Source organism: Paenibacillus sp. FSL K6-0108 (assembly GCF_045040695.1).
Lineage (GTDB): Bacteria > Bacillota > Bacilli > Paenibacillales > Paenibacillaceae > Paenibacillus > Paenibacillus pabuli_B.
In genome coordinates this window covers 807,398-1,038,083 of the sequence record NZ_CP150288.1, presented here as the reverse complement: position 1 = coordinate 1,038,083, position 230,686 = coordinate 807,398, and the positions used below count along the sequence as shown (strand labels likewise).

Here is a 230,686-nt window from a genome sequence, read left to right as displayed (position 1 = left end):
TTACAACAACGAGACAGCCGATGGCTTCCTGGACAATCTCAAGCAGGATGGCATTGATACGGTGGATCTGCGCGAAGGTTTATTGGAAAGCGGCATTCCGGCAAAGGATCTCTTTTTCACAACGGATCACCATTGGAAAATCAAGACTGCGTTCTGGGCCTTCGACCAGCTCGTGAATCATCTGGACGGCATGTACGACAAGCCGCTGGACCCGGATCATTATTTTACGGACTTAAACAACTATAATGTGGTGCCATATCAAGATATTTTCATTGGATCACAAGGTCGAAAAGCCGGGAAATACTTTGCTGGTGACGATGACTTTGACCTGATCTATCCGAAGTTCAAAACGGACTACTCCTTCTACTTTAAGACCGGTGAGACGGAAGCTGCACTGAACGGCCGCTTCGAGGATGCTCTGCTCACGACCTATCCGTTGAATGTGCAAGGAGCCACTTATAATCTGACCGCTGACAAGTACTTTACGTATCTGTACGGAAATCAGGGGATCGTTCATGTGGTGAACAAAGACAAACCGAACGGACTCAAAGTGCTGTTCATCAAGGACTCTCTCGCAGTACCGATGATCTCCTTCCTGTCGACCGTCGTGTCCGAGATTTACTTGATCGATCCGCGGTATTACACGGGAGACATCATGGATTTTGCCAGCAAAACCGACCTGGATCACGTCTTTGTGTCGATATCGCCGCAGGATCTTGTAGATGAGTTTTTCCCTTACAGATCGAAAGATTAACTCGGTGAAGGATCATACTTTACCACTACAGTGGCAGAACAATCTTCCAATCACTGTTATCCCCAGATTTCTTTTATCCCTTTTTGTTAGGGAGAAATCCGGTGATAAAGGTGAACGCTTCGCTTCTCCAGATTCTTTCTGCCCCCCTCCGTTCCGGTATGATCTTGTAGTCAAACACAAGAAAAGGGTACCCCACAGCCATGATCGATCTGGCAGACAGGGTACCCTTTTCTTTTTGTATTGCAATGGAATCAGTCTCGTTCACGCTTCGCCTTCTGTTCCTTATAATATTGCAAAACGTCACGCGGGCTGCCTTGAAATGCTCTTTCCTTGCCATATGCATACGCCAGGTCCAAATTAGCAAAAGCTTCATCATGCTGCTCTAGCCTCATGCAGACTATACCCAGTTCAATCCACGGCCCGGTATTAATATCCGAACCACGTGTTTGCAGTGCTATTTCAGCCCACGGCTTCGCCAGCGTATACTGCTCCAGGGCCATATGTGCATTTACGTGACAGGAAGCGATCCAGCTTGCCATTTCCCAGTCCGTCTTCGGCTCGGGCAGCATCCCCCAAGCCTGATCATAATAGATCAGAGCTTGCTCATGCTGCTGCGTTTCATCCAGAGCATTGCCCGCTTCTACCGTTTCGATAATTTGTCTCTCCAGTTCGGGATGTTCCGGCGTCAAATCTTTCACTCCGTAATCTCCTCCTCCAGTTCGAAATACCACTCCAGAAAGTTATTGAAGGTCGCCCACTGCGGTGTACTTTCACCGCTCAGGAAGCGTTCGATCGATTCACCAAGCTCCACCAGAGCCACATCTCCCGTTTGGCGGTTATAAAAGAATCCACCTTCGCCCTCGAAGCTGTCCAGCGGTATGTAGGCTTCAGGCAACCCCAACGTGAGCTGAGCCACCGTCATGTCCTCCAAATATACGGTATTTTCCATAACCCAGCAGATCTGATAAATCTCCTGATGTCTGCTGTAAAAGGTTGGACCATCATCAGCATGCAAATAAAACCGTGCAAAATCAGATTCAAGATCAATACCCAGTTTACGTAAAGCTTCTTCATACTCTGCTGGCACATCTTCATGCCACCAGCCCTTATTTTTACAATAATCAATCACTTTATTGGATAACATAATAAGCCTCCTAATGAATCGAACATGATGCAGCCATGATGAGTAAACCCTCTGGTACTATAGAAATTGAACTAAAGCAATTTACCCTTATCACTCCGATGCAGAACAACCTTTCGATCGCTGTTATCGGTTCAAATCACTCACGACAAGGATTTAACAGGTATCCATACTTGAGGAGGAAGACCCTGACCTCTGTATACCTCAAGTTCCGGAATTCCCGCGTGTTTGTATGGGGTGGCTCCGAACCATTCGCTCATAATATATTTCCACAACCGCTGTATCTCTTCTGGGGCCAGTTGTTCGGCTTCGAACACCATCCAGTTCGACGTGGGAATCTCGATTGAAAACAAACCCTCAGGTACTTCCCCGGAGTGTGAGGTTGCGATCCAGTACTCCATTTGATCACTGTGCAGTTCCCTCTGATCTACACAGATGCCGACCAAACCGGATACGGCCCCGTTATTAAACTCGTATAAACGATCCTCAATCCCGTCTGCCAGAGCTTCCTGCCACATCTTAGGAATCGCTCTCAAATTCTCACCATCCACACAGGAGAACGTCCTTTTAATGCCTACGAAAGTTAGAGACTGCTGTTCAATCAAGTTCTTTTTCACATTCATGGAATGGGCTCCTTTTAGAATGAACGAATTATTTAGTTGGCTATACAACATCTTCTGAAGGCAAATTAAGTGCAGACCGATATGGAGTGTGGTTACCCATCACCCATTCATGAAATAATTGGTGAGCGCTGCTGGCATTCGGAGCCATGAAGAGATATGTTCCCTCCACCTCTCGGCGGCTCAGCTTGGAATCAAAAAGCTCCCTATCCTCTTCTTCATTCAAAACAATTCGGTACGTCCCATCTTCCTCTCGGAAACCGATCGCGTGCACAATCGTATTTTGTTTATAATAACCAAGCTGCAGAACGGCTGGTTGCTCTTCTGCCATTTCCCCTGTGGAGGCCGGATTAGGAAAATCCTCGTCAAACCTCTCTTCTTCCAGCACGCTGCCCTTAAAGAAACCATCAACCACTCTGCCCAGACGATCCACCATGAGATTTGCATATTCATAGGGAAACTGTTGGATCTCGTACACGTCACGATCTGAATGATGCCATTGCAGATGCTCCATGATTTTGGAATACGTGAAGCTAACGGCGCTCGCCATTTCCCGATCCAAGGGCTGGTTCGCGGTGAGACGGGTCAATTCCACAATACTGTTCACATACTTCCAGAATAACAACTGGTCGACGCGCGCTTCTTCGTGCAGCATGTACAAAAAGGTATTCTCCTCCGCACGCGCATTGCGCAGCAGTTCCTGAAGCGATTGTTCCATATTCAATATATCCTCCCGGGTTTTACTATAGATACTGTATCAAAAGAGCAAGACGATTGGAAATATCACTTCATTTCCCTACATCTAAAAAGCCCGCAGGAACTGCGGACCTCCATTTCTCAAAAAATTTATCAATTATATACCCACTCAACCAAACACTTCACGACTACGAAATATACGGTATGTGGCAAATACAGCCCCCACAGTAATGAGCAACATTACGATTGTATATAAGCTTAAATAGGATAACTCCAATCCGAATATGGAATAGGTTGTTGGAGTTTGAAAAAGTTTCGTTACCCGAACCATCGTACTGAATGAAAATTTCTCTATCCACATCATTGAACCTGGGTTTAAATTCAACACATCAAATGCTAGGTAAGGCACACCCACAATCGCAACATTTACGATCATTGCAACAAACGACGTTGAACTGAGAGCGGATACCATCAACACAATAAACCCAAAGATAAGGGCTCCTATTAAGTGGGTAACTAACTGAACCATGTAATATTGAATTGCAGTGAATCTATAAGGTGAAAACTCATAGTCAAAGCTATAAAAATACATCCCTACACTCTGGATAGATGTATCTGCCCCAGCCAAGTTACCAAACCTGAGCCAATAAACAAGCAAGTTAACACCAGTGAACAATACAACACATACCACAGTATATAACATGGAAGCCATCAATTTTGCCGATACGAGCTGGCCTTTACCACGTTTGCTGCTGCGCAGTAAGACCGCTGTTCCCAATGCATATTCCTCTGCAAATACCGGAGCCAATCCTAGCAATATCATAATGATCATAAAGACTACACCAAATTGATCAATGTATTCTAGCAGGTAGCCCCAAGGTTTATTGTAGTAAATTCCCAACACATTTACCGTTCGCTCCTTGATGTTACCACGATCGTCATAACTCGTGGTGTTCTTGATCTCTTCTGGCGAAAAAACAGCAATATCATAGAGGACACCATATTTATACTCATTTTCCTCTCTGTACTTTAAGTTATCCAATTGATCATGTGCGATTTTCACTTTCTCGGTTGTAATGGGACCTTCATAAGGCTTGTAATAGTTAGTACCGTCCTTTAATCCAGGATGTCTTAAAAAAGCGTATAGTATAAGAAAAACAAGTAGTACAGCGATTGCAATAAAAATACTTTTACGCATCATAATTTTGTAAAATTCAAATTGGGTTAAACGAATCAAATTGTCGCCTCCTCGTCGAAATAGTGCATATATACATCTTCGAGTCGAGGTGTCTCTGGCACTGCTTGTGGAACAGGTTGTTCTTTGGAGAGAATCCTGGCTACAATTCCATTAGACTGATAGGACAATCCACTTACTTTGAAATGAGATGTAAGCTCTGCAAGCTGCAGCTCTGTTAAATTCGCTTTCCACACCTTTCCCTCCAAACTTTTTATAATCTCTGTCGGTGTGTTCCGGACAAGCACCTGGCCCTCGTTCATGAGGATCATCTCCTTACACGAAAACTCTAAATCAGAAATGATGTGGGTAGATAACAATACGATACGATTTCTTCCCAACTCACCGATAATGTTACGGAATCGAATACGCTCTTTAGGGTCCAGTCCAGTTGTGGGTTCGTCAAGAATCAGAATATGTGGATCATTCAGCAATGCTTGTGCAATCCCAAGTCGCTGTTTCATCCCTCCAGAAAACGTCCGGATTTTATGTTCTGCTTGCTTCTCCAGGCCTACCATACGTAATGTCTCCTCTACACGGACGGCAGCTTGCTTCACATTCAGCCCTTTCAAAGAGGACATATACATAAGAAATTTATAAGCGGTAAATCGATTATAGAATCCAAAGCGTTGGGGCATGTAGCCCAATATACTGCGGTAACGGTCTCCCATCTGTTCGATAGACTGCCCATCCAGCAAAATTTGTCCAGAAGTTGGCTTCGATATATCTACCAACATACGAAGTAACGTTGTTTTTCCAGCTCCGTTCGGCCCGAGTAAACCATATACACCACCACTAGTCAGCTCCAGCGAGAGCGATTGTACGGCCCACTTTTTTCTATACTTCTTGGATACGTTATCCATGGTCAATATCAAAGGAATAACCTCTTTCCGTTTGTGATGTATATTTTCGCGCCATCTGGTAGACCTGACTGATCAGTAACAGCACTCCACATAATGCGATCATTATAAGAAACGAAGGCCGGATCTGTTGAACTAAAAAAACTAATCTTGGATTACTTAATGCAAGCCACACCAGCCCAAACCACACTATCAAAAAGATACTGACGGCAACCCCACCCCGAACACGCATAGCCAACCACAAACTACTCCCGGCCGCAATCATAAGCTGGGTATACCACAGACCGAGGGCACTCCATGAAATTAAATTTCCTGTTCCACCGGATGTAACTAACATAAGTAACAATATAAATACCATGTTCCCAACCAATACTATGATCAGGCGTGTAAGCATCAGCTGCTGGGCTGTAACTTTGCATGTCAGTTCTATTTCCATCAGCCCCTGATCGCGACCTTTGAATACTTCCAGTAATCCTAGTACAAAAGGGATAGGTACAAAAATAAACGAATTCATGTGAGGATTAAGCTTAGACTGGGTTCCTAGCCAGAAGCCAATAAACAGGAGTATTAAACAAATTAGAAAATAGGATTTGCGAAAAATGGAAACTTCACCCCAAACCAGTTGAAACAATTCTCTTATTGATTTCTCCTTTAAATGTTTCAAATGAGTTCTCTTCTGAGCTGGCATATGGACATTCAAAGCTTTGATCGTCCTTTCGATCTCCAATTCTAATGGAAAGTTAACCGCATATTCATCCAAATAAGAAACAATCTCGTTATACTCCTCCATCTCAAGCTCAGAAACCAAATTACTTTTATCGCTGTTTTCTGTACGTTTCATCCCGTTCACCTCCTACAATTAACTCCCTTAATTTCGATATACCTAAGCGGATTCGTGATTTCACTGTCGATTCATTTGTCCCTGTCAGCTCGGCTACCTCTCTGATTTTAAGTCCGTTGTAATAATTGAGGATAACCGCATCTCGCTGGTGCTCAGGCAAACTTATAACTGCCTGCCTAACTTGTTCATTCTGAAGCCGTTTATGAAAGATGTTCCACACATTGTGTTGGTCACTGGCAGGAAGCGCCTCTTCCGTTAACTCACTTTCTCTATGTTGTTGTTTAAATCGGCGTCCCCTAAAATAATCCGTACTATGATTAACAGCAATTTTCAGCAGCCAGTGACTGAATTTCCCAGTATCCCGATACTGATCCAAAGAATTCATCATTTTTATAAATACCTCTTGGGTTAGATCATAAGCGGTATGGTACTCTCCGGTTTTTCGATACACATAAGCAAATATCGACTTATAATGCCTCTTTACCAGCACTTCCATGGCAGCACGGCTGCCTTCACGAATCTCCTGAATAAGCTCTTCATCAGTCAACGCTCCCTCACCCCCTCTAAACATTTAACGAAACCTAGAATATAAAAGATCAAAAGTATTTATGTTTTTCTGAATATAACAAAATCCCCCAAACAAGAGTAATAATTCATCTCCACTATACTATCCCTTGCATGAAAAAAAGCCCGCAATGAACGCGGGCTTGAAATGGTCTTTCCATAGTTCGTAAGCTGGTTAACACGAAATTAACAAATCTACGTTCTAATCAATATGACTCTTATGCCTTTCCTAATTCTGGAGCAACTTTACCTTCATTCTTTCGTCTAATGATTAACTAACAACGAAGGAGATGACTATGCGAATAAGTTGCAGTCCCGGCTTCCCCGGGAGCATGATTGGGTCAATTGACCTTCAGCCTACCAAGTTTAATTCGGGTGTTTCCAGCAATAGCGAAATATCTAATCATGTTGACCCTAAACTCATTGCCATTCCCTATGTGGATGATCCTAAATTCGGTTCTTGCTTTGATGCGATGAAGATGATGAAGGGAACGTACAAGGAAGAGTTTCACGTAAGCTATGATGTGGAATTTACGATTGATGTGGATAAAAAGGGGTACATCACTCAGTTCGAGCATACCTTTGCACTGGAGCGTTACCTAGATCTTGTGCGGACGCAGTCCTATAAAGTGATTAAAACGAATTGGAAAGATCGTTCCTTCCATGTCATGACCTACAGTTATATGGAAGAAGTGTGTAACCCGAACAACGTGATCTTCAAATGTAACCATGCAGATGATGTTTTTGTTGTAGCCGAACTTGTCCCCTATTCTGTCAGTGGCGTTGTGGTGCAACCCCATAATCGCTACCTGCACCTTCGTGCATTAATCTCGGCGAGAGATGATCTCTACCCGATCGACTATATGTGTGAGCCTGATTTCGATCTAAACATCGAACCATAACTTCTATATCATTTGAATACAGCAAAGAGCACAAAGCGTCCCTGACTTACTTCAGATCACCTGTGCTCTTTTTGAATATAGGTTCAGTTCACCATAAAAATCAAATCTCGGGGGTGTCCACATGGATTTTCGAGAAGAAACACCCGAAGAAAAAAGAGAACGTTTGAGACAAGAAGAACTAAAGGGAAACCCGGTGGGTACGTTCGGTGATGGCATCAATCGTGCTCAATTCGGAAGCTTGTCCGATTTGGTTGGCGGTTTGGGATGGAAGGGCACCGGAATCCTCATTATATTATTGGTGATAGGGTATGTAATTTATAAATTAGTGTAAAAAAGTAAAAATAGCCCGTGAACAGAAGGTTACATGACATTCCATCCTTCTGCTCAGGGGCATACAAGCAAACATTTTATTTATTTAACCTCGGCATTCAGCCGTTCAATAAGTTCAAGCAGCTCCAGCGGTTCACCAACTGTGTGAGTCGGACGTTCCGTTTCATCCACCGGCTCATGAGGATAACGCGGCGTCCAGCTCTGAAAGATGCTGGTGATGCCAAGTGCGTTGGCTCCCTTCATATCACGACTCAGGTTATTGCCAATCATCACTGTTCTTGAAAAATCCCCTTCGGACAAATCAAGGGCACCAATGGCTGCCTTAAACATCCGCGGGCTTGGTTTGCTGGCTTTAATATTTTCCGAAATAATCATTGCGCTAAAATAATCATGAAGTCCATGCTGCTTAAATACGTTCTTGAAGGATTGTGCATCGCCGTCAGCAACCAGGGCCAGCGTGTACCCTCTTTCATGAAGCTTCTGAATCGTGATATTCGCACCCGGAATCAGATCCGCACTCAGAACAATTCCTTCTTCGTCCCGAATCTCGGTCGATTCATCAACAATGGTATCGCCGCTGTCAAAAAAGATAATTAACTTTTTGTCGTCCATGTTCGTTATGACCGTCCTCTTCATTCAATTGGTGAAACGAATTGCCGGTTTCCACTTGACCATGTAATCCAACATTGATGTTTTAATAAAAGGTATAGCGCTTAATCAAATGTTACACTGGGGACGAATCAAAAATCAATCATAATTTCGTTGTGCGTATGCAGATGTCTGATTCAAGATTAGCCATCTTGACCAATTAAGGAATGAGGATCATTTTGGCGGTAGTTGAAAGTTCTGCTGCTGACCAAACTGCTTTGCTTTTGCTGCCCTCGCTTTATCCAGCCTTACTCTTAATCCGCTCATCCATTCCGGTTCATGCGCCCATTGTTCTGCCCCAGATCGAAGCACACGTATATAACCGTACAGATTGGCAAAGCGGCGACATGTCGGGAACATCGACTCCATATCATAGGTGTCTCCTGCTTCCCTCCAATACCCTTGCAGGAGTATTCCCTTCTTCTGCTCCCACTCATCAGGCCGAATTTCGTCCCTTAGACTATCCAGAGTCTGCTCCACATCCATTGCATACCAGTGGTACATCGCGTCATCGAAGTCAATGGCGTAACAGGAATGACTCTCCTCGTCATAGAAGACATTATCCAGTTCAAAATCATAATGAATTAACCCAAAGTTCTGTTGTGTAACGGGCCAGTTGGCAAAATAGTCCCGGAGAACTTCTATCTCATTGAGTGCTGCAGTCTCGCTAGGGAACTCCCCCAGCACGTCCTTCATCCAATCCAGTACATCCGTGTACGTCCAGCGTTTCGTCTGTTTGGGTGTATAATCGCGGGATAAACGATGCAGCTGGCCCAATGCCTCACCCATGCTGCGCACAATCTGGTCAGTTAGATCGATACTGCCCATCTGGTTACCAGGAACTCGTTTGAATACAGAGGCATAATACATTCCCCAAGGCGTATGAGCCTCTACCAGCTCTTTTCCTGTATGGGAAGGTACAGCTTCCATGACACCATATTGGTTTAGTTTGAGATAGGTAAGAAACTCTAGTTCTGCTGCAAGATTAGTTTGATTTTTCTCCTCTATAGGCGCAAAACGAAGCAAGTGAACCTCTCCCTGATCCCTGAACGGATACACGGCATTGGAGGATATCCGATAATACTGAAACATGTCCAGTGACTCCGGATCATAACTCCAGTTTTTCAAAATCATCTCGGCGAGATCGTTATTATGGAACAAGTATCTTAGTTTTAACATGGGCATATCTCCTTAGTAGTCGTTTAATATGGAACGCTTTTAGAGTTCCGAATCCTATTTTTGCGCGCAAAAAACCGCAGGCTATGCCTGCGGCTTTAAAAATTCTGGATACACGGGGTTTACTTGCATAAGCAAATAAACCTCGTGAACACCAGGAAAAATGAGCAGTTATATCCCTATATGTCGGCAGACTTCAGATCGTCACATTAGCAGACTCCAAATACTTGCCATGTGTCTGTTGCTCTGCCGAAATCTATTCAGTTCGTAATCACCTTAATTGTTGTAATCACACTTTGCATCATCTTAGCCCGTCGTTTCATGACGCTCACTCCTTCCGAGATACAAGTTATTTCCATAATACTCCATCAAGTAATCATAGGCAATGAATATCAAGACGGTGTAACAACCATTCGTTCGACGGTCTCGGTGTTCTTCTTATACCAAACCCTAACGACATCTCCCTCTTTCAGATCAGATACCTGAATGGATGAATTAGCACTCTGATTGTTACCCGGGACACCCATGCCCATGCCTTCCGTAATATCCACATCCTCACTGATACTCAACTTCATTTCAATGCCCGTATCTTTCATATCCATGCTTCCGCCTCTGGAGGCGCCTGGTTGTCTTCCATTTCCATTAGTCGAGCCTGTGGATGAGTTATCCTGCACTTCAAGCAATGAGATCGTGACGGTACTCCCTGTGGCAGAGATCACTCTGCCAGTAAGATCGGCATTCATCATGCCTCGCATATCGTCCTGACCGCCTGTTCTGCTATTCATCCCTTGGCCCCCGCCCCTCTGTGTGCCTCCATTCATGCCCGGGCCACCGCCATTCATTATGCCGCCACCATTCATGCCTTGCGCAGAACCGGTATTTGTAATGTTCTGAGCAGTAATAACATCACAAGCAGAGAGCAAAACTGAGCAGGTCAGCAGCAAGAGCATAGCCGATGTGAGATAACCATTTTTTCGCATACGGATCACCTTTTTCTCAGGGAAGAACGTTCCCAGCCAAGTTTTCGATGAAACATGAAGTTATACGCATCTTTGAATCCCATGTACGACAATACAACCAGCAGCGGATATACGGGGTAAATATACCTCGATTTGATCTCCCACAGAATATAGAACCCGATAAATCCGAGAATAACCAGAATCAAAGAAACTTCGTCATACCGCTTTCCACGAATTCCACCGACCAAACGAATAAAAATAAAACAGTACATCATGAAATTCATCACATAAACGATCCAAAGCACCCCCGTCCGGTAGACGGAATCTCCCTTGAATAAGTCTGTTACCGCATTGGTATAACTGTAGGAGCCGGCAATTCCGCCACCTCTTCCTCCTCCCATACCCGAGGAGCTTTCGTTGCCGATGCCATATCGATCCATTTGGTAGGTACCTTCGGTCCAGGTCCAAATGATCTTTTTGTAATACATCTGGGCCAAGTCACTTAAGCTGGCTTCCGACAGCTTGCGTTCAATCTCCTGTTTGTACAGTTCTGTACTTTCAGCTTTGTTATAATTGGCTTCTCTTTGATAGATCTGGTAGCTCTCCATGTTGTCCCAGAAGCCGAATCGTTCCAGATTAATCCCCATGTTCAACCACATATAGACCGGTGCCGAATTTCCCCCAACAGGTTCACTGACAGCACCTGAAGATTTCAAGACCGCATTCTGAGTCCACCCTGGGACGTTAAACAACATAGCCAGCACGAAGATGGAGGCAATCCCTTTCTTGAATCCAATACTTCGCATATTTAGCAGGATGGTTAACATAGCAGCAATCAGCACAATTACGCCGATGCTTCGGAAGTAGTTGCCAATCGCGAGCAGAATGGCGGCAATGACGATCGTCCGCCAAGACTTTTCACGTATAAACCGAATCAAAAAGTATAAACAAGACGTCAGAAACGCCGTAGCAATGACATCGTTATAGATCAGGTTGTTCAGGAACAGGGATGGCAGATACGTCGCTGCAAAGATCAGAACCCCGTAATCACGTTCCGCGGACATATTATTTAACTGTTTATAAATGAGATAAATCATTAATGTCGTTAACGTTGCAAACAAAATATTAAACAGCTTGATCACCAGATAATTATCCGGGAACAAGTACAGCAATGTTTTTAGATACAAGACGGTAGAAAAGTTGAACGAGAACATATGCAGATATCCGCCCGTTTCGAACGAGGAATAATCCTGATCGTAAAGCATGTTCATCGCGAGTGAAAGTACGGTCTGTGAATCATCCGTAGGCACTCGTGGAAACACGAAGATAATTATGATTTGAATGGCCAGAGAACACAGCAGCACCACCGGAATGACAACCTTGGGACTGTATTTGTTCACCTTCAGACATAGGCGGTACAACACGACACCCGAAACCAGAAGCAAAGCAATCACCGGGATAAAAATACTCCACTGCTGCATGCCCAGAATCGGATTATCCCCGTACAAGGTGTAGTTGTACTGCGCCCGAACAAACAGGGACGAAACGATGAACAAGCCAACAAAAACAAGCAGAATGAGGTAAAGCGACTTATAGATCACCTTAGACATGCCAAAACTCCTTTTCCAGTACAGGATTCGGGAATAGTATAATGCCTGTACCTGAAAAAAGGCTGAATTCAGATTTGTGCTTCAGAATGCTCATTAAGACAACAAGGAATATGAGGATACCTCATCGAATAAGAAAAATATGTTCATAGTTAGATATCCCTCATGCACAAAGGAGAATTGAAAATGAGAAAACTCGTTCTATTTCTGCACGCATCACTTGACGGTTTTGTAGAAGGGCCGGATGGTGAAATGGACATTGGCTGGGTTTCCTACGATGCTGATTTGGAGAAACACGCGAAAGAAATTCTGAGTACTGCCGACACTGTCATTTGGGGGCGTGGGACTTATCAGATGATGCACAGTTACTGGCCATCTGTGCCTTCGAATCCATCAGCTTCGCAACATGAACTGGATCATGCCGAGTGGATCGAAAAGACAGCCAAAATCGTATTTTCCACGACGCTGGAGAACGTTGAATGGAATAACTCCAGACTCGTAAAAGAAGATATCGAGGAAGAGCTCAATAACCTCAAACAGCAGCCAGGCAAAGATATGGTCATCCTCGGCAGTCCTAGGCTCGCACATCACCTTATGCAGCTTGATTTAATTGATGAGTATAAAATTACGGTTTCTCCCGTACTGATCGGTAAAGGATTGCCATTATTCCAAGGTCTGAAGGAGAAAGTCAATCTTAAGCTAATCGAAAACAAAACCTTTGATTCTGGAGCCATAGGTCTCGTTTACCAGACGGTAAGATGACCCTGTCACTTAAAGTGATTACGCTAAAGGAAGTCGATAGCTCAATAAGACCAAGAAAGCAGCTGATCAATGTGATCGGCTGCTTTTATTCAACTAACGGGCAGTTTAGTTGAATATTAATTGCTCTAAACATACCACAAAGGCGAATATTCTTTTGGGGAAAAGACTGAAAAGAACTCCCCAGTTTCAGGCACCCATGGACAAGAACATGTTCCCACTTAGATAAAAATTTAAGTGCAGCAAAGAAAAAGGAGCAGTTACCTCAGGCAGGCAACACTGCTTCTTGTAATATAGGATATCCTTTCAAACACCCTGTTTGATTAAACTCCAGATGCGTTCAAACCGATCTTGGTAGTCTGGTGAATTCCAGGATTCTTTAAAAGAGGGAAGACTAAACACTGCAAAAGCAGATAGAATTGCCTCTGCCCGCTCAAAGTGAGGATCGTTATAACCCATAAACTGATCAATATGTTGATATGAATCCCAGAGCACATCTCGTAATACCCGTGGATTACTGTCCACATATTGTGTATTCAAAGAGAACATTTTGGGATTCTCATTATAAGCGCGTTTTTTGGCATTCACAAATGCCCAAAGCCAGTCGTGGAGCACTTCCTGTGGTGAAGCCAAATGAGCTATGTTTATAGTGATTTGTTCTGAAATCATCCGATTGAACCAGTTTTTAGCTACAGCTGCCCAGAGTTCTTGTTTATTTTTAAAATGCTTATAGAGTGCTGCATGGGTAATATTCAATTCATCCGCTATTTGTGAGAGCGTCACTTCGGATTTCTCCGTCCGTTCAATTAATGCCTCGGCAGTTTCAATAATAAGCTGCTGCGTGATTTTAGCCATTTGTTATGGCAGGTGAATATGGGGCTTTTTGAAGCGACCAGTTACTGCTATACCCCAGTCTCACACCGTTCTGCCCAACCCTTCTTTCGTTAGTTAGTCTTTACCAACCGGTAATCTTACCTTTAATTTATTTTAGCATATAAAATATGTAGTAACAAACGTTGACTTTTGTAACCAATAATATTATGCTTGCTGTGTAAGTTACAAAATATAATAAATGTTACTTGGTGATGCATATAGGAGGATATTTTTATGAAAGCAGCACAGATTACCCAATATTCAAAACAGTTTAAAGTTGAAGTGCGCGATATCCCAGTCCCGGAAATAACGGATCACGAAGTTTTGGTTAAGGTGAAAGCTGCGGCGGTCAACCACTTGGAACTGCTTATCGCTACTGGAAGTGTGAAGTTAATCCAGGACTATGCGTTCCCACTGACACTCGGTAATGAGCTCTCAGGTATTGTCGAGAAGATTGGCAAGAACGTCACTGGTTTCCAAGTTGGTGATGCGATTTATACACGGCTCCCGCTGCAAAAAATCGGAGCGTTTGCCGAATACGCGGCGATTCATGTGGATGCCATCGCTCACTTACCGGGTAATCTGGATTTTGTAGCTGGTGCGGCTGCACCTTTAACGGGATTGACAGCCTATCAAAGTTTGCATGAAGAGCTAGCTGCAAAAGCTGGAGAAAGCTTGTTCATCCCCGGCGGCTCTGGTTCATTTGGCCAAATGGCTATACCTATTGCTAAAAGCATGGGACTTAAGGTCATTGTTAGTGGAAGTCCAACAGCACGCGAACGTACAATGGCTGCTGGAGCGAGTCAATACATTGACTACACGGCTGAGAACTATTGGGAACGACTTCGCGATCTTGATTATGTGATCGATACCTTGGGACCCAGTGAATTTGATCATGAACTCTCCGTCATTAAACCAGGCGGTCATCTTCTTTCGCTAAGGACAGGGCCTAATAAACGTTTTGCCAAAACTATGGACTTACCGTGGTGGAAACAAAAGCTATTCAGTATTGCCGGAGCCAAGTATGATCACAATGCAAAGAAAAAGAAGATCGAATATCATTTCGTCTTTGTACGCAGCGATGGAGAGCAATTACGGAAAATTACTAAGATTATTGAAAAGAACGGAATTGTTCCCGCGGTGGACCCCACAGAGTTTCGCATTGAAGATATCAATAAAGCTTTAACCCTTGTTGCAACAGGTCATCCTAAAGGGAAAGTTATTATCCGATTTTAAAGAAAGTGGGTGATGATCATGAAATTGAAAGGCAGAACTATTCTGGTGACTGGTGGTACGTCCGGAATTGGCTTTGCTTTTGCGAAACGACTGCACGACATGGGGAATACTGTAATCATAACTGGACGCTCACAACAACGAATCGACCAGATCGTAAATAACAATCCCGGCTTTATCGGAATAATGGCTGATGTTAGCAATCCCGATAGTGTAGAGCATCTTGCGAAGGAACTAACCCTTCACTATCCCAAACTGGATATGGTTATGAATAATGCAGGCATCATCCACGAATTCGACTTGTTTGATGAAACAGTCACTTACGAGGATATTACTGCAGAAATTTCCACAAATTTGAACGGGACAATCTATATGACCAAGGCATTGTTACCACTGTTAGCTAAACAACAAGAGGCAATGATTGTTAACATGAGCTCACTACTTGCTAATATTACTATCGCCAACGCACCTACGTATTCTGCTACAAAAGCTGGCATTCACATGTTTAGTGATGCGTTACGTGAGCAAATTCGGGCTAAAGGTAAAAACATACATGTAGTGGAACTCTGTCCACCTGTTATTTCTGAAACCAATCTCACAGACACTTTTGACGAAGGTTTCTTGAATAAAATAATTTCTCTGCCATTAGAGAAGCTTGTAAACATCGGTATTAAAGGGATGGAGAAAAATAAACTGCGAGTAAATGCGGGGTTTACGAAAATTATGCGCTTTTCCATGAAGTTCGCTCCGGATTTCATCACTCATACTTGGGGGGGAATGCTCCTTAAATCAAAGCAATAATTATGAATAAGAAACACACGGTGTTGTATCATTTCCTATGCATTTTCTAGTATGATCGTTCTTAAATAAATATTTAATCTTCATTAAAATAGTCTTCATACAATGGTGCTTTATTCAACCATTATTAGAATGATCATTCTCGAAAATTTAGCCTTTGGGCCTTGATTTTATAATGAATAATTACAATCCAAAACAAAAAAAGGAGCTAATACAATGAATATTTCTAAACAAGTCGCATTTGTTACTGGAGCAAACAGGGGGCTTGGCCGCCAGCTTACACTTGAACTTCTATCTAGAGGGGCAAAGGTTTACGCAGGGTCAAGAAATCCAGAGACTATCGATATCCCCGGTGTTACACCTGTAAAGCTTGATGTAACCAATCCTCAAGAGGTAGCAGCAGCTGCCAGCCTTGCTAAGGACGTTACCCTTCTCATCAATAATGCAGGATCATCTACAGGCGCTTCTCTCCTAGAAGGGGATTTGGCAAAAATCCAGCTGGAAATGGATACGCATTTCTTTGGTACGTTATCCATGGTTCGCGCTTTTGCCCCGGTCATCGAAAACAACGGTGGAGGTACGGTTCTGAATATTCTTTCCGTATTATCTTGGTTCAGCGGCGGTAATGCGGGTGCTTATACTGCTGCGAAGGCTGCAGCCTGGGCATTGACGAACGATCTGCGTTTGAATTTGTACCCTCGTCAGATTAGAGTTGCAGGCTTACATGTCGGATTTATGGAAACAGACATGACTGCTGGTCTTGATGCTCCCAAATCGAACCCTTCAGATGTAGCGAGAATGGCTATTGATGGTATCGAAAGCGGTAGCTTTGAGATTCTTGCTGATGATAACAGTCGAATGATTCAAGCTGGACTTTCAGGTGGCGTTGCTACTCTATACCCGCATCTTTCTTAATTACAATTACGGTTTGGACTAAAATTAAAGAGGAGTGTACAAAATGAACAAATTGTGGAGTGAAACCAAAGTTGGTAACCTAAAATTGCCGCATCGTTTAGCTATGGCACCGATGACACGCAGCAGAGCAGAAGAAGACGGTACCCCGGGTGAATTAACCTCCCTGTATTATGCACAAAGAGCATCGATGGGGCTTCTAATCACGGAAGGTGTGCAACCATCCGATGATGGTCAAGGATACCTGTGGTCGCCGGGGATCTATACGGAACATCATATTGAAGGGTGGAAAAAAGTCACGGATGCCGTTCATGCAGCAGGCGGATTTATGTTCATCCAGTTAATGCATGCTGGCCGTATGTCGCATCCCGACAATACCCCCCATCATCGTCAGCCCGTTGCGCCGTCAGCGATTGCTCCCGGTGTTCAGATGTTTACTGCTAAAGGAATGCAGGACATCCCAGTTCCGCGCGAGTTAAGCAAAGAGGATATTCAGACGACTATTGCCGATTTCCGTAAGGCAGCAGCAGCAGCTATTGAAGCCGGTGCAGACGGCGTTGAAATTCACGGAGCAAATGGATATCTCATTAATCAATTCATTGGTGAAAATTCGAATACACGGACGGATGAATATGGAGGATCGATCGAAAACCGGGCCCGTTTCGCAATTGAAGTGACGAAAGCCGTTGTAGAGGAAATTGGCGCAGAAAGAACGGGCTTCCGAATTTCACCGGGGACACCTCTTGGAGGAATTCAGGATGGGGAGCAAGGACCTGAACTGTACCTCTACCTGGTCCAAGAATTAGCGAAGCTGGATTTGGCTTACCTTCATGTGATGCATCTTGGAAATGAAAAGCTGCTCCAGGGCGTCCGCTCCATTTGGACCAATCCACTATTAGTCAACCGGGCAGGACGTGCTCTGGAAGATCTGAGTATCGATCTTGACAACGGCATAGCTGATATCATTCCAGTTGGTGCATGGTCATTAGCTAACCCGGATTTAGTAGAGCGCCTTAAAACAGGGGCACCATTAAATGAGGCAGATCCTAAAACCTTCTTCGCGGGGGGAAGCAAAGGTTACACGGATTATCCTACCTTAAAAGAATTAGAAGCACAAAAGAGCTAAGAAGTAGTTAACGGACTAATACGTCGTTAAGCTAATGGGAAACGTTAGTTCAATAAATCTCAATAAACCGCCTTTTCCAAAGGCGGTTTTCTTATGGTCACAATTCATCAGAATTCAACATAGCTATTTTTTTCGGGATGCCCTGCAACTAATGAGCGAATTACATATACACAGATTCTGAAGCCATAAATTCTTACAAAATATGCTATAATCAACAAAGCAATAGAATAGGCTTAAAGGGTCGGTCGGCTACCTCGCCATGAAGGGAGGGATGCCCTGTGACAGTGTTTGAAGCAATCATGTTGATGCTTACCTTCGGTACGCTCATCGTTGCCATTCTGCCCGATAAACGCAAATAGACCGCCCTCATAGCAAAGGAATGCGGTCTATTTCATCGTGCCCTTATGTTACTGAAGCCCACCGCCCTTAAAAGCGGCTATTGCTCAGAGGAGTCGTGTTACCAGCACGGCTCTCTTTGCATTTTACGTCTAATCTACTCTAATTATACCATACTCAAATCTTAGAAGTCACATATAAACCGTATTAATCCTCGTACATTTCCTTTTACTCACGCATATATTTACTGTACCACCCACTACTTATTACGCTTCTTTTCCTGAGCCTTCTTCACATTTTCCTGCACTCGAAACTGAACGATCTGACGTACCAGTTCTTCTGGCAATGGTTGATCCAGTGGAAATTGAACTGACCCTTTGGCTCCCTTATACCGTGAGAGTTCTTCCTTAAACGCTTCGATTCCACTGGAACCCGGGTAAAATCCGATATGCCTGGAGTAGGCTGCAAAATGAACCAAGTTCCCGTGCTCTGCATACGTTGGCATCTTGTAACTGATCTTCTCCACGGCATTGGGAGCCGTATCGCGAATCAGCTGTCTTAATGCTTGTAATTTGACCTGTACATCCGAAGGAAATTGCGAGATATATTCATCTACCAGCACATCAAAAGAATTACTCTCTGACATCTTGAACTCCTTCCACCACGTCCACTCGTGGTATGGGTATTTTTCACAACGTCATAGCTCGGCCATTTCGCATCAAATAATCCTCCTTGGCTTTGTAGTCAGGCATAATACTGCCCACTCGGCGCCAGAATGAACGATCATGATTCATATGATGGATGTGACATAGCTCATGAATGATGACATAATCAATGACTTCCAGCGGTGCCATCGCCAAACGGTAGTTAAACGTCAGCTTTTTATCCCAACTGCAGCTTCCCCACTTGGTCGCCGATTCCACGATATCCACAGACTTCGGCTTCACCTTCAACTCCTGCTGGTAACGGCCAATCCGTTCACCAATCATTCTTTTACACTCGGCAAAATAAAACTTTTTCAGATTCGCACGCAAATCCTCTTCTGAACATCCCTCAACATCAATTAGCTCATGCAGCGCATGTTCTTTGCCAAAGAATAGAAACTTCCCTTTGCCTTCCTCTTCATATTCTTTCGCTTGAGGACCGTCCAACGCCTGCTGCATCAGAGCTGATTTTGTCAAAATGACTTCCCCATGTTGCTCAACAAGCTGCCGGATCATGTCTTCGCTGGTACCATTGGGAGCCTTGATTGTGACCATATAGGGTAAATCCATCGTAATGGAAGCTTTCTTCCGTTTCCCATATTCGATATGACAGTTAATGATGTGATTGTTTACTTCAATAGTTAGCATAACCTGCACCACTTCTTCCGATATTTCAATTTCCAAATTTGGATTTATTCATTCAGATTGTAACCCATTCAGTAACTCTATGCATAATGTTTCGCGGCATTATATATCTCATATTGAATTTTTATTCATTATTATGTATTATTATAAAATTATAAGATCGGAGGATAGATATGACCCCTACATTGAATCCGGATTACAAAACCATTGAGGAACTATCACTCAACCATTGGCAGCCCTTATCCACTTTGCTTTTTGACGGATGGGTACTGCGTTTTGCACAGGGATATACGAAGCGCGCCAACTCTATTCACCCCCTTCACTACTCTACCCAAGATGTGCATGAAAAGATCGAGCAATGCGAGCGAATCTACGCTTCCAATCAGTTAAGTACCATATTCAAGATTACACCGTTTATCCAGCCGGATCATCTTGACCAGCTTTTGCATGAAAAGGGGTATGATGTTGTGGATCTGAGCCGGGTCCAGACTCGGAGCCTGGCAACCATTAAGGAGCCTGAGCACTCTGATGTAAAAATGGACGAACAGTTAACCGGAGAGTGGTTGGATCATTTTTGCAGACTGAATCAGCTAAGTGATCTGCATCGGGGAACGATGGAACAAATGTTGAACAACATCCGTACGCGCACAGGTTTCATCTCGCTATTCATCGACGGACAAGTCGTCGCTTGTGGATTCGGTGTGGTGGAACGAGGTTATATTGGACTGTATGACATCATTACGGACGCTGACTTTCGCAATCGGGGATTGGCCGAGCAGATGATCCTTCATCTATTGCATTGGGGAAAAGAGAATGGAGCTACCTCCAGTTACCTGCAGGTGGTTGCTAATAATGCCCCCGCATTAAAATTGTATGCCAAACTTGGATACTCGGAAATCTATACATATTGGTATAGGGTCAAGAAAGTCTAGGTTTTTCTACAATCACTCCAACAGTATGAGCCGATGGCTTTTATAAACTTTTCAATTTATTGAGGTCTGTACCCAGATGAACACTCAAACTGCCGGACATTCCTTGTGCAGAAGACATGCTCACATAAAACCACCCCGTTGACCAAGCTTGGTCACTCCAATAAGTATGCTCTTTTCCATCTGCTGGGACAGTATAAGACATTTTTGCGGTTCCAGCAGTAGATTCTTGGTTGATCGTGAACGTGAACTGTTTCGAACCTGTGTTTTTAAAGCTCACTTTCACATATTCAAATCCCTCGGGGATATTAAACTGTTTCGTAGTCGCAGTGCCTGTGAAATCCTCATTATTAATTACTGATAATGTGGATGTGGTAGAAGTAGTGACAACAGATTTATTATTCATTGATACTGTTGTTATTACTGTAGTAATAATGGCGGTGGCGGCCAGAACAGCCATTGCCATTTTTGTGTGTTTCACGATGTCACCTCACCTGTTATAACTGTATTATATAATTTGAGAAATCTCTCCTGTGAAAGAGCTGGTTCTCAGCTCTGATTGCGCTCCAATTGTTTTTCGATCCCCAGCCTGTCGATCTGAATCCAGTATTCTGCAATTCTCTCATTCTCCACTCGATATACCGCACTCGCAATTTCAATCACGGGCAGGTTGGTCGGCGCATATCCATCCACTTCTCCAACATGAGTACCCACTTGTCTCCAGCGTACATATACTTTATCTCCCTGTGCAAGCAACTCCTGAATCTGCAGCGAAAAATCTCCGTACGCCTCAATCATTTCCCTCACATGATCCGCATAGACGGAAGGCGTTCTTGTGACAGTCACTTCCTCTTCCGAGATCACCTGGTGAGCCAGTACCTGCTCGGCCATCAGTGTATTGGCATAATCAAGATTGCGACCCGAGCGCACTTCTTCAAAAAAAGTTCTGACAATCTGTTCTGGCGTCATCCGATCCACTCCATTTTTCGTTTTATCATGCATTGTACCAGAAGTCTCAACAATTCTCACTCTCTCGCAAAGATCAATCCAACTAGCTCTTATACAGGATTCTCGCTCTATTGTATATAGTCATAATATACCATTACATATCTTGACAATAAGTCTATATGACCATAGACTAGCAAAAGACATTAGGGAATTAATAGGAGGTTTTGCTGATAAGAGGTTCGAAAATGGTTTTTAACCAGAAATGATAATCTTCGGTGTTGAGAAATTATTATTTTAGAAATTAGCCTTTGCAACAACTTAGAATAACGAGAAAGTGGTGTATCATGAAACGTTTATTTTTGATTATGTTTACGCTCACCCTATTATTGGCTGGATGCCAGAGCAATGACAAGGAGAGTAGCCCGTCCGAGAATAACCCCACAGAAACAGTAGAAGGCTCTAGCATATTAAGTTTGAAGCAGAAGTACGGATCTGAATCGGATAAAGCGATTATGCCGATGTATAACGTAGCTCAAGATGAAGAATTTACGTTCAAGTTTAAAGCGGATCTAGGAAAAAGTAACTGGTCACTGAGTGATATGATTTCAGTACATACCGATATTAAAGCACTTAAAGCAAGTGAAGTAGCTTTGTTGTCAGATATTCATGACAATAGTATTTCTATTAGGCCTCTTGGATGGGGCGTTTTAAGTTCAGATTCCATGAGAACCAAGGGTCAAAGCTCTTGGGGTGGAGCCCCAATATATTACATTCGTCTCAATTATGATCCAGACGCAGAGAACCTGACACTGCTCGATCGACCCATCATTATTCCGTTTACGGTGAAATCAGAGTTACCTGTACCCAACCTAAGATACGAAATTGACAAAGATAGACGTTTCAAATTGGTCTGGGACAAGGTTGAAGGTGCAACTGAATATAAAATTTATAAACGTTCTGACCTAACCGACTTTGATACAAACAAACCTTTAACTGGCGAAGAGGATGCTTTCAGCAATAGTATACCTTTAGATATTGCGGTAACGACTGAGACTTCCTTTAATGATTTTATGAAGGACGGAAGAGGCGGGCTTGCGACTTATAATGAAATGATAACGACTCATCAGAACCATGGTATACGAGGAGAATATTACGTCACTGCTATCGGTGGGGGCAAAGAGTCCAATTTTAGCAAAGGGGTCCCTACAGCTCCACTAGCATCCCAGTTACCGACAGCTTTGAAAGAACAACTGTATATGGAGAAATTAAAGAATATAGATGTACTTCCCCAAAAAACGACAGTTGAGTACAATGATGGTTCTTTAGCCCTTGAGACGGTCATCTATGATACTGCCAACGTAGAGATTTCGGAGTTCAACGAAACGAATATTCCGTTTCACATTAAAGGAACAGCTCTAAAAAGTTACGTACGAGTGGAGAATGTGACTCAAGATGACCTGGATAGACTTGCACAGCAAACCGTGGCAGATTCAAGTAACGGACTGGTAGAACCGAAAAATGACACACCATACGTCCCTGCACCTGATGTGCCAACCATTATCAACAATCATGATGCGACTGAGCCGGCAACGGAAACAGAAACAGAAGCGACGGTGGAAGAAGCTTCATCTACGGAGTCCACAACCGATACTGGAACGTCAGAAGATAAAACTGACCCGGTATCCAACGAGGCTGCCGAAGAAACTTCCGATAAGTCTTCCGATAAAGCTCCTGATGAGATTACGAGTGAATCTCCTGATCCAGCTTCCGATATTGAAGAGGATAATCTGGTAGATGAACAGAAATCCAATACACAGCAGAATGTAGAACAAGGCAATCAGGAAACCGTGCCTGAGCCGGCTACAGGCGATGCAATGATCAATGCAGATTCTGCATTGGAAGAAGTTTTGGCTAAAAACATGGTCGCTGCCCAAGACAAGATCTCATTAAAAGCTTTTCCAGAGGCCCAAAATTTCACAACGCTCTCGGATGTTGTCCTGAAAGTGATGTACCAGAATCCATTGATTCTGGGTGTGGAAGGTTTTGAATATAATTATGGTACTCTTACCCTTTCGATCCATTACAATGAATCGGCAGATGTCATCCAGAAGAAGCAGAGCGAGATTATCGCCAAAGCAAACGAAGTTGTTGCTTCCATCATCAAAGATGGCATGAAGGATGATGAGAAACGGAAAGCCATCTACGATTATCTGAACGATAACGCGAAGTATGACGATGCAGCTTTAGAAAATGCAGAACAGAACAACTTTAAAAATGTCGATGCACAGTTCAATGATTCTTTTACCACATACGGTATTCTGGTCAAAGGCGTTGGCGTATGTGCCAGCTATGCTTCCGTCTACAAACTGCTCTCCGATCTGTCTGGACTGGAAAGCATCGTCGTAACGGGAGCATCTAGCGGTGTTCCTCATGCGTGGAATAAGGTGAAAATCGGAAATGAATGGTTCCATGTAGATGCCACAAACAATCTGACCAATTCCGGTATTCCTTACTTCCTGTACAATGCAAATGATGAGACAGCTGCAAGTCAGAAAACGATAGCGGATAAGGATTACTGGCTTGATTCCGAACTCGCCCTGTTTAATGGCGAAAGTGATGCGAACGATTATTATATACAGAACGATCTCGAAGTCGCTTCGATTAGTGAATACAAAACGAAGGCAGAGAGTGAACTGAAAAATGGAGAAAACCGGGTAATTCTCCGTTTTGCCTCACCTGTGGACTCTGATGAGCTGATGACAGCTGCCGGTGAAGCCCTTGCTGCGGTAGATGAAGCCCTGCTGAATACGGCGCAATTGGCCACGCTGGGCAGCTATGCCATTCTGGAGCCTAACCCGGATCAGAAGTAATTCGATAATTAAGAAAAATTCCATAACAACAAAGAACTCCATTCACCTTTATCGGGAATGGAGTTCTTTGCTTCATTTGCCTACAATCAAATGACCTATGGCTCATAAGCCTTTAAGATATCCAAAATTACGGACTAACTGTACCACCATTGGCGTTCAATGTCTCACCGCTCACATAGCTCGATTCCTGGCTCGCAAGGAATACAAACGCTGGCGCCATTTCAGCAGGCTGTCCTGCACGACCAAGCGGTGTATTGGAACCGAAATCAGCCAGCTTCTCTACGGGCTGTCCACCAACGACCTGAAGCGGTGTCCATACTGGACCTGGTGCGACGACGTTCACACGGATGCCTTTGCTGCCGACTTGTTGAGCTAACGCTTTGCTGAAGGTGTTGATTGCAGCCTTTGTTGTCGCATAATCCAGCAGGATTGGAGATGGCTTGTATGCCTGAATAGAAGACGTGTTAATGATGGAGCTGCCTGGTTTCATGTGTTTCACAGCTGCTTTGCAGAGCCAGAACATTGAATAGACATTGGTTTTGAATGTCGCATCGAATTGTTCTGTGGTCAGATCGGCGATCTGCTCTACAAACTGCTGTTTACCCGCCACGTTGGCAAGAATATCGATCCCGCCAAGCTCTTTTACAGCAGACTCAATGAGTTCTTCGCAGTATTTCTCATCCTTGAGGTCACCTGGAATCGCAACCGCCTTGCGGCCTGCTTCTTCGATCAGCTTGACCACTTCCTTCGCATCGGCTTCTTCCTCGGGAAGGTAAGCCAGAACGACATCCGCGCCTTCACGGGCAAAAGCGATGGCTGCTGCCCGGCCAATACCGCTGTCTGCTCCGGTTACAACCGCTTTACGTCCGGTCAGACGTCCGCTGCCTTTATAGCTTTTCTCACCTGCATCAGGTACAGGAGTCATTTCCCGCTGAAGCCCCGGCTCCTCCTGCTGCTGTTTCCAATCTGATGTTGCCTTCGGATATTGTGTCGTCGGATCTTGCATGGTGTGCTGATCTTGGTTAGCCATGTTCAATTCCTCCTCGGATTAATTTACAATGATCACTACGATCACAGAATAACCTTACGATCGCTGTTATCCCCAGATTTTTTTCTCTCCTTTTATAAGGGGAAAATCCGGGGATAAAGGCGAACACTCCGTTTCTCCAGGTTATTTCTGCGCTCTTCGTTATCATGTAAATTTTAAATTTATTTAATATGTTGTTTTCATAAAAGTTGCACTCTTTCCTTTGTAACCGAGATGGGCGGAATTTAAACCGGCTCTGAATAGCAGCTCTTCTATTTTCAATCATAAAACCTCCAGTTACAGGAGATTCGAGCATGAATTTTGAAAAACAAAAAAATGCACTCCCCGCATGACACTGGATCTCCGTGAAGGTTCTCCCATGTATTCAAGGAATGCATATATGATATTACGATATTAACATCAACGATTTTATAACATAAGGCTAGTGATCCTCGCCTCCATCTACCCCCTGTCTTTTTCCTATGCCAAATATGAAATATCCGATCACAACGATCGCCATAAATGTAGCCCCGACAATCAGGGGTAACCGCGTATCCGGGTTAAATGCCATACCGATAATGACGAGCGTCAGATATACGATGATGATGTAGTTGCTGATTGGGAACCATTTGGACTTAAAGTTATGATCGCCCATTTCATTGCCCCAACGCTTCCTGAACCTGAACTGGCTGAAGGCCAGCGCGAACCACGGGACCATTCCCGGTAGAACACTTGCACTATAGATGTACAGGAACAGCTTGGAGTCGGGCATCAGGTAGTTGAGTACCACACCAATCAGCAGCAAGGAAATTGTGATGATAATACTATTGCGGGGAACCCCGCCTTTGGACAGCTTTTTGAAAAAGGCCGGTGCTTGTCCATTCTCCGCAAGCGTATAAAGCATACGTCCTGCACTATAGATTCCGCTGTTACATCCCGACATCGCGGCGGTAAGCACGACAAAGTTGATAATTCCCGCAGCAGCGACAATCCCGACTTTGGCAAACGTCAGTACAAACGGACTTCCCGTCTCCCCAACTTCATTCCACGGATACAATGTCACGATGACAAAGATGGCCCCGACGTAAAAAATGAGAATACGCCACACGATGTTTTTGATCGCTTTACGCAGCGTGACCTTCGGATTTTCCGCTTCGCCTGCTGTAATTCCTACCATTTCGACGCCCTGATAAGCAGCCGTTACAATACACAGCGCGAAGAGGAAACCTTTTATCCCTCCTGGAAAGAAGCCGCCATGGCTCACCAAATTCGACAATCCAATCGGCTCACCACCATTTCCCAGACCGAAGAAAATCAGCCCGGTTCCGATCACAATCATGAAGACAATTGCCGTCACCTTGATCAAGGCAAACCAGAACTCAAACTCGCCGTAGTACTTTACCGCTGCCAGATTCGCTGCTGCAATAATAAGTACACCAGCCAAAGCAGGCAGCCATTGTGGAATATCCGGGAACCAATAACCCACATAGATTCCAATTGCCGTGACTTCCGCCATACCAACCGTGACCCAGAGGAACCAATAACTCCAGGCAGTCAGGAACCCGGCGAGTGGACTGATATACTTGTGAGCAAATGTGGCAAATGAGCCGGTGACAGGCTCCTGAATCAACATTTCCCCCATAATACGCATGACAAAAAAGATAATGATCCCGGCCAGCAAATAGGCCAGCAGCACTGAAGGACCTGCCCATTTAATCGTACTCGCCGATCCCATGAACAATCCGACGCCAATTGTACCTCCGAGTGCAATCAGCTCTACATGGCGGGGCTTTAGCCCTCTAGATAGTTGCTTCGATTCCAAACGATTCTCCCCTTTTCTTGTGTGCAGCTTCTTGTTGTCAGATTAGATTATTATATTCACATTAACGCAATGCAGAATTGCTTCACCAAATTGTACGAGATGTTCTGCAGAAATACAACAAGGAATGTAAGGAAGCGGGTTCATCGAAAAACAGGCCATGCAAAACCAGAACATTCAATGTTTGTCCCCGTAAATACTCATTTGCCTCAATATTCTTAATCAAACCGTACAACAAGTTAGCATCCCCATCACCATCATATATAGACGCAAATACTCGTCCAATTCCCTTCGTGTAAAAAACTTCGAACAGAACGATAAGTCCAGATTATATAGAGGTAGGCTCCATCAAACTTTGCCGTTTAGCAACGGCATCTTCTCGCGACAACACAGCACATTCACGAAAAGCAAAATGCTTGCAGCCTAGGCACTTCTGGTGATTCAGATGCTGTAATGCATAATTGATGGCTTCACCGGTATGCTCAAACATGTGATCCGGATGAATGCGCTCCATTAAACCCGTTCTCCTCATCATCTCCAAGGGCTGCGCCTGAACGCCTGAAAACAGTATCATGCCACCGCATCGCTCAAAGTGCTTCACCATACTGGCAAGGTTGGCTTCACCTGTTGTATCCATAAAAGGAACCTTCCCCATACGGAGCAACAGAATACCTGGTCTTTGATGAACCGAATCTATCACCGATTTCTCAAACAGATCTGCCGCCCCAAAAAACAAAGGGCCTTCAATCGTGTACATACTGATCTGCGGACAATCATGTCCTTCATGAACCATATGCGCCATAACCTTCTCATGCTTGTGATCAGGATCAGGCAGCACTTTGGCAACCTTCAGCATCTCGCTCATGCGCTTCACGAATAGAAGGACCGCCAGGATCAGTCCCACTTCCACAGCGGTGGTTAGACTCGTAAAAACAGTGAGCAAAAAGGTAATAAGTAGTACGAGTGAATCACTCGTTTTGGTTTTCATTACATGTACGAACGATCTCCGCTCACTCATATTCCAGGCAACCAGCATCAACACCGGGGCCATACTGGCAAGTGGGATGTGGGAAGCATATGGAGCGAAGAGAACAAGCACCAACAACACAACAACGCCGTGAATAACGCCAGAAAATGGTGATACTGCACCGGATTTAATATTCGTTGCCGTACGCGCAATGGCCCCAGTTGCTGGAATGCCGCCGAATAGCGGTGTCACCATATTTGCGATCCCCTGCCCAATCAGCTCCCGATTGCTGTTATGACGGCTCCCGGTCATGCCATCCGCGACAACAGCTGATAAAAGCGATTCGATACCGCCCAGCATGGCGATGACAAAAGCGGGCTGCAGCAAACTCACCACACGAGCCCATGTGATCTCTGGAATATGAAACTGGGGTAGCGCTCCTGGAATAACACCGAAGGTCGAGCCAATCGTAGCCACCTGATCCTTGAAAAATAGCGTAGCCACGACGGTGGATAGAAAAAGACCGAGCAGCGAGGCTGGTACTTTTGGCGCAAACTTTGGCACAAGCAAAAGAACAACCAGACAAATTCCAGCTGTCAACAAACTGTATATATTAATCGTAGAGATATGAACACCGATTTCTTTCATATTGGACCAGAAATCCTCGTGCTTCTCGATGCCGCTCAGCCCCAGAAAATTCGCAATTTGCCCACTAAAAATAATCACAGCAATACCTGCCGTAAATCCAATGGTCACGGGTCTTGGAATAAATTTGATCAACGCGCCAAGCTTGAAAACGCCCATAAGTACAAGCATTAATCCGGCCATCATCCCGGCAATCAGCAGATTTTCGTACCCATATTGCATGACTATGGCGAAGAGGATCGGAATAAATGCACCCGTTGGACCACCAATCTGGAATTTGGACCCTCCCAGCAAGGAAATGAGAACACCCGCGATAATCGTTGTGTACAGACCATACTCGGGTTTGACTCCGGAAGCTATCGCAAACGCCATCCCGAGCGGGATCGCAATAATACCCACAATCAGTCCGGATAACAGATCCTTGCGGACAGCGGAAGCATTGTATCCTGCAAATCTCCCCATCCATTTCATCTCTCATAACCTTCTTTTCTTTATATATTTGAATATTTGAATATAATAAAAAGACTACTCCCGTCTGTGCTCTCTGTCAATCGTAATGCTCACACAGTTACCCTCATAAAACGCAAAAAACAAGAAGTTACCTGAACTTGTTTCCGGTTCCTCTTGTTTAATGTGTTTAAGTATCTTTTCGAATGTCTTCCAGCATGGAAATGGCATCAACCAAATGATTGTCAAAAATCTTTTTAGCAACGGCAAGCAGGTCTTTAATCAAAGGATCGCGAAGCGAATAAGTAACTGTCGTTCCTTCTTTTAATCCGTGGACAACGTTTTTGCTGCGCAATACAGCCAACTGCTGCGAGACGGCGGAGCCTTCCGACCCCAGAATGCTTTGCAGTTCATTCACATTTTTCGCCCCATCGCTCAAAAGCTCCAGAATCTGAATTCGCATCGGATGCGCCAACGCTTTGAAAAAATCCGCTTTAAACTGTTGTATGCTCGGATTCATACGCTATGCCCCTTCAACCAAACTTTTGAAGATGCAAATATCATAACATATAACATATTGAAAAGAAGTAGAAAGGAAATGAAACACTCTATGTCGCCGTGAAAGATTATAATTCGTCCAAACTCTTCTGTCATTTAAACCACTATTTACAATTGTATTTTAATTGGTATATATTATACCCGTCAGGAATGTTAACGCTAACATAAACTGAAAAAAGGAGGATGTCTCAGTCCACTTTCGAAAAGGTTTTCGTTTTAGTGAGCTTACTTAAAACATTTCATTTTGAAAGGATGAGGTATCGATGAAAAAACTAAGCAGCACATTATTTGTGTTTTTTATGGGCATATCCCTTATGTTTGGCCTGACCGCATCAGCTAATCCCGCCATCGTAAGTTATGGAAGCAGCTATTCCAATACGCTCACTGCTGGTCAAGGATACGCCTACATTCTCCCGAATGCCAGAACCACAGGTACAAGCGTAAAACTTGCAGCCTCCGCAGCCAATGCACTTCAACTGCACTACTACTGGAGCTACAATAATACGACAATCGACCTCGGAACAGTCATCGTAAGCAACAACAGTTACAACGGCGGTTCAGCCTACTACAATCCTGGCACTCTGATCACTGTGGTAGAACGCGTACCAGCGTCCACTACGTTGTACCCTTCCGTATCCTATACCATTTCTTTCAATTAAATGGATTGAACGTAAACTGGGGAAAAGGTCCTATCACTTGGGAGGTCTGCTTATGCAAGAGCAACATGCAGCACGAGTCGAATTATTCGTTTCCAACACACAGATCATCAAAAAATCATTCAAGTGGCAAAACGCGATGATGCATCGCCTGGCAGCCCTACTATATGCAGCCGAAAATAAAATAGCCGAGGGCGAAGCCATCCGTCAAAGCCACCAATTGATTAAGCAAAACACGAACCTCTTTTCGGCCTTCCGGGGAAATTCGGCGATCAGTATTGCCACCATGCTCTCGCTTACGACAGATCAGGAAAAGAAACTGGAAGACACTCTCCTTATCTATGATCTGATGAAAAAAATTAAATTTCGTACGTCCGATTTTCTGGTTATTGCCGCCTATCAGATTGCAGCTCACACGACGCCTGACCAATTCGAGCATAAGGTCGAACGAGCCAAAGCATTCTATGATCACATGAAAGCCCAACACCGCTTTCTTACTGGACAGGACGACTATATTTTCGCTGCCATGTTGGCCCTTTCTGATCTGGATGTCGAATCCGGTGTGACCCGTATGGACCAGCTCTATGCTGAACTAAAACCTGAGTTCTCGCCGGGCAATAGCGTGCAGGCATTAACGCAGGTGCTGGTTCTAGGAAATGACAATCCAGAGGCGGCCGCTCACGTGCTGGCGTTCAATGAGGCATTCCGCAGACGGGGGATACAATTGGATAAGACCTACACCCTGTCCTCTCTTGGGATCCTCTCCCTACTGCCTGCTGACAGAGATACGCTAGTGGAACAAGTCGAGGAAACGTATAAATGGTTGCGCACCCAGAAGGGCTTTGGAGCGTGGTCAATCAGCAAACAGGAATTGCTGCTGCTCTCCTCATCGCTGGTGGCGGTGCAATATGTAGAGGATCTGCGAAACGGTGTTCTGACCACGACAGTCTCCACCAGCATCACCAACATTATCATTGCCCAACAGGCCGCAACAGCCGCTGCTGCAACGTCGGCTGCCGTCGTTGCTTCGTCCTCATCGAACTAGGGTATTTATGCAAAATAAACAGGCCCTCTGGAATCCTCCAGAAGGCCTTCGTTCTTTGATTCCATCATGGTTGTTAGATACTACTACTCCACGATATTCGTGTCACGAAATTCCTCAATGAAGCTGTTCAGCCAATCCGAGCCGTAATCCAGCGCCCCCATATCACTCTCAATAAAAGCAACATCCAGACCCATAACCCAAAATCTGCGAGCAATAATGAATAGATCTACAGCCTCTTCATCTTGTTTAGAAAAACTTCGAATAGAACGATAGCCCTTCAGAAGCGCACTCCATAACACTTCTTTTTGCTCACCAGACTGTCTCTTCCGAGCCTTCACTTGTGCCAGGTCGTAGGAACGCCAGCCTTTAGCCGCCCATTCAAAATCATAATGGATAAACTGATTACCCTGTTGAAAAGCGTTATTGTTTCCATGCATATCGCCATGGCATAATCCAAAGTCCAAACCTTGTCTGGAAACGGTAGCGATGCGTTCTTTTAACTCCGTAGTAAACGTATGTAGAAATGATGATGCTTCATTTTTCTCACCGATGTAATTAATGATTCGTTCAAGAGGCCCGTCAATGAGAAACTTCGTATCCAACTCATATCTTGGCAGCTCTGCAACCGCCTGATCCATGGCCTTATGCAATTCAGCGGCAGATTGACCAAATTTGTAACATGACTCTTCATCCTCAAGGTTATTCTCCGTCCCCTCGATGTAGCGAAACATTACGGCCATCCGTCTGCCTTCTGCCGCATCCAGTACGGTGTATCCGCTGCGATCTATCTTCTCGATGTACTCTCCAATATCGGTGTGTGGAGCTGAACCTAGAATGCTCTTTAATTGAGTTAACAGGGATAGTTCGTACTGAACATCAGCCTCCGTAATTTCAGTACGGTAGACACGAAGAATATACATGCCAGTAGATGTGCGTACCCGGTAGGTATCATTTAACCCTCTCAGCCAAAACAAACATTCTTCCCATGGTCCGATATCATACTGATCTCTCAATGCAAACTCCAGATATTTAGGGTTGAGCACTGAACGTAAAGCCATCGGTTGATTGAACATATGTATGCTCCTTATGTTTGATATGATCATCACACTATATTTATAGATAAATGATCCCTTCATCTATCAATCTATAACATAGTATATTTTTAATTTATTTTCCAGAATATATATTTAATCGAGTAAATGCTTAACTGAATTCATTTCGCCTCGTTTATGCACACAAATGATCTTCCCAGCCTTGACCTTGAAATCACTTCAGACTTTATACTGTGGATATGGTTCTGGACAATCCGGTAATATTCGACTATGAACCCGAGATCCGATGCTGGCTGTGGAAGGCTCTGATGTGATTCGGCGGATATGGGCGGCAGATAAAGCTCGATATAATGTTAACCGACCAAGGAGCGTTGAATGGTTGTTTTTTTATGTCCTTATATCAATGTTCGTTTATAGCGAATTAACTTATCAATCCAGTCGGAAATAAAGGCTTTTGTTGAGAGATGCTCTCTCGACAAAAGCCTTTTATATGCCTCTTAAGTGTTGAAAAACTGGAAAATCGTTGGAATTTATCCTTGTTCGGCGAATTTGCGTCCTTTACAATAACTTTAGAAATTCCCGTATATCGATTTCTTTATCAAACGATATCCATATCTGGTATAGCACTTCCTTAATTACGATATAAGCTCTTACATGAGTTTATATAAAAAAAATGATACAGGAGGCTATCGAATGTTCAGATTCATTTTACCGTCTTCCAAGTTAGTATTGATTTGCTGTCTGCTGGTGCTTACAACGGTAAGCATGCTCTTCAACAGTCCAAAAGCGTTGTCACATGGTTACGTAGAAGGACCGGCGAGCCGAGCTGCACTGTGTGCTTCGGGAGTCAACCAGGATTGCGGCAGTATTGTGTATGAGCCCCAAAGCCTGGAAGCACCTAAGGGCTTCCCATCTGCAGGACCTGCGGACGGCCATATTGCAAGCGCCAATGGCGCCTTCCCCAAGCTCGATGAGCAGTCCGCTGCACGTTGGTCAAAAGTGAATATGTCTAGTGGCACTAATACGTTTACTTGGAAACTGACAGCGAACCATGCAACGGCAAGCTGGAAATATTATATTACGAAAACGAACTGGAATCCGAATGCACCTCTATCTCGTGATTCGCTTGACCTGACACCGTTCTGTTCCGTCGCCTATAATGGCAGCCAACCTCCATTTAGTTACACCAACTCATGCAACGTACCAGAACGCAGTGGTTATCATGTTATCCTAGCAGTCTGGGAGGTTGCGGATACTTCCAATGCTTTCTATAACGTCATCGACGTGAACTTTTCCGGGACAAATCCGGTTGACACTGTGGCACCAACACCTCCAGCTTCACTTGTGGCAACTGCAACTGCAGCTACGAGTACATCCTTATCGTGGAAAGCTTCATCAGATAATATAGGCGTAACAGGGTATAAAATTTACAACGGGACTACCTTGATAGCGAATGTATCCGGCACAACTACAAGCTATACCGTAACAGGGCTGACAGCAAGCACGGCTTACACCTTTACGGTCAAAGCAGTCGACGCAGCAGGCAACGAATCTGCAGCCAGTAATATTGTAAGCGTTACCACAACTGCACCTCCTGCAAACGACACTACCGCACCCACATCTCCAGGCGGGCTGCATGTGATGGGAACACCAACCGCCTCCAGCATTCAGCTGATGTGGACGGCATCCACGGATAATGTAGGTGTGACAGGGTATAAAATTTACAACGGCTCTACTTTAGTTACAACAACATCCGGGACGGCAACGTCCTATACGGTAACTAATCTTGAAGCGAACACAACCTATAACTTCTCGGTTTATGCTGTTGACGCGGCAGGCAACCAATCAGCTGCAAGCACGGTCAGCGGTAAAACAGCAGCTGCTTCAACTGCACCTGCATGGGCAGCCAACACCCAGTACACAGTGGGTACCATCGTCAGCTACAATGGTTTGACGTACAAGTGCCTCCTAACACACAAATCTCAAGTGGATTGGATTCCTTCGGCAACACCAACCCTCTGGCAGGTGCAATAACCGGATTGTCGGGAGGATTAGATATAAAGAATGATAAAGAGTTCCATAGCGATATAGGTTGAGATTCACAACCACAGCCTGTCCACTTAAATAGGATCAGCTGTGGGCTGTGCACTACATCTTGCAAAAATAAGACGCTTCAGGAATTCAACGAATTCATCCCGAACGTCTTATTATTTGCCTTTTTCGTTCCTAGACCGATTGTATCAAGCCAATATGGGTAATCCGGGTGTCATACGGATCTAATTCCACGGTTTGTTTTCCATAGTCCGTATCAATTGTCGTGGTTTGAACCTGATCACTATTATTAATGACGACCAATATTTTACTATCTGGATAATAAGTACACTCTGTCAATAAGTTATCCGTGATGTACTTCGAATCATGGAATTCATGACCTGCAAAGCGAATCAGATTCAGCAGTAGTCTTGTATTTTCCCAACTGAAAACGAAGGAAGGCAGGTAGATTCCTTTTCCTTTACCGAAGTCATGTGTAGACAATGTGATCATCCCATCCGTTTCATCCACTACAGCAGCCGATCCATCGGTAAGATAAATGTTATGTTTTGGCGCTATGCGGGCTCCTTCCGGTAACAAACCATGCTCATCTCGAGTTTCATACGTCCATTTTCCATGAACCACCCTGGCACCTGTATCCTCATCCACCCCAAGAACATGTGCCATTCTGAAAAAGCTGTCGTACCCTTCTACCGCTGATGGCTGGTTGATGCCAATAAAAGTACCGCCTTCATACACCCATTTGGTCAGTATATCCACACACTGGTGGTCATTCCAATGCTCTCCCCCGCTCCATGCTGAACCGGCAGAGCCGGCATTGATTACGACATCTATATTTTGTAGAACACCCTGACGAATGTCATCAAAATCAATGAACTGCACTTCAACCGGTAAGCCCGACAAGGCTTCATTCACATGAATCAAGTCATGCATATACGTTTCATGGAAATGACCGGACAATGTCCACGATCTTAATTTTCCCCAGCTATGCAGAACAGCTATCCTCGTCTTAACATGATAGGGCTTGCCATCTAGATGCAATCCTTTTATTCCCCTGAACTCGTCCGCAATCTTCTCGATGTAATCGCAAAAGTCCGGGTAAGGCTCAACCAGATGCAGATAGCCACCCAATCCAATCCGGTCAATTGGCTCTCTGAGCAAAGCGCGCCTTATATTAATCCAATACTTTTTGGCGTCCAACGTGGGGTCTCCGCCCTCCTTAAAGGTAGGAAGTCCGCCTAAGCCAACCGGAAACAGGTAGGGATGCAGCCGAATCTCATGGGTATCCACGCTAACACCTGAACACATCCTTGCTTCATAACCGGAGAACACACATTTAATCATCCCGTCGAATCCAAACTCCTGAAAGCGGTCATTGTAAGGCTCCATGCCAACCCAGCTGTCATCATAGAAGACATACGCCAGCTTGCCGTGGTTATGCACGATATCAATTAACTTTTTCCCAAATTCGATCACAAAATCATTGATAAATGCCATCCAGTCCAGCTTGCGCTGCTGCGCCGGGATATGACTCACGCGATATTTACCGCCATTTACAAAATCCTCGGCAGAGAGCGAATATCCAACTTTTTTGGCAAACAGATCAAGTGCTCTTGAACTCACCGTAAAATCGTATGAACCCCAGTCTGAGAAGAGGTGGCGATTCCGCTCGTCGCTGCCCCAGATCCAGGCGAAATTATAAAATAATGAGGTGAACCGGACCACGGTCGTTTCCGGATGCTGCTGACACCAGTTCTCCATCCAGTCCAGCAGATATGTCTGCGTTTCCGGATAGATTGGATCAATCTGCATCAGGTGCTCCTTGTCCCAATGGTTTGTCGTGTGATTGTACATCGAGATCTCTTCCCAGATCCGGTAGACCATAAAGCTTACCGTGTATTTATGCCAAGGGACAATTCCGGTAATAACCACATGGCCGGATTCCCTTTCGTAATTCCATTGTGCTCTTGGCACTTCCTCCCCGGTTGTCCGGTCAAAGACCTGCCAATACTTAAATGCCTCTTTGGAATCATTCACTCTGAATTGTTCAGCAAAAAAATCCTCCATCAGATAGAAAGATACATAATCTTGTACAGCTACCTTCGGATTTGTAATTAGAAAACATTGCTGCAGCTTATCGGGATTTCGGGATGCCCACTCGTTATGATCCCGGATGATGCAAATGGTCGAATAGATGCCATACCCGGCGTTAATAATCTCATCAGACAATTGTGTGCCGTCACTGTCACGAATCACGTCGGCACCCCACCGTTCTGCAAGTTCCAACGTCAGTGCCTCATAACCGGATTCACCGGGTAGCGTAAAGGAGCCTTTCATTGGCTTGGACAACTTGGTTCCCTCCCTATTTCAACATGTCGGACAGGAAAGCGAGCGCCAGACCTTGACCCCAGCCCTGTATCCAGTCTTTTGGAATATTGCGATATCCCTCCCGATCTTTCATTACAGCTGTACCACCCGATACACCCAGTACACGTCCGTCTTCGCTAATATGGTTCAGAATGCCTTCCAATGCCTTTTGCACATATTTGGTATGCAATGGATTGCCGTTATTGATCATGGCTGCTGCAATACCAGCGGAAGCAGACACCTCTTCATAGGAATCCACATCATCCAATACTGTGCGCCACAAGCCATTCTCGGTCTGAACCAGCTTCAATGCTGCCAGTTGATCCCGCAGTGAGCACTCCACGTCCATGCATTGTGGATAGAGATACCAGTCCTTCAATTGTGGTTTTACTTGCGACATCGTATAGGCGCCCCAAGCATTCGCTCTCCCCCAATATAATCCGGACATGTGATCCTTGTTCACGTTATTGTAGCCGTGGTACCAGAAACCACTGCTCGGATCTTGAAGGTATTTGATATGCCAGTAATATTGATTCAGCGCATCCTTGATCATTTCCTGATCCTTTAATTTGCTTCCTACACGGAGCAGGAAAAATGCCGCCATAAACAAGGTATCCGCCCAAGCCTGTTCCGGAAAATCATTGGCAACAGATACCGTATGCTGCAGCACATTGTCTCCAAAGCGAAGTGCATGATTTTGAAGATAATCCACCTTGCTCATTACAATATCCCAATATTTCTGGTTCCCTGTTTCTTCATATAGAGTAATCAGCATATGGCCCATGGCACATGTATTTACGGTCCAGTCCGGCAAGCCCAGCTCGATGTATTCATCCGCCCATTGGACAAGCTTGTCCAAAATCTCTTTATTCCCTGTCGTTTGATAAGCTCTGGTTACAGCATAGTATGCCACACCGCAAGGCCAGTCCCACGTCAAATCCATCGCCAGTGTTTTTTGGGTAACGTTATCAATGACTCTTAAAATTTCTTCTCTGTCATATTTCACTTGAAGCATCGGTGATTCCCCTCTCCTGGCGCACACGCCCCCAAATGCGCTTGAGAGCTGTCCGTCCTTGGTTTGAAAACGCTTTACTTATTCCATTGTACGCAGTAAAATAGTTTCAATCTAAGCATATTCGCAACAAAACTGCGCAATTTCAATCATTTATGAATGGGAGTTATCGAATGTGCCCAGAAAAAAGCAGCCTATTATTGAGTACCGCCACTATAGCTTGCCAATCCACTTTCCTATTCTGCTGTTAAGCGGTGAACGTTGGAAAATCTCTGATATCAAAAGTGAACATCTTCATTTCCACAACCATCTGGAGATTGGTATTTGTCATTCAGATAGCGGCATGATGGAGATTAAAGGTGAATCTGTACCTTTTAAAGCCGGTGATGTGACCTTTATCCCCAGATATCTTCCTCATACAACGTATAGTTCACCCAATGAAGCCAGCTTATGGTCTTATCTCTTTTTCTCGCCCGATGACCTCTTTCAACAATCGTTTAAGAGCAGTTCCTACAGTAACTTTGAACCCAATTTGAGAGCGATTAAGGGATTGAACTGCATATTAAACAGGGAGGAACATCCGAAGATTTATACTCTTGCGACATCTGTCGTAGAGGAATTAAAGCAGAAAAATCCTCTTTATCAGGAAAGTGCCTATGGCTTATTGTTATCCCTTTATATCGAACTCCTGCGAATCCATTCCCAAAGTGAACCCTTGGCAGATCAAGAAACACAGCATAATCTGAAAGGTGATTTTGTCATTTCTCCGGTTCTGGAGTATATCACCAAAAACTATATGTCGCCCATCACCATCGATTTCCTGGCTGATCTGTGCCACCTTAGCACTACTCATTTCCGAAGAAAATTTCATGATATCATGGGCACCACACCTCTCGATTTCCTAAATAGCACCCGAGTTGAAGAAGCCTGCAAGCAATTAAAAACTACGGATGTTTCCATTCTTTCGATCTCCGAACAAGTCGGTTTTCAATCCATTTCCAGTTTCAATCGCTGCTTTTCCAAGCTTATGGGGAAATCGCCGAAGGAATGGCGCAAAGGCGCCCAGTCCGAAGTGCAATCCGCGAAAGCCTCCATATTGGAGTTTACAGGGTGGGTGTAGGATTAAAAGGAGGAAAATTGGTAGCCACCTTTAAATTTCAATGTCAATTCAGTCCCCCATCCCAAAGAACGCAGCCTAAAAAGGTTGCGTTAATGTTTCAAACCCTTATGTTATTAGACACATTTATGGCTACATGGTAAAATAAATCAAAATATCCATTTTAAATCGAGGTATAAAAACATGATCATTTCACATAATCTGGCGGCTTCAAACACGCTAAGACGATTACAGGAAAGCTCGAAGGCCGGTTCGAGTCGCATGGAGAAATTATCCTCGGGATTGCGGATCAATAAAGCATCGGATGATGCAGCAGGTTTGACAATTTCCGAAAAGATGCGAGCCCAGATCCGGGGGCTGGACCAAGCATCCAGAAACATTCTGGACGGCACCTCGGTCTTACAGACCGCAGAGGGGGGGCTCGATGAAATAACCAGCATTTTGCAACGACAAAGAGAACTGATCATTCAAGGTTTAAACGATACAAACACTGATCAGGATCGGCAAATGATTGACCAAGAAATACGGCAGCTTACGAATGAAATCGACAGCATTTCAACAAAAACAGAGTTTAATACCATCAACTTATTAGCGAGAGACGATTACGAAATACTTGCCGATCGTTCCAACAGTAATACCGTCCATACCGTTAGCGATCCGCCTCCAGCAACAACAATACATAAGTCCGTAGTATACAAGCCACCTGGGGAGTCCGAAGAACCAAGGCATCTCGTAAGCAGTATAGATACATCAGTAACAAGCAATACCCTTTCCAATTCAAGTACCATTACACCGATTGTTTTACCTGATTCAAGAGAGGGATACAACGAATATACGGTCGACACCAACACAACGACTGTAACAGATACAACCACTACGGTCCATGAAAGCCTGCAGCTATCTAATGACCCTAAATATTCCGAACCCAGCTATTGGTACTCCGTTGGCATGAACAAAACCAGCTTCGGTCCGGAAAGCTTTGCTGATCTTTATGGTTCAATGCTTGAAAACATAGAAGTCAACGGAAGCACGAGGGCCTTAGAATATACCTCACGCAGTAACCAAGGAACCGTTCCGGCTTGGGACCATATGTGGTTTCCTGGAACCAATTTGTCCATAACGAGATTCCGAACCATATTGCCCGATAACTCCATGGAAATTAAATATGTCATCAATAATGGTGACCCTGCGGACTCCAGTTTTAAACTCAGCAATGTAATGGATCCCCCAGTTGATTCTGTAATCTATGATGCGAGTGGTAATCCATTGCCTGCTGGAAGTAACGCATATACTTCCCCGTCAGGAAACACGTTTAATATGAATGGGACCAACGCTAACGCTGCCATCATATTTGATGATTCACTCGGTTTTGCATCCCCGACGGAGCTGGTAGTAAATAACCCAGTTGGGGGCCAACCCCAAATTAATTTCGATTGGGATTTTACAATCCCTGGCGGTTCAAGCATAACTTTAGGTTTCTCCTACGGGCCGTTTTCTTTAAACATGGATGTGTTCGAATTTACCCGTGAAACGGAAATAATCAAGCATATTGATACCACCATTGTTACGGACATTACGGACATCGATTATAGACCGCCCAACCTCGACATCCAAATGGGCGCCAACGAAGGTCAATCCGTATATATCCCTCTCTTCAATGTAAAGGCTGAGGGATTGGGACTCACCAATATGGGACTATTGCCGCCAGCAGATCCTAACCAAGCCTTGGCCCAAACAGACCGAGCTCTAGGCAAGGTAACTAATTACCGGAGCATATATGGTGCACTCCAGAACCGTATGGAACATGCACTGAATAACACAAACAATTCCGCTATAAATTTAAACTCTGCTGAGTCTCGTATCCGCGATGCCGATATGAGCAAAGAATTGTTAGGTGTGACCAAGTCCAATATTTTAACCCAAGCAGCTCAAGCAATGCTGGCTCAAGCCAATCAGAATCCACAAGCCGTGCTGCAATTATTAAAATAAAGGAACACAACCAATGACGAAATCCCCTTCCATATTATTGGAAGGGGATTCGTCTACTTTATATGTTACAGTATTTTTTAGCTATTTTCAAAACATCATTGAAGAGTTGCACACCTCAATGATTCTAAGGCGACTCGTGTTTTTGATCAAAATGGTCTTGTATCTCTCTTTTCCGTCCTCGTTTGCAAGTAAAAGAATGCGTTCGTTTCCAGGTATATTCCTCTGAATCAAAAGTCATCTCCTGTTGCGTTAATGTTCTCTCTGGTAAGATCCCTGATCGTTGTACAGCAATTGAACGTGTTAATTTAAAAGCGTCTCTGAAGCTAGCGTGAACCCTTCAATCACGACATCTTCGTCTACTTCAATCATGATACAGCGTCTGCCTTGATAATTCACCTGTTTCACATATCTCAGGTCTTGCGGGCTAACCGAAATCGTAGCCACTTTGGTTTCAATCTTAATGGACTTGGACGTAAACTTCGGCATAACACTGGTCGCTTTCATTTCATAATTCTTGTTGTCGACGATGGTTTCAAATGCACGTTCCACTTTCTCCGACGTCAGATCCTCTACACCGCTTGCAGTCAGCACACGTTCCAGGTCTTTATAATCGAGCTTCGGTGGTTCTTCCTCATGTGACTCTTCGTTAATTTCGATGACCCGGTTGATCTCCTCGTACACATGTGCAATTGTGGCTGAGTCGAGCTGTTCACCGGCCACTTCCTTCACGATATCTTCGAAGATCGCCCGTTCTTCCAGTGCTGTCACGGATCTTTCTCCATTCAATACATTTTCAACAAAATGCGGATCTGGAAAATTCGATTTCCCTGTACAATATAGAACACGGTTAACATCGGAATAGTTGTCCGTCACACTCGGGTACAGGAAACCCTGCTCAGGTGTGCTTAATTTGACTACCGGATCGACAATCACGTTGTACTTAAATTCTCTCTCCACGTAATCAAACAAAAGTGTTTTCCGCTGCTTTTCCGTGGAATTCACGCTGCACAGAATGAATGGATGTGCGAACACTTCGTTTTTCTCGCTTTCTTCCGCTTCATCGTTACGAGCCTTGGTTGGCAAGTAATACTGTCCACGAACGAACGTAGCCACCATATCCCGTTCATACTTGGCATCTGCCAACATTCGTTCCACCAACAGGAGCATGAGGTCCTGCCATTCTTCCGGATCTCCTGTTACCAGTGCTTGGTGAAGCATCACCTGAGCCGGCTCTTCCGCCTGCTCTTGAAACTTCAACTCAAACAATTTCTGATCCAACTCGCCTGTCAGCAATTTTTTGAAATTGCCCATGTACAGTTCCTGCTTCTCTCTGTCCACCAGCTCAAACGGATGGCGCTCCCAATGATAGATCTCGTTCGTTTCTTTCGTAATATACACGTTGAGAATATCGTAAATATTCATGAGGTCATGATCCATCTTAAATTGCTTGCGAATATGCGCTACTTCTTTTTTATTCATGATTCGTTAGACAACTCCTCAAGTAAATTGGCCTTACAAGTATAAACGATATAAAAAACCTTCGCTATATAAGTTCAACTAAAGAATATTTCCACTGGTACTCTGATGACGGTACAACCTTCCGATCGCTGTTATCCCAGATTTTTTGATTTCTTTTTTAAATGGTAAAAAATCCAGGGATAACTTATGCTTCCGATGCAGCTTTCTTGCAGAAAGCTTGTAGCTTCGCTTCTTCAGGTTATTTCTGTCCTCTCCGTTATCGTGTAAATGTTTAATTGAACTTATATAAGAGGACCTTTATCCTTATATGTCATCTGCGGCAACCAAATAAAAAGACGCATCAGGAATGATTCCCGTGCGTCTATTCTCGTTTCACTGCTTTCTTTTCAATTAACTTCCACTCGGCACCACGTCGGCATTCAACAGTAGTTCACTGCTGGGAGAAGCTTTCCTCGTTTCACGCAGATACAGTAACCCCATGAACAAGGACGCTGCGCCAATAATAATCAGCAATGCCCCTAACTCCTGACTGTAGGCTGTAAGCGCTCCTTCCCGAAAAGCCATTCCACGAATCAGGCGGTTAAGCCAGTTCATCGGTAGTGCCCATGCGATAATTTGGAACGGTTCTGGAAACGCCAGCGGCGATAATTGAATTCCCGTAGCCAGAAAGGAGGGATATAATACAAAGCTGGTTCGTAGGCTGACTTTGGATATGTCTTTGGCGGTGTACCCAATCAACATACCCAGAAGTGACAAGGCAAAGGCATAAATAACCAGTGGGATGATAAAAAGATAAGGCTCCGCTTCAAATCGCATGCCTCCCACCTGCTTTAACAATCCATAGGATAAGAGCAGCGAAATTGAACTCAACAAGGCGTAGGGTACAGACCGAATCCATAGCTGGAAAGGTGACTTACCGTTTGCAAACAGTTTCCCTTCCTGACGAAGTCGAGGTGCAATCGATCCCGCTGCGCTTGTCGTAATCATCAATACTATGATATTCACAAATCCCAGCACCATAAAACCGACATAACTGGTCGTTGGGTTAAACAGCATCCGCTGCTGAAGCGATAACGGTGACATGATTCCTTTTGCTGTCTCGGCATCCATCCCTTTATGCATCAGACTTGTCATGGAAAGGGTCATATTTTCCGTCTGGATAATTTCTTGAATCGCGGTACGAATACCGGTTAGCCCAGAGGGCATCGTGTTATCCATCAAGATGCCGACATTCGTCGATTTTCCCTGTTGTTGACGTACTCCCAACTGATTGGGAAGCATAATGACTGCTACAGCCTGCTCATTGGCAAGCAATATTTCCGGATCCATTCGACTCGGATATACACTTTTGACGCTCATATATTGCGAGGCATTTATTTTGGAGATCAACTGCCGTGAATATTCACTATGATCTTCATCAATGACCACAACTGGCGATTTGTTAATTTGATTGTGCGAGAACATTAAACCAAAGAATACGGCTGCAATAAGTGGACCGATAAAAATCATTCGAACATACTTACTTCCCGATACGTACTTCCACTCGTCAATCAGTGATTTCATCAAGTTTCACCTCTGCTGTCATCCCGGGAAGCAGATCAGTATTCGAATCCATCGATATTCGGACCAGAAACATACTTAGATCGGCTTGCCCTTTTTCCCGTGACATGCGCAAGCTCGCGAATTGCGGGGCAGATGAGATGGACGTAACAACCCCACTGACCTGTGTTGGCTGATCCAAATTCGGAAAATGAACATCAATGCTTTGATTCACTTCAAGCTTTTGAACTTCACTTTCCTGGATGTAGAGGTCCGTATAGTAATTATTCTTTTGCAGAACCGCCAGCGGCACTCCTGCTTGCACTTGATCTCCCTGCTTTACAGCAACCCGGTCAACCAAACCATCATACGGTGCGAGTACATCCACATCTCCTTCCCCAGCGGATTTCACTTTGAAAAGCACCTCTCCCTCTTTCACGGAGACACCTGCAGAAGCACCCGCCTCTACAATTGCCCCAGGACTATTCTGATAGAATAAAGTCGTTTGTTCTGCCTCAAGTATGCCTTGTTTCCTGCTCTCAGCCTGACTTACCGCATCCTTCCCTTTCACAGCCAGAAGTGAACCTCCAACAATGAGCACCAGCGCAATTCCGATATACAAACCTGCTTTTATCTTCATTCTTCTATCTCTCCCATTCCCAATCCTCGTATATGGTTAAATGCTGTTGCTTTTACTTTCTCATCTTGTTGACCGCGTTCTCGGCAGCCTCCATGATTACTTCTCCCAATGTGGGATGAGGGTGAATCGTCATGGCCAGATCCTCCACGGTTGCCCCCATCTCGATCGCAAGTGCGAGCTCGGATATAAGGGTGGATGCTTCCACGCCAACGATTTGCGCACCAATGACAATTCCAGAGGTTGGGTCAGCCACTATTTTTACAAAGCCTTCGGTTTCCCTTAATGCCAACGCTCTTCCGTTGATCCCAAAAGAAGATTTTCCGATAACCACTGGAATGGCCTGAGCTTTGGCTTCCGTCTCACTTACTCCAACACTTGATAGCTCCGGATTAGAGAACACGACAAGCGGAATCACCTTGTAATCCACTTTGGAGGTGAGGCCCGCAATGGCCTCTGCTGCTACTTTGGCTTCATAAGATGCCTTGTGAGCCAGCGCAGGACCGACCCTAATATCCCCAATGGCATAAATGTGAGGAATAACCGTTCTGCACTGTTCATCCGTCTCCACCAGTCCCCTGTTCGTTACGGGCAAACCTATGCGTTCCAGTCCTAACTGACCGTCAGTATTGGGTTTTCTGCCGATCGTGACCAATACGTATTCAGCCGTAACCTGGTGCTGCTCCTGATTTTTCGAATAATGCAGTGTAATGGAGTCCGCATTCTGCTCCGCCTTTTCAGCAATCGCTCCGGTTACGATGTGGATGCCGTCCGCCTTCAATTGTTTGACTACAGGGGCTGCAAGTTCCGCCTCGAATCCGGGCAATACTTGTGCTCCTCCCTCCAGAATCGTCACCTTTGTTCCAAATTTGGCATACATCTGTCCAAGCTCCACACCAATATAACCTCCACCAATCACAATCAGACTACTCGGAACCTCCTGCAGAGACAGTGCTTCTGTGGAAGACAGGATCCGACCTCCAACCGGAAATGCAGGCAGTTCAATCGGACGAGACCCTGTTGCCAGTATAAGGTTTTTAAAAGAAATGCTTTGCTCCTGTCCAGTCTGCTGGATCATCGCTGTGTGCTCATACACCAGACTAGCCTCGCCTTCGAGAATGGTCACTCCCGCAGTTTTTAACAAATAGCGGACGCCACCTGCCTGTTTATTCACAACTCCCTGCTTGAAATCCTGTGCAATCTTAAATGTCGCTGCAGCGTCAGCTTGATTGAACTGTCTGAACAAATCATAGCGATGTGATTCCGCAATTAATGCTTTGGATGGTATGCAACCCACATGCGTGCAAACCCCGCCGAGCTGTTGACGTTCGACGATTGCGGTCTTCATCCCCAGTTGTGAAGAACGAAGCGCCGCCACATATCCTCCCGGACCTGATCCAATAACTAACGTATCTACAGATTCAAGTTTACTCATATCCTGATTCCTCCCGATTTGAAGCCTATTTAAAATATGATGATCGTAATATATTATAACCATCATATTTTAACACCGTCAACAACCGTTATTTGGCCCTTTTGTAAAGTAACAGATATTCCGTCGCCAAATTGACAGGCTTAATTATGATGATTATAATATTTTGAAAAGCAGAATGACGAAACTATGGAGTGAATGACAATGCCCTATCCCAAAGGCCATAAAATAAAAGTACGAGGTAAAATTGTCGAGAGTGCCGCTCGAGCTTTTCGCACCAATGGTATCCAGGACGTCAGTGTCCCGTTTATTATGAAGGGAGCCGGGTTGACTCATGGAGGGTTTTATTCACACTTTGACAACAAAGAACAACTGGTCGCCGAAGCCTGCGAATATGCCATCAGCGATACCATCGCACTTCTGCAAAAGGTCGCTGATCAGGAAGAGCAGAATCCCAAAATTAATACAGTCATCGATTATTATCTCAGTCCCTATCACCGCGACAAAACGGAAATGAGCTGCATTTTCCCTGCCCTTTCCGGCGAAATCTCTCGCTCCTCCGAAGAGGTTCGGCAGGTGTTCACACATGAACTGGAGCGGATGATTGCTTTTATCTCCAACCTGGCAGATATGGATGTGTCCAAAGGTCGTGCGCTGTTCAGTACCATGGTTGGCTCGCTTGTTCTTGCGCGCTCAGTTAGTGATCCTGAACTAAGCGACAGCTTTCTCGCTGCGGGCAGACTGCAAGCCAAAGAAATGGTTATGACTTAGTCATAATATCCAGCAACCAAACACAAAAACACGCCAATAAGTGGCGTGTTTTTGTGTTTATAAAATATTGTCGGCCTTGCCAGTCGGGCGCCGCTCACCTTATACGATGAGCCGGTGCTGGGGCTGGATGTTTTGATGAGAGAACGGTTCTACAGGACGCTGATGGAGGATTACGCCAATCATCCTCGCACGATTCTGCTATCCACGCATCTGATTGATGAAATTGCGCCGGTTGCGGAAAAAGTCTGCATCCTTGAATCAGGCTCCCTCCTGCTGCAGGATGATATGGAGCAAATACGCATGTCCGCTTATCTCATTCGGGGAAATTCGGAGGCCGTAGCTTTGTTTACAACCGGCAAGCGAGTTTTATACCACGAGGCCTATGGACGAGGTACGCTTGCGGCAATTTATGAAAAGCTGGAAGACAAGGACATGCGGCAAGCTCTCAAGCAGGACATTTCGATCGAATCGTTGAGTCTTCAAAAGCTATTCTTGTATTTGATTGAAGGGGGTCTCTAAATTGGGGGGAGTGACCGTTCATTTAAAGGCAACTTATAGGCAATTAAAAATGTACATCTGGTTCGTCCTGATGATTATCGTGCTTGGCATAATTGCTGAACTCATTGTTACTTATTTTACAGACACCAGCGAAATATCCAGCCTTTCAGAGGGGAACATGATAATTATCCTTTTGCCGCTGATGGCCATCGCGCTGCCGCTTAGTTATTACAAACGGATCGTTCATTTGGGCGCTAGCCGACAGCAATATTTCAAGGGGCTGCATACCGTCTTTGCCGTCTGGGCGGCAGCCGTTGCTTTGATCAACTCCATATGGAACGTGCTGCAAATGCAAGTATTTCACAATTATGATAACACCGTTGATTTAATCAACGCCTTTCATCGGAACGACTTTGGCTTTGCCGGTTCATTCCTTTATCAGACGGCCTTTTACCTGATGGTCATGGCGCTCCTAAGCATGCTGATTTCGGGGTATTCCAACCCTGTCGGCTGGCTGTTGTCCGCGCTGATCATTACGGCCATCCCGATCGGTACGGCGATTCCTTCGCTGCGGATTCATGTCGCCTCCTTTTTCAAAACGCTTCTAATCAACGATTCGCTCTTGCTAGGCGTCGGATTCAACTTCTTGCTTTATACCGTTTTTGTAGCTAGCGGGTGGCTTTTTACGAGGAGAAGAGTGCACTAAGGTGGCTGCTCAAATTACCTGCTAATTAAGAGGCTGTCTCATAAGTCAAAAAAATGGCTAGAGACAGCCTCGTTTTCCAAATTATAAAACAAAAAAAAACCGTTCCTTGGTAAAATGGAAGTGCGACCCACCATTTGAAAGGAGACTGTTTCTTTGTTCAAAATACCATGAATCAACTTTTCTTGCCAATGGATTTGGAGACAGACATCCCCGAAAGCCACCTCGTTCGTGTCGTAAACCACGCTGTCGATCGGCTCAGCAATTCGATTTTCGGCGCCGCGTACCCTGGCGATAGCTGCCATAGTTATCATCCCAAAATTCTCACTAAAATCATCATCTACGTCTACACGCAGCGCATCTACTCTTCCCGCCAAATCACCAAGACTGTCCGCGAAAATATCATGTTTATGTAGCTCGTTGCGCGGCAGCAACCGGATTTCCTTACCATCAACCGCTTCCGTTCCGATCGAATAAAAGATGTGCTAGAAACCGTGTTCACCCATGTGTTGGAACTACTCGTTAAGGAGTGTTATCTTTTTTTACTACTATGGTAGCTCACAGAGCAATGGAAAGACTTCTATGAACGGTCGGCTAATCTCCGGAAGGGAGGTGATGCCTTGTGACAGTATTTGAAGCAATTATGCTAATGATTACCTTCGATTTGCTGATTGTAGCGCTGCTGTCCAATAAAGACAAATAGACCGCCCTCTGGCTGAGGGATGCGGTCTATTTAGTCGGTATCCTGCTCAGCTTAGCATCTTACATATTTACGCTTGAACCCCGTTCGCCCTTTTTCCACTGCCTTTTGAATATTTTCGGAAGCATGCAGAAACTTGCTCTTCGGCTTGTCCTTGTTGACTTCAACAGGTCCCACGGCCTGGGCTGTCTCCACTGCCTGATCGTGCAATGGCTGATAGGATGTCGCGACGGTGTACAGGAAGTTGTTCATCGAATATTTCGTTCGTTCCGGAGATTCGTGAATGGTCTGTTCTACCTGTTGAAGCATATCATTCAGCTTAGTTTCGGAGAATTCGTTATCCGGCCTGCTGCCGAGCAACCAGCAATAACAGCTCCAGCCTGCGGACATCTTAAGTTCATCCCCGCTCGCAATCCACTTGTCCGACACGGCTTGGGCAATATCCGTCTCCGACAGTGTGACGGCAACGATGAAGTCAGAGATCATATAAAAGTATGCAGCATCAATCCAACGATCAAAATCCGCTTCCGTCATCACTTTGGGATCGGCAATCACGCCAGCAAAGTACATGGCATCATAGTTCCCTGTAGCGTAAAGCTGCTCAGCCAAAGGTTGATCCTTTTTTATTTTCTTTGCGATTGGTTTCATCGCTCCGGTTGCCACCCCAAAAAGTGGTTCATGCGCGCCGTTGGACATATATATTTTCTTCGTTCGTTCTTTCCCAAGCGATTCAAGCTCTTGCATAACCTCTTCCAAATTCATTGTGTAAAACTCCTTTTTCTCCTTGATCCACTGATTGTATCTCTACTCTTCACTAGACACAAGCAAGCTTTTCGCTGGCAAAGGTAAACCCGCTTTCAGCTGCCAGAAAGCGGGCATTTGGAATGAGATACTGCCATTTTAATCCCAATAAGGGATCTTTCGGTTCAAGCGCTTGCTTATAAAGACGACCTGCGACTTGTGGCTGTTTTCCAAATAGATCATACTGGCGAATGCATGTCCTGACGGGATATGCCGTAAACATGAGTCTTTTCTCTGTGTCCTATAGGTTCCGCATGAAATCCAGCGGGCAACTGTTCCCCGACAATAGGTAGCGTTTCAAGATGTAAACCCTCCGTATCCAGAAGATAGACTCGCTTGGCGATCCGGAGCATTTCATCCAGAAGAACGATCAACAGCGTAATCGGTATGACTTTCCACGCATCTGTAATAATCACCGTTTGATAATAATCATCTTCACAGAAATTAACGAACCCCGCCTTAAAAGCAGTATGAACGGAGGGTCTCTGCGCACGAATAACCTCTGCGTTATGCTGATTACACGCAAATACATCTGTGATGTTTAATCTGGTGACAAACTGCGGGGATACGTATCCCACCGCCAATCGTCTGCCTTCTTCATTCGAACGAAGGATGCCTTGTTCAATATGTTCATAATCTTGCGGCAGATATTGATCCGCAACCTCGAACTGTCCAAGAAGCATTTCGTAAATAAAATTCTCGTTAACATAAGACAGCTCAACAGGAAGCTCCTGATGCAGTCGGACAAAGTGCAAATGGTTCTTCCGGCTCGTCATCTGCACGGGATTAAACTGCTCATGAGGCAAATGGAGTGCACGGAGTGTAGGGTCAGCACGGAAATGCACACCTGCTTTCCAGAGCCGGTAACCCAACTCCAGATCTTCGTGCCCCCAGCCGTGAAAGGACTCATCAAATCCACCAATTTCTCTCAGTACACAGGTTTCCACCGAAACCATGCTGGTCCAAAAAAACGACCACGGAGCGGAGCTTCGATCGAGATCATTTTCATAAAAGTCGAACTGCGTTTGTCTGGAATCGGGATAAGCTTTTAAGATCGGATTACGCAAGCACGCCTCCGGATGTTCCAATAATGCAATAGATTGCAGATATTTGGCGATTGGATCTTGATCATCCTTTTGATTCATGCCATGAACCGTTCCTAATCCTATAGTACCTTCGTGCTGATTATGAAAATGGATAATGTTGAGAATGAGGTCGGCACCGATCAGCACCCCCGTATCCAAATACACACATATCTCATGTTGGGCCAGGTGAAGTCCCATATTGCGCGCAGTTCCTGCCCGGAATCCCAGATCCTTCTGATAACAATATCTCAGATCCAGATACGATTCAAAAGAACAGGCAACCTCTTTCGTATCATCACTTGAGCCATCATCACAGACAATCACTTCAAACAAGGAATTATCCGCCTCCTGATGCTTCAAACAGACCAAGGTGCGCTCCAGTAAATCCGACCGATTATATGTAGGAATTATGACGGTGACTCCCATTCCCATGCAGCATACCCCCTTACTGAACCTGATTCTTTCCTTAATCATCGTACTCACTTAGGCTCTGGTATCATGACGATCACGTTTATAACGGCTTTTCCTCATTGTGGAGTGAAAAGCTTTCCAGAACACAGGAGATCAGATGATCCACTGCGGTCCCATCATAAGCATACGTTTGGAGCTGATCCTGACCACTCAGAATTCCGTTTGCATATGAGGCAATCAAGCTACTATCCATATCGGCTTCCTGAAGCCAACGAATGTAACCTCTCGCACCCATCTGTTTGGCGTATACGATATTGCTCGGGTTTACTTCTTCTTTCCGCGGGATAGCAATGGCAGGGATACCCAACGACGCTAACTCCCATAATGTCGTATGCCCGCCTCGACACACAACCAACGAGCTGTTTCTTACTTCGTCCAAAAAGGAGCCAGGATCTGTTACAAATCTTGTTGTCTCATCCTCCAAACGTTGCAACGATTTCGTTAGTGTTCCGCTGTACACGACCTTGACATACGCTTGTTCGTCCTTTAACGCCGCTATGGTTTTCGTGAAAAAGGGAACGTCCACAATGGTCGCCGAGCCTGACGTAATGATAATCTTCTTCTCCTTGATTCCGGTCGCTTCCGGTACTTCGACCACCGGGCCTACAAATCGGATCTTATCCTGAATCGAGACTGGTATCGGGAACATCCAGCTCTCTTGTATATCCACGATGGCGATTTGATCAGCCATCTGCAGAAAACCTAGCGTTTCCCGATCATCTTCCAGCCAGTTGGTAATGAAGCAGGTTGGAATTCCCAGACTTCTGGCCATTGGAAGTACAAGAAGCTCTTCATCAACAACAATGCCATCCGGTTGTGTACGGCGTATCAAGTCAAGCAGCTTAAACAATCGCTCGGCACTGCTGCCGGCTGAAGGAAGCTCCAGATCGATCAAATCACCCGAATATACCCTTCGCAAATATTGGAGCCCGGAGGAATAGGATGCAATAATGACCTCGTGATTCAACTGTATAAGTCGTTCGGCAACGAGCAAATCTCGCTTCGCATGCCCGAACCCGTTTCCCCGCGAGATGAATAATATTTTCATAGGTAATTCCCCTTTCCTGACTTCACCCGACGGATGCCACACTCCCCTGCTTGCGTAACAAGGCAACCTGCGCCCCGTACATTTCACGAAACACGCCATCCTCCTCCAGCAATTGCAAGGGGTCTCCCTCCTGAACAATTTGTCCGTCCGCCATGACATAGACCTTGTCACAGTGCATAACTGTGCTGACTCGGTGGGCAATCAGAAGAGCTGCTTTCCCCTGATCCACAAATTGTTTAATGTTTCTGACAACACTCTCTTCCATCACCGGGTCCATGGCAGCCGTAGGCTCATCCAGTACCAGCATGGTTCTGGTGTTCGCCATCGCCCGAGCAACTGCCACACGCTGCCACTGTCCTCCCGATAGTTCCGTTCCGTCTGAATAACCTGCCCCCAGCCGTTTATCTCCACTTCGCTCAATAATGTCTTGTGCAAGCAGCTGTGCAGTATCGCTCCATTCACGATTCAGTCCGATGTTCTGATGAACGGTCAATGGAAATCTGGCAAAGTCGGCGTAAGCAACAGAAATCGATTGTAATCGGTCTTTGTGCAGGCTTAGCTCTCCATCAACCCATACTTCGCCTTCAGTTGGCTCAAGCAGACCGCATATTATATTGCATAGCGTGGTTTTCCCGGCCCCGTTCTCACCCACCAATCCGACAAGCTCCCCTGTTTGCAAATGCATATTCACATCGGTAAGCACCGGTTTATCGCTATTCGGATAGGTGAAGCTGACTTCGGATAATATAATTTCTCTGTCAGCTTGCTTTGTTGAAGCTTCGACTCGGTCCGGTGTATCGGCAGAAAGAAACCGGGTGAGATTGGATGCAACGAGCAGCTCGCTGGTAAACAGCCGAAGCTCAAGCACAAAAGCATTGGCTTTGCCAAGCAATTCATCGATTAGTTGAAAAGCAATGATCAAACCGCCGATGGAGGAACTGGCTGTCAGAATCGACACCATGTAGGCCACTGAAATCAGAAGAAGCTGACCAATCTGCATCAGTCCGGTTGTTTTTTGGGAGGTAAGGAGAAAGGATTGATTGGTTTTGCTGATCTCGGTAAATGTGTTCCTCCAGAGGTTCACGATATAGGGCGAATAGCCAAACAGCTTGCGTTCTTTGCCCAGTTGAAAATCCATAATTGTGCTTCGATAATAACTTTCACGGATACGCTGACCCGATAGCTGATTCTCAACGTTAAACATCTGACGGCCAAGCTTGTATTGTTTAAACACAACAAAAGCAAAGGTCACGATCATCACCACACACCCGATCTTTGTGACAAACCATAAAGCGGTGCCCAAACTGATCAGCATGACTCCTGCACTGAGTACATCCAGGCCAAGTGTAAGAATTCGGTGCCCCCGGTCCAAGCCGTTGGCAGCCTTCTCAGCCGATTCAGAGAACGATGGATTTAATAGTTGTTGATATGGTACTTCATTATAACGCTCGACATACAGCTCTTTGGCGGATCTCCCTATATGAATACGCAGCCCCTCCAACGCTACACCATATAACGAGTCCATAACCTTCTCTCCAATAGTCGCCGCTGCGAACCAGGCCATCAGCATGATCATCTGGTCCATGCTAACACCGGAAATAACCTGCTGGACCGCATAGCCGAACAGGAAAATCCGCAGTGCGGGCAAAATACCTGTAAATAATGTCACGGTCAAAGCGAACAGCATCCATGGAATAATCTTTCGCTTGTTTTTCACACGAATCAGCCACATTAGGCAACGCCCCCTTCTCCCTCTTCCTTCGGCGCTTCAATAAAGGAGGAAGAAGCTCTCCACATCGCTTGATAAGGCTCGCATGTCTCCAACAGTCTCTCATGAGTGCCGAAATCCCTGATCTCGCCCTCATCCAGCATGAGAACCGTATCGGCAAAAACGCAGCCCACCAGACGGTGAACGACAAACAGCACCGTATAACCCTGCAGTCTGTTAATAATGGATTCCAGAATGCTTAATTCATTGCTGGGGTCCAATTTTGACGTGGGCTCATCCATAATAATGACAGATCCAACACGGTAGATCGCTCTGAACATGCTTCTTGCTAACGCCAGCCTCTGCCACTGCCCCTCCGACAGATCCGATCCACCGACCTCTGGCCATAGCTCTGTACGTTGCCCTTGAGGCAGTTGTTCTACGAAATGAGCATTGGTCAGCTTTAGCACTTCGGTAATGTCATTTGTCTGCTCCTTCCGGGTGATGTCGCCCAGATAAACGTTTTCAGCAACGGATAGTTTATAACGTCCATAGTCCTGCAGACAAAAACCACCTACCTCTTCTGCCTTGACTGAACCATGATCCGGCTTCAATAGTCCGGCGAGGATGAGCATTAATGTGCTTTTGCCTGAACCGTTAGCACCTACAACAGCCACCTTGGAACCGTGAGGAATATCGAAATTGACATTGTTTAATACATTGCGGCTCCCGTCATAACTAAACATTAATTGGTGGACAGATAACGCATGGGGGGCTAACGTATGCTCTTCATGACAGTTGGTTGTATCTGTGTCTGTATCTGTTTTCGCTTGCTCTTCATGTGGCTGCTGGATAAGTTCGGCCAAAAACAACTTCCGACCAAGCCAGTGCTTGCCCTGACTTAGAACCATGCTGAGCAGTTGTTCAAGATGCAAACCTCCAATGAGTAACGCCGCGACTTCTCCGGGATTCAAGGTACCTCGCCAAAGCTTCCATAATCCTACTAGCAGAACAGCCGATGTGACTACGCCGCTGCCGAGCTGACCCATCAGCTTGTAACATCCAGCCCGGATCGTTTGCCTCATCGTTAATCGTGCAATTCTTCTCTCCTCTGTTTGCCACTTGTCCTTCATCCAGCCTGCTATACCAAAAACACGCATTTCTTTGGCGGATCTAAACGTCGTTAACATATCCAGAAACGCGCCTTCGAGCCTCGATATTTCCGAGATGTCCTGAAGAAAATTGGACTCTGACATTGCTGCTTTTTTCATCAGCAGCACATTAAGTGCTGTTCCGGCGAGGATCAGAATTGGTGCCCACCAAGCAACTTCGAGCAAAATCCACGTTAAGGAAAACCCCGTCACGATAACCTGAAGCAGTGCCGACAGACCGTCCAACCCTCCATGATAGATGGAACTGACTGATTCCGATGTGCTTGAAATCCGATTCCGAGTTGCTGCGTGAAGCATTTCGTTCTCTGTTCTGCGATTCACGGAATCAAACAAACGAGTAGACAAATTATGATAGACATGGTCTTTCACTCTTCTCAAAAAATAGGGCTGCACAACGTTCAACAAAATGGCAATCGTGCCTGCTCCTGCAATAATTCCTATGTAAGCTAATGAAGCGTTGCGGTCACCATTAGCCAATTGATTTACTGAATGCTTGATCGCCCATACCATAAAACCAGGCCATATCCCGAGTGCAAGAATTAGGGATAGTAATATCCAGATGGCCCGATCCCCTGCCCGGATAATCATCCATATTTGGACAAATCCGGTATGAATACGGCTCATAATATTCTCCTTCCCGAGGCAGAATCTACGAAGGCGATCGGTGTATGAATCTGTGACAAATCAGATGTCTCGATAAAATAGCCCGTATCAGAGCGGACAGAGGGACATAACATGACAAATCGCCATGATTCTCCGGGCTCACGATCAATGAGCAGACAGAGCGTCTTCGTTGTATCAAATTGTTCCAGAGCTGTCATGTGTTCATAGTCCACTACAGCACCATCATGTCTTTTCCGCATACGATGCCGGGTACAGATTTCGTCAGCCTTGGCGGAATTCCACGGCAAAACCAGAAATGGCTTTGCTTCGTTTCGTTCGCTTCCCATGTCCGCATCGACGATATCATAATAATCTCCAATCCACCGCGTATTCGCCAGTAAAGCGAACGGGTCCTGAATGGAGACACGGGACTTCATTTGAATGGTATGTACTACCGTCAAAGGTGTTTCTTGCTGAGTCTCTTCCAGATTTGGTGGCGGCCAGTTGGTATTGAGATGATCTATATATTGAATCAGATGGTCACCAAACCCTACTTTACCGGTATATTGCGAAAGCGCCCAGCGATAGATCAATCGATCTTCTCCATGAAACACGAAATCCAGGTTGGTACTGAAAAAATGATCTACTTCAATAAGAATGGCTACCGATACCAGGTTGATCAGATGTGGCTTCAACCCTTCCTTTATTTCTCCATATTCACCGGCATGTGCATACAGCCACTCTTTGACGAGATAATGAATGCCACCTCTGGCGAAAAAAGACTCGGTCAGATTAAACTGATTCCATAAATGAAGCGGTGGTGATCCAAAAGCCAAATGTACGGATGTAGATGTCGCTTTGCTCAGGCTGGCTCCGAATCGCCCAATTTGCGGAGGCGGCATAGTCGATAGCGGGTAAAGCTTCAGCTCAACAACCTCGGCAATGCCGAAGTTCTGGATCAGAGGAGCGATGTATTCCTTAATGGCTTCACATTGGGTTGCCAAATGGTTTTCATATTCAGCCATAACGCCAAAATCCATGTTTTCGACAGATGCACTTAATATGCGTTTCAACAATTTCACTTCCGGCCCATTCTCTATAGCCAGCATATCTCTCAAAAACATGCTGCCCCAGTATCGATAAACATTGGAACGAAGTCCCCGATTACGAATTAGATTTAATAGCGCTGGCGGATAATTTCGTTCTTCAGGAACAGTCCATAATTGGTCTTGCCTTAACTCATTAATCGCTCTGCAAAGTTCCAATAGCAGCGGATATCGCCCAACCCGTACATGAAGTGTCGGCATACATTCCGGCTTCCCTTCCTACCAGATATTACATGCCAACGCAAGCCTCATCCCACTTGCGCTGACACATGCAGGTCATGTCTACGCGAAAAAAAACAAACGATTCTCTTCAATACTGTGTTTCCACTGCTTTGGCACGGCACTTTCGGGGAAAATGGCTGCCACAGGACAAGCCAGATCACATAACCCGCAATCGGTGCATTTGGACGGATTAATAAAATATTGCTTGGCGTCCGGGGAGGTCTGGATCGCTTCCTCGGGACAGGCTACAATACATTTGGCCAAACGCTCTCCTTCGCATGTGGCAGTGATTACCCATGACATACAGTTGTCCTCCTCATATGAAAACCTATTATCGCCGCTACATTCACATCTGCTTTTAAGTTATCCCAATACTTGGTGGCTGTTCTTGCCACGAAACTCGCATCACTCAAACCAATGATGCCACTAGGTGCATCCGTTTCTCTGGCGACATCATAGCCAACAAACACAACCACCTTGCCGGCAGTGTGCGGCAGTTCAGATATATGCTGTCTCGCACCGGCATGAATGGCAATGGAAGTCCATCCCGTCTCCCGCAAGTTCATCAGCAGACTGACCGGATTTTCTTCAATAATAATATCCACAGCAAAAGCATGAGACAGCGCTTCAGCAGTTGTTATATCAAGCGCATCAGGATGCACCACCACTTTTAATTCAGATAATGGCAATGGGGAATCCGGCTGATTTCGATACGGCTGCTGATCTTCCGGGATATCCAACTTCCCCAAAATATCACATCGGTGAAAGGGAGTATCCGATATGTGATTGCGGTCACCTGAAGTAATCACGCAGTCATGCTCAAGGCTGAGGATACGATGAGCCAAAATTCGGTTCACCTGATCACGAACCAATACCACATCGCCTTCTTTGATCTCGTCCGGGGGATATACAGAGGTACGCTGTCCATGAACAAGCAGGGGATGCATGCAGTTGCCTTCGATCAATATGGAGATCGGCTTCCCGTGCTGCAATGCACGGATCAGGAAATCCTGTCTGCGGGTACCATGCATTCTTTCAGAACTCCTATTTTGGATAATGCCGTTACGAAATCCCGGATATCGTTTTCGACATGGTCATCCTCACCGATATTGAACTTCTGCTTGATATGCTGGCACATATCGTCAAGCGATTGTGATGATTCCACAAGCATGTTCCATACGGCTTTACTAACATCATCCTCCAGAACGTAGACTTCTCCAGAATCAGAAAGAATGAAGATCCCTTCCACATTTTCATCAAAAAACACGTCATCGGCTATTTGAAACCACAGGTTCATTCGTTTTACCTCCTGCCATTTTGAAATAAGCGACCATTTTTCTGCGGATTCCGCGGCGGATACCTGAGCAATCCTGTGAAAACGTTCCATCCACATCGCCAGTTGCCCCCCAATGAAAAGCACGACAGCCACCGCCACAAGATTCGCGGAATGTACACTTCATGCACTCAGGCAGCGTGTGAACGGTCCTGTTCCGCGAACGCTCGAACACCTCGGAATTCTCCCATATTTCCCTGAGCGATTTCTCTCGAATCGATCCGGCGTGGAACATTGGGGAGTGCATCAATTTGCAAGGGAACACATTGCCCTTGGCATCAATAGAAAACTCACTCGTACCATGGCCACAATGTCTTCTGCGCTCAAATAACTTCACATTCAGAGAGTGGCAATCTTCATGGGCGTCATCCATCTCAATATCCAGCATCCGGTCCGCGATGCGGCGGCGTTCGGCAAAGCTCAGTCCTTGCATACGCTCGTCCCCACGGCCCAAAGTGGCAAGTGGTACAATATTCAAGCGGACAGACCGCTCGGTGGCAAACTTCAGCAAAGGATCAATTGAATCCCGGTTGTGCTTGGTCACCGTTTGGTTGATTTTCAGCTTGATCCCTGCTTCAAGGATAAGATCGATCGCTTTACGTGCCCGGTCCCAGGTGTTTTTGCCCCGGTTCGCTTCATGCTCCTCTTTGTCGAGTGAATCAAAACTGATGGTGAACAAATCAATTACCTTGGCAATCTCATTGACTTTTTCACGGCTCGTAATCAACGTTCCGTTACTGATAACGTTTACACAAAGCCCAATTTCCTTGCTGTAGGTCATGAGCTCCATAATATCCTTGCGGATAAAAGCCTCTCCGCCTGTGAACACGATTGTACTGGTCCCCAGATCCTTGATCTGCCTGATCATATCCTTGGCTTCTTCCGTATCCATGTCCCCATTCATCGAACGCTCCGGGCTGCTATCCGCATAACAATATATGCAATTCAGATTACATTTGTAGGTTGTTACAAAATAGACAGCGGTAGGTGCGACTTTGCCCATTCCCTGCTTCTGCACCATATCCAGAACATTGTATTCTTCAGGTTTCTCTCCTTGATAAGCCACACGGTACATCAGCATCTTTCGTGCGACCCGCTTCACATCCTGAGCGTTCAAACCCGAATCCATTAATTCAAAAACGGTCTTGCCACCATATATCAATTCGGATGCAATCTCATATTCGCTTGGTGAATACACAACCCAACAGTTGAGTTGAACGTTATGTACGACATAGTTTCCGTCTTCGTAATACACCGCGACGTGTGGAATATGCAACCGTTCGTCTATTTGCATGAACAAGCCTCCAATGATTAAGATAAGAGGCCGGTAAACAGGCCTCTTCTTGCGTTCATGAAGAATAAATGATTAGCAGGATGATCCATATCCGCCGCCAACTGAGAATGCACAGCCACAACCACAGCTTGCTGCTTGGGCAATAGCCGCGGATTCCAGTTTGCGAAACGTCGGTTTTTTATAATTCGTCATATGTTCACCTCCTCTCATAACAACTAAAGGTAAGCGCTTGCAAATACAATTTAAAATATTTAGTCATAGAGGAAGCAAAACAATGGAATGCTCGAAAGAAAGAAAGAAAGAAAGAAAGAAAGATTGAAGTGAAAGACTTGTTCAGCACAATGCTTGTACTTTCATGTCTAGTTGAGAATGCAGATAGAGGAAAAAAAGAGGATGATATCATAAGATGTACACAGAAATAAATTACATAAAATTGAATTTTTTTCTAGAATACTTCCATTCATTTCTCGTGTCAACACTTATTTTGAATACTTTGTGAACGGTTCATTCCTGCTGTGCTGCTCTATGCGTCGAAATATCAAACAACGCTTGTTCAAAGCGCTCTGCTATGCTCTGGACGGCATAGGTTCTCACCGATTCTCTGCAGGCTTCAGGTGATGGATAGGGTTGTCCAACGTCCATAACACCGCCCAAAATAGAAGTCAGCTGCTCCAGATTATTCGGTTCATACAGCCAGCCATTGCTGGCGTTCACAATCTCTCTCGGACCATACTTGCAATTACTGGAAATAACAGGAATACCTCTGGAAAGTGCTTCAATCAGGACCAATCCAAACGGTTCTATATCCGAAGCCAGAATGAGGGAACTCGCGCTGTCAACCACATCCCACGGATCTTTCCGCCAGCCATGCCAAACGATGCGATCCTCGATCCCCAATTGATTGGACAATTCCAGTAACGATTTATATTCTTTCCCATCTCCAATGATATGGAGTTCGAAATGATTCTGTTGCAGAGGTGCCAATGCCATCATAATATGGTCCACATTCTTCACCTTGGCCAGTCTTCCAACATACAAGAATACAGGGTAGGATGGTCTTTTCACATATGTTACGTTATCGAACTTCACAGGATTATAGACCAATTTGTTTTGCTTTTCGGGAAAAACACATTGCAGATCCTTCAGATTTCCTTCACTGATCGCCAAATGTCCATCAGCAGCCCGTAAATCTTCGAAGAATTTATAGTAAAAATCCAGATTGAAGTGCAGCCAGCTTACCACAGGCACTTGTACATTTAACCGTTCAACTGCCATCGTTGCGGCTTTAACCCCAGTGGGTCCTGTGGATACAATAATATCCAACGGCAACAGATCTTTCATTACTTTGGCCAAGGCAGCCGAATAGATATTTAACAGAACATTCCGTGGAATAAGATCACTTAGTTTTTGCGACAAAGGTATGGTTCTGATGCCCTCTTCCCAAGTGTTATCTTCAGATGCCCCCCTCAAGATCACGATGACATTATGCCTTTGTTTCAGCTCATGATAGATTAATGAAAGTGCCGTTTCCATTCCACCTCGACCACTGAGCAAAATATCCACCACAAATATAATGTTCAATACCAGATGCCTCCTTGAGTTTGCATCGTTTTGAAGGATGATCCAATACATTCTCTAACATTTTCCACCATATCCTAGCACTTTCCTGCTTTAAAGTAAATAATTCCCTTTATGTACTGTGAGCTGCTTACTTCTGATGCGAGTTTCTCTCAGAACCTATTGGGTGAATCCTCTAATTCTCAGATATTTCTCCTCTCTCCATGCTCGTGTAAATATTTGATTCGGATGTTTGAGATGACATACAAACTGGAAGTTTGATAGAATACTAACTATTAGACATCCAATGGAGGGAAAATTATGAAGGAAATTATATTTATGTTATCTTTCCTGATGTATGCATATACAATGACGTTGTCCTATGCATGGGGAAACAGCACCACTCCATCCGCGGTAACAGTGGACGAATTATATACTACCACCTGGAAGGTGCAGATTAATCAACTGGCTAACAACCAGCAATCTCCAGCGAAAAAGGCGGAAGCCACAGAGAAGCTTGCCAGTGAATACGAGGCAACATTAGAAGAAATGGAAGAGTTCAAGGTCCATGTTCTTAATGAATTTTTAAACTTGAGATATCTCAGTGATGGCTCCAATGCTGAATATATGCTCGGCAATATGTTTCAGGCCATCGTGTTGGAGCATCATGATGTTCCCGCTGTCAGAGATTTTGCTGAAGCCTTCTATCATAACACGAAGAATGTATTTACAGAGGTAACTGAGCCAGAAAGCGATCTTGTGCAGAAATACGAGGAGCAAATGTTTAAAGCAATTAATACAAAAGAATAACCTAGTCACTTATCAGCTTTACAAAAAAAAGGATGAATCACAGGCTTATTGGAACCCTGCAAATCATCCTTTTTCGTTTTCTCAGGAAACCATTTTAATTACCCCAGTACTGCTTGGCAATTTTTTGTCCTTGATCAATTTTGGCCCATTGCTCAGCTTCGCTTAATTCGTTACCGCCATCGCAGGATGCAAAGCCGCATTGGTGCGAAAGCAGCAGGCGATCCTTATCAATAATTTTGGAGGCTTCGTCCAGCAAACGGATTACGCGCTCTTCATCATCAAGCGTATTGGTCTTGGATGACAACAATCCTAATACGATTTCCGTTTCAGGTCTGTCCTTGAAAACTTCCAGTGCTTCGATCGAACCCGCACGGTCATCATCCCACTCCAGGAAGAAACGGTCATATTTCAACTGCTTCAGGAACAGGTTAGCGATTTTCGCATAAGATCCGCCACCCATATTGCGAGAATCATAATTTCCGCGGCAGTTGTGTGTCCACATTTTCAATCCCAGGCTGTGACCATAGTCAATTACGGTATTATTAATATCAATAAATTCCGTGGCGAGACCCTGTACTTCCTCTTGATTAATATGCTCCCCTGTAAACGGAGAGTTCGGGTTGTCGTCTGCAAACAGCTCCCACAAGCAATCATCGAATTGCAGGATTTTACCGCCTACCGCAGCGAATTCCTTAACAAATTCCTTATACGCCTTCACAAGACCCGCTTTAAGCTCCTGAATGTTCTGATAAACAGCATCCGTACCGCCAATGTTATCCGACCAGGAAAGTTCACCAAAGATATGGGAGGGAGATGGTACGCAAAGTTTCGTTTGATGGTCACCCGCCGTGTCCTGCAGCTGTTTGAACAGTTGAATAAAATGATGATTTTCACCACTTAATTCACCCGTTATGCGCAGGCCAATATCTTTACGTGTTTCATATTTTGAAGATCCATCCACATCACGGAAAAAATAGCCATGGTCTGCAATATAACGTTCCACTCCACCAAAGCCCCACACAAAATCCAGATGCCACATCGATTTGGAGAACTCGCCATCTGTAATAATGGACAGGTCATGCTCAATTTCCTTCTTCACAACTTGTTTAATTGCCTCATGCTCGCATTTCTCATAACCTTCGAAGTTTTCATAGAATGGATATTGGATATCATCACGATGCTCAATTTGTGTTTTATATGTCAGCAGCTCTTCAGGACGCAACAAACTACCTACGATCTGAAACTTATCAGTCATGTCAAAACCCCCTCGTTGTATACTCTTATCATATCATGCAGAACGAGGTTGGCTGAGATACTTAAATACCATAACTAGTTATAGTTAAAAGCTATAGCATAAAAATTGAACAATAAAAAAAAGTAGACTGTCCAACATACGAAGGTTGAAATCTACTTGATCATATCTTCTCTTGTTAAGCTAATATTTAGTAGGGCCACCCTTGACACAGGGTGACCCGTCATTAAATTTTATTAATTTTCACATCGTCCTACGCCGTATTTCATAAAAATACTGCACAGCTGGATGCTTTAACTTGATCTGCTCGGACATGTTCAAAATTCGCTTTTTGCCAACGCGTCTGTCTACCAAAGCCAGAATGTTCAGCAAGATATCCTGACTCTCCAGACTTTCCTCTATAGGTCTTGATAAAAACGTAGTCGCTGCAACCGTAAAATTGGATTTGCTTAATGATGACTGAGCTGACAAAAGCTCTTTGGCCAGGACAGAGATTTTTCTGCTTCTTGCAATGACTTGCAGGCGATCCTCCGGAATTCCTTTGCTCTCTTTTCGAATCGCTTCAATCTCTTCGTTATCCACAGGAATTTCAATATTTGGATCGTTCTTGATCTCCTGCTCCGTCTGGTACCACCGAATCGGGGTTGTTGTGTCACTCATATTGAGTATGTTCTTCTTATCTACGGCAAGGTAACAGTTTCCTGGTCGATCAGATGAATAGCGATAGCTGGTTGATCGGTATTCCACCCTTCCTACTAACGCTGGACAGAGGAAACTCTCTAGATTTTGCTTCAATTTACTCCAGGACATTGATTTCTCCCTTGTTCAATATTCATAACCACCATTTGGGGCGCTTCTCTACAATCCATCATACAATAACCTGTGCTTATCCTCTATTATGTTATCTTCAAAAGAAAAAACACAGCCAAGTCGGCCATGTTTTCCCGAAGGTTAGTCTGTTGTTGCTCCAACCTACTGCATCTTAATTTCCTTGTACCTCAACCTCATCATGATTCTTGCTTCCAAACTCATCAAGCAGCGTACGCACTTCCTTTGTGGATTTGGCATTCATTAAGCTGTTTCTCAGCTCACTTGCCCCGCGGAATCCACGGACATAGATTTTGAAAAATCGGGCAAGCGGGCTGAACGAACGCGGCTCCTGTGCCGAATATTGATCATAGAGATCCAGATGAAGCCGCAGCAGATCAAGTAATTCCTCACTGCTATGTTCCTTCGGCTCTTTCTCAAAAGCATATGGATTCTGGAAAATACCGCGCCCGATCATAATGCCATCCACGCCATATTGTTCAGCGAGCTTCAACCCAGTTTGACGGTCAGGGATATCCCCATTAATGGTCAGCAGTGTATTAGGTGCCACCTCATCACGAAGCTTTTTAATCTCCGGAATCAGTTCCCAGTGAGCGTCTACCTTGCTCATTTCTTCTCTTGTGCGCAGATGGATAGACAGATTCACAATGTCCTGCTGCAAAATATGGGTCAACCAGTCGCGCCATTCGTCTACTTCAGTGAAACCAAGTCTTGTTTTTACACTTACGGGCAGTCCCCCGGCTTTCGCAGCCTGAATGATATCCGCTGCGATTTCGGGACGACAGATCAGACCGCTGCCCTTCCCGTTCTCCGCCACATTGGCTACAGGACAACCCATATTAATGTCGATCCCTTTAAAGCCTTCTTCTGCCATACCGATACTCATTTCCCGGAAGAATTCCGGCTTATCTCCCCAGATATGAGCCACCATGGGCTGTTCATCCTCTGTAAATGTCAAACGCCCGCGTACACTTTTGTTCCCCTCCGGGTGACAGTAACTCTCCGTATTCGCAAACTCCGTAAAAAAAACATCCGGTCTGGCTGCTGCACTCACAACATGGCGAAACACAACATCTGTTACATCTTCCATCGGTGCCAATATAAAAAATGGTCGTGGCAATTCACGCCAAAAATTGTCTTTCATCTTAAAAACTCCTCTATATATACCAGGACCAACATGGCCCCGAGAATAGTAAATATCTGTTCATTCCCTAGTTCATCCATTTAGTACGAATGTTACTGCTGCTTCTTCAATTACACCATCTTCACTTATACCATGTTACGGCAACGTAGTTCAAACAGCATTATATGTTAATGCTACGTCCAAACGAATACATTTTAACCTGAACCGAAGCAATGCTTTTCTATGGATTCGCATAAAAAAGAGGGGCGATGCCCCTCGTGGCTATTTACCCAATGGAACCTGGATCCGGGTTTCCCCGTCCTCCATTTGTCCTTTCTCTAATTTTATCACGTCTCAAGCTGATTTTCAGCACGAGTTTATTTGTCATGTCTCAAAGCCTAACTCAACTCCCGCTTTGTCACCCCCAGCATAGAAATCAAACCGCCTCCATCGTTCTGATTATTCTTGCTGTACGCTCTTGCCGAACCGAACAAGCTCCTCTACAATTAAAGCTCGGCAGGCTTTTGTACCTGCAAATCGTGACATGAAGGTGGCCTGAATCAAACATGGAAATTTCACTGGATATTATCAAAGACAAAGTCGAATGCCTGCAGGCTTATGACTTCAATGAACTGGAAAGGGCGATTGAGGACCGAATCGGAATGAACAAGGCACTGCTGCTTCGAGTGAAGCAGGTCCAGCATCAAGTGACGTTCGACCCGCTTCGCAACAAGATGTTATACAGTGCAGTCGTGCATTTTGCCGCAGATTAATGGAGTATAGGTAAATTGATGGGAACAGCAAAAACCGGATTGATCTATGCTCAATCTGGTTTTTGCTTTGTTTGTGATCATACTTTTTTTCAAATTTGTGCTTTAAAATTTTGATTTACACCGACTCTTGCATATGAATTCCCAAGATTTTTAACTGCTCATTAATCTTAAGCAAACAAGCGGCTGCCTAATCGGCAACCGCTGTATCTGACATGCTTATTAAATGTCGTAGTTATTCGAAGGACTGTGATCGATAATGGATTGCACAACTCGTTTAACCACGGATTTCGCGGCATCCTGGGTGGAAATTCCGCCGATCTCGTCCGCGTTAACTTCGATAAATCCTTTGCCCCCAATGATCTCTCGGGCTGTCTCAAGTTCGCCCGCACTGATAGAATCATGAGATACCAGTGAGATCAGGCCGGCGTCGTTCAACACCTTTGCCATCTCCGCCGTGCGGCGGAGCGATTCTCCACTGACGCTCTCAAGCAGCATCGTATGGTAACCGGATGACATTAGTCGCTTCTCCACTTCCTTTGCGAGAGCTACCGTATCCGAGCCAGCAAGCCAGACCGTGAGCGGAGATTGTCCTTTCTGCTGGGCGCGAACCTCTCTCGTGATCCCCGTATCCGGCGTGGCAAATCGGCTGTCTCCCTTCAGGGCTTGATCAATGACCCCGCAAGCGGACGTCATGTTGGTGACACGATCAATGAGGATAAAACCTCCGATGCTCTTATTGTGTTCAAAGGAATCGAAGACGATCTGATCCGACAGCGTGAATTCACACTTGGCCAATTCGTTCTTAACAATTTGATCGGCCGGAACGGTATGGCCCGTGTTAATGTCAATTTTATGGGTAATCGCCGTTACAGTGCCTGGAAGAGTCTTCGTTCCGACCTTAACCCAATAATGCTTGCCCGGAGTCAGGACGGAATCGTCCATCCACAGGATCGTAGAAGCGAAGCTGTCAGCTTCTTGGACTTGATTGTCCATCGTAAGCACGCAGCCCCGCGAAACATCAACTTCGCGGTCCAGTTGTATCGTAACCGGTTGGCCAGCATAAGCAGAATCCTGAACTTGGTCCGTCACCAAAATCCGCTTAACCTTTGCTTTCTCCCGGCTTGGCAGAGTCATGAGTTCGTCTCCGACCGAAATCTTTCCAGCCTCGATCTGGCCCTGGAACCCACGGAACGTATGGTCCGGTCTGCTTACACGCTGAACCGGCATCATGAAAGACTTCGTATCATCGGTAGTATGAACATCTATATTTTCCAAATACGGCAATAAAGCTAACCCTTCGTACCAAGGAGCATTCGGCGACTGGGTTGTGATGTTGTCCCCTTCCGTAGCGGACACGGGAATGACTTGAATGCTCTTGATTTGGAATTCGGCTGTCGTTTGGATGAACTCTTCCTTGATCGCCTCGAACGTCCTCTGATCGAAGCCGACCAGATCCATCTTGTTCACAGCCAATACGAGATGCTTGATCCCCATCAGTGCACAGATCCGGGCATGACGTTTGGTCTGGGTAATGATGCCTTTGGTAGCGTCCACCAGAATGATGGCTAGATCGGCAAAGGAAGCGCCTACAGCCATGTTGCGCGTATACTCTTCGTGTCCCGGTGTGTCCGCCACGATGAAGGAACGATGAGACGTCGTAAAATAACGATATGCCACATCAATGGTAATCCCTTGTTCGCGTTCGGCCAGCAAACCATCGAGGAGCAACGAGTAGTCGATCTTGCCGCCTCGGCTTCCCAATCGACTATCGAGCTCAAGAGCTCGTTCTTGATCGGCGAACAGCAGCTTGGCTTCATAGAGCATATGTCCGATCAGCGTGGACTTGCCATCATCCACACTTCCGCAGGTAATGAATTTAAGTAGACTCTTCATGTTAGAAATAGCCCTCCCGTTTGCGTCGTTCCATGCTTCCCGCCGCTTCTTGATCGATAACCCGACTGGTCCGTTCGGAAGATAACGCACCCAATGTCTCCTCAATGATCTCATCCAGCGTAACGGCATCGGACTCAACTCCGCCCGTGAGCGGGTAACAACCCAACGTGCGGAAGCGAATCTTCTTCATCTCTATCTTCTCGCCAGGCTCAAGCTTCAACCGCTCGTCATCCACCATGATGATATGCCCGTCACGATTAACGATCGGTCTTACATCCGCGGAGTACAGCGGAACGATATCGATGTTCTCCCGACGAATGTATTGCCAGATATCCTTCTCAGTCCAGTTGGACAGCGGAAAGACTCGAATGCTCTCTCCCTTGTTGATTCGCGTGTTGAACAGCTTCCACATTTCCGGACGTTGGTTCTTCGGGTCCCACGAGTGGTTCTTGTTCCGGAACGAGAAAATCCGCTCCTTCGCACGCGACTTCTCCTCATCACGTCTTCCGCCACCGAATGCAACCGTGAATCCGTATTTGTCCAATCCCTGCTTCAGGGCTGTGGTTTTCATAATGTCGGTATATGCGGAACCATGGTCGAAGGGGTTGATTCCTTGTTGAATAGCCTCTTCATTAGAGTGCACAATCATCTCGATACCAAATTCCTTCGCCTTTCGGTCGCGGAACTCAATCATTTCCTTAAATTTCCAGGTTGTATCGATATGCATGAATGGGAATGGCGGCTTCTCGGGGTAGAAAGCCTTTAGGGCCAAGTGCAGCATGACCGAGCTGTCCTTGCCGATGGAATACAACATGACCGGTTTCTCGCACTCCGCTGCTACTTCTCTGATAATGTATATCGCTTCAGCCTCAAGTTGATCCAGATGTGTTAGTTCTTGCATGGCAAGGCGGCCTCCTTTTAATCCTCACTAAAACCATCGTATTTATTAACTTATCCTATCAGATTCCATCTTTATTGCAAAGTGGAAAAAGTAAAATTTATGATGTCTATGTATTGGATCATCGATATTCAGCATTGAGTAGCGGCTCCCTCCTAAATAAAATCGCCTAAACGAATGATTTTTGCTGAGCTGCAAATGGAATCGGATGGTTAACGATCTAAATTACAATCATGATCGAGGGTCATGGAATTTCGAAAAAGCTGCTGCCTGTAAAGTACAGACAGCAGCTTTAATGAATTGCCTAGTTTTTTCAAAAGTCTCCTTTACAATCACTTACATGTTCCAGATGCGGGATAGAATCACCGCTGCTTCAGCGCGGGTCAATGGTTCGCCTGGCGCAATTTTTCCATCTTTGCCGTTGACAATTCCGCTTCCTACGAGGGAAGTTACACTATCCACCGCGTAAGTTGAAATGCTTGCAGCGTCGGAATAAGGAGCCAGATTCCCGCTTCCGGCAGATGGCTTACCAGCTGCTTTAAGGGCTTTCGCCGTAAGAACCATCATATCTTGACGGGAAATGCTGCTGCTTGGTTTGAATGTGTTGTCTTCAAATCCAGAGGCAATCCCCAGTTCTTTGGCAATAGCCACGGCCTGTGCATAGTATGCGGTTGGCTCGACATCGCTGAACGCTGCCGTGTTCGTGTCCTGGCCCTTCAATTCAAGTGCTCTCACAAGCAAGGTAATAAAGTCGGCTCTCGTGATGGAAGCTGCAGGAGCGAAGCTGTCATCAGAGATTCCTTTAATAATATCGCGTGATGCCATCGCTTCGACTGCTTGTTTAGCCCACAGTACGTTTTGCACATCGGCAAAAGACTTGGTTACGTAAGCTACAGCATAGGTGCTGAAATGAGTTGTTTTAAACACCATCGAGCCAGATTTAACATCATAGCGTCCGCTTGGCACGGCTGCTGCCTGTCCTTGTTTGTCAATGTAAAGAATGACGATTTGATGTGCATTGGCAAGCTCCTGTGCAGCAGGGGTGTACGGAACAGATACCGTTACAGGTGCCGCTGGATTGCTCCAGGCAACGAGACGGTCACCAGCTTTTACACTTAGATCGATCACCGGACGACTGCCCACAATAGCGCGAACATCTGCGCTCAGGCGATCTGCCGAGACTTTGTTAATCTGAATAGAGACTTGATCGGCTTGCTCCGTAATATTAGAAAGCATGTTGGACGGAATTTGAAGTGTTGCATGGTCCGTCTTAAGCACAAACTCAACATTATTATTGCTTTGCAGGCTCGAAGTCGGCAGCTGCACCACATAGGATTGGGCATTGGATTGCTTCGGCACTTCGATGGTAACCTGCTTCTTGCCATTTGCACCTGGAGAAGCATTTTCAATGGCCTTATTCAGGCTCTCGCTCGAAATGGTTGCTGTCGCTGTTCCATTTTCGACTTTAACTACTGGCACAATTGCCGAGTCGCTGCCTGGAAGCTGTGGTTGAGGTTGAGGTTGAGGTTGCGGAGTAGTCCCGGAGTTCGATCCTCCACTGCTGCCACCATTATTCCCTCCGCTGTTGTTGCCTCCACCGTTGTTACCGCCACCGTTATTGCCACCAGAAGAAGGTTTGCCCGTGAGCGTCAATTCACCGAATACGGAAGTATCCTGGTAACCTTGACCGGATGGATCATTCCATGCGTTCACGCTGATTCTGTTGCCATCTTTGGCATCATTGATCTGCGCATCAAAGCCGACTTTGGCATTGTTCGCAGGCTTAACTTTTTTGAACGGGATCTTCATTTCAACCGTGTAGTTGGTACCGGAAACAGAGACTTTGGATTCAAAGCCTGCAGCGATTTCCGCAGGATTAAAGGAAGCCATGTTCTCGAAGTTCACTCTGTATTGTCCATCGTCGTCTTGGAAGTTAGCCGTTTTGCCGTTATTTTCATCGACGAATACTTCGACGGAATCCTGCTCCCATACATTTGGATTCGACTTGTTCAGTTGATCGTCTCTGACTTGAACGAGCACATAGAGATTGTCGTCATCCCACAGTACTCTTGCCGTTCCTGTCGCACCGGACCACGCCATTTGCTTCGTATCCAGTTTCAATTCAGGAGCTATGCTCCATATGCTGTCTACAGAACCATCAATAGCTGGTGTCCCATAGTGCGCGGTTGATTTCTTGTAATCAAGCTCTTCAGGAGGGTTTTCCGCCATGTACTTCCCAGGATCAACGACCCCGTAGAATGCCTCTTTAGCTTGAAAATTTTTGTCAAACAAGGTTGGATTCTGCTCGGCTCTCCAGCTGGTGCCATCATTTAATCCCCAGAAGGTGACACGCGGAATATGCTCGCTGTTCTTCTTATAGAGATCCATCAATTGGGCATACAGAAAGGCCTGCTGTTTTGCTTCTTTTTCAGTCATTGAAGAATTGGTGCCTGCCATAATGTCCAACTCAGTGACACTCACTTCTACTCCCAAGGAAATGAAACGTTCGAGCGACATCTTGACATTGTCCAATCTCGTGCCCAAATTGTAGTGGGCTTGCATGCCAATGCCATCAATCAATTTCTCGCCAGGGTGATTGGCGGCGTACTTCTCATTGATCTCTTTCACCATGCTGTAGATGGCTGTAGATTTATTCTGGTTGTCATCGTTGTAGTCATTGTAATAAAGCTTGATATCCCAGCCGTTTTCATCAATTACTTCTTTGGCTGCAAGGAATGCCTGCTCAAGAAAATCAGGGCCGATGGCCTGTAACCAGCCTGAATTACGCAATGCATTTTTCCAGTTTTCCGGATTAGCCGGGTTATCGTTCATGGCTTCGTTGACAACGTCCCAGGAAATGACTTGGTCACCAAAGTGTTCAACGACCGTTTTAACATGTGTTCTCAGGTTCGTCAGAGCTTCTTCACGGCTCAATGGTTTACCGCTCTCTGCCGTATGAAGCCAGGTAGGTGACTGCGCATGCCATACGAGCACGTGACCGTGCAAATCAAGGCCTGCATCCTTTACTCTTTGGACAAGAGCATCTTCTGCGGTGAAATCAAATTGTCTGTTCGCGTTGTATGCATAATCCGGCTTCATATCATTCTCAAACGTGACAACATTGTGATGCTTCGTCAGCAGCTTGAGCCGGGTCTCGTCAAAGGTCGCCGGATTAACAATGTTACCGATCAGGAAATCATCCTCGTAAATATCTTTGAGGTTAGGAAGATTTTCTTGGATCGGAGGTGCGGCAGCTACAGGTCCCACATATTTTAGAGCAAAGTCATCCAAGAAAAAGGTACGGTTGCCGCCGTCATTGTTTGCTGTTTCAATGTAAGCATTAAGTACGCTTGGAGTAGTGGTGAGCGTATACTTACCCGTTAAGTGTACCCATTCCTGATCGGTAACGGTTGCATTTGGTGAAACGTTCGCAAAGCCGCTGTCAGCATATTGAACACTAATTCGAAGGGTTGTAGGCGCTTCGCCAGGTGCCATTTTCACCCAAGCAGACAGCTCATATTCGTGATTCTTTGCCATTTTGCCATCAGCATTAACCAAGGCTGCATCATATTGTGTCGTAGTTGTCACAAGCAAGCTTTGCTTGCCGCCAGATGTATGATTATCGTCTTGGGAAAGAGCTACCGTTTCACGGCCGTTCCGTGCTTTGAATCCATCCAGGCCATTCTCAAAATCAGCAGCGATGCCTGTTTTATCTACAATCTCTGGTGTGGTTTGATCAGGGGTTACATCGGTGATCATGACTTCATCAATGTATATATCCGAGGTTAACGTATTGTCCGATGGTTCAACGTAGATGATGACCTCATTCGTTCTAGAAGGAACTTCATAGCCTTTGGTTTCAAATAGCGTCCATTCGGAAGCGGTTACAAGTTTGTTGCCTATAAGCCATGGATACTTCTCCGCTAAGATTTCAGAGTCTATCTTGGAAGCCAGATGGAACTGGCCTTCACCTGAACTGAGTTTAACCTTGAGGGAAATATCATACTTACGGTCGGATTTCATCTTGCCTGTAAGTACGAGGGCAGGGACGGCTTTCTCATCGGCCCGGTTAAAGAACTTCAGAGATTTCGTGCCTTCGGAGGCTACGTCGTTAACGACCGCAGTGTCCCCATTCGATCCCCAACCCAGTTTGCCCCATCCACCGGTATTCCCGTCTTCAAAACTTTGGTTAAGGACTACCGTGGATTCGACAGGTGCTGCTGTCTGGGTGATCGTGATATCCCCGATATAAAATTGGACTGTTTTCCCGGCATCATTCGATTTAATCCGCAGAGCTGTATTTTCCACACTGTTAACGGAGAGATTGGCGGATAGCGTAATGCCTTGTCCTGCTTTAAAGTCAGCAGAGCTAATTCCAGTGTATGCCTCAGATCCATCAACGCCCTTATTGCTTACAATTTCCAGAACGGCTTTCACGTCTACAGGTGGGTTAGCATCAGTATCAACATAAACGGAAGCGGTTACAGAATACTCTTTGCCAACTGACAAACCAAGGTCATCAAAAGCGAGGTCCACGCCATCCCAGTTATTAGATCGATTACTAACATGTAGAGCCGCTCCATCATCATTGCCTTCAAACGGCTTGCCTGTTACAGCGTCCAGCTGGGCACCGCCTGATTGAGTTGCCTTGCCTTGACCATTCTGGAATGTTTCCTGATACACAATTTGTGAATTAGTTGCCACTAGATCTGCAGCATTAACTGTCGGAGCTATCAAGCCGCCCGGAAGAAGCAGAGCCGCTGCGAGTAACCCGGAAACGACCTGCTTAAATGATTTCCTCATTCGAAGCATTCCCCCCACACCAAATTTTTCGTCAACCATATAAAGCGCTTACATATTTTGCAGTAGCCAGCCTCCTTTCACCCAGATAATACCACTTCATGGAAGAGAAATCTTACTCCAAATTAAAGGGGAATCTTAGTTTTTTTCATATATATGCAAAGTGTGATACGGGGACGGATAAGCTCTTCGTTCCTCTGATCAGGCCGCGGCAGATTGATTCGAGAATCTATATAAGTTGAACGTTGTTCATTACTAGAAACGAAATTGTTATTGTTATTGTTATGTTCAAATATCATGATAAATCTCTATCAAATACATAAAAACCACATTTAATTAGCACCACTTGGCGCTATTGAACAGGTGTCAGGTATACGGCGTTTCCGTGAATTCGATGCTTGTTAAACCGGTAGAAGTAAAGGATAATACCATTAATATACAGACAATCACTTTTGAGGATTAAGGGGGAACATACAATGCAGGAATTTATATTTAAGAAGGATTATAAAAACAATGAAGTCCTTCGAAAGAGTTTCTTCGAACTTGCTGCTAACACTTTTGATATAAAATTTGAAAATTGGTACCAACAAGGGTTTTGGGGAGAACGATACATACCTTTTTCATTAGTAGATGGAGACCAGGTTATTGCGAACGCTTCTGTTAACATCCTTGAGCTCATCATTCACGGGGAGAAGAAAAAAGCGATTCAAATCGGCACGGTGATGACACATCCCGATTATCGAGGAAAAGGACTATCCACTCGTTTAATGAACAAGATTTTAGAGGAATACGACAACAAGTACGATCTCATGTACCTTTTTGCCAATGAATCGGTGCTTGATTTTTACCCCAAGTTTGGTTTTAAACCGGTGGAAGAACATCTTTTTTCAATGGATTATACGGCAAAAAAATCACCCGAGCCTGCGAACCTTCGGAAACTCGATGTTACTAACGCGGAGGATTTACGCCTTATCCTTAAATTTGCATCCGAAAGGCTGCCTGTTTCGCAACATTTCGGAACCGCCCAGACTCAAGGCATACTCATGTTTTACTGCCTGAATGTGTTCAGTAACGATATTTATCACTTGGAAAATGAAAACGCCATCATGATTTATCAGAGGGAAGACAATAATATTAACCTCTTCGATGTTATTTGTTTAAACGAAATCCATATGACAGATATTTTACATCAGATTGCAGATGAGAATACGGAGAAAATAACCTTCCATTTCACACCAGATGCAGCAGAACATCTCGTTCTAAAAAGTACCCTCACCAATGACGGTTTATTTGTAAGAACCCCTGGTGATCATCTCTACCCTGTGCAAGTTAAACATCCGATTACTTCGATCGCTTAATGACTTATGTAATAATGCCCACCTCTAGCTAAAAGATCAAAGAGGAGCAGGATTTCCCTGCTCCTTCGCTATGTGAAACTTCTTTCTCTCATCAAACGTAAATTCACAAGGTATAATGAAGTCAGATGACCGTTCAGCATGATCTTATGACCATCATAATGAAGGAGGGGACATTCGTGGCTTTTATCCCGTTAAACTGTCCCAATTGCAACGGAAGAATTGAATACAAAGAGGGTGAGATATTAAAGTGTCCCTATTGTGAAACAGAGCTTTTATTGAAGCAAAATCATGTCTATTACGTGGACCAGACCATTAATCACTACCACGGAACGCCCCCAAAAACAGCACCGAAGCTGAACGTCTCTGCAAGGCTGGTGCTGATATTGATGCTGCTCTTAACCGGCGCCATCGGTACATATTTTTATTACAGCGTCAGCTCCACTCATCCCCAAGCAGAAGCCAATCTGCCTGTGCGGAAGATGCCTGAGAGCGAGGTTCTGCTCTCCTTTTTGCGAGATATCTTCGATAAAGGGTCTGCCTTGCCGACAGAGGAGGAATTGGCTCGCCTTCGCTATTTAACCGTAGAGCATTCGGAGAATGATCAATGGAAGTTTACATATAGCCTCTCCGACCCCTTCAGCGACGAACAGGCCGAGAAGATCACGTATGTTACTCAGGACAAGAAACTGAATACTCAGGAGATCGATCAGCGAGATTTTGAAGCTTTTAAGGGACTGACGGCTTTGGACCTGACGAATACCTATGAAATCTCCCAGTCGAACCAAACCACGTTTGCTCATATGTCCGGATTAAAAAGTTATGGTGGCGCTTTTAACGAATCTTTCAGCACGTTTTCGGACTTCTTTGGTGACAAGTCCAAAGTTACGGAGCTTTCCACCCAGCTTCGCAGCAATCAGGAATTGGCCCTACTGCTGGAATTTCCTAATCTGAGCTCTTTATCCATTACCTATGTGGATGAGTCTGTAACGGATTTCTTTCTGTTGAATAAACTGCCGCTCAAGTCCCTGTCGCTCACCTTTGTCGATGAACTCGGATGGTTGTCGTCCATGACCGGGCTGACCTCCCTGTCCATCAATTACAGTGAAGCCACAGATCTGCAGCCGCTGTACGCCTTAACTCAGCTTCAAGAGCTCCGGCTTTCTTATTTAACCAACGTAAAGTCCATCGACTTTGTGCAAAATATGCCTGCTCTACAAACGTTAGATATTGAAAATGTAAACTTCTCCAGTCTGGAGCGTCTGACCGACAAGACTTCCATCACGAAACTACGCCTGGCTTCTTTAAGCAAGCTCAGCTCGGTCAAACCCATCAACAGCCTCTCCTCGCTGCGAGATTTAGCGCTGTCCGGTTATTACGAGAATGCAGAAGTGCTGACACTGCCTAAAGTAGAGCGAGTGGAAATTCCGAGCTCCTTTCTCCCTGGGCTGAAAGCGCCCTCCGCAACCAGCCTGACGCTCCGTGGCGGAAGTGGAGAATTGAATTTGGCGGCGCTGGGGAAATTCCCGAAACTTAAGCAACTCTCCCTCTCGGAGGTCAGTGAAGTAACGGGCCTTGGCGCCCTGGACGGCTTGTCCAGCCTAGAGGCCCTAAGCATTTACGACTCGTCACTATATAAGGAGAGCGATGCTTTATTTCGTTTGAAGCAGGTCAAATCTCTGATGTGCTCCGAGTGCAGGCTGAACTTTGAACAAAAGGTGGCCGCGGAAAACAGCGTGCTTGAACATTTGACCTTAGAGCAGCCATATTTCAGCATAAACAACACCTCGGTCAATGAAGTTGACCAAATGATGCCTTACTTTGCCAAAATGTCCGCTCTGCGTTCCTTCACTCTGCAAGACAGCAATTTGGCTTCTCTCGAATTTATGAGTAACTGGCAGGCCATAGAAGAGCTTCATCTCGAGAACAATGCCATTTCCAATATCGAGACCCTAAGCCAGCTGCCTAATCTGCAAAAGGTATATCTAACCGGTAATTCCGTACAAAACAAATCCGTGCTTGGTTCGGGTGTGCACGTATATTGATTATCTCGTGGGATGATGGGGATTTTTAGACTACTATAATTAATGAAGTAAAGAGGAGCAGATGCTCCTCTTTACTGTTTTTCTCTGTCAGGCCCTCATTCTCCTTCTCCTCGTCCCTTTACTTTTTATTCGGATCAGAGCGCTTCGGATTGACCGCGCCAAAGATATGATACGGTGTTATCCCCTTTGCAAATAGGCTATCGATCAGCTTGACCAATTCTTCTGACGATAGATCTTTGTCGTTGCGTATCCAAAGACGAAACATAGATATTAATGTTGAAATGTAAAACTCGATGATGTATGGTGCCAAGGCATCATCCGTTGGAAAATCCACAATCAATCGCTCAAAGGGAATTTCTCTTTTCAAGCGTTCCACAAAATGAACAGAACCATAGTCGCCCAAGAGGGCTTTCAGAACTGAAATGTCCTCTGCATTTTCCAAGCATTGAAGTGCATCCTGGAACGTATGTGTAGAAAACTCTCTGCCTGCCATTTCCTCGTTAATGGATTTCAAAACACGCTCTTCAACGCAGTCCAACAACTCATAGATATCTGTAAAGTATTGATAAAATGTACTGCGATTATATCCTGATTGGTTAGCAATCTCTTGAATAGATATTTTTTCGATGGGTTTTTGGCTATATAAATCGCAGAATACATTTATAAATGTCTGCCTTGTTTTGTCCGTAATTTCAGGTTGCTTTTTCATTATTTGCCTCCGTTTGCTGTTCGATCAATTATACGACAGATATTAAAAATCTGATGGTTGATGACCGTATAGTGAATCAATACAATAACATTATACAACACGTTGTTGGATCATCAACAAGGATTAAAATATTTTTTTCAGGAGGTAATATGAGAATTTTATTCTTTGGTAGAGGTGTCATATCGACCCAGTATGCGTGGGCTTTTGAAAAGGCAGGGCATACCGTTGAGTTTTACGTTAGAAAAGGGAGAAAAGAAACCTTCGGAAGTCATATAGCGCTTGAAATGTGGGACGCACGAAGAGGGAAACAGTTAATCCAAGAAAGCTGGAAAGTCAAGCTGCATGAGGAGATAAGTCCAAATTACGATCTCATTATTGCGAGTGTCAACACGGAGCAACTTCCCAAAGCAGCACAACTACTATCGACTACCGCTGGTAACACCCCGATCCTAATATTCAATAATATTTGGCAAGATTTAAAATCATCGATCTTGCCCTTGTCTATGAACAATGTTGTCTTTGGGTTCCCAGGAGCAGGAGGCGGCATTGAGGACAATAAGCTTAGGGGCGGCTTTTTAAAAACGATATTTCTGGAAAAACCACGGGTAGGCACGGAACAGATAAACAACAAGGTCAAAGGACTATTTGAAAGCGCCCATTTTAAAATCAATTGGATAAAGGATATGCAAAGCTGGCTATGGAATCACTTTGCCATGAATGCGGCGATGGAGACCGAGGTGTTAAAACGGGGAAGTTTCCCAGCAGTCTTGAATCATAGTGACTCATTCCCAAATGTCGGTGAGAGTATGCGGGAAATGACCCCTGTACTTAAAGCAAGAGGCGCAAAGATGGACGCGATTACTTTACTGTTGACCAAGATTCCACCAGCACTTCTCGGCACGCTTTTTAACAAGGTTATTTTTGCAAAGGGCAGCTTACCGAGACTTTTCATCGAATACAACAATAGTAAAGCAGGTTTTGCGGTACTTGAAGTTGTGAGAGAAGCAAAAAAGTTAGGCATACCTTTACCACGTCTTACTGTGGCATTAGAAAACACTGAACAACACAAAGCTATTGAAAGTTGAAAAAATCGACAACTTGATATTGTTCAGACCGACATCAACTCTACTAATGATTATATAAAACGATTCTCCCTCCGACGAACGGAAGCCTCATCTTACGCTGCGCTGAATTAATTACTGTGATTATAACAAATATAGCCCGAACTTTAGAAGCTTCGGGCTAGGTAGCTATTTAAACAGGTGCATGTGGCTCCAGAACACTATACCCTCATCAACATCGCCACTGACTCCACATGCTCCGTATGCGGGTAACGATCCTATTATCAGGGGTTCGACTACGTCAACTGGTTCAACCGGCATCGAATTCATGGATCACTAGGGTATTTGACGCCTGTTCAGTATCGCCAAGAAGCCCTTAAAAAAGTGGTCTAATTTGATGTTGACAATCTACTTTTTCACTAGCCACTATGTGGGGGGATAATAAAAGAGCGACTGTTGTCAGCCGCCCCTAATAAAACCTATGGTCAAAAAAAGAAGCGGGACATTACCCGCTCCGTTGCTGTATACGCCAATACATCTCAACTATTAGTTTTTTCTAACCAACTTCGCTCTCCACATGTGTTGAATACTTTTCACAGGCTTTAAGTGCTAGGCGACTACATCTACTTATTATAGTCAAATCGGGGTAAAATACCAGAAAAGTTTTAGATATCGGTTATCCGCTCCGTATAGAGTTTTCCCAAAAATCCCACTGTACGTCAAATACTTCAAAATAGGCATCCTGAATTCTTTAACTTCAATGAATTAGTACCTAAACCCACCATTATTAAAGGAACATATACATTATTATTATAACAAGAGCAGACACCATGAATAAAAAAGGTAGAATCGTTAAAGTTATTCCTGCAATCGCCATTCCTCTTCCTTTAGATGACTTTATTGCACTTAATCCTAGCGGAAAACCCACCAATGAGGAAATACCTGCGATGATAAAAAATGTCAAACCTACTCCACTTGCAGATGTAACCACCTCTGCTACAATTGTTAAGACGACGAAAATGGCAGATATAATCCCCAAAATCATTGAGACAATAGCAGCTCCTAGCCTATTCTTTAGTGGTTTTGGCTTTACTTTATTTACTGTTTTAGTTAAAGCTTGAGTAGACATCAAGTAGTACTCCTTTTTACCTATGTATTTTGTCCTATTAGTAAATAATACCTTTACCCTTTAACTCTTTCAACATCTTTTATAAAGTTTAATTACAATGGATCGACTACACTTAGTTGGACATAAAGATAGGGGCGAAAACAGCACGCCCAGAGCTGCCATTGTAGAGAAATACGACCTCACTGCTTCGGCTCTAGACCGCTGGATCAAGCAATCGAAGGCAACTTGAGCCAAATCCAGTGGTTTCACACCGATCGTGGAAGTGATTTTAAAAACCACACGATGGACGAGCTTCTAGATACGTTTAGTATGGGAAGATCCCTCAGTAAAGAAGGAAGGGCCTAGGATAACGCCGTGGCCGAAGCCACCTACAAGGTTATGAAAACGGAGTTTATTTACCAGATGGAATTTCGAAACCTTCGTCATTTAGAACTGGAATTAAACGACTATGTCAACTGGTTTAATAGCATTGAATTCATGGATCGCTGGGGTATTGGATTCCTGTTCAGTATCGCCAAGAAGCCCTAAAAAAAGTGGTCTGATTTAATGTTGACAATCCATTGGTGAAATTTCCAGGCGGATATAACAAGCCTTAACCTACATAAGAGACAGTATCTTTTTCACTGGGGGTGGGGGTATAGTATAAGAGCGACAGTTGTCAGCCACCCCTAATCAAACCTATGGTCAAAAAAAAAGCGGGACATTACCCGCTCCGTTGCTGTATACGCCAATACACCTCACTATTAGCTTTTTTAACCAACATCGCCACACTCTCCACATGCACCGTATGCGGGAACATATCCACCGGCGTTACCTCAACCGTACGATATCCGCCATCCTCCAATACACGCAGATCACGTGCCAACGTACTCGGATTACAACTCACATACACCACTCGCTCCGGCTTCATTTCCAGAATCGTATCCAGCAAACGTGGATCGCAGCCTTTACGCGGCGGATCGACAACGATGACATCAGCTTCAATACCTTGCTCTTTCCAGCGTGGAATAACATCCTCGGAGGCGCCGACTTCGAACTTGACGTTCTTCATCTCGTTCAACATTGCATTGCTGCGAGCATCTTCGATCGCTTCGGGCACAATCTCCACCCCGTACACCTGATCCGCATGCTGCGCAAGGAAAAGAGAAATCGTACCGATGCCGCAATAGGCATCAATGACAGTCTCTTTACCACTCAGTCCTGCATACTCTACCGTCTTCCCGTACAGCACTTCTGTCTGCACCGGATTCACCTGGTAGAACGAACGTGGAGAGATGGCAAACTGCACATCCCCGATATAATCGTAGATCACATCACGGCCCCACAGGACGCGGGTTTCATCGCCAAAGATGACATTCGTCTGTTTCTTGTTCACATTCTGGCATATACTCGCGACATGCGGGATCGCTTCACGGATACTTCCAATCCATTCGTCCTTGTATGGGATGTCGCGGCCATTGGTGACCAGTACGAGCATCATCTCACCTGTGCGGAACGCCTTTTTCACAACCACATGACGCAGCAGACCGCGGCCTGTCTCTTCGTTGTACGCGCTAATACCGAGATGACTGCCTAGCTCCTTAACCTTGGCGACCACTTCATCGTTATGCTCATGCTGAATGAGGCAGGTGTCCATGTCGATGATCCGATGGCTTCCTTTGGCGTAAAAACCACCCACCAAGCCGCCCTCTACTGCACCGATAGGAACCTGTGCCTTGTTGCGGTAACGCCACGGCTCGTCCATGCCCATTGTCGGTAATACACGAATGCCCTGTTGCTCGGCACCTTCCGCATCCTCCACCAACACATTCAGCTTGCCGATCCGCTGCAAATTATCCACCACCAGCTGGCGTTTCCATGCAAGCTGTCCAGCGTAACTCATATGCTGGATTTGGCATCCGCCGCATTGATCGTAGATCGGGCAAGGCGCGGATACACGATCCGGGCTGGCCTTCACGATCTCCAGCAGTTTGGCGTAGCCGTATTGCTTCTTGGTTTTCATCACTCTTACGCGTACGGTTTCGCCTGGAAGCGCACCCTGCACAAAGAGAGTGTATCCATTGGCACGGCCGACACCTTCACCGTCATGGTTCATGCCGATGATGTCGATGACGGTCTCTTCATTTTTGCTGACAGGAAGTCCTTCGATTGGTGCAGATTCGCGTTCCCGTCCCTTCGGACGAACGGCAGAAAGAGATGCGCCTTGTGGCCGCACCCCTTTCCCTTGCTGACGTGTAGATGGAGGAGATGTTTGACTTGGCTGACGGGACGCTGAAGCGTTCCCTTGCCCCTGAGAGGCAGCCGAATTCCGGCGGTTTTTTCCACGACCGCTGCGGTTCGTATTAGACAACGTACATTCACTTCTTTCTTCATATATGTTCATCCCTTGTGCAAGGGAGATTCCTTTCATTTTCAGGCACCATGAGATTATACGTGATCCCACCGCACACAGCAACAGGAAATCACATTTTCTCCACGATCCATACTACTACGCTTAACGATACAGCATCAGGTGATGACGCAGGTTCTGGAATGTTGCAGGCAATGTGCCACCCAGCTCACCATCCAGGTTCAGCTGAACATATCCCGGCGATGTCACTTCCATATAATCCGTTTGGAAATGAACCACTTTCTTGTCGTTCAGATGTTCACCACGCAGCGCAAGAGTTACGAGGCGAATCATGTCAGCCAGATTACATTTGCGTACACCAATCACATCGAACATGCCATCATCAATGGTTGCACCCGGAGCCAACTTCTCGAAGCCCCCGACGGAGTTCGTATTGGCAATGAGGAACAACATGAATTCATCATGGATTTCTTCCTGACCCGCAGCACGGATAACCAGCTCCTGCGGAGACAGACTCGCCATTTTCTCAATACCCTTCATATAGTAGGCAAGCTGCCCAATCATCGTTTTCAGACGGCTTGGCACCTCATAGGTCAGTTCAGTTAACGAACCCCCGCCCGCAATATTGATAAAATATTTATCATTCGCCTTGCCCAGATCGAGCGGACGAAGCTGCTGGTTAATGACCAGATCCACATAATCTTCCCACTGTCTCGGAATACCGAGCGCACGCGCAAAATCATTCGTCGTTCCCAAAGGAAATACACCCAGCGGTGGACGATTCTCACGCTCGGCCATACCGTTGATGACTTCATACAATGTACCGTCGCCGCCTGCAGCGATAATCATGTCATATCCACGTTCAATCGCCAGCTCCGCTTCCCGGGTTGCATCTCCCTCACCCGTTGTTGCATGTACTGAAGCTTCAATGCCACCTTGATCCAAACGCTGCAGCACATCAGCCAGACGTTTCTTCATTTCTTCCCGGCCTGAGGTCGGATTATATATCAAGCGAGCTTTTTTCATCTCATACGCCACCTATTCCACATTATCCATGAGTCTGTACGACCTCATTTTCTTACACCTGAGCGTGACCACAGTCGGGCATCATTTTACACAATGACTCACGTCCGTTAATCCTGCCCCAACACTTTTCTCTACTAATATATATGCATAAGGAATTCCGTCTCATTCCAAAGCCTTTATGTACTATCATATCATCAAATGTGAAGATGTCCTAGCCTGTGATGCATAAGTAATTTTTTTCATATCTGTTCTATCAAAATTTTACATCTGGATAACAATAACGATAAACACTAAAGAATTAACTAGCTCCAGCACCGGCCACACATTGGCATTTATGCTCTCAGTTTTCTTCCGAACTTGTCTATCCTTTACAAAATAAACCTCTCGCAATGTTCTTGAATCTATTCTTATCGTTTTCCTGTCATTCACAACAACCATCCATCACCATTCTGCCCGCTTGGGCAAGAATTAGTCTTCTACCCTATCAAATCAGGAGGATAACCCTATCCATAAAGGAGATCACCGAATGAAAAAACTCGTTTTATTGCTCATGGTTTCGCTTATGGCCTGTTTTCCCCTTGTCACAGCCGTTGAAGCCGCAGTCTTTCTGTCCATTTGAATACATGCTTTGTGGAGAGAACAGAATAAACTGCCATCCTTTTATAAAAAGTAAAATCCCCTTCAAGTAGATACAGAACTTGGAGGGGATTGTTTTTGCAACTACTTTTAGCTTAGAAGCCAATTTTTCTGCCAGCACGGAGCTGTTTATACCAAAAATATACGGTGCAGCCCACACAGTAACCGAGCAATGCTGCACTTGCAGCAAGGAGGAGCATCGACGAGAAAATGTAACCTGCTACCTGCCAACCAAGGCCAAATGAGACAAGTGCCAGCGTAAGAAACAATACGGCCAGAACATTGTTGAAGCGTTGCAGTTCCACTGCCTGTGTCTCTGTCCCTTTTCCAGTTAACACAGCCTTCGCAATCTGCACAAACAGGTTAAGTTTGCCGCCAGAAGCCAGACCGGCGACCTGGATGATCCATAACACTCCCAGAATTAACGGTTGATTGAACAGAAATGACAGGACAACAAATAGCACAATCCCGATCTGATTCGCTTTGACATAGCGCATAGGCACTTCCCGCATCCGCATATCACCTTATCCCCATTTTATTAGTTGGTTTAATTGTAGTCGGTATGGGAACTTTGAGCAATAGGAAGATGTGTGCAGGATGCTCACTATAGGCCCATTTTCAGAAGAAATTTCACTTTTACGGTTCATCTCATTGGAGATTAGTATATTCTTTTTTGAGCACATCCCAATGCGGTGTTGGTACACCAGTAGCCTTTTTCCAGTCGGTAAATGCATCATTTAACGCCTCGATCTCCCCATAAGAACCCGCAACCAGTTTATAGATCGGAAGCATACTATAAATCTTCAATAGAAGGTAAAACATCCGTTGATGTTTGCGAATCAGTTTGGCCTGAATCTCCGGTATAATCGTTATGCCCATGGCCTCAAGTACGCGAAAGCCCTCATCCATCGCTCCAATCATATGCTGTAGTTGCTTTCTGTTCCCATCCAACTTGATCATCTCGCGCTTTTCATTGAAGCTCACCGCATTAAGCATCAGAATGGGTATAATATGGCTTTTCAGCCAGGCATCGATATCGTCCAGGTAATTCAACTTGTATTTCGTCTTCTCAAAGGCTTGATCCAGTATCGATTTAAAGGTAATCTCGCCATCCAGCCCACCAATCACCATTGGCCCGCCTGCTCCACCAATGGATAACATACGGTCTTTTTGCCGCTGCCCACCGCTGACATGAAAACCAAACGCGATCCTTTTTGCAGCCTTGCTGTTTTTCTCCAAATAAATTTGCATGCTTCGTGCATCTGCGTTGTTGCCGACAATCACAATATTGCTGCTCTGATTGGCCGCCAGAATGGGAAGCACTGATGGAAAATCGTTATATTTCATAACCACGAAAATAAGATCATAGTGATCATTCTCTTCCAACGTTCTTGTTACCCGCACCGGGTCAACGGTCGTTCTAAACTGGAACACATGACGAATGACGATTCCATCTCTCTCCAGTTCCTCTGCCCGCTTTCCTCTAGCCAGAATGGTGACGTCATTTCCCCCACGCACCAGAATCTGCGCCAGCTGACTGCCCAGAATACCTGCACCATATACTAATATGTTCATTAGTTATCCCTCTATTTCAAAATTTTATAGATATTCGTTGCTTTATCAACATTTGTTGATAAAATAAGAGTAACAAAGCATCTGCAGCGCTTCAATCGCTAAAATATCCGTTTTTGTTGAATAATCAACGAATGAACCCATATTGTTGAGAACATCCGAGGAGGAGCCATGGACAGACGAGTTGTCAAGACAAGAAAAGCCATAACCGAGGCCTTGATCGGGCTGTTGAAAGAGCAGGATTTTGAGCAAATTACGATTAATGACATTGCTGATCGGGCCGATGTGAACCGCGGTACCGTCTATTTGCACTACACGGACAAGTTCGATCTGCTGGATCAAAGCATCGAGATGTATTTGCAGCAGCTGGTGGAGAGCTGTATGGTCGAGAGCCCTACCACGCCCATGACTGTCAAGGAGGCATTGCTCCGAACCTTCCGTTACCTGGAGCAGCACGCCCCCGTGTATACCACGCTATTAACCCAAAAAGGCATTCCCGCCTTCCGGAATCGGATGATGACGCTCCTGGTTCAGGGAGTCGAAGAGCAGGTTGATGCATGCGGCATTCACAAAGGTATCAACCGGGAAATCACTGTACAATTTCTGGCCTGTGCCTCCGCAGGCCTGCTGGAATGGTGGATCATGAATTCCATGCCTTATCCAGCCGAGGAGATCGTCGAAGAACTGATGTCTTTGCTGGAGCTTCATCTGATTGTTCCTTCTCAGGTAAAGGGTTAATAAGGAGCTACGGATTGAATGAGTAGAAGATCGTACGTCGCTGCGACGCCTCCCTGTATGCTGAACTTATCCTCGTACTCCTTATACATGTTGGTGAACAATCGCCGCAAGCTGTACCCGGATACCGTTGCTGCTTCTGAAGTGCTGGCTCCCATTCCTTTAACTGTATAAAGAAAATCTCTCGCAGAAGCATACTTTTCCATATGCATCGAACGCTCACAACGGAAACCAGAATATCCGGATTTCTGAAGCATAATCTTCCATTGAACTGGGGATGGAAACGAAAGTCCATGCCGCTGTGGTTCCATCCCGTTAGCTCGATAAACTTCATGGAATGCCTCATGCATCTCACGAAATGTATCAGGCCCGAAGGTCGTAAATATGAGCAAACCTCCGGGGCGCAGCATTCGCCGCAGGTGACCCAGCGTTTCCTGCGGTGAATTTAGCCATTGAAAACAGGCGTTGGAGACGATGATATCCACTGAGGACTCCGGGGCATGTACAGCCCACCTTTCGATATCTGCCTGTAGAAAACGTAAACGATCCATTTTGCAATTTGCAGTACCTGGATGCTCTGCTGATCGGAACCGTTTTGAAGCCACTTTAATCATCTCGGATGCAATATCAAGTGCAGTAATATTGGCATTAGGCCATTCGTTCACCAGAATTTGAGTCAAAGCCCCCGTGCCACAACCGATTTCGAGAATGCTTGGATCACTTAAGAACCTTCTGTTCCTCCACTCCGAGAGAGATCTTGCTAGATAATTAGCCATAGAACGCTGAACATGTGCATGTGCATCATACGAAATGGCGCTCCGATTAAATTGGCGTTGAACCGCACGGCTTCTACCAATGGTCATGCCACCATCTCCTCCATTCATCCGCTATGTGTGCTTCCTTCCCCCAAAAAGGTGCATGCCCGCAGGCGGTTAATGTAATTAACTTGGCATGGGGTAATTGATTCATAAGCTCCAATCCAGCACCATAAGGACATATCTTATCCTCAGTGCCGTGAAAAATAAGAACTGGACAATCTATACTCGGCAGTTGAGACAAACCATTCTCGGTTCGCAACAATTGAAGACCTGCCAGTAATGCTTGGGTTGTCCAGCTACCCGTATGGGGCAGACGTTCAGCAAGGCCTGCCTCCCATTCTTGCTCCGTAAACATCACCTTTCGAAAATTCGTTTCAACTGCATGTCGATCCCTTAAGATCCCTTTGATCATCTGCCTAAGGTATGCATCTGCCAAGCCGCGGTCAAACTCTTCTTTTGGGCGGGTAAAATGAGCCGTTGCACCAAACAAGATAAGCCCATCTGCGTAACCTTTAGCCACTAGTCTGAGCGCCAGTAAACCTCCGAGCGACCAACCTGATAGCAGAAGCGGACCGTGGGCCACTCTCTCCCTGCAAAGTGAACCTTCAATACCTAACATGTCCTTAACTGCTGTTTCAGTTAAGGACAGCATTTCCTCTGGAGAACCCGCAGCACTGTAATCTACAGCAATATGACGATAATGAGGCAATAACATGCGAAGACGGTCAAACACCGCATCTGGCATGCTCCATCCCGTTAGCCATAATATGGTTCCGCTTGTCTGCTGCTTTATTAGTAGCGATGTGTTACCCGAAGCCTTCATGATCCCAGCACCCCTAACTCAAGCCCGATTTTGCAGATCAAGTCGCTGGCATCATTCAGTTCCTTAGGGGTATGGTCGGCTGATAAGGAGAAACGAATTCGCGCAGTGCCCTCAGGAACGGTAGGTGGCCGGATGGCGACCCCGGCAATACCTCCTGCTTCAAGTGCCTCACTGAAACGAAGAGCTCTTTCGTTATCACCGACGACTATTGGAACAATAGGAGAATTCCCGGAGCCAACGTTAAATCCGCCATCACGAAGCGAAGAACGAAATAACCTGCTCGCTGAGTAGAGACGCTCCCTACGCCAATGATCATTTTGCACCAAGGTTAATGCTGTTGAAATACCTGCGACGAGAGAAGGCGGCAATGCCGTTGAATAGATGAGCGGCCTTGCTTTGTTGATGAGAAAGCGGATTAATGTTCGGCTGCCGCAGACATAAGCTCCATATAAACCGAAAGATTTGCTAAATGTCCCCATATGCACATCCACATCATGATGCAGACCAAGCTTATAACAAAGCCCTTCCCCTCGTTTCCCATAGACTCCTCCACTGTGCGCCTCATCCACCATCAGCATTGCCCCGTACTCTTGTTTGAGTGCAACGAGTTCTTCCAAGTGTGCCTGATCCCCATCCATGGAGAAGACAGCATCCGTAACAATCACCTTACGTTGTTTATCCCGATGTTTATTCAAAAAAAACTTCAGATGCTCCATATCATTATGTCGATACCGGGCATGCTCCGCGCGGCTCAGCACAATACCGTCGACGATGCTGGCATGGTTTAATTGATCGCTAAAAACGACATCGCCCCGGCCCACGAGCGCACGAATGACACCGGAGTTAGCCATATAACCATTTGCAAAAACAAGCGCGGCTTCACTATGCTGCCAAGCAGCCAGCGCTTCTTCCAGACGGCCATAATGCTGTCGATTCCCCGTAACGAGACGAGATGCGCCCGAGCCTCCTCCTTCGGTAAGAAGAGCCTCGCGCATCGTATCGATGATAGCGGGATGTTGTGCAAGTCCCAGGTAGTTATTGGAGGCCAGGTTGAGTAGCACTCGATCTCCTCTCCACGTATAACCAGGACCATCTGGGACCGGGGCACTGTCACGCAAGTAACGTTCATTGGAGGCATCAGCCAATAACGCAAGTTCTTTTTCCATCCAGTTCATATTCCGTACCGCCCTTATAGTGCATTTAACTCAATTTCAAAACCCAAATCTTCAATTATTTGATGATCATTCGAGATTTCTTGACCTGCTGTTGTTAAATAATCACCTACAAAGAGTGAATTGGCAGCATACAGTGACAAAGGCTGCAATGTACGGAGGTTGATCTCACGTCCGCCCGCAACACGAATCTCTTTGGATGGACAGATGAACCGAAATAGTGCCAGTACCTTAAGCGCCTTCATCGCCGGTGTGCGTCCTGCTTCTTCCAGAGGGGTCCCCGGTATCGCATTCAGGAAATTAATTGGAATTGAATCCGCATCAAGCTTACGGAGTGCCAAAGCCATCTCGACAATTTCCTGATGACTTTCACCCATACCGATAATGACACCGGAACAGGGAGACATACCATATGCTTTTACCTTTTCCACGGTCTCAATTCGCTGGTCATAGGTATGCGTTGTGGTGATCGACGGATAATTGGCTTTGCTTGTGTTCAGGTTGTGATTGTATCGGTGCACACCTGCCTCAGCCAAACGTTCTGCTTGACCGTCTTTCAAGATTCCCAGACAGGCACAGATTTTAAGCGGCATCGTTTCACGGATTTCCTTAACAGCCTCTACAACTTGATCCAGCTCCTTATTCGTGGGACCTTTACCTGATGCTACAATGCAATAGGTTCCTGCTTTTCTTGCCATAGCTTCATGCGCTCCTGCAAGCAGCGTTTCTTTGTCGAGCAGGCTGTATTTTGGGATGGTTGCCGTTGATACAATGGATTGTGAGCAATAACCGCAGTCTTCCGGACAAAAGCCGCTTTTGGCGTTGATGATCATATTCAGCTTTACTTTTTTGCCGTAAAAATATTGCCTCACTTGAAAAGCCGCTTGCATCAGCGGCAGTACCTCATCGTCGTTTGCTTCAAGCACAGCAAGCCCTTCTTCAATTGTTAAGCATTCGCCATTCAAAGATTTCTTCGCAAGCGACAACCACTCTAGAATACCTGTCATCATTGTGTTCACCTTCATTTATCCTCCCATGGATGGAACTGTTAGTGCCTGTCTGATCGGTGTTAAGTGGATCTTCTCTCGAATCACCTGGATCAACATTTCCGTATTTAATTCGTCCTTCAAGCGGGGAAACCGTCCAAGAAAGGGTATCCCGCAATAACGTTCAATCAGCTCCGCGTTTGTTGTGATGCTGGGATCGCTATAAATCTCGTCAGTTTCACCATCGTTCAGAATAAAACCTACGATCGGAATCCCCTGCTGCTGCAGGTATGACACTGTAAGAAGTGTATGATTAATCGTACCTAATCCTGTCCGCGCGACGATGAGGGCCGGTGTCCCTAGCTTCGAGATTAAATCCACCACAAGAGAGTCTTCGGTCAGAGGAACAGCAACGCCACCTGCTCCCTCGATGATTTTGGATTCGTATCGATCTGCCAGCGGCTGACCCGCGTTAATAATCTCCTGTAACGTAATATCCACCCCAGCCTGCTTGGCAGCGAGCATCGGAGTAAGCGGAGCTTGGAATGTAAATGACGCCACATGCTCTGCACCTTCATCAATTCCGGTGTATTGCAACAGGCGCTCTGCATCGGTTTCTCCGCTGCCAAGGAGTGCACCGGATTGCACAGGCTTCCAGACGCCTACATTCAAATTTTCAGCACGAAGCGCAGCAGCAAGAGCACCGGTAATGATTGTTTTTCCAACCCCTGTGTCCGTACCTGTTACGAACAATCCGCGAATTACATTCATGATTCCAACCCACCTTCGGTGATGTCACAAATGGATTGCATCAAAATATCAATCATTGCTTCAAGCTCAGCCTCTGTGCTGGCAAGAGGAGGAATGAACACAACCACATTGCCAAGGGGTCTCGTAAGCATGCCAAGCTCTCTGGCCCGCCCGGTTACCCGAACGCCGATGCGTTCCGCCCAATCGTAAGGTTCACGAGTCTCCTTATCCCGTACTAGCTCAATTCCTATCATCAATCCCTTCTGCCTGATATCCCCGACATACGGGGAATCTTTAAGGGCTGCGAGCTTGCGTTCCACAAAAGTCGCCTTATCTCTTACACCTTCCACCAGGTTACGTTCTTCAAATAGTTTCAAGTTAGCCAAAGCAACAGCACAGCCAAGCGGGTTTCCTGTGAAGGAATGACCGTGGAAAAATGTTTTTTGTTCCTCATAATCGGCATAAAATGCGTTGTACACTTCATCTGTTGCGAGTGTCGCTGCCACGGGTAAGTAGCCGCCTGTAAGTCCTTTGCCTATCACCATCAAATCAGGTGACACCTCTTCAAGATCACAAGCAAACATGGCCCCCGTCCTACCAAAGCCTGTCGCCACCTCATCGGCTATGAACAATACGTCATAAGAACGGCAAATCGCTGCCATCTCGCGCAGACAGCCGTCTGGCATAATCAGAATGCCACTAGCTCCTTGCACAATCGGCTCTACAATAATCGCCGCGATTTCATCTGCACTGGTTTCAAGTACATTTCGCAATGCGGTCAGCGTAGCTTCCATGGCTTCCCGTTCGCCGTCCTCATGTCGATAAACGTAAGGATATGGAATGACATACGTAGGAAACAGCATCGGACGGAACACATCATGGTACAACGGAATTGCACCGACACTTACCGCACCAATCGTATCTCCGTGATAGGCCTGATTCATCGTAATAAACTTCGTTTTACCGGTTTCCCCCCGGTTCTTCCAATATTGAAAGGCCATTTTTACTGCGATCTCAACACCGGTTGCTCCCGAATCGGAATAAAATACTTTATTTAATCCTTCTGGGGAGATCTCTACTAATTTCTCTGCAAGCTCAATTGCGGGCACATTAGCCATTCCAAGCAAAGTAGAATGTGCAACACGTTCCAACTGATCCGTTATGGCTTGGTTCAGCTCGGGGACGTTATGTCCGTGAACATTAAGCCAAACCGAGGAGAATCCATCATAATAAGCACGTCCCTGGACGTCATACAGCATGACGCCTTCGCCTCGTTCTATGATGAGAGGATCGGAGTGATTGTAATCTTTCATCTGCGTAAAAGGGTTCCATAAATGAGCCTTATTTATAGCTGCAAGCCGTTCATAATGTGTCACAAGATATCACCTTCCGTTAAATCATTTCAATTGTTAACCATATAAATATATTTTGGTTAACAATTGAATGTTGACATCTTATCAGACAAAAACTTTCCTGTAAAGAGAATGATTTCAGAGTTAGGACCCTAAGCCTCCACTCTTCCTGGCCGGCATGAACCTAGAATTCCGACTCGGAAAGGTGTTGCTTAACACAAAAAAACACGCCTGATTCGGCGTGTTTATCTAAAGTACAAACAAAAAAAACGGCATCTCTGCCGTTTGTGTTTAAGCTGTTTATTAAACCTGAACCTCATTACATCTTTCCAGCAAAATTTGAATCTGGCGCTCCAGCCAATGGCCCAATAGTGGATGTGGGAGCAATGTCTCGCCACTATACGCGTAATCCAGTTCCTTCAATCGGCCTGGGATCACCTTCATTGTGAAATAACCGGCACTCAAAAACAGCGGCGCCACAATAACCCGGCTCCCCCGCTCTTCACTCCAGTATTTTGCCTTGTCGTACACACTATCCGGATTTAGCAGCGCATAATCGGTATGAGCAACGCCGCTGACTTCCTGCACTCTCTGTGCAAGCGAAGAAATCCCCGCTTCCCAGCGCTGACGGAATCCATCGTGAATACTCCCATGTCCAACTAGCAGGATCGTCTCCTGTTCCGGTTGCTGCGACAGAGCCTTTACTTTGTCCCAAACCATGACAGCAATATCCGGGTCGTTATCCACAGGATAGCCGAAGTGCACTTGTGCTTTCACCTCGAATGGTTCCAGATCTGTCTCACGCTCCGGAGCGTCTTTGGCACCGATGGCATACTCAATCTCATCCACATGTGTACTACCAGACGACACAAACAGAGGTACAACCAAGAGATCTGTAACGTCCTGTGCTTCCAGTCGGTCGATACCGTCCTGAATCAGGCGTCCTTCCACAAGCTCAAGAAATCCGGCTTCAACCGGCAAAGCTTCAGGCAGGTTTAACCGGGAGACCACGTCATCGACGGATTCTACCCAGGTCTTCTCCTGAGAACCGTGACTAATGATGAGTACACCCGGTTTCTTCATCCTTAGCGTCCCAGGCGTTCCAGGGTCATTTTATAACCGTCATTACCATAGTTGAGACAGCGTTTTACACGAGAGATCGTGGCTGTACTTGCACCGGTCTCAGCTTCAATCTGGTTATACGTATTTCCTTTGCCAAGCATACGTGCCACTTCCAGCCGCTGGGACATGGATTGAATCTCGTTTACCGTGCAGAGGTCATCAAAAAATACATAACACTCTTCAATATCCTTCAGAGTCAAGATAGCTTCAAATAATTGTTCAATGCTTTTATCATTTAGCTTTTTCAGCTGCATTTCATCATCATCCCCTAGCGGTTACTGTGTACCTTCATTGTACTCACCCTGAGTTGGTATTTCAAGCGTTAACGATTTCACGCACTACAGAATAAAAATACATGTTACCGCTTTCAATAGGTACTATTGTCCTTCCCTCGCGTACAACACCCTACTATATCACGATTTTTCCCATTTTAAGCCTATATATTTCCGATTACTCATGTAGGAATTTATACATTTAAAATGTTACAATTTTGTGTCCATGCACCATGATTTAACTGTAACCCTATCAACCTCTCCTGCGCCCAAATCCGCAAATATCCCGTTTTGCGGGATACCCGCCTACGCCGTCTCTCCGCTAATGACATACATTATAGCAAAAGGGAGTTCCATCTCGGTCTGTTATGCATATTCAGCAGCTGAAGGAACGCAATTCCGAAATCCAACATAAAAGGAACGTGATAGTTCATGCCACAGCATTATTATCACCGCCAGCCCGCTCCACGGCAGCGTCCGTCGTCTCATCCGCATCGTCAGGCCCATACATCTGCCTACTTGCCGCCACGGGCATTAAATGAAGCTCAGGTTCAACCCATGTATCCAGGAGTAGAGCCTTACTACCCTCCATTCCAGGAAGTTGAAGCATCAGGACTTGTGCCTTATAGTCCAGGTGGTCCGGGGGGACCTGGTGGAAACTTTTTCGGTGGGGGAGCTTCTGTTGCTCCTCCTGTTCCGGTGGAGACGCCTGCGGCTTCCTCAGGCTTTTCACTGGCTAACATCGGAGAACTGAAAGGAATGATCGACCGCTTCGGTGGAATTGATGGCATCATGAACGGAATCGGCAAAATGCAAAAGGTCGTTGGCGGCTTTCAGCAGATGGCGCCCATGATGAAGCTGGTGATGGGGATTCTGCCTTTTGGAAAAGGAAAAAAAAGCAGCAGTGCTGCGGATAAAGATTATGAAGAGTATTCACCGCCTCGTTCACGCAAACGCCGTAAAAAAACGACCGCTACTCCGCGCAAACGGAACACGAATAGCAAGACTGGTCGTAATAAATCCAATTCCACCAGACGCCGTCCCAAAAGAAACAAAAAACTCTAACACTATTCCCTGGCGCCCTCTTACAAAAGGGGGTGCCTTAATCCACTTCCATCTTCTCCCCCTTGCCCCACTAATTCTTTCATAGTAAGAACTTAATCACGTAAGAAAACACTCACATAATAGAGATATTTAAGAACCTATGTTCTTATCTCTATGATTTGAGGTATACTGAATAATAATTAAAGGAGGCGGACTATGGAACTTATTAAAGATAAATATACTCCCGCATTAATCGACCGGACAGGAGAATGGTTACACCAATTCTATCCCAAGTTGGACAAGCAGCAATTTCGTGAACTTGTATTTGCCGAGGGCTGGGGAGATCTGGAATTCAAAGCTCGTATCCGTCGCATTACGTTAGCCTTAACCGAAGTTCTGCCTGACAACTATGAAGAAGCATTGCATGTGATTGAGCAGGCAGCTCCACATATGCGCGGTGTCGAGTATCTGTTTGTACCAGATTTTGTCGAAGTCAATGGACTTGCACCGGAAAACTACGAGCTATCCATGAAGTACTTGACCGTCTTCACACCTTATTCCAGTTCCGAGTTCGCGGTACGCCCGTTTATTGAACGCTATCCGATCGAAACGATGAAACGCATGATGGAATGGACAAGCAGCCCCAATGAGCACATTCGCAGACTTGCCAGTGAAGGCAGTCGCCCACGTCTCCCATGGGGCTCCAAACTGCGGGGATTCATCACCGATCCAACACCTGTACTTCCGATTCTGCATGAAATGAAGCAGGACGAGTCCCTGTATGTCCGGAAAAGCGTAGCCAATCACCTGAACGACATTTCAAAAGACCATCCTGAACTGGTCCTGGATTTGGCCTCAAGCTGGTACGGACAACATGAGCATACCGACTGGATCGTTCGTCACGCAAGCCGCTCATTGCTGAAAAAGGGACATCCAAAGGCGCTGAGTCTTTTTGGTTATGTCGAGCAGGATGCGACACATATTGAGCATCTTCAGCTTGCAAAAGATACCGTGGCCATCGGGGAAGATCTTCATTTTTCCTTTGATGTCGTTAATGAAAGTGGTCAATCACAGAGGTTGCGGATCGAATATGAAATCGGATATATGAAAGCAAATGGCAAGCAGGCACCCAAACGTTTCAAATGCTCGGACAAGACTTTCCCTACCGGAAGAACCAAGGTTGCAACGAAACAATCATTCAAAGTAATTACAACCAGACGATACTACGCTGGTTTGCATACACTAACGATTGTTGTTAATGGACAACCTGCCGCTACGGCCACGTTTGTATTGGAGCAAACAGAGTAACCTACGCAACCTAAGATAAGTATGTTAGCCATTCCTAGAGAAATTCCCCAAGGCGTCTTCAATACTGAAGATGCCTTTTACTTTTTTTCACCTTATTTGTAACAACCCCAATTCCCTCAAAAATACTTATACACATGTTGCATCTCGATTTTAGTTTATCCACATGTGGACATCTATTCCCAAAACTAATCTATATGTACTCCTACATGCTCGTTATGCACATCTTACACAGGCTAAAGAAGCGATCTTTGCAGATCGCTAACCTTTATCTTACTATTTTCATATTATCCTGCTTAGCTTAGTTTCTATTTCCCTTACTTAAACCAGCCCCGCTTCACAAACCAGGCCACCATGCTTCCGCCCAGAACAAACATCAACAGCAGCACAGCTCCATACCCAAACTTCCATTGCAGCTCAGGCATATAAGCAAAGTTCATACCATAGATCCCCGCGATCAGTGTCAGTGGCATAAAGACGGTTGTTATGACGGTGAGCGTCTTCATAATCTGGTTCATCCGGTTGGAATTCAGCGAGATGTAACTGTCGCGCAGGTCGGCCGTCATTTCCCGATCGGCTTCAATCATGTCTGTCAGCTTCAACAAATGGTCATAGATATCGGTAAAATATACAGTATGCTCTCCAGTCCTTTGCACATGCTGAGAATTGACTACCCGATAGAGCAAATCCCGCATCGGTACTACCGTTCGTCTAAGTTTCAGCAATCGACTGCGCAAGTCGAACACCTGATTCATCAGGTCCTCCACCGACTCCTTGCCGCCCCGGTTCTCCAATTCGGCCAGCTCATCCTCGATGGCAAACAGAGACGGGAAATAATGATCGACCAGCTTATCCATCACCGTATATGCTGCTGCCACCGGGCCCCGGGCCCAGATGGTTCGTTCATGCGCATGATGCAGCAGCCTCTCCCAAGCTTCATCCACTTCTTCCAGTGCCCCGTGATGAAACGAAACCAGGAAGTTTGCACCCAGAAACAGGTCCACCTCTTCCGCTTCTAATGTGGCAGGATTCAGTGCATGCAGCACGAGGAACTGCAAATTATCATAATAATCGAGCTTGGGCCGCTGCAACACATGCATACAGTCCTCAATCGCTAATGGATGAAAATGAAAATATGTATCCAGCAACCGGCTTTCCTCTTCGGAAGGCTGATTGAAATCTGCCCATACCCAGGCGTAATCCTGTAGATCCAGCTGTGTAAGCGGTACATTTACAGATACCTGATGATCCCGTGAGATGGCGAGTGTACGAATCATAAATTAGACCACGTCCTTGTCTTGTATCCTTTACGTTATTGTACAACTTTAACCGCTGCACCGTTCCCTGCAGCAGCCCATTATACACACGTTATCCTGCAAACGCGACAACAAAAAAAGCCAACCCTGTTGGCTTCTCTCATTTCCCTATCCACAGTCTCCTGTATCCACAGGAATATCTTCTTTTGGTTTATCATTCCACGGATGGCTATCCACATATCCAGCCTGTCCACACGTTCATGCACAGGCGTCTCTTCTTTTTGGTTGTATAATTGTCCACATATCCCGATATTCACAACGTTATGAACAGTTTGTCTGAACCCCTGATTTTGTCCCGCAACATTTTTCAAATTAGAAAATGATCCAGTACAACAATCCTGCCAGTGCTCCAGTAATCGGAATTGTAATAAACCACGTAATAATGATACGTCCAGCAAGTCCCCATTTAACGGCCGAGAAACGCTTCGCGGAACCAACACCCAGAATCGCAGATGTGATTGCGTGAGTTGTACTCACCGGCAGATGAAGCAATGTTGCTGTGAAAATAACAGATGCGGCTGACAGATCGGCTGCAAACCCGTTAATCGGTTCAATTTTAAAAATTTTGGTTCCCATCGTTTTGATGATTTTCCAACCACCGATGGAAGTACCAAGAGCCATCGCTGTTGCCGCAGAGATTTTAACCCACAACGGAACATCCAGATGATCCTGTACGCCTGCTGCAACCAATGCAAAAGTGATAATACCCATGGCCTTCTGCGCATCATTGGTACCGTGCGTAAACGCCTGAAGCGCTGCTGTGAAGATCTGTACCGTACGGAAACCTTTGTTCACATTATGCGGACTGCGCTTGGCAAAAATATATTTAAGAATGATCATGACCACATAACCGATGGCAAATGCGATCAGAGGTGATAATAACAATCCTCCGACAATGTCAATAAATCCACTCCATTTGACTTTATCAGACCCTGCCCCAACAAGTACAGCACCAGCAAGAGCACCAATCAGTGCATGCGAGGATGAAGAAGGAATTCCGAACCACCATGTAACGAGATTCCAGATAATCGCGGCAATCAAGGTGACTATGACGACCTCAATCCCGTTATCCAGCTTGGTGGGGTCTGTTACACTTCCCCCAATCGTCTTCGCTACTCCAGTAAACATCATGGCACCGACAAAGTTCATCACCGCAGCCATAAGGATTGCCCGTCGCGGAGTCAGTGCCCGTGTCGAGACCGAAGTTGCAATGGCATTCGCCGTATCGTGAAAACCATTAATGAAGTCAAACGCCAGTGCAAGGAAGACGACTATACCTAATACCCAAATCGTTGTTTCCATTATTCTCTGGCTCCTTAAGAATTACGCATGATGATGGATTCGAGCACATTCGCTACGTGTTCACAAGCATCCGTTGTTGTCTCAAGACGTTCGTAAATTTCTTTGCGTTTGATCAGTTCAATCGGATCAGGCACCGTAGCGAAAAGGTTCTTGATACAGTTGCGCAGCACTTCGTCGCCCTGGTTTTCCAGATCGTTCAGACGAATCGTGTACTCGCGGATCGCCAGCAATTTTTTCTGAGACAGCAAATGAATGGCCTTCTGAATTTCGTAAGCCGATTGGCGCAAAATTTCAGCGAATTGAACGATATATTCGTCCGGGTCAGTCAGTTGGTACATATAGAAACGGGAAGCCGTTGCTTCGAGTCCGTCCAATACGTCATCAAGTGTCGTTGTCAGTTCCATAATATCATCGCGTTCGATCGGCGTGATAAATGTTTTGTTGAGCTCTGTAATGATGGTATGAACATAATCATCACACTGGGACTCGTACTTCTTCATTTCATTGGCAAAAAGAGTCACATCCTGAAGGTTGGAAACATGTTGGGTGAAATAATCAGCCGCCTGCACGACCGTATCTGCCATGTTCTCTAGTGTCTCAAAAAATATATCCTTCTTCTTCTTAAGCTTCATAGCTCTATCCCCTTTACGAGAAATTGCCGATAACCGATGAAACATGAAATGACAACCTTTGATATCTTATCATAAATGTTTCACGGTTTGTACATAAGGCATGATCCTTTTTTATATTCTTATCACATAAATCTGAAATGAATCTTAATTATTTGGAATGGCTGGAAAAATGATGATGAAATTTTACACTGCGTTTACATTTCTCTTCAAATTGGATTAATTTTCAATTTCGACATGCCCTGCAAAGTCAGGCTGATTCGGAACGATACTGATAAATGTCTTGCCAGGAACAAGAGCAACTTCAGACCCATTTTGCACAAATCGAATAATATCACCCGGTTTTTTGACCCACTGTCCTCGAATCACTTTACCTTTCTGAAACAGCATGGCTTCACCGCCCTGCTCCAGATTAACGGACAGCCTCCCCACATTGTCGAGCACCTTGTGATCCGCACCCGCTACAATAATATTGGCCGCCCCGATTGGATTGCCGTTATCCAGATCCTGATCTGCCTTTCCGTTCACCAATCTCATATATCGTCCGCTAACTTCATCATAATCATACGTGACCCGGTAACTCTCCAATAAATAGTGAATATCGAACTGCTTGGCCGCTTCTCCGGCGGACGTGGCACCTTCTTCGTTATACGTATATACAGGGGACTTGAAATCGTGACTATACCCTTTGGTATCCGCACCTTCTCTCAGCTTGTCCGCCGACGTATATAGATTGTGCGGTGCTTTACGATCCGAGGAACGCCAGAAATAAGGACCGCTATTTGATATCTCATCCATATGCTGTTTCTGCTGCTTCTGCAAAATGGAATAGGCGTCCGGGCTGCCGCCCGCATGAACCAATACACCATCATAACTCTCACCAAGCTCAATCAGATACGGACGGATACTGCGCACGGGCCCAACCGTCTCTGCTCCGCCTTCACTTTGAAAGATGGCAATAAAACGGGTAATACCTCCCTCTGCAAGCACTTCAACAATAATATCCGCCGCACTTAGACCTGACTGGGGCCGTGCTGCAGGAGCATTGTTAATCATGACCGCCAATGGGCGGCGCGTAATTGCTTCATCAACAGGCAGACCCGTCAGTGGCGCTGTGTAAAGAGACGTTGCAGGTTCTTCCGCAACTTGTTCCTCCTGTACAGGTGCAGGGACAGACTCCGGCTTCGGAATCTGAACCATCTCCTTATTTTGGCAAGCAACCAGACTTAGGGCCAGAAAAAGCAGCGACGCCGCTGAAGTCGATTTGTTCCATTTCAATTGCTTCAATATATGTACCTCCTGAACGATATGGCTTGAATCTAAGTTGTAAATGCTCTTATGTAAGTGACCATTTCACGTATTTCTTTCCATTTAATCACACACCGCATCATTTGTCTTCGATTAGGAGGGCATTTCCTACCCCTTATTTTAACGTTTGAAACTTGAGACAGGATGAAAAATATGTCCTAAATGTGAACTTCTCAAACCTTACTTAAAATTTGAACTAGATTGTGATTTTAATCACAAACAAGATGACTTTTGAACTATACAATAAAGACATCAAAGGTGATCACTTAGAAAAACAAAAAACAACAACACACACTAAATTCCATGAAGGAGTGGTTTATATGTTCAGCTTCAACCAATGGCTTAGAGAAAACAAAGTGGCAATGTGGATTTTGACAGTACTTCGGGTGTATATCGGTTACGACTGGATGACACACGGCTGGGGCAAATTGACAGGTGGATTTGAAGCAGGGGGCTTCCTTGCAGGCGCTGTAGAAAAAGCAACTGGTGATCACCCGGCAGTGCAAGCTTGGTGGGCAACCTTCCTTGAAAAATTCGCGGTACCAAATGCAGGACTGTTCGACTTCGTTATCCCTCTCGGTGAATTCCTTGTAGGTCTGGGTCTCATTCTCGGATGCTTCACAACACTGGCAGCACTGATGGCAATGGTCATGAACTTCGCGTTCCTCTTCTCGGGAACTGTAAGCACGAATGCTCAATTGGTTCTGATGGAAATCTTCCTTGTAGTTGCTGGTGCAAATGCTGGTAAAATCGGTTTGGATCGCTGGGTAATGCCTTACCTTCGCGGATTGATCACTCGCAATAAAGGCAGCCAACCCAAAGATACGCCTACGATAAACCCTACGCACAAAACAGCCTAAATCGTAAGTAGACATGATCCGGTCCTGCTCCCCTCCCCCTGGAGAGCAGGACTTTTTTGTATTTTTATATATGCTTGTAGGTCATCCGACTTGCCCATCGACAGAAACACGTATTATGATGAACATATCGATCGATTATAATCAAAGGAGTACATGACATGCCAACCCAGCGCCGTCTTGAGACCGATGCCGACTTTCAGGAAGCCATGGAAATGAAGCATAAAGTCCGTGTTTTTAAAGATAATCACCAGATTGATTCCGGTGGCGTCATTATCCGTTTTGACAGCAATACCGTTGTGGTTCAGTCCAGTGTAAGTGAACTGGCATATCATTCACGTACAGCATGTGAGCTTTTTGAGATTCGCAAGTGAATATACTCATTTGCAGAATGCTCAAGTCATAGAAAAAGGTTTCTGAGGCCCGTTACGCTGGCTCAGAAACCTTTTTTTGTTCAAAAACCAAAGACTGTCTGGTCAATGAATTAGTTATATTTACATTTTCCAATAAACCCCATAGATCTCTTCCCGTTCTGTTGTCTGTTCCAAGTTATACGCCGTCACCAAACTGCCAGCAGTTCAAACTGAGCGTACCATAAGGATACGATTGAAATAGACGTTTTGCAGATCGTGACATATCGGCCGTACCCATGGTATAGAACAAGGGAGCAATGTGCTCCGTTCCATAAGAAGGAACCGCTGTGCGGGCATGGGGCGCTTTTTTGTCATATTGAAACAATTCTCTCGTATTCCACTGCTCAAGACGCTCACCAATCCAGTTATCGAATTCCACTGCCCAGTCTTGCGGTTCATCATTGGTGCCAAGCATGCGCAGGTTATGAACTGTTCCGCCACTGCCTATGATCAGCACATTATCATGTCGCAGCTGTTCCAGCATCCGGCCGATATCATACTGTTCCTGCGGGGAACGCAGCGAATCGACAGATACCGCAATAACAGGAATATCGGCCTCGGGATACATGTGTAACAGAGGGACCCATACACCGTGATCCAATCCTCGGCCTCGAACCGGTTGATGTGGAAGATTACTCCGAGTGAACAGGGCGCAGATCTCATTCGCAAGGTCTGGCTTACCAGGTGCAGGGTAATTCATTGTATACATATTAGAGGGAAATCCGTAAAAATCATGCAAGGTCTGATGTGCATCATCCATTGTCACAGACGGTTCGGGACAATCCCAATGCGCCGTAAATACAACAATGGCTTTCGGAGCCGGCAGCCTGTTTCCAAGCTGGTTCAAAAAGTGAGTGTAGTCATTGCTCTCCACCGCCAGAGCGGGAGAACCATGCGCAATGAATAATGCGGGTAATGTCATTGCTGCCAACCTCCAGACACGGATAGGATGCTTACCCTTCTATTTTACCCCGAAGAAGGCTCTTTTCCAAGCTGACATCCTTAGATCATCCAGTGCTGCCAATCCTGTTCGATCTTCTGACGTTCTCCGAGCCATTCTCTCGTACGCGTGATTAGCTGCTCACGCTCTTTACCGGAAGAGAAGGTATGATCACCCTGGAAAATAATTTCCTTGTCGCAGCGGCCTTCCTGCCGCATCCAGAATACCTTTTGATACAGGAATGCGTAATCTACAGGGATGGTCTCATCCGACGTGCCGTGCACCACGAGAACATCCCCGTTAAATTTAACGGCTTCCTGGAATGGCTGATGTTCAGCCAGTGATTCAAAGAATGCTGGTGTAAACTTGTAGCCGAGATAATCAGCAGAACCCAGTTTCACCCCTTCATCGTAGACATCACGTCCGGTAATTTTCACAATATCATTGAACGGGTATCCAACGGATGACCACATGACGAGATTCTTGACCCGTTTGTCACGGACAGCAGTCAGCAGAGCAACAGCTCCGCCCAGACTATGACCGATCAGCGTTACCCGGGTTGGATCTACATCACTGCAGTTTATCGCATAGTCCAGCACAGAGCGTGTTTGGGTAATCATGGATTCAAGACCTTCAGCTCCGTACTCACCGCTGCTCTCCCCACAGCCAATATAATCAAAACGCAGCACCAAATACCCATCTTCGGCCAGCTCACGCGCAGTCTTCACAAACAGACGGTCCACACCGATTCGACTTCCTACGAATCCATGGCAAATGACAGCAAGAGGCACACGCTGTTGGTGGTTTCCCTCCTTGATGTCTTTGACGACCGGATAATGAATCGTGGCTGTTAATTCTTCCTGCCCATGACGAATACTGATCTGACGCTCCATGCCCATTTCCCCTTTCCATTCTTCCCTGCTCTTGTTCGATTCGTTAATATATATAAATCCGATAAGTTTAATGTGTATTAAGATGATATTAGTATATTATCATCCTATGGACCTCAAGTCAACGTGAGGAAATGTCCATTTCCAGACATGCCTTATCTACATTTTATCGGTAAATTCGCAAAAAAAATGAGCCAAGCTGATGACAGCTGACTCGAACTATTCCTAATACTTGAAGCCATTACTCATAACTACGACGGAACATCTCATGGGTCTCCACTCGACCCTGCCATTCATGTTCATGGACTGAATTTGAGCTTGCCCAGAAGCTCCCTGACTGAAAAGTTCCATCTGTATACTCTCCCCCAAATTCAGTATCCTCCAACGTCTCATCCATTGGCACAACCTCATCCGTTACTCCACGGGAGTTGCTGTTCAGCAGCAGCTTCCTTGTTAATTGTTTCGTTTGTTGATCCATACCTGCCACACTCCAATCCCTGGTTTCTGTTGGAAATGCTACTATTGTGGTGGAATCTTCTGCACTTTATTCATTCTTCACACAATCGTCGGAACTGGACGACCTGCACGCATATTAAAGGTGAAACGGGGAAAACCTAAGCAATACATCATAGCCAACATTTGCCTCCAATTCCTTCTGGCGAAAGGGTTGAATTCATGGAACACATCTTGGAATGGATTCGTATTCACGGAAAACTGGTACTGCTATGTACCTGTGTCATACTGGCCTGTGCAGGGCTATGGTCGAATCGTAAACAGTTGTTTTATAAGGAATGACTTTGCGAAACGAGAGCCCTTCCCGTATACTAAAATACCGTCAGGGTCTCCAAATCACGGGGATCAGAACGTGTGTAGACAGGGGGAGCAATCATTGGGGATTTCCTATAAAAAGTTGAAAGAAATACAGAATCGGCAAATAACCGAAATGAGTAAGATGACACCGGAACATGTCAAACTGTTTGATCAGATCAGCACCATTGCGCGCCAATCACCTGCTGATGAGAGAACACAGGAAGAATGGATTCTCTCTGCTGGAAGAGCCATCGTACAAGCTCAGCGTGACGGTCAGCCTGCTCGTGAATTATATGGACCTGATCTGGAACAGGATATATATTCTCAGCTTGGTATATCAGATCAGGATCCTGCTGCGGGTGAATCAAATATGGACTCATCCAGAGCTTCAAGTACGGCCGTACGGGGCTCCGTAAGCAAATCTAATGAACGCAGTACGTCAGCCAAGAAGACAGCAGCAGTTGAACCCAAACCTGCGGAGGCTCCGGATCAAGTTAAACGAACGCCCAAATGGTACTTCATGATCTCCTGGGCAGCTTTGTCTTTTGTCATGCTGATTCAAGGTGCGGTTGGGCTATTTATTGGCTGGACAGACGGAGATACGGAACCATTTAGCCATATCAGCCTCTTCTCCCTTATCGTTGCGGCGGTTGGAGGTATTGCACTGGTTGAAATGCTTCGTCGCCTTGCTGAGCGCCCAGATGATCAGGGAGCAGACAAGACTGCCAGACCGCAGGTGAATCTTCGCGGAATCGTCATCTATATCGTTATCGTTGTGCTTGTTTTATTCGTAGGATATCCGCTGCGCGATAGCCTTCCCGTATTTACGCTGGCTCCGTGGATTAGTCTTGTGATCGGGATTGTGGGATTAGCCACGTTGAGACCGCTCTTCGGACAAAAGAAAGCGTAAGGATTGCCCTTTGTGAGGCAGCATCATTGGGTATATCGTACAGGTGTATGACGTGCGAAGGTGAAGTACGAATGAAGTACCACATTCGGTGATGATATAGAATATCGAGTGTCAAAAAAGGGGCCCTAAGGGCCCCCAACCAGCTGTTGAGAAGTTCTCGGCAGCTATTCTTTTTTTTCAGACCGTTCAGGAAGACCTTTGTCGTGATCTCTCGCTCAATCAGAGGAAAAGCTCATTACACGCCACAACTTATGAGTAACATATACTACGGTAGTAACCCGTTTGAAACTAATCTCCTCCAAAGGAATGGCCACGTCATACTTCATATAGATGATCCACAGGGCCCGTAGAGTCTGTCTCCATTTTGAGCTGAATGCGATGCTTGATCTCCTTGCCCGGTGTCTCTCCGAATTCTCGCTTATACATGCGGATAAAGTAGTTCACTTCCATACCAATCGTCTCCGCCGCCTCTCTTACACTTGCGCGCGGGTGTTTGTCCAGCCATTCCGATGCCTTCTGCAAACGCAAGCGCTGCATGTACTGATGCCCTGTCACCCCATGTCTCTGATGAAATAGTCGGTTCAGGTGCTGCACTGAATAACCAACGGCTTCAGCTACATGCTTCAGCAGCAGATCATCCTGGTAGTGCGTGTGCATTAGCGACACAGCTCGGGTGAATGCTTCATTTGCCGATTCCGACTCACGTTCTGAACGTGTTAACGACCTATTCCGTGCTTCTCGCTCTTCTTTCTCATCCTGTGGCGGGTGGATGGATCGTGACATGTCCAGAATAAGCTGATAGATGATCGTTGAGCTGCTCCACATTTCTGTCATTCCGCTGTCCAGGGCGTGCCAGATATCCGCCACTCGAGTCCAGAACTGATCAAATCCGGACAAGCTCCGTGACCCCATCGGCAGCAGTCCCGCGGACCGAAGCACTGCTCCCGCCGCCTCTCCACCAATGCCGATATATCCAAGCTCTCCGTTTGTTTTGGTATGCGGAATATACTCATGGGCCACCCCCGGTTCGATCACGAACAGTTCACCTGCCGATACTGTCCACGCTCCTTCACCTGGAACCTTAAATTCCCCCTTGCCGCTGCGTAACAAAAAAAGCTGATACACCGGAAATCCATCCGGTCTAAACTGAACTTTCTCTTCTTGTGTCCCCACACAATACAGATACAGAGGCAACCGGGAATCCGGCAGGCCGGTTAAGCGAAATGCAAGCATTCCATCAGTCCTTTCGGATCATGCTCTTCTTTCTCCTATTATCCATCGTTTTGACCCATGGCTGCAACGATCAAAGGGACCTTTTTAATGGCAGGATTTACAAGTGGAGTATGTGGGATTCAAAAACTTCATTTCGTTAACACAACAACTTTTAATATCACAATAAAAAAACTCCCCTTCTCATTTGGAAAGGGAGCTTATTCAATACAATTTATTTATTATTTAATTTTGCTTTTAGGTCTGTGGAGATGTAGTACCAGATTGATTCGAATTGGAAGATCCAGTATTTGTATCTGCCGTTTGAGATGAATCTGGAGCAGATGGCGCAACTGGCGCATCCAATTTAACCGTAGCCGAAGGACCATAAAGCGAACTTGTATACAAGGAATTATCACTAGATACTGACAGGATATATATTTTGTATTCTGCTCCAATTTCAATTGCCTTCCCGTTAGAATCCACCGTATCTTTGTTCAAATTAATTTCTCCTGCTGATACTTGTTTAGAACTAGTATTCTGGGTTGCCTGAGCTACACCAAAGTCATCTTTGGCTCTTACTACAAAAAGTCTATATTGGGATATCCCTCTTTCGTCTGCCGCCTTATTGAAAGTAACCTTGATGCCTGGATCCGTATCAGTGCTATTATTCTCAATTTTAGTGATGGTCCCTGTTTGGACAGGTACGGCTGGAGCAAGGATACTGAATTCATCGGAAGCTGCGGATAGATTGGAAGCACGAGAACTGCTGTCCGATACGGATAACACAAAGACCCGATATTTCTGCCCTACAACAAGTGACTTATTATTAATATCTCGATGACCGTTATTCAAGAAGACAGGACTTGAAGCATCATTTTTGTTGATATCAATATTATAAGAAATTCCAAGTGCAGAAGAAATATTAAAGCCACTCACGTAATTTGCTGGTACTATAAAAGCTTTGTAACGCGAAATCCCATTTTCGCTAGATGCCTTGTTGAAGCTTATAGATACATCCGAAGCATCTCCCGCTTGCCCTAGGGTTTTCACAGTTGCACTTACATTACTCACTGCGGCTACAGCCGTATTGGAAGTCAATGTGATTACTCCCGAGCCTGAAGACAATGCATTGGCAAGAGAAGCGTTGTTATTCACTGCCATGACATACACACGATAGCCCACACCATTCACAATATCACTGCCGTCCACGGTTTTCTCATTTGTAAAATTAACAGTCTGGTTGTTTCCATTTTTGCTTACATACTTATAATTCGCACTGCTAACTGAGTTCGCAGATGTCAGATTAAAGCTCGTATTTGTCGATTTCACCACAAACACACGATAATGATTCACATTCGTCTCATCTGTCGAACGATTGAATGTCACACGCAGATCACTACCATTGCCGTTATCCCCAATATCCGTTGCCACCACATTGCTCGGTGCAGTCACAGCTGCATTGGCAGTCAGCGTAATTTGTGAAGAATAAGAGGATAATGCATTCTGGCTGGAATTACCGCTTGTGCTTACCGACAGGACAAACACGCGATAGCTAACATTATTGGACAATGTGTAACCGTTAGTATCGACCGCATTGTATGGGAGAGTAAATGACTGATTTCCACCCGTCTTATTCACCTGATAATAATTGTTCGAAGCATTAGCTGCGCTCAGTGTGAAGCTGCCTGCATTTCCGGAACGGACCACATATACCCGATATGCAGAAACGTTGGATTCGTCCGAAGCTCTATTGAACGAAACCCGAAGATCGCGACCATCGCCGTAATCACTCACATCAGCCACCCCAATGTTGCTTGCAACTCCGGCATTGCTATTTGTTGTCAGTCTCAACAGTGTCGACGAGGAAGACAGCGCATTGGTATAACTATTCTGCTGGTTACCCACTGCCATAACGTAGATCCGGTAGTCTTGCAGATTCGTTACGTTATACCCGCTTGTGTCCTTCATAGATGATGGCAGCGTGGTTGTAATGTTGTTACCTGTTTTGTTCACAGTATAGTACAAGCTGGAAGACAGATTGCTCGCCGTAGTCAGATTAAAGCTGCTGGATACCGAGTTCCGCACCACGAAAATTCGATAACTAGCCACTTTGGATTCATCGGATGAACGGTTGAAGCTCACCTGAATGTCACGGCCGTCTCCATAATCCGAATTATCTTTCACTGATGTGATAACTGGTGCCGTTGCTGTGTTTACGCCCAGCGTGAGTGAAGAGGATACAGCGGAAAGTTTATTGTCTGCTGTTGCCGCATTGGAGCTCACGGATACAATGTAGACGACATAGGATGTGCCGTTTTTGATCAATTCCCCGGATGTATCACGGGTCGAGGAACTGAGCTGGGTTTTAACCGCTGTGCTGTTGCCTTTGTAGATAATGGTTGAATTGGAACTGGACACATTATTGGCCGTAGTCAGATTGAATGAAGAAGCATCTTTCGCCTTAACTACAAAAGCACGGTAATACGTAATATTCGATGTGGTGCTCGGCTGTGTGAAGTTAATTTCCAGATCACGTCCATCTCCGTAGTCGCTGATATCTGCGATCCGCAGGCCTGTGACAGGCTGCACCGTCGTTTTCACATTGTTTAGTTTTATGGACTGGGTAGACCAGGCAAGCTGATTTTTGTAGCTGTTGTTGCTGTTCCCCACCGTAAGTACATACAATCGATAGGTTTCATTGGAATTCAACAGATCCCCGTTCACGTCACGTGTCTGGGCATTCAATGTCAATCTTGGATCGGTGCCATTTGGAGAAATGGAAGTGTAATTACTAGATGGTACTGCCGTTGCCGCAGACTCATTGAAACTGTTCACATCACGCGTTTTTACCAGCATAATCCGATATGCGGATACAGCCTTTTCAGATGTCGGACGTGTGAAGCTTACAGTCAGGTCACGGCCATCCCCATTACTCCCGGATACAGAACCATAAATGTTCCATGCTGCATATTTCGTCTCATCCACAGGAGGAGTGGACGTTGTTTTGATATCTACCCGCTGATTACGGGAATTCCAGAATACTTTCTCCCCAAAAGCTTCACTGACAAAACGAATCGGAACCATTGTGTTTCCCTTGATGGTATTTGCAGGTACATCCAGCGCTACCGCTTCTCCGTTAATGTAAGCCGTTTTGGAACCCAGTTTCAGTGATACTTCCTGATCTCCCCGGTTCGCCGTGATCGTTTTAGTTTTATTGGTGTACTTTACTGTCGCATCTAATCCTTCAAAAATGGAGCGCAATGGAACCAGTACACGTCCACCTTTCATGACAGGTGCCTGTGCGGACGAGAGCTCCGCATCGTTAATATAAATGCTGATTCTTGCAGCTGCATCCATAACTGACGTTGGAAGTGCAGACATCAACATGGCTGATACGGCCAGTGCTGACATCACCTTTTTCACTTGACGTCCTCCTGCTTTCTTCATATCCAATATCCCCATTCTCTTCATTATTTAAGTTGAAATGTAATCGTTGTTGAATTTCATTTTATTCCTGTAATTTCCTGTGCACATCTAAGACGTATGAACATGAGTAAAAGTTTCCAATCCCACAAAAAATATTTTCGCAGAAATGTCCCCACGCCATCTACCCTCCAAAGGTTAAAAATAACAGAAGAATTTGTCATTATTCCGCAACAACATCCTTCTCAAATTCGTTTAATGTAAAGTGACTAGCAGATGAAAACCTATCACTCTATAACTACGGGAGGTTCACACGGATGACATCATCGTATTTATCCAGTCAACGCAAAGGGATTCGTTTCTTCATCACCGTCGCTACCCTTGCTGCAATCGTCACAGGAACTGCAGTTACACCTGAACTCGCTGCCGCAGCCCCTTCGAGCCCGGATACCAAAGTAACCACCAGCAGTTCAACCGCCATATATAAAACCTTTCAGTCCATGCTCAAAAAAAAGAACGGCTTACCCGCCGCTGACACCTTTCTGGAATCCAATATCAAAAAAGTAACAAAGCATCACGCCACCCTGATGGTGCTTCAATTGGAGAATGCGCGGCTGAAGGCTCTAACCTCCATGACCGACCGCTTGCTCGTTCCTAACGTTCAGGACAAAATGCTCAAGGCATACCAAGCGAACGACAGTTTCACCAAACTCATGGAGCGTACCAAGGATTCCGATCTGCGTGCACTGTTAAAAGAAGCCCGTGACAGCGGCTATCGCCTCGTCATGCTGGAAGGCTCCCTCTATCCGATCATGAATTATGCGGCACTTGTGAAGTATACCTCTGGTATTACAGAAGATATCTCAAGCTACATCATGATCATGACGAAGGAAACGAAAAACTTGCCTGCGGATGACGGAGCTCTGGTCATTGGCTATCAGGAAATTCTCCTTCGAGCACTCAGCCAGGAAAAATTCCTGGAACTCTATCCGAAATCCAACCGGGCCAAGCAGGTGCAGAATCTGTTGAACAGTTATACCCTATATACCTTTTATGGCCTAAACAACACACCACTGTTTGATTATGAAACGAACAAAATGGTTGCGAACGCCCAGAGAGGATACAACGGGGTGTTGCAGCGTCTTGCATCCGTCGATAGTGAATTCCTCACTAAGCTGAATGCCTTTATGGATCTGGTTAAGGAATCTAAGTATGAGAAAACAGCTGCGGTGGAGAAATGGCTGCAGCAGAATGTTCCAACCGGGGCAGATGCCGGCTATTAAATCATTCATGACATTAATCACCTAATGCACATAAAAAACGTAAAAGAAGACCGACACAGGATCGCTCCCATGTCGGTCTTCTTTTTGATTCTATCGTTGAATTGCATCTTACTGGTCCAGGCCAGCTCAGAAAGACTACAGAATTGGTTTGACCATGTGGCTGTACTCATGTCCAGCAATGACAATCACTTCATCCTTGGTATAACCCTGGCGTTCGTACAACATCAAGGCACGGCCATTGTCACGTTCAACAATGAGGGATACCTGTGAGTGACCAAGCTCTTGGCCTCGCTGCTCAAAAGCAGCCATCAATGCCTTGCCGATGCCTTGTCCCTGATACGCTTCACTTACGGATAGAGTATCCAGATAATACTCCCCGGGACGGGTTTCTTTGACCAACGTATATTTCTCATCTATACTCCGACCAGGTCGCTCCAGAATCGGCTGATCCAGACGATCTGCCTCGCCTCCATCATAAGCCACCAGTATTCCTGCGACTTGCTCATCCTGCTCCATAACCGTTACGTTACGGTAGCTGATTCGATTGTCTTCCTGCAGATAGAATTGCTGCAAAATTTGCATCGCTTTCTCATGATCCCCTTCACCAGCAAGAGCATAGGCAATATCATCAATAGCCTGATAGAGCAAAGGAATCACTTGTGTGGCATCTTCCTTGCGAGCAGGTCTCAACAGAGGCTGTGACTCACTACGGTCCGACTTCATATTGGAATCATTCATCAGATTAACATGTTGAACAGATTAAGATTTTTGTTCAGCTCGGTATACGCGAGGCCTTTACGATTCATACGTTCAATCAGCGGCTGGTAATCTTCCTTGTACATCAACTCGATGCCCACCAAGGCAGGTCCATTTTCCTTATCGTGCTTCTTCGTATATTCAAAACGGGCAATGTCATCATTGGGTCCCAATACTTCCACAAGGAATTCACGCAAAGCTCCCGCACGCTGTGGGAAATTGACCATGAAATAATATTTCAGACCTTCGTAGATCAACGAACGTTCCTTGATTTCCTGCATCCGATCGATATCATTGTTGCCGCCGCTGATTACACAGACCACCGTCTTGCCCGCAATCTGTTCGCGATACTGCTCCAGTGCAGCAACCGCCAGAGAACCAGCAGGCTCCACCACAATTGCATTTTCATTATATAGCTCCAAAATGGTGGTGCAGGCTTTGCCTTCAGGCACCTTCACAATGTCATCCAGCGTTCCACTACAGATGTCGAAGGTCAGGTCACCAACGCGTTTCACCGCAGCACCATCCACGAATTTATCAATATCATCCAACGTGACAACCTGCTTGCGGAACATCGCCTCACTCATGGAAGCTGCGCCAAGTGGTTCTACACCAATGATGCGGGTTTCCGGGCTAACCGTCTTCATGTAAGTTCCTACACCGGCAGCCAGACCGCCGCCACCAATGGTGACGAACACATAATCCGCTTTTTCATCCAGACTCTCCATGATTTCCATCGCCACCGTACCATTACCCGCAATGATCTTCGGCTGGTCGAACGGATGGATAAACGTCATGCCCTGTTCATTGCAAGCACGCATAGCTTCTTCATAAGCATCATCATACGTATCACCTGTCAGCACAACTTCAACATTACTTCCGCCAAATCGACGAACCTGTTTCACCTTCTGGTTAGGCGTTGTGCTCGGCATGAAGATTTTTCCATGGATTCCCAGCGCGTTACAGGAAAAAGCAACTCCCTGCGCATGGTTGCCCGCGCTTGCACAGACAATGCCCTTCTCCAGTTCAGCCTGCGTCAGACTGCGGATCATGTTATATGCTCCACGAATTTTGAACGAACGTACCACCTGCAGGTCTTCCCGTTTAAGATACACATTACAATTATATTTGGCCGACAATACAGCATCCCGCTGCAGCGGCGTTCTTACAATGACTTCTCGCAGCACATGATGTGCGCGCACAATATCCTCCATGCCAACACTGGCACGACCGGGATTGGTAGTTCCCGTTGGTTCCTGTTCCACTGGTTTCATCTCTTCTCCACACTCCGCTTATCTTGGTTGGCAATGCAAGCATTGCTTTTTCTTTTTATTGTATCACTTTTGTTCTGTTCTTGCGCCTGAGCTCGCATCATTTACCATTCGCACGATTTCATCAATAATAATCTGGGGGTCTGTAAACATGACCATATGGCTGGATTGATCGGCCCCGATCCATTTTGCATTTGTTAAAGTACTCACAGTCTTGCGGTGTGCCTCGATAATAGCAGGTCTTATTTTACGTTCTCCCAGGCCTGTTTTCGTACCTGAGATGATGCTAACTTCCAGATCACCAAGATCGAGGGGAGTAACCAACAGCGACGCCAAGTCTTCCAGAAACGGTTTTGATTCTGCAATCATGGTCCTGGCAGCATGCACAGTGAAATCCTCCGCGTGATGGTCCCTGACCACATCATCAGGCTGCACACTTCCCGGTCTCCTGCCTAGCAGCCTGTATATCCCCGTACGTGCCATGAATGGAATAAGATAACGATTCAAGCAAAATTTATTTTGGCGGCTTTGGAGAAATAGAGCCCACAATGCTCGTCTGATGGATCCACCAGCACAATGCCTCTTATACTGGACAAATTTGAGGCCGCTGCCGCACGAACAATGGGTCCTCCCCAGCTGTGCCCTACCAATATAAACAGACCAGGCCCCAATCCAGTCAGCAGATCGTCAAGATCTTCTGCTATTCTGCGGAGGTTACGAGGAGCCGAATCGAATTCGCTTCGTCCCGCACCCGCCCTGTCGTATACTACGGCACGCGCATGTTCAGCAATTGCAGGTGCTACCAAACCCCAAGTCGATCGAGAGAGGCCCATACCGGACTCAAATACAACGGTCAGATCACCTGCTCCTTTGGACATATAATGTAACTTGCGACCATCCCGAGTCTGAATAAATGCACTTGAACCAAAAGAATGTGATCTATGATTAGGCTTCATCTTGCCCTCCTAATTACACACATGCTATAGCAAACCGAATCTAATTGAAAATGATTATCAATTACTTGATTATAGATTATTCCACTCTTTAGGACAAGGCATAGTGTCAGATTTGTAGGTCTCCTCATTTTTCTTATTTCATATCCCTATCGACGCTTTCCCCCCTAAAGCAGATCAAAAAACCCGATCCATTCAAGGATCGGGCAATTAAACAGATTGTATGAGCAGTGTGCCAAATTTACTTCAGTCATACTCTACCAACTAATCAGGCCTGAGTCTTAAACCAAGCCGCAGCAGCTTCCGCCTCGGTACGAGTCAGTTGATGCCCCTGACGCTCCCAGTGCAGGTGTACATCGGCACCTGCTCCACTTAGCAGAGAAGCTAATTCATCCGTCTCCCGTTTCGGCACAATTGGATCGTTCTCTCCTGCTCCGATAAATACAGGCAGTCCTTTCAGGTCCGGCAATTCCAAACCGCGAAGCGGTACCATCGGATGGTGCAGGATCGCTCCTTTAAATACGTCAGCCTGATGGAAAATCAGACTTGCCGCGATGTTTGCTCCGTTGGAATAGCCCAGTGCAAAGACATTGCCACGATCAAAGCCGTACTCTGCAGCAGCAGCATCCACAAAAGAACCCAATTCCGCTGTCCGTGCAATGAGATCCTCTTCGTCGAACACCCCTTCCGCCAAACGACGGAAGAAACGGGGCATTCCATTCTCGGAGACGTTACCACGCACCCCCAGAATACCTGCTCCTGGTGCGATCATCTCGGCCAGACCTACCAGATCATTCTCCGTTCCACCTGTCCCGTGCAGCAACAAAAGTGTGGGTGCCTCTGGCTGAGAACCTGCTTTATAAATATGTTTCATTGTATTGGTTGTCATGATTTGGAATCTCCTTTCCATTCACGTACTTGAATAGGTGGCAGCAGCTGTTCAATCTGCTCACGCTGTGGTTCATACCATTCAGGCAGCATCAGTTTCTCACCCATGCTCTCTTGTGGTTCATCCCGTGCAAATCCTGGAGGATCTGTCGCAAGTTCAAACAGAATACCGCCCGGTTCCCGGAAATACACAGCGTTAAAGTACTGACGGTCAATGACCGGAGTTGGATGATATCCTGCATTTTGCAGCTCCTGCTGCATTTGTTCATGCTCGACATAATCTTTTGCACGCCATGCGATATGGTGAACCGTACCTGCTCCGCCAATTCCTCGCTGAATTCCAGTCGATTGAATGTCGATCAGTTGGCCAATGTCACCACTCGCCTGCAGACGAATGATTCCATCCTCTTCTCCTACCTGCTCCAGACCGAGCATTGTTGTCAGCACATCGGATGTTTTGTCAGGTACATGGCTGAATAGTACAGCTCCACCAAAACCTTTGATGGCATGTTCCGTAGGTACACCGTTGAATGCCCACTGGCTTGGCTGACCTCCTTCACGCTCGACCAATTCGAGCAAGAGACCGCCTTTGTCGAAGAAGCGAATGTACTGCTCTCCAAATCTTGTTTTATTTTCAAACGGAATATCGAAGGATTTCAGACGCTCTTTCCAGAATGGCAGACTGCCCACCGGAATCGCATATACGGTTACCCCGGTCTGTCCGGATCCGATTACACCTCTTCTGGCATTTTGCTGTGGGAAGAAGGTGATAATAGTACCCGGTGCCCCATCCTCATTGCCATAATACAGATGGTACACATCCGGTGCATCGAAGTTAATTGTTTTTTTCACCAATCTTAGTGCCAATACACCTGCGTAAAAATCAACATTTTTCTGTGCATCATCTACAAAGGCCGTAACGTGATGGATTCCTGAAGTTCTGAACATAATCTACACTCCCTTGGTTTTTATTTGTATCATTGTTTTATTTAGCGGTTTGTTATGCATTGCTTTTTGTTATTTATCTTTAAATTAAGATTCTTTAAATTTATATTAATCCATTGGACAGCAATATGCAAGCTTTTGTTTTAAAATTAAGATACTAATAGCCTTTGACCTGCTTAAATGCTGCTTAAGTATACTGATATGGACAAAAAACAGGCCCCGATTACTCGGGAACCTGTTTTCCTTGGATCTTATTCCATTACCGCCACACAGCTTCGACTTTAAAAACTCACATTACAATTTAGGTCCATTTTAATCGCTTAGGCGGTTGTACCAGATCTTTGCCATCATATTCATCCTTGATATCTCCAACAATTTCTTCTAGGATATCCTCCATTGTAACCAGACCAACCGTTGCCCCCTCCGCATTATGAACTGCAGCGATATGGGAACGACTTTGCTGCATCTGGACCAGAACATCCTTAATCGGTGATAACTCCGAAAATTTCAACATGTCATGTACAAATGTATCCATGTTGAACGCCCGGCCTGCAGCAACACCCGTGAGCATTTCCTTTGTATGAATAAATCCAACGAAATGATCCTGATTTCCCTTTTCGATTACAGGGAAACGTGTGTATCCATGCTGCTTAAAAACCTCGATCATACGATCTAAGGGCATTTCTTTGTCCAGCGTAACAATTTTTTCTTTACGGATCATAATCTCCTGAAGCAAACGCTCATCAAAAGCAAAAATGTTCTTCAGGTAGTCGAGCTCTGTCTGATTAATTTCTCCACTCTCATAACTCTGCGCCATAATCAGCTTCAGTTCCTCTTCGGAGTGGACCGTATCGTGACCAGCCGGTTTTATACCAAAGATGCCAAGCAATAGACGTGCAGCCCCATTTAGGGCGTAGATGAACGGATTCATGATCTTACCAAACCAGTACAGCGGTGGTGCAAGCAATAGCGTCATCTTCTCTGCAAACTGGATCGCCAGTGTTTTGGGTGCCAATTCACCGATAACCACATGCAGGAACGTGATGATTGCCAACGCAATACCGTACGACAATACCGTGGACAAAGCGGCTGGCACCTCAAGTCTCTCAAACAGCGGATGCAGCATTTTCTCAACAGTGGGTTCACCCAACGCACCCAATACCAAGGCCGTGATCGTGATACCCAATTGACACGCAGATAGATAATAATCCAGATTGTGAGCCACTTTTTTGGCTAATACCGCTTTTTTGTTCCCTTCCAGGATCAACTGATCTATTCGGGACATCCGTACTTTCAGAATTGCAAATTCCGCTCCAACGAAAAAGGCGGTCAGCCCTATAAATACGGCTACTAAAAATAAGTTTAAGGCTATTATTCCGTCCAATGATTTCCCTCAGGTTGAGGGATTCACCTCCAATAAAATTTGTTTGCAAACGCGAACGCTACGCTTCTTCAGAATCGATTCCGTCCCCTTCACTGTTACGCTGCCATATCGTAAAAAAAATAATGAGGGCAGTACAGTGAGGAAAGCACTTTTAGAGTAATCAGATCAGACTAGGTCATTGGCTGGTTCTTCGACCTCAGCACCGTTTACACGTTCAAGCAGTACCTGCTTAATGTGAAAATTCTCTGCGTCCACAACGGTCCAGACGTAATCACCGTGTTCTACCGTATCTCCTTTTTCCACACCGACACCCTTCTGGAATTGAATCCATCCGGCCACGGTATCCATCTCTTCATTGCCTTCAAAAACAAGCCCAAACTGCCGCTCCAGCTCATCCAGAAGCACCCGGCCGTTAATGAGATACTGGTTCTCTCCAGTCTCCTGAATGTCAGCAACTTCATCGGCATCGAACTCATCCCGAATTTCACCGACGAGTTCTTCCAAAATATCTTCCATCGTCAGAATACCTGCTGTACCGCCATATTCATCCACAACAACAGCCATATGGACTCGCTCTTGCTGCATCTTGATCATGGCATCCTGGATACGTGTAACTTCGGATACGAACGGAATCTCGCGCACGAATTCGCTCAGTTGATGTGCCCGAGTAGCAACCATGTCCGGCAATATCTTTTTCACATTCACCACACCAACAATATTGTCCTTGTCTCCATCCTCGATGACGGGATAACGTGAATAATTATGTTCATCCAATATCGGAATAATATCGTCATAGGTCATATTCTGATTCAGTGTCACAAGCTCCGTCCTTGGAACCATGATATCTTTGGCATCACGTTCATCGAATACGAAAACATTTTCCAGATACGAAAGCTTGGTTTTGTTGTTCTCATCGCCTTCGTAACTCTGGCTCATGATGATCTTGATCTCATCCTCCGAGTAGGCTTGGTCATGTCCGGCAGGTTTAACGCCGAATCCACGAAGAATCACGCGGGAGGCACCATTCAACGCCCATATGAAGGGGTACATAATTTTTCCGAACCAATATAGCGGCGGCGAGAGCAACAGCGTTAATTTTTCCGAAAATTGGATGGCCATCGTTTTGGGAGCCATCTCCCCAACCACAACGTGCAGGAACGTAACAAGTATAAAGGCAATCGCATAGGAAGCAACCGCCGATATGGACGCTGATACATTCAGATAATCGAATACCGGGTACAGCAGCCTTTCAACGGTTGGCTTACCGAGCGCCCCTAATCCAAGGGCAGTTACGGTAATACCGAGCTGACAGGCAGACAGGTAATAATCCAGGTCCGAGACTACTTTTTTGGCCAATACGGCCTTCTTATTGCCCTCGGCAACCAGTTGATCCACTCTTGATGTGCGAATCTTAACCACAGCGAACTCGGATGCAACGAAAAATGCGGTCAACGCAATCAAGATAATGAGTAATACAATATTTAATATGGTGATTATGTCCAATGATTTCCCCGCTTCTCAGGGATTCACCTCCAGAGATAGTTGCAGCGTGATCGGTTAACCTCGTTAACCATTCAACAGCTGATTGACGTTCAATACAGCGTATGCCTTATATGAAATCGATAAATGATAAAATGTGTACGGTTGTACTTTGACCTTGTAAAATTGCAAAACAGGAATTCAGGATGAAGTTAATCACTTACAGAAACTACTTCACTATAAACAGGGTTCCCCCTCATGCTGTCAATGTTTCTCGATTTACTCCACCAAAATTCTCCATTTAGACAGTTTACAATATCGCCTTCCCAATAGATATCCACCTCCCTTCTTGTTCATTCCTGTTTCAGAAAAGTATAACATGATCAACGCCAAACCATCCAGTTGCACGTTATGGTTTGGAATATAGATTATAAAATGAGTTCACAAAATAAACTTTTATGTACATAGTCTTTCTTTTAATTTACAGTTAACTCCATGCGATATTAGTTCTCATGATTAGTATAGACCCGTTTATAGGAATGGTATCCTTTACATTTATTCAATTAAACTTGCTACGTGCCCTTAGTAACTGCCATTCTTCTTTGCCGTATCCGGACTATGACAAATCCAGCAATGACACCATAATCATGTATACGTTGAAAAGGACCCGCAGGATGCATACACCTTTTTGGTGTACATCTTTACGGGCCCTTAAGTTTCACAATATTCAATTTAGAATGGATTATACCAACGCTTTGGCAGCGATGTCAGATCGCTGATGCTTTCCGTCAAAATGGATACGTTCCGCTTGAGCATAGGCTTTGTTTCTGGCTTCGGCAATATCAGAACCAAGACCCACAACACCTAGAATTCGTCCACCATTGGTGACCCAATCTCCAGATTCATTGCGTGCCGTTCCAGCGTGGAATACTACTGCTTCATCGACTTGATCCAGTCCTTCAATAACTACACCTTTTGCATAAGGACCAGGATACCCCCCAGAAGCGAGCACCACACATACAGCCGCTTCATCGCTCCATTCAATCTCAATATCGGCCAATTTCCCGTGCACGGTTGCCCAGAAAATGTCGAGCAGATCACTCTTCAGACGTGGCAGCACAACCTGCGTCTCGGGATCACCGAAACGGGCGTTGAATTCAATCGTTTTGGGTTTGCCATCTGGTGAAATCATCAGCCCGGCAAACAATACACCCTGGAACGGACGCCCCTCGGATACCATCGCTTTCGCAGTTGGTTTGATAATCGTCTCTACCGCTTCTTCAATAATGGAGGATGGGATATGCGGCAATGGTGAGTATGTACCCATTCCACCCGTATTTGGCCCCTGATCATTGTCGAATACCGGTTTGTGATCTTGTGCAGCCGCCATCGGACGAACGGTCTCCCCATCAACAAAAGCCAAAATCGACATTTCCTGACCTGCCAGAAATTCTTCGATGATAACTTTGGCTCCGGCTTCCCCAAATACTTTGTCGACCATAATGCTACGGAGTGCCTGATCTGCCTCATCACGGGAATAGGCTACGGTAACACCTTTTCCAGCTGCCAGTCCATCAGCCTTGATCACCACAGGGATGTCCTGCTCATTCAGATAAGCCTGCGCTTGCTCGTAATTGTCGAATTTCTCGTAGGCTGCGGTCGGAATATTGTATTTGTGCAGCAGGTCTTTCATGAACGTTTTGCTGCCTTCAATCTCTGCTGCATTACGGCGTGGTCCAAATACCGGAATGCCTGTCTTGTCAAAAGCATCCACAATGCCGTCTGCGAGTGGATCGTCTGGCCCAATAACAACCAATCCCACGTTAAGCTCCACAGCAAGTGCCGTCAGTTTATCGAATTCACTGACAGCAATTGGATGACACTCGGCGAGCTGTGCTATGCCCGCATTTCCCGGTGCACAATGAATCTTGCCTGCCTTCGGGCTTTTCGCCAGTGCCCATATGATTGCATGTTCGCGGCCACCGCCGCCCACTACCAGAATATCCATTAGCGCTCTTCCCCCTCCATGAATTTCAGGATTTTTTCAGTGCATCTGCTCGCCCAAAAGACTAAAAAAAGGGGCGTCCCATTGGTCATGAGCATGACGGGCCCCCCCTTCTTTTACGCTTTTCTAAATCTAACGAAACTGCCGTATTGGATTCGTTGTCGTTTAGTGTTTGAAGTGACGTACGCCAGTGAAGACCATGGCAATGCCGTATTCATTCGCTACTTTGATGGACTCTTCATCTTTGATTGAACCACCTGGTTGAATCACAGCCGTAACTCCAGCTTTCGCTGCAAGTTCCAGTGTATCGCCCATTGGGAAGAATGCATCGGATGCCAGAATGGCACCTTTAGCCAGATCGCCTGCTTGTTCAATTGCAATTTTGGCTGCGCCGACACGATTCATTTGCCCTGCGCCGACACCCACTGTCATGTCGTTTGCTGCCAGAACGATCGCATTAGATTTCACGTGCTTTACCACTTTCCATCCGAACAACAGCTGTTTCAGTTCTTCTTCGGATGGCGCACGATCTGTAACTACCTGGAGCTCACTCGCTTCAATGGAATGAACATCGCTTTGTTGCACAATCATGCCACCATCGATGGAGGTTACTACGAACTTACTCTCCCGATTGCGGGCAGCGTTCAGTTCACCCGTTTTGAGCAAACGAATGTTTTTCTTTTTGGTCAGGATGTCGAGGGCCTCTTGTGTAAAATCAGGAGCCAGGACGATTTCCAGGAAAATCTCACTCAATTTAGCCGCTGTATCGCTGTCGATAATGCGGTTGGCTGCCACGATTCCGCCAAAGATGGAGGTTGGATCTGCCGCATAGGCTTTGCCATAAGCTTCGTAGATGCTTTCGCCAATACCTACGCCGCAAGGATTCATATGTTTAACCGCCACAACAGCCGGTTCTTCAAATTCCTTCACAATCTGCAATGCTGCGTTCGCATCGTTGATGTTATTGTAGGACAATTCTTTGCCGTGCAATTGCTCGGCTGTTGTCAACGTATCCTGGGCTGCAAGCGGCTTGCGATAGAATGCCGCCTGTTGATGTGGATTTTCGCCATAGCGCAAATCCTGGAGTTTTTCATAAGTCACCGTCAGACGCTCTGGCAGCGGGTCACCGTTCAGGTTAGAGAGATAGTCGGAAATAACAGCATCGTAAGCCGCTGTATGGCGGAACACTTTTGCCGCAAGCCGTTTGCGTGTTTCGAGTGTGGTATCTCCACTGCTGCGAACTTCTTCAAGCACCGTACCATAGTCGGCAGTATCAACCACGACACTGACAAACGCATGGTTTTTGGCAGCAGAACGAAGCATGGTTGGACCACCGATATCGATGTTCTCAATTGCGTCTTCGTACGTTACGTCCGGTTTGGCGATGGTATCTTGGAACGGATACAGATTTACGACTACGAGGTCGATATAATCCAGTCCGTTTTCTTCCATCTGGCGCTTATGCTCTTCGCTGTCACGAACAGCCAACAGACCACCATGAACTGCCGGATGCAATGTTTTGACACGTCCGTCCATAATTTCGGGGAATCCTGTCACATCCGAAATCCCGATAACAGGTACGCCTTCCTTCGACAACAGGCTGCTTGTCCCTCCTGTCGAAATAATCTCTACACCCATTTGCGACAGCTCGCGGCAAAAATCCACGATGCCCGTTTTATCCCATACGCTGACCAGCGCTCTTTTGATACTCACAATATGCTCCTCCTTTAATGTCCCATAGCCCCGCGTTTCATGCCGAAACGAGAGCCGATTTATTTCCCGAGAAATATCACAAAATGCGTACCAATTTTCGACTTCTGTTATATAAGTGGAACCGAGATTTTTACACCGGACACTCCGATGACAGAACAACCTTCCAATCGCTGTTATCCCCAGATTTTTCGATCCCCTTTTCTTAAAGGGAAAATCCGGTGATAAAGGCGATGCATATGCTTCCGATGCAGCTTTCTTTCAGAAAGCTTTTAGCTTCGCTTTTTCAGTTTTTTTCTGCCCTCTCCGTTAATGTGTAAAAAAATTCCAACTTATATCAAACCTGTTTGTTAACAGTGACGTGACGTCCGTCTAACTGAACCAGACCTTGAGCGAACCAGGACACAACCTCAGGGTACAGCTTCTGTTCGGCCGCATGGATGGAGCAACTAACGGATTCAGCCGTATCTTCTGGCAATATCGGAACAGGATGCTGGGCAATAATCGGACCTGTATCCATGCCCCCATCCACAAAGTGAACGGTAACCCCGGTGATTTTAACGCCATATTCCAGTGCCTGCCCTATGGCATCTTTGCCTGCAAACGCTGGCAACAGGGACGGATGAATGTTAATCAATCTTCCTGCATAGCGATCCACGACTACCGAAGTCAACAATCTCATGTATCCGGCGAGAACAACCAGGTCAATGTTTTTGGATTCAAGCACTTCCACGATTTCAGCCTCGTAGGCTTCGCGGGAATCATAATTTTTGGGAGTAAACAGATGGCATTCCACACCTGCATCCTGTGCCCGCTGCACCACACGTGCAGCGGGTTTGTCACAGACCAGCAGATCTATGGATGCACCCAGCCCTCCGTTCCGTGCTGCATCCACCAATGCCTGAAAGTTCGAACCTTCACCAGAGGCAAACACAGCAATACGGTAGTTCGCCATTAAACATCCGCTCCCGTGAAGGTTACTCGCGCATCTCCTTCGGTCACACGTCCAATGATGTACGCTTCTTCACCGGATGCTTTCAATTGTTCCAATGCTTCACCTGCATCTGCTTCGTTTACGACCAGCACAATTCCGATCCCCATGTTGAATGTGGTGAACATGTCGCGGTTCGAAACAGCGCCTTTTTCTTGCAACAGGTTGAAGATTGGCAGAATCGTCCAAGAGCCGTAGTCAATATCTACATTCACGCTGCTTGGCAGCATCCGCGGGATGTTCTCGATGAAGCCGCCGCCTGTAATATGGGCCATGCCTTTTACGTTTACTTTTTCAAGCAGGGACAGGAGTGGTTTTACATAGATTTTCGTTGGTTCCAGCAGTGCGTCACCCAGCTTACCGCCCAGTTCAGCGACTTCATCCTGCAAGTCCAATCCGGCTTGTTCCAGCAAAAGTTTGCGTACCAGGGAGAATCCGTTGCTGTGCACTCCGCTGGATGCAAGTCCGATTACCGTGTCGCCAGGAGCGATGGTTGTACCGTTAATGATTTTCGCTTTGTCCACGATACCTACGGTAAATCCGGCAATATCGTATTCACCCTCACTGTACATGCCTGGCATTTCAGCCGTTTCGCCACCGATCAGAGCACAGCCGGACTGATGACAACCTTCCGCAATTCCCGCAACAATGGCTTCAATTTTCTCCGGGATGACCTTGTCACACGCCAGATAGTCGAGGAAGAACAACGGCTCTGCACCCTGTACCACAATGTCGTTCACACACATGGCTACCGCGTCGATTCCGATAGTATCATGACGGTCCATGGCAAATGCGATTTTCAGCTTGGTTCCTACACCGTCTGTACCGGATACAAGCACCGGCTCATCATATTTATCTTTGTTCAAACCGAACAGGGCGCCAAAGCCTCCCAGATCTGTCATCACTTCCGGACGGAAGGTACGCTTCACGTGTTTTTTCATCCGTTCAACCGCTTCGTTGCCTGCCGCGATATCAACGCCGGCATTTTTGTATGCTTCGGACACCACCATCACACCCTTCTGATTCTATACATGCCATACCAACTCTATCTGTCATTGCTTCATCTCCGAAAGATGAATCTGCACCAATTCAAACCCAGCTACACCGAGCGTATTAAACTGGCTGTACTCGTCAATCTGGAGGTTACGAATGTACTCATCACCGCAGTATAAATGTCCGGCGCATTGAAACACTCTTAACTCTTCCTTTTCGAGAGTCAAAGGAATGTTCCCCACGATCTTCCACGTTCCATCTCGAAGATACGCAGGAGAAGCAAAAATCACGTTACTCTCACGTTTTCCATAGGAATAGTGAAGAAAATCGCCATCCTCCACACTTACGGTTTCGTCAGAAACAATACGAATAACTCCGAATGAAAATGCTTTTTTGAATCGGCCCTTCAAGGCGCAAATGATCTGACAGGCCGCAAAGCGGCCATCCTTCATAGGAATAATGAACATGTCGCCTTCGCTATATCTTTTTCTCATACGCATGGTTTAACAGCTGCAGCCGAATTTTTCTTCTCCGCCGAAGTCGAGACGGGTTGGGTAATCATTATCAAAGCATGCGAGGCATAGCCCGCCTTTGTAGTCATCCTGATTATCTCCCTGAATCGATGCAATCAGCCCATCGGGGCTGAGGAACGACAGGGAGTCCGCATTGATCTCACGGCAGATCTCTTCCACCGACAGCGATGATGCAATCAGTTCGCGGCTGTCGGGCGTATCAATGCCGTAGAAGCACGGGTTTTTAAACGGTGGTGAGGTAATCCGCACATGTACCTCTATCGCTCCTGCATCACGCAGCATATTCACAATTCGGCGGGAAGTTGTTCCCCGTACGATGGAATCGTCAATCATGACCACGCGTTTGCCTTCCACCACACGACGTACAGCGCTCAGCTTCATCTTCACGCCTTGTTCCCGCAGTTCCTGACTTGGCTGGATAAACGTACGTCCGGTGTATTTGTTCTTGATCATACCCATCTCATACGGAATTCCCGTTTGTTCGGCGTAGCCGATTGCCGCAGAAATACTGGAGTCTGGCACACCTGTTACCAGATCGGCATCCACAAAGGACTCAATCGCCATCCGGCTGCCCATCCGTTTACGCGCAGCATGCTGGTTCGTACCGTTCATGTCACTGTCCGGACGGGCAAAGTAGATATACTCCATCGCGCACAGTGCCTTACGGTGTTTGTGATGATCGAAGCGGTCTTCGTGAAGACCATCCGCATCCAGCACCAGCAGTTCACCCGGTTCAATGTCACGAATCAACTCTGCACCAATCGTCTCGAGTGCACATGTTTCAGATGCAAACAGATACGCATCTCCCAATTTACCCATGGTGAGCGGACGCAGACCATGGGGATCAGAAGCGACCAGCAACTTGTCGTTAGTCATGATCAGAAAGGCATAACCACCCACAATACGCTGGAACGCCTCTTTGGCAGCTTCCACAAGCCCCTTGGATGAACGAGCAATCAGATGCGCAATAACCTCTGTATCGCTCGTTGTCTGGAAAATGGAACCACTCTGCTCCAGCTCACGCCGGATTGTTGGCGCATTGACGATATTGCCGTTGGTTGCTACAGCCAGATCACCATCACGATATTTGAATACCAATGGTTGTGCATTCGTTAGCTTACTGTCACCACTGGTTGAATAACGAACGTGCCCGATGGAAATATCTCCGGTCAACGTCTGCATCAGATCTTTGGTGAATACTTCCTTCACCAGACCCATACCACGGTGGTAGTGAAACTCATTGCCGTCACTTACACACATTCCCGCACTTTCTTCACCCCGGTGTTGCAGGGCATGCAGGCCGTAATAGGAAAGCGACGCAGCGTCAGGGTGCTTGAACACCCCGAACACGCCACACTCTTCCTTTAATTTGTCGAGTCCTTCCTTGCCGGACCCTTCGTTATAATAATCACCTGTCCACATTGGTCCTGTCGTCAGTTCATGAGACATGGAATCGCATCCTCCCAGACCTGAGCCAAACCTCCTACAGGTTCGTTCACGGCTGATGTTCCGTTCAATTCAATCGTCAAGTCGCTTCCTTCCACACGTCCAATGACAGCTACTGGCACACCGCGTTCACGTACAAATGCTTCAAGTTTGCCTGCTTGCTCTGGCGAAGCAGACAGCAGAATGCGGGATTGGCTCTCACTAAACAGCGCATGGTCTGCACGCAAAGCTGTTTCTACATTGACCTGTGCACCCACATTGCCGCTGATGCAGGATTCGGCCAATGCTACAGCCAGACCGCCTTCAGACAAGTCATGCGCAGAGCGAACGAGACCGGATTGAATAGCCTCCAGCACAGTGCTGAGCAATGCTTTTTCCGTGTTGAGGTCGAGCTGCGGTGGACGGCCTTCCGTTTTGCCATGAACGGCATATTGCAGCTCACTGCCACCCAGTTCAGCTTTCGTTTCACCGAGCAGGATGATAACGTCTCCTTCGGCTTTGAATCCTTGTGTAGTGATGTGATCTGTATCATGCACCAGACCAACCATACCGACAACTGGCGTTGGGTAGATCGAGCCTTTGGCGTTTTCGTTGTACAGACTCACGTTACCACCGATAACTGGCGTATCCAGCACGCGACAAGCTTCTGCCATACCGTCTACCGCTTTTTCCATCTGCCAGAAAATATCCGGCTTCTCCGGGTTACCAAAGTTCAGGTTGTCCGTAATCGCGAGTGGCTCTGCACCGGAACATACAATGTTACGGGCAGCTTCGCTGACCGCAATTCGTCCGCCTACCTCCGGATCCAGATATACATAACGTCCGTTACAGTCTGTTGTCATCGCCAAACCTTTACGTGTTCCACGAATGGTCACAACTGCTGCATCCGAACCTGGGCGAACCGCTGTACTTGTACGCACCATGTAATCATATTGATCGTAAACCCACTTTTTACTTGCTACCGTTGGCGAAGCCAATACCTGTTTCAACGCACCGCCGAGATCCGACACTTCATCGTAACGAAGGGTGTCGATAGAGGCACTTTGCTCGTAGTAAGCCGGTACAGAAGATGGTTTGTCATACACCGGGCACTCGTCAACCAGTGCTGTTACCGGCATGTCTCCAACCACTTCGCCATGGTGGATCAATTTCAGGCGCCCATCATCCGTTACTTTTCCGACTTTTGCGCAGATAACGCCCCAACGTTCAAAAATCTCCATCGCTTGTGCCTCATCCTTCGGCTCTACAACGAACAACATCCGTTCCTGAGACTCGGAAAGCATCATCTCATAAGGTGTCATGCCTTCTTCACGCTGTGGCACCTGATCCAGATACAATTCCAGACCATTGCCTGCTTTACTTGCCATCTCCGCACTGGAACATGTAAGACCCGCAGCACCCATATCCTGAATACCCAGCACGATTCCTGTGTCGATCAGTTCCAGGCAGGACTCCATCACGAGTTTCTCCATGAACGGGTCGCCGACTTGGACCGCGGTCTTCTTGGATTCGGATTCTTCTGTCAGTTCTACCGATGCAAACGTTGCGCCGTGAATGCCATCGCGGCCCGTTGGAGGACCAACATAGTACACCGGGTTTCCTACGCCCTTGGCTACACCGCGCTGGATTTTGTCATGATCGATCAAGCCTACACACATGGCATTTACGAGTGGATTGCCTTCATAACTTTCGTCGAACATCACTTCACCGGCTACCGTTGGAATCCCGATACAGTTACCATATCCGGCAATACCGGATACAACATGTTCAAACAAATACTTCACACGGTCACTTTCCAGCTTGCCAAAACGCAAGGAATTCAGCAATGCCACCGGTCTTGCACCCATGGAGAAAATATCACGGATAATGCCGCCCACACCTGTTGCCGCACCTTGGTAAGGCTCAACCGCGGAAGGATGGTTATGGCTTTCAATTTTGAATACAACAGCCTGATTGTCACCGATATCCACGATCCCGGCACCTTCACCCGGGCCCATCAGGACACGTGGTCCACTTGTAGGGAATCTGCGCAATAACGGCTTGGAGTTTTTGTATGCACAGTGCTCGGACCACATAACACTAAATACACCAATCTCCGTGTAGTTCGGCTTGCGTCCCATGAACTCACAGATCAGCTCATACTCGCTGTCAGACACGCCCATTTGTGCGTAAAGTTTATGTTCTGCGACCTGTTCTGCTGTTGGTTCCTTAGCGGATAGCTGCTGCGTCATGCCGATCCCTCCATGCTTTCAAAATAGATGTAAACATACGTTTGCCGTCTTCCGAACCCAGCAGTGAATCCACTGCACGCTCTGGATGCGGCATCATGCCTACCACGTTTCCACCCTCATTACAGATTCCCGCGATATCACCCAGGGAACCATTTGGGTTGCTGCCATACGTAAAGACGATCTGGTTGTTTGCCTGCAAACTCGCGAGCGTCTCTTCGTCGCAATAATAGTTTCCTTCACCGTGGGCAATCGGAATAACAATCTCTTCCCCTGGTGCATAGTCACGCGTAAATGGTGTATCTGCATTCGTTACTTTCAATACCGTATCGTGACAACGGAATTTCAGCGACATGTTGCGGATCAGTGCGCCCGGAAGTAATCCTGCTTCGGTCAAGATCTGGAATCCGTTGCAAATGCCGAGTATATATTTACCTTGTTCAGCAGCTTTCGCCACCTCGTTCATTACGGGTGCAAAACGGGAAATCGCTCCGCAGCGCAGATAGTCACCATACGAGAAACCACCCGGAACAAGGATACAATCATAAGCCGATAGATCTGTAGCCGTGTGCCATACGTAATCAACCTCTTGTCCAATAGCATCTTCTACTGCCTTGTAACAGTCGATGTCGCAGTTGGAGCCAGGAAACACAAGAACTGCAAATTTCATGGGATTAACCCTCCAATTCGTAGCGGTAATCTTCAACAACGGTGTTAGCCAGCAGCTTCTCACACATTACTGTCAATCGTTTCTCCGCTTCCGCACGGTCTGTTGTATCCAGAGTCAGTTCCATGACTTTACCAATCCGTACACTTTCCACTTCATTGAATCCCATCGAGTGCAGGGCACCTTGAACAGCTACTCCTTGCGGGTCGAGAACGCTTTGCTTAATAGTGACATAGACGGTTGCTTTAATCATGATCCTTATGTTCCTCCTCAGTAATGAACGGGATAAATGCTTTATGCTGTTAAAAAGGTGGGGTGGGAGCTTGCTCCGGGGCGGATTGTTCTTCCGGTCGCTGTTGTCCCCAGGTTTTTTGGATTGTTTAGGCCCGCTCTGCGGTCAAAACCCGGGGACAAAGGCGAACGCTATCGCTCCTTCAAGAACAATTCCGCCCCTCCGCTTGTCCATGCGACGCTTTTTTAAAGGCCTAAACCTTTTACGTTGCACGGTGGGTAATGGTCTAACCTGACCATTACGCGAAACGGTGAATGCTCTTTACTTTACATGAGTAACCTTACTGTTTTTATATTTAGTAGATTTCCTGTTTAACAGAAGTCTTGGCTTAAATTGCCCTATCCCCCAGTTTGGGACTGGCGGAGCGAAAGATTTGAGCTGGAGAAGCGAAAGCGGTCGCCTTTGCAACCGGAATGTTTCCTTTTGAAAAAAGGATTCCAATCCAAACATTCCGGGGGCAACAGCGATCGAAAGCCAAACTTTCCCGTAGCTTACCTCAAACGTCCCTTACTCAAACTTTCCCGTAGCCCGCTCAAACGTTACCATTTATTATTTCGTTAAACGTTTATAAATATCGATGTATCTGGCGGTTGTTGCCTCCACAACCTCTTGTGGCAGCGGGTCAGGTTTACTGTTCTTGTCCCAATCGCTGCCTAACAGATAGGTGCGCACCGGCTCTTTATCCATGCTGTCGATTTCGATGTCGAGTTCATAATTCTCTTTGGCCCAGAAGCGGGAAGCGTCCGGAGTGAAGATTTCATCAATCAGAATGACTTTGCCATCAACCATGCCGAACTCGAACTTGCAGTCTGCCAGGATGATGCCTCGCTGATCGCAATAGTCGCGAGCGAATTCGTAGAGACGCAGGCTTTTTTCCTGAAGCTCAATCGCCAGAGCATCTCCGACAAGCTCTTTCATTCGATCCATCGAGATGTCTTCGTCGTGACCGACATCGTTTTTGGCCGCCGGAGTGAAGATGGGAACGTCGAGCTTGGCGTTTTTGCGAAGTCCATCCGGCAGCTTGATGCCGTTGACCTCTCCGCTTTTCTCATATTGTCTCCATCCGCCTCCGGTAATGTATCCACGAACCACACATTCAATATCAATGCGCTCGGCTTTGCGGGTCACCATGATGCGATCTTTGAGCAGGTCAGGGTCAGTAATGATATCACCCAACTGGTTTACATCCGTATGCACCACGTGGTTATCCATCATGTCGCTCGTCAGTTCAAACCAGAAGCTGCTCAGTTTATTAAGCACATTTCCTTTCTCGGGAACGGCTGGGTCCAGCACATAGTCAAATGCCGAAATCCGGTCCGTAACCACGATGAGAAAATACTCACCCAGATCGTACAACTCACGTACTTTCCCCTTATATAACAGAGGAGCTTTAACGAGATCTGCCGCAGTGGACAGCGCCATGGAGGCTCACCTTCTTTCAGGAGATGTAAGGCTAAGAACAGAATCCTGATGGTGCGGACTCCACTCCGATGACAGAACAATCTTCCGATCGCTGTTACCCCCAGATTTTTTGATTCCACTTTTTCAAAGTGAAAATCCGGGGATAAAGGCGAAGCGTATGCTTCCGAAGTAGCTTTCTTTCAGAAAGCTTTTAGCTTCGCTTCTTCAGCTTATTTCTATCATCTGCGCTCAAGTGCTGACCCATCATTCTGTTCTCTAGCCTTATTAGAGTATTATATTAGTCGTTCAAACCAAGCTTTTTGAAGATGGTGTCTACGTGCTTCAGGTGCCATGATGGGTTGAACGCATCTGCGATTTCTTCTTCGCTCAACACTTCCGTGATTTCCGGTGTGGATTTCACGATATCCTGGAACTGGCGTTGTTCTTCCCATGCTTGCATCGCACGTGGTTGAACGGTATCGTATGCCTGCTCGCGGCTGAAACCTTTATCGATCAGCTTCGTCATAACACGGCCGGAGAATGGTACGCCGAAAGTGCGCTCCATATTGCGTTTCATATTTTCAGGGAATACCGTCAGGTTCTTCACGATGTTACCAAAACGGTTCAGCATGTAGTTGAGCAACATCGTTGCATCCGGCAAAATGATACGCTCTACGGAAGAGTGAGAGATATCACGCTCGTGCCACAGGGTTACGTTCTCGTAGGCCGATACCATATGTCCGCGAATAACGCGGGACAGACCGGAGATATTTTCACTGCCGATGGGGTTACGTTTGTGCGGCATTGCCGAAGATCCTTTTTGACCTTTCGCGAATGCTTCTTCCACTTCACGGAATTCACTCTTTTGCAGCGCACGTACTTCTGTAGCGAACTTGTCCAGAGATGTTGCAATCAATGCCAATGTAGCCATGTATTCTGCATGACGGTCACGTTGCAGCGTTTGGGTCGAGATTGGTGCAGGCTTCGTGCCCAGCTTCTCGCAGACAAACTCTTCAACAAATGGATCGATGTTTGCGTATGTGCCGACTGCTCCAGAGATTTTACCGTATTGTACATTGTCTGCCGCGTGGCGGAAACGCTCCAAATTCCGTTTCATTTCTTCATGCCACAGTGCCATTTTCAGACCAAACGTCGTTGGCTCCGCATGTACGCCATGTGTACGTCCCATCATTGGCGTGTGCTGATAAGTCAGCGCTTTTTCACGTAAAATTTCGATAAAGTTCACGATGTCACGTTCCAAAATTTCGTTTGCCTGACGAAGCACATATCCAAGAGCCGTATCAACGACATCCGTGGAAGTCAGTCCGTAGTGCACCCATTTCCGCTCAGCACCCAGACTTTCAGATACCGTACGTGTGAAAGCAATAACGTCATGACGTGTCTCCTGTTCAATCTCGTAAATGCGGTCGATGTCAAAAGAAGCATTTTGACGAAGCAATGCTGCTTCTTCCTTAGGAATGACGCCAAGCTCTGCCCAAGCTTCGCATGCACAAATCTCAACTTCCAGCCATGACTTGAATTTGTTCTCCTCCGTCCAGATGGCTCTCATTTCGGGTCTGCTATAACGTTCGATCATAAATTTGTATTCCTCCAAAGATTAGTTTGTTCAATCCATTGTAATCCTTCTTCGACATCCTGACAGAGCAGATTGACATGCCCCATTTTCCGTCCTGTCTTCGCTTCGGTTTTACCATATATATGAAGCTTAGGAATCACACCGAGTTCCAACGCTTCTGCGTCAGGCTGACCCGTTCTGGCAATAATACCTTCCAGATGTTCTCCAAGCACATTGACCATAACAACCGGGCTCAATAATGAAGTATCTCCAAGCGGCAATCCGCAAATCGCACGAATATGCTGTTCAAATTGTGATGTGGCACAGGCCTCCATCGTATAGTGGCCGGAATTATGCGGCCTAGGGGCCAGCTCATTCACATACAATCTTCCATCTGCCGCAACAAACAACTCCACTGCGAGCAATCCAACGGCTTGTATGGACTGAGCCACTGCCGCCGCCAACTTCTGTGCCTCAATCTGTATTTCAGTCGCCACTCTTGCGGGTACAATCGAAGCATGCAAAATGTTGTTCACATGAATGTTCTCCGCAGGCGGGAACGTCTTAATTTCTCCATTCGTGCTGCGTGCAACAACGACTGAAATCTCGCAGTCAAACTTGATAAATTGCTCCAACACCAGTTCCGCACCGGTAGCCGCGAGTTCTTCATAAGCAGCTACCGCCTGATTGGTTTCGCGAATAACCCGTTGACCCTTACCGTCGTATCCGCCGGTCACCGTCTTCAGTACACACGGAACACCCAGTTCACTCACCGCTGCCTTCATTGTGTCCAAGCTTGTAATTTCCCGGTAAGGGGCTACGCGTACACCAGCCGCCTCAATGGCTCGTTTTTCACGCAAACGATGCTGGGTTGTGTATAATAACGCACTTCCTTGCGGTACATAGGATTCCCGTTCTAGGAGAGAAGCAACATCTGCATCTACATTCTCGAACTCATAGGTGATTACATCACACTGCCGAGCCAGTTCGAGAGCAGCCTTTTCATCATCGTATCCCGCTTTAATCTGATGGGCAATTTGCCCACAAGGAGCATCTGCTGCCGGATCAAGTGTAACGAACCGATAACCCATCGCTGTTCCGGCAAGTGTCAGCATCCGTCCAAGCTGCCCGCCTCCGAGAACACCGATGGTTGTTTTTCCTGGGAGCAAGACACGTTCTGCTTGGCCTGCTGATCCGGGTTGAATTTTGGTATTCGTCATATTTCGTCACTGCTTTCGAGCACTTCTTGTTTGATTCGCTCTCTGCGGGCTTCGCTGCGACGTTGGACATCCTGGTCAAAAGCACCGATGATCTGAGCCGCAAGCAATCCCGCATTCGTTGCACCAGCCTTGCCAATCGCTACCGTTGCGACGGGAATGCCACCAGGCATCTGGACAATGGACAGTAAAGAATCGAGACCATTTAGCGCCTTGGATTGCACGGGAACTCCAATGACCGGAAGCATCGTTTTAGAAGCGACCATACCGGGCAGATGTGCTGCCCCGCCCGCACCTGCAATGATAACCTTGAATCCACGGCCAATCGCCTGCTCCGCATATTCAAACATCAAATCTGGTGTGCGATGCGCAGATACGACCTTTTTTTCATAGCCAATCTCCAGCTCGTCCAGCACCTCACAAGCATACTTCATCGTTTCCCAATCCGACTTGCTGCCCATAATCACAGCCACCTGTACTGACATGAATACATCCAACTCCCGTCTGAGCGTTTTGGTTTAATTCTGTTGTTCTGTTGTTTCTCGTTTAATTGTGAAATGAAAAAATCCGCTACCCGCGAAAACATCACATTTTCTCCGGACACCGGACTCCAAGAAATACGTATCCCGCATTTGGGCATGCCAAAGGCAGGCTTGCTGTCCGCATCTGATTTCATGCGTCTCTCAGCCGTATCTCCTCGTAGTCCGGAAATTTACGGTTCCCGGGTAGATACTTCCGGGCCCTATTCCCGGCGTTATACGAGCAAATATCTATTTCAACAAATTCATTCAAAACCAACGATGATTCCACATCTTTCGAACCTACTCGACCTCATATATAACTGATCGACACATCTAACATTCTAACAATCCCCTACACCTAATGTCAACTTAAAGACGAACATTTAACATATTGACAAAAGTAATGTTCGGAAATAACCGATCATTCCGAGATACTTCATCCCTTTTATTCCAAAAAAGAAAGCCGGCCCCTCTTCAACCTATCGAAGACAGCCGGCTTTTCTCTTTCATGTGTACACACACATTCTATAATTATTTCACGATAAGTACCGGAACCTGAGCATGCTGCACCACATTGTGACTGACGCTGCCCAAGACAAATTCCCGGATTCCACCAAGGCCACGGCTACCAATGATAATGATGTCCGTTCCGTTCTCTTTTGCGTAATCCAGAAGGACCTCGGCAGCAGCACCCTGAATCAGATCCACGTTTGCTGTGACGCCAGCAGCCTGAACCCGTTCTTTTGCCTCATCCGTCGTTTGCACTGCGAGATTATAGTAATCATTATTCAAAGAAGGGGGCAACGGTGCCAATCCTTCCCCAATGAATACACGTGGAAAATCAAACGCATGAATAACATCCAGAACAGCACCCGGAGAAACTTTGGCTAGCTCGATCGCACGATCAAGTGCTTTGTTTGAAGCTTTCGAACCATCATAAGCAACCAGAATTTTGGAGAATAACATGTAAATCCCGTCCCTTCCTTTATATGTAGAGCATTCGAATCAAGCTTCGGTCTGACATAAAATACAAGAACCATGTAACTCCTTAAACGTATCAGGGCTACAACGAACCATTCATACGAAACATTTTACATAATAACAACAGCCCATTCACAAGGAAACAGCAGATCACATTTATTCATTCCGCCGCCTTATTGCAGGAAATAACCATAGATTACCGCATTCAGGAATAACAACAACGGAATGCCGATTGTGAAGCTTGGATGTTTGGTCTTGTGACGTTTACGATACATGGCAATCCATACTCCCAATGCCCCACCAATAAAGGCCAGTAAAAATAGTGTGCGTTCTGGGGTGCGATCTCGACGGCGCTGCGCACGTTTCTTGTCATCCGACATGACCAGATAACCTACGACATTAATAAATAAAAACCACAGTATCAATCCGGTTTGCATATAATTCCAGCGGTCCCCCTATCCCGGGACATCTCCCTATATCTCCATTATAGACCTCCCAAGAGACATGTTCAACGCATGGGCAGGGACCGCGAATCATTTCAGAAGGAAAGAATTACACTTACTGAACCTAGGACTCCTGCTTCGGAATACCGTTCAAGTTAGGTGCTCTTTTGGCTGCTTTCTCCGGGCGTACGGCGGTATGCTCTTCCCGGATGCTATCATTGTTTTGCTGATTGTGAATCTTCTCTGGTTTGTTATGCGGCATCTGCGAATCACCTCCTAGGCTTACGTTGCCTGAAAAGGGAGATTCTTATACGGCTCATCGTTCCTGAATAGGCAGTTCACGATCCTTCGGACTTGCCCGATATAGCGCTGAGTTTCTTCACTTTGTATAAAGGTCCGACTATTCCCCTTTTTTCTCCATGGCGGCTTTCAGCAAATCTCCCAGATTGGAGCCAAGGGATTCCTGTTTGGCATATTGTTTAACCAACTTTTGCTGATCACGTTTGTTCACATGCTGTTTGTCTTTATCCAACGTTTCCGTGATGCCGCAAGGCAGACATTGCACGTATAAACCTGCTTTACCCTCTTTAATTTCCATCTTTTTGTGACACTGCGCACAGCGACGGTTGGATAATCGCTTCTCTGTCGAGCGACGATATCCACAATCCTCTGTAGGACACACGAGGAACTTGCCGCGTTTTCCCTTCTTCTCCAGCAAGCGGGCATTACAATCCGGGCAATGACTATTCGATACATTATGCGGCTTATACTCCGCTTTGCTTCCTTTTACCGTAGACACAAGCTCTTTCGCCATTGAACGAATGCTCTCCAGGAAAGGCCCTGGCTTCCCTTGTCCACGAGCAATGCGTTCCAGTTCAGCTTCCCAGCGAGCTGTTAAATCCGGTGTACGCAGCTGAGGAGCAGCCAGTTCAATTAATTGCTTTCCTTTACCTGTTGGATGCATGCTGTTTCCTTGACGATCGATAGTGTCGGAACTTACCAGCTTCTCGATAATATCCGCTCGTGTAGCCGGAGTACCCAGTCCATACTTCTCCATTTGAGACAGCAAAGCTGCCTCGGTATATCGTTTGGGCGGCATCGTCCGTCCGCTTTTGATATGACAACGTTGAACCGTCACGGACTGACCTTGCTGCACGTCTGGCAAAAGCGCACGCTCATGGTCTGATGCATCATCAGCACGATCATCATCCTCATCGCTATAATCTCCGCCGTATACTTCACGCCAGCCGTTTTCTTTTACCGTTGTGCCTTTCACATAAAAGGAATCGTTGCCCACCTGAACAGTGATTGCAACAGAATCGTACTTCGCGGCCGGATAGAACAAGCTTATAAAACGACGTACGATCAGATCGTATAACTTACGTTCCTCTGGATTCAGCTGATTGAGAAGAACCGTCTGTTCAGTTGGGATGATCGCATGGTGATCGGTTACTTTGCTGTCATCCACGATGCGTTTGGTGATATTCAGATTTTTACGCAACAACGGACGAGCCAGAGATGCATAGGGGCCAATCGCTACACTATCCAGTCGTTCCTTCAACGTTCCCGTCATATCCGATGTCAGGTAACGGCTGTCCGTACGCGGGTAGGTTACCAGCTTATGCTGTTCGTAAAGGCGCTGCAGTACATTCGATGTCTGTTTGGCAGAGAAACCATATTTTCGGTTGGCATCCCTTTGTAATTCTGTAAGGTCATAGGCCAGCGGATGCGGCTCGATCTTTTCGCTTTTTTTCACGTGGGCAATGCTGCCCTTGCGACCATCTACCCGTTTCTTCAATTCTTGTGTCTCTTGCGGATCGAAGATGCGTGAATCACCACCGGCAGCCCGCCATACTGCCTGGAAACCTCCCAGATCGGCCGTTAACGTCTCATACTCCTGCGAGCGGAAACCGTTGATCTCATTTTCCCTGTCCATAATCATGCCAAGTGTAGGGGTCTGTACCCGTCCTGCTGACAATTGCGCATTAAATCGAACTGTCAATGCACGCGTCACGTTAAGACCGATCATCCAATCTGCTTCTGCCCGACAACGTGCCGATTCATAGAGACGATCAAACTGACTGCCAGGCTTCAGCGATGCAAATCCATCCTTGATTGCCTTATCCGTCTGGGATGATATCCACAGCCGCTTGAACGGCTTTTTCCACTGGGCCATTTGCATAATCCAACGAGCCAGCAATTCACCCTCACGTGCCGCATCCGTTGCAATGACCAGTTCACCAACATCCTGACGTTTCATCAGCTGCTGTACCGCTTTGTATTGATGGTTTGTCTCTTTGAGTACCTTCAGCTTGGTCCGATCGGGCAGAATCGGCAGATCCTCCAGATTCCAGGTTGCATACTTTTTGTCATAGTCCTCTGGTTCAGCCAATCCAACGAGATGTCCAAGCGCCCAGGTCACGATATATTTCGGGCCTTCCATATAACTTTTATGTTTATCACGCGCCCCCATGACTCTGGCTATTTCGCGTGCCACAGATGGTTTTTCTGCGAGTACTAATGTTTTCACTCCATATCTTCCTTTCTTTGATGAAACCTATGACCCTCACTGCTTCTATTGTTTGATTAAAAGAATTCTTCTGCCTCTATCTTTTCATTATATCATTTCATGGTATGGGTTTGCTTTGGCTTCATAAAGAACGATTTTCCTCATGGTGCCTATCCCACGACTTTCATGTCAGTTTAATTAACACAATATTCTTCGACAATTTTCTTCTGTGAATGGAATTAAGAGAAAATGGTAGGTCCAATAGCGATAATATAGTATGTATACGTTTTTTTGAATATATATGAGTATTGTAAGAATACCTTACATCTATTTAGAATGTGACAAAAGCAACTATATCAGATTCGCTAACACACATCATTGATACACAAGAAGGGAGCGTGGATGCATGACTCATCATGGATCTGTATTGAAAAAAAGTGGGGCCTTGTTACTGGCCGGAGCAGTTGTTGCCACAACATGGGGAGGAACGATTCCCTCCGCGTCAGCTGCAGCGGCAACGCCTTCGAGCAAAACTACGGTTGCAGCCGCAACCGCTGGTAAAGCGCCTGCCACTGCAGCAGCATTTGTTCAAGCCATGGAAGAAGCGGCTACACTTGCAGGTGTTCCTTTTTCCATGGACAAGCTTTCCGGCACAACGGTACAACGTAAAGATGCTGCTTTAGCTTTGCAAACCTGGCTGAAGCTCGAGTCCACTCCAGAATCCTTCAGGGATGTCCCGGATCAGGCGAGCTTTGCCGGTGCCGTTGGTGCGCTGAACACCGCGGGGTTGATGAAAGGCTATACTGACGCCCTCTTCCTTCCGAATGCAGTGCTTACCCAAAATGATGTCGCTATATTGAAAGACCGCATTTATAACTACATAAAACCATTTGTTCTGGAGGAAGCCACCATTACGGATCTCCAGGCTGCCATGACGCAAGGAAAACTGACATCGAAAGAACTCGTTCAGAAGTACCTGGATCGCATTGAAAAATACGATGATCAGGGTGTGAGCATTAACGCAGTTCTAACCTTGAACCCGGATGCTCTCAAAATCGCTGAAACGTTGGACGAGGAACGTGCAGCTCAAGGCCCCCGTGGACCTCTGCATGGTATTCCGATTTTAGTTAAGGACAACTTCGATACAAACGACATGCCTACCACCGCAGGATGTATCTGTTTGAAAGACTCTGTACCTGCTCACGATGCTGAACAAGTGAAGAAGCTCAAAGCAGCCGGTGCGATTATTTTGGGCAAAACCAATCTGCATGAATTCGCATTCGGCATTACCACTTCCAGCTCACTGGGTGGACAAACATTGAACCCTTATGCGCTGGATCACTATCCAGGCGGGTCAAGTGGTGGTACAGGTGCCGCCATCGCCTCAAACTTCGCAGCTGCAGGCTTGGGTACAGATACGGGCGGATCGATCCGCATCCCATCCAGCTTCAACAGCCTTGTGGGTATTCGCCCAACGATCGGACTGTCCAGCCGTGAAGGGATCATCCCTCTCGCATTGACACAGGATGTCGGTGGCCCTATGGCTCGTACCGTAAGTGATGCCGCAATCATGCTGGAAGCTACAGCAGGTTATGACAAAAACGATGTTGCTACAGCCTATGCCGTAGGCAAAATCCCTTCCAGCTATACAGATTTCTTGGATGTAAACGGGCTGAAGGGTGCACGGATCGGTGTGGCCACCGAACTCATCCCAAGTACGAAAATGGAGGAAAAAGCCGTCGCTGACGTGATTAACAACGCTGTAGAAGAACTCAAAACGCTGGGAGCTACGGCAGTCCCGATCAGCATTCCGAAACTGGCTGAAATCAACAAATACCCAAGCTTGAGTGGATACGAGTTCAAATTCCAATTGAATGACTATCTGGAGTCTCTTGGTGACGAAGCCCCTTATCACAGCTTGTCCGAGATTATTGCTTCTGGACAATTCGACAAGTCACAAGAACAGTCGATGAAGACTCGTGATGCACGGGAAACGTTGGAGACTGCCGAATATAAGGACATTGTACTGAAACGTACCCAAATCACGCGTGAGTCCTTGCTCAAAGTTATGGCGGATAACAACTTGGATGCCATCATCTATCCTACATCTACGCAAGCTGCAGGTGTTATTGGCGAAGGACAAAACTCTGGTGGTAACAACCGATTGAGTCCATTCTCCGGATTCCCGGCAATTACCGTACCAGCTGGATTTACAAGTGAAGGTCTCCCAGTAGGTATGGAATTCCTGGGCCGCGCCTTTGACGAAGGAACCTTGATCAAGTTGGCTTACAGCTACGAGCAAGGGACTCATCACCGTCAAGCACCTAAGCTTACGCCATAAACTTTTAATCAGGTTAAATAAACTACGTTTGGAATAGTAAAAGCAAAAAGCATTCAGGATCAATATACGGCTCCATAGGAATTGCGTGGTATCAATTGCTAAGTTAGTCGGTATCGAGTTAAAAATTTATCTTCTAGCGATTTGCTAAAAAAAGTACACCCACTTCATGGTTCATGAAAAGGGTGTACTTTTTATGTGTTCTTTCAATTCAAGCATGAAAAGAGTTACATCCGTTTTTTAATTGGTATCAGGTACGCTCCATCTCAGCACCAGACCAGCATAGGTCAGGCCGCCTCCAAAACCAAATAGTGCAACTTGATGCCCATTCTTTAATTTACCTTCGTCTACTGCAAGCTGCAAAGCGAGCGGAATGGAAGCCGCGGAGGTATTTCCCCGATACTCCACACTTGTTAAAGTACGTTCCAACGGAATAGGGCCACGTTCACAAACCGCTTCAATCATTCTTAGATTTGCACTATGAGGTACAAACCAATCGATCTGCTCCGGTTTCATCTCTGCTTTGACAATAAGTCCATCCAATTGTTCTGGAATCGTACGTACTGCCCACTTATAGATCTCTCTGCCATTCTGGACAAGACATCCCTCACCCTGCAAAGGTACACCATTCATCTCCGAAGATAGACCACTCTTATAGAGATGGATACCTCCTTCTCCACTCGTACCTGAGATGGCTGCCATAAAATCACCTTTCTCAGCAGCTCTTTCTACCAAAAACGCTCCAGCCCCGTCGCCGAACAGTACACATGTCGTACGGTCTGTATAATCGGTAATTTTGGATAATGTCTCTGCTCCAATAACCAACACCTTATGATACATGCCACTGGTTACCATACTGTCAGCCAATTGCAATCCATACGTAAACCCTGCACACGCTGCATTCAAATCAAGCACTCCCGTATGCGGAATCTTGAGATTTGCCTGTACTCTGGATGCTGTGCTTGGAAATGAATATTCAGGTGTGCTGGTAGCAACCAAAATCATATCCACATCTTCTACGCTAACCTTATAACGACGTATCATATCTTCCACAGCCTTGGTGGCCAGATCAGATACAAATTGATCATCCGCTGCTATGCGTCGTTCTCTCATTCCTGTACGCTGTACAATCCATTCATCGCTCGTGTCGACCAGCTTCTCCAAATCAGCATTGCTTAATATTCGATCCGGTACATACGTACCCATTGCGGTAATGGTTGACATTGATTGATTCATACCGGTAGTCACCTCGCTTGTTTTTTATCATTATAGCACTAAGTATTAGTACTTGGTACTAATTTTTTTAAAAAATATTTATTATGATTTATCCGTCAGTTGATTATTTTAAGTGATCCCTTCATCCTATTACCCAGAGTAATACAAACGATCGCATGCAGTTTTGATGAAGAATTGTGGATATCTTCTGATTAAGATGAAGAATGCCTTAATTAAAGCCATTTTCTATAGACAGTCCATTCCAACAGGAGGAAAATAAACAAATCGCCTACATTACTAAAGAATAGAGATGATGTTGAGTTGAAGAAAAAATTAAATATTCTTGCGATTTCAGGAAGTTTGCGCAATCAGTCCTCTAATACGTTACTAATGCATGCCATGATTAAGCTGGCTCCTCCTAATCTTAAGTTCGATGTATATGATGGATTAAATGATCTACCACATTTTAACCCAGACCTCGATGTCGAAGAAGGTCCTGAGTCCGTACAGAATTTGAGAGCCCAATTGAAACATTCGGACGGAGTTCTGATCTGCACGCCGGAGTATGGGAACGGAGTTCCTGGGGTTTTAAAAAACGCGTTAGATTGGATTGTATCTTCTGGAGAATGGTTAAATAAGCCCACTGTTGCCATCACTGCTTCTCCAAGCCCTATGGGCGGTGACAAAGCTCATGCTTCACTATTGCTGACGTTAAACATGATTAATGCCCAAGTCTTACATGAAGCCTCTCTAACCATTCCTCATATTACATTGAAGATGAATAAACAAGGAGTCATCATTGATTCAGAAACCCAATATGCACTGGAGAACTCGCTTTTAAGCCTAGAGCATGCATGCAAACATATGAATGAATAGACAGAGTCTGCTTAATTGAATTAGCTATAAAGGAAGCCTAAAAGAGATTAGAGATTTAACATACTCAGATAAATTAAAATAAAAAAACAGCCCGGGCTATTGATCGGGCTGTTAAGGTATATATTAGGAACTTCGTTTTAAACAAATAAAAACCACCACCGAATTACATCGGCAGCGGTTCTTTGCTTGGCGGCGTCCTACTCTCCCAGGACCCTGCGGTCCAAGTACCATCGGCGCTAGAGGGCTTAACGGTCGTGTTCGGGATGGGTACGTGTGGAACCCCTCCGCCATCGCCACCAAACGCGATTTGTCGAAGCATAGCTTCTTGAAATCAAAGTTGGAACTGAAAATCATACACACCTTCCGTGATGTACCGATTTTCATTTCAGAGTTTATTCTCTGAAAACTAGATCCGAAACGAAATCTGCGATTTACAACTTGCATATTTGGATAAGCCCTCGACCGATTAGTACTGGTCAGCTCCATGCATTGCTGCACTTCCACCCCCAGCCTATCTACCTCGTCGTCTTCAAGGGGTCTTACATACTGGGAAATCTCATCTTGAGGGGGCTTCACGCTTAGATGCTTTCAGCGCTTATCCCGTCCGTACATAGCTACCCAGCGGTGCTCCTGGCGGAACAACTGGTACACCAGCGGTACGTCCATCCCGGTCCTCTCGTACTAAGGACAGCTCCTCTCAAATTTCCTACGCCCACGACAGATAGGGACCGAACTGTCTCACGACGTTCTGAACCCAGCTCGCGTACCGCTTTAATGGGCGAACAGCCCAACCCTTGGGACCTACTTCAGCCCCAGGATGCGATGAGCCGACATCGAGGTGCCAAACCTCCCCGTCGATGTGGACTCTTGGGGGAGATAAGCCTGTTATCCCCAGGGTAGCTTTTATCCGTTGAGCGATGGCCCTTCCATGCGGTACCACCGGATCACTAAGCCCGACTTTCGTCCCTGCTCGACTTGTAGGTCTCGCAGTCAAGCTCCCTTATGCCTTTGCACTCTTCGAATGATTTCCAACCATTCTGAGGGAACCTTTGGGCGCCTCCGTTACTCTTTAGGAGGCGACCGCCCCAGTCAAACTGCCCACCTGACACTGTCCCCGCACCGGATTACGGTACCAGGTTAGAACCTAGATACGATCAGGGTGGTATCCCAACGGTGCCTCCACCGAAGCTGGCGCTCCGGCTTCAAAGGCTCCCACCTATCCTGTACAGATCGTACCCAAATTCAATATCAAGCTGCAGTAAAGCTCCATGGGGTCTTTCCGTCTTGTCGCGGGTAACCTGCATCTTCACAGGTATTAAAATTTCACCGGATCTCTCGTTGAGACAGCGCCCAAGTCGTTACGCCATTCGTGCGGGTCAGAATTTACCTGACAAGGAATTTCGCTACCTTAGGACCGTTATAGTTACGGCCGCCGTTTACTGGGGCTTCGGTTCACAGCTTCGGGACGAGTCCCTAACCGCTCCCCTTAACCTTCCAGCACCGGGCAGGCGTCAGCCCGTATACTTCGCCTTACGGCTTCGCACAGACCTGTGTTTTTGCTAAACAGTCGCTTGGGCCTTTTCACTGCGGCCCCCTCGTGCTATTCACACTACCGGGGCACCCCTTCTCCCGAAGTTACGGGGTCATTTTGCCGAGTTCCTTAACGAGAGTTCTTCCGCGCGCCTTAGAATTCTCTTCTCGCCTACCTGTGTCGGTTTGCGGTACGGGCACCATCACCTGGCTAGAGGCTTTTCTTGGCAGTGTGAGATCATGACCTTCGCTACTATAATTTTCGCTCCCCATTACAGCCCAGCCTTACGATGTGCGGATTTGCCTACACATCAGCCTCACTGCTTAGACGGACATCCATCAGTCCGCGTCACTACCCTGCTGCGTCCCCCCATTGCTCATAACGGCTTACGGTGGTACAGGAATTTCGACCTGTTGTCCTTCGACTACGCCTTTCGGCCTCGCCTTAGGTCCCGACTTACCCTGAGCGGACGAGCCTTCCTCAGGAACCCTTAGGCTTTCGGCGGATCAGATTCTCACTGATCTTTTCGTTACTCATACCGGCATTCTCACTTGTATAATGTCCAGCGCTCCTTACGGTACACCTTCAACCCTTATACAACGCTCCCCTACCCCTGATGCAAAGCATCAAGCCATAGCTTCGGTGGTGTGTTTAGCCCCGTTACATTTTCGGCGCAGAGTCACTCGACCAGTGAGCTATTACGCACTCTTTCAATGGTGGCTGCTTCTAAGCCAACATCCTGGTTGTCTGTGCAACTCCACATCCTTTCCCACTTAACACACACTTGGGGACCTTAGCTGATGGTCTGGGCTGTTTCCCTTTTGACAATGGATCTTAGCACTCACTGTCTGACTCCCGGAAGTAAGTCTATGGCATTCGGAGTTTGACTGAGCTTGGTAACCCTTGCGGGCCCCGCACCCAATCAGTGCTCTACCTCCACGACTCTGTTTTCCGAGGCTAGCCCTAAAGCTATTTCGGGGAGAACCAGCTATCTCCGAGTTCGATTGGAATTTCTCCGCTACCCCCACCTCATCCCCGCACTTTTCAACGTGCGTGGGTTCGGGCCTCCAGTGCGTGTTACCGCACCTTCACCCTGGACAGGGGTAGATCACCCGGTTTCGGGTCTACGTCCACGTACTCATTCGCCCTATTCAGACTCGCTTTCGCTGCGGCTCCGGCTCTTCACCTTAACCTTGCACGGGAACGTAACTCGCCGGTTCATTCTACAAAAGGCACGCCATCACCCCTAAAACGGGCTCTGACTTTTTGTAAGCACACGGTTTCAGGTTCTATTTCACTCCCCTTCCGGGGTGCTTTTCACCTTTCCCTCACGGTACTGCTTCACTATCGGTCGCTAGGAAGTATTTAGCCTTGGCAGATGGTCCTGCCAGATTCATACGGGGTTTCACGTGCCCCGCACTACTCGGGATCCGTCTCGGAGAGAGCCAACTTTCAACTACAGGGCTTTTACCTTCTTTGGCGGGCCTTTCCAGACCTCTTCGTTTAACCGGCTCCTTTGTAACTCCATGTGAGACGTCCCACAACCCCAGAGAGCAAGCTCTCTGGTTTGGGCTTCTCCGCGTTCGCTCGCCGCTACTGACGGAATCACTATTGTTTTCTCTTCCTCAGGGTACTTAGATGTTTCAGTTCCCCTGGTATGCCTCTACGTAACCTATGTATTCAGTTACGAGTAACTGGAAATTACCCCAGCTGGGTTTCCCCATTCGGACACCCCCGGATCAAAGCTTGCTTACAGCTCCCCGAGGCAGTTTCGTTGTTCGCCACGTCCTTCATCGGCTCCTAGCGCCTAGGCATCCTCCGTGTGCTCTTAGTAGCTTAACCATATTGCTCCGGTTTTGACTGCTCGCTTCCCTTGTTTTGCTTGCGCAAAGCCAAAAGTCGCTCCCATTCAATACCATCGCAAAAGCAATTAAGTACCAATTTATTGAAACTTGTTTAACACAAGTTCAGCTAAAAAGGAATGTTCTAATTCGCATATTTCGTTTCGATATCTAGTTTTCAAGGAACAAGCTCCATGCAAAAGCAAGCTGTTTGAGAGTTTGAGCTCTCAAAACTGAGCAACGAGTGAGTTAAAAGCTTTACGAAGTAAAGCTCGCTTCGGAAGCATGCTTCCTGAAGACTTGATTTGAATGTTTCCGCTGCGGGAAACGATTCTCCATAGAAAGGAGGTGATCCAGCCGCACCTTCCGATACGGCTACCTTGTTACGACTTCACCCCAATCATCTATCCCACCTTCGGCGGCTGGCTCCTTGCGGTTACCCCACCGACTTCGGGTGTTATAAACTCTCGTGGTGTGACGGGCGGTGTGTACAAGACCCGGGAACGTATTCACCGCGGCATGCTGATCCGCGATTACTAGCAATTCCGACTTCATGCAGGCGAGTTGCAGCCTGCAATCCGAACTGAGACCGGCTTTTTAGGATTAGCTCCACCTCGCGGCTTCGCAGCCCGTTGTACCGGCCATTGTAGTACGTGTGTAGCCCAGGTCATAAGGGGCATGATGATTTGACGTCATCCCCACCTTCCTCCGGTTTGTCACCGGCAGTCACCTTAGAGTGCCCATCCGAAATGCTGGCAACTAAGATCAAGGGTTGCGCTCGTTGCGGGACTTAACCCAACATCTCACGACACGAGCTGACGACAACCATGCACCACCTGTCTCCTCTGTCCCGAAGGAAAGGTACATCTCTGTACCGGTCAGAGGGATGTCAAGACCTGGTAAGGTTCTTCGCGTTGCTTCGAATTAAACCACATACTCCACTGCTTGTGCGGGTCCCCGTCAATTCCTTTGAGTTTCAGTCTTGCGACCGTACTCCCCAGGCGGAGTGCTTAATGTGTTAACTTCGGCACCAAGGGTATCGAAACCCCTAACACCTAGCACTCATCGTTTACGGCGTGGACTACCAGGGTATCTAATCCTGTTTGCTCCCCACGCTTTCGCGCCTCAGCGTCAGTTACAGCCCAGAGAGTCGCCTTCGCCACTGGTGTTCCTCCACATATCTACGCATTTCACCGCTACACGTGGAATTCCACTCTCCTCTTCTGCACTCAAGTCACCCAGTTTCCAGTGCGATCCGGGGTTGAGCCCCGGGATTAAACACCAGACTTAAATGACCGCCTGCGCGCGCTTTACGCCCAATAATTCCGGACAACGCTTGCCCCCTACGTATTACCGCGGCTGCTGGCACGTAGTTAGCCGGGGCTTTCTTCTCAGGTACCGTCACCTTGAGAGCAGTTACTCTCTCAAGCGTTCTTCCCTGGCAACAGAGCTTTACGATCCGAAAACCTTCATCACTCACGCGGCATTGCTCCGTCAGGCTTTCGCCCATTGCGGAAGATTCCCTACTGCTGCCTCCCGTAGGAGTCTGGGCCGTGTCTCAGTCCCAGTGTGGCCGATCACCCTCTCAGGTCGGCTACGCATCGTCGCCTTGGTGAGCCGTTACCCCACCAACTAGCTAATGCGCCGCAGGCCCATCCCCAAGTGACAGATTGCTCCGTCTTTCCAGTTTCCTTCAGGCGAAGAAAACAACTATTCGGTATTAGCTACCGTTTCCGGTAGTTGTCCCAAACTTGAGGGCAGGTTGCCTACGTGTTACTCACCCGTCCGCCGCTAACCATCAGAGAAGCAAGCTTCTCTTCAAGTCCGCTCGACTTGCATGTATTAGGCATGCCGCCAGCGTTCGTCCTGAGCCAGGATCAAACTCTCCAATAAAGTATTGAAAAGAGCGATAAGCTCATTTTGAATCTGACGAGATTAAAAATCTCAATTTGTCGATCTTGCAAGCAAGATCGTTACTCACTCGTTGTTCAGTTTTCAAAGATCAAACTTGTTTCGCTGCTCAGTGTTGTTCACCACAGCAACTTTTATATCTTATCACATCCGAACCAACGTTGCAAGCTCTTTTTTTAAGTTTCTTTCGAAGCTTTTCAGTTGCTTGCCGCACCGTGTTTCTCGTGTTTTCTTGGCCGGAATTAGAATATACCATGTACAGATATCGAATGCAAGCTTTATTTTAAATTACCTATATTTCATCCCAGCTGCATCCCTCCCCCATTGTTGACCCTTAATATGAATCATCTTGTAGCAAACAACAACTATCGTTCCAAACCCAAGTTAGTAACTCCCATACACTGTACCAGTATCTAGCATATATAATAAAAGAACTTTCAGATTGATTATATCCAGCTTGCTTTAACCCATTTCATTTCATTTATATACACATGTCTACATGTCTTCCTCTTCAACATCATTTGTAAATTCAAATAAACAGAATCGTTTTTTTCGCTTACATCAAAAAAATCAACGTTATGCTTCTTATTCACCTCAAGCAATCGACCGAATCCTTGGCTGGATCAAAAACCATTAAATCGCAACTCATGTTTGTTCTTCTTATATATAGAAGGAAGTCGATCTTATCTATCATGCAAATTATGAGTATTGCTTACATTTAACATTTCAATGCGTCTCCTGTCACTACTTTTAAAGACATCTTACCAATTATAGAAGAAACAAAAAAAGCGAAAGACCCGATAATGTAACCAGGCTTTCCGCTTCCTTCATTTGCATTAATCACAAATCCACCCTAAGTAACTGCTATATTTCAATCGTTCAAACTGTTATTCTCCACCTATAAATACATACCGGCATATGACAATGATAGCTAATACCCACATAAGCCAGTGGATTTTCACTTTACGTTCAGTAACCAAATTACCGAATACGGCCAAGACTACATAGGATATAATCCCTGCGGAGATCCCGTTTGCAATCCCTCCAGTGAAAGGCATCAATACGATTGTAAGGAACGCCGGGAAAGCTTGCAGGAAGTCATCCCACTCAATGCTGCGAACCTGACTCATCATAAGCACCCCTACGATAATCAGCGCCGGAGCTGTTGCTGCGGACGGAACAACCAATGCCAGCGGAGCAATAAACAAAGCCAGGATGAATAGGATACCTGTCGTTACAGAGGTCAGACCTGTACGTCCGCCTGCTTCAACGCCAGAGGCACTTTCAACGAATGCAGTAATTGTACTTGTACCCAGTGCAGCCCCTGCACTTACACCAACTGCATCAACGAGCATTGCTTTACCAATTGTTTTCTCGCCTTTTTTCTTGTCCTTCATAATCCCCATTCGTGTTGCTGTACCCACCATCGTTCCAAATGTGTCAAACAACTCAACAAAAGTGAAGATGAAGATAATTTCAAATAATCCAAGACTAATGGCACCTTTCAAATCCAGTTGTCCAACTGCCAGATCGCTAAAGTTAGGCATCCAGCTTGCACCGGACAAACCGCTGAGATTCGTAACTCCCATTGGGATACCAATCAACGTTGTGGCAACGATACCGATCAGCAGTGCACCTTTGACGCGCATAACCATCAGTATCGCAATAATGAACAATCCTATCAGAGCCAGTAATGCATCATGATGCGTGATAAAATTACCCAAAGACAGGTTAAAGCCGCTCCCTGGAATCGGTTGGCTCAGATCTGCATCAGGTGCAACATTGACTGTTACAGCCACCAGATTGGCCAATTTGAAACCAACAATGGTAATAAAGAGACCAATACCAACCGTAATTGCCATCTTTAATGAATCCGGAACTGCAACGAGCAGCATTTGACGGATTTTGGTTACAGTCAAGATAATGAATACGATACCGGAAAGGAACACAGCCCCCAGAGCTGCCTGCCATGTTATCGCACCGTTGGAGCTCAGAACCACGGTCATGAAGTAAGCATTCAAACCCATACCCGGTGCAAGGGCGATCGGAATGTTAACGAACAATCCCATAATGATGGTCATCAAACCAGCACCTACGGCTGTTGCAAAAAATACTGCATTGTCCGACATACCGGCTCCGGCCGATCCCAAGAACAACGTGTTTACGAAAAGAATGTACGCCATTGTCATAAAGGTAGTAAGACCTGCAACAATCTCCGTTCTAACGTTCGTTCCGTTTTCTTTTAATTTAAAGAAACGATCCATAATTCACTAATTCCTCCTTAGAGATGTTGAAGCCATATTGAAAAACGACAAATACCCCTGAAGATGAATATATCACCCAGGGTTTCAGCTGTTGAGGAGTGGCACTGTGCCCATTACGGAGAACAACAAAAAATTCTAATGTGCGTGGTATTGTGCCCGACGCAATCATGTAGAATTGATGTGCTCAGCCTGCTCCTCTTCGTAGCCAGATCATTAGGGTGATCTCGTAGAGACTCCCGGGCCAATCCCCGGGATTATACGAAGTAGTATGCCTATTTGTGTGTTTCCCATCACTATTTTAGGAGGGTTTCCTCTAGTTTGTCAATGAGAAAAACGAATGTTACTGTCACTGATCACATAAATCGTTCGTATTATTTAACAAAATGAACCAGTTCAGCGATTTACAACCCAAATTAAAAGGAGGTTTCCGGTAATTTTTTCGAGTATATGTTGATCCTGCCAAAGGGTATTCCCTCTTCTGCAACATCAAAAAGCTACCGCAATCAAAGGCGGCAGGCACACTTTAATTGCGATAGCTTCATGGATTATCAGGAAAATCGTTATGTGATGGGTTTAACGTATATGGATATTCGAAAACTTAGGTATAGGTAGCAGGTTGCTAAGGTTAACAGTTCTTTTTTCACACGATAGGTCCCATGCCATATATTCTAAATTTCTGTTTGAAGCACGTCCTGCATCTGTTGTTCCTGACCCGTATTACCTGTTGATCTCTCAGACAATTCCTGATTCTGTACCTGATCGGAAGACGAATCTGCTGCCTCTAAATTTGCAAAAGAAGTATCCCCCGCACCAAGAGCCAAGTCCTGCATACCTGAGCCGCATCCTGCCAGCATCACCATCAGAAACGCACTTCCAATGCCCATCTTCCATTTGCTCATATTGTCGGTTTTACGCATATATTCAATTCTCCTTTCAGCAGCCATATGGCCGTATTATGTACTTAGTGTACAAGCTGTACATGAATACAATCTGAAACGAACCTAAAAAAGGAATTAAATATTCGGATTGCGCAATACAAAAAAGGAAAGAAAAAAGAGACCGAAGCTCCTTTGACGGAAACTCCGATCTCTTGTTTTTATATCTGTATAGCTAACTTCTATTCCCACTCGATCGTTGCAGGTGGTTTGGAAGTTACGTCATAGACGATACGGTTTACGTTGTCCACTTCATTAACGATCCGTACGGAGATCTTCTCCAATACGTCCCAAGGAATACGTGCCCAGTCTGCGGTCATACCATCAATGGAGGTTACGGCACGGATACCTACAGTGTAGGAATACGTACGTGCATCGCCCATTACCCCAACACTCTTCATGTTAGGCAAAGCCGTGAAGTATTGCCAAATTTCGCGGTCCAGACCTGCTTTAATAATTTCTTCACGCAGGATGTAGTCGGAATCACGAACGATTTTAAGCTTCTCTTCGGTAACTTCTCCAAGAACACGGATCGCAAGACCCGGACCTGGGAAAGGCTGACGGTGTACAATTTCGTCCGGCAGGCCGCACTCTGTACCCACTTTGCGCACTTCATCCTTGAACAGGGTGCTCAGCGGTTCAATCAGCTTAAAGTTCATATCTTCAGGCAATCCACCCACGTTGTGGTGAGATTTGATCGTTTGTGCTGTTGCTGTGCCACTTTCCACGATGTCCGTGTACAGTGTACCTTGCGCCAGGAATTCGAAATCATCAAACTGCTTGGACTCTTCATCAAATACGTAAATAAACTCGTTACCGATAATTTTACGTTTTTGTTCCGGATCATCCACGCCAGCCAGCTTGGACATGAAGCGCTCCTGTGCATCGATTTTGACAACTTTCATGTCGAATTTGCCAACAAACGTCTCCATTACGCTCTCTGCTTCGCCTTTGCGCAGCAGACCGTGGTCGATAAACATACATGTCAGTTGGTCACCGATCGCTTTGTGAAGCAATGCAGCCACAACGGAAGAATCCACACCACCGCTAAGTGCACACAGTACTTTACCGTCGCCCACTTTTTCACGAATATCCTTGATGGTGTCGTCAATAAATGTTTCCATCGTCCAGTTGCCTTCGCAACCACAGATGTTAAACAGGAAGTTGCTAATCATATCGTTACCACGAACAGAGTGACGCACTTCCGGGTGGAACTGAACAGCATACAATTTGCGCTCATCGTTACTCATCGCAGCGATCGGCGCACTTTCCGTGCCTGCATCCAGTTTGAAGCCCGGAGGCAATGTAACTACATGGTCACCATGACTCATCCATACCGTATGTTCGCCTTCAATGCCCTGTGCCAGTGCAGCACCTGCGGCAAACTCAAGGTCTGCTTTTCCGTACTCACGCTTCTCGGAACGTTCCACTTTCCCTTCAAGCTGCTGTGCCATAAGCTGCATACCGTAGCAAATCCCGAAGATTGGAAGTCCAAGATCATACACACCCGGATCTACATGCGGAGCGTTCTCAGCGTACACGCTGGAAGGACCTCCGGAGAATACAATACCTTTTGGTGACAATTCTGCGATCTTCTCTGCTGGTGTGTTATACGGCAAAAGCTCGCTGTATACGCCAAGATCCCGGATTCTTCTGGCGATTAACTGGTTGTATTGGCCCCCAAAGTCAAGGACAACCACTATTTCATTTTGCTTATTCATTACCGAGCCTCCCTCAATTAATGAAACTAATTATACGCAACGACAAAACATACCGTCAAGGAAAGGCGAAACTCCTTTTTTCGACATCTCAAAACATGACATAATTAACGTCAGAGAATACGGCATTGGCTCGAATGTGATTGGCGCCATTCTGTTCATTCTCGCTCCCTTTACCTGAACTCACGGTGAATGCTCGCGTAAAGACGCCTCGTTCGCGCTATGGAGCGAGAAAGGCGTCTACGTATGGGGCTGCGCTGTAAACCATGTTACAGCGCCTGCAAGCGCCGGGCCAGATGAAGTGCCCGGCGCAGGAAGTCCAGACTGTCCGCACGCAGCGGACGGTCCGGCCCGTACAGCAGCCGCTCCCAGTCGGCTGCGAACCGCGCGATGTCCGCGCCGTCCGTGCCTGCGGCCACGGCGGGTGACGCTGCATATTCACGCAGCGTCATCCCCGGCGGCCGCGGGCCGTAGCGGCGCGCGAGCGCGGCCCAGACCGGAGCGGCAGCGCTGAGCAGCCGCTCGCGGTCCGGAAAGCTGCTGCGCGGCCACGCCAGCAGCAGCCTTAAGCGCAGCGCGGGGCGAAGCCGCCGCATGCGCGTGGCCCCAGCGGCGCACAGCAACGCCGCTGCCGCAAGGGCCGCCGCGGGCCATGGGTGCGCGGCAATGTCCCTTGCGCGGGCAAGCAGCCATGCGCCCGCTCGAGCCGCCCCGCCGTCCGTCTGCGGCGTGGTCACGGCAACGGGCTGCTGGCCGCTGAGCGCAGCGGCGTCCTGGGCTTCACCCTGCGTCATGGTGAAGCCCGGTGTAGCCTCGAACGGCATCCAGCCTGCGCCAGGGAAATACACTTCTACCCAGGAATGTGCATCTCCTTGGGTTACGATGTATTGCCCGGAAACGTCCGGGTCCACATCTCCGGGTCCGAACCCCTTAACCCAGCGTGCCGGTATACCCTCTGCACGCAACAACACAATCATGGCTGTTGAGAAATGATTACAATACCCCTGCCTTGTGACGAATAGAAAGTCGTCCACAAAATCGGTTCCACGCGGTGGCATTCGGGTATCCAGCGTATACTCGGCATGATCGGCAAGGTACGTTTTTACGGCTTGCACAGCATCATAACGAGTCTCACTTCCCTGAACGATCTCCTTGGCAAGAGCCTGCACCCGCCCAGGAAGCGTAGTGGGCAGCTGCAGATACGTTCTGCGAATTGCAGACGGATCTTTCATTTTGGACATCTTCCCCAGAAGGCGTAGCTGCTCAGATGTTGCCACAGGAATCATCACGTCTGCTGTATAACTTTTAACCGATTGATTTTCATAGGAACTCGCAAGCCATAACGTTGCGGAATCTTCATTCGACAGCAGTAAACGTTTATTCTTCTGAAGTTCACTGTTCTTTTCCTGGAACGAGAGATTAAGTGGCACTCCCCCTGTAAAGATGGGGTTGGGCCCACTCCATTCCCGCTTCATTGTCACGGATTGACGAATACGCTGCCAATAGGCTGGGTACTCCCACCCATCGGTACGCAGCAATCCGGATGGACTTGCCGTCTCAAAATTCTGCACCGGATCACTCCAGGAGCTTCCGTTATAATATGAACGGGTCTCGCCCCGCCAATACGTAGCTTTCGGGCTTTTCGCCGTAAAAAAGATCGTGTCTCCTTGCACCAAAGGTGCGCCCATTGGTGCATCCGCTGTACTATATCCCGTAACGGCGGTTACGGCAGGAATACTTCTGTGCTGTGTATAGCCTGCCCAGTGGGCCAGCCGCTCTCCCATTCGCTCCATAGATATACGTTCCGGTGGGGGAATGGAAGCAAGCTGACCAGGAATTGCGGAGAGAAATACCATCCCTGCCGACACCGCAAGTGTTACCATACACCAACGACCATAAGGACTTTGCCTAAAGAGCGGGGTGGTGACCCCACCATTAAGACGCAGCAGCTGTAACATGGCCTGAATAAGCAAAATCCACAATACAGAACGTATCATCGAAGTATATACATCCATCCCGGCAAAGGATTCAAGCAGCAGCAAGTAGACCAGTGTTGCACTGCCAAACAGCATCACACTTCGTCGCAACAGTACAAGCGACTGTACGGAAGCCATAAGCATGCTCCAGCCACACATCATGAGCAGACCTCTGGTCTCCACACTAATCGAGTGAAAACGCCAGGTACTCATGAAACTGCCCATATCCTCAGAGAGCGTGGCCGGATATGCCGCTGCCCATCCCGCAGGGTCATTCCCTCCATACATGCAGCATAATGCGGCTAGAACAATGAAGAGTCTGATCAGTATTCCCGTAATCCAGCCGGTACGAAGCAAACCTACGAATAGCAAGGTTCCCGTTAACCCTGCCATCACGGACAGAAATCGTTCACTGCCCTGCTGACCCGTTGAAATCACCGGGTAAATCCACTCCATGGACAATATGAGCAAAATGGCAGAAAGAGCGATGCGATAAACGAAAGGCTCCACACTTTGCCCATGGTTTTTCAACTCTACTCCAATTGTCCCGGTCTCTGCTTTATATATGGAGTGTACCGACTCTAATCCCAATCTAGCGGTATGCCCACTGTCGGCCACAGTGGAATTCGCTTCAGGGTTCCCATTATGCTCCCACATCCGTTACCTCCGCCTTTCTCATTGAAGGTAAGGAGCTATCTGTGATCCAATGGAAGTGCACTCCTCTTTGACGCAGCTGTTCCAGACTCTCATTGCCCACGTCATGGATGGTTCGATCCGTTGCAATGGACTTATCTGTCTCTGAAACTATAGAGACATCTGCCGTATCCACATGTTTCCCCCGCTCCTGGGCCAAGTTGTCGCTGGGCGATTCCGACCGTGACACAGGTGATACATCTTCCCCATCTATGAACTCAGTAAACTGAACCTCTACCCTGTACCCTAACCCGATTGCACACATTACCCACTCCATCAGAACGTCATCCATTCTGCCGGTGAGAACCACAATCCTTGATCCGATCGCCATTCTATCCAACATCTCTGTGCGAATCGACGGAGATGAAGCTTGAGCCGTGGAAATTCGTGCCTGCGCCAGCCTGTCCAGTGCATCATTTTCAGACGAGTACAGGAGTTCTTGCTGCCATTTCTCCTGATAAACAGATTCTGACTCACCACCTTCCGTCCACAGACGATAAGGGATGTTATCCCGCTCAGCGGTATTGATCCAACGGGCAGCCGCACGAACCGCGCGCTCAAAAGCAGGCGTATCCTTCTTCTCTGTCTGCCTTGCTCCATAACCGGATGCACCTTCATACACAAGAATGCCGAGTGAGACAGAATCGGAGGTTTCAGGCAAAAAAGTCTGAAGACGACCTGTCTTGGCTGTACTTTTCCAATGAACACGCCCCAGTGGGTCACCTTGCTGATATTCCCGGAATTCAGGACTGCGACTCCCCTGACTGCTTCTTCTCTCAGACAGGGCATCTTCTCCCATAGCCGAGTATTCTCCGAGATCATTCTCGCCCCATTCCGTTGCCTGAGGAACAACAATTAGCGGGGTATGATGCACGGTCTCTGCGGAGAGCGTATTCCATCCGAAGATATCCCCCCAGAACAACTTCCCTGACTCCCATCTGTATACCCCTCTGCGTAAACCCGATATTTCATATTGATATGTAAACTGACGACGGGTTCCCGGAAATAGTAATTTACGGTGTACGCCAGCAGGCGTATTCTCACACAGAATGATCCATAACAGTGGAATCCGGCAGTCGAATTTCAGTTCCACCGACACCCGCGTTCTTTCGCCTGCCACAACCCGATTCGCATGCACTTGTCGCCGAAGGTTAATATTGCGCGGACCGAAAATATGGATCATCAGTGCACTTGTGAGCATCAAGGCGGCTATAATGGACAGAAAAAGCGCGGCTCTGCCGCCATGCCATACATACAGAGAGACAAAAACCACCACCACGAAAGCACCCAACAACCGTTGACCCAGCGCAGTCATTGACGCCGTCCCCTTCCCTGCGCCGTCATCTGTACAGGTATAGGAACCGATGACAGAACTTCCTGAATCACTTGTGCCTGTGCCCAGATCTCTGCTCTATTCTGAGCTTTCAATTGAACGCGATGGGAAAGTACGGGTACAGCCATCTCTTTCACATCATCTGGGATGACATAACTGCGTCCTTGGAGATAAGCAAACGATTGTGCCGCAGCCATCCAGGCCAAAGTTCCGCGCGGGCTGATTCCCAATCTTACCGCCGGGTGGCTTCTGGAAGCCACGGCCACGGTAACCAGATACTGTTTGACAACAGGGTCCACATGTACATGTTTCACTTCACGCTGCATGGCTGCGACTTCTTCAGCGAGCATGACAGGACGAAGTTCATCAAGCAATTCTCTGCTTTGCATTCGGGTTAACAGTTCGACTTCCTGCTCAGGATCAGGGTACCCCAGTCCAATCTTCATAATAAAACGATCCAGCTGTGCTTCAGGCAGACGATAGGTTCCTTCAAACTGCAATGGATTTTGCGTTGCCAGCAAGAAGAATGGGCGCGGCAAAGCATAGGTTGTGCCATCCACCGTAATGCGTCGTTCCTCCATCGCTTCCAGAAGTGCTGACTGGGTACGAGGGGAAGCGCGATTGATTTCATCAGCCAGAACAATATTGGACATGACGGGTCCTGGCCGAAACTTGAACTCTCCCGTATGCGGATGATACATCGACGTGCCCGTCACATCTGCCGGCATCACGTCCGATGTGAACTGAATTCGTCCCATGGAGCAATCCAGCGCAGAAGCGACGGCGCGAACCAGCATCGTTTTGCCTGTACCCGGTACATCTTCCAGAAGTACATGACCTCCACTAAGCATTGCAGTTAACACATATCGAATCTCTTGTTTCTTGCCAATAATCACACTTTCAACTCGCTTCATCACTCTGTTCAGCAATTCAACGGCGTGCTCATGTTCCATCCGAATATAAGACATTTCTTCTTATCTCCTTCCATCCATCGGCATTCCTGATCCATACTAATCTATGATTCAGTGTTGCCCGGAAGTAGAGAGAATAGTCCTGCATGAACGACTTTATTCAGATCATTTTATAAAGATACATGCTGTTTGCTGCTGCCAGAGGCAAGCTCGCTTTAACAATCCATTCCTGTTCATTCACCTTTAATGAGTCAACGGTAACTCCCATATGCTCCATCAATACCCGTAGCGGAACCCAGGTCGTTCCTCCCTGGCTCTGCACAACTCCTTCTGTGACCCTCTCTTTCATCTGGTCTGCACGTTTTGTTGTCAGGTATCCGTTGATACTGACTGCATGAATGGTTCGGTCCTTCCATACGGCTGTGGCTGTCCGGGTCTCTCTATCCCAGCGAGTACTGCCACCAAACTTTTTCATAAAGGTTCGCAAAGGCACGATGATCTGCTGATCTTCCACGCGGAATTCTCCTTGCTTCAATGTCGCTGCTGCCAAGCCAATTTCCACCTTCAATTCCTTGCCAGCGAGCCACAGGTTGCTGTTCTCCTGTACATTTTCAGCGACCCACTCCTTACCCGGAGCTTTGCGAGACTTATATTTACCATTGGAATCGATCCGGAATTGAACAGGCTGATCCGAGGCCTTCATCGTGTCAAAACGAAAACCCTGATCGCGGTAATACTTGATAATGCCAGGTAGTGCTTTTACCGTCTCGCCATGTGCGCCTCCGTCATGCATCAATACAATGACCGAACGTGCCCCCGAAGGAATCTTGGTCGCATTGCGTAAGATTTCTTTGGCCGGAACACCCTTCCGTTTGGAATCGCCACTGTCTACGTTCCAGTCCATAACGGTGTACCCGCCTAATTTCAGCAGATCAAAATAGCTCTTGTCAAAATGTCCGTAGGTACCGCCCGGAGCACGAACCAGATTTGGCCGAAATCCGGTAATTCGCTCCACTACCGCCTCTGTCTGTTTGATCTGTTTCCAGAACACTTTGAAATCACTGTACAGCTGTTCATAATTATGATTAAACGTATGATTGCCCAAAGCATGTCCGTCTTCCACAACCGCACGGATCATCTCAGGATAACGTTCTGCCTGCTCACCAAGCACAAAAAATGTAGCCAACACTTGCTCCTTGCGCAAAATATCCAATACTTCACGGGTATGCTTACCCGGTCCATCGTCAAAACTCAAATAGACTACCTTGTCTTGGGGATTCTCATTTTTGGAGGCTGGCGCATTAGAGCCCGATACTGAAGAAGCGTGAGTTGTGCCTGCATATGCAGCAAATACACACAGCAGTACCACAATGCGAAGCATTAGCACAGACCATTTTCCAGATAAAAATGTATGTATTGGTGTTACCATGTACGAATCAACCTCCAACGTCTCTAGTGAATTTGCTGATAGACTTCAGCAGATTTGTTAGAATTATATGGAGGATGCGCTGAAAAAAGACGCGATTTTGTTTTATAATTTTTCACAATTTGGGATGGCTCGTGATTGATTCTTCGCTTCGGATTAGGTAGCATAATGGACAGGTAGGATCGTGAACAAAACGCCTTGGAGAGTACGTATCTCCTCCCACCCTGTCTGCAGGAGAGTGAAGTCTATTGGAATTGCTTGAAAAGGTCCAGCATCTGTTTGGATCCTACGGATACAGCGTTTTGTTTTTTGGCTTATTGCTGGAATTCATCGCCCTTCCCTTCCCGGGAGAAACGACTATGGCCTATGCAGGGTTTCTGTCCTACAAGGGACATCTGGACTTCGGAATACTGGCCATCCTTGCTTTTATGGGAACGACGATTGGCATGACGATCACTTATTTTATTGGGGCCAAAGCAGGTCTGCCGTTCATTACACGATATGGAAAATGGTTTCTGATGAAACAGGACAAGCTGGATAAAACACAAAAGTGGTTTGCCAAGTACGGCAATGCCCTGATCTTCATCGGTTATTTCATTCCGGGAGTGAGACATTTCACCGGATATTTCGCGGGTATAGCCGCTGTTCCCTTTCGTAAATTCGCTCTCTATGCCTATTCAGGCGCCCTGTTCTGGGTGTTGTTGTTCCTGGGTATTGGCAAAATATTCGGACCCCAATGGAACGCGGTGTTCCATCTTGCCCATCAATATACAGCTTACATCGTGGCGGGAATCGGACTGCTGTTCATTGCAGCCGTACTGTACCGTTATCGAAAAGCGTGGGCAGCCCGATCGTTGCGCAAGCCTGCCGCCATTCGGCAAAGACAAAAATAAACGATAATTACTCACATATCGATCGATGATATTAATGGTTGAATTCAGACACATCTAGCGCAGAGGTTTTCCTGCCCTATTAGATGTGGGACCTCCGGGTTAACCTTTCTATTATTAATAAGGAGCTGCATATCGCGGCTCCTTTTTTTATGTTCTTCTTTTGGTTATACGTCTAATGTTAAAAGCCTCACGCGCCCTTAACCATCCATAGATTGTAAGCAAAACAGCAATTGCCGCAAAACCCATTCCGCCTGCCAAACCTAGCTTTCGTGGCTCCACCACTTCTAATAACAAACCCGCACCAAACATGGATAACCCCAGCATGGTACTACTGCAAGCCGTCACCAAGCCATAGATAAGTCCTCGGTATTTCTCAGGTGTCTCACGCATCAGCAGTGTATCCAGACAAGCATTGCCTATTCCCGACATAAGGGCCAGCAGAATATAGATCAGCACTGCGATCACTGGCAGAGTCGCCATACTAAGCAGCATAAGCAGTCCCCCTTCCACAAGCAGACACATGACTACTCCCGGGAGTAGCCAATGCTGAAAATAACGAGAGCACCAGTTGCTTAATACCAGCCCTGTCCCAAGCGCCGCATAAAACAGACCTACACCCCAATCCCCAAGGGAAAACACTTCAATTGCATAAACGCTTATTAATACATTATCAATCCCGTTTATGACCGGTACCCATAGCTCGAACAGGATGATGATCTGTAATGTTACAGAGGTTCGAATCAGCCTCCATATCACCGAAGGAACATGAACTGCACCATGGGCACGAGTAATCACCGAAGATTTACCAGAAACTGCAGCGGCTGATCTCTCCACACTTTCAAGTGAAAGCTCATTTGTTTCAGCACCAATTCCGGATGGAAACGAGACTTTTCGGATCAAAACAGCAGCCATCAGAAAGCACAGTGCATTGGGTATAAACGCAGCCTGCGGCCCTATCACTGATGAGGTGATTCCCCCAAGAAAGGCACCTACGATCAGTACCGTACCGTTCATCACCTGTTCAAGTCCGTTAATTTTGAGCAAATGTTCTGGTTGTACAAGCAGTGGTATGCCTGATTTGCGGACCGGCGCATAGAGAGCCTCAGCACAAGCTAGTAAAGTACTCGCTGTATATAAAATCCACAGATCATCTGCACTGTTTACAAGTAAATAGCTCAGAGCAAGAGGCACCCTTATCAAATTGGTAAACAGCATAATCTTTCGCCGTGAGAAACGCATGGTTAACATGCCGCCTGCCGGGGCAAGCAACAGAAATGGAAGTACACGCAGACCAAGGGCCAGTCCTACAGCAAGTCCAGATCCTGTTGTGCTGAGAATTAACGAAAGCATGGCTACCTGACAGAAACGGTCACCTATGCCGTTGACTAATCCCGCGATAAAGAACTTGCGGTATTCCGATTCTTTTTGTAACAAAATCAGAATGGAAGACCTAAACAACATGGGAATCCTCTTCTCTTTAAATTAGATATAAGTATAATTAGATGATATTCTAATATATATGAATTGACAATATTCTTTTTATTGTATGGATATATTCAATAACTCATTGTGATAATCCGGATTCATCCAGGTCATACTAATTTGCAAATATAGGGTGGATAAGGGGTGAAGGAATGAATACAGCAGCGCCGAGCAGTCAGGACCAAAGAATATCTCCGAATCTTACGGAAAATACAGAATACTGCAAGCAAGTGATGGGGAATAGCAAAGACTTGATGATTCGTCCACTGCAATGTCTGCACAAATGGCCTTCAGTCATGTTGTATATCGACGGAATGGTGGATGTGCAGATTATTAATCATTCCATCTTGAAATCCTTGTTGCAAACCCGTGAACTGCCTGACTTCTCAGCGGATAACGAGCACCTGATCTATCTTCAGAATGACGTACTTGCAGCTAGCAGCGTGACTCTAATTGACAAAATGAAAGACGTTCTAGATGCCCTTCTGGCTGGCTTTGCCGTTGTACTTCTGGAAGGTTCCAATCAAGGCCTGAAAATTGCAGCAGCTGGCTGGGAAGACCGTGCCGTAAGTGAACCGGTTTCCCAAACCGTTGTTCGGGGACCCATGGAAGGCTTCAATGAAAATTTGCGTACAAATACAGGGTTAATTCGCAAACGAATTCGGGACCCCCATCTCTGGATTGAGGAAAGGGAGATTGGGCGAGTATCGAACACCAGGGTTGCCGTGGTATACCTTGAGCATATCGTCGACCAGGAGGTTGTAAAGGAACTGCGGAGCAGGCTTGACAGGATTGATATTGATGCCATTCTGGAGAGCGGATATATCGAAGAACTGGTACAGGACAAGACAGGTACCATCTTCCCTACGATCTATAACAGCGAGCGACCAGATACGGTTTGTGCTGCACTGCTTGAAGGCAGAGTTGCGATTATTATAGATGGCACCCCCTTTGTGCTGCTCGTTCCAGCTTTGTTTGTTCATTTCTTTCAGTCTCCCGAAGACTACTACCAGCGGGCCGATATTAGCACATTAATTCGAATGATTCGTTATCTGGCCTTCTTTATCGCACTTCTTGCCCCGTCCTTTTATATTGCCATTACTACGTTTCATCAGGAGATGCTGCCTACCAACCTGCTTATCAGTTTGGCAGCACAGCGTGAAGGTGTACCATTCCCGGCATTCATTGAAGCCATCTTAATGGAGCTAACCTATGAAATTTTGCGGGAAGCGGGCATTCGAATTCCGAAGACCGTAGGTCAGGCCGTTTCCATTGTGGGTACCCTTGTTATTGGTCAGGCCGCAGTAGATGCAGGCGTTGTATCGGCTGCCATGGTTATTATCGTATCCATTACAGCGATATCCAGTTATGTCATCCCGGAAAATGGATTGTCCATCTCTGTGCGAATTCTGCGTTTTGTTCTGATGATCTTGGCTGCTGCCTTCGGATTCTACGGCATTCTGATCGTTCTGCTGATCACTGTAACTCATCTATGCAGTTTAAGGTCTTTTGGCGTGTCATATATGTCCCCGTTTGCGCCTTATATCGGGAAAGATCTAAAAGATACCCTTTTCCGCGTGCCTTGGGCCCGGATGAAGACCCGTCCTCTTTCTACCGGAACGCCAAACGAAACCAGACAGGCAAACAAAAAAACAAAACGATAATCGGTAAGGAGAACGTGTATGAACAAATGCCTACAATTGATTCTATCTTTTGCCGTTCTGCTCCCTCTCCTTACCGGATGCTGGGATCGACAGGAACTCAATGAGCTCGGCATCATGCTGGGACTGGGTGTGGACAAGGATGGCGAAATGATTAAGGTGACCGCTCAGGTGGTTGTGCCCAATGAAGTATCTTCCAAATCAGGAGGAGGTAAAGGGACCCCTGTGACGCAGTACCAAGCTTCTGCCCCAACATTGTTTGAAGCGATACAAAAATTAACGCAATCTAGTCCCCGCCGTATCTTTATGGCGCATATTCGCGTAATGGTCATTGGTGAAGAATATGCCCGGAAAGTCGGTATTTATGATGTAACTGAAGCTCTAATGCGGGAACCTACGGTACGCCCTGACTACTATGTCATGGTAGCCCGAAATACAACGGCTGCCAAAGTGCTGGATGTGTTAACGCCACTTGAGAACTTGCCGGCAGAGAAGTTGTTTAATTCACTAGATGTATCCTCCAAAATCTGGTCACCCACGACAACCGTTACCGGAGATCAGTTAATGGAATATATGATTACTCCCGGCATACAGCCTGTCATAACCGGCGTGGAGATTGTTGGTCCACAGGAGAAAAGCGGAAGCAAGGATAACATTTCAACCATCCATTCTCCCGCCAGCCTGAATTCAACCGGACTTTCCGTATTCAAAAAGGACAAGCTGATTGGCTGGCTAACGGAGGATGAGTCCAAGGGATATAACTATATCCGAAACAATGTGAAATCCACCATTGGACATCTTCCTTGCCGAAAAGGTGGGAACGTGACCTTCAAAACCCTGCGCTCAACAACCAAACGCAAAGCAAAAGTCGTTGCAGGTCAGCCTGTCATCAGCATCAAAATCAAAAATGTATCCTCCATCGGTGCCGTGGAATGCGGAATCAAGATTGGTTCAATGGACGTTCTCAAGGAACTGGAGCGGGACAGCGAGGAACGGCTTATGGATCTAATGCAAGAATCCGTCAAGTCTGTGCAGCGCAAGTTCCATGTCGATATTTTCGGATTTGGACAAGAGGTTTATCACGCAGATCCTAAATTTTTCAAAAAAGTGGAGAAGGACTGGGATAACTATCTTGAAAATCTGGATGTGCATTACGATGTCAATGTGCAAATCAAGCGTGTAGGGACACTGGATGATTCGTTCAAAAATGAACTTAGGGAGTGAACAGGTTGTTGCTTACACTTAGCGTCATTGTAACTGCTGGGCTTATCGGGTGGGTCGATCTTCCTGCCCTCATCCGAAGCAAGGAATGGAAAGAAACGGCTGTTTACAGTACCTTGCTGCTGCTGGCTACCTTCTTAAGTATCATTGCAGCAAACTTGTGGGAATTCCCGAGTCCACTATATCTCATCATATGGATCTATGAACCTGTAAATCAATTTCTGGCACACTTAACTGGGACTTAGGGAAAAAGGAGGGGACATTATGCTTGAGCAGGGCCGCATCGGAACAAGACAATTGTCTACCCTTATTTTCATGATGGTGGTCGGGGATATGATGCTAATCTATCCCTCGGTTATCACTTCCTATGCCAAACAAGATGCCTGGATATGCGCTCTTGTCGGGGTTCCACTCGGTATGGCCCTCATGCTCATGTTTTTGAAGCTGTGTAATCTCTATCCTGAGAAAAATCTGGTACAGATTTCACGAAGTATTCTGGGATTTTGGCCAGGCACGCTTGTCTCCATCTTTTATCTTTTCTTCTTTGTGGTAGGCACCTCCGCCCACACCCGGGAAGTCGGAGATTTCATCACCTCCCAAATCTTTCAGTACACCCCGCTTCGCGTCATTACCCTGATGTTTGTGGTTGCGCTTGGCTGGGGGGTGTACCATGGGCTGGAGACGATGGGACGAAGCAGTGAATTACTCATGCCTATCCTTATTGTGTTTATTCTTGTGCTTACATTCTGTCTACTGCCCCAAGTTGACCCCAGCCATTTGAAGCCTGCTACAGATACGGGTGTGGTCTCTATCCTGCAAGGGATTCTCGTTAGTATCATATACCCGGTAGGTGAAGTGATTCCCATCATGATGATTGTCCCCTACACATTGAATCAGACACACCGTACCCGGGATGTTCTTGCTGCTGCAGGGCTCGGCAACCTGATCCTGGCAACATTGGTTACCGTTTCTCTGCTTGTTCTAGGCGCTTTCCTTACACAGCATAATATTTATGCTTCCTTTACTTTATCTCAGAAGATTGATATCGGCGGTTTTTTCGAGCGCATTGAAGCGATTATGGCCTCTTCCTGGCTTATCTCTACATATATCAAAGCTATGGTGTATATGTATGCATTTGTTTTGGGAACCGCCGAGCTGTTCAAGCTCAAGCAGTATCGAGTGCTGATCCTGCCGACGTCCCTGTTGGTCTTTGGCCTTGCCAATTTGGTCTCACCCAGTTTGACTTTCATCGTCATTACAATCGTTCCGTACTGGGTAGATTGGGACACCACCTTATGCATTATTTTGCCTGGGTTATTATTGTTGGTGCATATGTTTAAAAAGCGCTGGAAAACCAAGTCTTCCGGATAAAAGTGCCTCTGTAAAGTATTGATCAGAAAGGAGGATAGGACCATGATTATTAAAGATAAAATCAGTATTCGGCAATTTACCTTGCTTACCTTTCTTGTCATGGTGGGGGATATGATTCTGATCTATCCGTCCTTGGTCACCGCTTTGGGTAAAAATGATGCATGGCTCTGCTCTATCTTCGGGCAGCCCATTGGTCTGTTCATCATTTGGATTCTGTACAAACTCCATCAAACGTTTCCGGATCTTTCCCTAATTGAAATCATCAGAAAATTGCTTGGCCTATGGGCAGGATCGGTCTTATCTGTTGGTTACCTGTTCTATTTCGCTATAGGTGCTGCCATCTGTATCCGTGAGGTTGGAGACTTTATGACTACCCAGATTTACCTCAAGACTCCTATTCGTGTCATTTTGATTATGCTCATGTGCTCTCTATTCTGGGGCCTTATGAAAGGTCTGGAGCCCATGGCAGCAAGCATTGAAATGCTGACCCCTGTTGTTGTTGTCTTTATGCTACTCCTGTTCATGGGGCTTTTGCCCAAAATAGACGGTTCACATCTGCAACCTTTCTTGAGCGTCAAGTGGATACATCTGATTGAAGCGGTGGTTCGTGGAGCTTTCACTTCATTCGGTGAGCTCATCGTAATTACCATGATTCTTCCTTATGTAATGAAAGGGCCAAATGTTAAACGAGATATGCTGCTCGCCACTTTATCGGGAGGTTTGCTTCTCAGCGTGTTGTTACTGTTCTCCCTGCTCGTTATGGGGCCATTCATGACCCAGCATAATATTTATATTTCCTATACCCTGTCCCAGAAAATTAATATCGGTCATTTTTTTGAGCGCATGGAAGCCTTCATGGCTACTGCATGGTTAATTGCAACCTATTTCAAAAGCCTTATGTATATGTTCGCTTTTGTTATTGGATTAGCTCATCTGTTCCAGTTGAAAACATATAAACCCCTTATATTACCCTCAATCTTGCTCATGTTTTCATTGTCCATCTTGATTTCACCCAATGTCATCTTCTACACCAATACCATTATGCCTGCCTGGGTGGATTGGGATATGACCGTAAGTTTCATCATCCCACTGTTCCTTTTGCTGGTTCATCGCATACGCTTTGGCAAGAGCCAAAAAAGCCAAACCAGCCCAGAACAGTCACACACATGAACATTTTGCATCAATCCAAAAAGTATAACATAAAGAGGCTGTGCTCCATGGTAAGTTCCGCGAGCACAGCCCTTCATAAGAAATCCCTTTTCTACAATTCCTTTATAGTCTCCAGCGCTGCTTCGATATGTCCTTTGACTCGTACCTTCGACCACGACTTCAGCAGAACACCCTCTTCATCAATGAGAAACGTGGAGCGTACCAACCCCATATATTCCTTGCCATACAATTTCTTGAGCTGCCATACGCCGTATTGCTCGGCTACCTGATGATCTTCGTCTGACAACAGAATAAATGGCAAGCCGTATTTGGCAATGAATTGGTCATGCCGTTTCATCGGATCGGTGCTAACGCCTAAAATAACGGTATTTAACTCCTTGAACTCCTCATGACGATCACGGAAATCACATGCCTGCTGCGTGCAGGAAGAAGTCATGTCTTTAGGATAAAAATAAAGCAGCACCCGCTGTCCGCGATAATCCGAGAGCTTCACCGTCTCTCCCATACTGGACGGAAGTTCAAAGTCTGGTGCCAGTTTGCCTTCGGTTAATGTCATCTCAATTCCTCCTCTACCTCATCATCCCTTCACAAGGATTTCTGTTATGATCCTGCTCCGCGATACTTCTTCACACCATAATTCCACAGTAGAAGGCCGATGGAGCCAAACACCAATCCCACCACTGGTGTCAGCATAGCCATGCGGTGCATCTCCGATCGCTCCAGGAACAGTGCTGCCGGATAAATGCCCACGAAGGCAAACGGAATGACCCATGTTAACAGGACCTGAATCGCACGGTTATAGATCGTCACCGGATAACGTCCATATCCTTGAATGTTGTACATTAATGGCAGGATGCCTGTAGGCGCGTCCGAATAAAAAGACAACGACGTCAAGGTGATATAGATACCCGCATAGATTAGTACGGAACTCAGAGCCAGAATAATCAGGGCAGGGATATGCCACCACTCCAGTACAAGCCCCATCTCTGCACCGCTAATGACCATGATAATCAGACCGATAAATGAGCCTACAAGCGCAGGCGGGTCCACATTTTCGAGTAAAATCTGGAACAGGTTGTGTGCAGGTCGTGTTAATATGCGATCCATCTCGCCTTTGACAATATATCGTTCACTGAACCCCCACAGATTGATAAAACAACTGAAGATACCGTAAGGCACCATAAAATATCCATAAACAAAAAGCACTTCACTCTCACTCCAGCCGCCCAAATTATCCGTGTGACGGAAAACTACAAAGATAAAGATCAGATTGGTTGCCTGGAACAGCAAATCCGAAAGGATCTCGACCCAAAAGTCGGCGCGGTACGTGAGACGTGTTTTCATGTAATTTTTTAAATATTCCCAGATCAGGCCCATGTAGTACACTCTGTTATCCTCCTTGCACGAACAGACGCTTGCGCGCCTGACGCCAGATCAGCATCATTGGAATGAGCAGTATGACAAACCAGAACACCTGAATGCCGAGTACGCTCCAGATGCCTGTGCCTTCCACTCTTCCGGTGAAAACTGAGCCGGGCAGATACGTAATGGCCTGAAAAGGCAGTACCTTCATCACTGCGGACATCCAGCCCGGATAGAGGCTAATTGGAATGATCAGACCGGAGAACAGATCAACCACAACCCGTTTCATGCGCATCATGCCTTCATTGTTTTCTACAAAAAATGCGGCCAGTCCCGTAATGACATTAATCTGGGAGTTAATGAGGAAACTGAAGAACAGCATGACCAGAAAGCCAATCCACGCGGACGGCGCCGTTGGCAGTTCAACCGGGAACAACAGAATGGCAATGAGCATTCCCGGAATCATGAGCAGCAGGAAACGGAATATTCCCTCGCCCAGCCCCTGCATCATTTTGACCATGACATAGTTAATCGGTCTTATGAATTGAATGGCAATGGAGCCATCCCGAATATCCGCGGCTATTTCCCGGTCCAGGTTGTTAAAATAAAATGCACGCGCCATCCACGATACCGCCACATATGTCGTCATCTGAGCTGCCGTAAAACCGCCCAGTTCACCACTGCTGCCGTAAATGGCTTGCCAAGTAAAGTAATACACGCCGATATTCAGCGTATATATCAAAATGCCGGAATAATAATTCACCCGGTATGCAAGCATCGTCAGGAACCGGATGCGCATAAAATCAAAAAATGCACTATTCATCTTAGGATACACCCACCGCTTCGTTCTTTGCTCCCACTATCTCGGGACGCTCGGCGGAACCGGATTGATAAATACTGCGCACAATCTCATCCGTGTTAATTTCAATAATCTGAATATCAGTAATATCTGCCTGTCCAACAACCCGTCCAAGCACATCCGACACATTGAGCTCAAGTGGAATCCATACCGATGCAGACAGTTCATTTTCCACCGTCCAGCGAACAGGCAGTCCAGCAGTCCAGTCCAGCATTTGATTCATGGAGTGACCCGTGCCAAATTTGAAACGGATTTCCCGTTCCTTGCCCCACTGGGATTTCAGATGATCCAACCCGCCATCATAAATGATATTGCCCGCATCGAGCATAATAACTCTTGAACATAACGCTTCAATGTCCTGCAGATCATGGGTGGTCAGCAAAATGGTTGTTCCGTGTTCCTTGTTCATGTCTTTCAGGAATTCACGGATTTCCGACTTCACGACAATATCCAGACCAATGGTTGGTTCATCCAGAAAAACGATATCTGGATTGTGCAGCAGCGCAGCGACCAGCTCACAGCGCATACGCTGTCCAAGACTAAGCTTACGTACTGGACGGTTCAGCAGATCCTGAAGTTGTAACCGCTCAACCAATTCATCCAGACGTTTGCGGAAATCGACCTCACCTACTCGATACACTTTGCGCAGCAGATGGAAGGACTCAATGACACCAATATCCCACCAGAGTTGGCTGCGTTGACCAAAAACGACACCAATATTCTGTACAAACTTCTCACGTTCCTGATATGGAACATATCCACCAACCGATATTTGCCCTGAAGTAGGCACCAAAATGCCGGTCAACATCTTAATCGTTGTTGATTTACCAGCACCGTTCTCCCCAATATATCCGCATATTTCGCCCTGCGGAATCTGAAATGAAATATCATTTACAGCCAATACCTCCTGGTATTGACGTGCAAACAGGTCCTGGAATGCGCCCTTAAGTCCTCCTCGACTTTTCTGGACGCTAAACGACTTGCGTAAATCTTTGACATCAATCGCCAGCATGATTATACCTCACTTGGATTTTGTTGAAATTGCTTGTAGCCCAAAAAGAAATTATAATAGTATCAGTCAAAATTCAGCAAGCTTTAAAAAAATAGTCTGAGGCCGCGTCCTCTGTTATATCTCACAGTTATGGTCGTGTACGGAAAGCCCGGGCTAGATCACATTGGACTCATCTTCATTTATTTTGAATACAAAGGAGAGCTAGCATGACCAGAAAGACGAAGAGAACCATTTGGATTTCTCTTGCCGCCTTTGTGCTGATTGTTGGAGGCGCTGCGGCATTTTATTTCGGTTCTATTCTCAATCAGTTGAATGGCTTGCAAAAGGAAGGCGACGAATCGCCGTTTGCCGGTATCGAAAATGTTGAAAAAGTAAATACACCGGATCCTCCGAAATGGGAAGGGAGCGAAACGGTCAATATTCTTGTTATGGGTGTTGATGCCCGCGGTCTGGAAAAAGGGGAAATTCCTCGTTCTGACAGCATGATGGTCGTTTCACTTGACCCCCTCACCAAAAAAATTAATTTATTTTCCATTCTGCGCGACACATACGTCAATATTGACGGGTATGGCAAGGAACGAATCAATACGGCCATCACACATGGTCCCAACGTGGCAATGAAAGCTGCGGGAGACCTGCTGGGAATCCCTGTCCAGTATTATGTGTATACCGATTTCCAGGGATTCATCAAATTGGTGGATGCCGTTGGCGGTGTGGATTTTGACGTAGAGAAGGATATGCATTATACAAGTAAAGCGGACAAGAACGAATACGATATTGATCTGAAAAAAGGATACCAACATTTAGATGGAAATACGGCTCTTATGTACGTTCGCTTCCGTCATGATGCCATGTCGGATTATGCCCGCTCCGAGCGGCAGCGTGAATTCCTGAAAGCTGTAGCAGCGAAAATGCAGTCAACGACAACAATTGCCAAACTGCCTTCCATTCTGGAAGAAGTCAATCCTTATATAGATACCAACCTGACCCTCTCTGACATGTGGAAATTGGGCGGACTCGGATATCAGAGCAGCATGAACGGCAGCGAGCAGATCCCGCCAATGAAAATGCTCAAGGAAGAGCGGACACCAGGCGGAGCTGAGGTGCTGACGGTAACCAGTGAAGAAAAACTCAAGCAATACATTCAGGATATCATTCATCCTCCTGTTCAAGAGGAAAGCACGACTACCGGAACCGAAGACAAAACGGCAAGTGGTGACGACCAAGAATCCAAGCAACCCGCACAGTAATGTGCAACGCGAAGAGGGCAGCCCCTATGCTGCCCTCTCGCTGTGTTTTGTTTATCTCATATGAAAGGAAGTTATTTTATGAATCCATCACGTTCCCGTTCCGAGCTGTTATACGAAGAAGCACTTCAACATATTGTAGGAGGTGTGAACAGTCCTTCCCGCTCATTCAAAGCGGTGGGTGGCGGTGCACCTGTATTTATGAAAAAAGCGCAAGGCGCTCACTTCTGGGATGTCGACGACAACCGTTATATCGATTATCTCGCAGCATACGGCCCCATCGTTACAGGACATGCTCATCCTCATATCACCCAGGCGATTACCGAGGCAGCTGCAAACGGCGTGCTGTACGGCACACCTACGGAGCTTGAGATCCAGCTCGCCAAAATGCTGAAGGAAGCCATTCCTTCCATGGACAAGGTACGTTTTGTAAACTCCGGTACAGAAGCAGTCATGACGACCATCCGGGTTGCCCGCGCCTACACCAAACGTAATAAAATCGTGAAATTCGCCGGATGTTACCACGGCCACTCCGACCTGGTCCTTGTGGCAGCAGGCTCAGGGCCTTCCACGCTCGGTATCCCGGATAGTGCAGGCATTCCAACGAGCATTGCGCACGAAGTTATCACAGTACCTTTCAACGATCTGGACAGCCTGAAAGCAGCTCTGGAGCGTTGGGGCGATGATGTCGCAGCAGTCATGGTTGAACCGATTGTTGGCAACTTCGGTATGGTTATGCCGGAACCCGGCTTCCTGGAAGGACTCTGTGCCATGACTCGGGACAACGGCTCGCTCGTCATTTACGACGAGGTCATTACAGCCTTCCGTTTCCACTATGGCTCCACACAGACGTACGACGGACTGGACAATCATGCGGAGATCGAACCGGATTTGACTGCTCTTGGCAAAATTATCGGCGGCGGTCTGCCGATCGGTGCTTACGGCGGCCGTAAACAGGTCATGGAGCAGGTTGCTCCACTCGGCCCGGCTTATCAAGCTGGAACGATGGCTGGTAATCCAGCGTCCATCTCTGCGGGTATTGCATGTCTGGAAGTTCTGCAAGGCCAGGGTGTGTATGAAGAGATGGAACGTCTAGCGATTGACCTGACCAGAGGTTTGCAGGCTTCCGCTGACCGTCATGGCATTGCATTAACCATTAACCGGATTCGTGGAGCCTTCTCCACCCACTTCTGTGACCACCCGGTTACGAACTATGATCAAGCCCAGGATACCGATGGGGAACAGTTTGCCTCCTTCTTCCGTCATATGCTGAATCGTGGCATTAATCTGGCTCCTTCCAAATATGAAGCCTGGTTCCTGACCACTGCACATACGGACAAGGATGTTGAGGAAACACTCGAAGCAGCAGAAGCCTCCTTCAAAGCTATGGCTCAGGCGTAACGGTTATCTAACAATTCACAAATTGCGTCATAGCAGAAATCACTGAAATTTATCACATGAAATAAGGCGTCCCCCAAGCGATTATTCCGCTTGTGTGGACGCCTTTTGCAGTTTCGCTATTTCCTCACGGATAATCCGTAGTCCTCCCTCAATCCGTTGCTTTGGAACATTGGATATGTTTAACCGCAGCATTTTATCCTGTTGTATCTCTTGTGAACCTTCCGGATAATATCGTTCCGTGGTACCGGCAATGACTCCCCTTTTGTCCAAACGGGACAGTAAAACCCTGAGCGGCATATCCTTAGGCAGTGGCAGAACCGTATGCTCTCCTCCTGTACGCGGTGCATTCGCAAATGGACCGAAGTCTGGGAAGGCATTAAGTTGTTGATACAATTTATTCATTCGGGCAGCATAACGGCTGCGGATGACTTTGCCATGGTGGGCAAACATCCCGTTACGAATGTACACCTCAAGTGCTGCCTGAGACAGTACTGCAGTGTCAATGTCGAGCATTTTTTTGTATTTGCTAAACGTTGCAGTAAGACTTGCAGGCAGAATAGCCACGCCAATCCGCAGCCCAGGAAACAGGATTTTGGAGTAACTTTTCAGATAAATGACTCGCCCTTCCGTATCATACGACCATAACGGGTCCTGCTTTGTATTCTCTTCCAGATCAGCCAAGAAATCATCCTCTACTAGATAGACGTCGTAACGCTGCGCCAGCCGGATTAATCTTTTCTTCTCGGCTCCCTTCAGGGAGGTGCCAATCGGGTTGTGAAAACGCGGCATGACATAAAAAAATTTGATATCTCCTTCGCGGAACTGTCGTTCGAGCTCATCCCAATCCAGGCCATCGAGTGAGCGTCTGACACCGGCAATCGGTACATTCAGCCCTTGTAGAAGCGAAGGCATATTATGATAACCTGGCATTTCCAGCATCACCTGCCTTTTCCCATTCGGAAAAGGCATTAACGCCAGCACAGCTAGGGCCTGCTGAACTCCTGACGTAATAAAGAATTGCTCTTTCCGGGCAAACACCTGGTAATCGGCGAATTGCTTCTGCAACAATTCAATCAAGGAAGGCAAGCCTCGCTCGGTTCCATACAAAAACAAATCCGCCTGTCTCTTCTCCATTGCCTGATCCACACAATGGCGAAAATCGGAATAAGGAAATACACGCGGATCAGGAGCTGCGGAGGCAAAATCCAGCGGCCCCTGCCACTCTCCATCCTCCACTTCGGCCCCATTCTGTACCGCATAATACCCGGACTGAGGCACCGCGTAGACCAGGTGTCTCTCTTCCAGCCACTCGTACGCACGTATGGCTGTACTCACACTACATTGATACTGCTCAGCCAGAACACGTACAGCCGGCAGTTTGATGCCTTTATCCTGCCATTGTCCACTGTTCTGCTGGCGCAATTGGTCCTGAATCCATTGCTTAAGTGATTCGGCGATAATTTCGTATTTTCTCATAGGATTCTGCCTCTCTTCCGACCTTAGCATCATCTTTACTGTACCGGTACAGTTAAGGTTTTTGTCTATTGTACCATGATTGGTCTGGCAGTATATTGAATAAGGCCAGACAGCGCACGCAGCAGCATATGCGCCGTTGTAGTTGAAAAGAAAAACCGTATTATTGGAGGAAACCCTGTGAACAATAGCCAAACTAGAGCATACGCATATGTAGCTGCTGTTTTATATGCAGCCATTATTGGTTTATCCTTTTTATTTGTCAAAATGACGGTAAGTGTTGCACATCCAATGGATGTACTGGCACATCGTTTTGCCTTGTCGTTACTTGTAGTCAGCATTCCTGTTATTTTCGGATGGATCAAGATCAAGCTAACCCTTCGAGATCTGTGGCGTATCATTCCGTTAGGACTGCTCTCTCCTGTTTTGTTCTTTGCCTTTCAGGCATTTGGATTAGTTTCGTCCAACTCATCGGAAGCAGGGATCATTCAGGCGATGGCCCCCGTGTTCACACTTTTGTTAGCCTCAACCTTTCTAAAGGAACGTACATCCACTTTGCAAAAACTGTTCCTGCTGTTGTCCGTGGCGGGTGTAATCTTTATTTTCTTCATGAAAGGAAGCGGGATGTCGGCAGGCAATTTTAAAGGTATTGCTTTACTGCTGCTCTCCACAGTATGTTTTGCAGGTTATGGTGTATTGGCAAGACCCTTGGCGCAGAAATATAAACCCATGGAACTGACCTGGGTAACCTTAATGGTTGGATTTGTCGTCTTTAACGCAGCTTCCCTGATTCGTCATGCGTCCAGCGGTACCATGATGGATTTTGTGAAGCCACTGGGAGATGCATCTTACCTGGGAGCACTGGCTTATCTGGCCGTCCTCTCCACCATGATCTCCACGCTGCTGGCGAGTTATGCCCTGACTCATCTGGAAGCTTCCAAAATGAGTGTATTCAGTAATTTGTCCACACTCATTTCGATTGCTGGCGGAGCCTGGATATTGCATGAACCCGTTCATGGATACCACTTTGTTGGAGCCCTGCTGATCATCGCAGGTGTACTTGGCACCAATATGAGCGGAAGAAAACGTGGGCTGGTCAAACCAGATCAAGCGTGATACAATGTGAAAAATTGTAAACGGACGTTATCAACAATGATGAAGAGAAGTACACAGGACAGGATACCTCAGAGAGCCGGCGGATGGTGTGAGCCGGTGTATCGGTCATGTGGAAATGGGCTTCGGAGTTCCGAGTTGAACTCGTTCTGCTACCTGTACTCAGGAGCGCAGATCGTTAGTAGGCAAGGCGGCATGTTCAGCCGTTATCCATGGACAGGATATCGATAAGGCATATGTGGGCTTCCTGCATATCATTATCCGTATCCCTCAAGTGGGCCGCAACCAGCGGCCAATTAAGGTGGCACCGCGAAGCATAAGCTTCGTCCTTCTGTTCTGTTCCCGTCTGGGAAACAGGATGAAGGACGAGGCTTTTTTTTGATTTAATTTCTTTATAAGTACAACTCAACATTTACACGGCAGGCTGAAAGGAGGTGATGGTCGTGGAAGACGGCTGGTGGCGTCAGCAAGTAAGGATCGACAAATCACAACATCAAAGGAGAATGAACCTTGAACAAGAACAAAGAAATTATTTTAACCGGAGACCGGACAACCGGACAGCTTCATCTCGGCCATTACGTGGGCAGCCTGCGCAGTCGGGTGCAATTGCAGGATGAGTACAAAACGTATATTTTACTGGCTGATGTACAGGCGCTCACGACCCACTATGATCAACCAGGGCTGATTGCAGACAGCGTGCATCAAGTGACACTTGATTATCTTGCCGTAGGTATCGATCCCAATAAAGCCACGCTATTCATCCAGTCGATGATTCCGGAAATTGCCGAGCTGACTGTGATTTTCTCCATGTTTATCACGGTGAACACTCTTCGGCATAATCCCACAATTAAAAACGAAGCGCGTGACCGAGGCTATAACGATCTCTATTACGGGTTTCTCGGTTATCCAGTCAGCCAAGCTGCGGATATTGCGTTCTGCAAAGCAACCCTTGTTCCGGCAGGCGAAGACCAGATCCCACATATCGAAACAGCACGGAAACTGGTACGGAGGTTCAATGAATTATATGCGCCCGTTCTGCCTGAACCACGCATCCTGACCGGAGAACGGCTGGGCGGACTGGATGGCGTGGGCAAAATGAGCAAAAGCATGGGCAACGCCATTTCGTTGAATGCCCATCCTGATGATGTGTATGCCAAGCTGTCCAAGGCGAAAACCGACCCTGCACGCATTCATCGTTCTGACCCGGGACATCCGGATATTTGTCCGGTGTTTGCCTATCACCAGCTGTTTCGAAAGGATGAGGCTGCTGAGATTCATGCGAACTGTAGTAATGGCACCATTGGTTGCAAGGATTGCAAAAAGATTGCAGGTACTGCAATTAACGAACTGCTCTCCCCTTTCCGTGAACGGCGAAATTACTATGAACACCGTGGGCATGAAGTGAAAGAAATCCTCGTGGAAGGCACACGTCAGGCCCGGCAGGCTGCCCGTGAGACGATGCTTGAGGTTCGTGAAGCGATGGGGATACGTTATTTCGACTGACGGTATGAGAAGGCCTGATCTCGTTAACACTGCTGAGAACAGTCTATTGGGAAATGAGGTCCCCTCAGCATGAAATCAACACAGCCTTCTTTTCTGCAAGCCATGATGTTAATCATGTTATCTGTCGGCCTGATCAGCCACGTCCTGATCATCCCTGCCCTTTTGTCTTCTGCCAAAAGAGATGCATGGATATCCGTTCTGCTGTCTGCCGGGCCTTATCTTATATTCACTCTAATGCTTGCCTATGTCTCCCGTTTTCTCCAGCATCAAACCCTGCATGAATGGCTGACTTCCCATCTTGGCAAGCCTATTGGCTTGCTGTTTCGGATAGGAAACAGCCTCTTTTTTCTGTCCGTAATCTACTTTACTCTGCATGATACCACCACTTGGGCCAAAACCAATTACCTGACGGAGACGCCGGTATTGGTTACCAGTATTGCCCTTATGTCCCTCTGTGTCTATGCAGCCTATAAAGGAATGCGCTCTCTGGCATTTACAGCAGGATTGGTCCTTCCCCTGGTTGTGCTGCTTGGCTTCTATGTTGCTATCGTTAATACACAATACAAGGATTACAGTCGTCTGCTGCCTGTGCTTGAACATGGCTGGCATCCCGTGCTTCATGGCATGGTTTACAGCCTTGCAGGCATGTTTGAGCTGCTATTCATCTTGTACATACAGCCCCATCTCTCCAAGCGCATTCGTGTATGGCAGTACCTGATGCTCGCTTCAATTATTCTTGTGCTCACACTTGGCCCACTCATTGGGGCGATCGTGGAATTCAACCCTTTTGAAGCTGCCAAAATGCGATATCCCGCCTTTGAAGAATGGCGAATTGCCTCCTTGGGCAAATATATTGCCCAGACTGATTTCTTTTCCATCTACCAATGGCTCGCCGGTTCGTTTACTCGAATTAGTCTGGCTCTGTATATTGTGATAGAAATTTGGAATATTAAGAGCGCCTCCAGAAGGATCATCTGCTGTGTCACTCTTGGCGTCTTATTTATTCTTTCCATGCTGTATCCTCTGGATGATATGACATTTGAAAAGCTGCTTGTGCAATACATTTTTCCGTTCAATCTCGTGTATCTGAGCGGACTAGCGGTGATTGCAGCAGCCGTTGCATACATCAGTTCACACCATCAGAGGAGGAAACATCATGGAGCACCAAACGATTGACACCACTTCCCATGAAACACTACTTGCCTCTTTCGAAGAGCAGTTCAGTCCCTGCGCAGATGTTGTTATTCAGACCTTTCCAGCCAAAGATGAAACCGATATGTCGGTGATTATGCTCTATTGCGAAAGTTTGGTCGATGGTAAACAAATCAACCAGTTTATTATTCCACGGCTGGAAAGCCATTCTCTATTCATAGAAGAAGCACATCCCAAAGAATTGGGATTAACGTTGAATCCAGTGGAAGATCTCACAGACATAGCGAATCTAAATTTGTTGATTTTTAGCGGACAACTACTGCTTATTTTCGGAAATAATGATCAGTCTTGCAGTCTGGATATCGCGAGTATACCAGGAAGAAACCCTGAGGAGTCGGCGATCGAGTCATCGATTAAAGGGCCTCGGGATGGGTTCACTGAAGAGCTGTCCGTGAATATCGGCCTCATTCGCAAACGAATGAAAACCTCTTCCATGTGTTATGAAAAATATGTTAAAGGCGGTCGTACCCAGACCTCTATTGGTCTGTTGTATGTCAAAGACATCATTAACCCGGATATTCTGAAAGAAGCACGCAAGAATCTCGACCAAATTGAAATCGATGGCCTTCTCGGTACCTCGATTATGGAACGTGCAATTATGGGGGGAATTCGCAGCATCTTCCCACTCACGGATAATACGGAGCGACCCGATTATGTCGTGGACTCCCTTTTAAATGGGCGATTTGCGGTTCTCATTGAAGGTTCACCCGTAGCCATTATCGCTCCAACCACTCTGTTTAATCAGCTAAAGTCGCCGGAAGACGAGAGTACCCCTTTTTTCATCGTTACTTTTGAGCGAATTTTGCGCATTTCCGGATTACTGATTGCCTGCTTCTTTCCTGGATTCTACATTGGTCTGACCAGTTTCAATGTGGAACAGATCCCCCTGCCTCTGCTCGCAACCATTTCAGGTACCCGGATGGGTCTACCTATGCCAGTAACGCTGGAAGCATTTCTAATGATATTTATGTTCGAGCTATTTAATGAAGCAGGCCGAAGGCTCCCACGAGCCTTGGGACAAACCGTCAGCGTGGTCGGTGGGCTTATTATCGGAGATGCAGCTATTCGAGCAGGAATTACTTCCCCCACGATCATTGTCACGGTGGCGATCTCGGTGATCTCCAGCTATATTTTGGTGAATACCGTGATTAGTGGGGCTACGGCTCAAGTCCGGATAGGGATGCTAGTCATTTCTTCCATTCTTGGGTTATTCGGCTTCATCATTGGACTGCTTGGTCTGCTGGTGCACCTCGTATCGTTGGAGTGTTATGGGGTCTCATACCTGTCACCCGTCTCTCCTTATATACCCGGCGACTTCACCCAAGCCGTATCCATGCCCCCTTCCATGAAACGGACCAAGCGCCCAGCTGTACTCCATACCCAGGATTCCACTCGCCGGAGGAAACGCTCGTGACAAGATGGACGGCTAAGGTTAGCTTGTTAATAAGCTGCTTTATCCTGTTGACCGGGTGCTGGGATTCCAAAGAGGTTCAGAGCATTAACTTTATCACGGCTGTAGGGATAGATTATGTAGACAACCAATACGTTGCTTACGCTCAACTCATTGATTTCTCCAATATTGCCAAGCAGGAAGGACCCACTTCAAGGCAAGCAAGTGATATCTGGATTGGGCGGGGTAAGGGTTCTACGCTGAGTATGGCTATTGATGACCTGTATCAAACGTCTCAGCAACAAACGCTGTGGACCCATGTAAAAGCAATTGTTTTATCCAAAAATGTGTTGAATGGACGGCTGGAGGATGTCTTTAATACACTGTTGCATTCAGGCCAACTGAGATATACTCCATGGCTCTACGGTACAGAGCGTAACATTACAGATGTACTCGCTCCCTCTGCCCTGCTGAACCAATCCGCCCAGACCATCGAGCTGTTTGAACCGATGAAGCTGTATAAGCAACATTCCGGATATGAACCCATCCGGCTTCATCAGCTCCTTGACGGATTCCGGGAGCCTGCTTCTGTTATTCTTTTACCGTCCGTTACCAACCAAAACGAGACCTGGTATAACGGGGATAAAGCACCTCCGCTGATTAAAATGGATGGTTTTTACGTCATTACAAACGGTAAAAATCAAGGCAGGGTAACGGGCAAAGACGCTAATGGCACACGCTTCGTGAATTATGAACACGTCTTTCAATATCCGTTGTACGTGTACAGCAGCGGGAGCAAAACGCCGGAACTGACACTTAGGCTTAATAACCCAAAGACCAAGATTAAGGCGAGGAAAGAAGGAAACGGTGTAACATTCGACCTGGTTACGTCGGTTAAAAGCGCCATCATCGAGGATCATAACTCTCACCTTTCTCCTCAAGTTATGGAAAAAGAGGCGGAGAAACAGATTGAGTCCGAAATTCGCAATACGTTTGAGAAAACCAAATCACGCAAGGTTGATTCCTACGGTTTTGTGGAACATCTCTATCGCCATGACCTACCACTATGGAGACAGGCGGTAAATAAACGGGCTAATCCACTTGAGCAATTTAAACTCGGTAAGGTGGAGGTTCATGTGAAAATCCTCAATGCCAGTACGTATAAATACGATGAGTAACGCAAAAAGACGATCAGCAGCCTGCAGTCATGCAAGGTTACTGGTCGTCTTTGCATTATATGCTTCACATGTTATCCCAATGGAAACGCCATAACACTCATGAGTGCCAGTTCAGGCTGAGTTGTATCCAGACGACTGTACTGGATGATCACAGGAACGTTGCTGGAGACAGTAATGGCATAGGGTACTCCCGGGGGAATCAGTTGTTCACCCGCACTCAGCGAAGCTGTCCGGATATGCTTTGTTCTCCGCGCGGGAACCTCAGCTACAATATCTTCAAGCGGTTCCCTGTCTTCAAAGTAGATCGTTATTTGCAGTTGAGCATCCACTGTACCCGTATTTAATACACAGATGCTCTCATGGCTCTCCAGTGAGCCCGAGCTGTCCGGTGGAATGTAGCCATCGGGGATCACCCAGTAGGTGTGACCTGTCGCTGTGGAAGATGTTTTATGTGCTGAAGTGTTCGTCTGATCCTGAGCCATAAAATAATTCCTCCTTTGCTAATGCAATAATTAGTTAAACGCGCGGGTGGCTCGCGGGGCAGGCGCTTCGGTGGGCGGATCGGGCTGTGGGCCGCTGTTGGCTCGGGATTTCTTTTCATTTCCCCTCAGCAGGGGAAATCCCGCTTCAAAGGCGGACGCTTCGCTCCCTCTGCTCCGATTCCGCCCTCCTTCGCTGCAACGCTCACCTTGGCTTTTTAAAGGCTCACCTTAAATACATTTGCAGCGGCTGCAGTCGCAGCTCGCGGATGGCTTCCGCCACCTGCATGGCGAGGCGACGGGCACCGCGCTCCTGAAAATGCGTGTTATCCTCCACGCCTGCTGGGAAGTTCACGTACTCACCCGGCAGCACCCACATGAAATCCTCCTTGCTGCCTTCGACTCCTGCCTGCTCGAATAGAAGACGGCTGCGCTCAGCCAGATCGATCAGCGGCACCCCTTCCTCCTCGGCCAGCTCACGCACAGCGATGATATAATCGCCATGGGTGTCGGTCAATGTGCCGTCATCAGCGAAGTAGCGCCGATGCACCGGTGTAACCAGTACCGGACGAGCCTTGGCTTCGCGGGCGGCATCGATATACTTTTTCAGATATTCCTTATATGTTGTGAAAGGCTCCGTTCCCCGGTCAGGGCCCGGCTTCTCATCGTTATGTCCAAATTGAATAAACAAAAAATCTTCCGGCTTAATCTTCTCCAGAATGGCATCCAATCTGCCTTCATTGATAAAGCTTCGGGAACTGCGTCCAGATTGGGCATGATTATCTACAGCAACATCATGTTTGAACTGAGCAGGTAACAGCTGGCCCCAGCCACAGTATGGATATCCGCTCTCCGGCTGATCCGTCACGGTAGAATCACCAGCGAGAAATACAGTCATCGTCTGATTGGCAAGCATGATCTCCAAAGCATTAATCCGCGGCGCAGGACCAGAGAAGGATAGTCGGAGATTTCCCCCACGTACCACAACGGAGAACCGTACTTCTGCGCATTGCCCCGGAAGTGTATGGATGATGGGCAGCATCAGCCTGCCCTCTCCGGCTTTGACTCTGGTTATCGTCTCCGCGCATTCGTCCCCTGTAATTAACAAGACCTGATAGGTTCCATCGGGTACATCTACAATGAAAGATGCCTTGAGCGGAATGCAAAAGCTTGAACGCAATCGGGCAGACACATTGGACTGTCCTTGTTTGCCATCGTTTGCTCTACTGGTATACGATATATCTTCATCACTTAGCCGTTGCTTCTCATATACAAGGGAGCCGGATTCAAAACCGTATCCTCCCTGTTCTTCATATGCGGTGCTGGAAGACACTTGCAAATAACCCTCGATCTCACCTGCACTGCCAGAGTCCGGTCCAAAATTGAACTTCCAGTGGGTAACGGCTTCTTTACCGCTCTCTGCCTCTGCCGCTGCCTCCACGGCAACAGCCTGATTACTCTGGGCCTTATTCAATAGGAACAACCTCCTTGTTCAACATGCTAACCCAGGTCCGGGTTGAGTGAACATCCTATCCTTTCAATCCGCTGGTGCTCATGCCCTGTACAATTTGTTTCTGGAAAATAAAGAACACAGCTACAACCGGAACCAGACTGACGATGGACATGGCGAACATGGCTCCCCAGTTGGAGGCAGACTCACTGTCCAGGAACATTTTCAGTGCCATCGAAACGGTATATTTATCCGGCGAGTTCAGATAAAGCACTGGACCGAGCAGATCCTCCCATCTCCAGTAGAAGGAGAAGATGGCTGCCGTTGCGAGTGATGACTTGATGAGCGGCATTATAATCTGTACATACAACCTGAATTTGTTACATCCATCAATAGTAGCGGCCTCATCCAGCTCTTTCGGAATCGTACGAATGAATTGAACCATCAGGAAGATGAAGAACGGCATCCCGAAGAACGTAGGTACAACAATTGGCAGAATGGTATTCAGCCAGCCAAGCTTTGTGAAGATAATATATTGGGGTACGAGCACAACGTCATGCGGCAGCATCAGGGTCAACATCATCAGGGAGAACCAAAAGTTACGACCCTTGAAATTGAGTCTCGCAAAACCAAAGGCAATCAGTGATGAAGATAATACTGCACCAATCGTTGAGATAATTACTATAACGAGCGAGTTGGTGATGTAATCCATAAACGGTCTTCCGCCTGCACCTTTCCAGCCATCCGCATAGTTACTCCAGATCCATTCCGTAGGGAACAAGGACTCGGCAGTTACGAAAATGGTACGACTTTCTTTGAATGAGCTGAAAAGCATCCATAAAACGGGGTAAAGCATCAGGAGGGCCAAAGCTGCAACGAACAGGTGATAGATGGGCCATTTCACATTTCTCCAAACCATCGTTACTTCCCTCCTTCAGATTCATAAAACACCCAGAACTTGGATGTCAGGAACACCGCGACTGTGAGTATACCGATCATAATAAGCATAATCCAAGCCATGGCCGAAGCATAACCCATGTTGTTAAACATAAATGCCTGACGGAACAGATAAAGCGAGTAAAGCATCGTACCGTCCATTGGACCGCCCTCGCCTTTAGAGATGATATATGCAGGTACAAAGGTCATAAATGCACCGATCGTTTGCATAATCAGGTTGAACAGAATAATTGGACTGAGTAGCGGTAAGGTAATACCAAAAAATTTACGTACCGGGTTGGCACCATCCACACCTGCTGCTTCATACATCTCCGGAGAGATATTTTTCAGACCGGCGAGGAAAATAAGCATGGAAGATCCAAACTGCCAAACAGATAACGAGATCAGCATAACCAGAGACGCATTCGGATCACCAAACCAGCTGATAGGCCCGATTCCGATTGCCGTTAATGCGCTGTTGATGACACCCTCATTACTGAAAAGGTTACGCCACATAATTGACACGGCCACACTACCACCAATAATGGACGGCAGGTAGTACAAGGTACGATACGTTCCGACCATACGAGATCCCGTATTCAGAATCATGGCTACGAAAAGCGCGAAGACCAATCTTAGAGGAACACCAATGAACACGTACAGGAACGTTACTTTAACCGAATTCCAGTACTTCGGATCATCAAAGAACATTTTGGTGTAGTTGTCCAGCCCTATCCACCGTGGAGAGGTGAACAGGTTATAACTCGTAAACGACATGTATAAGGATACAAACATCGGAATCAGCGTAAAGCCCAGAAAACCGATGATAAAAGGACTAATAAAAGCATACCCGGTCAGGTTTCTGCGCAACGACGAATATTGCCTCAACGGAACGAACCTCCTTTATTGATCTGCTTGCCCCAACCTTGCTTCGAGCTACTGGACGGGGAAAGGCCCTCGCGTTATGCGAGTAGCCCTGTTTCCGTCCATCCCGGTCACGGGATGAGCAAGCGATCATTCAACTGTTATTTATTGTTGGCAAGAACCGCTTCGGCATTTTTGCGGAATGTCGCTGCTGCTTGTTCCGGAGTAACCTTACCAAAGTTCAGTTCCTCCACAACATCCGCCAGAGAAGCAATGACTTCCGGCGAACCTACCGGCGGCGGCGGACTCATTGGTGAAGCCTTAGGCTCCATGGAAGCTACGAAATCAAATACCTGTTTCGTTGCATCGCTCAGCTCAGGAGCAATAGCTTCCTTGATCTTGCCTGAGATCGGCACACCGCGTTCACCTTTGATCAGCTTGTTAGCTTCTACATCGTTCACCCAGAAATCGATGAATTTGGCCGCTTCTTCCTTCACTTTTGAGTTCGATGTTACAGCCCAGTACATACTTGGCTGCATATAGAGTCCTTTTTCCATATCCGGTCCAGGCATTGGTGCAATCTCCAATGGACGGTTGGCTACCTGCTGCAAGGCTACAAATTGGTTAGACCATTGCCATACGCCAATTCCTTTTTCCTTGACCAGATCGGATTCCTCGATAATACCTTTTGTCTGGTTCGCCACATCCGGTGAAGGCGCTGCGCCCTGCTCGATCATCCGGCGCATGAGTCCGAAGAACTCAACGAATAGTTTGTCGTCATCATATCCAAGACCCGTTCCTTCAGCATTGTAGAGAGACAATCCTTTGGTACGCAGGAAATAGTGGAAGAAGATATCCGGTGCTACGCCCCCATCCAAAAAGAGCCCTTTGGCAGCCGTTTGTTTACCAAGCTCTTCATAAGATTCCCAAGTCATATTTTCGGGAATGGCATCCACACCCGCTTTTTTGAGCAGAGCCGGATCATACTGAAAACCCAGTACGTTAACACCAGCAGGTACTCCATATTGTTTGCTGTTGATAATACCTGTGCTGATTACGTTCTCGGAAACATCGTCCACTTTGATCTGGTTTCCGAGATATGGGGACAGATCTTCGAGCTGTCCGTTCTGTGCATATTGGCTGATGTAGGAAATATCCATTTGAACAATGTCTGGCAGCTGATTTGCTGCAGCTTGTGGAGCGAGCTTTTTCCAGTAGTCATCGAACGAAGCATATTCCACGTCAATTTTGACGTTCGGGTTTTTCTCTTTGTACAAATCAATGACCTTCTGTGTATATTCGTGACGTGCATCCGATCCCCACCATGCGATACGAAGTGTTACCGAACCATCCCCAGATGATTCGCCCGATCCTCCGCTGCTGCTGCATGCCGTTGTTAATACCAGCAATGCCGCCATCACCAGGAATATCGCCTTTTTCACCATGCCAATCTCCCCTTTTATGTTGAAATGGTTGTGTGAACGCGTTATCTCCCTAGTACTGATAACGCTTTCACAAACTTTATATTGTCATTTTCGCAAATGTGGGATCATAGTTGAATACACAAATCCGTCTTATTGGTTCAAAAAACAGAGGAGGACAACTGCACCTCTCACGGCGCTGTTCGTCCCCCTCATACCTTGACTTCAAGATCGTCAATCAATTGTTATAAGCCAGTTCTGCGGAACTCGGTAGGTGTCATGCCAGTCCACTTTTTGAATACTTGACTGAAATATTGCGAATTCCCTCCGAAGCCAAACAATTCGGCAAGCTCAAAAACTTTCACATCCCCACCTCTGCGAATATGGTCGCAGGCACGCTCAATGCGCAAACGATTCACATAGTTGGAGAAGTTTTCGCCCGTCACTTTTTTGAAAATTTTGCCGAGATAATCCGGATTCATATATAACATCTGATGGGCAACCCCGTTAAGCGACAGATCAGCTTCGCCATAGTGGCGGTCCACAATATCCATCATTTTCTCCACGGCAGATGACTGACGGCTAATATGATTTTTGTAATAACCGGAGGTTAACCGGGCTGCGCTGCTGGCTACAAAGGATTTTAAACCGGACAATGTATCCATATGGGGCAGTTCCGCCATGCGTTGAGTAAATTCCGTTGCCTCCTCAGGAGGACAGACTTGAATCATGGCAGAGTATAACTGCACCACATACGAACGAGTAATCCCGATTTCAAGCTGTTGACCGGACAAAAGCTCGAACAGGCGATCCACTTCGGCTGCAACTTCTTCGGTATTGCCTGACTTAATCAATTGGCAGAGCTTCTCTGCATCCTGTTCAAGGTGGCCCCCTTCACATTCCCCGGCCAGGGTCAGATCACTTTTGGTAATCAGCTTGCCTTCGCCGATAAAGAAGCGGTGATTCAGACACTGCAGCGCCTCACGGAACAACCGTCGGGACTGGATCATTCGGTCTGCTTCACTGAGGGCAGCCGTAACTTCCAGTTTATATAGTCTGGTGAAAGCAGCCCGCACTTCCTCAATGCTCTCCATGAGACAGACCGGATCGTCGGAGTCCCCCAGCAGAATTAACAGTTTTCCTTCAATGGTCGTGCTTAACAGAACATGTGGCAGCAGATCACTCGCAATATTTTTAATGGCAAATAAATGACTATAATCATGCTCATCTGCAATCCGGAACAGCAATAGTCGAACTTCGTTATCCTCCAGCTCCAGATCAAACAGCTCCTGATAATACTCCAAATCAACCGGTCCATAGGTTTGATTTGTCATAAATTCCAGCAAGAACTGCTCCTTCACATGTGGGAGCACACGCTGCAGCCGCTGTTTCATCTCTCCGGCCACATGCTCTTTTACCTGGGCATCCTGGTGTTCCTGAAGCAGCTCGGACAAGGCATCATGAATCTGATTCTCATTACACGGTTTGAGCAGATAATGCTTCACTCCATATTGCATGGCCCGGCGGGCGTATTCGAACTCCTTGTATCCGGACAGCATGATAAAACGTAGTCCAGGGTAAGCTTCGGATGCTTTTTCAATGAGTCCAAGGCCATCCAGGCCTGGCATGGATATATCCGTAATGATAATATCCGGTCTGGAATGACTGATTTTATCCAGCGCTTCAATCCCGTTTCTCGCAGTATCCACCAGTTCCGTTCCCGCTGCAGCCCAATCCACAACTTGCGATATCCCCTCCAGAATGACACGTTCATCATCTACGAGCATCACTTTGTACATCGTCATCGTCCTCTCTGATCCAAGGTATTCTGATCGATACTACGGTCCCTGATCCGGGATTGCTGCTCATGATCATTTCGCCTTCGTCCCCGAAGGTCAATCTGATCCGTTCCTTGATGTTCGACAGTCCAATTCCCTGTCCCCTCGTCTGTATGCGTCCCTCCTGCAATTGTTCCAGGAATTCAAGGGTCATGCCCGGCCCATCGTCTTCCACCTCAATTACAACGTTGTCTCCGTCCGCTCTCGCCCTGATGCGAATACGGCAAGGTTCTATGCTTGGCTCCAATGCATAATGAATGGCGTTCTCCACCAATGGCTGCAGGGTTAACTTCGGAATGCGCGCAGTTCCCACTTCAGGCGCAATGTCCATGTCAAAATCAAGTCTTTCCTCGAATCGCGTGTGCTGGATCGTCACATAACTACGAACGATGTCCAGTTCCCTTTCCAAAGTAATCCACTTCTCGGACATATTCACTGAGCTTCGAAGCAGAAATCCTAGAGCTTCAACCATTTCAGAAATTTGATTCTGCTTCTGCATTTTGGCAAGCCAGTTGATGGATTCCAGTGTGTTATATAGAAAATGTGGATTAATCTGTGCCTGAAGCGCTTTCAATTCAGTCTCTCGTATCACGAGCTGCTTCGCATAATTCTCATCAATGAGTTCGCGTATACGCTGTAACATCATCTTGAACGTGCGGTGCAGCAACCCAACCTCATTTTGTGAAGATATCGGAATGTTTCCAAGCGCTGCTTCCTCCAGCTTATCCAGATCTCCCTTTTCGATATTGCGCATTTTCTTGATCAACTGGGCGATTGGCTGTGTAATGCTGCGGGAGAACTTGGCTCCGAATACAAGCGCTGCGAGGAATATCATGATAAAAATGACGGTTACCAGCTGTTTGACAAACTGAATCTGCTTAAACATTTGGTCAAAGGGCGTCATATACAGATACACCCAATCGGTATATGACGAATGCGCACGAGCGACAAAATTTCTTCCCTGCTCAAACATGGCTATCCCATAGGGCTGAGTTCGCTTCAGTTCAGATTCGATTTCAGACTTACTGACAGTCGACTCTGTTGGGTAAATTACTTCCCGGCCATCTGTAATTAATAATTGTGAATCCTCTGCCGGGTGCTGCATCTGATCCTGCACAATCCGATCCAGTCGTACACGAATAACCAGCGTACCCAACTCCTCCAGCGTGAATGCTCCACCGGTAAAAGACTTTACCTGTCGAACCGATAGTAGCCTGGCTTGTTGATCCCCGCCCGTATACCATGCATTGGAGCCTGAATATCGCTGTCCTAAAGCAACCACTTCCCTTTGCTTCTTCTCCGAGATCCCTTCCCTGTTTCCAGCTGCCATTACATTATTATCATTATCGATAAAAAGCATGGAATAGACGTATTTCTCCGAACCGGCATATGCGACCAATCTGTTGGTAATTTTTTTGCGCAGCCCGTTTTTTTCATATCCTGATTCCGCCTTATCAAGTTGGAGAAGATATTGCTGCAGCGGCTCATCAGACATGATCTTGAAGGATAGATTGGAGATCTCACGCAGTTGGTTCTCGATGCCCACCGAAGACATATTAAGCACCTGTGAAGATTTCTCATAGATTTGTCGGTCATAAATGCCGAACACATAGCCCAGGATAGATACATAGAACGTGAAGCTGATCATCATCAGTAATCCGATGAGAAGAATGGTTTTATGATGAATCGGCAAAGTCGTGAAAGCGTTTTTAATTCTACTCATCCAAAGCGCTCCTTTGGCTTGCGAAGGGTGCTGTCATTCGAAACTGTTTTCGATCTACTGTAAGTTATTTTCATATTTACACATCCATGGTCAGATGACAAGTCATATTTATGCAACATTTTAGGTTATTTCCGTAGGTTTGGCTCCTTGGTCTGGAATGAAAACAGACGCAAAAACAGCCAGATTCCCTGTAAGTATCAAGGAATCTGGCTGTTCGATATCATGAGATATAGAGTATACGCATAACTACTTATGACGTTACGGATTCACAAAAACGGTTTTCAGCTTGGCTACATACTGTACATCAAAGCCTAGACCTTCGGCTACCATGGCAAGAGGTACATATGTTTTGGACTCCTTACCAACCTTGTTCAGGAATGCAGGTGTATCCACAGCTACGGATGCCCCATTCACCTGAACAGCCGTTGCCCCAATTTTCACGGCAACCTTCCGATCTCCGTATGTAATGGTTGCGGTTGAAGTTTTGTTATCCCATACCGTAGTTGCACCAACGGCGTTCACGATATCCTGAATCGCCACAAAGTTTTTGCCATTGCGGATGATTGGTTTGTACGGCGTATCCAACGTTTTACCACTGACGATGATATTCATCGGTTGGCCTGCGGCGGGAACTGTCAGCTTGGTGTAATCGCCCCAGATCGTTTCTGCAAATACTTTGGCAATGGCTTCGTATCCCAACTGGTTCGGGTGGAAATCACGGTCCTTAATCATGTGTGTCATCGTGCCTTCACCGCCAACAAACTCCTTGGCGACATGAGCCACTTTTACATCCATCCCTTTAGCGGAAAATTCAGTCGCAATTCCATCAATGGTCGTAGTAAACCCTTGGGAAGCTTCCATCAGTTTCGCATAAAGTGCTTTTCCAGCTACTTCAGGCATGGGTTGGTACTGATCTGCGATTACAATTTTGGCATTAGGATTAATCTCATGAATATCATTGATAACTGCGCTAACATTGGCTGTATAGGAAGATAGCAATTCTTTCACTTTTGCTTGCAGTTCTGCATCACCAAGCTTATCTGCTGAACCGAGCAGCTCGGAAACATCGTTACCTCCAATCGTGATGGCAACCAGATTGGCTCCAGCTACACTTTCCCGGATGGCAGCAATATTGGCTCCAACTTGTCCTGCTCTTGGATCAGGAAGGCTGGGCTGGATCGCTTCGGAAGTGAGCGCTTTCCCTTCTTTAATCGCATCTGCAAAGTTTTTCAGACCACTGCTCTTCAATCCGGCAATACCATAGTTGTCCACCTGAGTACGCCCGTGAAGCAGGCCTTGCTCCTGTAATCGTTCTACATAACCATATGGCAGTTCTTTAAGGTTCGGTTCATAACCTACGGTGATGGAATCCCCCAATGTAACGATGCGGAATTCCTTGGTTACTGCTATGGCATCCTTGTTCGCAGGCAAAGATGCTGTTGTAGTTCCCGCAGATAACGTATTGCTATCCGCAGCAAGAGCGGACTGTGCGGATGATGCCAAAATCAGCATGCCTGCCAGCATACTTGCCGTTAATCCCGCGGCGGTACTTCTCCATATACGTTTACGCTTCATTCTTAGAACACTCCTTATTCTCGTATCTATAAAATAAAATATAAGTACATCGTACACTGCTGACTCTGATGACAGAAGTTCGTGTAACTCTATTCTAACATTATTGAAGGGCCGCTGTCGTCTGCACTCCACATCCGCACGAAAAACAGACTCCCTAATAAGGTAAGTCTGTTATCCGTTGAGTATAAGCACGATGTCCAGTCGTTAAGACCTTGATTTATTCGCGTCACCAGAATCAGAACCATTCGTGTCCATTTTCGTTTTGTTCTCGGCAGAACGCTCTAGGTATCGATCATAACGATCGTCCACCTCACGTGCCATGTTCCGGTACTTTAACGTTTCTTCGACAATCGGGTCCCGTTCTGTCTGAATGCGCACCTCGTACTTGGGAGGAATCAGCTGACGTTCACGTTTGTCAGCATCGCCGGACTCCTCCATGTCCCCTTCAGTCAGCATATCACTTAAACGTCGTTCCAGTTCTTTGGATTCATCCATTGTTGTTCGCTCCTTAAGTAAATTTCACTCCAAACCTGTTGCCTTTGCTTCCTTCAGCACACCGGTCAGTGCATCATGAATCTTGCCATTGCTGGCAACCACATGGCTTACGGACAGTTGATAAGGCGTTCCCACGGTATCAGTTACCTTACCGCCGGATTCCTCAACCAGCAGTGCACCTGCGGCGATATCCCAAGGCTTCAGACCAACTTCGGTATAAGCGCTGAGGCGCCCCGCTGCAACATACGCCAAATGCAGGGCGGCAGAACCACCCGCACGCAGACTGCGTACTTGCGGTGCAAGCGCCTGAACAGCGGCCATATTGATTGGCAGCGCGTAGGTTGTATCCGCCGGGAAGCCAACCGCGATCAGGCTCTGAGCCAGTTCCTGTTCACCCGATACAAGCATTCGGTTTCCGTGCACGTAAGCGCCTTTTCCTTTTTCCGCAACAAACATCTCGTCACGGGAAGGATCGTAGATTACCCCCACAATCACCTCTCCGTTATGGGACAATGCGATGGATACGGAGTAGAACGGGAATCCGTGTACAAAATTCGTCGTTCCGTCCACGGGGTCCACAATCCAGAGAAACTCTTCTTCCTCAGCTTCTTTCAGCGCCTTCGCCGAAGCTTCCGGTCCCGGTTCGACGCCCTCCTCACCAAGAATGGCATGATCGGGGAAATGCGTCAGAATCAGGCGGCGGATCATCTGCTCCGCACCTTTATCAACTTCAGTAACAAGGTCCTGGGGCGAATATTTGGTTCCGGGCTCCCCCACCGTTCCGAGACGGCTCTTAATCCACTCTCCAGCCTTCGAAGCAGCATTAATAGCGACGGCAGTATAGCTTTTGCTTGTCACGACATAAGGTGTTTTTTCCTTCTCATTCAAAGCGTTCACTCTACTTTCTATATCAATCTACGAAAATTTAAAATACTTGTTAAAAGTATACGCCCCAAGGGTCGTAAAGTTTCCCGTTGCCCACGCCCCTTTTGGCGCTACGGATGAATGATGACCGTCGACTCGTCCACCCACTCCACACCCTCTTCGTGATAGAATGCTAGTTTCTGCATCAACTGCACCAGAGCTTCATCCTTGCGTTTGGCCTCAATCATCACATCAAGGGCGGGTGTATCTGCTGCAATATGACGTAAAAAAGCGAGCATCGGCTCCACCTCAACATCATCAGCATGGCCACGCAGGTCCTTTTCGCTCTTGGGACTGGAGACGTGAATTTTGGGCGGCAACGGCTTGTCTGCCGGTGAATCCGCTTGGGCAAGCTGGGACTCCCACGTCTTCAATATATCTGGCCAGAGATCCCACGGCTGTTCGCCTTCATTGTTCACCCATTGATGGTGGATATCCAGCACCATGGGCAGCCCCATACGTTGACATACCGAGAGTGTCTCGGGTGCATTGAAGGTCTTGTCATCATTTTCGAGCGTCATGCGTTCCTGAATATCCCGATCCAGCTTCAGAAAATTTTCTTCAAAACGCAGCGCTGCACTAGGCTTGTCCCCATATGCACCACCAATATGTATATTGTTCTTGGCAGTGGCATTCAGCCCCATGGCATCCAGCATGCGTACATGATGACGAAGGTCGCGCATGGAGTTGCGCAGCACTTCCTCCCTCGGTGTACTGAGTACCGTAAAATGATCCGGGTGGAAAGACACACGCATCTCGTTCTCCTTCACAAAATCGCCAATCGCGGCAAAATCCTGCTGGAGTGCGGGAAACGGGTCCCAATCACCGAGATCCTCATGAGTTGCCAGCGGAATTAATTTGGAAGAAAAACGATACACATGAATATGGCTACCTTTATTGTGTCTGAGCAAACGTAATGTATTATGCAAATTCTCCGCCGCAATCCGTTCCAGCTTGCGAATTGCCGCTTCCCTGTCATCTATCTTTTTGAAACTGGCCATGGTCATCGTACGGGAGGGTGAGGCATTCTCCACAAGCACGGACATTGCAACGTAACCGAAACGTACAAGCATGAAGTAAGTACTTCCTCTCTGTTAGGACGGGATTCCTCCTGGCGACATGCCTGGTTGTCTCCCTTCACTTTATATAACCAAGTTTTACCCTAAAAGAGAGACCATAATCGTGATCGGGGCAAATCGGTTCATTCGCTCCGGTTCACGTCTAACAAATTACTCCTGAGCCTGTTCACCAAAGAACATCTCATCCGCGAGTGCGGTCTGAATGCGTGATTCTTCCTCGTTCAGCTTGCGGATCAACTGCATCTCCACTTCGGTCACTTCCTGGCCTTGAAAGTTAATCTCTGCAATGGAGGCAACAATCTTCACGATAGCTACGGCCACGTTATCCGGTGTGTAAGCAATGACTTTCTGTCCGGTAGGAAATACACGAAAGCCTTGTTTGACCATTTTGCCACGGCCGTATTCAAGCAATTCGAACAGCTCTTGTTCATTCTTGAATTTGCATACGGAATTGAATTCGGTCTGAAATCCCATTCGTACCCCTCCTCATATTGTCGTCCCGACTATGCCTGTATGCCGCTCTCGTAGTTCAGCGCCTGCTTGCGGTTGTATCGTTCCAAAGCCAGCTCGATCATGCGATCCAGCAGTTCGGCATACGAAACGCCTGTTTCACGCCACAAGAGCGGGTACATGCTATATGGTGTAAAGCCAGGCATGGTGTTTACTTCATTAATAAGCAAGGCCCCATCCGATTTGCGAATGAAGAAGTCTGCACGGGAAATACCATTGCCTTCAATCGCGCGGAATGCCTGCAGGGCGGCCTCGCGGATGCGATCTGCGGCTTCCGGGTCTAGCGGAGCAGGGATCAGCATCTGAGACTGTCCATCGATGTATTTGGCTGCATAATCATAATATTCACCGGAAGATACGATTTCTCCTGGTACGGAAGCCATGGGCTCGTCATTACCAAGAACACTAACTTCAACTTCTCTTGCTTCTACAAACTCCTCAATGACCACCTTGGTGTCATAACGGAGAGCGAACGCTACGGCTTTCTTCAGTTCATCCCGGTTACGCGCCTTCGAAATCCCTACGCTAGAACCGAGATTGGCCGGCTTGATAAAGCAAGGATAGCCGAGCTGATCCTCTACCTGCAGGATCATTTCATGTTCGCTCAGCTTCCATTGCGTAGCGTTAAAATACGTAAAGGCACATTGGTCGATTCCGGCCTGTGCGAACAGTTTCTTCATGACCACTTTGTCCATGCCGCCTGCCGAAGCGAGTACACCTGCGCCAACATAAGGCATATCCGCCATCTCAAACATTCCTTGAATCGTACCATCCTCACCAAACGTACCGTGCAGCAGCGGGAACATGACGTCCATTGCTTCCTCTCCGCCATATAAACGGCCAAACAGCGCGTTCAGCGCTTCCTGGGTTCCGCCCGCCGCTTGCTCCAGCTTCAAATCTTCAATCTGCGCGAATGGCGCGTGCATGACAGATCCTTTTTTCCATGCACCCTGCTTGGATATATAAAAAGGAACCAGTTCATACTTCTCATAATCAAATGCGTTCGTTACAGCAAACGCCGTTTGCAGCGACACCTCATGCTCGCCTGACTTTCCGCCGTAAACGACGCCTACTGTTAATTTATCCATACTCATGTGCAACCTCCGATTATCTGTGCAATGATGCTGTCATGCCTGCATGTTCAGCACCACTTTTATTCTGTTATCTAGACTTATTTTACACGGAACCGGATGTCCACGTCACCGAATCCCGTAAATCTTTGAGCATCAAAATTCATCAGCAATATGAAAAAGCCGGTACACCGTCCGCTCGTTCCAGGCGTAAGAATCCCGGTAATCCCAAAAACGGTGGCGGCTGCTGACCGTATGTGCGTTCACAAGCGGCATACCTCCAGCATCAAAAGCGGTCACTACAGTACTGTGCTGAAACCTGCCGTCCCCATCCCAATCGTAGAGGATTACATCTCCGAGCATTAACTGCTCCGGACGATCCACTTGAGTCGCTGACAATCCCCAGCTGCTGCCCGATAAATATCGCTCCAGACTATTGGACACGGCCCAGCTGTAACTCCACATTTCAGAGCCATTTACATAGCCTTTGTACCACCATCCTGATTCTCTTTTACCAGTATAGTGGATGGGTGCTTCCCCTGCAAAGAGACATTGGGACACATAATTGGTGCAATCGACTTCGAATTCCTCAAATGCCGGGTTTCCCGCATTCCACCACCGGTCCGCGTAGGCCACAGCAAGATCCCTGCGATACAGCTGCTGTCTCGATCTCCTACCCTGTCCCAGTACTTCCCGGTTAAGCAGCGGTCGGTTCATCGCCTGTACAAAATCAGCTTGTTGAAAAGGACGACCCTCCCCTACTGGACGACGCTCCGGCACTTCACGTTCCACACGTGCAATGGTCCAAGCTCCACCTTGCCTAAGAAAGGTCAGGCGTTCCCGCTCAATCCGGTCTTCCCGATGGGTCAAACCGTTCTTCTCATAGAACAGCCTGCTGTACAGTTGCACATCCACCACCGATTCATCTGCCCCATCCATAAGTGTCCGCACAAGCTTGGCGCTGGTCTCACTGCGAAGAGGCACGGCCCGCCGCTTGCGGTACCATTGGTCCAGTCTGGCCATCCGCTCCCCCCGTTCCAGCACAAATTCCGGATCGGTGACAATCCGTTCGCTTGTCTGTGGACGGTAGTCGATCTCACAGCGATTATACTGGTTCACGTAGGTATATAAGGCACTCTTCCATTCGCGTTCCAAGCCTGTGTCCCCCTTTGGCATGAGTTCTGTCCGGAATGATCCATTGCATGAAAACTCCTTTTATTTATATGAGAGATTTTTCGGTTGTATGTGTCTGGTTCTGTTTTGAAGGCTTAATATCGGGGATAATGCGTATGGAAGAGATCACGTCTATTCCCTTTTCTTCAGAACGCATTCATTGTCTAATTCGCTTGGCTGGACAGGCAAAAAGCCCTTTACGTACAGCGTTGAAAACGGTATACTTAAAACTAAAGTTACAATTATGAAATTACGTTTCACCTAATGAAACCAGTGAACAAGAACACGGAACGATGAAGGCCTGTTCTTCACCTATACGAACGTTTTCTTCATCTCACCGACACATTTTAAGGAGGTACATGTATGTCAGCCAAGAATCATTTCTCCGCGGCCCGCAGTCTTGAGGTCGGAGGCAAGTCTTATCGCTACTACAGTTTAGATGCTCTTCAGGAAGGCGGCTACGGCGACCTTTCCAAGCTTCCTTTCTCCATTAAAGTGCTGCTCGAAGCAGCTATTCGTCAATTCGACGGACGTGCGATTACCGAAGAACATGTAAAACAACTGACCGGCTGGGCAGAAGGCCGTGACAATAACAAGGAAATTCCATTTATCCCTGCACGTATCGTTCTGCAGGATTTCACCGGTGTACCGGTTGTCGTTGACCTTGCAGCAATGCGCGATACCGTGAAAAAAGCAGGCGGCGATCCAAAACAGATCAACCCGCTCGTGCCGGTTGACCTCGTTATCGACCACTCCGTTATGGTTGATGCGTTCGGAACGAACGATGCTCTGGACTACAACATCAAGGTTGAGTTCGAGCGTAATGAAGAGCGTTACCGCTTCTTGCGTTGGGCGCAAACGGCTTTCAATAACTTCCGTGCAGTTCCACCATCCACAGGGATCGTTCACCAGGTTAACCTGGAGTATCTGGCTTCCGTGGCTGCAACCAAAACAGTTGACGGCGAAACCGTTGTATTCCCGGATTCCCTCGTAGGAACGGACTCCCACACCACCATGATCAACGGACTCGGCGTTGTTGGTTGGGGTGTTGGCGGAATTGAGGCCGAAGCAGGAATGCTTGGTCAACCACTGTACTTTGTAACACCTGACGTTATCGGTTTCAAATTGACAGGCAGCCTGAGCGAAGGCGCAACAGCTACGGATCTGGCACTCACTGTCACTCAAATGCTTCGTAAAAAAGGCGTTGTCGGCAAGTTTGTTGAGTTCTACGGACCGGGTCTTGCCAACATCAGTCTGGCTGACCGCGCAACAGTAGCGAACATGGCGCCGGAATATGGCGCAACAATCGGCTTCTTCCCTGTAGATAGCGAAACACTGAACTATATGCGTAATACTGGCCGTACCGACGAACAGGTGGATCTGGTTGAGGCTTATTACAAAGCTCAGAACATGTTCCGTACCGCTGATACGGTTGACCCTGAGTTTACAGACGTGATCGAACTTGACCTTGCATCCGTTGTCCCAAGTCTCGCGGGTCCTAAGCGCCCACAGGATCGCATCGAGTTGACTCAAATGAAAGAAGGCTTCAATAGCATTATCCGCACGCCGATCGACAAAGGCGGTTATGGATTGAGCGACGAGAAAATCGCTGAGAAAGTGCCTGTAAAACACCCTGACGGTTCCACTAGCGAACTGACCGCTGGTGCTGTCGTTATCGCGGCAATCACAAGCTGCACCAATACATCTAACCCTAGCGTTATGGTCGGAGCGGGTCTGCTTGCAAAAAAAGCCGTTGAACGCGGTCTGACCAAACCAGGTTACGTGAAAAGCAGCTTGACTCCAGGTTCCCTCGTGGTTACCGAGTATCTGGAAAAAGCAGGTCTGATCGAATATCTCGACAAACTCGGATTCAACGTTGCCGGATATGGTTGCGCGACTTGTATCGGTAACTCCGGTCCACTGCCAGACGAAGTAAGCGAAGCAATTGCCGAGAACGATATGACGGTAGCGGCTGTATTGTCCGGTAACCGTAACTTTGAAGGTCGTGTGCACGCGCAAGTCAAAGCCAACTATCTGGCTTCTCCGCCACTCGTTGTGGCGTATGCTCTCGCAGGTACCGTTAATATTGATTTTGCAACCGATCCAATCGGTTATGATACCAATAACGAGCCTGTATTCCTGAAAGACCTCTGGCCTAGCTCCGAGGAAATCAAGGATACCATTGCTAGCTCGCTGAACGCACAGATGTTCCGCAACAAATACGAGAACGTATTTACAGCTAACGAACGTTGGAATACGATCCCTGTACCGGAAGGCGAATTGTATGAGTGGGATCCTAACTCCACGTACATTCAGAATCCACCATTCTTCCAGGAGCTTGGCGACAAGTTGACTGATATCACAGATATTCGTTCCGCACGTGTTTTGGCATTGCTTGCTGATTCCGTAACAACGGATCACATCTCGCCAGCGGGTAATATCGCAACATCCAGTCCGGCTGGACTGTACCTGAAAGAACATGGCGTAGAACGTAAAGACTTCAACTCTTATGGCTCCCGTCGTGGTAACCATGAAGTTATGATGCGTGGTACGTTTGCCAACATTCGTATTCGTAACCAAGTGGCTCCAGGTACTGAGGGTGGTATTACGAAATACCTGCCAACGGACGAAGAGATGTCCATCTACGATGCTTCCATGAAGTATCAGGATGAAGGACAGAACCTGATCGTTATTGCAGGTAAAGAGTATGGTACAGGAAGCTCGCGTGACTGGGCGGCAAAAGGAACATTCCTGCTCGGCGTCAAAGCCGTTATCGCAGAAAGCTTCGAGCGTATTCACCGCAGTAACCTGGTGGGCATGGGCGTAATGCCATTGCAATTCCAGGAAGGTCATGGCTGGTCCAGCCTCGGTCTGAACGGTCGTGAAACGTACGACATCACAGGTCTGAGCAATGATGTGAAACCAGGACAAGAACTGACGGTTACCGTAACTCGTGAGGACGGCACCAAGTTCGAGTTCCCTGTTATCGCTCGTCTGGACAGCATGGTTGATGTGGACTACTACCATAACGGTGGTATCCTGCAAACCGTATTGCGTCAAATGATGAAAAAATCTTAATTGCCTTTAGTTTTAATGCAATTAAGTTATACAGAAAAGCTCCCCGCCTCGTGCGCTCGCACGGTGACGGGGAGCTTTTTGATTTTGCTTTTAATAATCGATATATGTTTAAAAATCAATCCTCAATCCAACTTCCGAATCATCAGGTGGCGCAGGAATGCGATATACACCTCTGCAGTTTAATTTCTCCACGTTGATCCAGTCTGCAAACTCGTCCCCACCGTAGCAACGTACAAAAACTCCATATTCTTTTTTACCCTCATGATCAATATATTCGGTATACTGGGTGAATTGATGTTTCCCTTCTATACTCTGCAAAAAATCAGAAAATTCAATTCTCCACTCTTCTATCTGCTCTGCATATTGATCAGGAACATAATAATAGAAACCATCTGGCGTATAGTATGAAATCTTCATTATCATCTAACAGACCTCCTAGATCCTAATTTGATAGCAGTTTAGAGTTTTAAGATTTCCATACCTTCTTTTAAAAATGACGAAACGAGAGTATGATATTCAATTCCATCTGCTAGTTCTTGTTTTGTTTTATGTACCAGAAAGTGAGAGTATTTCTTCATCAGTTCATGCTCATTCAACTCTATGGAGAGGTAAATAAGCTCAACGTCATCTGAGTCAAAATAGTGTCGATAGCCTCTCTCCGATCGCCCAACATTCATTACCGTTTTGATGACCAATAACTCATCACGTGTAAAGGTTTTTATCAAATCGGATCTTTTCTGTTCAAGATTGCGCACTACTTGTTCACCTTTACTTACACTCTCAGCTTCAGCAATTTCACTTTCAATTTCCATAATCTCTTTCATTCTTCCTGCGAGTTGTTTAGCCAATGAATACAATATATGTCCTCCTTGTAAGGATATAGGTTAATAGGGTTATCCTCTCTACTCTACCTTATTAGCAATTCCATTCGCAAACTGTATCATGGCTTGTTTCTTATTTCACTCCTATATGTGATTCCTGTATCACTTCAGAAAAGCTCCCCTCCACGTGCGCTCTGCACAGTGATGGGGAGCTTTTTAATAGAATGAATATGGGCATGCTCTGCTTAATGCCAATTTTCCTTTAATGTCCAATATGATGTGATGCTTGATCCAGTGATTGCAATGTGGCCATGACTAGAAACAAACAGGACATCATGATCAGTGAGTATCCAATCCATCTGGCGGTGATGCGATTGTTGTTGGTTCCATCCTTTGACGAAGAATGAGTAACATAACGCGGACGCACGACAAATACCATTCCTGTGCCAATCATTAAAGCAGCCAAGAAAATCATCAAATGCTCCCCTCCTTACACGCGACTCTGATTTGAATTATACTCTTTTTTCGGGGTGTGTGCCGCTCCTCCCAAAATCATTCGCTTCATGCCTATAAGCATCGTATACAGAACATAACCGATCATTCCACCAAAGGTGTTCAGCATAAGATCATCCACATCAAATATGCCCATGCCCGTCAATAGCTGTGTTACTTCAAAGGTCAAACTCAAGAGCAAGGAAAGTACAAGTACCTTTGCTCCTGACAACAGCTTGTTACCCATAAGAACGGGAATAAACATGCCCAGCGGGATAAAGGCCATCACATTGCCCAGTAGGTGAATTGCGGTACCCGGACGGTGAAGCGACAGGCTATGCCAGTCTCTTGAAATCTCCTGAAATGGCGTCAGGTTAACGGTTCGCGTATGAATCAGATCCGGCTGCTGCGCAATCGTCATGAGTTGAACTCTAACAGCGTCCCAATCCATTGTATGTCCCTTGAACAAGATCAGCTTAGTCAACAGATACAGATAGATGATGAACGCCGCCACCCATAAGATCTTTAGATTGAACTCTTTAGGTTTCATAATGAACCTCCATGTAGGTCTTGTTGTTTATTCCTCTACCGTCACGACAACTCCGTTCATGTTGTCTCCAGATATCTCATATTGACCGTGCTCAGGTACGTTAATGCTCTTCTCTTTGGAGGCATCGTAATAACGCACATGATAGAGATTGTCTCCGACTTCAGCGGAAATGCTCTTTTTCTGTTGCAGCAGCTCCAAATATTCCTCAAGCACCAAATGATTATGATACATGATGGCGCTGTGCGGCAGTCCCACATATCGAAAATGCCATGGTTCGTATTGAATGCCGGTGATATCCACTTTATCCTTCGGGTAACGCAAGATGAATCCGTATTTCCATGCATTCTTCTCCAGCCAGGCTCCTTCCGGTGCTTCACTCATGGCAGCCAAGGTAGAGCCGATATCCATGGACAAGCCGAGGTTATGCTCACTGTGACCCGCAGGAAGTGCATAATCCGAGCCCTTTTCCTCAAAAAGCTGCTCCTGTTTCGTAAAATCCCGGTAGCCACTGCTAATGATGAAGTACCTTACGTCATCTTTCGCGGCAGCTTCAACCATCTTCTCGAACGCTTGCGCTACGTACTTTGACAACAAAATCTTCTGATCCAGCAATCCGTATCCCCGGACCAGTTCATGTTGTTCAGCCAAATTCACAATATCGGTTCTGATTCCCTCTGCATGTACTGGATACTCCGAATTGACGAGCAATAGATTCCCTTTATGTATTTGATTCTTTATATCCACGTTAATGGTTTTGGTATATCCCGCCCTACTTTCAGTCGTATCCTGAATTTGCAAATTCGCTTCTTCCTTCTGCTCAAACAGTGCAGGTGACTTGGAGAAGATATATCCCAGTACAATGATACATATCAAAAATCCCCACTTCTTCATCCCTTGTTCCTCCTTTACCTCGTATAATCAAGGATAGAGAAAACTAGTTAAAAAAAAGCAGGGCAATTCTAAAGTTTTTCTTAAATTCGGCATATAACTTCATTCCAGCGCAGGCAGCCGAACTTCAAATACGGTCCGTACTACATCACTTTGGGCCGAAATGGTCCCATCATGCTGCTCCACAATATTTTTCGCGATAAAAAGTCCCAGACCTGTTCCACCTTCCTGAGGTGTACGCGCTCGATCCCCGGTATAGTACATGTCGAAAATATGAGGCAGATCATCCGGATGAATATGTCCCCCATAGTTCATGATCTGAATGATCACCTGTCCTGCATCACGATACCCATAAATATCCACATAAAGACCATCCGTACCGTGACGCGCCGCATTGATTAACAGGTTCTCAAACACGCGTGCCAGCACCTCACCATCGCCGGAAATGGTTAATTCGGAATCGATATGCAGTCGGGTAACCAGGTGGTTCTTTTCAAAAACAGGGTACAGCTCTTCGCTCATCTGCCTCAGCAGTTCACTAAGATCAAGTCTCTTTTTGTCAATCGGCAGCATGCCATAGTTCATTCGTGTAATCTCAAACAAATCGTCGATCAGTTTCTCCAGACGCTGAGATTTGGTAAAAGCAATCGCTGTGAAGTGCCTAACCTGCTCCTTCGTCAGCTGATCATCCTTCATCAACAGATCCAGATAACCCAATACTGACGTTAGAGGCGTACGCAAATCATGCGCCAAATTTACAACCAGCTGATCCTTGCTGCTCTCCGCGAAATCTCCCCGTTCGACCGCTTCCCTCAATTTCAGACTCGCCAGATTGATATCCTCTGCAATCGCGCCCAGCTCGTCCTTCGTCGAAATCTGCACACGGTGCTGAAAATCACCACTCGCGAGCTGCCTAATACCTGTAGAGATATTTTTGAAATAGGTCACATATGGCTTCGTAAACCAGAAGAAAAACAGTATGGCAAGCGGAATGAACAGGATAAGGAAAAAGTAAATATCCCCTATGCTTTTCATAAAGTGACGATATTCAGCTAACTGATCTTCCGCACGCACTCCGGTGTAATAGTATTGCATCAGTTTATATACCCCAAAGGTAATCGCGCCAGATGCCAGCATGCTTAACCCAAGCAACAGAATCATGGTCGTTCGAAAACTTCTGCGTTTATTCATTGAATGTGTACCCCACACCCCAGATCGTTTTGATAAACTTGTTCTTGCCTACGTCTTCCCCCAGCTTCTTGCGCAGGGTCCGAATATGAACCATCACGGTATTGCCGCTCTCATAATAAGCCTCACCCCACACCTGTTCAAAGAGGCTCTCTGCACTGAACACTTGTTTGGGATGACTTGCGAGCAGATACAGGATGTCAAACTCCTTCGGTGTTAATTCTATGGGCTTGCCATAAAGGGTGACGCTATGCTGATCTGGCGAGATAACGAGGCCGCCTTTCTCCAAAATGGAGCGCTGGATCGGTACAGACTGGCTGAATTGAAGGGAACGGCGCAGTTGGGAATTGACCCGGGCGACCAGTTCCATCGGGTTGAATGGCTTGGTCATGTAATCGTCTGCACCCATCACGAGGCCGGTGATTTTATCCATATCCGAGGTTTTGGCACTCAGAAAAATGATAGGCAGGTGATACTGCTCCCGAATTTTGCGGGTTACCTCATATCCATCCATACCAGGCATCATAATATCCAAAATAGCCAAATCGATCGTTTGTGTCTGAACGGCTTGAACCGCCGCCTTCCCATCGAATGCCTTGATGATGTGATATCCTTCTTTTTGCAAATGCAATGCAACCAGATCAGCGATCTCAACTTCATCATCTGCGATCAAAATCGTAATACGCTTCATTGCTTATTCCACTCCTATATGTGATGCTCAACAATATAACATATCTGAATCCAACTTATAAATGATTGAAGGGAATCCAATATATGAAACTCGACCGTTTATTAGCCATCGTTGTGCTGCTGATCAATCGTGGCCGGGTGCAGGCCAAGGATTTGGCAGATACGTTTGAGGTATCCATCCGCACCATCTACCGGGACATAGACACGCTGGGACAGGCGGGTATTCCTGTCGTCACATATCAGGGTGCAAGCGGGGGGATTGGCCTTGCAGAGGGCTACAGGCTTGACCGAAATGTCCTAACTGACAAGGATCTGGCTTCTATTGTCACTGCGTTACGAAGTGTATCCACCTCCCATACAAATGTGGCACGGGAACTGTTGATGGAGAAACTCAGCAGTATCGTGCCTGAATCCAAAAATGAGGATTTTCAGGCCAATACCAGCCGCTTTATTGTGGATTATTCGATGTGGACGCATCCCGAAGCGCTGCAAATCAAGCTTCAGCTCATTGAACAGGGCATGGATCAACTGCGCCCCATCTCATTTACCTATTGCAGTGCAGAAGGTACTCAGACCCATAGAACAACGGATCCGCATACCCTCGTGCTCAAAAAGCATTCCTGGTACCTCTATGCGTTCTGTCACGAGCGCAACGAGTTCCGTATGTTCAAGCTGGTTCGCATGAGAGACGTTACCCTCGCCCAAGGGAGCTTCGAACGCAAGCCCATTAACCTGCAGGACAGGCCCTGGCAGCAGGAATGGGCAACTCCGGATAATAAAGTGGCCCTAAGCCTGAGATTCCATGCTCGTATCCGTCACATCGCAGAGGAATGGTTTGGCATAGAGAACGTTGTTTCGGATGGCGAGGGGTATTATATTAGCCAAGTCGCATTTCCCGAAGATAACTGGCTGTACGGGTTCATTCTTGGATTTGGCGCAGATGTCGAAGTGCTGGAGCCTCTGCATATTCGAGAAGAGATTCGTAGAATTGCTGAACAAATTGTACAAAATTATAAGGCTCGCCTCTAACCTGACAGACAGGTGTCCAGTTCCTCCCGTTATACTTCTACTATATTAAGCATTACATAACGAGGAGGAATTGATGATGAACGTCACCGTATGCCAGAGCTGCGGAATGCCACTTACTACCCCTGCCCAATTCGGCACAGAAACGGGTGGTCATACAACCCGCGAATACTGTATCTATTGTTATAAAGAAGGCAAGTTCGAGCAGCCCGATATCACCCTGGAGGGCATGATCGAAATGTGCACCGCCATCCTGAACCAGGAAGGGATGGACGAGGAATCAGCAAGAGCGATGCTGCGGAACCAGCTTCCTTTTTTGAAAAGATGGAATGCCTCCGGCTCAGAACGGAACGTGACATTTGGGGCAGAAAATTCGGATGGGTCCGTTGAATTTAATCAAGGAACTCGGGACAATCGTCTTTCCACAGAGCCCATTCGGTACGTCACGCTGCCAGGAAAGCGCCTTGCAGGTGTGTCCGCCAGAACAACCAATGCCATTGAGATGAGTGGCAAAGGCTGCATTCAGGGACTCTGGGACAGCTACTTCACCTCAGATCACCAGCCTGCCCCTGAAGCCCCCCGCTATGGTTGTTACGCTGACTATACGGATGGCATAAATGGAGAATACACCATACTGGTGGGTCATGAGGTTGATCCACATGAAGCGTTGCCTGAAGAATTGAATTCCGTTGAGCTGCCGCCTGCAACTTATGCGGTGTTCACCTCCAGAAAGGGTCCGATGGGCGAAGTTTTGAGTGAAGCCTGGGGTGCGGTGTGGGCCTGGAACAATCAGGGGATGCGTACCTTTACCGGAGATTTTGAATTGTATGATGAGCGGAGCCTTGATCCAGAGCACGTTCAGGTGGACCTATATATTGCTGTTCGGCAAGAACAATAAGAACAAAAGTGATTTTGATCATATCTTCATCTCAATTGAGCGACTCAAACTAGGACTTAGTAAGTGAATACTGCTCCGTGGATTTATGCAAATTGCGACTAGGCTGCCAGGTTTTCCTGGCGGCTTTTTGGCGTTTACACGTTGACTCTCCGTCATAAAATGCCCTGATATACACCCAACAACCGACTATGGTACCAAGTTAGCTAGCACGCGTCGTACCTATACAACCAGACAATATGTCTTAATTTCGACACCATTGGCAGCCCCAAAACTGGGTCTATTCACTTAACAACCGCTTCTATCCTCCCATACGAAACCTCACATATGCGGTCCTTTTCTCCTGAATTTACTTAAAAACGTTTACATCTCCTGAATACGGGGTAAAATCACTACAATCCAATTGGAATTACACCTTAAAGTTGCTTGATTCGTCTAACAAGTCACATATACCTATTTGCGTAACAGAGACGATAACCCGTCGGAATACATAACCTATTAATAATCACATATGCATATTCAAAAATGCATTAAAGGAGGAACCAAGATGATCCGCATGCCTATTCAGCAAATGATCCCGTACCATCACCAATATCCGCGCAACACGGCGACCACTGCTCCCAAAAAGGAGAATGAGAACACTCAAGGTCTATCCTTTCATGAAATTTTGCAGCAAAAAATGGCTAAAAAGAACGCCGCCCCTTCTATGCGATAAATGAAATATGAGCGAATTGAGAATCGCTTGCGTGGTTTGTACCGTTCCTCTGCAAAGTTGTGGATGAACGGTTATTCGCGTTTTCGCTTAAATTTGTTGTGAGATCAGCATTTTACATATGTACAGCCTATTGTCACATCTCTATAATGGGTTAAATATCTGCGGCACTTTATTGAGACAACATCCATTTCAGGGGGCAAATATGATGATAACTATCGGCTGTTTTCACGCTCATTATTCCAATATTGCACTGATTGAAGAAGCACTCGCTCCTTATAAGGTTGAACTTGTACATTATGTTGATCCGGGTCTGGATCGCCTCAAACATGATGCGGATTTCACCGAGGCAGTTACCCATGAGAAAGTATCACAGACACTGCAATGGATCGCGCACTGCCATGCAGATGCCATTCTCGTCACCTGTACCCTGTTTGCAGCCGTACTTGAGCAGGAGGCATCACATGTTCCCGTCCCTGTAGTTGGTATTGATGATCCATTACTTCAGGAAATGCAGCAGAATCCTGGTGAGTACATCCTGGCGTTTACCAACCCCGCAACGATTGAGGGCACGATGGCGCGGGTGAATCTGGCTTTGCAGCAAGATGATGAGGATGAGCAGCGAAACGGGATCGAAGCGTTAGAAACTGAAGCAGTACTGATCCCAGGCACATTCGAGTTAATTATGCGAGGCGATAAGGAAGGCTATCTTGCAGCGGTGAGCACCGGATTACAGCAAATTGCTGAACAGTACCCGGATCGCACGGTAGTCGCCGCTCAACTGTCCATGGCTCCCGCAGCAGCGCGGGTCACAGCAGACACAGGTATGGCGATCTACAGCCCGCTGGCATCGGTTGCGGAGTATTTGGAGAAGAAGTTGAGCTTGGTCAAAGTTAAGTGTTGAACTCATGAAGCCAAATAAAAAGACTCTCGAATGAGAGACTTTAGAATGGTATAATTATTTTGTACAGCCAATTTGTGGTGGGAAATAGGTTGCCTCCGGTGGGAGGTGATCCTATGAACTTCTCTTTCAACGACGTAATCGTGTTCGCAATGCTAATTATTGCGCTCCTGACATACATCGACCGTAAAAAGAAGTGACCCGCCACAGGTTGACGGCCTGACAGGTCACTTCGTCTGAACTATGCTGCACTTGGAGGAATACCTACCGCAAATGCTGTGCAGGAGTAGCCATTGGCCTGGCTACTCTTATTTGTTTTTCACTTATATTCATTTTATTAAACATCTGAGAGACAATCAACCTATAACTGATAAAATATGTTGTGTCGTTATCCTTGTCCTTCGAAGTTAAGTGTGCGGACCACATACCAAGTAAGAGGCCGCTCTTCTCCGCAATCACGGAAAGGAACGGCTATTCACCATGTCAGGCCGCCCAGATTGGGCTGTAACGACGCCTAAGGGCGTGTCCGGTATTCTTCTGCCTTTTCCTGCATGCCCGCTGCCACGGCCTCATTCTCGGACAAGCCTTTGTCTGCCGCAAAAGCACGAATATCCTGCGTAATACGCATGCTGCAAAATTTCGGCCCGCACATGGAGCAGAAATGAGCTTCCTTGGCCCCTTCGGCTGGCAACGTCTCATCGTGGTAGGACAGCGCACGTTCCGGGTCCAGCGACAGGTTGAACTGGTCGCGCCAGCGGAACTCGAACCGTGCCTTGGACAGCGCATCGTCCCGCAGCTGGGCACGTGGGTGACCTTTCGCCAGATCAGCGGCATGTGCAGCGATTTTGTAGGCGATTACCCCTTCCCGCACATCATCCTTGTTGGGCAGGCCCAGATGTTCTTTTGGCGTAACATAACAGAGCATCGACGTACCGAACCAGCCGATCATCGCAGCCCCAATTGCCGAGGTAATATGGTCATATCCTGGTGCAATATCGGTTGTCAGAGGACCCAGCGTATAGAACGGCGCCTCCTTGCAAATCTCCATTTGCAGATCGACATTCTCCTTGATCTTGTGCATCGGCACATGTCCCGGACCTTCAATCATCACCTGCACATCATGCTTCCAGGCGATTTGTGTTAGTTCACCAAGCGTAGCCAGTTCCGCCATCTGGGCTTCATCATTCGCATCGTAGATGCTTCCAGGGCGCAGTCCGTCTCCGAGCGAGAATGCCACGTCATACCTTTTCATAATCTCGCAGATTTCTTCAAAATGGGTATACAGAAAATTCTCCTGATGATGCGCAAGACACCATGCTGCCATAATGGACCCACCCCGAGACACAATGCCCGTCATACGTTTGGCGGTCATCGGAATATAACGAAGCAGCACGCCTGCATGGATCGTAAAATAGTCCACACCCTGCTCTGCCTGCTCTATGAGCGTGTCACGATACAAATCCCAGGTCAGTGCTTCGGCTTCCCCATTGACCTTCTCCAGCGCCTGATAGAGCGGTACTGTTCCGATCGGCACAGGAGAATTGCGGATGATCCATTCGCGGGTCGTATGAATATCCTTGCCTGTGGAGAGATCCATCACCGTATCCGAACCCCAGCGTACCGCCCAAGTCATCTTCTCCACCTCTTCCTCGATGGAGGAGGATACCGCAGAGTTTCCGATGTTCGCATTGATCTTCACATGAAAATGACGCCCGATCAGCATCGGCTCACTCTCCGGGTGATTGATGTTTGACGGCAGGATCGCCCTGCCGCTCGCCAGCTCCTGTCGCACAAACTCCGGCTCTACGCCCTCACGAATGGCGGCGAACTCCATCTCCGGTGTGATCAGTCCCTGCCGTGCATAATGCATCTGGGTCACACAGCGCCCTGCCTGTGCTCGCAATGGTTTGCCACGCAAGCCCGGATACACCTCGGCTCCAGCTCGCTTCCCTCCCGGTTTCAAGCCGTTATCCTCCGGTTTTACCGTTCGTCCCTGATAGGCTTCAACATCTTCACGCTCCGTAATCCAGCGGGTACGAAGCGCTGGCAGTCCTGCCCGGATGTCGGCATGAAATCCGGGATCGGTCATCGGTCCGCTCGTATCGTAGACACGCAGCGGTTCGTTATGCTCCACCCCTTGGGGAGTGTTCGTGTCATGAAGGGCAATTTCACGCTCCGGTACGGCAATGTCCGGTCGCGAGCCCTGAATGTACACTTTACGGCTGCCCGGGAAGGGCTGAACCCGTCCGGCCGTACCTTTTTCCTTTGCCAACTGCTGATCCTGTTTGTCCTGTCCCATCGCTTCTTGTCCCGTTTGATTCCCTGTGCTCATCGCTCTTGTCTCCTCCTCATTGGTGGTTGCCTGGATTGTACTGCCTGTGCACAAGACCAAATCATCCACAACATAGAAAAAGATAGAGCGACCATACGACAGAATATAGGGACATGCAATTCAAGTAATACAGACAGTCGAAGCAAAAGGTCTTCGCCCCATGCCCGCCATCGGCTCCCCGCTCTCATCCAAAAGCATCTCTGGCACCGGCTTCTGCCTGTTTACTGTATAAAAAAGCCGGTTCCCAAGGGAACCGGCTTATGTCCATCACCAATAACGTACCTTATAGAGACTCCTTGGTGGAGCTATCCATATCCATAAGTTACATCATATGGTGTTCGTGGTCGTATCGCCGATTACTTCCCTACGCTGGTATGATCCAGATCAGGTGCAAAGGGTCCGGAATCTCATGCGATTCCGTCTCAGTCCGGACAATTCGGACTCCCCCAGTAACGTTAACAAGTTGCAGCATCGTAGCCGCAGATTCATATGCAATTCTGCTGACCCATTTGGGCCCTCCATTACAGAGTAGCGCAACCGAAACATAAAAACAACCTTTATATTCCAGAATATAAAATCAGGATAACATAAGTCCCATCTGCGCAGCAGCTTCCTTCAGCACAGGTGCGTATTCATGCAACGTCTCCTGCGAGAGGCGACTAACAGGCCCAGATACGGACAGGGCAGCAGCAATGTTGCCTTTTCGATCCATGATCGGTACAGATACGGCCGCGGCTCCCGGTTCACGTTCCTCGTAACTTGTTGCGTAGCCATATTCCAGAATGTCTTTCATCTGTGCCAAATATACTGCGGGATCAATAAATACAGGCCATTCCGGTCCATTCATCAGATCTTCGCGGTCCTCTTCGGTGGCAAAAGCCATCAGCACTTTGCTCGACGCTCCCACGGATAAAGGTAGTCTGACGCCCACCGGAGCCACACGACGAATCGCCTGATCACTCTGCACGGCTTGAATCCGAATCCGCTCACTACCGTCTCTCAGGTATAAGCTCACCGTTTCACCCAGTCGATCTCTGAGCCGCTCCATTGCAGGAAGAAGCAAAATGGCCGGATCATCGCTGCGAGACATATGGGCAGACAGTTCCCAGATGCGTATGCCGAGTCGATATTTCTCGGTGGCTGCATCCCTGATCACGAACCCTTTGTCCTCCAAGGTAGCCATCAAACGATGGACTGTACTTTTGTGCAGACCGATCTGACTGGCAATTTCCGTGAGTCCCAGATCACTGCGGGTGGTAAAACACAATAATATATCCAGCGCCCGTTCCACAGCCCGGACGGTTAGCTTTCGGTCTTCCATGGCAAGTTGCCCTCCTCATGTTTCATCACATGAAACTTGGTTACATAAATTATATGAGAAACGGTCTCATCTGTAAACCAAAAAGCGCCATTTAGGGCAGGAATAATTGTAAATATTTTCTTTTTATAAATTAGAATCCCCTGCATTTTGCACCCTAAGGAAATGATACCCATATATCTTCAGAACTATATAACAATTGCGTAACAAATGGCCTCAATCAATTGACTTTGACTATATTGGAACATACGATAAAGATATATTAAATTAAGATTTTGCTTCATATGTAGTCAGAAAAATCATTTATCCGCTCTGTTCGTCTCGTTGTTATCTTCATTTGATTTTTAAAGGAGGGGCAATCATGTATCCGACATCCCAGAGCGAAGCCCCGCTGCAAACGAAAGTGTCCGATCTGCCTTCTTCGTTATCACCGAGGCTGATCCGGTTCAAACATATTGTCGTGGCGTTGCTGCTCTCCGTTGTATTTTTTCTGCTCTTTTGTTTCATTGCACTACACGGTTATATTGCCTGGGTGTTATCCAATCCAACCGTAGCGCCTGTTTTCTCCAATCCCATGCAGGCGAAAAATATGAAGTATCAAGATATCACGTTTCCGGCAGCAGACGGCAGTCGGACGATGCAAGGCTGGTATATTCCAGCTGATGATAATGCAAACAAAACGATCATATTCAGCCATGGATATGGTGCGAATCGTGAAGAGACCTGGGTACCGATGTATGATCTGGCCCACTATGCTCACCAGCTCGGATTTAATGTGGTGATGTTCGATTATGGTTTCGCTTCACAGGTGAACAAGGCTGTCGCCACAGGCGGCAAAGCCGAGTCCCAGCAGCTGCTTGGTGCAATCCAGTTTGCGAAGCAGCGCGGAGCTCAGGAGCTTGTTGTATGGGGCTTCTCCATGGGTGCAGGTACAGCCCTGCAGACTGGGCTTATTACCAAAGATGTGGATGCCATGATTTTGGACAGCACGTTCCTGCTTGAGCCGGATACGCTGTATCACAACATCCATAATCAGATAGATCTTCCGCGGCAGCCTACGCTGGAGATTATGAACCTGCTGTTCCCGGTTCTGAACGGGACCGGACTGCAGCAGATCCCGTATCAGGAAGTCAAGAAGGAGGATTATCCTTTCCCGATTTTCTTCATCCATGGTACCGAGGATGAGAAAGCTCCTTATCCGATTGCGGAGCTGCTCGCTGCCAACCAGACCAATCCGTATTCCGACGAATGGATTGTGGATGGCGCGCATCATGAGCTGATCTTCCGGGAGCATCCGAAGGAATATCTGCGCCGTGTCTCCACATTCCTGAGTCATGTGACCAAGACGAGCAGTGATGATGTGGAAAATACCAATACCGGAGAATCATGAAGATTCGGTTATTCAAGAGCCCCTATGGGGCTCTTTTTTTATGTACACATAGGACAACATGCCTGAAGAATATACTTTTGGGACGTAATCAATGGCAGGTCTAACTTGTAAAGTAGAAATTGAACGTACCGGGCGATCCAATTTTATTCCTGCTGCTGGATTTGAATTCGAATTCATCTGAACGGAGGTTTACCGCTTATGAATTGGTATGGATATGGGCATCTGCTGCCCCTGCGGGTACTCGAAGAAGTCCGTTTCTGGAAAGAGCAAGAGAAGGAACATACGATTGTCATTCGTTCATTGGTTCCTGATCTTGAACCCTCTTATGTCGAATGGCTTGCGGAATGGGAAGCGATCTTTGAGAATAGCGAGCGAGTCGCGAATCAACTGATCAAACAAATACTGCCCGGAACCCAGCCCCCCGCTCCCTACATCATCCGCTGTATTGAACAGCTCGTGGCGGCTGCCTGCGCACAATCGCGGGAATTCATTAGACAGCTGTACATCCTGCTGGAGCAAAGTACGGCTGTGCAGCAGGTGGCGATTGCCAAATTGGTTATCCTGCATTTCATTCGTGAATCCGAGTATTTCCTGGGGGTCCTTGAAACGCTGAAACAGTCTGGAGCTATGCGAGATTCGGTCTCTGATTCAACTTTTTCACCGGAACATTTCCTTTATACCTCTGAACAAACAGCTGATTCCAACGTACATGTCGCTTCAGCCTCCCTGTCTGGACAGTCCTATCGTGAAGCTGTAGAAGAATCATCCAATGCTGCGGGAAAAGCCAACAGCCCTACTCCAGCGGTACAGACACAATCTTCAGCGGCTGTTCCGTCTCCTAATGCAAACTCAGAAAGTACATCCAACTCTACCGCAGCGCCAGTCAAAGAGAAACCTGTACCAATTGGCGGACACACACTGCCACCCCTACCCTATGCCTACAATGCGCTGGAACCGCATATTGACGAAATGACGATGCGCATACATCATGACAAGCACCATCAATCCTACGTGGATGGACTGAACACGGCTGAGAAAAAGCTGGCAGAATCGCGGAAAAAGAATAATTTTGAACTCGTCAAACATTGGGAACGTGAACTCGCATTTAATGGTGCAGGCCATTACCTTCATACGATCTTCTGGACAATCATGAATCCCAAAGGCGGAGGCAAGCCCTCCGGTATGCTCGCAGAGCAGATCAAGCGGGATTTCGGCAGCTATGAAGCGTTCAAGAATCAATTCACCGAAGCCGCCAACAAAGTGGAAGGAAGCGGCTGGGCCATGCTGGTTTGGAGCCCGCGGGCGCACAGATTGGAAATTTTGCAGGCGGAGAAACACCAGAATTTATCTCAGTCCGATATCGTACCTCTTCTGCCGCTTGATGTTTGGGAACACGCCTACTATCTGAAACACCAGAATGAACGCAAAAAATATATTGATGACTGGTGGAAGGTTGTGTACTGGCCAGCGGTGGCGGAACGTTACGAAACTGCGCGCAAGCTGTTATGGCCGCCTTATTAGGATTCTCGGGCTAGTATACCATCGGGGAGTTCTGGAGGGCATTGAATCCATGGTGCCATATGTTGATGTAAAAAAAGAGATATCTCCAGCCGAATGACTGAAAGATATCTCTTTAAGTTTGAATACAACCTATTTACTTGCGGATAGAAGCTGCCTGAATCGCTTCATAAGCCCAATGTGTGGCAGGTACATCCGACCACTGTCCTGCCGCATTCGTTTCAGCTTGAAGACCAATCAGCTTATTCAGCATTGTAACAACTTCAGCGCGGGTTATCGGCTGACTTGGACGGAACGTGCCATCCGTGTATCCGGTAACGACTCCTGCCGAACTTAATTGTTCTACTGCTTGTTGCGCCCAATGCTCGTTCACATCGGTAAATGCTATCGATGCAGCAGTCATCTGATCAGATGTTAATAACGGCTGTAACACGACAGCCATTTCCGCGCGGGTAATCGCTTGATCCGGCTTAAAGCTGCCATCTTTATAACCTTGAACTGAACCGGATTGAGCTGCTGCTAATATAGCCGCCTGTGCCCAGTGGCTGGATGTAACATCTGTAAATTCATGACTTCCCTTAAGAGTAGATGTTCCCAGAATACGCGTGATTAATGTTGCCATTTCCGCACGAGTTACATTACGCTCTGGTCGGAAACTGCCATCCGTGTACCCCTGAATATAAGGTTGTGCTTTCAATGTGTTGTCTGTCCAGTCTCTGACCTTAACAATGGAGAATGTACTGAATTTGTTTACTTCAATCTCGACGCCTTGCTGATGATTACCGTTTAGGGTAACCCGTTTGCCGTGTACAAGCTCCTTCGTCCCATCACTATGCTCAATATATACACCTAGCTCCTCAGATTTCACACCTGCAACCTGATTAACATCTAAAGGCAATATTAGCGTAACAGGTCTGCTCTGTAGATTCGTTTCGATTGTCATTGGACGTCCGATGATCTGGATATCCGTTGTACCTACGAATTGGATGATCGACTCATTCGCCTGTGCTCTCGTTTGGATCTCTAAACGTTGGGATTCCTTCTTCACTGGTACTAGACGGAAATAAATATGATCTGTGCGTCCGTTCAAGGAACTCGCCGGAATGATAATCTTCACATTAGGATTGGAAATAACCAGATCCACTCCTTGCTCAGCCAGCATTGCTGACGATTGTGGAGGGAGGTTCAGATCCCACTGCGATACTTCATCTTTTGCGTCTGGAATCAAGACAACCGCTGTGCGGGAGCCTGTCTGTTTCAATTGGTCGATAATGGTTTGCGTTCTACTCTGATCAAGAAGAAGTTCATCCTTAATCGTACCATCTGTTCCTCGAGTACGTTTAATCTCCAAGGAAGCGATCGTTGAAGATTGATCCCCATTCGCTACATCCACTTTGATTACTTCTTTCTGTGGAGCTTGTGGAGTTGTTGGGTTTACAGGAGTAGGAGTAATAACTCCCCCACCTCCCCCATTACCTGGCGTTTCTGGATTGGAAGGAGTTATGTTAATCTTCACTGAATTAGAAATTCCATATTCGGATACGCCATCTTCATATACAGCTCTAACAGCGAAAATATATTTTTCGCCTTCTCTAAGATCATTAATTTCCCAACTACTATTCAAAATATTAGAAGTAACAAGTACCCATTGTGAAGGATCTACTGGTGCTGACGAACCTTCGTACATATAGACCGAAGCTGATCCGTTCATGATTGGATCCCAAGTTAACGTAACCTTTTTCTCACCTTTTGTTGCCACTACATGCTGTGGTATAGGAAGGTTCGGGTCTGGGTCTGGATCTGGATTAGATCCACCACCATTATTATTCTCCTCTTGCGGGATCACCACGTTAGATGCAACATAATCTGAAATTTCTTCATCGGAAGCATACGATCTAACTGCAAACACATAAGAATCACCATTCGTCAGCCCACCGATATGTCCATCGATGTAACTGTCCGTCACATTTGTCCACAGATCCGGATCCTTTGGTGCCTCCGTACCTTGGTACATATACACGCGATAATCTAATTCTGGCTCTGTAGTCCATTCAATGGCAACCTGACCATCACCAGGTTTAGCCACTACATTTTGTGGAAGAGGAGTTGAGTTTGCAAGTGTTGAATATCCCCGATCTCCCATGTTCTTGAGCTGACCATTCTTATCTTCTACCGCCAGGAACACTCGGTACCAAGTGTTCTCGTCCAATCCTGTGAACAAGAACGATTTTTCTTCATTAGCTTCTAGATCAACATAAGATAGATTAGCTAAGGCATGTAATTTAGTATCTTCTTCCGACTGTCCTACGATTTCCTCATCATATAATTGATTGTCAAAATAAAATCTACCAGCTTCATTAAGCTTCACCGTAACTTTAGATGTGGACTGAGTAACTGTTCCGTACATAGGATATGGATACAGATAACCTATTGTTGGATCGGGCAGTGGTGGAGTCGGTGCATTCATAAGCTTGGAGGAACGCAAGATCGGATACCCATCATTGATCCTGTTACGAGTTGTCCAAACTCCATCGAAATCCCATCCACTGAAATTAGATTGTTGTTTCATCTGCTCAGTAGTAAGACTCGCTGCATAATTAGAACCATTCTGCTGGTTCGTACTACTCTTGGCTAAATCGTAGTAGTTATTAGTAAAGATAACTTGATTCTCTGGATCATTCAGATTACCAATGACTGACCCTATCGTCTGATCATCAATGGGTGATGACGAGTTATCAGGAACAGTGATATCCATAGACGCAGCCATATAATTATTTTGAATATTGATTAATGCGGAAGTTGCTCCACTATCACTTTTCACTTCACCAATCAGTCCGCCAATGGCTTCAGCAGAAAAATCATTATCCCCTGTAGCATGAGATCTCACTGAACCAACCACATAGTTATCCGCAATAGTGTGGCTAAGTTCATAATTAAGTTGGCCAATCAAACCGCCTACCTGGTAGTTTCCCGTCACCTGTCCTGAAGCGTAGCTCTGACGAATGAAATTATCATTCGACTCTCCGATCAGTCCACCTATAGCCTCATAACCATTCACTGTACCTTCAGCAGCATTTGCAATGATTGTGCCCTTATTACTTTCTCCAAAAAGTCCCCCGAGTGAGTCGCCATCCTCACCTAAGGCAATTACCGCAACATTAGTGCTGTTATTTATATATTCACTTTCGTCCGATAAACCTGAAATACCGCCTACTCTCATATTCCCTTTTATGTTTCCACTGATATGCACGCCTTCAATGCGTGAATCAACAATATCCCCTGCAAGTCCACCTACACGAACATTCCCTGTAAACAAAACGTCGTTTAATACAAGATTTTTAACCTCAGCACCTTGTAATAAAGAGAACAGCCCCACATAGTTCTGATTCTCATCCGTCGTTTTCAAACCGGAGATTGAATAACCATTCCCATCGAACCTGCCTGTAAAAGGCATAAGCTCATCTTCTATCATTTCAGCAATTGGAGTCCAAGATCCTCCGTTCAAAAACGTGCTCATGGCTGCTTCAGAAATATCATTCTTCAGCTTGTAATTACCGTTTAAATCTTCTCTTACACAATAGAGCTCTTCAGGCGTACTAATGAGCCTCCATTCAACATCATCAGAATCCGTTTCCGTCATTTCATAGCAACTCTTGGCCTGAACGACGCCTTGTTGAAACACCACTGGCAGCATACCGAAGACCATAAGGAACGATAATACCACGACCCCTATTCGTCTCAGGAGCCTGGAGGGCTTCTGGTGATCCTTTTTTCGCATGTTCGAATCTTCCCTTCTCTTTCTGTTGTAGGGAGATTATACCTATCAGCTCTGAACGGATTCTGAACATTGATCGGCATTTTTCGTGAAAATATGCCTTTTCTCGCATCTTCGCAAAACTACTTTCAAATAAGCATGCTTCTTCCCGTGCAATTTGTTGTTCAGCGGGCGCGCCTGAATCGAATAATCCAAATGCAGATACAAAAAAAGCAAGCCTCTATACCAGAGACTTGCTTATCATTTGAGGCCCACTATGCAGCGCGTTTACCTTAGGAAGCGCAGCCTTCACAGGCAACATAGTTGTCGCCAACCTGTTTGCTAATCGCGATCAGATCGCCCAGCTTGATATCTTCTTCACCTGTAAATTCAAGATCAGCGATACGCGCAACGATCAGGGCAGCTGCTTCTTCTTTACTTGTAGCCATTTGGCTGAATTCAGACTTTTCGCCTGAAGAAACAACCTCATATTCAAATGTATATCTCAATGTTTCCATCTTGGCACTCTCCTTCCGAAATCACATCATATCATCTATATTAACCAATTCCAAGTGTCCTCCCACGATACTAATCGTAGCGCAATTTCATCTGTTCTGCCGTCTGTCTGACAGTTTCCCGATCCACGGTCAACACACGGCTCGTCTCCGCTTGGGGAAAACGCTGACGCAGTGTACGTACCAACGAAGCAGTATATGCCGCCGCAGAAGGGACACCTGCCAGTTCCTGCAAACTCGCCATCGTTCCGGGCCGAACATCCGGGTAACCTTCGCTGGCACCGTCTGCTGCATCCTGATAGAACTTACGCACGTCTGCTGCCAATTCGTTCCCCTGTCCTTCCACAATAATAAAGGCAGTAATGATATAAGCCTTGGCCTGCCTGCGCTGGGCAATACCACAGAATTTCAGTCCACCTACACTAACATCATAATCACCAGGACAGAAGGCGCCTTCGATCTCCCCCGTACGCGCTTGACTCGACCATGGTGTTAGCGATTCAGCGATAAGTGAAGCCATCTCCCGGAAATCATCATGAATATTGATGGCACGTCCCGGGTTAGGCAAAATTAAAGACACGTTAACCACCCCGGGATTCAGGGGAACTGCTGCACCACCGGATGGACGAACGCAGACCGCTGTTCCCTGGCTTCTAATGCGTTCCATCGCTTCTACCGCCTGAGGCAGTCTTCGATCCCGCAGCCCCGCTACAAAGGCATCTGAATGCCGCCAAATGTGAGCAACGGGCAACTGACCTTCTCCCACCCGGCGGCACATAACTTCTTCCCAAGCAAATGCTTCAAGCACACTGCTCCCTTGCCGCAGCAGCGGTGTCTCCCATATCTGGAGACGCAAGGATTGATTCAACTGCATCTGCTGCTCTGCTCCCGGCGATCCGGGTTGGTCTGAATTGGACGATACACTCATATATGATAGCCTCCGACTAAACTAATCTGAATGAATTGAAGTAATTACGTGATCCTTATGTATCCCCATGAATGCAAAAGTAATATATAAATAAGCCGGTTCCCCAGGGAACACGGCTTATTCATGAATGCTTCTGGCTTGTCCAACGAATGGACGGAGCCAATCTTAATCTTTCACCAGCGACAGGAACTCGGCACGTTGTGCCGGGTTGTCACGGAAAGAACCGCGTACGGCAGACGTTACCGTCTTGCTGCCCGGCTTCTTCACACCCCGGGAACACATGCACAAGTGCTCGCCTTCCACGACGACCATGACACCGTTCGGTTCTACCGCTTCAGTCAGAATATCGGCGATCTGTGAGGTAATGCGCTCCTGAACCTGCAAGCGGCGTGTAACTGCCTCCACCAGACGGGCCATTTTGCTCAATCCCACAATCTTGCCGCTCGGCACATATCCAATGTGCACCTTGCCGAAGAAAGGCGCCATATGATGTTCACATTGGCTGTAATAGACAATGTCCTTCACAATGACCAGCTCTTCATGATTCTCGTCAAACGTCACACCAAGTACATCACGCGGGTCCACTTCATACCCGCCAAAAATCTCTTCATACATCCGGGTTACGCGTGCAGGCGTTTCTAACAGCCCTTCCCGCGTACTATCCTCACCGATCAATTGCAAGATCTGCTCAATGTGATACTCGATCTTCTCCCGATTGTCGGATACTTTTGAATTCAAATAATCTTTAACGCCAGCCACTGCCAAACGCCTCCTTTCGAACCACATGCTGTAAGCAGCTATTCACTTCAGCATTATGCATAATGCTCGCTCACAGCTATTATTTTCGGCGGCCCGAGTTTTTACGCGCAGGATGTTGTTGCGGCTGAGGCATCTTCGCGCCTGGCTGCTGGTTCTTCATCATCTGCTGGGCGCGCTGCATTTGCTTGCCATTCAGGTTATAACCCATTTGCTTCGCCATCTTCTGGAGCATGTCGGGATCACTTTGCATTTTCTCAAGTTGTTTCCGCAAGTAGTATACCCCAATGAAAAATCCTCCGACCAGACCAACAATCAATGTAATAATCGGTATTGCTATTTCCATCTCTTAGACACCTCTGTATGCAATCTAAAAAGCCTGATGATCCGTGTCAGCACATGATGTTATACGCTCACGATGCAAACATGACACGCACCGGATTTCCTGAAAGTTATCATAGCATTTCCGCACGCCTTGAGCAAACGGATTTTCCAGTATACGTTACATCAGTACCGCCTCTATGAAAACGGTTGTATGCTGAGCCAGATCCACTTCAATCACATCCAGATCATAACGTGTACTGCCACGTGCCACCCGAATGACCGGCCTGCCGGGCAGCCCCCGGTGCTGACGTACAATGACTCCGGTCTCTTTGGTAGACAATCGAACTGCTGTTCCATTCGGATAGACGGATACACTCCGGTTGAACTCGATTAATACATCACGATCCAGCTTCGTGCCAGACATGGCCATCATCTCTTCACAAGCTTCATGTGGCAGCATGCTTCTACCTGACAGTCCATTAATCAGATTATCATACGTGTTAGCTGCACTGACAATTTTGGCGAACAGATGGATGTCTTTTCCCTTAATGCCTCTCGGAAGCCCCGTGCCATCCACATGCTCATGATGCTGCAGAGCCGTATGAGCCACAAGTAAATTGAACTCCCGTTTGGATTTGATCAACTCGAACCCTCTCCACGTGTGATGCAGGGATGAATTCGCTGCTGAACCGCTGCCGGGTGGCTCCCCCACTTTGCCAATGTCATGTAATAGAGCTCCAACGGCCAGATCCTTGAGCTGCACATAGTTAAGCCCCAGATTCAGACCCATGACAGAAGACAGCAAACATACATTCATGGCATGAACATACTGCGCGTTATCCTTGGTCCGAATATCTGTGAGCTGAACAAGCAGTTCACGCCCGTTCAGAACATCGTTCAACAATTTATCTATGCTGATGGCGACCTTCTTTGGGCTCCAGTCCTTCCCGGAACGAATAGAATCGAGCGTAACACTCATTTCATTAATTACTGCCTTTTTCGTGGCTTCATCCAAAATATCTTCTGTATCCACATCTTTATACGCTTCATCTTGGATGTACAGCATGGTTACGCCAATACGCTTCAGCGTATTAACCATAAATACGGTGAGCTGGACTCCGGCAGACAGCAATACCGTGCCGTTGCCGGAATATATGGTTTTACCCAAAAGGTCCCCCGCCTCCACGCTCTCCACGTTAACATACTTCATGAACGTCCCCCGCTCTTACGATTGCTGCTCCAATGTGAGCAATTGCTCTTTGGTTTGCAGCCCGCCTACATAACCCACCAGGGTTCCGTCTTTACCGCTGATGCGGTGACAGGGAATAATAATCGGAATCGGATTTTTGCTAATCGCATCCAGAACTGCTCGAACAGCTTTGGGCCTGCCGATGATTTCCGCAACCCGTTGGTGTGTTGAGGCCTCTCCATAAGATATATCGGACAGGACTTGCCATACTTGTAGCTGGAATGGTGTTCCAAACAAATCGAGCTTCAGTTCAAATGCTTTTCGTTCTCCTGCAAAATACTGCTTTAACTGTTGTGCTGCTTCACTCAGCTTCTCTTCATTTTTCTCATATCGATATTCGCCAATCCATGTACGGGCCCATTGTTGCAGATGTGCCTCGCGGACATGGAAAGCACCGAAATCAATGTGACACAGGCCCTTTTCCGTAGCACAGAGCGTGAGTGTGCCAATCGGTGTCAGCACCTCATCGTAATAAACCGGCGTACCGTGCAGGCCTGTTACAGCTGATGGTTTCCATGCGGCAGCTTCGGGTTTGGCAGGCTCTGTCGCTTGTCCATTTTCCTGTTCGGGTGTCTTATTCTGTTCATTCTGCTCCTCAGACTTCATGTTGCTCACTTGCTTTGCCTGAGGCTTATCGGGTAAGGTCTCGGATGAACTCAATCGTTCCTTGGCCTTCTGCAGCATGCTTAGCACGTTCTCATCTTGTTCGTTAGCGGCAGCTTCCCCAACGGCTCTCATTGCGTCTTCTCCTCCAATTCTGCTCAGCGCCCAGGCTGCAGTTCCCCGCAGCTCGGGACGCGGATCACGCTTCAGTACCTCGGTTAGTTTCGGTACAGCGGTTTTGTCTTTGAAATTGCCCAGGGCAATCACGGCATTGCGCTGGATTGGCTTCTTGCCCCGCCAAGCGGCTGAGCTTTGGCCAAAGCGCTCTTTGAATTCACGGTTACCGATGTCAAGCAGCGGTATCAGCAGCGGTTTTACAATCTCCGGATCGGGATGAAACTCCGGATGGTGGTCCCAGTTTTTACCCCGATTCTTCGGACAAACAATCTGACAGGTATCACAACCGTATAGACGATTGCCAATTTTCAGCATAAACTCTTCATCCACGAAGCCCTTCGTCTGGGTCACAAACGAAATGCAGCGCTGTGCATTCAATTGTCCCGGCCCCACCAGTGCTCCTGTTGGACAGGCATCAATACACTTCGTACATTCACCACAATCCTCAGTCACCGGGTTATCCGGCTGAAACGGGATATTCGTGACCAGTTCTCCGAGAAAGATCCATGAGCCGAATTTGGGCGATATAATGGCACAGTTCTTGGCACTGAATCCAATCCCTGCGCGCTGGGAAACAGCACGATCCACCAACGCCCCCGTGTCGACCATGCTTTCGATCATGGCTTCAGGGACGCGTTCACGTATAAAATGAACCAGCTTGTCCATTGCGGCGCGCAGGACCTGGTGATAATCCTGTCCCCAGGCGGAACGAGCCAGAATACCGCGGTATGCACCCGGCTCAGACTTTGGCGGATTGACCATCTTCGATGGATAAGCCACGGCAATCGCAATAAGCGAAGCAGGCTCGCCATCTTTCAATGCGGGACGCACTCTTTTCTCAATATCAGGCTCCTCAAATCCGGACTCAAATCCTTTGGCCCGATGTTGCTCCAATATGGATTTTAATGTCACGAACGGCTCTGCTGAAGCAAATCCTATATCATCAATACCCATCTCGGGAGCAGCTGCCTTGATCTCTTGTTTTAATTTCTCCCATACAGCTGCTGCCTTTGCTGCTCCGGTCTGTACACTCGTCATATCTGTTCCCTCTCTTCTTCCACGCGAATTCCGTAAATAGTGAACGCCCGCCTCACGGGAGGACAGGCGCTGATTTCGATATACAAGTCGGACATACCGGAGGTGCAAAGAAACCGAGTCTATATCGTTTAACGCAAAATGCAGCATGAAGTTGTTGTCCTGCTCCTGCTAACATTTTACAGTTTTTTAATTTCCGAGAACGGCCAAAAAATAAACTCCGCCCTGCCTACAATTTCACTGGATGTAATGCTGCCAAATACACGGCTATCCTTGCTCTTGCCTTCATGACGATTATCTCCCATCACAAAGTAATGATCCGCTTCCAGTGTAATTGGTCCAAAATCAGGGTCCTGAACCTCCGTATCCGTGTACGTTTCCGCTTGCTGCTCCCCATTCACGAATAAATGATGGTCTCGTACTTCAACTGTGTCTCCTGGAAGTCCGACAATCCGTTTGACCAGAAAATCTTTTTTCTCCACACCTTCGCTTGGATCACGAAGCACAATAACATCGGATCGGGACGGTGTCCCAAAATCGTATACAATTTTATTCACAAACAAACGGTCCTTCTCAACCAGCGTGGGCTGCATCGATTGACCTTTGACCATCGAAAGATTAAATACAAACAGGTTCAACAGCATCATGATTACAAAAGCAATCACGATCGTTTTCACCCAGTCCCAAAGCTCTGCACCCCAGGATTTCCCCGGTTGTTCAGGCACTCCCGGACCCTTTCGTTCCTCGGAGGCCGCATGCTCTGTTGAAAGATTGTTGGAGTTCAAAGAGACACCTCGTTTATCAATTTTGTGAAGAAAAACGACGACCGACATACTTTCAAGGAAGACAGACCACGTATCGTGAAAGTTTTTCTTAATTTCAGGAAGCTGGTGCTCCATGTATATATGTTCTGATATTACCAAAATCGGGTGATCATAATCCTTTTAATTCTACTTCATTTGCAAAGGTGAAACAATTGGTTATGAGCACCAGCACAACGTGAAGCGTGAATAACACCGCGATTAAGACAATTAAAATAGGGATAAAGTTAATGGAATGGCGTTAAGAAGTGGCGAAAAAAGGGGAATAATCGGTGAGATATACCCATATAAATAGAAAGGCATATCCCTCACGTTGTTACACGCTGAAGATATGCCTAATATGAAATGAAAATCTGTTATATTTCTTTTTTAACCATACAAACTAAGCTTTGGACAAGATACTGAGTTTCTGGAAAGCGCTCATAATCTGATTGGCACCGTAACCCATTGCTTCATATAGAGGCATGGCTACTTTGTTGTGCTCATCACCCGCCACCCATATTTGACTGACTTTACGCTGCTGGAACCTTTGTTCCATAGTCTCGACAAGTTTTTTGCCGACTCCGCGGCGACGATAGTCTGGATGGACCGCAATACGATAGATGCATCCCTGGTTGTGGTCAATCGTACCGATCAAAGCGCCGACGAGGTCTCCCTCTTCTTCCGCAACCATGATCAGGTCAGAATCCCATGACAATTGACGGGCAAACGGGCCCATCGTGTTCTCATAACACTCTTCCGATAGTGCAACCTGGAGAAGCTCTGTCATCTGGCTTGCATCACTCAACTGAAAGGAACGAACGTGCATGTCTTAAATCTCCCTTTTCGTTAGCTTAGATGAGGTTTTACAAAAAGGGGCTCCCCTTTTTACCAAAAACCCAATGTTCAAATAATGACAAATAACGAGAAAATACCGCTTCTTCGTCAATTAAACCATACTTTACGCCATAAAACACGCATTTTCTTTTGAAAGCGCTTAATTGTAACCGTTTACATCCGAATATTAAACTTTCCTCCTATTTAGACGCCTCAAATCACATAAATAATTTCATAACGGGTAAAATATGTTTGTTATCTCTGGACCTTAAATGGATTAACGTCTGGGGGGACTTAATAAACAAAAATGTTGCTTAATTAGCCCGAATGCGGTTTAATATTAGTGACAAGGGTATTATTACATAGGTACCTGGGCAATTTGCATAAATCCTGTGAGCGACTTTCACTAGCAAGATATGGATCGAAGTAATATTATTCGTCTAGAACTTGTCCCGGAAGCGATTCGAACTGAATTATGCAAACTGCTGACTTTAACAAAAATTAAAAAATCTCAGGAGGTATTTCACTATGACTTTTCAATTACCAGCACTTCCTTACGCTAACGACGCACTGGAACCACATATTGATGCGCAAACGATGGAAATCCACCACGATCGCCATCACAATACTTACGTAACGAACCTGAACGCAGCTCTGGAAAGCGCTCCTGAACTGCAAGGTAAAAGCTTGGAAGACCTGATTGCTAACCTTGACAGCGTACCAGAAGGTATCCGCACAGCGGTTCGCAACAATGGTGGCGGGCATGCTAACCACAGCTTGTTCTGGGAAATTATCGGACCTAACGGCGGCGGCGCTCCTACTGGCGACATCGCAGCAGCAATCGATAGCGAACTGGGCGGTTTTGACAAATTCAAAGAAGATTTTGCAAAAGCAGCTACAACTCGTTTCGGTTCCGGTTGGGCATGGCTCGTTGTTGGCAAAGATGGCAAATTGTCCATCACTAGCACACCTAACCAAGACAGCCCTCTCTTCGAAGGTCTGACTCCGGTTCTGGGTCTGGATGTATGGGAGCACGCTTACTACCTGAAATATCAAAACAAACGCCCTGACTACATCGGTGCTTTCTGGAATGTAATCAACTGGGATGAAGTAAACAAACGTTACGCTGCAGCGAAATAAGACTGCCAGCATAATAGAAGAGCCTGATTCGGTCAACACGACCGGATCAGGCTCTTTTTTTGCTATCGCTATAGTTATAGTTACTGGATGTTTTTTTCTAACGAACCAAGGGCACGCTATTGCTCTATATTTCATCGTATCGCGAACCTAACGAATCTCAGAGTAGCTATTTCCCAAAATATGGGCTTTGATGCGCACTTTTGGGTTGATTTGGCTATAATAACGTCACTCAGGTTCGTTAGAATTTATAATTGTGGTTTATCCACATGTTAAGACCTCTGGAGTTCGTTAGCTCCCCCATTTAATCGTTCACTTGACTATAAGCTCCGGCAAAATAACTGCTGATCAGCTTCAGAAATATGTTGGGGAATGCCATCTTGTCCATGTCTTCCGGACCGATCCAGCGGTAGGTCAAGCCATCGCCCTTGCCTGTCAATACATCATCGGCCAGGTTACTTGCGGCAAAGGCTGACAGCGGCTCGCCCTGCTCATCAAGCGAGCCTGAGATATTGGCTGCATCGGTGATGCCTGGCTCCGATACTTGGGCTGCGGAAGGCCTGGATTCGGCTGACGCAGTGCTTTCTTTGGCAGCCGCCTGTGCATCGTAGGCGGCTCTGGCTTCCGCGGCGATTAGCGGAAGCTCGTTACTCTGGTCCTGCTCGGTGCACTTGTACACCTGCAGGCTCCAGACGATGTGGCTGAACACATGCTCCGCATGGGTAGCCAGCGCTTCCGGGCGGGCAGCGAAGCCTTCCGCCCACAGACTGCCGGCCAGCAAAGCCATGGCCGGCTCATCGGCCATCGGCCCCGCCGCCTTGCCGGCTGCGGCGGGCGCCGCCAGCACATGCGGCAGCTCCCACATGCGGGCCAACAGGCCCGTCGCTGGGCGCTGGCGCACAAGTACACGGCCGCGATGAGCACCGCGGCCCTCCACAATGGCGACCAGCCGCTGCTCAGGGCGCGGCGGCTTCGCCTTGGTCTTGACCGGCAGCGTGAGCTCCCTTCCGGCGATGCGGCCGGAACATTGCTCCATGACCGGGCAAGTCAGGCAGTGCGGCGCTTTGGGCGTGCACACCAGCGCGCCAAGTTCCATCAGCGCCTGATTGAAATCACGCGCACGCCCTTCCGGAATGAGCTCTCCCGCAAGCTCTTCCATCAACACCCGAGTGCTGCCCTTCATAATGTCCTCATCAATGAGGAAGTATCGGGACAGGACCCGCATCACATTGCCATCCACCGCTGGCTGCGGCTGGTTGAAGGCAATGCTGAGAATGGCCCCGGCTGTATACGGGCCCACTCCTTTTAACGCAAAGACTGCCTGCTTGTCCTGCGGCATCTCCCCACCGTGCAATTCCATGACTTGTCTGGCAGCCGCCTGAAGGTTACGGGCACGCGAATAATATCCGAGCCCCTCCCAATTTTTCAAAACCTCTTCTTCCGGTGCTTCTGCCAGAGCCTGCACAGTCGGGAAATTCCCAATAAAGCGGTTGAAATACGGAATCACCGTATCCACCCGAGTCTGCTGCAGCATAATCTCCGATACCCACGTAAAATAAGGATTGTTGTGGCGACGCCACGGCAAATCCCGTCTGTTGACCATATACCAATCCAGCAAATTCACGCTGAAATGTCGTTTCTGTTCCAATAAACCCATATTCCCGTCCTCTCCTGTTACCGTGCTACGTTCTTCCCGCTTTTCATTCCCTTATTGTTGCTGTTCTGTTCCTCGCAAACTACTTCCCATCTGCTCTACAATGGCAAAGGCTGCAGCCAGCTCCGTCTGGTGCGTAATGCTCAAATGAAGTTCATACTGTTTGCCGTATGGCAGCTGCAGTCGTTCCCATGCTTCATTAGACAGTGTGGCAACCGGACGTCCTTTGTCATCAGGCAGCACTTCAATGTCGGTAAAACTCATCACGCTTCCAATGCCGCAGCCAAACGCCTTGGACACTGCTTCCTTTGCCGCAAACCGGCCGGATACAAACTCTACCATCCGTTTGCCCCGCTGATCTGCAATCTCCCGCTCTGCATGCGTTAAAATTCGCTTCATAAACGCTTCAGCATGGCGACCGGACAACAGCTTGCTCATCCTTCCAATCTCCAGTACGTCGTTTCCAATGCCATATATCATCAACGCTTCACCCGCTTAACCTTTTATGCTATAAACGTTCTCCATTTGTTCTTCAGATCCGTAACTTATCCGAACACGTATTCTATTGTAGCAGGAGGCGCGCACGGATGCGAGTACCTTCGTGCACATTACCATTTATGTTAAAATATGAATCAGCAATAGATGGAACTATAGGAGGAATAAGATATGTCCACAGCATTTGAATTGCCTGCTGGCGGAGATGCCGTCATTCGCGGAAATATATTCACTGCACGGCAACCTGCTCAAGGAATCATTATTCTGGCTCACGGTTACAAAGGCTTCAAAGACTGGGGCATGTTCCCCTACGCTGCATCGCAGCTAAGCGAGAACTATCACGTACTGACCTTTAATTTCTCTCACAACGGTGTTGGAGAAGATCTGGAGCAATTTTCTGAACTTGAAAAGTTTGCAGTCAATACCTACAGCCGCGAGCTTGCCGACTTGGAAACGCTGCTTGATTATGTGTCCACACAGCCGGAACTTCTCGGACTGCCGGTAGTCCTAATTGGACACAGCCGCGGCGCAGGCGTAAGTCTCGTGTACGCGCTGGATCATCCTGAACAGATTGCAGGCGTAATTTCCTGGAATGGTGTAACCAACCTCGATCTCTTTACCGCTGAACAAAAAGAAGAGATGCGCACACAAGGCCGCAGCCATGTCACGAATGGGCGAACCGGCCAGCAGATGCCTCTGGACGTGTCCATTCTGGAAGATCTGGACAAGAATCAGGATCGTTACGCCATCATTGATCGCTTGGCCTCTTCCCCTCTGCGTGTGGCACTTATTCAGGGAACAGAGGACGGCAAACGGCTGCGTGACGGGTCGGCCGCACTGGTTCAAGCTCGCCCAGATATCCCGTGGCACCAGATTCCCGGAGGAAATCATACTTTCAATACTGTGCATCCATTCAAGGAATCTACGCCGCAGCTTGAGCAGGCGATAACCGAAACGCTTCGCCAGATCGATATTTGGAGTAACTAGTCCCGTCTTCTTCTCGACTAGCTCTCGTGTTCTTGCTGCAAATAAAACAATCAGCATGACAAAAAGAGTCGCTGCCTTATGCAGTGACTCTTTTCTGTTCAGATGCTTGCATTGTCCATATCATGGCATGCATGCCTTCCATATTAGATGCCAGGAATGGCATTACGTTTGTGATGTGTACGTGTGTAGAATGCTTCAAGACGCTCCTGTGCAGCCGGATCAATCTGTTTGCCTTCCAGATAGTCACTGTTCGCTTCATAGGAAATGCCCAATTCGTCTTCATCGGTTTGGCCTTCCCAGAGTCCTGCTGATGGAGCCTTGTCCAAAATGGCCTGTGGCACGTTCAAATACGCAGCCAGCTGACGTACTTGACGTTTGTTCAGGCTGCTCAGTGGTGTAATATCCACGGCACCGTCACCCCATTTGGTGTAAAAGCCAGTGATTGCTTCAGAAGCATGGTCTGTTCCAACAACCAACAGGTTCTCCTCAAAGGACAGAGCGTATTGCATGACCATGCGTGTTCTTGCTTTCACGTTCCCTTTACCTTGGTGAGTCATATGACGCGGGCTGCCCATGGATTTGAAACCTTGCTCAACTTCGAGTGCAATCTCGTTAACTGCATCTTCGATGTTTGTTTCCACGACATGTTTCAGATCATAGGCTTTGGCTACAGCATAGCTATGGTCAATGTCGGATTGCTCACCATAAGGCTGGAATACACCAAGCGTTTTGTATTCCTTATTCTCTTCTGCTGTAAGTTCGTCCGTAGCTTTTTTGCAAAGCGCCGTAGCTACTGCACTGTCAATACCACCACTGATCGCGATCAGCAGCCCCTTGGTACCGGCATTTTTTACATACGTTTTCAGAAAGTCAACGCGCTTGCGCACTTCCTCTTCTTCATTAATGCGTGGTTTAACCTTCAATTCAGCGATGATCTGTTGTTGCAAACTCATCGTTCATCCACCCCGTTTCTAAATTAATGAAATTTGATGTCCATTTTGAAAGGTCCGAATGGTTCAATAACCCTATCCAACCAAAATGAAACGCCCCGGCATCGGTCATCCGAAGGGCGGGGCGCTCTTTGA

The 230,686-nt window shown here is 46.8% G+C and carries 200 protein-coding genes, 3 rRNA genes, 1 pseudogene, 3 riboswitches and 1 other annotated feature (1 of these 208 only partly in view); of the genes and pseudogenes, 60 read left to right on the top strand and 144 right to left on the bottom strand.

Annotation, left to right across the window (positions count from 1 at the left end):
* Window positions 1–754, top strand: the 3' portion of a protein-coding gene (locus MHB49_RS04960; RefSeq protein ID WP_405155265.1) for a hypothetical protein. The gene continues 458 nt to the left of window position 1, outside the view; the window shows 754 of its 1,212 coding nt (coding positions 459–1,212); its start codon lies off the left edge, out of view; the stop codon is at window positions 752–754.
* Between the two features lie 251 nt (window positions 755–1,005).
* On the opposite strand, the gene MHB49_RS04955 is transcribed toward MHB49_RS04960, so the two are convergent.
* The 8 genes from MHB49_RS04955 to MHB49_RS04920 all read right to left on the bottom strand — a co-directional run bounded on the left by MHB49_RS04955 (window position 1,006) and on the right by MHB49_RS04920 (window position 6,693).
* Window positions 1,006–1,452 (bottom strand): hypothetical protein, encoded by a 447-nt coding sequence (locus tag MHB49_RS04955; RefSeq protein ID WP_405155264.1) that lies wholly within the window; start codon window positions 1,450–1,452, stop codon window positions 1,006–1,008.
* Window positions 1,449–1,898, bottom strand: coding sequence for a hypothetical protein (locus MHB49_RS04950; RefSeq protein WP_405155263.1), 450 nt, complete (start codon window positions 1,896–1,898; stop codon window positions 1,449–1,451). The genes MHB49_RS04955 and MHB49_RS04950 overlap by 4 nt, the downstream gene beginning before the upstream one ends.
* Window positions 1,899–2,038: 140 nt before the next feature.
* Window positions 2,039–2,518, bottom strand: a complete 480-nt coding sequence (locus MHB49_RS04945; RefSeq protein WP_405155262.1) for a GyrI-like domain-containing protein — start codon at window positions 2,516–2,518, stop codon at window positions 2,039–2,041.
* 40 nt (window positions 2,519–2,558) lie between these two features.
* Window positions 2,559–3,233, bottom strand: a complete 675-nt coding sequence (locus MHB49_RS04940) for a hypothetical protein (protein WP_405155261.1) — start codon at window positions 3,231–3,233, stop codon at window positions 2,559–2,561.
* 147 nt (window positions 3,234–3,380) lie between these two features.
* On the bottom strand, window positions 3,381–4,448 hold the full coding sequence (locus MHB49_RS04935; protein WP_405155260.1) for a hypothetical protein: 1,068 nt from the start codon (window positions 4,446–4,448) through the stop codon (window positions 3,381–3,383).
* A complete protein-coding gene (locus MHB49_RS04930) occupies window positions 4,445–5,320 on the bottom strand; it encodes an ABC transporter ATP-binding protein (protein ID WP_405155259.1) in 876 nt (291 codons plus the stop codon). The genes MHB49_RS04935 and MHB49_RS04930 overlap by 4 nt, the downstream gene beginning before the upstream one ends.
* On the bottom strand, window positions 5,301–6,146 hold the full coding sequence (locus MHB49_RS04925; protein WP_405155258.1) for a hypothetical protein: 846 nt from the start codon (window positions 6,144–6,146) through the stop codon (window positions 5,301–5,303). Before MHB49_RS04925 ends, MHB49_RS04930 begins: the two co-directional genes overlap by 20 nt.
* Entirely contained in the window at window positions 6,121–6,693 is a 573-nt protein-coding gene (locus MHB49_RS04920; RefSeq protein WP_405155257.1) for an RNA polymerase sigma factor, read from the bottom strand. The genes MHB49_RS04925 and MHB49_RS04920 overlap by 26 nt, the downstream gene beginning before the upstream one ends.
* 349 nt (window positions 6,694–7,042) lie before the next feature.
* Between MHB49_RS04920 and MHB49_RS04915 the strand changes: the two genes are divergently transcribed.
* Together MHB49_RS04915 and MHB49_RS04910 are read left to right on the top strand one after the other, a co-directional pair.
* Window positions 7,043–7,612: a hypothetical protein gene (locus MHB49_RS04915; RefSeq protein WP_405155256.1), complete on the top strand. Its 570-nt coding sequence runs from the start codon at window positions 7,043–7,045 to the stop codon at window positions 7,610–7,612.
* A gap of 121 nt (window positions 7,613–7,733) precedes the next feature.
* Window positions 7,734–7,943, top strand: a complete 210-nt coding sequence (locus MHB49_RS04910) for a DUF6366 family protein (protein WP_405155255.1) — start codon at window positions 7,734–7,736, stop codon at window positions 7,941–7,943.
* 80 nt (window positions 7,944–8,023) lie between these two features.
* On the opposite strand, the gene MHB49_RS04905 is transcribed toward MHB49_RS04910, so the two are convergent.
* From MHB49_RS04905 to MHB49_RS04890, 4 genes are all read right to left on the bottom strand, one after another.
* Complete coding sequence (locus MHB49_RS04905; protein WP_405155254.1) at window positions 8,024–8,554, bottom strand: HAD family hydrolase; 531 nt, start codon at window positions 8,552–8,554, stop codon at window positions 8,024–8,026.
* 210 nt (window positions 8,555–8,764) lie between these two features.
* Window positions 8,765–9,769, bottom strand: coding sequence for a phosphotransferase enzyme family protein (locus MHB49_RS04900; RefSeq protein WP_405155253.1), 1,005 nt, complete (start codon window positions 9,767–9,769; stop codon window positions 8,765–8,767).
* A 389-nt stretch (window positions 9,770–10,158) separates the two neighbouring features.
* On the bottom strand, window positions 10,159–10,746 hold the full coding sequence (locus MHB49_RS04895) for a hypothetical protein (RefSeq protein ID WP_405155252.1): 588 nt from the start codon (window positions 10,744–10,746) through the stop codon (window positions 10,159–10,161).
* A gap of 5 nt (window positions 10,747–10,751) precedes the next feature.
* Window positions 10,752–12,335 (bottom strand): ArnT family glycosyltransferase, encoded by a 1,584-nt coding sequence (locus MHB49_RS04890; protein WP_405155251.1) that lies wholly within the window; start codon window positions 12,333–12,335, stop codon window positions 10,752–10,754.
* Between the two features lie 183 nt (window positions 12,336–12,518).
* Between MHB49_RS04890 and MHB49_RS04885 the strand changes: the two genes are divergently transcribed.
* Window positions 12,519–13,094: a dihydrofolate reductase family protein gene (locus MHB49_RS04885; RefSeq protein ID WP_405155250.1), complete on the top strand. Its 576-nt coding sequence runs from the start codon at window positions 12,519–12,521 to the stop codon at window positions 13,092–13,094.
* A 303-nt stretch (window positions 13,095–13,397) separates the two neighbouring features.
* Here the strand turns inward: MHB49_RS04885 and MHB49_RS04880 are convergent, their stop codons facing one another.
* The gene (locus MHB49_RS04880; RefSeq protein WP_405155249.1) at window positions 13,398–13,946 is read right to left on the bottom strand and encodes a TetR/AcrR family transcriptional regulator; all 549 of its coding nucleotides are present in this window, start codon (window positions 13,944–13,946) and stop codon (window positions 13,398–13,400) included.
* Window positions 13,947–14,198: 252 nt separating this feature from the next.
* Between MHB49_RS04880 and MHB49_RS04875 the strand changes: the two genes are divergently transcribed.
* The 5 genes from MHB49_RS04875 (at window position 14,199) to MHB49_RS04855 (ending at window position 18,392) form a co-directional block, all read left to right on the top strand.
* The gene (locus MHB49_RS04875; RefSeq protein WP_405155248.1) at window positions 14,199–15,200 is read left to right on the top strand and encodes an NADP-dependent oxidoreductase; all 1,002 of its coding nucleotides are present in this window, start codon (window positions 14,199–14,201) and stop codon (window positions 15,198–15,200) included.
* An 18-nt stretch (window positions 15,201–15,218) separates the two neighbouring features.
* Window positions 15,219–15,998 carry an SDR family oxidoreductase gene (locus tag MHB49_RS04870; RefSeq protein WP_405155247.1) on the top strand — a complete coding sequence of 260 codons (780 nt, stop codon included), beginning with the start codon at window positions 15,219–15,221 and terminating at the stop codon, window positions 15,996–15,998.
* Window positions 15,999–16,211: 213 nt separating this feature from the next.
* Window positions 16,212–16,910: an SDR family oxidoreductase gene (locus tag MHB49_RS04865; RefSeq protein WP_405155246.1), complete on the top strand. Its 699-nt coding sequence runs from the start codon at window positions 16,212–16,214 to the stop codon at window positions 16,908–16,910.
* A 43-nt stretch (window positions 16,911–16,953) separates the two neighbouring features.
* The gene (locus MHB49_RS04860) at window positions 16,954–18,033 is read left to right on the top strand and encodes an alkene reductase (RefSeq protein WP_405155245.1); all 1,080 of its coding nucleotides are present in this window, start codon (window positions 16,954–16,956) and stop codon (window positions 18,031–18,033) included.
* 278 nt (window positions 18,034–18,311) lie between these two features.
* Window positions 18,312–18,392, top strand: coding sequence for a putative holin-like toxin (locus MHB49_RS04855; protein ID WP_405157046.1), 81 nt, complete (start codon window positions 18,312–18,314; stop codon window positions 18,390–18,392).
* A 236-nt stretch (window positions 18,393–18,628) separates the two neighbouring features.
* Here the strand turns inward: MHB49_RS04855 and MHB49_RS04850 are convergent, their stop codons facing one another.
* Both MHB49_RS04850 and MHB49_RS04845 read right to left on the bottom strand, forming a co-directional pair.
* A complete protein-coding gene (locus MHB49_RS04850; protein ID WP_405155244.1) occupies window positions 18,629–19,015 on the bottom strand; it encodes an iron chaperone in 387 nt (128 codons plus the stop codon).
* A gap of 43 nt (window positions 19,016–19,058) precedes the next feature.
* Window positions 19,059–19,721, bottom strand: a complete 663-nt coding sequence (locus tag MHB49_RS04845) for a M48 family metallopeptidase (protein ID WP_405157045.1) — start codon at window positions 19,719–19,721, stop codon at window positions 19,059–19,061.
* Window positions 19,722–19,891: 170 nt separating this feature from the next.
* Here MHB49_RS04845 and MHB49_RS04840 point away from each other — a divergent pair, with 170 nt between their 5' ends.
* On the top strand, window positions 19,892–20,650 hold the full coding sequence (locus MHB49_RS04840) for a GNAT family N-acetyltransferase (RefSeq protein ID WP_405155243.1): 759 nt from the start codon (window positions 19,892–19,894) through the stop codon (window positions 20,648–20,650).
* A 40-nt stretch (window positions 20,651–20,690) separates the two neighbouring features.
* Here the strand turns inward: MHB49_RS04840 and MHB49_RS04835 are convergent, their stop codons facing one another.
* On the bottom strand, window positions 20,691–21,128 hold the full coding sequence (locus MHB49_RS04835) for a hypothetical protein (protein WP_405155242.1): 438 nt from the start codon (window positions 21,126–21,128) through the stop codon (window positions 20,691–20,693).
* A 68-nt stretch (window positions 21,129–21,196) separates the two neighbouring features.
* A complete protein-coding gene (locus tag MHB49_RS04830) occupies window positions 21,197–21,616 on the bottom strand; it encodes an ester cyclase (protein WP_379448429.1) in 420 nt (139 codons plus the stop codon).
* A gap of 323 nt (window positions 21,617–21,939) precedes the next feature.
* Between MHB49_RS04830 and MHB49_RS04825 the strand changes: the two genes are divergently transcribed.
* Window positions 21,940–24,465, top strand: a complete 2,526-nt coding sequence (locus MHB49_RS04825) for a transglutaminase domain-containing protein (RefSeq protein ID WP_405155241.1) — start codon at window positions 21,940–21,942, stop codon at window positions 24,463–24,465.
* A 127-nt stretch (window positions 24,466–24,592) separates the two neighbouring features.
* Here the strand turns inward: MHB49_RS04825 and MHB49_RS04820 are convergent, their stop codons facing one another.
* From MHB49_RS04820 to MHB49_RS04805, 4 genes are all read right to left on the bottom strand, one after another.
* The gene (locus MHB49_RS04820) at window positions 24,593–25,495 is read right to left on the bottom strand and encodes an SDR family oxidoreductase (protein WP_024631293.1); all 903 of its coding nucleotides are present in this window, start codon (window positions 25,493–25,495) and stop codon (window positions 24,593–24,595) included.
* A 439-nt stretch (window positions 25,496–25,934) separates the two neighbouring features.
* On the bottom strand, window positions 25,935–27,314 hold the full coding sequence (locus MHB49_RS04815; RefSeq protein WP_405155240.1) for an amino acid permease: 1,380 nt from the start codon (window positions 27,312–27,314) through the stop codon (window positions 25,935–25,937).
* Between the two features lie 325 nt (window positions 27,315–27,639).
* Entirely contained in the window at window positions 27,640–29,394 is a 1,755-nt protein-coding gene (locus tag MHB49_RS04810) for a SulP family inorganic anion transporter (protein WP_405155239.1), read from the bottom strand.
* Window positions 29,395–29,560: 166 nt separating this feature from the next.
* On the bottom strand, window positions 29,561–29,890 hold the full coding sequence (locus MHB49_RS04805; RefSeq protein WP_405155238.1) for an ArsR/SmtB family transcription factor: 330 nt from the start codon (window positions 29,888–29,890) through the stop codon (window positions 29,561–29,563).
* 301 nt (window positions 29,891–30,191) lie between these two features.
* On the opposite strand from MHB49_RS04805, the gene MHB49_RS04800 reads away from it, so the two are divergent.
* Complete coding sequence (locus MHB49_RS04800; RefSeq protein WP_405155237.1) at window positions 30,192–30,587, top strand: hypothetical protein; 396 nt, start codon at window positions 30,192–30,194, stop codon at window positions 30,585–30,587.
* Window positions 30,588–30,624: 37 nt separating this feature from the next.
* Complete coding sequence (locus tag MHB49_RS04795) at window positions 30,625–31,629, top strand: DUF4003 family protein (protein WP_405155236.1); 1,005 nt, start codon at window positions 30,625–30,627, stop codon at window positions 31,627–31,629.
* A gap of 83 nt (window positions 31,630–31,712) precedes the next feature.
* On the opposite strand, the gene MHB49_RS04790 is transcribed toward MHB49_RS04795, so the two are convergent.
* Window positions 31,713–32,702 (bottom strand): phosphotransferase, encoded by a 990-nt coding sequence (locus MHB49_RS04790; protein ID WP_405155235.1) that lies wholly within the window; start codon window positions 32,700–32,702, stop codon window positions 31,713–31,715.
* 672 nt (window positions 32,703–33,374) lie between these two features.
* On the opposite strand from MHB49_RS04790, the gene MHB49_RS04785 reads away from it, so the two are divergent.
* Window positions 33,375–34,715: a lytic polysaccharide monooxygenase gene (locus MHB49_RS04785; RefSeq protein WP_405155234.1), complete on the top strand. Its 1,341-nt coding sequence runs from the start codon at window positions 33,375–33,377 to the stop codon at window positions 34,713–34,715.
* Between the two features lie 192 nt (window positions 34,716–34,907).
* Here MHB49_RS04785 and gnpA read toward each other — a convergent pair whose 3' ends face one another.
* Both gnpA and MHB49_RS04775 read right to left on the bottom strand, forming a co-directional pair.
* Window positions 34,908–37,082, bottom strand: a complete 2,175-nt coding sequence (gnpA, locus tag MHB49_RS04780; protein WP_405155233.1) for a 1,3-beta-galactosyl-N-acetylhexosamine phosphorylase — start codon at window positions 37,080–37,082, stop codon at window positions 34,908–34,910.
* 13 nt (window positions 37,083–37,095) lie between these two features.
* Window positions 37,096–38,115: a glycoside hydrolase family 105 protein gene (locus MHB49_RS04775; protein ID WP_405155232.1), complete on the bottom strand. Its 1,020-nt coding sequence runs from the start codon at window positions 38,113–38,115 to the stop codon at window positions 37,096–37,098.
* Window positions 38,116–38,287: 172 nt separating this feature from the next.
* Here MHB49_RS04775 and MHB49_RS04770 point away from each other — a divergent pair, with 172 nt between their 5' ends.
* Window positions 38,288–39,232 (top strand): helix-turn-helix domain-containing protein, encoded by a 945-nt coding sequence (locus MHB49_RS04770; RefSeq protein ID WP_405155231.1) that lies wholly within the window; start codon window positions 38,288–38,290, stop codon window positions 39,230–39,232.
* A gap of 180 nt (window positions 39,233–39,412) precedes the next feature.
* Window positions 39,413–41,218: a flagellin gene (locus MHB49_RS04765; RefSeq protein WP_405155230.1), complete on the top strand. Its 1,806-nt coding sequence runs from the start codon at window positions 39,413–39,415 to the stop codon at window positions 41,216–41,218.
* Window positions 41,219–41,518: 300 nt separating this feature from the next.
* Here MHB49_RS04765 and MHB49_RS04760 read toward each other — a convergent pair whose 3' ends face one another.
* The 4 genes from MHB49_RS04760 to lpdA all read right to left on the bottom strand — a co-directional run bounded on the left by MHB49_RS04760 (window position 41,519) and on the right by lpdA (window position 46,308).
* Window positions 41,519–42,697 carry a DUF4317 domain-containing protein gene (locus tag MHB49_RS04760; RefSeq protein ID WP_405155229.1) on the bottom strand — a complete coding sequence of 393 codons (1,179 nt, stop codon included), beginning with the start codon at window positions 42,695–42,697 and terminating at the stop codon, window positions 41,519–41,521.
* 390 nt (window positions 42,698–43,087) lie between these two features.
* On the bottom strand, window positions 43,088–44,260 hold the full coding sequence (locus MHB49_RS04755; protein WP_405155228.1) for an ABC transporter permease: 1,173 nt from the start codon (window positions 44,258–44,260) through the stop codon (window positions 43,088–43,090).
* Window positions 44,244–44,876 (bottom strand): HlyD family efflux transporter periplasmic adaptor subunit, encoded by a 633-nt coding sequence (locus tag MHB49_RS04750; protein ID WP_405155227.1) that lies wholly within the window; start codon window positions 44,874–44,876, stop codon window positions 44,244–44,246. Before MHB49_RS04750 ends, MHB49_RS04755 begins: the two co-directional genes overlap by 17 nt.
* A 52-nt stretch (window positions 44,877–44,928) precedes the next feature.
* Entirely contained in the window at window positions 44,929–46,308 is a 1,380-nt protein-coding gene (gene lpdA / locus MHB49_RS04745; RefSeq protein ID WP_405155226.1) for a dihydrolipoyl dehydrogenase, read from the bottom strand.
* A gap of 201 nt (window positions 46,309–46,509) precedes the next feature.
* Here lpdA and MHB49_RS04740 point away from each other — a divergent pair, with 201 nt between their 5' ends.
* From MHB49_RS04740 to MHB49_RS04720, 5 genes are all read left to right on the top strand, one after another.
* Window positions 46,510–47,076, top strand: coding sequence for a TetR/AcrR family transcriptional regulator (locus MHB49_RS04740; protein ID WP_405155225.1), 567 nt, complete (start codon window positions 46,510–46,512; stop codon window positions 47,074–47,076).
* Window positions 47,077–47,211: 135 nt separating this feature from the next.
* A complete protein-coding gene (locus MHB49_RS04735; protein WP_405155224.1) occupies window positions 47,212–47,595 on the top strand; it encodes a hypothetical protein in 384 nt (127 codons plus the stop codon).
* A gap of 10 nt (window positions 47,596–47,605) precedes the next feature.
* On the top strand, window positions 47,606–48,280 hold the full coding sequence (locus MHB49_RS04730) for a hypothetical protein (protein WP_405157044.1): 675 nt from the start codon (window positions 47,606–47,608) through the stop codon (window positions 48,278–48,280).
* Window positions 48,281–48,447: 167 nt separating this feature from the next.
* Window positions 48,448–48,693 (top strand): transposase, encoded by a 246-nt coding sequence (locus MHB49_RS04725; RefSeq protein ID WP_405155223.1) that lies wholly within the window; start codon window positions 48,448–48,450, stop codon window positions 48,691–48,693.
* A 206-nt stretch (window positions 48,694–48,899) separates the two neighbouring features.
* A complete protein-coding gene (locus MHB49_RS04720) occupies window positions 48,900–48,980 on the top strand; it encodes a putative holin-like toxin (protein WP_405157043.1) in 81 nt (26 codons plus the stop codon).
* Window positions 48,981–49,031: 51 nt separating this feature from the next.
* On the opposite strand, the gene MHB49_RS04715 is transcribed toward MHB49_RS04720, so the two are convergent.
* From MHB49_RS04715 to MHB49_RS04665, 11 genes are all read right to left on the bottom strand, one after another.
* Window positions 49,032–49,739: a DNA alkylation repair protein gene (locus tag MHB49_RS04715; protein WP_405155222.1), complete on the bottom strand. Its 708-nt coding sequence runs from the start codon at window positions 49,737–49,739 to the stop codon at window positions 49,032–49,034.
* A 218-nt stretch (window positions 49,740–49,957) separates the two neighbouring features.
* On the bottom strand, window positions 49,958–51,295 hold the full coding sequence (locus tag MHB49_RS04710; protein WP_405155221.1) for a glycosyltransferase: 1,338 nt from the start codon (window positions 51,293–51,295) through the stop codon (window positions 49,958–49,960).
* A 79-nt stretch (window positions 51,296–51,374) separates the two neighbouring features.
* Window positions 51,375–52,382, bottom strand: a complete 1,008-nt coding sequence (locus tag MHB49_RS04705; protein ID WP_405155220.1) for a glycosyltransferase — start codon at window positions 52,380–52,382, stop codon at window positions 51,375–51,377.
* A 22-nt stretch (window positions 52,383–52,404) separates the two neighbouring features.
* The gene (locus MHB49_RS04700; RefSeq protein WP_405155219.1) at window positions 52,405–54,114 is read right to left on the bottom strand and encodes an ATP-binding cassette domain-containing protein; all 1,710 of its coding nucleotides are present in this window, start codon (window positions 54,112–54,114) and stop codon (window positions 52,405–52,407) included.
* The gene (locus tag MHB49_RS04695) at window positions 54,114–55,886 is read right to left on the bottom strand and encodes an ATP-binding cassette domain-containing protein (protein WP_405155218.1); all 1,773 of its coding nucleotides are present in this window, start codon (window positions 55,884–55,886) and stop codon (window positions 54,114–54,116) included. The genes MHB49_RS04700 and MHB49_RS04695 overlap by 1 nt, the downstream gene beginning before the upstream one ends.
* A complete protein-coding gene (locus MHB49_RS04690) occupies window positions 55,883–57,172 on the bottom strand; it encodes a hypothetical protein (RefSeq protein WP_405155217.1) in 1,290 nt (429 codons plus the stop codon). The genes MHB49_RS04695 and MHB49_RS04690 overlap by 4 nt, the downstream gene beginning before the upstream one ends.
* Before the next feature lie 81 nt (window positions 57,173–57,253).
* Window positions 57,254–57,496, bottom strand: coding sequence for an indolepyruvate ferredoxin oxidoreductase subunit alpha (locus tag MHB49_RS04685; protein ID WP_405155216.1), 243 nt, complete (start codon window positions 57,494–57,496; stop codon window positions 57,254–57,256).
* Entirely contained in the window at window positions 57,484–58,224 is a 741-nt protein-coding gene (locus MHB49_RS04680; protein WP_405155215.1) for a S24/S26 family peptidase, read from the bottom strand. The genes MHB49_RS04685 and MHB49_RS04680 overlap by 13 nt, the downstream gene beginning before the upstream one ends.
* Window positions 58,194–58,490 carry a PqqD family protein gene (locus MHB49_RS04675; protein WP_405155214.1) on the bottom strand — a complete coding sequence of 99 codons (297 nt, stop codon included), beginning with the start codon at window positions 58,488–58,490 and terminating at the stop codon, window positions 58,194–58,196. The genes MHB49_RS04680 and MHB49_RS04675 overlap by 31 nt, the downstream gene beginning before the upstream one ends.
* A complete protein-coding gene (locus MHB49_RS04670) occupies window positions 58,462–59,820 on the bottom strand; it encodes a radical SAM protein (protein WP_405155213.1) in 1,359 nt (452 codons plus the stop codon). The genes MHB49_RS04675 and MHB49_RS04670 overlap by 29 nt, the downstream gene beginning before the upstream one ends.
* Before the next feature lie 504 nt (window positions 59,821–60,324).
* Complete coding sequence (locus tag MHB49_RS04665; RefSeq protein WP_405155212.1) at window positions 60,325–61,401, bottom strand: glycosyltransferase; 1,077 nt, start codon at window positions 61,399–61,401, stop codon at window positions 60,325–60,327.
* Between the two features lie 297 nt (window positions 61,402–61,698).
* On the opposite strand from MHB49_RS04665, the gene MHB49_RS04660 reads away from it, so the two are divergent.
* Window positions 61,699–62,187: a hypothetical protein gene (locus MHB49_RS04660; RefSeq protein WP_405155211.1), complete on the top strand. Its 489-nt coding sequence runs from the start codon at window positions 61,699–61,701 to the stop codon at window positions 62,185–62,187.
* Between the two features lie 94 nt (window positions 62,188–62,281).
* Here MHB49_RS04660 and MHB49_RS04655 read toward each other — a convergent pair whose 3' ends face one another.
* The 3 genes from MHB49_RS04655 to MHB49_RS04645 all read right to left on the bottom strand — a co-directional run bounded on the left by MHB49_RS04655 (window position 62,282) and on the right by MHB49_RS04645 (window position 65,411).
* Window positions 62,282–63,442 carry a cobalamin-independent methionine synthase II family protein gene (locus MHB49_RS04655; RefSeq protein WP_405155210.1) on the bottom strand — a complete coding sequence of 387 codons (1,161 nt, stop codon included), beginning with the start codon at window positions 63,440–63,442 and terminating at the stop codon, window positions 62,282–62,284.
* 240 nt (window positions 63,443–63,682) lie between these two features.
* Window positions 63,683–64,249, bottom strand: a complete 567-nt coding sequence (locus tag MHB49_RS04650; protein WP_405155209.1) for a hypothetical protein — start codon at window positions 64,247–64,249, stop codon at window positions 63,683–63,685.
* Between the two features lie 172 nt (window positions 64,250–64,421).
* Window positions 64,422–65,411 (bottom strand): tRNA dihydrouridine synthase, encoded by a 990-nt coding sequence (locus MHB49_RS04645; protein ID WP_405155208.1) that lies wholly within the window; start codon window positions 65,409–65,411, stop codon window positions 64,422–64,424.
* Between the two features lie 545 nt (window positions 65,412–65,956).
* Here MHB49_RS04645 and MHB49_RS04640 point away from each other — a divergent pair.
* Window positions 65,957–66,163 carry a DUF2536 family protein gene (locus MHB49_RS04640; RefSeq protein ID WP_405155207.1) on the top strand — a complete coding sequence of 69 codons (207 nt, stop codon included), beginning with the start codon at window positions 65,957–65,959 and terminating at the stop codon, window positions 66,161–66,163.
* A gap of 219 nt (window positions 66,164–66,382) precedes the next feature.
* Here MHB49_RS04640 and MHB49_RS04635 read toward each other — a convergent pair whose 3' ends face one another.
* The 3 genes from MHB49_RS04635 to MHB49_RS04625 all read right to left on the bottom strand — a co-directional run bounded on the left by MHB49_RS04635 (window position 66,383) and on the right by MHB49_RS04625 (window position 73,757).
* On the bottom strand, window positions 66,383–68,056 hold the full coding sequence (locus tag MHB49_RS04635) for a GTP-binding protein (protein ID WP_405155206.1): 1,674 nt from the start codon (window positions 68,054–68,056) through the stop codon (window positions 66,383–66,385).
* A gap of 1 nt (window position 68,057) precedes the next feature.
* Window positions 68,058–68,957, bottom strand: a complete 900-nt coding sequence (gene cysD / locus MHB49_RS04630) for a sulfate adenylyltransferase subunit CysD (RefSeq protein ID WP_405155205.1) — start codon at window positions 68,955–68,957, stop codon at window positions 68,058–68,060.
* A gap of 333 nt (window positions 68,958–69,290) precedes the next feature.
* Window positions 69,291–73,757 carry an endo-1,4-beta-xylanase gene (locus MHB49_RS04625; protein ID WP_405155204.1) on the bottom strand — a complete coding sequence of 1,489 codons (4,467 nt, stop codon included), beginning with the start codon at window positions 73,755–73,757 and terminating at the stop codon, window positions 69,291–69,293.
* Window positions 73,758–74,230: 473 nt separating this feature from the next.
* Between MHB49_RS04625 and MHB49_RS04620 the strand changes: the two genes are divergently transcribed.
* Window positions 74,231–75,112 (top strand): GNAT family N-acetyltransferase, encoded by an 882-nt coding sequence (locus tag MHB49_RS04620; RefSeq protein WP_405155203.1) that lies wholly within the window; start codon window positions 74,231–74,233, stop codon window positions 75,110–75,112.
* A 176-nt stretch (window positions 75,113–75,288) separates the two neighbouring features.
* Window positions 75,289–77,154, top strand: a complete 1,866-nt coding sequence (locus MHB49_RS04615; RefSeq protein WP_405155202.1) for a leucine-rich repeat domain-containing protein — start codon at window positions 75,289–75,291, stop codon at window positions 77,152–77,154.
* 118 nt (window positions 77,155–77,272) lie between these two features.
* Here MHB49_RS04615 and MHB49_RS04610 read toward each other — a convergent pair whose 3' ends face one another.
* Window positions 77,273–77,863, bottom strand: coding sequence for a TetR/AcrR family transcriptional regulator (locus MHB49_RS04610; RefSeq protein ID WP_405155201.1), 591 nt, complete (start codon window positions 77,861–77,863; stop codon window positions 77,273–77,275).
* A 149-nt stretch (window positions 77,864–78,012) separates the two neighbouring features.
* Between MHB49_RS04610 and MHB49_RS04605 the strand changes: the two genes are divergently transcribed.
* From MHB49_RS04605 to MHB49_RS04590, 4 genes and pseudogenes are all read left to right on the top strand, one after another.
* Window positions 78,013–78,948: a ketopantoate reductase family protein gene (locus MHB49_RS04605; protein ID WP_405155200.1), complete on the top strand. Its 936-nt coding sequence runs from the start codon at window positions 78,013–78,015 to the stop codon at window positions 78,946–78,948.
* Window positions 78,949–79,206: 258 nt separating this feature from the next.
* Window positions 79,207–79,317 (top strand): annotated as a pseudogene (locus tag MHB49_RS04600) (IS3 family transposase); the annotation flags it as partial.
* A gap of 437 nt (window positions 79,318–79,754) precedes the next feature.
* Window positions 79,755–80,045 carry a hypothetical protein gene (locus tag MHB49_RS04595; protein ID WP_405155199.1) on the top strand — a complete coding sequence of 97 codons (291 nt, stop codon included), beginning with the start codon at window positions 79,755–79,757 and terminating at the stop codon, window positions 80,043–80,045.
* 362 nt (window positions 80,046–80,407) lie between these two features.
* Window positions 80,408–80,581: an IS3 family transposase gene (locus MHB49_RS04590; RefSeq protein WP_405155198.1), complete on the top strand. Its 174-nt coding sequence runs from the start codon at window positions 80,408–80,410 to the stop codon at window positions 80,579–80,581.
* A 175-nt stretch (window positions 80,582–80,756) separates the two neighbouring features.
* On the opposite strand, the gene rlmD is transcribed toward MHB49_RS04590, so the two are convergent.
* The 4 genes from rlmD to MHB49_RS04570 form a co-directional block, all read right to left on the bottom strand.
* A complete protein-coding gene (rlmD, locus tag MHB49_RS04585) occupies window positions 80,757–82,436 on the bottom strand; it encodes a 23S rRNA (uracil(1939)-C(5))-methyltransferase RlmD (protein WP_405155197.1) in 1,680 nt (559 codons plus the stop codon).
* A gap of 111 nt (window positions 82,437–82,547) precedes the next feature.
* Window positions 82,548–83,429, bottom strand: a complete 882-nt coding sequence (locus MHB49_RS04580) for a diacylglycerol kinase (protein WP_247900749.1) — start codon at window positions 83,427–83,429, stop codon at window positions 82,548–82,550.
* A 731-nt stretch (window positions 83,430–84,160) separates the two neighbouring features.
* Window positions 84,161–84,577: a DUF4395 domain-containing protein gene (locus MHB49_RS04575; protein ID WP_405155196.1), complete on the bottom strand. Its 417-nt coding sequence runs from the start codon at window positions 84,575–84,577 to the stop codon at window positions 84,161–84,163.
* A 136-nt stretch (window positions 84,578–84,713) separates the two neighbouring features.
* Entirely contained in the window at window positions 84,714–85,640 is a 927-nt protein-coding gene (locus tag MHB49_RS04570; protein WP_405155195.1) for a ketopantoate reductase family protein, read from the bottom strand.
* Between the two features lie 168 nt (window positions 85,641–85,808).
* Between MHB49_RS04570 and MHB49_RS04565 the strand changes: the two genes are divergently transcribed.
* On the top strand, window positions 85,809–86,375 hold the full coding sequence (locus tag MHB49_RS04565) for a TetR/AcrR family transcriptional regulator (protein ID WP_247900746.1): 567 nt from the start codon (window positions 85,809–85,811) through the stop codon (window positions 86,373–86,375).
* Here MHB49_RS04565 and bioC read toward each other — a convergent pair.
* The 8 genes from bioC to MHB49_RS04525 form a co-directional block, all read right to left on the bottom strand.
* Window positions 86,372–87,235, bottom strand: a complete 864-nt coding sequence (gene bioC / locus MHB49_RS04560; protein WP_405155194.1) for a malonyl-ACP O-methyltransferase BioC — start codon at window positions 87,233–87,235, stop codon at window positions 86,372–86,374. The genes MHB49_RS04565 and bioC overlap by 4 nt on opposite strands.
* Complete coding sequence (locus MHB49_RS04555) at window positions 87,222–88,013, bottom strand: alpha/beta fold hydrolase (RefSeq protein WP_405155193.1); 792 nt, start codon at window positions 88,011–88,013, stop codon at window positions 87,222–87,224. Before MHB49_RS04555 ends, bioC begins: the two co-directional genes overlap by 14 nt.
* On the bottom strand, window positions 88,010–89,188 hold the full coding sequence (bioF, locus tag MHB49_RS04550; protein ID WP_405155192.1) for an 8-amino-7-oxononanoate synthase: 1,179 nt from the start codon (window positions 89,186–89,188) through the stop codon (window positions 88,010–88,012). Before bioF ends, MHB49_RS04555 begins: the two co-directional genes overlap by 4 nt.
* Before the next feature lie 14 nt (window positions 89,189–89,202).
* Entirely contained in the window at window positions 89,203–90,195 is a 993-nt protein-coding gene (bioB, locus tag MHB49_RS04545; protein WP_405157042.1) for a biotin synthase BioB, read from the bottom strand.
* A 15-nt stretch (window positions 90,196–90,210) separates the two neighbouring features.
* A complete protein-coding gene (gene bioD, locus MHB49_RS04540) occupies window positions 90,211–90,942 on the bottom strand; it encodes a dethiobiotin synthase (protein ID WP_405155191.1) in 732 nt (243 codons plus the stop codon).
* Complete coding sequence (bioA, locus tag MHB49_RS04535) at window positions 90,939–92,297, bottom strand: adenosylmethionine--8-amino-7-oxononanoate transaminase (protein ID WP_405155190.1); 1,359 nt, start codon at window positions 92,295–92,297, stop codon at window positions 90,939–90,941. Before bioA ends, bioD begins: the two co-directional genes overlap by 4 nt.
* A gap of 279 nt (window positions 92,298–92,576) precedes the next feature.
* The gene (locus MHB49_RS04530; protein ID WP_405155189.1) at window positions 92,577–93,356 is read right to left on the bottom strand and encodes a sirohydrochlorin chelatase; all 780 of its coding nucleotides are present in this window, start codon (window positions 93,354–93,356) and stop codon (window positions 92,577–92,579) included.
* Between the two features lie 2 nt (window positions 93,357–93,358).
* Complete coding sequence (locus tag MHB49_RS04525; protein ID WP_017690665.1) at window positions 93,359–93,649, bottom strand: YerC/YecD family TrpR-related protein; 291 nt, start codon at window positions 93,647–93,649, stop codon at window positions 93,359–93,361.
* A gap of 450 nt (window positions 93,650–94,099) precedes the next feature.
* Between MHB49_RS04525 and MHB49_RS04520 the strand changes: the two genes are divergently transcribed.
* Complete coding sequence (locus MHB49_RS04520) at window positions 94,100–94,732, top strand: tyrosine protein kinase (RefSeq protein ID WP_405155188.1); 633 nt, start codon at window positions 94,100–94,102, stop codon at window positions 94,730–94,732.
* A 195-nt stretch (window positions 94,733–94,927) separates the two neighbouring features.
* Window positions 94,928–96,019: a DNA alkylation repair protein gene (locus tag MHB49_RS04515; protein ID WP_405155187.1), complete on the top strand. Its 1,092-nt coding sequence runs from the start codon at window positions 94,928–94,930 to the stop codon at window positions 96,017–96,019.
* A gap of 314 nt (window positions 96,020–96,333) precedes the next feature.
* Here MHB49_RS04515 and corA read toward each other — a convergent pair whose 3' ends face one another.
* The 4 genes from corA to MHB49_RS04495 form a co-directional block, all read right to left on the bottom strand.
* The gene (gene corA, locus MHB49_RS04510) at window positions 96,334–97,293 is read right to left on the bottom strand and encodes a magnesium/cobalt transporter CorA (protein ID WP_247900737.1); all 960 of its coding nucleotides are present in this window, start codon (window positions 97,291–97,293) and stop codon (window positions 96,334–96,336) included.
* Between the two features lie 351 nt (window positions 97,294–97,644).
* Window positions 97,645–98,634, bottom strand: a complete 990-nt coding sequence (locus MHB49_RS04505; RefSeq protein WP_247900736.1) for an inorganic phosphate transporter — start codon at window positions 98,632–98,634, stop codon at window positions 97,645–97,647.
* Between the two features lie 14 nt (window positions 98,635–98,648).
* Window positions 98,649–99,266 carry a DUF47 domain-containing protein gene (locus MHB49_RS04500; protein WP_247900735.1) on the bottom strand — a complete coding sequence of 206 codons (618 nt, stop codon included), beginning with the start codon at window positions 99,264–99,266 and terminating at the stop codon, window positions 98,649–98,651.
* 216 nt (window positions 99,267–99,482) lie between these two features.
* Window positions 99,483–100,550, bottom strand: coding sequence for a DUF3048 domain-containing protein (locus tag MHB49_RS04495; RefSeq protein WP_405155186.1), 1,068 nt, complete (start codon window positions 100,548–100,550; stop codon window positions 99,483–99,485).
* A gap of 341 nt (window positions 100,551–100,891) precedes the next feature.
* Here MHB49_RS04495 and MHB49_RS04490 point away from each other — a divergent pair, with 341 nt between their 5' ends.
* Window positions 100,892–101,431 (top strand): DoxX family protein, encoded by a 540-nt coding sequence (locus MHB49_RS04490; protein WP_405155185.1) that lies wholly within the window; start codon window positions 100,892–100,894, stop codon window positions 101,429–101,431.
* A 158-nt stretch (window positions 101,432–101,589) separates the two neighbouring features.
* Entirely contained in the window at window positions 101,590–101,802 is a 213-nt protein-coding gene (locus tag MHB49_RS04485) for a hypothetical protein (protein ID WP_076291601.1), read from the top strand.
* A 175-nt stretch (window positions 101,803–101,977) separates the two neighbouring features.
* Here the strand turns inward: MHB49_RS04485 and MHB49_RS04480 are convergent, their stop codons facing one another.
* The 3 genes from MHB49_RS04480 to MHB49_RS04470 form a co-directional block, all read right to left on the bottom strand.
* Window positions 101,978–102,763, bottom strand: coding sequence for a DODA-type extradiol aromatic ring-opening family dioxygenase (locus MHB49_RS04480; RefSeq protein ID WP_405155184.1), 786 nt, complete (start codon window positions 102,761–102,763; stop codon window positions 101,978–101,980).
* 80 nt (window positions 102,764–102,843) lie between these two features.
* Complete coding sequence (locus MHB49_RS04475) at window positions 102,844–103,674, bottom strand: alpha/beta hydrolase (protein WP_405155183.1); 831 nt, start codon at window positions 103,672–103,674, stop codon at window positions 102,844–102,846.
* A gap of 238 nt (window positions 103,675–103,912) precedes the next feature.
* Window positions 103,913–104,149 (bottom strand): hypothetical protein, encoded by a 237-nt coding sequence (locus MHB49_RS04470; RefSeq protein WP_405155182.1) that lies wholly within the window; start codon window positions 104,147–104,149, stop codon window positions 103,913–103,915.
* 465 nt (window positions 104,150–104,614) lie between these two features.
* Between MHB49_RS04470 and MHB49_RS04465 the strand changes: the two genes are divergently transcribed.
* Window positions 104,615–105,391, top strand: coding sequence for a DUF1129 family protein (locus tag MHB49_RS04465; protein ID WP_405155181.1), 777 nt, complete (start codon window positions 104,615–104,617; stop codon window positions 105,389–105,391).
* A gap of 315 nt (window positions 105,392–105,706) precedes the next feature.
* Here MHB49_RS04465 and MHB49_RS04460 read toward each other — a convergent pair whose 3' ends face one another.
* Window positions 105,707–106,624, bottom strand: a complete 918-nt coding sequence (locus MHB49_RS04460; RefSeq protein ID WP_405155180.1) for an AraC family transcriptional regulator — start codon at window positions 106,622–106,624, stop codon at window positions 105,707–105,709.
* Window positions 106,625–106,858: 234 nt separating this feature from the next.
* A complete protein-coding gene (locus tag MHB49_RS04455) occupies window positions 106,859–110,050 on the bottom strand; it encodes a stalk domain-containing protein (RefSeq protein WP_405155179.1) in 3,192 nt (1,063 codons plus the stop codon).
* 293 nt (window positions 110,051–110,343) lie between these two features.
* Here MHB49_RS04455 and MHB49_RS04450 point away from each other — a divergent pair, with 293 nt between their 5' ends.
* Window positions 110,344–111,309, top strand: coding sequence for a hypothetical protein (locus MHB49_RS04450; RefSeq protein ID WP_405155178.1), 966 nt, complete (start codon window positions 110,344–110,346; stop codon window positions 111,307–111,309).
* Between the two features lie 135 nt (window positions 111,310–111,444).
* Here MHB49_RS04450 and MHB49_RS04445 read toward each other — a convergent pair whose 3' ends face one another.
* From MHB49_RS04445 to MHB49_RS04325, 25 genes are all read right to left on the bottom strand, one after another.
* Window positions 111,445–112,047, bottom strand: coding sequence for a GNAT family N-acetyltransferase (locus MHB49_RS04445; protein ID WP_405155177.1), 603 nt, complete (start codon window positions 112,045–112,047; stop codon window positions 111,445–111,447).
* On the bottom strand, window positions 112,047–113,339 hold the full coding sequence (gene ilvA, locus MHB49_RS04440; RefSeq protein WP_405155176.1) for a threonine ammonia-lyase IlvA: 1,293 nt from the start codon (window positions 113,337–113,339) through the stop codon (window positions 112,047–112,049). The genes MHB49_RS04445 and ilvA overlap by 1 nt, the downstream gene beginning before the upstream one ends.
* Before the next feature lie 63 nt (window positions 113,340–113,402).
* A complete protein-coding gene (locus MHB49_RS04435) occupies window positions 113,403–113,771 on the bottom strand; it encodes a hypothetical protein (protein WP_405155175.1) in 369 nt (122 codons plus the stop codon).
* Window positions 113,772–113,839: 68 nt separating this feature from the next.
* Window positions 113,840–114,292: an alpha/beta fold hydrolase gene (locus MHB49_RS04430; protein ID WP_405155174.1), complete on the bottom strand. Its 453-nt coding sequence runs from the start codon at window positions 114,290–114,292 to the stop codon at window positions 113,840–113,842.
* Window positions 114,293–114,557: 265 nt separating this feature from the next.
* The gene (locus MHB49_RS04425) at window positions 114,558–115,163 is read right to left on the bottom strand and encodes an alpha/beta hydrolase (protein ID WP_405157041.1); all 606 of its coding nucleotides are present in this window, start codon (window positions 115,161–115,163) and stop codon (window positions 114,558–114,560) included.
* Window positions 115,164–115,174: 11 nt separating this feature from the next.
* Entirely contained in the window at window positions 115,175–116,128 is a 954-nt protein-coding gene (locus MHB49_RS04420) for a ring-cleaving dioxygenase (RefSeq protein WP_405157040.1), read from the bottom strand.
* A gap of 295 nt (window positions 116,129–116,423) precedes the next feature.
* Window positions 116,424–117,506 (bottom strand): hemolysin family protein, encoded by a 1,083-nt coding sequence (locus MHB49_RS04415; protein WP_405155173.1) that lies wholly within the window; start codon window positions 117,504–117,506, stop codon window positions 116,424–116,426.
* Between the two features lie 165 nt (window positions 117,507–117,671).
* Window positions 117,672–119,009 (bottom strand): hemolysin family protein, encoded by a 1,338-nt coding sequence (locus MHB49_RS04410; RefSeq protein ID WP_405155172.1) that lies wholly within the window; start codon window positions 119,007–119,009, stop codon window positions 117,672–117,674.
* Window positions 119,010–119,727: 718 nt separating this feature from the next.
* A complete protein-coding gene (gene purD, locus MHB49_RS04405) occupies window positions 119,728–120,993 on the bottom strand; it encodes a phosphoribosylamine--glycine ligase (protein WP_405155171.1) in 1,266 nt (421 codons plus the stop codon).
* 162 nt (window positions 120,994–121,155) lie between these two features.
* Window positions 121,156–122,703, bottom strand: coding sequence for a bifunctional phosphoribosylaminoimidazolecarboxamide formyltransferase/IMP cyclohydrolase (gene purH, locus MHB49_RS04400; RefSeq protein WP_405155170.1), 1,548 nt, complete (start codon window positions 122,701–122,703; stop codon window positions 121,156–121,158).
* Between the two features lie 334 nt (window positions 122,704–123,037).
* Window positions 123,038–123,655 carry a phosphoribosylglycinamide formyltransferase gene (gene purN / locus MHB49_RS04395; protein ID WP_405155169.1) on the bottom strand — a complete coding sequence of 206 codons (618 nt, stop codon included), beginning with the start codon at window positions 123,653–123,655 and terminating at the stop codon, window positions 123,038–123,040.
* Entirely contained in the window at window positions 123,655–124,695 is a 1,041-nt protein-coding gene (purM, locus tag MHB49_RS04390; RefSeq protein WP_405157039.1) for a phosphoribosylformylglycinamidine cyclo-ligase, read from the bottom strand. Before purM ends, purN begins: the two co-directional genes overlap by 1 nt.
* Before the next feature lie 48 nt (window positions 124,696–124,743).
* Window positions 124,744–125,151 (bottom strand): Imm26 family immunity protein, encoded by a 408-nt coding sequence (locus MHB49_RS04385; RefSeq protein ID WP_405155168.1) that lies wholly within the window; start codon window positions 125,149–125,151, stop codon window positions 124,744–124,746.
* Window positions 125,152–125,187: 36 nt separating this feature from the next.
* On the bottom strand, window positions 125,188–126,666 hold the full coding sequence (purF, locus tag MHB49_RS04380; protein WP_247900715.1) for an amidophosphoribosyltransferase: 1,479 nt from the start codon (window positions 126,664–126,666) through the stop codon (window positions 125,188–125,190).
* The gene (purL, locus tag MHB49_RS04375; RefSeq protein WP_405155167.1) at window positions 126,651–128,894 is read right to left on the bottom strand and encodes a phosphoribosylformylglycinamidine synthase subunit PurL; all 2,244 of its coding nucleotides are present in this window, start codon (window positions 128,892–128,894) and stop codon (window positions 126,651–126,653) included. Before purL ends, purF begins: the two co-directional genes overlap by 16 nt.
* Window positions 128,872–129,561, bottom strand: coding sequence for a phosphoribosylformylglycinamidine synthase subunit PurQ (purQ, locus tag MHB49_RS04370; RefSeq protein WP_247900713.1), 690 nt, complete (start codon window positions 129,559–129,561; stop codon window positions 128,872–128,874). Before purQ ends, purL begins: the two co-directional genes overlap by 23 nt.
* A 4-nt stretch (window positions 129,562–129,565) precedes the next feature.
* Window positions 129,566–129,811: a phosphoribosylformylglycinamidine synthase subunit PurS gene (purS, locus tag MHB49_RS04365; RefSeq protein WP_024633544.1), complete on the bottom strand. Its 246-nt coding sequence runs from the start codon at window positions 129,809–129,811 to the stop codon at window positions 129,566–129,568.
* Between the two features lie 588 nt (window positions 129,812–130,399).
* Complete coding sequence (locus tag MHB49_RS04360) at window positions 130,400–131,272, bottom strand: phosphoribosylaminoimidazolesuccinocarboxamide synthase (protein WP_405155166.1); 873 nt, start codon at window positions 131,270–131,272, stop codon at window positions 130,400–130,402.
* Between the two features lie 277 nt (window positions 131,273–131,549).
* Window positions 131,550–132,848: an adenylosuccinate lyase gene (gene purB / locus MHB49_RS04355; protein WP_247900710.1), complete on the bottom strand. Its 1,299-nt coding sequence runs from the start codon at window positions 132,846–132,848 to the stop codon at window positions 131,550–131,552.
* The gene (gene purK / locus MHB49_RS04350; RefSeq protein WP_405155165.1) at window positions 132,845–134,047 is read right to left on the bottom strand and encodes a 5-(carboxyamino)imidazole ribonucleotide synthase; all 1,203 of its coding nucleotides are present in this window, start codon (window positions 134,045–134,047) and stop codon (window positions 132,845–132,847) included. Before purK ends, purB begins: the two co-directional genes overlap by 4 nt.
* Complete coding sequence (purE, locus tag MHB49_RS04345) at window positions 134,044–134,529, bottom strand: 5-(carboxyamino)imidazole ribonucleotide mutase (RefSeq protein ID WP_090904914.1); 486 nt, start codon at window positions 134,527–134,529, stop codon at window positions 134,044–134,046. Before purE ends, purK begins: the two co-directional genes overlap by 4 nt.
* A 195-nt stretch (window positions 134,530–134,724) precedes the next feature.
* Window positions 134,725–134,826, bottom strand: a riboswitch (purine riboswitch).
* A 270-nt stretch (window positions 134,827–135,096) separates the two neighbouring features.
* The gene (locus tag MHB49_RS04340; RefSeq protein ID WP_247900707.1) at window positions 135,097–135,531 is read right to left on the bottom strand and encodes a universal stress protein; all 435 of its coding nucleotides are present in this window, start codon (window positions 135,529–135,531) and stop codon (window positions 135,097–135,099) included.
* 188 nt (window positions 135,532–135,719) lie between these two features.
* Window positions 135,720–135,983, bottom strand: coding sequence for a DUF1294 domain-containing protein (locus MHB49_RS04335; protein WP_063568208.1), 264 nt, complete (start codon window positions 135,981–135,983; stop codon window positions 135,720–135,722).
* A 130-nt stretch (window positions 135,984–136,113) separates the two neighbouring features.
* The gene (locus tag MHB49_RS04330) at window positions 136,114–136,251 is read right to left on the bottom strand and encodes a hypothetical protein (protein WP_247900706.1); all 138 of its coding nucleotides are present in this window, start codon (window positions 136,249–136,251) and stop codon (window positions 136,114–136,116) included.
* A gap of 138 nt (window positions 136,252–136,389) precedes the next feature.
* Window positions 136,390–138,519, bottom strand: coding sequence for a DNA topoisomerase III (locus MHB49_RS04325; RefSeq protein WP_405155164.1), 2,130 nt, complete (start codon window positions 138,517–138,519; stop codon window positions 136,390–136,392).
* A gap of 385 nt (window positions 138,520–138,904) precedes the next feature.
* Here MHB49_RS04325 and MHB49_RS04320 point away from each other — a divergent pair, with 385 nt between their 5' ends.
* Window positions 138,905–140,839 carry an amidase family protein gene (locus MHB49_RS04320; protein WP_405155163.1) on the top strand — a complete coding sequence of 645 codons (1,935 nt, stop codon included), beginning with the start codon at window positions 138,905–138,907 and terminating at the stop codon, window positions 140,837–140,839.
* 237 nt (window positions 140,840–141,076) lie between these two features.
* On the opposite strand, the gene MHB49_RS04315 is transcribed toward MHB49_RS04320, so the two are convergent.
* Entirely contained in the window at window positions 141,077–142,072 is a 996-nt protein-coding gene (locus tag MHB49_RS04315) for a ketoacyl-ACP synthase III (RefSeq protein WP_247900703.1), read from the bottom strand.
* A gap of 300 nt (window positions 142,073–142,372) precedes the next feature.
* Here MHB49_RS04315 and MHB49_RS04310 point away from each other — a divergent pair, with 300 nt between their 5' ends.
* Window positions 142,373–142,927: an NADPH-dependent FMN reductase gene (locus MHB49_RS04310; RefSeq protein WP_405155162.1), complete on the top strand. Its 555-nt coding sequence runs from the start codon at window positions 142,373–142,375 to the stop codon at window positions 142,925–142,927.
* A 184-nt stretch (window positions 142,928–143,111) separates the two neighbouring features.
* Here MHB49_RS04310 and rrf read toward each other — a convergent pair.
* The 10 genes from rrf to MHB49_RS04260 all read right to left on the bottom strand — a co-directional run bounded on the left by rrf (window position 143,112) and on the right by MHB49_RS04260 (window position 159,469).
* A 5S ribosomal RNA gene (rrf, locus tag MHB49_RS04305) occupies window positions 143,112–143,228 on the bottom strand.
* 145 nt (window positions 143,229–143,373) lie between these two features.
* Window positions 143,374–146,300: ribosomal RNA gene (locus MHB49_RS04300) — 23S ribosomal RNA — on the bottom strand.
* A 340-nt stretch (window positions 146,301–146,640) separates the two neighbouring features.
* A 16S ribosomal RNA gene (locus tag MHB49_RS04295) occupies window positions 146,641–148,192 on the bottom strand.
* Together the 16S, 23S and 5S rRNA genes form the textbook arrangement of a ribosomal RNA operon.
* A 905-nt stretch (window positions 148,193–149,097) precedes the next feature.
* Window positions 149,098–150,474 (bottom strand): NCS2 family permease, encoded by a 1,377-nt coding sequence (locus MHB49_RS04290; RefSeq protein WP_405155161.1) that lies wholly within the window; start codon window positions 150,472–150,474, stop codon window positions 149,098–149,100.
* A gap of 182 nt (window positions 150,475–150,656) precedes the next feature.
* A riboswitch (purine riboswitch) is annotated at window positions 150,657–150,756 on the bottom strand.
* 386 nt (window positions 150,757–151,142) lie between these two features.
* Window positions 151,143–151,373: a hypothetical protein gene (locus MHB49_RS04285; protein WP_405155160.1), complete on the bottom strand. Its 231-nt coding sequence runs from the start codon at window positions 151,371–151,373 to the stop codon at window positions 151,143–151,145.
* A 218-nt stretch (window positions 151,374–151,591) separates the two neighbouring features.
* Window positions 151,592–153,130, bottom strand: coding sequence for a glutamine-hydrolyzing GMP synthase (gene guaA, locus MHB49_RS04280; protein WP_247900699.1), 1,539 nt, complete (start codon window positions 153,128–153,130; stop codon window positions 151,592–151,594).
* A gap of 266 nt (window positions 153,131–153,396) precedes the next feature.
* Complete coding sequence (locus MHB49_RS04275; protein ID WP_405155159.1) at window positions 153,397–155,760, bottom strand: DUF4129 domain-containing transglutaminase family protein; 2,364 nt, start codon at window positions 155,758–155,760, stop codon at window positions 153,397–153,399.
* Window positions 155,747–157,111 carry a DUF58 domain-containing protein gene (locus MHB49_RS04270; RefSeq protein ID WP_405155158.1) on the bottom strand — a complete coding sequence of 455 codons (1,365 nt, stop codon included), beginning with the start codon at window positions 157,109–157,111 and terminating at the stop codon, window positions 155,747–155,749. The genes MHB49_RS04275 and MHB49_RS04270 overlap by 14 nt, the downstream gene beginning before the upstream one ends.
* The gene (locus MHB49_RS04265) at window positions 157,108–158,097 is read right to left on the bottom strand and encodes a MoxR family ATPase (protein ID WP_247900696.1); all 990 of its coding nucleotides are present in this window, start codon (window positions 158,095–158,097) and stop codon (window positions 157,108–157,110) included. Before MHB49_RS04265 ends, MHB49_RS04270 begins: the two co-directional genes overlap by 4 nt.
* A gap of 103 nt (window positions 158,098–158,200) precedes the next feature.
* The gene (locus MHB49_RS04260; RefSeq protein WP_405155157.1) at window positions 158,201–159,469 is read right to left on the bottom strand and encodes a polysaccharide deacetylase family protein; all 1,269 of its coding nucleotides are present in this window, start codon (window positions 159,467–159,469) and stop codon (window positions 158,201–158,203) included.
* Window positions 159,470–159,714: 245 nt separating this feature from the next.
* Here MHB49_RS04260 and MHB49_RS04255 point away from each other — a divergent pair, with 245 nt between their 5' ends.
* On the top strand, window positions 159,715–160,359 hold the full coding sequence (locus MHB49_RS04255) for a DedA family protein (protein ID WP_405155156.1): 645 nt from the start codon (window positions 159,715–159,717) through the stop codon (window positions 160,357–160,359).
* Between the two features lie 147 nt (window positions 160,360–160,506).
* Here the strand turns inward: MHB49_RS04255 and MHB49_RS04250 are convergent, their stop codons facing one another.
* Window positions 160,507–161,820: an MFS transporter gene (locus tag MHB49_RS04250; RefSeq protein ID WP_405155155.1), complete on the bottom strand. Its 1,314-nt coding sequence runs from the start codon at window positions 161,818–161,820 to the stop codon at window positions 160,507–160,509.
* Window positions 161,821–161,993: 173 nt separating this feature from the next.
* Here MHB49_RS04250 and MHB49_RS04245 point away from each other — a divergent pair, with 173 nt between their 5' ends.
* From MHB49_RS04245 to MHB49_RS04225, 5 genes are read left to right on the top strand one after another with little or no spacing between them, the layout of a single operon-like run.
* Window positions 161,994–163,505, top strand: coding sequence for a spore germination protein (locus MHB49_RS04245; protein WP_405155154.1), 1,512 nt, complete (start codon window positions 161,994–161,996; stop codon window positions 163,503–163,505).
* Between the two features lie 18 nt (window positions 163,506–163,523).
* The gene (locus tag MHB49_RS04240) at window positions 163,524–164,726 is read left to right on the top strand and encodes a Ger(x)C family spore germination protein (RefSeq protein ID WP_405155153.1); all 1,203 of its coding nucleotides are present in this window, start codon (window positions 163,524–163,526) and stop codon (window positions 164,724–164,726) included.
* 5 nt (window positions 164,727–164,731) lie between these two features.
* The gene (locus tag MHB49_RS04235) at window positions 164,732–164,968 is read left to right on the top strand and encodes a hypothetical protein (protein WP_405155152.1); all 237 of its coding nucleotides are present in this window, start codon (window positions 164,732–164,734) and stop codon (window positions 164,966–164,968) included.
* Window positions 164,969–164,987: 19 nt separating this feature from the next.
* Complete coding sequence (locus MHB49_RS04230; RefSeq protein WP_405155151.1) at window positions 164,988–166,094, top strand: endospore germination permease; 1,107 nt, start codon at window positions 164,988–164,990, stop codon at window positions 166,092–166,094.
* Window positions 166,095–166,136: 42 nt separating this feature from the next.
* Window positions 166,137–167,264 (top strand): endospore germination permease, encoded by a 1,128-nt coding sequence (locus tag MHB49_RS04225; protein WP_405155150.1) that lies wholly within the window; start codon window positions 166,137–166,139, stop codon window positions 167,262–167,264.
* Between the two features lie 91 nt (window positions 167,265–167,355).
* Here MHB49_RS04225 and bcp read toward each other — a convergent pair whose 3' ends face one another.
* Genes bcp through MHB49_RS04205 form a run of 4 tightly spaced genes read right to left on the bottom strand, consistent with a single transcriptional unit; the run spans window position 167,356 to window position 170,497 of the window.
* Complete coding sequence (bcp, locus tag MHB49_RS04220) at window positions 167,356–167,820, bottom strand: thioredoxin-dependent thiol peroxidase (protein WP_405155149.1); 465 nt, start codon at window positions 167,818–167,820, stop codon at window positions 167,356–167,358.
* A 44-nt stretch (window positions 167,821–167,864) separates the two neighbouring features.
* The gene (locus MHB49_RS04215) at window positions 167,865–168,641 is read right to left on the bottom strand and encodes an ABC transporter permease (protein ID WP_405157038.1); all 777 of its coding nucleotides are present in this window, start codon (window positions 168,639–168,641) and stop codon (window positions 167,865–167,867) included.
* Window positions 168,642–168,654: 13 nt separating this feature from the next.
* The gene (locus tag MHB49_RS04210) at window positions 168,655–169,449 is read right to left on the bottom strand and encodes an ABC-2 family transporter protein (RefSeq protein WP_053779604.1); all 795 of its coding nucleotides are present in this window, start codon (window positions 169,447–169,449) and stop codon (window positions 168,655–168,657) included.
* Between the two features lies 1 nt (window position 169,450).
* Window positions 169,451–170,497: an ATP-binding cassette domain-containing protein gene (locus MHB49_RS04205; protein WP_405155148.1), complete on the bottom strand. Its 1,047-nt coding sequence runs from the start codon at window positions 170,495–170,497 to the stop codon at window positions 169,451–169,453.
* Window positions 170,498–170,703: 206 nt separating this feature from the next.
* Here MHB49_RS04205 and MHB49_RS04200 point away from each other — a divergent pair, with 206 nt between their 5' ends.
* Both MHB49_RS04200 and MHB49_RS04195 read left to right on the top strand, forming a co-directional pair.
* Window positions 170,704–171,747 carry an LCP family protein gene (locus tag MHB49_RS04200; protein WP_405155147.1) on the top strand — a complete coding sequence of 348 codons (1,044 nt, stop codon included), beginning with the start codon at window positions 170,704–170,706 and terminating at the stop codon, window positions 171,745–171,747.
* A gap of 78 nt (window positions 171,748–171,825) precedes the next feature.
* Window positions 171,826–173,145: a glutamate-1-semialdehyde 2,1-aminomutase gene (locus MHB49_RS04195; protein WP_405155146.1), complete on the top strand. Its 1,320-nt coding sequence runs from the start codon at window positions 171,826–171,828 to the stop codon at window positions 173,143–173,145.
* Window positions 173,146–173,226: 81 nt separating this feature from the next.
* Here the strand turns inward: MHB49_RS04195 and MHB49_RS04190 are convergent, their stop codons facing one another.
* Complete coding sequence (locus MHB49_RS04190) at window positions 173,227–174,621, bottom strand: PLP-dependent aminotransferase family protein (protein WP_405155145.1); 1,395 nt, start codon at window positions 174,619–174,621, stop codon at window positions 173,227–173,229.
* Between the two features lie 177 nt (window positions 174,622–174,798).
* On the opposite strand from MHB49_RS04190, the gene MHB49_RS04185 reads away from it, so the two are divergent.
* The 5 genes from MHB49_RS04185 (at window position 174,799) to MHB49_RS04165 (ending at window position 181,014) form a co-directional block, all read left to right on the top strand.
* Complete coding sequence (locus tag MHB49_RS04185) at window positions 174,799–175,734, top strand: DMT family transporter (RefSeq protein WP_405155144.1); 936 nt, start codon at window positions 174,799–174,801, stop codon at window positions 175,732–175,734.
* 27 nt (window positions 175,735–175,761) lie between these two features.
* Window positions 175,762–176,065: a binding site (T-box leader), on the top strand.
* Window positions 176,066–176,241: 176 nt separating this feature from the next.
* A complete protein-coding gene (trpS, locus tag MHB49_RS04180; RefSeq protein WP_405155143.1) occupies window positions 176,242–177,234 on the top strand; it encodes a tryptophan--tRNA ligase in 993 nt (330 codons plus the stop codon).
* A 69-nt stretch (window positions 177,235–177,303) separates the two neighbouring features.
* Window positions 177,304–178,410 carry an endospore germination permease gene (locus MHB49_RS04175; protein ID WP_405155142.1) on the top strand — a complete coding sequence of 369 codons (1,107 nt, stop codon included), beginning with the start codon at window positions 177,304–177,306 and terminating at the stop codon, window positions 178,408–178,410.
* Window positions 178,391–179,860 carry a spore germination protein gene (locus tag MHB49_RS04170; protein WP_405155141.1) on the top strand — a complete coding sequence of 490 codons (1,470 nt, stop codon included), beginning with the start codon at window positions 178,391–178,393 and terminating at the stop codon, window positions 179,858–179,860. Before MHB49_RS04175 ends, MHB49_RS04170 begins: the two co-directional genes overlap by 20 nt.
* The gene (locus MHB49_RS04165) at window positions 179,857–181,014 is read left to right on the top strand and encodes a Ger(x)C family spore germination protein (RefSeq protein ID WP_405155140.1); all 1,158 of its coding nucleotides are present in this window, start codon (window positions 179,857–179,859) and stop codon (window positions 181,012–181,014) included. Before MHB49_RS04170 ends, MHB49_RS04165 begins: the two co-directional genes overlap by 4 nt.
* Before the next feature lie 71 nt (window positions 181,015–181,085).
* Here MHB49_RS04165 and MHB49_RS04160 read toward each other — a convergent pair whose 3' ends face one another.
* From MHB49_RS04160 to MHB49_RS04095, 14 genes are all read right to left on the bottom strand, one after another.
* Complete coding sequence (locus MHB49_RS04160) at window positions 181,086–181,496, bottom strand: sensory rhodopsin transducer (protein WP_405155139.1); 411 nt, start codon at window positions 181,494–181,496, stop codon at window positions 181,086–181,088.
* Window positions 181,497–181,719: 223 nt separating this feature from the next.
* The gene (locus MHB49_RS04155) at window positions 181,720–182,934 is read right to left on the bottom strand and encodes a rhamnogalacturonan acetylesterase (RefSeq protein ID WP_405157037.1); all 1,215 of its coding nucleotides are present in this window, start codon (window positions 182,932–182,934) and stop codon (window positions 181,720–181,722) included.
* 88 nt (window positions 182,935–183,022) lie between these two features.
* Window positions 183,023–183,862 (bottom strand): carbohydrate ABC transporter permease, encoded by an 840-nt coding sequence (locus MHB49_RS04150; RefSeq protein WP_247900676.1) that lies wholly within the window; start codon window positions 183,860–183,862, stop codon window positions 183,023–183,025.
* A 2-nt stretch (window positions 183,863–183,864) separates the two neighbouring features.
* Window positions 183,865–184,767, bottom strand: coding sequence for a carbohydrate ABC transporter permease (locus tag MHB49_RS04145; RefSeq protein WP_076292266.1), 903 nt, complete (start codon window positions 184,765–184,767; stop codon window positions 183,865–183,867).
* 137 nt (window positions 184,768–184,904) lie between these two features.
* Window positions 184,905–186,188, bottom strand: a complete 1,284-nt coding sequence (locus tag MHB49_RS04140) for an ABC transporter substrate-binding protein (RefSeq protein ID WP_405155138.1) — start codon at window positions 186,186–186,188, stop codon at window positions 184,905–184,907.
* Window positions 186,189–186,409: 221 nt separating this feature from the next.
* On the bottom strand, window positions 186,410–187,963 hold the full coding sequence (locus tag MHB49_RS04135) for a response regulator (RefSeq protein ID WP_247900673.1): 1,554 nt from the start codon (window positions 187,961–187,963) through the stop codon (window positions 186,410–186,412).
* On the bottom strand, window positions 187,938–189,725 hold the full coding sequence (locus MHB49_RS04130; protein WP_405155137.1) for a sensor histidine kinase: 1,788 nt from the start codon (window positions 189,723–189,725) through the stop codon (window positions 187,938–187,940). Before MHB49_RS04130 ends, MHB49_RS04135 begins: the two co-directional genes overlap by 26 nt.
* Before the next feature lie 258 nt (window positions 189,726–189,983).
* Entirely contained in the window at window positions 189,984–191,300 is a 1,317-nt protein-coding gene (locus tag MHB49_RS04125) for a stalk domain-containing protein (protein ID WP_405155136.1), read from the bottom strand.
* 204 nt (window positions 191,301–191,504) lie between these two features.
* On the bottom strand, window positions 191,505–191,795 hold the full coding sequence (locus tag MHB49_RS04120; protein ID WP_247900669.1) for a hypothetical protein: 291 nt from the start codon (window positions 191,793–191,795) through the stop codon (window positions 191,505–191,507).
* 24 nt (window positions 191,796–191,819) lie between these two features.
* Window positions 191,820–192,683 (bottom strand): inositol monophosphatase family protein, encoded by an 864-nt coding sequence (locus MHB49_RS04115; RefSeq protein ID WP_405157036.1) that lies wholly within the window; start codon window positions 192,681–192,683, stop codon window positions 191,820–191,822.
* A gap of 107 nt (window positions 192,684–192,790) precedes the next feature.
* Window positions 192,791–193,792 carry a UV DNA damage repair endonuclease UvsE gene (uvsE, locus tag MHB49_RS04110; protein WP_405155135.1) on the bottom strand — a complete coding sequence of 334 codons (1,002 nt, stop codon included), beginning with the start codon at window positions 193,790–193,792 and terminating at the stop codon, window positions 192,791–192,793.
* Between the two features lie 156 nt (window positions 193,793–193,948).
* Window positions 193,949–194,272, bottom strand: coding sequence for a hypothetical protein (locus MHB49_RS04105; protein ID WP_405155134.1), 324 nt, complete (start codon window positions 194,270–194,272; stop codon window positions 193,949–193,951).
* Window positions 194,273–194,301: 29 nt separating this feature from the next.
* Window positions 194,302–195,402 carry a D-alanine--D-alanine ligase gene (locus MHB49_RS04100; protein ID WP_405155133.1) on the bottom strand — a complete coding sequence of 367 codons (1,101 nt, stop codon included), beginning with the start codon at window positions 195,400–195,402 and terminating at the stop codon, window positions 194,302–194,304.
* Between the two features lie 132 nt (window positions 195,403–195,534).
* Window positions 195,535–196,554 (bottom strand): amidase domain-containing protein, encoded by a 1,020-nt coding sequence (locus MHB49_RS04095; RefSeq protein ID WP_247900665.1) that lies wholly within the window; start codon window positions 196,552–196,554, stop codon window positions 195,535–195,537.
* A 360-nt stretch (window positions 196,555–196,914) separates the two neighbouring features.
* Between MHB49_RS04095 and acnA the strand changes: the two genes are divergently transcribed.
* Entirely contained in the window at window positions 196,915–199,629 is a 2,715-nt protein-coding gene (acnA, locus tag MHB49_RS04090; protein WP_405155132.1) for an aconitate hydratase AcnA, read from the top strand.
* 108 nt (window positions 199,630–199,737) lie between these two features.
* Here acnA and MHB49_RS04085 read toward each other — a convergent pair whose 3' ends face one another.
* The 7 genes from MHB49_RS04085 to MHB49_RS04055 form a co-directional block, all read right to left on the bottom strand.
* Entirely contained in the window at window positions 199,738–200,052 is a 315-nt protein-coding gene (locus MHB49_RS04085) for a hypothetical protein (RefSeq protein WP_247900663.1), read from the bottom strand.
* Between the two features lie 35 nt (window positions 200,053–200,087).
* Window positions 200,088–200,486, bottom strand: coding sequence for a hypothetical protein (locus tag MHB49_RS04080; protein ID WP_405155131.1), 399 nt, complete (start codon window positions 200,484–200,486; stop codon window positions 200,088–200,090).
* 226 nt (window positions 200,487–200,712) lie between these two features.
* Window positions 200,713–200,928, bottom strand: a complete 216-nt coding sequence (locus MHB49_RS04075) for a hypothetical protein (RefSeq protein ID WP_247900661.1) — start codon at window positions 200,926–200,928, stop codon at window positions 200,713–200,715.
* A gap of 12 nt (window positions 200,929–200,940) precedes the next feature.
* Complete coding sequence (locus MHB49_RS04070) at window positions 200,941–201,492, bottom strand: VanZ family protein (RefSeq protein ID WP_405155130.1); 552 nt, start codon at window positions 201,490–201,492, stop codon at window positions 200,941–200,943.
* A gap of 27 nt (window positions 201,493–201,519) precedes the next feature.
* Window positions 201,520–202,383 (bottom strand): M15 family metallopeptidase, encoded by an 864-nt coding sequence (locus MHB49_RS04065; protein WP_405155129.1) that lies wholly within the window; start codon window positions 202,381–202,383, stop codon window positions 201,520–201,522.
* A gap of 99 nt (window positions 202,384–202,482) precedes the next feature.
* On the bottom strand, window positions 202,483–203,571 hold the full coding sequence (locus MHB49_RS04060; RefSeq protein ID WP_247900658.1) for a HAMP domain-containing sensor histidine kinase: 1,089 nt from the start codon (window positions 203,569–203,571) through the stop codon (window positions 202,483–202,485).
* Window positions 203,564–204,259 (bottom strand): response regulator transcription factor, encoded by a 696-nt coding sequence (locus MHB49_RS04055; protein ID WP_405155128.1) that lies wholly within the window; start codon window positions 204,257–204,259, stop codon window positions 203,564–203,566. The genes MHB49_RS04060 and MHB49_RS04055 overlap by 8 nt, the downstream gene beginning before the upstream one ends.
* Window positions 204,260–204,342: 83 nt before the next feature.
* Between MHB49_RS04055 and MHB49_RS04050 the strand changes: the two genes are divergently transcribed.
* The 4 genes from MHB49_RS04050 to MHB49_RS04035 all read left to right on the top strand — a co-directional run bounded on the left by MHB49_RS04050 (window position 204,343) and on the right by MHB49_RS04035 (window position 207,795).
* Window positions 204,343–205,287 (top strand): YafY family protein, encoded by a 945-nt coding sequence (locus MHB49_RS04050; RefSeq protein WP_247900656.1) that lies wholly within the window; start codon window positions 204,343–204,345, stop codon window positions 205,285–205,287.
* 73 nt (window positions 205,288–205,360) lie between these two features.
* Entirely contained in the window at window positions 205,361–206,182 is an 822-nt protein-coding gene (locus tag MHB49_RS04045) for a zinc ribbon domain-containing protein (protein ID WP_405155127.1), read from the top strand.
* A 544-nt stretch (window positions 206,183–206,726) separates the two neighbouring features.
* Window positions 206,727–206,894, top strand: a complete 168-nt coding sequence (locus MHB49_RS04040; protein WP_161490662.1) for a hypothetical protein — start codon at window positions 206,727–206,729, stop codon at window positions 206,892–206,894.
* A gap of 202 nt (window positions 206,895–207,096) precedes the next feature.
* The gene (locus MHB49_RS04035; protein ID WP_405155126.1) at window positions 207,097–207,795 is read left to right on the top strand and encodes an aspartate/glutamate racemase family protein; all 699 of its coding nucleotides are present in this window, start codon (window positions 207,097–207,099) and stop codon (window positions 207,793–207,795) included.
* 511 nt (window positions 207,796–208,306) lie between these two features.
* On the opposite strand, the gene thiC is transcribed toward MHB49_RS04035, so the two are convergent.
* Both thiC and MHB49_RS04025 read right to left on the bottom strand, forming a co-directional pair.
* Window positions 208,307–210,091: a phosphomethylpyrimidine synthase ThiC gene (thiC, locus tag MHB49_RS04030; protein ID WP_405157035.1), complete on the bottom strand. Its 1,785-nt coding sequence runs from the start codon at window positions 210,089–210,091 to the stop codon at window positions 208,307–208,309.
* 377 nt (window positions 210,092–210,468) lie between these two features.
* Window positions 210,469–210,582, bottom strand: a riboswitch (TPP riboswitch).
* 119 nt (window positions 210,583–210,701) lie between these two features.
* Entirely contained in the window at window positions 210,702–211,445 is a 744-nt protein-coding gene (locus MHB49_RS04025) for an IclR family transcriptional regulator (RefSeq protein WP_247900652.1), read from the bottom strand.
* 358 nt (window positions 211,446–211,803) lie between these two features.
* On the opposite strand from MHB49_RS04025, the gene MHB49_RS04020 reads away from it, so the two are divergent.
* A complete protein-coding gene (locus tag MHB49_RS04020) occupies window positions 211,804–212,832 on the top strand; it encodes an alpha/beta hydrolase (protein WP_405155125.1) in 1,029 nt (342 codons plus the stop codon).
* A 198-nt stretch (window positions 212,833–213,030) separates the two neighbouring features.
* Entirely contained in the window at window positions 213,031–214,353 is a 1,323-nt protein-coding gene (locus MHB49_RS04015) for a Fe-Mn family superoxide dismutase (RefSeq protein WP_405155124.1), read from the top strand.
* A 133-nt stretch (window positions 214,354–214,486) separates the two neighbouring features.
* On the opposite strand, the gene MHB49_RS04010 is transcribed toward MHB49_RS04015, so the two are convergent.
* The 9 genes from MHB49_RS04010 to MHB49_RS03970 form a co-directional block, all read right to left on the bottom strand.
* Window positions 214,487–218,128, bottom strand: coding sequence for an S-layer homology domain-containing protein (locus tag MHB49_RS04010; protein ID WP_405155123.1), 3,642 nt, complete (start codon window positions 218,126–218,128; stop codon window positions 214,487–214,489).
* Between the two features lie 269 nt (window positions 218,129–218,397).
* Window positions 218,398–218,622, bottom strand: a complete 225-nt coding sequence (locus MHB49_RS04005; RefSeq protein WP_095293207.1) for a hypothetical protein — start codon at window positions 218,620–218,622, stop codon at window positions 218,398–218,400.
* Between the two features lie 70 nt (window positions 218,623–218,692).
* Window positions 218,693–219,547, bottom strand: coding sequence for a biotin/lipoate A/B protein ligase family protein (locus MHB49_RS04000; RefSeq protein ID WP_405155122.1), 855 nt, complete (start codon window positions 219,545–219,547; stop codon window positions 218,693–218,695).
* Between the two features lie 165 nt (window positions 219,548–219,712).
* The gene (gene folE / locus MHB49_RS03995) at window positions 219,713–220,306 is read right to left on the bottom strand and encodes a GTP cyclohydrolase I FolE (RefSeq protein WP_076290489.1); all 594 of its coding nucleotides are present in this window, start codon (window positions 220,304–220,306) and stop codon (window positions 219,713–219,715) included.
* A gap of 79 nt (window positions 220,307–220,385) precedes the next feature.
* Window positions 220,386–220,649 (bottom strand): YneF family protein, encoded by a 264-nt coding sequence (locus MHB49_RS03990; RefSeq protein WP_076290490.1) that lies wholly within the window; start codon window positions 220,647–220,649, stop codon window positions 220,386–220,388.
* 156 nt (window positions 220,650–220,805) lie between these two features.
* Window positions 220,806–221,837 (bottom strand): HD-GYP domain-containing protein, encoded by a 1,032-nt coding sequence (locus tag MHB49_RS03985; RefSeq protein ID WP_405155121.1) that lies wholly within the window; start codon window positions 221,835–221,837, stop codon window positions 220,806–220,808.
* Between the two features lie 15 nt (window positions 221,838–221,852).
* A complete protein-coding gene (gene queG, locus MHB49_RS03980; RefSeq protein WP_405155120.1) occupies window positions 221,853–223,694 on the bottom strand; it encodes a tRNA epoxyqueuosine(34) reductase QueG in 1,842 nt (613 codons plus the stop codon).
* 176 nt (window positions 223,695–223,870) lie between these two features.
* A complete protein-coding gene (gene lepB / locus MHB49_RS03975; RefSeq protein ID WP_405155119.1) occupies window positions 223,871–224,476 on the bottom strand; it encodes a signal peptidase I in 606 nt (201 codons plus the stop codon).
* 418 nt (window positions 224,477–224,894) lie between these two features.
* Complete coding sequence (locus MHB49_RS03970) at window positions 224,895–225,320, bottom strand: GNAT family N-acetyltransferase (RefSeq protein ID WP_192263093.1); 426 nt, start codon at window positions 225,318–225,320, stop codon at window positions 224,895–224,897.
* A gap of 536 nt (window positions 225,321–225,856) precedes the next feature.
* Between MHB49_RS03970 and MHB49_RS03965 the strand changes: the two genes are divergently transcribed.
* Entirely contained in the window at window positions 225,857–226,468 is a 612-nt protein-coding gene (locus tag MHB49_RS03965) for a superoxide dismutase (protein WP_024632995.1), read from the top strand.
* A 301-nt stretch (window positions 226,469–226,769) separates the two neighbouring features.
* On the opposite strand, the gene mutY is transcribed toward MHB49_RS03965, so the two are convergent.
* Together mutY and acpS are read right to left on the bottom strand one after the other, a co-directional pair.
* Complete coding sequence (gene mutY, locus MHB49_RS03960) at window positions 226,770–228,122, bottom strand: A/G-specific adenine glycosylase (protein ID WP_405155118.1); 1,353 nt, start codon at window positions 228,120–228,122, stop codon at window positions 226,770–226,772.
* 51 nt (window positions 228,123–228,173) lie between these two features.
* The gene (gene acpS, locus MHB49_RS03955) at window positions 228,174–228,599 is read right to left on the bottom strand and encodes a holo-ACP synthase (RefSeq protein WP_405155117.1); all 426 of its coding nucleotides are present in this window, start codon (window positions 228,597–228,599) and stop codon (window positions 228,174–228,176) included.
* Between the two features lie 186 nt (window positions 228,600–228,785).
* On the opposite strand from acpS, the gene MHB49_RS03950 reads away from it, so the two are divergent.
* Entirely contained in the window at window positions 228,786–229,601 is an 816-nt protein-coding gene (locus MHB49_RS03950) for an alpha/beta hydrolase family protein (protein ID WP_405155116.1), read from the top strand.
* Between the two features lie 143 nt (window positions 229,602–229,744).
* Here MHB49_RS03950 and nadE read toward each other — a convergent pair whose 3' ends face one another.
* On the bottom strand, window positions 229,745–230,554 hold the full coding sequence (nadE, locus tag MHB49_RS03945) for an ammonia-dependent NAD(+) synthetase (protein WP_247900641.1): 810 nt from the start codon (window positions 230,552–230,554) through the stop codon (window positions 229,745–229,747).
* Window positions 230,555–230,686: the final 132 nt, after the last annotated feature.

Bases quoted from the DNA above. Each gene is read 5' to 3' on its own strand.
- MHB49_RS04525 (WP_017690665.1), bottom strand. From the start codon at position 93,649: ATGCAGCTGAAAAAGCTAAATGATAAAAGCATTGAACAATTATTTGAA.
- MHB49_RS04765 (WP_405155230.1), top strand. From the start codon at position 39,413: ATGATCATTTCACATAATCTGGCGGCTTCAAACACGCTAAGACGATTA.
- MHB49_RS04840 (WP_405155243.1), top strand. From the start codon at position 19,892: ATGACCCCTACATTGAATCCGGATTACAAAACCATTGAGGAACTATCA.
- MHB49_RS03950 (WP_405155116.1), top strand. From the start codon at position 228,786: ATGTCCACAGCATTTGAATTGCCTGCTGGCGGAGATGCCGTCATTCGC.
- MHB49_RS04265 (WP_247900696.1), bottom strand. From the start codon at position 158,097: ATGTCTTATATTCGGATGGAACATGAGCACGCCGTTGAATTGCTGAAC.
- MHB49_RS04205 (WP_405155148.1), bottom strand. From the start codon at position 170,497: ATGCTGGCGATTGATGTCAAAGATTTACGCAAGTCGTTTAGCGTCCAG.
- bioB (WP_405157042.1), bottom strand. From the start codon at position 90,195: ATGATGACAGGTATTCTAGAGTGGTTGTCGCTTGCGAAGAAATCTTTG.
- MHB49_RS04140 (WP_405155138.1), bottom strand. From the start codon at position 186,188: ATGGTGAAAAAGGCGATATTCCTGGTGATGGCGGCATTGCTGGTATTA.
- MHB49_RS04880 (WP_405155249.1), bottom strand. From the start codon at position 13,946: ATGGCTAAAATCACGCAGCAGCTTATTATTGAAACTGCCGAGGCATTA.
- MHB49_RS04320 (WP_405155163.1), top strand. From the start codon at position 138,905: ATGACTCATCATGGATCTGTATTGAAAAAAAGTGGGGCCTTGTTACTG.
- MHB49_RS04555 (WP_405155193.1), bottom strand. From the start codon at position 88,013: ATGAAGGCTTCGGGTAACACATCGCTACTAATAAAGCAGCAGACAAGC.
- MHB49_RS04580 (WP_247900749.1), bottom strand. From the start codon at position 83,429: ATGAAAAAAGCTCGCTTGATATATAATCCGACCTCAGGCCGGGAAGAA.
- MHB49_RS04245 (WP_405155154.1), top strand. From the start codon at position 161,994: ATGAATACAGCAGCGCCGAGCAGTCAGGACCAAAGAATATCTCCGAAT.
- MHB49_RS04015 (WP_405155124.1), top strand. From the start codon at position 213,031: ATGAATTGGTATGGATATGGGCATCTGCTGCCCCTGCGGGTACTCGAA.
- MHB49_RS04680 (WP_405155215.1), bottom strand. From the start codon at position 58,224: ATGCATGGTACCCGCAGACAGGATTTCCTGATCCGTGCATTGCAGCAC.
- MHB49_RS04710 (WP_405155221.1), bottom strand. From the start codon at position 51,295: ATGGGAATGGGAGTCACCGTCATAATTCCTACATATAATCGGTCGGAT.
- acnA (WP_405155132.1), top strand. From the start codon at position 196,915: ATGTCAGCCAAGAATCATTTCTCCGCGGCCCGCAGTCTTGAGGTCGGA.
- MHB49_RS04885 (WP_405155250.1), top strand. From the start codon at position 12,519: ATGAGAAAACTCGTTCTATTTCTGCACGCATCACTTGACGGTTTTGTA.
- MHB49_RS04850 (WP_405155244.1), bottom strand. From the start codon at position 19,015: ATGTCAGAGAGTAATTCTTTTGATGTGCTGGTAGATGAATATATCTCG.
- MHB49_RS04290 (WP_405155161.1), bottom strand. From the start codon at position 150,474: ATGGATCGTTTCTTTAAATTAAAAGAAAACGGAACGAACGTTAGAACG.
- MHB49_RS04475 (WP_405155183.1), bottom strand. From the start codon at position 103,674: ATGGAGCGTCAGATCAGTATTCGTCATGGGCAGGAAGAATTAACAGCC.
- MHB49_RS04445 (WP_405155177.1), bottom strand. From the start codon at position 112,047: ATGAATGATTCCAATATGAAGTCGGACCGTAGTGAGTCACAGCCTCTG.
- MHB49_RS04315 (WP_247900703.1), bottom strand. From the start codon at position 142,072: ATGAATCAATCAATGTCAACCATTACCGCAATGGGTACGTATGTACCG.
- MHB49_RS04200 (WP_405155147.1), top strand. From the start codon at position 170,704: ATGACCAGAAAGACGAAGAGAACCATTTGGATTTCTCTTGCCGCCTTT.
- MHB49_RS04875 (WP_405155248.1), top strand. From the start codon at position 14,199: ATGAAAGCAGCACAGATTACCCAATATTCAAAACAGTTTAAAGTTGAA.
- MHB49_RS03970 (WP_192263093.1), bottom strand. From the start codon at position 225,320: ATGCACGTTCGTTCCTTTCAGTTGAGTGATGCAAGCCAGATGACAGAG.
- MHB49_RS04620 (WP_405155203.1), top strand. From the start codon at position 74,231: ATGCAGGAATTTATATTTAAGAAGGATTATAAAAACAATGAAGTCCTT.
- MHB49_RS04035 (WP_405155126.1), top strand. From the start codon at position 207,097: ATGATGATAACTATCGGCTGTTTTCACGCTCATTATTCCAATATTGCA.
- MHB49_RS04760 (WP_405155229.1), bottom strand. From the start codon at position 42,697: ATGAATAAAAAAGAAGTAGCGCATATTCGCAAGCAATTTAAGATGGAT.
- MHB49_RS04870 (WP_405155247.1), top strand. From the start codon at position 15,219: ATGAAATTGAAAGGCAGAACTATTCTGGTGACTGGTGGTACGTCCGGA.
- bioC (WP_405155194.1), bottom strand. From the start codon at position 87,235: ATGACCATTGGTAGAAGCCGTGCGGTTCAACGCCAATTTAATCGGAGC.
- MHB49_RS04160 (WP_405155139.1), bottom strand. From the start codon at position 181,496: ATGGCTCAGGATCAGACGAACACTTCAGCACATAAAACATCTTCCACA.
- MHB49_RS04645 (WP_405155208.1), bottom strand. From the start codon at position 65,411: ATGAAAGACAATTTTTGGCGTGAATTGCCACGACCATTTTTTATATTG.
- MHB49_RS04500 (WP_247900735.1), bottom strand. From the start codon at position 99,266: ATGAAGCTTAAGAAGAAGAAGGATATATTTTTTGAGACACTAGAGAAC.
- MHB49_RS04230 (WP_405155151.1), top strand. From the start codon at position 164,988: ATGCTTGAGCAGGGCCGCATCGGAACAAGACAATTGTCTACCCTTATT.
- MHB49_RS04605 (WP_405155200.1), top strand. From the start codon at position 78,013: ATGAGAATTTTATTCTTTGGTAGAGGTGTCATATCGACCCAGTATGCG.
- MHB49_RS04005 (WP_095293207.1), bottom strand. From the start codon at position 218,622: ATGGAAACATTGAGATATACATTTGAATATGAGGTTGTTTCTTCAGGC.
- MHB49_RS04685 (WP_405155216.1), bottom strand. From the start codon at position 57,496: ATGTCATGGGTAATCACTGCCACATGCGAAGGAGAGCGTTTGGCCAAA.
- MHB49_RS04130 (WP_405155137.1), bottom strand. From the start codon at position 189,725: ATGAGTAGAATTAAAAACGCTTTCACGACTTTGCCGATTCATCATAAA.
- MHB49_RS03985 (WP_405155121.1), bottom strand. From the start codon at position 221,837: ATGAAGTATGTTAACGTGGAGAGCGTGGAGGCGGGGGACCTTTTGGGT.
- MHB49_RS04945 (WP_405155262.1), bottom strand. From the start codon at position 2,518: ATGAATGTGAAAAAGAACTTGATTGAACAGCAGTCTCTAACTTTCGTA.
- queG (WP_405155120.1), bottom strand. From the start codon at position 223,694: ATGACGAGTGTACAGACCGGAGCAGCAAAGGCAGCAGCTGTATGGGAG.
- MHB49_RS04865 (WP_405155246.1), top strand. From the start codon at position 16,212: ATGAATATTTCTAAACAAGTCGCATTTGTTACTGGAGCAAACAGGGGG.
- MHB49_RS04940 (WP_405155261.1), bottom strand. From the start codon at position 3,233: ATGGAACAATCGCTTCAGGAACTGCTGCGCAATGCGCGTGCGGAGGAG.
- MHB49_RS04670 (WP_405155213.1), bottom strand. From the start codon at position 59,820: ATGCAAATAGACGAACGGTTGCATATTCCACACGTCGCGGTGTATTAC.
- MHB49_RS04175 (WP_405155142.1), top strand. From the start codon at position 177,304: ATGAAATCAACACAGCCTTCTTTTCTGCAAGCCATGATGTTAATCATG.
- MHB49_RS04690 (WP_405155217.1), bottom strand. From the start codon at position 57,172: ATGCCGACACTTCATGTACGGGTTGGGCGATATCCGCTGCTATTGGAA.
- MHB49_RS04890 (WP_405155251.1), bottom strand. From the start codon at position 12,335: ATGTCTAAGGTGATCTATAAGTCGCTTTACCTCATTCTGCTTGTTTTT.
- MHB49_RS04895 (WP_405155252.1), bottom strand. From the start codon at position 10,746: ATGCGAAAAAATGGTTATCTCACATCGGCTATGCTCTTGCTGCTGACC.
- MHB49_RS04705 (WP_405155220.1), bottom strand. From the start codon at position 52,382: ATGAAAATATTATTCATCTCGCGGGGAAACGGGTTCGGGCATGCGAAG.
- MHB49_RS04610 (WP_405155201.1), bottom strand. From the start codon at position 77,863: ATGAAAAAGCAACCTGAAATTACGGACAAAACAAGGCAGACATTTATA.
- MHB49_RS04740 (WP_405155225.1), top strand. From the start codon at position 46,510: ATGCCCTATCCCAAAGGCCATAAAATAAAAGTACGAGGTAAAATTGTC.
- MHB49_RS04190 (WP_405155145.1), bottom strand. From the start codon at position 174,621: ATGAGAAAATACGAAATTATCGCCGAATCACTTAAGCAATGGATTCAG.
- MHB49_RS04040 (WP_161490662.1), top strand. From the start codon at position 206,727: ATGATCCGCATGCCTATTCAGCAAATGATCCCGTACCATCACCAATAT.
- MHB49_RS04805 (WP_405155238.1), bottom strand. From the start codon at position 29,890: ATGAATCCGAGCATACAACAGTTTAAAGCGGATTTTTTCAAAGCGTTG.
- rlmD (WP_405155197.1), bottom strand. From the start codon at position 82,436: ATGAACATATATGAAGAAAGAAGTGAATGTACGTTGTCTAATACGAAC.
- MHB49_RS03965 (WP_024632995.1), top strand. From the start codon at position 225,857: ATGACTTTTCAATTACCAGCACTTCCTTACGCTAACGACGCACTGGAA.
- MHB49_RS04635 (WP_405155206.1), bottom strand. From the start codon at position 68,056: ATGAAGAGTCTACTTAAATTCATTACCTGCGGAAGTGTGGATGATGGC.
- MHB49_RS04660 (WP_405155211.1), top strand. From the start codon at position 61,699: ATGAAGGAAATTATATTTATGTTATCTTTCCTGATGTATGCATATACA.
- MHB49_RS04825 (WP_405155241.1), top strand. From the start codon at position 21,940: ATGAAACGTTTATTTTTGATTATGTTTACGCTCACCCTATTATTGGCT.
- MHB49_RS04425 (WP_405157041.1), bottom strand. From the start codon at position 115,163: ATGAAACATATTTATAAAGCAGGTTCTCAGCCAGAGGCACCCACACTT.
- MHB49_RS04000 (WP_405155122.1), bottom strand. From the start codon at position 219,547: ATGAGTGTATCGTCCAATTCAGACCAACCCGGATCGCCGGGAGCAGAG.
- MHB49_RS04530 (WP_405155189.1), bottom strand. From the start codon at position 93,356: ATGAAGAAACCGGGTGTACTCATCATTAGTCACGGTTCTCAGGAGAAG.
- MHB49_RS04565 (WP_247900746.1), top strand. From the start codon at position 85,809: ATGGACAGACGAGTTGTCAAGACAAGAAAAGCCATAACCGAGGCCTTG.
- MHB49_RS04065 (WP_405155129.1), bottom strand. From the start codon at position 202,383: ATGAAGAAGTGGGGATTTTTGATATGTATCATTGTACTGGGATATATC.
- MHB49_RS04845 (WP_405157045.1), bottom strand. From the start codon at position 19,721: ATGCTAACTATTGAAGTAAACAATCACATCATTAACTGTCATATCGAA.
- MHB49_RS04170 (WP_405155141.1), top strand. From the start codon at position 178,391: ATGGAGCACCAAACGATTGACACCACTTCCCATGAAACACTACTTGCC.
- cysD (WP_405155205.1), bottom strand. From the start codon at position 68,957: ATGCAAGAACTAACACATCTGGATCAACTTGAGGCTGAAGCGATATAC.
- MHB49_RS04750 (WP_405155227.1), bottom strand. From the start codon at position 44,876: ATGAAGATAAAAGCAGGTTTGTATATCGGAATTGCGCTGGTGCTCATT.
- MHB49_RS04575 (WP_405155196.1), bottom strand. From the start codon at position 84,577: ATGCGGGAAGTGCCTATGCGCTATGTCAAAGCGAATCAGATCGGGATT.
- MHB49_RS04900 (WP_405155253.1), bottom strand. From the start codon at position 9,769: ATGTTAAAACTAAGATACTTGTTCCATAATAACGATCTCGCCGAGATG.
- MHB49_RS04640 (WP_405155207.1), top strand. From the start codon at position 65,957: ATGGAAATTTCACTGGATATTATCAAAGACAAAGTCGAATGCCTGCAG.
- guaA (WP_247900699.1), bottom strand. From the start codon at position 153,130: ATGAATAAGCAAAATGAAATAGTGGTTGTCCTTGACTTTGGGGGCCAA.
- MHB49_RS04625 (WP_405155204.1), bottom strand. From the start codon at position 73,757: ATGAGGAAATCATTTAAGCAGGTCGTTTCCGGGTTACTCGCAGCGGCT.
- MHB49_RS04070 (WP_405155130.1), bottom strand. From the start codon at position 201,492: ATGAAACCTAAAGAGTTCAATCTAAAGATCTTATGGGTGGCGGCGTTC.
- MHB49_RS04655 (WP_405155210.1), bottom strand. From the start codon at position 63,442: ATGACTGATAAGTTTCAGATCGTAGGTAGTTTGTTGCGTCCTGAAGAG.
- MHB49_RS04570 (WP_405155195.1), bottom strand. From the start codon at position 85,640: ATGAACATATTAGTATATGGTGCAGGTATTCTGGGCAGTCAGCTGGCG.
- MHB49_RS04695 (WP_405155218.1), bottom strand. From the start codon at position 55,886: ATGAGCCGTATTCATACCGGATTTGTCCAAATATGGATGATTATCCGG.
- purL (WP_405155167.1), bottom strand. From the start codon at position 128,894: ATGACGCAGCAGCTATCCGCTAAGGAACCAACAGCAGAACAGGTCGCA.
- MHB49_RS04340 (WP_247900707.1), bottom strand. From the start codon at position 135,531: ATGTTATTCTCCAAAATTCTGGTTGCTTATGATGGTTCGAAAGCTTCA.
- MHB49_RS04055 (WP_405155128.1), bottom strand. From the start codon at position 204,259: ATGAAGCGTATTACGATTTTGATCGCAGATGATGAAGTTGAGATCGCT.
- MHB49_RS04950 (WP_405155263.1), bottom strand. From the start codon at position 1,898: ATGTTATCCAATAAAGTGATTGATTATTGTAAAAATAAGGGCTGGTGG.
- MHB49_RS04025 (WP_247900652.1), bottom strand. From the start codon at position 211,445: ATGGAAGACCGAAAGCTAACCGTCCGGGCTGTGGAACGGGCGCTGGAT.
- MHB49_RS04240 (WP_405155153.1), top strand. From the start codon at position 163,524: ATGAACAAATGCCTACAATTGATTCTATCTTTTGCCGTTCTGCTCCCT.
- MHB49_RS04830 (WP_379448429.1), bottom strand. From the start codon at position 21,616: ATGACGCCAGAACAGATTGTCAGAACTTTTTTTGAAGAAGTGCGCTCG.
- MHB49_RS04195 (WP_405155146.1), top strand. From the start codon at position 171,826: ATGAATCCATCACGTTCCCGTTCCGAGCTGTTATACGAAGAAGCACTT.
- MHB49_RS03990 (WP_076290490.1), bottom strand. From the start codon at position 220,649: ATGGAAATAGCAATACCGATTATTACATTGATTGTTGGTCTGGTCGGA.
- MHB49_RS04385 (WP_405155168.1), bottom strand. From the start codon at position 125,151: ATGTTCATTATTCCTATGAAGGATGGCCGCTTTGCGGCCTGTCAGATC.
- acpS (WP_405155117.1), bottom strand. From the start codon at position 228,599: ATGATATATGGCATTGGAAACGACGTACTGGAGATTGGAAGGATGAGC.
- MHB49_RS04150 (WP_247900676.1), bottom strand. From the start codon at position 183,862: ATGGTTTGGAGAAATGTGAAATGGCCCATCTATCACCTGTTCGTTGCA.
- uvsE (WP_405155135.1), bottom strand. From the start codon at position 193,792: ATGCTTGTACGTTTCGGTTACGTTGCAATGTCCGTGCTTGTGGAGAAT.
- lpdA (WP_405155226.1), bottom strand. From the start codon at position 46,308: ATGAGTAAACTTGAATCTGTAGATACGTTAGTTATTGGATCAGGTCCG.
- MHB49_RS04045 (WP_405155127.1), top strand. From the start codon at position 205,361: ATGATGAACGTCACCGTATGCCAGAGCTGCGGAATGCCACTTACTACC.
- MHB49_RS04455 (WP_405155179.1), bottom strand. From the start codon at position 110,050: ATGAAGAAAGCAGGAGGACGTCAAGTGAAAAAGGTGATGTCAGCACTG.
- MHB49_RS04915 (WP_405155256.1), top strand. From the start codon at position 7,043: ATGATTGGGTCAATTGACCTTCAGCCTACCAAGTTTAATTCGGGTGTT.
- MHB49_RS04810 (WP_405155239.1), bottom strand. From the start codon at position 29,394: ATGAAATGGATGGGGAGATTTGCAGGATACAATGCTTCCGCTGTCCGC.
- MHB49_RS04120 (WP_247900669.1), bottom strand. From the start codon at position 191,795: ATGGATGAATCCAAAGAACTGGAACGACGTTTAAGTGATATGCTGACT.
- MHB49_RS04470 (WP_405155182.1), bottom strand. From the start codon at position 104,149: ATGGATCAACAAACGAAACAATTAACAAGGAAGCTGCTGCTGAACAGC.
- MHB49_RS04755 (WP_405155228.1), bottom strand. From the start codon at position 44,260: ATGAAATCACTGATTGACGAGTGGAAGTACGTATCGGGAAGTAAGTAT.
- MHB49_RS04125 (WP_405155136.1), bottom strand. From the start codon at position 191,300: ATGAAGCGTAAACGTATATGGAGAAGTACCGCCGCGGGATTAACGGCA.
- MHB49_RS04785 (WP_405155234.1), top strand. From the start codon at position 33,375: ATGTTCAGATTCATTTTACCGTCTTCCAAGTTAGTATTGATTTGCTGT.
- MHB49_RS04905 (WP_405155254.1), bottom strand. From the start codon at position 8,554: ATGGACGACAAAAAGTTAATTATCTTTTTTGACAGCGGCGATACCATT.
- MHB49_RS04735 (WP_405155224.1), top strand. From the start codon at position 47,212: ATGAGAGAACGGTTCTACAGGACGCTGATGGAGGATTACGCCAATCAT.
- MHB49_RS04480 (WP_405155184.1), bottom strand. From the start codon at position 102,763: ATGACATTACCCGCATTATTCATTGCGCATGGTTCTCCCGCTCTGGCG.
- MHB49_RS04725 (WP_405155223.1), top strand. From the start codon at position 48,448: ATGAATCAACTTTTCTTGCCAATGGATTTGGAGACAGACATCCCCGAA.
- purK (WP_405155165.1), bottom strand. From the start codon at position 134,047: ATGACGAATACCAAAATTCAACCCGGATCAGCAGGCCAAGCAGAACGT.
- MHB49_RS04275 (WP_405155159.1), bottom strand. From the start codon at position 155,760: ATGTGGGAGCATAATGGGAACCCTGAAGCGAATTCCACTGTGGCCGAC.
- MHB49_RS04335 (WP_063568208.1), bottom strand. From the start codon at position 135,983: ATGCAAACCGGATTGATACTGTGGTTTTTATTTATTAATGTCGTAGGT.
- MHB49_RS04450 (WP_405155178.1), top strand. From the start codon at position 110,344: ATGACATCATCGTATTTATCCAGTCAACGCAAAGGGATTCGTTTCTTC.
- MHB49_RS04020 (WP_405155125.1), top strand. From the start codon at position 211,804: ATGTATCCGACATCCCAGAGCGAAGCCCCGCTGCAAACGAAAGTGTCC.
- MHB49_RS04285 (WP_405155160.1), bottom strand. From the start codon at position 151,373: ATGAGCAAATGGAAGATGGGCATTGGAAGTGCGTTTCTGATGGTGATG.
- purE (WP_090904914.1), bottom strand. From the start codon at position 134,529: ATGTCAGTACAGGTGGCTGTGATTATGGGCAGCAAGTCGGATTGGGAA.
- MHB49_RS04700 (WP_405155219.1), bottom strand. From the start codon at position 54,114: ATGTGGCTGATTCGTGTGAAAAACAAGCGAAAGATTATTCCATGGATG.
- MHB49_RS04135 (WP_247900673.1), bottom strand. From the start codon at position 187,963: ATGTACAAAGTGATGCTCGTAGATGATGAACGTGTCATTCTGGAGGGG.
- MHB49_RS04490 (WP_405155185.1), top strand. From the start codon at position 100,892: ATGTTCAGCTTCAACCAATGGCTTAGAGAAAACAAAGTGGCAATGTGG.
- MHB49_RS04650 (WP_405155209.1), bottom strand. From the start codon at position 64,249: ATGTCCTGGAGTAAATTGAAGCAAAATCTAGAGAGTTTCCTCTGTCCA.
- MHB49_RS04790 (WP_405155235.1), bottom strand. From the start codon at position 32,702: ATGTTCAATCAACCGATGGCTTTACGTTCAGTGCTCAACCCTAAATAT.
- MHB49_RS04215 (WP_405157038.1), bottom strand. From the start codon at position 168,641: ATGGGCCTGATCTGGGAATATTTAAAAAATTACATGAAAACACGTCTC.
- MHB49_RS04225 (WP_405155150.1), top strand. From the start codon at position 166,137: ATGATTATTAAAGATAAAATCAGTATTCGGCAATTTACCTTGCTTACC.
- thiC (WP_405157035.1), bottom strand. From the start codon at position 210,091: ATGGGACAGGACAAACAGGATCAGCAGTTGGCAAAGGAAAAAGGTACG.
- bcp (WP_405155149.1), bottom strand. From the start codon at position 167,820: ATGACATTAACCGAAGGCAAACTGGCACCAGACTTTGAACTTCCGTCC.
- MHB49_RS04330 (WP_247900706.1), bottom strand. From the start codon at position 136,251: ATGCCGCATAACAAACCAGAGAAGATTCACAATCAGCAAAACAATGAT.
- MHB49_RS04270 (WP_405155158.1), bottom strand. From the start codon at position 157,111: ATGACTGCGCTGGGTCAACGGTTGTTGGGTGCTTTCGTGGTGGTGGTT.
- MHB49_RS04360 (WP_405155166.1), bottom strand. From the start codon at position 131,272: ATGGCGCTGTCCACTGCGGCAGATCTCGTTAAAGCTCCTCTGTTATAT.
- MHB49_RS04010 (WP_405155123.1), bottom strand. From the start codon at position 218,128: ATGCGAAAAAAGGATCACCAGAAGCCCTCCAGGCTCCTGAGACGAATA.
- MHB49_RS04485 (WP_076291601.1), top strand. From the start codon at position 101,590: ATGCCAACCCAGCGCCGTCTTGAGACCGATGCCGACTTTCAGGAAGCC.
- MHB49_RS04430 (WP_405155174.1), bottom strand. From the start codon at position 114,292: ATGAAGCCTAATCATAGATCACATTCTTTTGGTTCAAGTGCATTTATT.
- MHB49_RS04085 (WP_247900663.1), bottom strand. From the start codon at position 200,052: ATGATAATGAAGATTTCATACTATACGCCAGATGGTTTCTATTATTAT.
- MHB49_RS04250 (WP_405155155.1), bottom strand. From the start codon at position 161,820: ATGTTGTTTAGGTCTTCCATTCTGATTTTGTTACAAAAAGAATCGGAA.
- MHB49_RS04100 (WP_405155133.1), bottom strand. From the start codon at position 195,402: ATGAGTATGGATAAATTAACAGTAGGCGTCGTTTACGGCGGAAAGTCA.
- MHB49_RS04105 (WP_405155134.1), bottom strand. From the start codon at position 194,272: ATGGGATTTCAGACCGAATTCAATTCCGTATGCAAATTCAAGAATGAA.
- MHB49_RS04060 (WP_247900658.1), bottom strand. From the start codon at position 203,571: ATGAATAAACGCAGAAGTTTTCGAACGACCATGATTCTGTTGCTTGGG.
- mutY (WP_405155118.1), bottom strand. From the start codon at position 228,122: ATGGGTTTATTGGAACAGAAACGACATTTCAGCGTGAATTTGCTGGAT.
- MHB49_RS04910 (WP_405155255.1), top strand. From the start codon at position 7,734: ATGGATTTTCGAGAAGAAACACCCGAAGAAAAAAGAGAACGTTTGAGA.
- MHB49_RS04050 (WP_247900656.1), top strand. From the start codon at position 204,343: ATGAAACTCGACCGTTTATTAGCCATCGTTGTGCTGCTGATCAATCGT.
- MHB49_RS04095 (WP_247900665.1), bottom strand. From the start codon at position 196,554: ATGCCAAAGGGGGACACAGGCTTGGAACGCGAATGGAAGAGTGCCTTA.
- MHB49_RS04925 (WP_405155258.1), bottom strand. From the start codon at position 6,146: ATGAAACGTACAGAAAACAGCGATAAAAGTAATTTGGTTTCTGAGCTT.
- MHB49_RS04820 (WP_024631293.1), bottom strand. From the start codon at position 25,495: ATGGCTAACCAAGATCAGCACACCATGCAAGATCCGACGACACAATAT.
- nadE (WP_247900641.1), bottom strand. From the start codon at position 230,554: ATGAGTTTGCAACAACAGATCATCGCTGAATTGAAGGTTAAACCACGC.
- purN (WP_405155169.1), bottom strand. From the start codon at position 123,655: ATGGCGAACTACCGTATTGCTGTGTTTGCCTCTGGTGAAGGTTCGAAC.
- purD (WP_405155171.1), bottom strand. From the start codon at position 120,993: ATGGATATTCTGGTAGTGGGCGGCGGTGGCCGCGAACATGCAATCATA.
- purF (WP_247900715.1), bottom strand. From the start codon at position 126,666: ATGTCTCATGAACTGACGACAGGACCAATGTGGACAGGTGATTATTAT.
- purQ (WP_247900713.1), bottom strand. From the start codon at position 129,561: ATGAAATTTGCAGTTCTTGTGTTTCCTGGCTCCAACTGCGACATCGAC.
- MHB49_RS04775 (WP_405155232.1), bottom strand. From the start codon at position 38,115: ATGCTTCAAGTGAAATATGACAGAGAAGAAATTTTAAGAGTCATTGAT.
- MHB49_RS04595 (WP_405155199.1), top strand. From the start codon at position 79,755: ATGAATAAAAAAGGTAGAATCGTTAAAGTTATTCCTGCAATCGCCATT.
- MHB49_RS04675 (WP_405155214.1), bottom strand. From the start codon at position 58,490: ATGAACCTGTGGTTTCAAATAGCCGATGACGTGTTTTTTGATGAAAAT.
- MHB49_RS04505 (WP_247900736.1), bottom strand. From the start codon at position 98,634: ATGGAAACAACGATTTGGGTATTAGGTATAGTCGTCTTCCTTGCACTG.
- MHB49_RS04520 (WP_405155188.1), top strand. From the start codon at position 94,100: ATGCCACAGCATTATTATCACCGCCAGCCCGCTCCACGGCAGCGTCCG.
- bioD (WP_405155191.1), bottom strand. From the start codon at position 90,942: ATGAATGTAATTCGCGGATTGTTCGTAACAGGTACGGACACAGGGGTT.
- MHB49_RS04210 (WP_053779604.1), bottom strand. From the start codon at position 169,449: ATGAATAGTGCATTTTTTGATTTTATGCGCATCCGGTTCCTGACGATG.
- MHB49_RS04800 (WP_405155237.1), top strand. From the start codon at position 30,192: ATGAAAAAACTAAGCAGCACATTATTTGTGTTTTTTATGGGCATATCC.
- MHB49_RS04715 (WP_405155222.1), bottom strand. From the start codon at position 49,739: ATGAATTTGGAAGAGGTTATGCAAGAGCTTGAATCGCTTGGGAAAGAA.
- bioF (WP_405155192.1), bottom strand. From the start codon at position 89,188: ATGAACTGGATGGAAAAAGAACTTGCGTTATTGGCTGATGCCTCCAAT.
- MHB49_RS04860 (WP_405155245.1), top strand. From the start codon at position 16,954: ATGAACAAATTGTGGAGTGAAACCAAAGTTGGTAACCTAAAATTGCCG.
- MHB49_RS04515 (WP_405155187.1), top strand. From the start codon at position 94,928: ATGGAACTTATTAAAGATAAATATACTCCCGCATTAATCGACCGGACA.
- MHB49_RS04260 (WP_405155157.1), bottom strand. From the start codon at position 159,469: ATGGTAACACCAATACATACATTTTTATCTGGAAAATGGTCTGTGCTA.
- corA (WP_247900737.1), bottom strand. From the start codon at position 97,293: ATGATTCGTACACTCGCCATCTCACGGGATCATCAGGTATCTGTAAAT.
- purB (WP_247900710.1), bottom strand. From the start codon at position 132,848: ATGATCGAACGTTATAGCAGACCCGAAATGAGAGCCATCTGGACGGAG.
- purS (WP_024633544.1), bottom strand. From the start codon at position 129,811: ATGATTAAAGCAACCGTCTATGTCACTATTAAGCAAAGCGTTCTCGAC.
- MHB49_RS04460 (WP_405155180.1), bottom strand. From the start codon at position 106,624: ATGCTTGCATTTCGCTTAACCGGCCTGCCGGATTCCCGGTTGCCTCTG.
- ilvA (WP_405155176.1), bottom strand. From the start codon at position 113,339: ATGAAACCAGTGGAACAGGAACCAACGGGAACTACCAATCCCGGTCGT.
- MHB49_RS04465 (WP_405155181.1), top strand. From the start codon at position 104,615: ATGAGTAAGATGACACCGGAACATGTCAAACTGTTTGATCAGATCAGC.